173 protein-coding genes, 2 tRNA genes and 1 pseudogene (2 of these 176 only partly in view) are annotated in these 230,686 nt (G+C 41.2%); 72 read left to right on the top strand and 104 right to left on the bottom strand.

Translation table 11 applies throughout. The features are described from left to right. Together FD725_RS02390 and FD725_RS02385 are read right to left on the bottom strand one after the other, a co-directional pair. Positions 1 to 99 carry the start of a DoxX family membrane protein gene (locus FD725_RS02390; RefSeq protein ID WP_179046640.1) on the bottom strand. 417 nt of this gene lie to the left of the window's left edge, so 99 of the gene's 516 nt are visible here — the first part of the coding sequence; the start codon lies at positions 97 to 99; the stop codon falls past the left edge of the window. Positions 100 to 289: 190 nt separating this feature from the next. After that, positions 290 to 1,705, bottom strand: coding sequence for an NAD(P)/FAD-dependent oxidoreductase (locus FD725_RS02385; protein ID WP_179046639.1), 1,416 nt, complete (start codon positions 1,703 to 1,705; stop codon positions 290 to 292). Between the two features lie 658 nt (positions 1,706 to 2,363). Here FD725_RS02385 and FD725_RS02380 point away from each other — a divergent pair. The 3 genes from FD725_RS02380 to FD725_RS02370 all read left to right on the top strand — a co-directional run bounded on the left by FD725_RS02380 (position 2,364) and on the right by FD725_RS02370 (position 5,955). After that, a complete protein-coding gene (locus tag FD725_RS02380; RefSeq protein WP_179046638.1) occupies positions 2,364 to 4,547 on the top strand; it encodes a cation:proton antiporter in 2,184 nt (727 codons plus the stop codon). A gap of 4 nt (positions 4,548 to 4,551) precedes the next feature. After that, positions 4,552 to 5,046, top strand: coding sequence for a hypothetical protein (locus tag FD725_RS02375; protein WP_179046637.1), 495 nt, complete (start codon positions 4,552 to 4,554; stop codon positions 5,044 to 5,046). A 186-nt stretch (positions 5,047 to 5,232) separates the two neighbouring features. Further along, complete coding sequence (locus FD725_RS02370) at positions 5,233 to 5,955, top strand: AMIN domain-containing protein (RefSeq protein WP_179046636.1); 723 nt, start codon at positions 5,233 to 5,235, stop codon at positions 5,953 to 5,955. Between the two features lie 185 nt (positions 5,956 to 6,140). On the opposite strand, the gene FD725_RS02365 is transcribed toward FD725_RS02370, so the two are convergent. Both FD725_RS02365 and FD725_RS02360 read right to left on the bottom strand, forming a co-directional pair. Next, positions 6,141 to 6,680: a DUF3172 domain-containing protein gene (locus FD725_RS02365; RefSeq protein ID WP_179046635.1), complete on the bottom strand. Its 540-nt coding sequence runs from the start codon at positions 6,678 to 6,680 to the stop codon at positions 6,141 to 6,143. A gap of 128 nt (positions 6,681 to 6,808) precedes the next feature. Continuing rightward, a tRNA-Arg gene (locus FD725_RS02360) sits at positions 6,809 to 6,882 on the bottom strand. 417 nt (positions 6,883 to 7,299) lie between these two features. Here FD725_RS02360 and FD725_RS02355 point away from each other — a divergent pair. The 3 genes from FD725_RS02355 to FD725_RS02345 all read left to right on the top strand — a co-directional run bounded on the left by FD725_RS02355 (position 7,300) and on the right by FD725_RS02345 (position 10,186). Next, positions 7,300 to 7,959, top strand: coding sequence for an Npun_F0813 family protein (locus FD725_RS02355; protein ID WP_179046634.1), 660 nt, complete (start codon positions 7,300 to 7,302; stop codon positions 7,957 to 7,959). 109 nt (positions 7,960 to 8,068) lie between these two features. Continuing rightward, entirely contained in the window at positions 8,069 to 8,926 is an 858-nt protein-coding gene (locus FD725_RS02350) for a hypothetical protein (protein WP_179046633.1), read from the top strand. An 18-nt stretch (positions 8,927 to 8,944) separates the two neighbouring features. Further along, on the top strand, positions 8,945 to 10,186 hold the full coding sequence (locus FD725_RS02345; RefSeq protein WP_179046632.1) for a hypothetical protein: 1,242 nt from the start codon (positions 8,945 to 8,947) through the stop codon (positions 10,184 to 10,186). A 252-nt stretch (positions 10,187 to 10,438) separates the two neighbouring features. On the opposite strand, the gene FD725_RS02340 is transcribed toward FD725_RS02345, so the two are convergent. Further along, the gene (locus FD725_RS02340; RefSeq protein ID WP_179046631.1) at positions 10,439 to 11,380 is read right to left on the bottom strand and encodes an ADP-ribosylglycohydrolase family protein; all 942 of its coding nucleotides are present in this window, start codon (positions 11,378 to 11,380) and stop codon (positions 10,439 to 10,441) included. A gap of 632 nt (positions 11,381 to 12,012) precedes the next feature. Here FD725_RS02340 and FD725_RS02335 point away from each other — a divergent pair. From FD725_RS02335 to FD725_RS02315, 6 genes are all read left to right on the top strand, one after another. Next, positions 12,013 to 12,546 (top strand): hypothetical protein, encoded by a 534-nt coding sequence (locus tag FD725_RS02335; RefSeq protein ID WP_179046630.1) that lies wholly within the window; start codon positions 12,013 to 12,015, stop codon positions 12,544 to 12,546. Between the two features lie 324 nt (positions 12,547 to 12,870). After that, positions 12,871 to 14,823, top strand: a complete 1,953-nt coding sequence (gene sir, locus FD725_RS02330) for a sulfite reductase, ferredoxin dependent (protein WP_179046629.1) — start codon at positions 12,871 to 12,873, stop codon at positions 14,821 to 14,823. A 154-nt stretch (positions 14,824 to 14,977) separates the two neighbouring features. Next, positions 14,978 to 15,169 (top strand): hypothetical protein, encoded by a 192-nt coding sequence (locus FD725_RS33050; protein WP_372726702.1) that lies wholly within the window; start codon positions 14,978 to 14,980, stop codon positions 15,167 to 15,169. After that, positions 15,166 to 15,366 carry a hypothetical protein gene (locus FD725_RS02325; protein ID WP_179046628.1) on the top strand — a complete coding sequence of 67 codons (201 nt, stop codon included), beginning with the start codon at positions 15,166 to 15,168 and terminating at the stop codon, positions 15,364 to 15,366. The genes FD725_RS33050 and FD725_RS02325 overlap by 4 nt, the downstream gene beginning before the upstream one ends. A gap of 35 nt (positions 15,367 to 15,401) precedes the next feature. Then, on the top strand, positions 15,402 to 15,749 hold the full coding sequence (locus tag FD725_RS02320) for a hypothetical protein (protein WP_179046627.1): 348 nt from the start codon (positions 15,402 to 15,404) through the stop codon (positions 15,747 to 15,749). Next, the gene (locus FD725_RS02315; RefSeq protein ID WP_179046626.1) at positions 15,730 to 16,194 is read left to right on the top strand and encodes a type II toxin-antitoxin system YhaV family toxin; all 465 of its coding nucleotides are present in this window, start codon (positions 15,730 to 15,732) and stop codon (positions 16,192 to 16,194) included. Before FD725_RS02320 ends, FD725_RS02315 begins: the two co-directional genes overlap by 20 nt. Positions 16,195 to 16,282: 88 nt before the next feature. On the opposite strand, the gene FD725_RS02310 is transcribed toward FD725_RS02315, so the two are convergent. The 7 genes and pseudogenes from FD725_RS02310 to FD725_RS02280 all read right to left on the bottom strand — a co-directional run bounded on the left by FD725_RS02310 (position 16,283) and on the right by FD725_RS02280 (position 25,853). Further along, positions 16,283 to 19,006, bottom strand: a complete 2,724-nt coding sequence (locus FD725_RS02310; protein ID WP_179046625.1) for an ABC transporter substrate-binding protein — start codon at positions 19,004 to 19,006, stop codon at positions 16,283 to 16,285. Between the two features lie 26 nt (positions 19,007 to 19,032). Further along, the gene (locus FD725_RS02305; RefSeq protein WP_179046624.1) at positions 19,033 to 20,613 is read right to left on the bottom strand and encodes an AAA-like domain-containing protein; all 1,581 of its coding nucleotides are present in this window, start codon (positions 20,611 to 20,613) and stop codon (positions 19,033 to 19,035) included. A gap of 331 nt (positions 20,614 to 20,944) precedes the next feature. Further along, a pseudogene (locus FD725_RS02300) lies at positions 20,945 to 21,229 on the bottom strand (alpha/beta hydrolase); the annotation flags it as partial. 69 nt (positions 21,230 to 21,298) lie between these two features. Beyond that, positions 21,299 to 23,176 (bottom strand): ABC transporter ATP-binding protein, encoded by a 1,878-nt coding sequence (locus FD725_RS02295; RefSeq protein WP_179046623.1) that lies wholly within the window; start codon positions 23,174 to 23,176, stop codon positions 21,299 to 21,301. Between the two features lie 245 nt (positions 23,177 to 23,421). After that, entirely contained in the window at positions 23,422 to 23,997 is a 576-nt protein-coding gene (locus tag FD725_RS02290) for a TMEM175 family protein (protein WP_179046622.1), read from the bottom strand. A 165-nt stretch (positions 23,998 to 24,162) separates the two neighbouring features. Continuing rightward, positions 24,163 to 24,936 (bottom strand): hypothetical protein, encoded by a 774-nt coding sequence (locus FD725_RS02285; protein WP_179046621.1) that lies wholly within the window; start codon positions 24,934 to 24,936, stop codon positions 24,163 to 24,165. A gap of 509 nt (positions 24,937 to 25,445) precedes the next feature. Then, the gene (locus FD725_RS02280; RefSeq protein ID WP_179046620.1) at positions 25,446 to 25,853 is read right to left on the bottom strand and encodes a hypothetical protein; all 408 of its coding nucleotides are present in this window, start codon (positions 25,851 to 25,853) and stop codon (positions 25,446 to 25,448) included. A 63-nt stretch (positions 25,854 to 25,916) separates the two neighbouring features. Between FD725_RS02280 and FD725_RS02275 the strand changes: the two genes are divergently transcribed. Beyond that, positions 25,917 to 26,582, top strand: a complete 666-nt coding sequence (locus tag FD725_RS02275; protein ID WP_179046619.1) for a class I SAM-dependent methyltransferase — start codon at positions 25,917 to 25,919, stop codon at positions 26,580 to 26,582. 17 nt (positions 26,583 to 26,599) lie between these two features. Here FD725_RS02275 and FD725_RS02270 read toward each other — a convergent pair whose 3' ends face one another. Then, on the bottom strand, positions 26,600 to 28,282 hold the full coding sequence (locus tag FD725_RS02270; protein WP_179046618.1) for a M14 family metallopeptidase: 1,683 nt from the start codon (positions 28,280 to 28,282) through the stop codon (positions 26,600 to 26,602). Positions 28,283 to 28,492: 210 nt separating this feature from the next. On the opposite strand from FD725_RS02270, the gene FD725_RS02265 reads away from it, so the two are divergent. After that, positions 28,493 to 29,062: an HdeD family acid-resistance protein gene (locus FD725_RS02265; RefSeq protein WP_179051388.1), complete on the top strand. Its 570-nt coding sequence runs from the start codon at positions 28,493 to 28,495 to the stop codon at positions 29,060 to 29,062. A gap of 140 nt (positions 29,063 to 29,202) precedes the next feature. On the opposite strand, the gene FD725_RS02260 is transcribed toward FD725_RS02265, so the two are convergent. After that, positions 29,203 to 29,742 carry a phycobiliprotein lyase gene (locus FD725_RS02260; protein ID WP_179046617.1) on the bottom strand — a complete coding sequence of 180 codons (540 nt, stop codon included), beginning with the start codon at positions 29,740 to 29,742 and terminating at the stop codon, positions 29,203 to 29,205. 508 nt (positions 29,743 to 30,250) lie between these two features. On the opposite strand from FD725_RS02260, the gene FD725_RS02255 reads away from it, so the two are divergent. From FD725_RS02255 to FD725_RS02245, 3 genes are all read left to right on the top strand, one after another. Beyond that, positions 30,251 to 31,669, top strand: coding sequence for an efflux RND transporter periplasmic adaptor subunit (locus FD725_RS02255; protein WP_179046616.1), 1,419 nt, complete (start codon positions 30,251 to 30,253; stop codon positions 31,667 to 31,669). Between the two features lie 120 nt (positions 31,670 to 31,789). Continuing rightward, positions 31,790 to 35,026 (top strand): efflux RND transporter permease subunit, encoded by a 3,237-nt coding sequence (locus FD725_RS02250; RefSeq protein ID WP_179046615.1) that lies wholly within the window; start codon positions 31,790 to 31,792, stop codon positions 35,024 to 35,026. Between the two features lie 232 nt (positions 35,027 to 35,258). Further along, complete coding sequence (locus tag FD725_RS02245; protein WP_179046614.1) at positions 35,259 to 35,501, top strand: hypothetical protein; 243 nt, start codon at positions 35,259 to 35,261, stop codon at positions 35,499 to 35,501. A 3-nt stretch (positions 35,502 to 35,504) separates the two neighbouring features. Here the strand turns inward: FD725_RS02245 and FD725_RS02240 are convergent, their stop codons facing one another. Together FD725_RS02240 and FD725_RS02235 are read right to left on the bottom strand one after the other, a co-directional pair. Then, positions 35,505 to 36,299, bottom strand: a complete 795-nt coding sequence (locus tag FD725_RS02240) for an RNA methyltransferase (protein ID WP_179046613.1) — start codon at positions 36,297 to 36,299, stop codon at positions 35,505 to 35,507. A gap of 58 nt (positions 36,300 to 36,357) precedes the next feature. Continuing rightward, positions 36,358 to 36,439, bottom strand: a tRNA-Leu gene (locus FD725_RS02235). A 312-nt stretch (positions 36,440 to 36,751) separates the two neighbouring features. Between FD725_RS02235 and murA the strand changes: the two genes are divergently transcribed. The 6 genes from murA (at position 36,752) to FD725_RS02205 (ending at position 46,802) form a co-directional block, all read left to right on the top strand. Beyond that, the gene (gene murA / locus FD725_RS02230) at positions 36,752 to 38,125 is read left to right on the top strand and encodes a UDP-N-acetylglucosamine 1-carboxyvinyltransferase (protein ID WP_179051387.1); all 1,374 of its coding nucleotides are present in this window, start codon (positions 36,752 to 36,754) and stop codon (positions 38,123 to 38,125) included. Positions 38,126 to 38,498: 373 nt separating this feature from the next. Then, positions 38,499 to 39,374 carry a M48 family metallopeptidase gene (locus FD725_RS02225; RefSeq protein ID WP_179046612.1) on the top strand — a complete coding sequence of 292 codons (876 nt, stop codon included), beginning with the start codon at positions 38,499 to 38,501 and terminating at the stop codon, positions 39,372 to 39,374. A 20-nt stretch (positions 39,375 to 39,394) separates the two neighbouring features. Further along, complete coding sequence (locus tag FD725_RS02220; RefSeq protein WP_256871834.1) at positions 39,395 to 40,132, top strand: dienelactone hydrolase family protein; 738 nt, start codon at positions 39,395 to 39,397, stop codon at positions 40,130 to 40,132. Between the two features lie 286 nt (positions 40,133 to 40,418). Further along, complete coding sequence (locus FD725_RS02215; RefSeq protein WP_179046611.1) at positions 40,419 to 43,436, top strand: response regulator; 3,018 nt, start codon at positions 40,419 to 40,421, stop codon at positions 43,434 to 43,436. Positions 43,437 to 43,549: 113 nt separating this feature from the next. After that, complete coding sequence (locus FD725_RS32275; protein WP_256871833.1) at positions 43,550 to 44,533, top strand: response regulator; 984 nt, start codon at positions 43,550 to 43,552, stop codon at positions 44,531 to 44,533. Between the two features lie 340 nt (positions 44,534 to 44,873). After that, positions 44,874 to 46,802 (top strand): alpha-amylase family glycosyl hydrolase, encoded by a 1,929-nt coding sequence (locus tag FD725_RS02205; RefSeq protein WP_179046610.1) that lies wholly within the window; start codon positions 44,874 to 44,876, stop codon positions 46,800 to 46,802. A gap of 346 nt (positions 46,803 to 47,148) precedes the next feature. Here FD725_RS02205 and FD725_RS02200 read toward each other — a convergent pair whose 3' ends face one another. Beyond that, on the bottom strand, positions 47,149 to 47,358 hold the full coding sequence (locus FD725_RS02200; protein ID WP_179046609.1) for a hypothetical protein: 210 nt from the start codon (positions 47,356 to 47,358) through the stop codon (positions 47,149 to 47,151). Positions 47,359 to 47,573: 215 nt separating this feature from the next. On the opposite strand from FD725_RS02200, the gene leuC reads away from it, so the two are divergent. Together leuC and leuD are read left to right on the top strand one after the other, a co-directional pair. Beyond that, positions 47,574 to 48,977, top strand: a complete 1,404-nt coding sequence (leuC, locus tag FD725_RS02195) for a 3-isopropylmalate dehydratase large subunit (protein ID WP_179046608.1) — start codon at positions 47,574 to 47,576, stop codon at positions 48,975 to 48,977. A 159-nt stretch (positions 48,978 to 49,136) separates the two neighbouring features. Beyond that, positions 49,137 to 49,739, top strand: coding sequence for a 3-isopropylmalate dehydratase small subunit (gene leuD / locus FD725_RS02190; RefSeq protein ID WP_179046607.1), 603 nt, complete (start codon positions 49,137 to 49,139; stop codon positions 49,737 to 49,739). 283 nt (positions 49,740 to 50,022) lie between these two features. Here leuD and FD725_RS02185 read toward each other — a convergent pair whose 3' ends face one another. From FD725_RS02185 to FD725_RS02170, 4 genes are read right to left on the bottom strand one after another with little or no spacing between them, the layout of a single operon-like run. Next, positions 50,023 to 50,778 carry a peptidylprolyl isomerase gene (locus FD725_RS02185; protein ID WP_179046606.1) on the bottom strand — a complete coding sequence of 252 codons (756 nt, stop codon included), beginning with the start codon at positions 50,776 to 50,778 and terminating at the stop codon, positions 50,023 to 50,025. 60 nt (positions 50,779 to 50,838) lie between these two features. After that, on the bottom strand, positions 50,839 to 52,401 hold the full coding sequence (locus tag FD725_RS02180) for an HlyD family efflux transporter periplasmic adaptor subunit (RefSeq protein WP_179046605.1): 1,563 nt from the start codon (positions 52,399 to 52,401) through the stop codon (positions 50,839 to 50,841). Between the two features lie 36 nt (positions 52,402 to 52,437). Next, positions 52,438 to 55,155, bottom strand: coding sequence for an ABC transporter transmembrane domain-containing protein (locus tag FD725_RS02175; RefSeq protein ID WP_179046604.1), 2,718 nt, complete (start codon positions 55,153 to 55,155; stop codon positions 52,438 to 52,440). After that, positions 55,049 to 55,765: a helix-turn-helix domain-containing protein gene (locus tag FD725_RS02170; protein WP_179046603.1), complete on the bottom strand. Its 717-nt coding sequence runs from the start codon at positions 55,763 to 55,765 to the stop codon at positions 55,049 to 55,051. Before FD725_RS02170 ends, FD725_RS02175 begins: the two co-directional genes overlap by 107 nt. A gap of 732 nt (positions 55,766 to 56,497) precedes the next feature. On the opposite strand from FD725_RS02170, the gene FD725_RS02165 reads away from it, so the two are divergent. Further along, positions 56,498 to 57,847: an NB-ARC domain-containing protein gene (locus FD725_RS02165; protein WP_179051385.1), complete on the top strand. Its 1,350-nt coding sequence runs from the start codon at positions 56,498 to 56,500 to the stop codon at positions 57,845 to 57,847. Positions 57,848 to 58,078: 231 nt separating this feature from the next. Continuing rightward, positions 58,079 to 58,468 carry a hypothetical protein gene (locus FD725_RS02160; RefSeq protein ID WP_179046602.1) on the top strand — a complete coding sequence of 130 codons (390 nt, stop codon included), beginning with the start codon at positions 58,079 to 58,081 and terminating at the stop codon, positions 58,466 to 58,468. Positions 58,469 to 58,479: 11 nt separating this feature from the next. Here the strand turns inward: FD725_RS02160 and FD725_RS02155 are convergent, their stop codons facing one another. From FD725_RS02155 to FD725_RS02110, 10 genes are all read right to left on the bottom strand, one after another. Next, entirely contained in the window at positions 58,480 to 59,697 is a 1,218-nt protein-coding gene (locus FD725_RS02155; protein ID WP_179046601.1) for an ABC transporter permease, read from the bottom strand. Further along, a complete protein-coding gene (locus tag FD725_RS02150; protein WP_179046600.1) occupies positions 59,694 to 61,160 on the bottom strand; it encodes an efflux RND transporter periplasmic adaptor subunit in 1,467 nt (488 codons plus the stop codon). The genes FD725_RS02155 and FD725_RS02150 overlap by 4 nt, the downstream gene beginning before the upstream one ends. 245 nt (positions 61,161 to 61,405) lie before the next feature. Then, positions 61,406 to 62,179 (bottom strand): ABC transporter permease, encoded by a 774-nt coding sequence (locus tag FD725_RS02145; protein ID WP_179046599.1) that lies wholly within the window; start codon positions 62,177 to 62,179, stop codon positions 61,406 to 61,408. 130 nt (positions 62,180 to 62,309) lie between these two features. Beyond that, positions 62,310 to 63,230, bottom strand: a complete 921-nt coding sequence (locus FD725_RS02140; protein ID WP_179046598.1) for an ABC transporter ATP-binding protein — start codon at positions 63,228 to 63,230, stop codon at positions 62,310 to 62,312. Between the two features lie 44 nt (positions 63,231 to 63,274). Further along, the gene (locus FD725_RS02135; RefSeq protein ID WP_179046597.1) at positions 63,275 to 65,215 is read right to left on the bottom strand and encodes a hypothetical protein; all 1,941 of its coding nucleotides are present in this window, start codon (positions 65,213 to 65,215) and stop codon (positions 63,275 to 63,277) included. Positions 65,216 to 65,426: 211 nt separating this feature from the next. Next, on the bottom strand, positions 65,427 to 65,621 hold the full coding sequence (locus FD725_RS02130; RefSeq protein WP_179046596.1) for a hypothetical protein: 195 nt from the start codon (positions 65,619 to 65,621) through the stop codon (positions 65,427 to 65,429). A 55-nt stretch (positions 65,622 to 65,676) separates the two neighbouring features. Continuing rightward, the gene (locus FD725_RS02125; protein ID WP_179046595.1) at positions 65,677 to 65,871 is read right to left on the bottom strand and encodes a hypothetical protein; all 195 of its coding nucleotides are present in this window, start codon (positions 65,869 to 65,871) and stop codon (positions 65,677 to 65,679) included. A gap of 275 nt (positions 65,872 to 66,146) precedes the next feature. Further along, on the bottom strand, positions 66,147 to 66,824 hold the full coding sequence (locus tag FD725_RS02120; RefSeq protein ID WP_306296891.1) for an ABC transporter ATP-binding protein: 678 nt from the start codon (positions 66,822 to 66,824) through the stop codon (positions 66,147 to 66,149). 22 nt (positions 66,825 to 66,846) lie between these two features. After that, positions 66,847 to 68,118, bottom strand: coding sequence for an ABC transporter permease (locus FD725_RS02115; RefSeq protein WP_179046594.1), 1,272 nt, complete (start codon positions 68,116 to 68,118; stop codon positions 66,847 to 66,849). A 311-nt stretch (positions 68,119 to 68,429) separates the two neighbouring features. Continuing rightward, positions 68,430 to 69,992 carry an efflux RND transporter periplasmic adaptor subunit gene (locus FD725_RS02110; RefSeq protein WP_179046593.1) on the bottom strand — a complete coding sequence of 521 codons (1,563 nt, stop codon included), beginning with the start codon at positions 69,990 to 69,992 and terminating at the stop codon, positions 68,430 to 68,432. Positions 69,993 to 70,618: 626 nt separating this feature from the next. Between FD725_RS02110 and FD725_RS02105 the strand changes: the two genes are divergently transcribed. The 4 genes from FD725_RS02105 (at position 70,619) to FD725_RS02090 (ending at position 75,790) form a co-directional block, all read left to right on the top strand. Then, the gene (locus tag FD725_RS02105) at positions 70,619 to 71,788 is read left to right on the top strand and encodes a DUF262 domain-containing protein (RefSeq protein ID WP_179046592.1); all 1,170 of its coding nucleotides are present in this window, start codon (positions 70,619 to 70,621) and stop codon (positions 71,786 to 71,788) included. A 6-nt stretch (positions 71,789 to 71,794) separates the two neighbouring features. Next, a complete protein-coding gene (locus FD725_RS02100) occupies positions 71,795 to 72,850 on the top strand; it encodes an MAE_28990/MAE_18760 family HEPN-like nuclease (protein ID WP_179046591.1) in 1,056 nt (351 codons plus the stop codon). 241 nt (positions 72,851 to 73,091) lie between these two features. Then, complete coding sequence (gene phnD, locus FD725_RS02095) at positions 73,092 to 74,090, top strand: phosphate/phosphite/phosphonate ABC transporter substrate-binding protein (RefSeq protein ID WP_179046590.1); 999 nt, start codon at positions 73,092 to 73,094, stop codon at positions 74,088 to 74,090. Then, positions 74,087 to 75,790, top strand: coding sequence for a sensor histidine kinase (locus FD725_RS02090; protein WP_179046589.1), 1,704 nt, complete (start codon positions 74,087 to 74,089; stop codon positions 75,788 to 75,790). The genes phnD and FD725_RS02090 overlap by 4 nt, the downstream gene beginning before the upstream one ends. On the opposite strand, the gene FD725_RS32270 is transcribed toward FD725_RS02090, so the two are convergent. The 5 genes from FD725_RS32270 to FD725_RS02070 form a co-directional block, all read right to left on the bottom strand. Then, positions 75,787 to 75,912, bottom strand: a complete 126-nt coding sequence (locus FD725_RS32270; protein ID WP_256871832.1) for a hypothetical protein — start codon at positions 75,910 to 75,912, stop codon at positions 75,787 to 75,789. The two genes, FD725_RS02090 and FD725_RS32270, sit on opposite strands and share 4 nt — an antisense overlap. Positions 75,913 to 76,334: 422 nt before the next feature. Further along, the gene (locus tag FD725_RS02085; protein WP_179046588.1) at positions 76,335 to 76,487 is read right to left on the bottom strand and encodes a hypothetical protein; all 153 of its coding nucleotides are present in this window, start codon (positions 76,485 to 76,487) and stop codon (positions 76,335 to 76,337) included. A 182-nt stretch (positions 76,488 to 76,669) separates the two neighbouring features. Beyond that, positions 76,670 to 78,826, bottom strand: a complete 2,157-nt coding sequence (locus FD725_RS02080) for a glycosyltransferase family 2 protein (protein ID WP_179046587.1) — start codon at positions 78,824 to 78,826, stop codon at positions 76,670 to 76,672. 184 nt (positions 78,827 to 79,010) lie between these two features. Further along, a complete protein-coding gene (locus FD725_RS02075) occupies positions 79,011 to 80,327 on the bottom strand; it encodes an HlyD family efflux transporter periplasmic adaptor subunit (RefSeq protein ID WP_179046586.1) in 1,317 nt (438 codons plus the stop codon). Between the two features lie 299 nt (positions 80,328 to 80,626). Next, positions 80,627 to 90,061 carry a DUF4347 domain-containing protein gene (locus tag FD725_RS02070; protein WP_179046585.1) on the bottom strand — a complete coding sequence of 3,145 codons (9,435 nt, stop codon included), beginning with the start codon at positions 90,059 to 90,061 and terminating at the stop codon, positions 80,627 to 80,629. A 734-nt stretch (positions 90,062 to 90,795) separates the two neighbouring features. On the opposite strand from FD725_RS02070, the gene FD725_RS02065 reads away from it, so the two are divergent. Further along, on the top strand, positions 90,796 to 91,311 hold the full coding sequence (locus FD725_RS02065) for a GNAT family N-acetyltransferase (RefSeq protein WP_256871831.1): 516 nt from the start codon (positions 90,796 to 90,798) through the stop codon (positions 91,309 to 91,311). Further along, positions 91,308 to 91,814, top strand: coding sequence for a GNAT family N-acetyltransferase (locus tag FD725_RS02060; RefSeq protein WP_179046584.1), 507 nt, complete (start codon positions 91,308 to 91,310; stop codon positions 91,812 to 91,814). The genes FD725_RS02065 and FD725_RS02060 overlap by 4 nt, the downstream gene beginning before the upstream one ends. Positions 91,815 to 91,912: 98 nt before the next feature. Here the strand turns inward: FD725_RS02060 and FD725_RS02055 are convergent, their stop codons facing one another. From FD725_RS02055 to FD725_RS02040, 4 genes are all read right to left on the bottom strand, one after another. Continuing rightward, a complete protein-coding gene (locus FD725_RS02055) occupies positions 91,913 to 94,387 on the bottom strand; it encodes an HD family phosphohydrolase (RefSeq protein ID WP_179046583.1) in 2,475 nt (824 codons plus the stop codon). A gap of 84 nt (positions 94,388 to 94,471) precedes the next feature. Beyond that, on the bottom strand, positions 94,472 to 95,407 hold the full coding sequence (locus tag FD725_RS02050; protein ID WP_179046582.1) for an ADP-ribosylglycohydrolase family protein: 936 nt from the start codon (positions 95,405 to 95,407) through the stop codon (positions 94,472 to 94,474). 240 nt (positions 95,408 to 95,647) lie between these two features. Further along, on the bottom strand, positions 95,648 to 96,091 hold the full coding sequence (aroQ, locus tag FD725_RS02045) for a type II 3-dehydroquinate dehydratase (RefSeq protein WP_179051382.1): 444 nt from the start codon (positions 96,089 to 96,091) through the stop codon (positions 95,648 to 95,650). A gap of 25 nt (positions 96,092 to 96,116) precedes the next feature. Beyond that, a complete protein-coding gene (locus FD725_RS02040; RefSeq protein WP_179046219.1) occupies positions 96,117 to 96,215 on the bottom strand; it encodes a DNA topoisomerase I in 99 nt (32 codons plus the stop codon). 359 nt (positions 96,216 to 96,574) lie between these two features. Here FD725_RS02040 and FD725_RS02035 point away from each other — a divergent pair, with 359 nt between their 5' ends. Beyond that, on the top strand, positions 96,575 to 96,727 hold the full coding sequence (locus tag FD725_RS02035; RefSeq protein WP_179046581.1) for a hypothetical protein: 153 nt from the start codon (positions 96,575 to 96,577) through the stop codon (positions 96,725 to 96,727). Positions 96,728 to 96,831: 104 nt separating this feature from the next. Here FD725_RS02035 and topA read toward each other — a convergent pair whose 3' ends face one another. The 4 genes from topA to FD725_RS32080 form a co-directional block, all read right to left on the bottom strand. Next, entirely contained in the window at positions 96,832 to 99,477 is a 2,646-nt protein-coding gene (gene topA / locus FD725_RS02030) for a type I DNA topoisomerase (protein WP_179046580.1), read from the bottom strand. Positions 99,478 to 100,214: 737 nt separating this feature from the next. Next, positions 100,215 to 100,442, bottom strand: a complete 228-nt coding sequence (locus FD725_RS02020; protein ID WP_179046579.1) for a photosystem II protein, Psb35-related — start codon at positions 100,440 to 100,442, stop codon at positions 100,215 to 100,217. A 156-nt stretch (positions 100,443 to 100,598) separates the two neighbouring features. After that, positions 100,599 to 101,678, bottom strand: a complete 1,080-nt coding sequence (locus FD725_RS02015) for an ATP-dependent 6-phosphofructokinase (protein ID WP_179046578.1) — start codon at positions 101,676 to 101,678, stop codon at positions 100,599 to 100,601. Positions 101,679 to 102,143: 465 nt separating this feature from the next. Beyond that, on the bottom strand, positions 102,144 to 120,302 hold the full coding sequence (locus FD725_RS32080) for an ELWxxDGT repeat protein (protein ID WP_218653149.1): 18,159 nt from the start codon (positions 120,300 to 120,302) through the stop codon (positions 102,144 to 102,146). Positions 120,303 to 120,358: 56 nt separating this feature from the next. Between FD725_RS32080 and FD725_RS32265 the strand changes: the two genes are divergently transcribed. Then, positions 120,359 to 120,493 (top strand): hypothetical protein, encoded by a 135-nt coding sequence (locus tag FD725_RS32265; protein WP_256871830.1) that lies wholly within the window; start codon positions 120,359 to 120,361, stop codon positions 120,491 to 120,493. Between the two features lie 469 nt (positions 120,494 to 120,962). Here the strand turns inward: FD725_RS32265 and FD725_RS01905 are convergent, their stop codons facing one another. The 5 genes from FD725_RS01905 to FD725_RS01885 form a co-directional block, all read right to left on the bottom strand. After that, positions 120,963 to 121,295: a hypothetical protein gene (locus FD725_RS01905; RefSeq protein ID WP_256871829.1), complete on the bottom strand. Its 333-nt coding sequence runs from the start codon at positions 121,293 to 121,295 to the stop codon at positions 120,963 to 120,965. Between the two features lie 14 nt (positions 121,296 to 121,309). Next, a complete protein-coding gene (locus FD725_RS01900; protein ID WP_179046577.1) occupies positions 121,310 to 121,984 on the bottom strand; it encodes a cadmium resistance transporter in 675 nt (224 codons plus the stop codon). A gap of 257 nt (positions 121,985 to 122,241) precedes the next feature. Next, positions 122,242 to 122,409: an SDR family oxidoreductase gene (locus FD725_RS01895; RefSeq protein WP_306296890.1), complete on the bottom strand. Its 168-nt coding sequence runs from the start codon at positions 122,407 to 122,409 to the stop codon at positions 122,242 to 122,244. A gap of 185 nt (positions 122,410 to 122,594) precedes the next feature. Continuing rightward, positions 122,595 to 123,254: an SDR family NAD(P)-dependent oxidoreductase gene (locus FD725_RS01890; RefSeq protein WP_179046576.1), complete on the bottom strand. Its 660-nt coding sequence runs from the start codon at positions 123,252 to 123,254 to the stop codon at positions 122,595 to 122,597. A 75-nt stretch (positions 123,255 to 123,329) separates the two neighbouring features. Next, positions 123,330 to 124,214 (bottom strand): NAD(P)-dependent oxidoreductase, encoded by an 885-nt coding sequence (locus tag FD725_RS01885; RefSeq protein WP_179046575.1) that lies wholly within the window; start codon positions 124,212 to 124,214, stop codon positions 123,330 to 123,332. 272 nt (positions 124,215 to 124,486) lie between these two features. Here FD725_RS01885 and FD725_RS01880 point away from each other — a divergent pair, with 272 nt between their 5' ends. Both FD725_RS01880 and FD725_RS01875 read left to right on the top strand, forming a co-directional pair. Beyond that, positions 124,487 to 125,377, top strand: coding sequence for a hypothetical protein (locus FD725_RS01880; RefSeq protein WP_179046574.1), 891 nt, complete (start codon positions 124,487 to 124,489; stop codon positions 125,375 to 125,377). 187 nt (positions 125,378 to 125,564) lie between these two features. Further along, positions 125,565 to 126,236, top strand: a complete 672-nt coding sequence (locus FD725_RS01875) for an O-methyltransferase (protein ID WP_179046573.1) — start codon at positions 125,565 to 125,567, stop codon at positions 126,234 to 126,236. Between the two features lie 281 nt (positions 126,237 to 126,517). Here FD725_RS01875 and metX read toward each other — a convergent pair whose 3' ends face one another. From metX to FD725_RS01835, 8 genes are all read right to left on the bottom strand, one after another. Then, positions 126,518 to 127,558 (bottom strand): homoserine O-acetyltransferase, encoded by a 1,041-nt coding sequence (gene metX / locus FD725_RS01870; RefSeq protein WP_179046572.1) that lies wholly within the window; start codon positions 127,556 to 127,558, stop codon positions 126,518 to 126,520. Between the two features lie 96 nt (positions 127,559 to 127,654). Next, positions 127,655 to 128,959, bottom strand: a complete 1,305-nt coding sequence (locus tag FD725_RS01865) for an O-acetylhomoserine aminocarboxypropyltransferase/cysteine synthase family protein (RefSeq protein ID WP_179046571.1) — start codon at positions 128,957 to 128,959, stop codon at positions 127,655 to 127,657. A 300-nt stretch (positions 128,960 to 129,259) separates the two neighbouring features. Then, complete coding sequence (locus FD725_RS01860) at positions 129,260 to 129,436, bottom strand: hypothetical protein (protein WP_179046570.1); 177 nt, start codon at positions 129,434 to 129,436, stop codon at positions 129,260 to 129,262. Positions 129,437 to 129,475: 39 nt separating this feature from the next. Beyond that, a complete protein-coding gene (locus tag FD725_RS01855; protein ID WP_179046569.1) occupies positions 129,476 to 130,441 on the bottom strand; it encodes a sulfurtransferase in 966 nt (321 codons plus the stop codon). Between the two features lie 468 nt (positions 130,442 to 130,909). After that, entirely contained in the window at positions 130,910 to 132,046 is a 1,137-nt protein-coding gene (locus FD725_RS01850) for a cystathionine gamma-synthase (protein ID WP_179046568.1), read from the bottom strand. A gap of 18 nt (positions 132,047 to 132,064) precedes the next feature. Further along, positions 132,065 to 133,420: a cystathionine beta-synthase gene (locus FD725_RS01845; protein ID WP_179046567.1), complete on the bottom strand. Its 1,356-nt coding sequence runs from the start codon at positions 133,418 to 133,420 to the stop codon at positions 132,065 to 132,067. A gap of 420 nt (positions 133,421 to 133,840) precedes the next feature. After that, positions 133,841 to 134,662 carry an NADPH-dependent oxidoreductase gene (locus tag FD725_RS01840; RefSeq protein ID WP_179046566.1) on the bottom strand — a complete coding sequence of 274 codons (822 nt, stop codon included), beginning with the start codon at positions 134,660 to 134,662 and terminating at the stop codon, positions 133,841 to 133,843. 9 nt (positions 134,663 to 134,671) lie between these two features. Beyond that, complete coding sequence (locus FD725_RS01835; RefSeq protein ID WP_179046565.1) at positions 134,672 to 135,775, bottom strand: sulfonate ABC transporter substrate-binding protein; 1,104 nt, start codon at positions 135,773 to 135,775, stop codon at positions 134,672 to 134,674. A 771-nt stretch (positions 135,776 to 136,546) separates the two neighbouring features. Here FD725_RS01835 and FD725_RS01830 point away from each other — a divergent pair. Next, positions 136,547 to 137,494 (top strand): D-2-hydroxyacid dehydrogenase, encoded by a 948-nt coding sequence (locus FD725_RS01830; RefSeq protein ID WP_179046564.1) that lies wholly within the window; start codon positions 136,547 to 136,549, stop codon positions 137,492 to 137,494. A 191-nt stretch (positions 137,495 to 137,685) separates the two neighbouring features. Here FD725_RS01830 and ppsA read toward each other — a convergent pair whose 3' ends face one another. The 8 genes from ppsA to FD725_RS01790 form a co-directional block, all read right to left on the bottom strand. Further along, positions 137,686 to 141,396 (bottom strand): phosphoenolpyruvate synthase, encoded by a 3,711-nt coding sequence (gene ppsA / locus FD725_RS01825; protein WP_179046563.1) that lies wholly within the window; start codon positions 141,394 to 141,396, stop codon positions 137,686 to 137,688. A gap of 460 nt (positions 141,397 to 141,856) precedes the next feature. Beyond that, complete coding sequence (locus FD725_RS01820) at positions 141,857 to 142,171, bottom strand: threonine dehydratase (RefSeq protein WP_179046562.1); 315 nt, start codon at positions 142,169 to 142,171, stop codon at positions 141,857 to 141,859. Between the two features lie 638 nt (positions 142,172 to 142,809). Beyond that, positions 142,810 to 144,975, bottom strand: coding sequence for a pentapeptide repeat-containing protein (locus tag FD725_RS01815; protein WP_179046561.1), 2,166 nt, complete (start codon positions 144,973 to 144,975; stop codon positions 142,810 to 142,812). A 51-nt stretch (positions 144,976 to 145,026) separates the two neighbouring features. Continuing rightward, the gene (locus FD725_RS01810) at positions 145,027 to 146,025 is read right to left on the bottom strand and encodes a HEAT repeat domain-containing protein (RefSeq protein WP_179046560.1); all 999 of its coding nucleotides are present in this window, start codon (positions 146,023 to 146,025) and stop codon (positions 145,027 to 145,029) included. Next, positions 146,025 to 147,107 (bottom strand): HEAT repeat domain-containing protein, encoded by a 1,083-nt coding sequence (locus tag FD725_RS01805; protein ID WP_179046559.1) that lies wholly within the window; start codon positions 147,105 to 147,107, stop codon positions 146,025 to 146,027. The genes FD725_RS01810 and FD725_RS01805 overlap by 1 nt, the downstream gene beginning before the upstream one ends. 17 nt (positions 147,108 to 147,124) lie before the next feature. After that, positions 147,125 to 149,122: a HEAT repeat domain-containing protein gene (locus tag FD725_RS01800; protein WP_179046558.1), complete on the bottom strand. Its 1,998-nt coding sequence runs from the start codon at positions 149,120 to 149,122 to the stop codon at positions 147,125 to 147,127. A 306-nt stretch (positions 149,123 to 149,428) separates the two neighbouring features. After that, on the bottom strand, positions 149,429 to 151,072 hold the full coding sequence (locus FD725_RS01795; RefSeq protein ID WP_179046557.1) for an acetolactate synthase large subunit: 1,644 nt from the start codon (positions 151,070 to 151,072) through the stop codon (positions 149,429 to 149,431). Between the two features lie 86 nt (positions 151,073 to 151,158). Continuing rightward, entirely contained in the window at positions 151,159 to 152,526 is a 1,368-nt protein-coding gene (locus FD725_RS01790) for an NAD-dependent succinate-semialdehyde dehydrogenase (RefSeq protein ID WP_179046556.1), read from the bottom strand. A 167-nt stretch (positions 152,527 to 152,693) separates the two neighbouring features. On the opposite strand from FD725_RS01790, the gene FD725_RS01785 reads away from it, so the two are divergent. The 3 genes from FD725_RS01785 to ftsZ all read left to right on the top strand — a co-directional run bounded on the left by FD725_RS01785 (position 152,694) and on the right by ftsZ (position 155,736). Continuing rightward, positions 152,694 to 153,536, top strand: a complete 843-nt coding sequence (locus tag FD725_RS01785; protein ID WP_179046555.1) for a cell division protein FtsQ/DivIB — start codon at positions 152,694 to 152,696, stop codon at positions 153,534 to 153,536. A gap of 474 nt (positions 153,537 to 154,010) precedes the next feature. Continuing rightward, positions 154,011 to 154,397, top strand: coding sequence for a hypothetical protein (locus FD725_RS01780; protein WP_179046554.1), 387 nt, complete (start codon positions 154,011 to 154,013; stop codon positions 154,395 to 154,397). A gap of 52 nt (positions 154,398 to 154,449) precedes the next feature. Continuing rightward, on the top strand, positions 154,450 to 155,736 hold the full coding sequence (ftsZ, locus tag FD725_RS01775) for a cell division protein FtsZ (RefSeq protein WP_179046553.1): 1,287 nt from the start codon (positions 154,450 to 154,452) through the stop codon (positions 155,734 to 155,736). Positions 155,737 to 156,149: 413 nt separating this feature from the next. Here the strand turns inward: ftsZ and gshB are convergent, their stop codons facing one another. The 3 genes from gshB to FD725_RS01760 all read right to left on the bottom strand — a co-directional run bounded on the left by gshB (position 156,150) and on the right by FD725_RS01760 (position 158,580). Continuing rightward, positions 156,150 to 157,124 carry a glutathione synthase gene (gene gshB, locus FD725_RS01770; protein WP_179046552.1) on the bottom strand — a complete coding sequence of 325 codons (975 nt, stop codon included), beginning with the start codon at positions 157,122 to 157,124 and terminating at the stop codon, positions 156,150 to 156,152. A gap of 259 nt (positions 157,125 to 157,383) precedes the next feature. After that, the gene (gene grxC / locus FD725_RS01765; protein ID WP_179046551.1) at positions 157,384 to 157,656 is read right to left on the bottom strand and encodes a glutaredoxin 3; all 273 of its coding nucleotides are present in this window, start codon (positions 157,654 to 157,656) and stop codon (positions 157,384 to 157,386) included. A gap of 138 nt (positions 157,657 to 157,794) precedes the next feature. Further along, positions 157,795 to 158,580 (bottom strand): cistern family PEP-CTERM protein, encoded by a 786-nt coding sequence (locus FD725_RS01760; RefSeq protein WP_179046550.1) that lies wholly within the window; start codon positions 158,578 to 158,580, stop codon positions 157,795 to 157,797. Positions 158,581 to 159,084: 504 nt separating this feature from the next. Between FD725_RS01760 and pheT the strand changes: the two genes are divergently transcribed. Both pheT and FD725_RS01750 read left to right on the top strand, forming a co-directional pair. Beyond that, positions 159,085 to 161,568 carry a phenylalanine--tRNA ligase subunit beta gene (pheT, locus tag FD725_RS01755; RefSeq protein WP_179051380.1) on the top strand — a complete coding sequence of 828 codons (2,484 nt, stop codon included), beginning with the start codon at positions 159,085 to 159,087 and terminating at the stop codon, positions 161,566 to 161,568. 76 nt (positions 161,569 to 161,644) lie between these two features. Continuing rightward, on the top strand, positions 161,645 to 161,914 hold the full coding sequence (locus FD725_RS01750) for a YciI family protein (protein ID WP_179046549.1): 270 nt from the start codon (positions 161,645 to 161,647) through the stop codon (positions 161,912 to 161,914). A 53-nt stretch (positions 161,915 to 161,967) separates the two neighbouring features. Here the strand turns inward: FD725_RS01750 and FD725_RS01745 are convergent, their stop codons facing one another. Continuing rightward, positions 161,968 to 162,180, bottom strand: coding sequence for a helix-turn-helix domain-containing protein (locus tag FD725_RS01745; RefSeq protein ID WP_179046548.1), 213 nt, complete (start codon positions 162,178 to 162,180; stop codon positions 161,968 to 161,970). Positions 162,181 to 162,392: 212 nt separating this feature from the next. Between FD725_RS01745 and FD725_RS01740 the strand changes: the two genes are divergently transcribed. From FD725_RS01740 to FD725_RS01730, 3 genes are all read left to right on the top strand, one after another. Further along, positions 162,393 to 162,854: a hypothetical protein gene (locus FD725_RS01740; protein ID WP_179046547.1), complete on the top strand. Its 462-nt coding sequence runs from the start codon at positions 162,393 to 162,395 to the stop codon at positions 162,852 to 162,854. 223 nt (positions 162,855 to 163,077) lie between these two features. Then, complete coding sequence (locus FD725_RS01735; protein ID WP_179046546.1) at positions 163,078 to 164,388, top strand: adenylate/guanylate cyclase domain-containing protein; 1,311 nt, start codon at positions 163,078 to 163,080, stop codon at positions 164,386 to 164,388. Positions 164,389 to 164,742: 354 nt separating this feature from the next. Then, positions 164,743 to 166,083, top strand: a complete 1,341-nt coding sequence (locus FD725_RS01730; RefSeq protein ID WP_179046545.1) for a PrsW family glutamic-type intramembrane protease — start codon at positions 164,743 to 164,745, stop codon at positions 166,081 to 166,083. Positions 166,084 to 166,357: 274 nt separating this feature from the next. Here the strand turns inward: FD725_RS01730 and FD725_RS01725 are convergent, their stop codons facing one another. The 4 genes from FD725_RS01725 to FD725_RS01710 all read right to left on the bottom strand — a co-directional run bounded on the left by FD725_RS01725 (position 166,358) and on the right by FD725_RS01710 (position 172,226). Further along, positions 166,358 to 167,005 (bottom strand): hypothetical protein, encoded by a 648-nt coding sequence (locus tag FD725_RS01725; RefSeq protein ID WP_179046544.1) that lies wholly within the window; start codon positions 167,003 to 167,005, stop codon positions 166,358 to 166,360. A gap of 330 nt (positions 167,006 to 167,335) precedes the next feature. Continuing rightward, positions 167,336 to 168,910 carry a CHAT domain-containing protein gene (locus FD725_RS01720; RefSeq protein ID WP_179046543.1) on the bottom strand — a complete coding sequence of 525 codons (1,575 nt, stop codon included), beginning with the start codon at positions 168,908 to 168,910 and terminating at the stop codon, positions 167,336 to 167,338. A 121-nt stretch (positions 168,911 to 169,031) separates the two neighbouring features. Continuing rightward, positions 169,032 to 171,278 (bottom strand): PP2C family serine/threonine-protein phosphatase, encoded by a 2,247-nt coding sequence (locus FD725_RS01715; protein WP_179046542.1) that lies wholly within the window; start codon positions 171,276 to 171,278, stop codon positions 169,032 to 169,034. Between the two features lie 591 nt (positions 171,279 to 171,869). Continuing rightward, the gene (locus tag FD725_RS01710; protein ID WP_179046541.1) at positions 171,870 to 172,226 is read right to left on the bottom strand and encodes an NAD(P)H-quinone oxidoreductase subunit M; all 357 of its coding nucleotides are present in this window, start codon (positions 172,224 to 172,226) and stop codon (positions 171,870 to 171,872) included. A 1,028-nt stretch (positions 172,227 to 173,254) separates the two neighbouring features. Between FD725_RS01710 and FD725_RS01705 the strand changes: the two genes are divergently transcribed. Next, positions 173,255 to 173,536 carry an Npun_R1517 family heterocyst differentiation transcriptional regulator gene (locus FD725_RS01705; protein ID WP_179046540.1) on the top strand — a complete coding sequence of 94 codons (282 nt, stop codon included), beginning with the start codon at positions 173,255 to 173,257 and terminating at the stop codon, positions 173,534 to 173,536. A 335-nt stretch (positions 173,537 to 173,871) separates the two neighbouring features. Here the strand turns inward: FD725_RS01705 and FD725_RS01700 are convergent, their stop codons facing one another. The 6 genes from FD725_RS01700 to FD725_RS01675 form a co-directional block, all read right to left on the bottom strand. Beyond that, entirely contained in the window at positions 173,872 to 174,567 is a 696-nt protein-coding gene (locus tag FD725_RS01700; RefSeq protein WP_179046539.1) for a response regulator transcription factor, read from the bottom strand. Between the two features lie 289 nt (positions 174,568 to 174,856). Beyond that, the gene (locus tag FD725_RS01695) at positions 174,857 to 175,153 is read right to left on the bottom strand and encodes a 2Fe-2S iron-sulfur cluster-binding protein (RefSeq protein WP_179046538.1); all 297 of its coding nucleotides are present in this window, start codon (positions 175,151 to 175,153) and stop codon (positions 174,857 to 174,859) included. A gap of 222 nt (positions 175,154 to 175,375) precedes the next feature. Further along, positions 175,376 to 175,513: a photosystem II reaction center protein K gene (locus FD725_RS01690; protein WP_006195022.1), complete on the bottom strand. Its 138-nt coding sequence runs from the start codon at positions 175,511 to 175,513 to the stop codon at positions 175,376 to 175,378. Between the two features lie 188 nt (positions 175,514 to 175,701). Next, a complete protein-coding gene (gene tgt, locus FD725_RS01685; RefSeq protein ID WP_179046537.1) occupies positions 175,702 to 176,820 on the bottom strand; it encodes a tRNA guanosine(34) transglycosylase Tgt in 1,119 nt (372 codons plus the stop codon). Between the two features lie 138 nt (positions 176,821 to 176,958). Beyond that, the gene (locus tag FD725_RS01680) at positions 176,959 to 177,411 is read right to left on the bottom strand and encodes a hypothetical protein (protein WP_179046536.1); all 453 of its coding nucleotides are present in this window, start codon (positions 177,409 to 177,411) and stop codon (positions 176,959 to 176,961) included. A gap of 242 nt (positions 177,412 to 177,653) precedes the next feature. After that, positions 177,654 to 177,815 (bottom strand): hypothetical protein, encoded by a 162-nt coding sequence (locus tag FD725_RS01675; RefSeq protein ID WP_179046535.1) that lies wholly within the window; start codon positions 177,813 to 177,815, stop codon positions 177,654 to 177,656. Between the two features lie 81 nt (positions 177,816 to 177,896). Here FD725_RS01675 and FD725_RS01670 point away from each other — a divergent pair, with 81 nt between their 5' ends. After that, positions 177,897 to 178,553, top strand: coding sequence for a glutathione S-transferase family protein (locus FD725_RS01670; RefSeq protein WP_179046534.1), 657 nt, complete (start codon positions 177,897 to 177,899; stop codon positions 178,551 to 178,553). Positions 178,554 to 178,676: 123 nt separating this feature from the next. Here the strand turns inward: FD725_RS01670 and FD725_RS01665 are convergent, their stop codons facing one another. From FD725_RS01665 to FD725_RS01655, 3 genes are all read right to left on the bottom strand, one after another. Further along, positions 178,677 to 179,102, bottom strand: a complete 426-nt coding sequence (locus tag FD725_RS01665) for a type II toxin-antitoxin system VapC family toxin (protein WP_179046533.1) — start codon at positions 179,100 to 179,102, stop codon at positions 178,677 to 178,679. Continuing rightward, positions 179,092 to 179,328, bottom strand: a complete 237-nt coding sequence (locus tag FD725_RS01660; protein ID WP_179046532.1) for a hypothetical protein — start codon at positions 179,326 to 179,328, stop codon at positions 179,092 to 179,094. Before FD725_RS01660 ends, FD725_RS01665 begins: the two co-directional genes overlap by 11 nt. A gap of 188 nt (positions 179,329 to 179,516) precedes the next feature. Then, the gene (locus tag FD725_RS01655; protein WP_179046531.1) at positions 179,517 to 182,075 is read right to left on the bottom strand and encodes a CHAT domain-containing protein; all 2,559 of its coding nucleotides are present in this window, start codon (positions 182,073 to 182,075) and stop codon (positions 179,517 to 179,519) included. Positions 182,076 to 182,221: 146 nt separating this feature from the next. Between FD725_RS01655 and FD725_RS01650 the strand changes: the two genes are divergently transcribed. Next, positions 182,222 to 183,142: a HipA-like protein gene (locus FD725_RS01650; protein WP_179046530.1), complete on the top strand. Its 921-nt coding sequence runs from the start codon at positions 182,222 to 182,224 to the stop codon at positions 183,140 to 183,142. Beyond that, positions 183,139 to 183,966 carry an HIRAN domain-containing protein gene (locus FD725_RS01645; protein ID WP_179046529.1) on the top strand — a complete coding sequence of 276 codons (828 nt, stop codon included), beginning with the start codon at positions 183,139 to 183,141 and terminating at the stop codon, positions 183,964 to 183,966. The genes FD725_RS01650 and FD725_RS01645 overlap by 4 nt, the downstream gene beginning before the upstream one ends. Before the next feature lie 18 nt (positions 183,967 to 183,984). On the opposite strand, the gene FD725_RS01640 is transcribed toward FD725_RS01645, so the two are convergent. The 6 genes from FD725_RS01640 to FD725_RS01615 all read right to left on the bottom strand — a co-directional run bounded on the left by FD725_RS01640 (position 183,985) and on the right by FD725_RS01615 (position 195,135). Continuing rightward, positions 183,985 to 187,233 (bottom strand): S-layer family protein, encoded by a 3,249-nt coding sequence (locus FD725_RS01640; RefSeq protein WP_179046528.1) that lies wholly within the window; start codon positions 187,231 to 187,233, stop codon positions 183,985 to 183,987. 157 nt (positions 187,234 to 187,390) lie between these two features. Continuing rightward, positions 187,391 to 188,368, bottom strand: a complete 978-nt coding sequence (locus FD725_RS01635) for an aldo/keto reductase (protein WP_179046527.1) — start codon at positions 188,366 to 188,368, stop codon at positions 187,391 to 187,393. 194 nt (positions 188,369 to 188,562) lie between these two features. After that, entirely contained in the window at positions 188,563 to 191,091 is a 2,529-nt protein-coding gene (locus tag FD725_RS01630; protein ID WP_179046526.1) for a lipoxygenase family protein, read from the bottom strand. 422 nt (positions 191,092 to 191,513) lie between these two features. Next, complete coding sequence (locus tag FD725_RS01625) at positions 191,514 to 192,437, bottom strand: SRPBCC family protein (RefSeq protein ID WP_179046525.1); 924 nt, start codon at positions 192,435 to 192,437, stop codon at positions 191,514 to 191,516. Between the two features lie 359 nt (positions 192,438 to 192,796). Then, a complete protein-coding gene (locus tag FD725_RS01620; RefSeq protein ID WP_179046524.1) occupies positions 192,797 to 193,804 on the bottom strand; it encodes a hypothetical protein in 1,008 nt (335 codons plus the stop codon). Positions 193,805 to 194,664: 860 nt separating this feature from the next. Next, positions 194,665 to 195,135: a beta-lactamase hydrolase domain-containing protein gene (locus tag FD725_RS01615; protein WP_179046523.1), complete on the bottom strand. Its 471-nt coding sequence runs from the start codon at positions 195,133 to 195,135 to the stop codon at positions 194,665 to 194,667. Between the two features lie 467 nt (positions 195,136 to 195,602). Between FD725_RS01615 and FD725_RS01610 the strand changes: the two genes are divergently transcribed. Beyond that, positions 195,603 to 196,103, top strand: a complete 501-nt coding sequence (locus FD725_RS01610; protein WP_179046522.1) for a GNAT family N-acetyltransferase — start codon at positions 195,603 to 195,605, stop codon at positions 196,101 to 196,103. A gap of 325 nt (positions 196,104 to 196,428) precedes the next feature. After that, positions 196,429 to 197,031, top strand: coding sequence for a TetR/AcrR family transcriptional regulator (locus FD725_RS01605; protein ID WP_179046521.1), 603 nt, complete (start codon positions 196,429 to 196,431; stop codon positions 197,029 to 197,031). 26 nt (positions 197,032 to 197,057) lie between these two features. On the opposite strand, the gene FD725_RS01600 is transcribed toward FD725_RS01605, so the two are convergent. The 3 genes from FD725_RS01600 to FD725_RS01590 are packed head-to-tail and all read right to left on the bottom strand — an operon-like array spanning position 197,058 to position 199,332. Beyond that, positions 197,058 to 198,392 carry an NAD(P)/FAD-dependent oxidoreductase gene (locus FD725_RS01600; protein ID WP_179046520.1) on the bottom strand — a complete coding sequence of 445 codons (1,335 nt, stop codon included), beginning with the start codon at positions 198,390 to 198,392 and terminating at the stop codon, positions 197,058 to 197,060. Positions 198,393 to 198,394: 2 nt separating this feature from the next. Beyond that, on the bottom strand, positions 198,395 to 199,198 hold the full coding sequence (locus tag FD725_RS01595; protein ID WP_179046519.1) for an SDR family oxidoreductase: 804 nt from the start codon (positions 199,196 to 199,198) through the stop codon (positions 198,395 to 198,397). After that, positions 199,195 to 199,332: a hypothetical protein gene (locus FD725_RS01590; protein ID WP_179046518.1), complete on the bottom strand. Its 138-nt coding sequence runs from the start codon at positions 199,330 to 199,332 to the stop codon at positions 199,195 to 199,197. Before FD725_RS01590 ends, FD725_RS01595 begins: the two co-directional genes overlap by 4 nt. A gap of 143 nt (positions 199,333 to 199,475) precedes the next feature. Here FD725_RS01590 and FD725_RS32260 point away from each other — a divergent pair, with 143 nt between their 5' ends. The 4 genes from FD725_RS32260 (at position 199,476) to FD725_RS01570 (ending at position 205,200) form a co-directional block, all read left to right on the top strand. Continuing rightward, a complete protein-coding gene (locus FD725_RS32260; RefSeq protein ID WP_179046517.1) occupies positions 199,476 to 202,394 on the top strand; it encodes a calcium-binding protein in 2,919 nt (972 codons plus the stop codon). 493 nt (positions 202,395 to 202,887) lie between these two features. Next, positions 202,888 to 203,094, top strand: coding sequence for a DUF751 family protein (locus tag FD725_RS01580; protein ID WP_179046516.1), 207 nt, complete (start codon positions 202,888 to 202,890; stop codon positions 203,092 to 203,094). 168 nt (positions 203,095 to 203,262) lie between these two features. Next, entirely contained in the window at positions 203,263 to 203,661 is a 399-nt protein-coding gene (rbfA, locus tag FD725_RS01575) for a 30S ribosome-binding factor RbfA (RefSeq protein WP_179046515.1), read from the top strand. Between the two features lie 1,302 nt (positions 203,662 to 204,963). Then, positions 204,964 to 205,200: a DUF4327 family protein gene (locus tag FD725_RS01570; RefSeq protein WP_096537447.1), complete on the top strand. Its 237-nt coding sequence runs from the start codon at positions 204,964 to 204,966 to the stop codon at positions 205,198 to 205,200. 403 nt (positions 205,201 to 205,603) lie between these two features. On the opposite strand, the gene FD725_RS01565 is transcribed toward FD725_RS01570, so the two are convergent. From FD725_RS01565 to FD725_RS01545, 5 genes are all read right to left on the bottom strand, one after another. Next, positions 205,604 to 205,957, bottom strand: a complete 354-nt coding sequence (locus FD725_RS01565; protein WP_179046514.1) for a hypothetical protein — start codon at positions 205,955 to 205,957, stop codon at positions 205,604 to 205,606. 95 nt (positions 205,958 to 206,052) lie between these two features. After that, a complete protein-coding gene (locus FD725_RS01560) occupies positions 206,053 to 206,325 on the bottom strand; it encodes a DUF3143 domain-containing protein (protein ID WP_179046513.1) in 273 nt (90 codons plus the stop codon). Between the two features lie 85 nt (positions 206,326 to 206,410). Then, the gene (locus FD725_RS01555) at positions 206,411 to 206,938 is read right to left on the bottom strand and encodes a J domain-containing protein (protein WP_179046512.1); all 528 of its coding nucleotides are present in this window, start codon (positions 206,936 to 206,938) and stop codon (positions 206,411 to 206,413) included. A 122-nt stretch (positions 206,939 to 207,060) separates the two neighbouring features. Then, on the bottom strand, positions 207,061 to 207,846 hold the full coding sequence (locus FD725_RS01550; protein ID WP_179046511.1) for a type 1 glutamine amidotransferase: 786 nt from the start codon (positions 207,844 to 207,846) through the stop codon (positions 207,061 to 207,063). A gap of 133 nt (positions 207,847 to 207,979) precedes the next feature. Continuing rightward, positions 207,980 to 209,317 (bottom strand): Mur ligase family protein, encoded by a 1,338-nt coding sequence (locus tag FD725_RS01545; RefSeq protein ID WP_179051379.1) that lies wholly within the window; start codon positions 209,315 to 209,317, stop codon positions 207,980 to 207,982. Between the two features lie 244 nt (positions 209,318 to 209,561). Here FD725_RS01545 and FD725_RS01540 point away from each other — a divergent pair, with 244 nt between their 5' ends. The 3 genes from FD725_RS01540 (at position 209,562) to FD725_RS01530 (ending at position 211,279) form a co-directional block, all read left to right on the top strand. After that, on the top strand, positions 209,562 to 210,146 hold the full coding sequence (locus FD725_RS01540; RefSeq protein ID WP_179046510.1) for a thylakoid membrane photosystem I accumulation factor: 585 nt from the start codon (positions 209,562 to 209,564) through the stop codon (positions 210,144 to 210,146). A gap of 206 nt (positions 210,147 to 210,352) precedes the next feature. Continuing rightward, on the top strand, positions 210,353 to 210,961 hold the full coding sequence (locus FD725_RS01535) for a hypothetical protein (RefSeq protein ID WP_179046509.1): 609 nt from the start codon (positions 210,353 to 210,355) through the stop codon (positions 210,959 to 210,961). Positions 210,962 to 211,051: 90 nt separating this feature from the next. Continuing rightward, a complete protein-coding gene (locus FD725_RS01530) occupies positions 211,052 to 211,279 on the top strand; it encodes a type II toxin-antitoxin system HicB family antitoxin (protein WP_179046508.1) in 228 nt (75 codons plus the stop codon). 116 nt (positions 211,280 to 211,395) lie between these two features. On the opposite strand, the gene egtD is transcribed toward FD725_RS01530, so the two are convergent. From egtD to FD725_RS01510, 4 genes are all read right to left on the bottom strand, one after another. Continuing rightward, complete coding sequence (gene egtD / locus FD725_RS01525; protein WP_179046507.1) at positions 211,396 to 212,409, bottom strand: L-histidine N(alpha)-methyltransferase; 1,014 nt, start codon at positions 212,407 to 212,409, stop codon at positions 211,396 to 211,398. A 53-nt stretch (positions 212,410 to 212,462) separates the two neighbouring features. Then, positions 212,463 to 212,753, bottom strand: coding sequence for a hypothetical protein (locus FD725_RS01520; RefSeq protein WP_179046506.1), 291 nt, complete (start codon positions 212,751 to 212,753; stop codon positions 212,463 to 212,465). 60 nt (positions 212,754 to 212,813) lie between these two features. Continuing rightward, positions 212,814 to 214,721, bottom strand: coding sequence for a 1-deoxy-D-xylulose-5-phosphate synthase (gene dxs, locus FD725_RS01515; protein WP_179046505.1), 1,908 nt, complete (start codon positions 214,719 to 214,721; stop codon positions 212,814 to 212,816). Between the two features lie 284 nt (positions 214,722 to 215,005). Further along, positions 215,006 to 215,722, bottom strand: a complete 717-nt coding sequence (locus FD725_RS01510) for an S-layer homology domain-containing protein (RefSeq protein WP_179046504.1) — start codon at positions 215,720 to 215,722, stop codon at positions 215,006 to 215,008. Between the two features lie 308 nt (positions 215,723 to 216,030). On the opposite strand from FD725_RS01510, the gene FD725_RS01505 reads away from it, so the two are divergent. After that, a complete protein-coding gene (locus FD725_RS01505; RefSeq protein WP_179046503.1) occupies positions 216,031 to 216,288 on the top strand; it encodes an Asr1405/Asl0597 family protein in 258 nt (85 codons plus the stop codon). A gap of 192 nt (positions 216,289 to 216,480) precedes the next feature. Further along, positions 216,481 to 217,122 carry a (2Fe-2S) ferredoxin domain-containing protein gene (locus FD725_RS01500; protein WP_179046502.1) on the top strand — a complete coding sequence of 214 codons (642 nt, stop codon included), beginning with the start codon at positions 216,481 to 216,483 and terminating at the stop codon, positions 217,120 to 217,122. Between the two features lie 115 nt (positions 217,123 to 217,237). Here FD725_RS01500 and phnE read toward each other — a convergent pair whose 3' ends face one another. Next, entirely contained in the window at positions 217,238 to 218,032 is a 795-nt protein-coding gene (gene phnE, locus FD725_RS01495) for a phosphonate ABC transporter, permease protein PhnE (RefSeq protein ID WP_179046501.1), read from the bottom strand. A gap of 72 nt (positions 218,033 to 218,104) precedes the next feature. Further along, positions 218,105 to 218,839, bottom strand: coding sequence for a phosphonate ABC transporter ATP-binding protein (locus FD725_RS01490; RefSeq protein WP_179046500.1), 735 nt, complete (start codon positions 218,837 to 218,839; stop codon positions 218,105 to 218,107). On the opposite strand from FD725_RS01490, the gene FD725_RS01485 reads away from it, so the two are divergent. Then, positions 218,819 to 219,055, top strand: coding sequence for a hypothetical protein (locus FD725_RS01485; RefSeq protein WP_179046499.1), 237 nt, complete (start codon positions 218,819 to 218,821; stop codon positions 219,053 to 219,055). The two genes, FD725_RS01490 and FD725_RS01485, sit on opposite strands and share 21 nt — an antisense overlap. On the opposite strand, the gene FD725_RS01480 is transcribed toward FD725_RS01485, so the two are convergent. Next, a complete protein-coding gene (locus tag FD725_RS01480; protein WP_179046498.1) occupies positions 219,046 to 220,020 on the bottom strand; it encodes a phosphate/phosphite/phosphonate ABC transporter substrate-binding protein in 975 nt (324 codons plus the stop codon). The two genes, FD725_RS01485 and FD725_RS01480, sit on opposite strands and share 10 nt — an antisense overlap. A 215-nt stretch (positions 220,021 to 220,235) precedes the next feature. Between FD725_RS01480 and FD725_RS01475 the strand changes: the two genes are divergently transcribed. Next, the gene (locus FD725_RS01475) at positions 220,236 to 220,430 is read left to right on the top strand and encodes a hypothetical protein (RefSeq protein WP_179046497.1); all 195 of its coding nucleotides are present in this window, start codon (positions 220,236 to 220,238) and stop codon (positions 220,428 to 220,430) included. A 22-nt stretch (positions 220,431 to 220,452) separates the two neighbouring features. Here the strand turns inward: FD725_RS01475 and FD725_RS01470 are convergent, their stop codons facing one another. Further along, on the bottom strand, positions 220,453 to 221,307 hold the full coding sequence (locus FD725_RS01470) for a metallophosphoesterase (protein WP_179046496.1): 855 nt from the start codon (positions 221,305 to 221,307) through the stop codon (positions 220,453 to 220,455). Positions 221,308 to 221,696: 389 nt separating this feature from the next. On the opposite strand from FD725_RS01470, the gene der reads away from it, so the two are divergent. The 9 genes from der to FD725_RS01430 all read left to right on the top strand — a co-directional run. Continuing rightward, entirely contained in the window at positions 221,697 to 223,058 is a 1,362-nt protein-coding gene (gene der, locus FD725_RS01465; RefSeq protein ID WP_179046495.1) for a ribosome biogenesis GTPase Der, read from the top strand. 82 nt (positions 223,059 to 223,140) lie between these two features. Then, positions 223,141 to 224,061 (top strand): energy-coupling factor transporter transmembrane protein EcfT, encoded by a 921-nt coding sequence (locus FD725_RS01460; protein ID WP_179046494.1) that lies wholly within the window; start codon positions 223,141 to 223,143, stop codon positions 224,059 to 224,061. A 319-nt stretch (positions 224,062 to 224,380) separates the two neighbouring features. Beyond that, a complete protein-coding gene (locus tag FD725_RS32255) occupies positions 224,381 to 224,506 on the top strand; it encodes a hypothetical protein (protein ID WP_256871828.1) in 126 nt (41 codons plus the stop codon). A 161-nt stretch (positions 224,507 to 224,667) separates the two neighbouring features. Then, the gene (pipX, locus tag FD725_RS01455) at positions 224,668 to 224,946 is read left to right on the top strand and encodes a transcriptional coactivator PipX (protein ID WP_179046493.1); all 279 of its coding nucleotides are present in this window, start codon (positions 224,668 to 224,670) and stop codon (positions 224,944 to 224,946) included. Then, the gene (locus FD725_RS01450) at positions 224,943 to 225,611 is read left to right on the top strand and encodes a YggS family pyridoxal phosphate-dependent enzyme (protein ID WP_179046492.1); all 669 of its coding nucleotides are present in this window, start codon (positions 224,943 to 224,945) and stop codon (positions 225,609 to 225,611) included. The genes pipX and FD725_RS01450 overlap by 4 nt, the downstream gene beginning before the upstream one ends. A gap of 374 nt (positions 225,612 to 225,985) precedes the next feature. Beyond that, positions 225,986 to 226,585: a cell division protein SepF gene (locus FD725_RS01445; protein WP_179046491.1), complete on the top strand. Its 600-nt coding sequence runs from the start codon at positions 225,986 to 225,988 to the stop codon at positions 226,583 to 226,585. A gap of 91 nt (positions 226,586 to 226,676) precedes the next feature. After that, entirely contained in the window at positions 226,677 to 227,489 is an 813-nt protein-coding gene (proC, locus tag FD725_RS01440; RefSeq protein ID WP_179046490.1) for a pyrroline-5-carboxylate reductase, read from the top strand. 347 nt (positions 227,490 to 227,836) lie between these two features. Further along, on the top strand, positions 227,837 to 228,508 hold the full coding sequence (locus FD725_RS01435; protein WP_179046489.1) for a hypothetical protein: 672 nt from the start codon (positions 227,837 to 227,839) through the stop codon (positions 228,506 to 228,508). Positions 228,509 to 228,621: 113 nt separating this feature from the next. Further along, positions 228,622 to 230,686 carry the 5' portion of a filamentous hemagglutinin N-terminal domain-containing protein gene (locus tag FD725_RS01430; protein ID WP_179046488.1) on the top strand. It continues 518 nt past the right edge of the window, so the window shows 2,065 of its 2,583 coding nt (coding positions 1-2,065); the start codon lies at positions 228,622 to 228,624; its stop codon lies beyond the right edge, outside the window.

The following is a 230,686-nucleotide window of genomic DNA, read 5'->3' as shown; positions in this document are numbered from 1 at the left end:
GAAGTTGAGATAATTACCAATACCAGATAGGAAAAAGAAAAGCCCTACCATTACACGATTGACGATAAAAGCTGTCCGGAGGTTGAGTAAGTATTTCATAAGGAGTGAGGGAGTGGTGAGTGGTGAGTGAGGGAGTGAGGGAGTGAGGGAGTGAGGGAGTGGTGAGTGCTGAGTGCTGAGTGAGGGAGTGAGGGAGTGGTGAGTGCTGAGTGCTGAGTAGAAGTCGGAAGTCGAATGACCAATGACCAATGACTATTGACCATTGACTATTGACCATTGACTATTGGAATTATTTAGCAGAAGGTGCTAGTTGATTAAGTAAAGTTGGGATACCTGTCCAACTGAAGTTTTGTTGAAATTGTGTGGGTTGAGCAGCTCGCAAGACTAGGGGGGTGGCTATGATCAGTCCAGCAGCGATGGTTGCCATTCCATATAACCAAGGGGTTTGTCCCAATTGCATATGAGAAAAGGGACGATGGCGTTGGAATAACTCATCAGTTAGCCACTCAGTTGTCACTTTACGGTTATGTGCAGAGTTGGGCAGTAATTGTAAATAGGTCGCTTCTCTGATAAGATGACCGGGCTGACCTTGAATTTGAACTTTATTGAATAAATTGGCAACACCTTCGTTGAGTCCCAATTTCATCAAAGTGCCACGCATTTGAATTTGGACGGGAATTGTGGGTTTGTGTTCTTGGAGACACTGGAGATTGTGAGCGATCGCTTTTCCTTGTTGATAGGCTACTTGGGCTGTCGGTGGTTGGGGATTGTCCTGATTTGCCGCGCAGTCACCCGCCGCAAAAACTTCGGGAAAATCAGCTAGTTGCAATGTGGGTGTTACCAATAATCGCCCTCGATTGTGGGGAACTGGTAACTCCATCAATAAAGGATTAGGGGCAGTTCCAGCAGTCCACACAATTGTCCCAGCCTGTAACACTTTTGTTTGTTCGTTTTGCTGATACTCCACAGCTTGCGCTTGAATTTGTGTCACAGCCGCATTAAAGAGGAAATCCACAGGAATGACTCGACGTTTGAGCGCGCGCTGTGCAGTGCAGCGCAAATGGCTATTGACATCGCCCTTGAGAATTTCCTGGCTACGGTTGACTAACACAACCCGAATTTCATTAGCATCACCGCCCAACTCGTCGTACCAGATGGGTAATAAATCCGCTAAAGTACAAGCTAGTTCAATGCCAGCTGGGCCTGCACCAATAATGGCAACAGTGAGTAGTAGCCGACGCTGGGCTGAGTCTGAAGTTTGAATTGCTTGATGTAGTCTGTGACGTAAGTGCTTTCGCAAAGCGATCGCCTGTTCTCCAGAAGTAAATGGCACAGCATATTCTGCCGCACCTGGAGTATTAAAATAAGTGGTTTTACCACCCAGGGCTAACACTAAGTTGCTGTAATTAACCAGCTTGCCAGAAACTAGCCCTACTCTACGTTGATCTAAATCGACCGACTCTACCGTATCTTGCACAAAGGTGACACTACTACCAGCTAAAAGTTCTTTGTAGCGGGGGTAAACCTGTTCGCTGTGCAGTTCACCACTTAGTAGTTCGTACAATAAGGGCTTGAAGCTGAAGCGATCGCGCTGTTCAATTAAAATAATCGGACGAGAGTAATTTTGCTGGCTTAAGTGTAAAGCTGTAAACAGTCCAGCGAAGCCACCACCCAGGATGACTGTGGGATGAGACGCTTGCTGCATAGGTTCATAGAGTTGCTTGAGTGAACTGCTCTTAGTATCTCGGTAGGTAACAACTCTTAAGTGATGGCATCATAAAGCTTGGCTGAGAAATTCAAAGGAATTAGCTAGATAATTTTCATGACTTTCTCAGCAATAATTCAGGTAATGAGTGCTGAGTGCTGTTAGCGGAAGCGGGGCGTTTAGCCCGTGCTGAGTAATGAGTGAGGGAGTGAGCGAGTGATGAGTGAGTGCTGTTAGCGGAAGCGGGGCGATGCAGCCCGTGCTGAGTGCTGAGTGAGGGACAAGAAGAGAATCTAATAACTAATGACTAATGACTAATGACTAATGACCAATGACTAATGACTAATGACTAATACTGTAAATTACGTAAGTAACCAATAGAGAAGAAGGTTTTTTGATTTGTCATGGGTTTTTAAGTATAAGTAATAGTAACAACAATTAAATATTAAAACAGTGAACAGTGTTATCACAGCGTATGGTGGGGGATTTAAACCCACCACCAACGCCTACCACCAATTTGTGGGGGACTTAAACCCAAGGATAAATACATCACTCTTCACTGATAACTGATAACTGATAACTGATAACTGTTAAAGGTTGACATTTCCCACTAACTTAAAGAATCATCTTAGAGAAAGTGGTCACTCTTGGGAAAACCATGCACATAGTTATTCAGGTTCTAGTTGAGGTATTAATTGTTATTGGATTGTCTCGATTAGTAGGGTTGGCATTCAAATCAATTAAGCAACCTTTGGTAATTGGTGAAATTGTGGCGGGAATTATGCTTGGCCCGTCTTTATTTGGGTTAATTGCTCCTCATGTAGCAGTTACCTTGTTCCCACCAGAGACTATTCCTTTTCTCAATGTTTTATCTCAGGTAGGACTAATCTTTTTCATGTTTTTGATTGGGTTAGAACTCAATCCTAAATACTTGAGTGGTCAATTAGAAGTTGCAGTTTTAACTTCTCATGTCAGTATTTTAGTGCCTTTTTCTTTGGGAACACTGTTAGCATTACTGCTTTATCCTTTAGTTTCCAATGCGGGTGTATCTTTTACCGCCTTTGCCTTATTTTTAGGGGCAGCAATGTCAATTACGGCATTTCCCGTTTTGGCACGAATTATCACCGAAAATAATTTACAAGGTACTCGCCTGGGGACATTGGCTCTAACTTGTGCCGCAGTGGATGATGTGACAGCATGGTGTTTACTAGCAGTAGCGATCGCTGTTGCCAGAACTGGTAATATTGCCGGAGCATTTCCCACAATTATCGAGAGCATAGCTTATATCGGTTTCATGCTCACCGTGGGGCGTTGGTTTCTCAACCGCTTGGCTGCTTACTACCGCCGTACCGGGCGCTTAAGTCAATTTGTGCTAGCAGGGATTTATGTTGGAGTTGTTGCCTCCGCCTTAATTACTGAACTCATTGGCATTCACTTAATTTTCGGGGCATTTTTGTTAGGTGCAGCCATGCCCAAGAATGCAGAATTAGTCCGAGAATTAGCTGTAAAAACCGAAGATTTCGTCTTAATCTTTCTGCTGCCGATATTTTTTGCCTATAGTGGTTTGCGAACAGAAATTGGTTTGCTAAATCGTCCCGAACTTTGGCTATTGTGTGCAGCAGTTTTATTAGTAGCGATCGCCGGCAAGTATATTGGTACTTATGTGGCTGCACGAGTGAGTGGGATTAACAAGCGGGAAGCCTCAGCCCTGGGTTGGTTAATGAATACTCGCGGCTTAACTGAGTTAATTGTGCTAAATATCGGTTTGGAATTAGGAGTAATTACGCCGTTATTATTCACCATGTTGGTAATTATGGCATTGGTAACAACATTTATGACATCGCCTTTACTGGAATGGACATATCCCAAAAGACTCATCAAGTTGGATGTGGTAGAACCAGAAGCAGAAGAAACTACAGAGGTCACAATCACCAGCCCAGCTTACGTTCGCCCTTACCGCATTTTAGTGCCAGTCGCCAATCCCCGCAGTCAAAAGGGGTTACTCCAGCTAGCGGTAGCCATTGCCTTCAATTATCGCCAACCAGCTGTTGTCAATCCCCTCAGTTTGATTGAATTAGAAGAAGACTACAGTTTTGAAAGTACACCCACAGAAGCTGATCGATTAATTGCCCATCGTCGCCACCAGCTAGAAGAATTAATCAGTACTTTAGAACCAACTACCCATTCCTTTATCCATCCCATTGTGCGGATATCCAGCAATGTCGCTAGAGAAACAGCCCAGATTGCCAAACTCGAACTAGCTGACTTAATTCTTGTCGGATGGCATCGCCCAGCCTTTAGTAATAATCGCTTGGGTGGAAGAGTCGGGCAAATTCTCAGTACTGCACCAGTCGATGTGGGTGTTTTTGTTGATCGGGGAGGAGAAAGATTAGAAAATCTTTTAGTTCCCTACTCAGCGAATATTCATGATGACTTAGCCCTGACACTAGCACTGAGACTATTAATCCATCACGACACACGGATGTTGCAGATACTACAAGTTTCCTCTGAAAATCAGGCAGAAGATGAATTGAGCCACGAGCTACACGCCATGATGGAGAAATTACCCGATAGTGTCCGCGATCGCATTCACATCAACATTATCCCAGCCTCAGCAGCCCTCAAAGCCCTAGTAGCAGCCTCAGAAACAGTTGACTTGACAATTGCTGGTACAAGTCGCGCCTGGGGTATTGAGCGTCAAACCCTGGGCAAATACACGGACGCTTTAGCTATTCAATGCCGTTCCTCACTACTAATCACTCGCCGCTATAGCCAAATCACCTCTCATCTCACTTCTGTCTTACCGGAAGTCAACACTCAAGAACCCACAGTCAAGAATTAAAACCATGAATCATTTCAACTCAAAATCTTTGGTATTTTATGGAGTGACGATCGGTTCAGTTCTCCTGTTGTTTAAAATTGTCACCACCTATGGAGAAAAACATCTCCAAGCCTCTCCTGTCCTGAATCCTCGCTATCGGATTAATTGGACACAAAATTTACCCAATTGCCAGCAATCAGAACCCCTGACACTAGATATTCAGCAATCAGGCATTTACTTAAATGCTGCTCTCGTACCCACCAATGCCACCACAGATAAAGAAAAGCGGTTGCACCTCACAGGTATCCTCAAAAATCAACAGTTAAACCTGACGGGCAAAATCGATCAAGCGATTTTGTGTGATATTGCCCCTCCTCGCTCTATTCAAGCCCAAATGCAGTTAGTAGATCAAGGTCAACTCCAAGGTCAACTCATCATCAGTAGCATTTCGCAAATTTTAAAATTTAATGCTACACCTGAAGCAGCCCAAGCGCCATCTAAAAATTTAAATAGCCATTAGAATGGACAGCGATGGCTCAGAATCATCGGTAAATCAGCAAAATTTGGGATTGAGGATTGGAGTTAGAAGCCGCTACCACAAAGCGGTTTCAGTAATCTTACTAATAGTATTTATCCCAAATTTGTATTATTGATTAACCAAAACTGCAAGATGGCTGATGGCTCAACATACAAGGGATAAATACTGATGTCTAAGGCTATGACGAGTAACAACATCCAAGGGAGCAAGCTACTATTTAGTGCTGGCTGGTGTGTGGCGATCGCCTCCATCGCTCTAGTGACAAACAGTGGTGTAGCTACGGCTCAAGTACAATTAGCAAAGCTGAACAATTGGCGATTTTCCCCAGGGACGAAGAAGCTAGAAATTACCCTGTCATCTGGTAAAACACCGCAATACTTCTACCTTGCTGAACCTCCCCGACTAGTAGTAGACATTCCTGATACCAAATTAGGTTCGGTTTCCACGATGCAAAACTATACTGGAGCCATTCAGAGGGTACGTGTTTCCCAATTAAGTGCCAACGTTACTCGCATTGTCTTAGATTTAGCTCCAGGATTTGCTGCCGATCCCAACCAAGTCCAACTGCAACCAGTTTCTAAACAAAACCCTACGCGCTGGGTTTTACGTCCAGCGATCGCTAAATCCACACCAAAGCCAGAAAACTCTCAGCGATCGGCTACACTGGGCGGAACGCCATCGGCTAGCACTTCACCCCAAAATAACTCTAACTACTTACAATTACCCAGCACAATACCAGCGATCGGTGGTACTCAACAACCATTCGTCACCGTCCCACCCCTAACATCAAATCAAACACCCGCCAATATCAACGCCAGTTTCCCCCCCACCGCCACAACACCACCCAATAATCCCCTCGTCATTGAATTTGGGCAACCAATACCGAAGTGAAATGGGGAGTGCTGAGTGCTGAGTGCTGAGTTATGAGTGCTGAGTTATGAGTGCTGTTAGCGGTAGCGGGGCGTTCAGCCCGTGCTGAGTGCTGAGTAGTGAGTGAGTTAAGAAGTTTTTCTCCCCTGCTCCCCTGCTCCCCTGCTCCCCTGCTCCCCTGCCTTCCTTGCTCCCCTCCCCTGCCCCTAAAATCTCTCCGTCTCTATCGGTGGTGCAACTGCACCTGGTTGGGCGATGAAGAAGTTTTGGGCAGCTTCGTTTTGATAAATACACCTGATATCAGGTTTTTCACTATCTAAGTTGCCTGTAAAACCAAAGGTATTGAGACGATTTTTGCAGTCTCGGACTTGATCGGATGTGATTAATTTGCGTTGCTCTAAAATTGCCCAGTTATTTTGTCTAAGAACACATCCAGGACGCATACTAGGTTGGGCAACATAGACATTAAAAGGGTTGAGGGTCACAAATAACCTAGCGTCCATCACCATCGCGCTGGCTCCATTCTGGACGCAAATCTCAGGGTTTGGTGATTTGGTGTCTATAAATTCGCGGGAAGCCACATTCGATGGGGTTAATGTGGTTGTAGAGCTAAAAGCAATGCCAATGCCAATCCCCAGAACAAAAACTCCACCTAAAATGGCGATCGTGGTGAAGTTAAAAATTGAAGATGGAATCCCAGGAGATTTAGGAGTAGTAGCTGATCTACCAGTAGATTTACGTCTCATTTTTGGTTTATAACCTTCACGCCTGAAAAAGCTGGGAGTGGTTTAACTTGCTCTCCCTATTTCAGTATGCCGATTCTTGAGTCTAATTGCCCGTAACTTTTTAGATAATATTCTTAATTTTCTAAAAACAGGCGCGGCAGGATTCGAACCTGCGACAGTCCGCTTAGAAGGCGGATACTCTATCCAACTGAGTTACGCGCCCAAGTGAAAACCTAGGCTCTTAATAGGAGTCATCTGAACAATTATATCGTTCTCGCACCGAAGAAGCAATCAAAAAATTGCAGATTTGCACTTAGGAAGGCTATGATTTTAGTCGCTATTGAGTCTATATCGACAAAAAACGCAGCATATCGATTATATTGTGTGGCTAGAGGTTAGAGGCAGAGGGGCAGAGGGGCAGGGGAGGTAGGGGAGGTAGGGGAGGTAGGGGAGAAAAACTTCTTAACTCACTCCCTCACTCAGCACGGGCTGCATCGCCCCGCTACCGCTAACAGCACTCATAACTCAGCACTCACTACTCCCTACTCCACGTAAGTAATCGCACTCTTGGCGATGTTGTCAAATCGGATTATAAATCGCATATCTACAAAGCCCCTGTGAGGAGTTATTTGCTAGTGCCATGTTTATTTTGAAACGGCAGGATGTTGAAATATCAAGCATTCAGCACCCAAAAAAGGATCAGCAAGTGCCGATCCTCAATTATCAGGGGCAGACTTTTCGCTTGATTAGTGTGTTTAAGGCGGGACAAGAGGAAGAAGCTAGATCCTTTTGGAGAGAATTAACGGACAATCGGGGTAAGGCTTGTGTCTTGCTGGAAGAAACCGATCGCTTTAGTGTCTGGGGTAAGGTACGCTTAGACCAGCTAGGTAATGATACTGGGGGTCACAACAAAAATGGTGTTTTTATCCAAGCCAGTATTTTGCTGCTGCAATCTGTCCACATGGATATTGAAGATTTTTTAGGTACTAAGCAAGCTGGATTATTTGAAAAAGATATTGCCGAAGTGATGCGTCAACAGCAGTTGCCAGAAACTGCTTCGATTGAGGCGGTGAGGCACTGGATATCAACTAATCCTCTAGAGGCGGCTAAACTCCCGGCTTGGAAAGAAAATCATGTCATGAGCTTCCTACAAGAACTACATAAACTGGGTAAAACATATTTTGGTAACGCCAATTTTGCTCACCAGATAGCAGATAAGTTACAAGATATGCCAGAAGGTGAGCGATCGCTATTTATCTCTTGGCTAAATCAATCTCCACTGAGTAAACTGTGGCAATAGCATAGAACTTGTCGGTATAAAACCATCTTTAGATAGTTGCTATTTGCTGATAATTGTGTATTTACAAGTTCTTGCACATCCAAAAATTGCCAGAGTGCATTCAATCCCTATGAATAGTTCCTACAAGAATTCGTCTCAAATTGCCAAATCTTTGTTCACCAGCCAAAACATTGTTTTAGTTAACATTGGCTGGGCTGTACTAGCACTGCTATACTTTTTGTTGTTCAGCGCCAAAGTCCCAGGGCCGAATGGTGCAGAAAGTCGGGCTGAGTGGTATGTGCTTGGTACAAATATTTTTGAAGCCTTAGCCTACCTCAACGCCGGGATTTTATGCTTGCGAAATTGGCGCAGTCCACAAATTGTCAGCAGTCGAAACGTGTGGCTGGCGATCGCCATAGGTATGCTTTCTTATTTCCTGGGAGGGATATTTTTTGGTTATACAGAAATAGTTTTAAAAGAAGAACCGGATGTGTCGATTGGCGACGTGTTTTTTGTACTAGCATACATATCTCTGGGTATAGGCATGATTTTAGCTGTGGCTGCTAGACGAATCAATTTAGAAAAATGGCAATGGCTGATTGTTTTAGCCATTGGATTCTTTGGTAGTTTGTTGGCATGGTGGATTTCTATGCAGCAAGCAACAGGCCAAGAAGAATTATTAGTCACAATTTTGAACTGGTTTTACATAGTTAGCGATGTACTACTATTAATTATCGCTACCACCCTTTTATTAGCTTTTTGGGGAGGAAGAGTAGCCCAATCCTGGAGAATGATTGCAGCGGCCGCCTTTTCGCTTTACATTGCAGATATGTGGTTTAAATACGCCCAGGGTCCCAATTATCAAAGTGGAGAGATATTAGAAGTGTTTTGGGTGTTTAGTGGAGTGTTATTTGGTATGGGTGCTGCCCTAGAATATGACGCATCATTAAGCCGGACTCGGCGGGAGCGCGGACGAAAACGAGCATAGAAAAGATTGGTATCTACCGTGAGAAAACTAACAAATTCTGACAAACAAGAAATTCTCAAGCTATATCGAGAAACTGCTGAAACAACCTCAACTTTAGCAGAGCGCTATGACGTGAGTAACTCCACCATTAGCCGCCTGCTAAAGAGTACCTTGGCAGAAGATGAGTATGAATACCTCGTTTCCTTAAAACGGGCAGCCAGAACTCCCGAAGGCAGGGCGCAGGTAAGTTATGACCAAGTTCCTTTTTTGAGTCAACCAGAACCAGAGGTTGCTATTCCCAGTCGTGGGAAGGTTGAGCTACCGCAGCTCATAGCACAGCCAGAAGTTCTGCCAGAGGATAAAAAGCCAACTCCGGCGATTAAAAAGGCGCGGCAAGTAGCTAAACCAACGTCTTTGCCAGAGGAGGAAGAACAACCCACACCTTTAATCAAAAAGGCGCGGCGAGTCATCAAGCCGACATCTTTACCAGAGGAAGCAGAACAGCCCACACCTTTGATCAAAAAGGCGCGGCAAGTACCCAAGCCGACATCTTTGCCAGAGGAGGAAGAACAACCCACCCCTGTGATTAAAAAGGCGCGGCGAGTCATCAAGCCGACATCTTTGCCAGAGGAAGTAGAACAACCAACCTCAGAGATTAGAAAAGTGCGGCGGCGTTCTTTAACAGAAGACGAAGCTAATGAACCGATCGCTCGGCAATTAGAAATTCCTGTTGTCAAATCACCGAAAATCTCTAGTATTCCCGATCCCTTATTAGAGGATCAAAATTCTCAAGTGAATGCGATCGCCCAAATGTTGGGTGAAGATTTACTCGATGAATCTGACGATTTAGACGATTTAGATGATGACTTAGACGAAGATTTAGACGAAGAAGACTATGAGGACGACGATGAGGACTTAGAGGAAGCCAGACCTCTAGTTACCAGAAGGAGATTTGGCGACGTATCAGTTCAAGTTCTCCCCTTGTCTGTAGCCTCTTTGCCCAAAACCTGTTATTTGGTCATCGATCGCTCCTCAGAGCTAATTACCAGACCACTCAAAGACTTTGGTGATTTAGGGCAAATCCCCAGCATCGAAACTCAGCAAAGAACACTCCCAGTGTTTGACAATCACCGCGTTGCTAAACGCTTTTCTACCAAGCGCGATCGCGTGATTAAAGTCCCCGACAGCAAAATGCTCCACAAAGCCCGTACCCATCTCCAAGCCAAAGGCATCACCCGCCTATTAATTGATGGTCAAGTCTACTCTTTGTCTATGGTTTAGCACTAGAGACACGGCATTGCCGTGTCCTTAGAGTAGTGAGTCATGAGTGCTGAGTGCTGAGTCATGAGTGAGGGAGTGAGGGAGTGAGGGAGTGAGGGGTGTAAACAGTGAACAGTGAACAGTAAAAAGTGAACGTTTATTAACTGATAACTGATAACTGATAACTGGTAACTGATTTGGGGTGCAGGGGAGAAGAAGAAATGCTAATGACCATTGACTAATGACTAATGACCATTGACTAATGACCATTGACTAATCCAAAACAGCTGCCGCTAAACGGTTAGCTAGGTTAATAATGTCTTGTCTACGAGCAATTTGCTTGACCCATTGTTGGGGAATACATTCTACTCCATAGTAAATACCTGCCAACCCTCCAGTTACCCCCGCAGTTGTATCTGTATGCCCGCCTAAGTTAACCGCTTTGAGTACGGCTTCAGCATAAGAGGAAGTGTTTAACAAACACCAGAGGGACGCTTCTAGGGTGTCAATTACATAACCACCAGAATTAATTTCTGCCATTGGTAATTGGGCAATTTCACCACTGAAAATTCTGGCAAAATGCGGCTGTTCTGAACCATACTCATCAGCAGCATAAATTTTTTGGCTATTTCTTAGTCCTTGTAAATAGGCTGTCGGCAGATCAGCACCCTGAAGAATTGCCACTGCAATATTAATGTAAATGCCGCAAGCCATTTGAGCGCGTGGATGAGCGTGAGTGATACAAGAAACTTCATGCACTCGCCGCATCAACTCCCAAAAAGTTAAATTTTTATAACAAAAAGCCATTGGCAAAATTCTCATCAAAGAACCGTTGCCATTGCTCATTTCGCTGGTTCCTCCAGCCTGTAGAGGCGAAATGCCTTGTTTCAAACGCATAATTACAGCATGAGTACTTTCGCCAATGCCAAATATTTCACCACGGGGAGTCCAGTAAGCATCCTTGTACCAGCGCCAAAAAGAATTAGCGATCGCATCCAAAGAATAGCCTCTACATAAACTTTCTGCCAAGCAAAATGTTAAGGAACTGTCATCAGACCAAGTTCCTGGTGGTTGATTCCATGTGCCATAGCCCAGCATTTTTGTCACCGGAGATTTAACTAGTTCGGTGCGGCTAGTAAACTCTACAGGTACACCCAACGCATCACCGACACACAAACCCATCAACCCAGATAACGTTTTTGGGGCGGTTAGCATTCTCTAATCTCCATGTAGATGATTAAAAATCTACTTTATATATTTCTGAGAGAGCGTGTTGCCATAGTTGTTACAGGCAATAGGCAATAGGCAATAGGCAATAGGTAAGAAGTTCGTCGATTTATTCTGAATTTTTTCCATCATCAAATACTCGTCCTATAGTTGATACATATCGAATAAGCGAACAAAATAACACTTAGTTAGTATGTTATGTAAGGATATATCCCTCAGAATACAGGAGTCAGAATAGTTCAAATTCTCATATTTGATGAGTAAGCTAATATTCCTAAACCTGATTAATTCTGACTTCTGACTCCTGGGTGCTGAATTCTTACGTTAGTATTTTTATTTGCCGCATATATTAGAAATTTTTTTTGGTTTTGTGCCAGTTCAAAAAGTGTATATGTTTATATAAAAAGCTAGACGGCAAGGTATAAGTAGCGCAATAATCTCTGGGGTTAAGATCCCCGACCTCTCAAAGAAGTCGGGGATCTCATCAACTGATGAACCACGCAAATACTTAACACCAATCACAACAATTATTTAGATAAATTTCCCAAAAACTTTGGAACTTTTTGATACAGTTTTCGACTAGGAATGTAAAAGCAAAAACAACAAATTTTTTCGAGATTATGAAAAATATACTCAAGTCTTTGATGACAATCTCTGCATTGTCTTCCTTGTTAATTGCGCCTATTTTACTCAATCCTGGTCAAGCATCTGCGGAAACTAAAAAAGGTACTAACGCCAGTTATGTTGGTGCTGGTTTAGCCGCAGGTGTCACTAATGGTGGAGAGAACAATGATGCGGCTAACTTGGGTGGGAACCTCACAGGCCGTGTAAAACTGGGTAACACACCATTTTCCGCACGTGGTAACGTTCTATGGAATGATCAGACCACGGCAATCATTCCTGAAGTTTCTGTAGATGTGCCAATTGCTAAAGGAACTAACGCTTTCCTCACAGGTGGTTATTCCTTTGTCGAAAAAAATGGCTCACCCACTCCCATCGGTAATAGAGATGCTGTAGTAGTAGGTGCAGGAATTGAATCCGAAGTTGCCAATAATTTCTTGATTTACACCAACGCCAAAGTTGGACTCAGTGCTTACCAAAATAGCCCAGCCTCAGCAGTCAGCATTAATGGTGGTATTGGCTATCGGTTTTAATAGGTTGTGGGGGTGTGGGGGAGCAGAGGGGCAGAGGGGCAGAGGGGCGGAGGAGCAGAGGAGCAGAGGAGAAAAACTTCTTAACTCACTCCCTCACTCCCTCACTCTCTCACTCCCTCACTCCCTCACTCAGCACTAATAACAAAAAGCTGGTTTAATGGTAAGTGTAAGATCACTGACTAAGCCGGCTTTTCGGCGTGTTAAAATTGAGGTATTATTCATATTCCCGACCGGATTACCGGGAAAGTCTCGGCTGGAAAAATGCTGGGAATTTGCTGTTTCGGCGATGACCGATGCCTTATTGAGAATAATTATAGAACTCTGATGGTTAAATCTGCTCCTCCCCCGATCGCTAGCCGTAAGCCTTCCAAAGTTGAAGGAATTAAAGAAAACAGTAATTTTTTACGTGAACCTGTAGCAACGCAAATCCTTGAGGATACGACTCATTTTAGTGAAGATGCAATCCAAATCCTCAAGTTTCACGGTTCTTATCAGCAAGATAACCGCGATAATCGTGTCAAGGGACAGGAGAAAGATTACCAGTTTATGCTGCGGACAAAAAATCCGGGTGGTTTAGTGCCGCCGCAGCTATATTTAGCTCTAGACAAGCTAGCTGATGAATATGGCAACCATACCCTACGTGCGACTACTCGCCAAGGTTTTCAATTACATGGGATTTTAAAGAAAAATCTCAAAGCGGCGATCGCTTCTATCATTCAAAATCTGGGTTCCACTTTGGGCGCTTGCGGTGACATCAATCGTAATGTCATGGCTCCACCAGTCCCCTTGAAAAACCGGGCTGATTATCAGTACGCTTGGGAATATGCCCAAAATATCGCTGACTTACTCTCACCCCAAACTGGTGCTTATTACGAAATCTGGCTGGATGGGGAAAAAGCCATTAGTGCAGAAGAAAGTCCAGAGGTAAAAGCGGCTAGAGAACGTAACGGTAACGGAACAATCGTTCACGACACAGAAGAACCTCTCTACGGCACTCACTATATGCCTCGCAAGTTCAAGGTGAGTGTGACTGTACCGGGGGATAATTCCATTGATTTATATTCCCAAGACTTGACTTTAGTCGTCATCACCGATGAACAAGATAATTTGCAAGGATTTAACATCTTTGCTGGTGGTGGTTTAGGACGCACACACAACAAAGAAGAAACCTTCGCTAGAGTAGCAGACCCTATTGGTTATGTAGCCAAGGATGATGTGTATGATGCTGTCAAAGCGATTGTGGCAACTCAGCGAGATTATGGCGATCGCAGCGATCGTCGTCATGCCCGGTTAAAATATTTAATTAATGATTGGGGTGTGGATAAGTTCCGCGCCAAAGTGGAAGAGTATTTTGGTAAACCCCTTGCTCCTTTCCAACCCCTACCAGAATTTAAATATGAAGATTTTCTGGGTTGGCATGAACAAGGTGATGGTAATTTATTCTTGGGTATTTCCATTGACAACGGTCGGGTAAAAGATGAAGGCACTTTCCAACTGAAAACAGCCTTACGGGAAATTGTCGAGCAATTTAACCTACCCATCCGCCTCACACCCCACCAAAACCTGATTTTCTACGAAATTGCCCCAGCACAAAAATCAGCGATTCAAGAAATTCTTGACCGTTGTGGGATTGTTACTGACCCTGGTAAAATTGAGCCGCTAGAACGCTATGCGATGGCTTGCCCAGCTTTACCTACCTGCGGTTTAGCTATCACCGAATCAGAACGAGCCATACCCGGTATTTTAGCCAGGATTCGCACTCTGTTAGATAAAGTTGGTTTACAAAATGAACATTTTGTGGTAAGGATGACGGGATGCCCTAATGGTTGCGCTCGTCCTTACATGGCAGAATTAGGTTTTGTGGGTAGTGCGCCGGAAAGTTATCAAGTGTGGTTGGGTGGTTCGCCAGATCAGACACGCTTGGCACAGCCTTACGTGGAAAAATTGCCTGATAAAGACATAGAAAGCTTTTTAGAGCCGATTTTCGTCTTTTTCAAACAATCTCGCAAGCCACAAGAAAGCTTTGGAGATTTTTGCGATCGCCTTGGGTTTGATGCCATCCGTGAATTTGTCGCTCAATACCAGCCAGAACCAGTGACTCTAACGGTAGAGCCAGAAGAGCCTACATTAGCAACCAAGTCTCGCAAAGCCCGGTATCGCGTCAGTTTGCATGATGACTTGTACAACAAAGTCAAAACCACAGCCACAAGCCAAGGTAGATCAATGACTGAGTTAGTCAAGGAAGCGCTAGACGCTTATTTCCAACATCTCACCTAACCTAGTGACATTCGCTCCTGGTATAGTCGTCAGGCTATACCAGGAATGTCCTCAAGCTAAAATAAAATAGTTAATATCAGCAAGTTTTCATTAATTAGGACAAATTATGCAATTTCAATTATTCTCCAGAAAAGCATAACAGTTCACAATTCCAATGAAAATCCCGGTTTATCCTACTTCAGAGCAGAAAACAACGTGTTTTATCCTTTGTCAACGTATTACAAGTTTATTTTTGCCGATTTTTATAGTCCGAATCGATGAACGTACTGGCAACGTTTACATTCTTGCTGGGGAAGAAACGGGTATCTTAATTACATGCGATGGCAAATGGAGATACGAAGAATGACAAAACCCAACTTTGCGGCAATGAGTAAGTCCGATTTAAAAGCTTATCTTTTAAAAAATCGCAACGATACTGAAGCTTTTCACGCCTTGATGGATAAAATTACATCTGAACCAAATCAGACCTTTTATACAGTTGAGGAAGCAGGAAAGTTGCAGCAAATAATTGAGGATAGACGGCGCATACAAGAAAATAGCTAGTACAGTCCTTACATGGCAGAATTAGGTTTTGTCGAATGAGTAACTCATATAGCATTCGTAGTACAAAAATTGGTAACAGTGCGGGGTTTAGGCTACCGTCTGAGTTTTATCGAGAATATCCTCAGTTTGCCAATGCAGATGGTTGGATAGAAGTCTTAGCACCAGACACGGCAATTTTGCGAATTGTACCAAAACAGAGTGATGATAAAGACTCAGAAGATTCAGTATTAATGCGCCTATTTCTGGATTTTGCCATTACAGAAGCGTTAAAAAATAATACACTGCAACCTTATACAACTGAAATGTCTGAGGCTGCTCATAAACTGACAGCAGGCGTAGAATTAGACGATGAGTTGCTAGCAGATGGCGAAGTTTGTCAGTAATGGTTGGGAAATTTATTTTCATCCACAACTATTTGGAACTCAATATCAAGAATTATTTGAGCGCGTTTCTCATTTGCGAGAGCAATTATCAGCAGCTGAATACAAAACCCATGCGACAGTAAAGTTATTTGCAGCAATTACTATTGCAATTGAAACTAAGATTCCTACCGATCCATTTGCTAGTCATTTTGCCTTAACGGGTGCATTAAAACGCTATGGACGGGTAAAAAAGATGGGTTTACCAGAACGATATCGATTGTTTTTTAGAGCTTTTGATACAGAACAGTTAAAAGCGATCGCTATTTTATGGTTAGGTTTTCCGCGCAAAGAGAGGGCTAAAAATGACTGCTACCAAGTGTTTACGAAAATGGTAGAACGAGGAAATTTTCCAGAAAGTGTAGATGAATTGCTGGTAGATTTTCAGGTGAGCGAGGATGAAGTATAAAGGCGATGATTTTAGCTACTTATACTGATTGTAGGCGATCGCATTTTGAAATCCAAAAAATGACAAAACCTAACTTCGACTATAATTCCTACTGATTTTCTTCCACTTGCTCAAAATGAAATCCTCCCGCCTCCATACTTCCACACTCTTTGCTCTTACCTTCAACTACTTGGACTAAAACTGGTTTAGCATCTTTCCGTTCACCATTGCTGAATTGGAGTGGCTCACCTGAAGTTTTCTCAGCTGGTAGCTTAATGGATTCTAACTTTTCAATTACATCCTTTCGAGAGAGATTTTGAGACTGTGATATAGCTGCAATAAAAGCCTGAGTAGCATCATAACTAGAAGCTGTTCCCCAGTCAATTTTATCTTCCCATCTCTTGCAAGCTTGCTCTGCAAATTTTTTTGAATTTTTCTCTTCAGGAAACCAAGGAACTGTCAATATTAAACCTTCAACACCTTCTTTCGCTTGTTTTAGAGTATCTGAAGTATAGAGAGTTCCGCCTCCCAACAATTTTAAATTTAACTTGCTTTTGAATTTTAGATTGACCTTTCTTTTCTCACTAACAATGTCAATCACAGTAGAAACTAAGTTTGTCATTGGAAAAAAAACAACTGCATCCGGAGTATTTTCATTAACTAGACTGCGATAAAATTCTAAGGCAGCGTTGTGTTGTGAATCTTCCAAATCTATTATAGGTAATTGAACTTTTCCACCTTGTTTTTCAAAGGAGGCTTTAAAATTTTTTTTGATATCTCTACTATAAGCATCTTCATTATAGTAAATAACAACTTTCTTTATATTATCATTGATAGCATAATCGGCTAAGTATTTAGCAGCAACTTTAGTAGAGAGTATCGTCCTGAAAAAACCTTTACCTTGTAATTCCGTACTGGCGCTAGTAGGAGCTATCATTGCCAAATTATTATTTTGATATTGCTTAAGTGCAGAGTAACTAGCTTGGCTAGCATTGTGACCAATTACTGCTAATACATTTGAGTCTTTAATTAACTCTTTAGCAACCTTTTTAGCTTGTCCTGGATTATTACTATCATTGGCTATTCTGACATTCAAAAGTCTACTTTTAAACCCACTTTTCTGATTAAACTCATTCTGGGCTAGAGCGACTCCTCTCAATATTGAAATGGCAGATGCTCTTCTCGCATACATAGGTACAACTACAGCTACGGTTACTGGATTTCCCTGTTTGTAGGCTAAAGAATTATTGTAATAAATTGCTACTTCAGGATCACTGCGGTCTATATCTTTAGATTTTTTAAAAAACTCTATTGCTTTTGAATAATCATGTTTGTTAAAAGCTTCAATTCCTTTATTTTGATAATAAATTTCATCACCTAAAAAGAAAGACTTTTCTCCCTGACTAAAAAGTTCTGGGTCTAAAATATATGGTACACGCAACCACTCTGATTGAATTGTTTTTTGTAATTGAAATACACTCACTCCAGCAATAATCATCATACTGACAGTTACTCCTGCAAGTAGGCGTTGAAAACGTTCTTTTTTTTGTATCTTAGTTTTCAGATTGCTTACTTCTAATTCTTGACTAGCATTAATAAACTGATAATCTTCAATATTCAGAATTTTACCATCGCACCATGCAATTGCTTTTTGTAATTGCTCACCTTGCAATAGCGAGGATTTATCTTGACGATTAGATGATAACCATTTCAGTAACTGTTCTTCATAGGGTCGCGTATCTGCAAGCATTTGCTCAACCCAATTAGCATCAAATACTGATTCATAAATTCGATTGTAAACCTTTAACTTGCCATTTCTTTCTTCTAGCAACCCAGACAAAAGTAATTCACCTTGCTCTAAACTATCATCGACTAATACTTCTTTTTTTTGCAAAATTTTTAGATATAATTTAAGCAGCTTAACTAGATTTTCTTTACTATTAATAATTCTGTAGTGAATAGTTCTGAGATGTTGTGGTTCGTCTTGATATTCCCAATTTTCGATTATTCTTAATTTTACTAATCCTTCTATCCACTTAGATATTAAAGTTTCATCACTAGGAATCTTATTTTCATCATCTGCAATAATTTTGAATATTTTTTGTGTGAGGAATGGTTGACCATTAGTCCATTTCAGTACTTCTCTAAGAATATAGGCGGCAATTATCGGGTTATTGACTTTACTTTCTAACCCTTGAATTAATGGTCGAGCTTCTTGTAATGAAAAACCATTTAATTGAATTGCTTCACCAATATTAAAGGGTGTGCGTTGGGTATCTTGAATCAATTGCGAAGGTGTGGCTACTCCTAGCAATACAAAAGTAATTCGTTCATAAATTGGGTTAATAGGACGTTGATTATAGCAAGAACGAATAAATGCAAAAAAATCACCAGTGGGAAAGTCTAAACTGAGAACTGTATCTATTTCATCTATGAAAATTACAATATTTTGAGCAACTTCTGAGAGTAATTTATTTTCAATAAAATTACTCAATCTATGCAATGGAGTCAAAGCTGATAGTTGTTCTGCCTGTAAATCGAATGTATCTGCCAAATTTCTAATCAGAGTGTTATACCATTGCGCTTGAGTTACTCCTCTAGTGCCAAATCTATCTAGGCTGATGATTACACATCTAAAGCCTTCTTCTGCTAATTTTTGACTGATTCGGACTTGCAAACTAGACTTTCCCATTTGTCTAGAGTTAAACACATAGCAGTAATTTCCAGCTTTTAGTTTCTCATAAAGGTCTTTATCAGCTTGTCGCTCTATATAACTAGGATCATCAGGTTTTAACGTTCCGCCTACTTGATAATATCTTTCTGCTTGATTCATGATTTATTCTATTATGTAAATAATTACTAGAGAAATTCCCGGAAGAATAATCGATATAATTTACAACGCGGTTTAACAAAGTTACCGTCAAACTTGACCAATCCTAAACGTTGTAACAACATAGCAATTTTCGGACGTAATTTAACCGGATTGTTTTCATCTGCCGATATAACCTGAATAAATGCTGTTTTTAACTCCAAATTATTTTCGAGTGTTTTTAATAGTTCTTGTAGATGATGATTGAATGCTCCAGCTAGGGTGGGTGCTTCTTGTAAAAATTGCTCAATAGTCTTATTGTTTAACTTAATATTATTAATACCTGTTTGTAACAGATGAGGATGTCCTCCCAGCATAGCCATGAGTTGAGCAATTTGATTAGGGTTATACTGTAGCTCATATAAATTGACTAAACTTTGCACTTGTTCCGGCTCAAATTCTGGTAAATCAACTACCAATCCCACGCCAGCAAGAGGTGAGCTATGAATCTCTAGTGAAGCATAAAATTCTGTTGAATGAACAATTATCAACCGCAGTTTTTCCCAAATTCTACTATTTGGATTGCCACGCCTTGCCATATCATAAAAATTCCGCAGCAGGCTACAAAAATCTTGAGAAATTTCGTTTTGTTCAAAAATTAAATCGACGTTATTTAGAGCTAATACTAAATTATTAGAAGTATTTGGTAACAGGTATTTCTGAAAGTAATCTATGCTATTACTCATAGAAGTCAAGTTATCTTGCCAACGCTCATTTACCTGATTGTTTAACCCTAACTTTTGACTAACATTATTACAGAACGATCGCAGAAATATCTTCATATCAATTGCTGTTTGGCGATTGATTAAATCACTGCAATTCAAAGTTACGGTTTGATAATTCTTCTCATCTCTTGCATAGCTCAGAATCCTATTCATCAGAGAGGTTTTACCCATTTTATCAGGGGCTTTAATTCTAATGAGAGCGCCTGGTTTTTGAATTTCTCCATAACATCTGTGTTCAATGCTAGGACGTTCTACATAAAAATTATCAGGAGATGACTTGACTCTCTTTCGACGGAGAACTGGGGTTAGTTCTTCGGGAATACCTTCTAGTTGAATCTCTACACACCCAAATTTAAAAGCTTCTTCATATGAACGATTCGCGCCTAGTGCTTTGTAAAAACCCACAGAAAATGCGATCGCTGCTTGATCCCCAATGGCAGTATTCATCCCGATCACAAATGGGATATGCTGGACAATAGCTTCGGCTTGAATATCGGAATAACAAGCATTCAGAACCACACACTCGACTTGATCGGCTACTAATCTAAACAATGCAGCTAAGGCTTGCGGTGTGACAGGCTGAACATTACCCAACCCATCCTCAAAGCACAGCTTACCTGTACTTCCACCATGTCCCGAAAAATGGACAATATGAGGTGCAAATCTCAGTAATTCTTGACTGATATCTCCAGGACGCGCAGAAAATGCGTCCTCTAGCTGAAATTTTTCTCGGTGGTTAGCTAGTCGTAGCTTTTCTTTAATTTCGCGGAACTCTTGTCCTAACCGCAGTCTAGCAGTCTCAGTAGGTTCAGCAGTCAAAAACAAAATTCTTTTGGTGTCTGTCATCCAAAACCGTTCCTAAAGCTCCATTAATTAGCTGTATTCTCACTCTTATTTCTGATATAGCATACTTACGTGGAACTACGGTAGTGGATGAGTAGGTTGTGTTTCACTGCGATTAACCCAGCAAAATCAAGCTTTTTGACTAATTAATTTCCTCTACATCTTTACACCCCTAATTCTTGACAATACTGATATCTTGCACCAGGCGACTGGAAGTCGCGGCTACACAGGCAAAACCCGCCTGCGCGGGTTGAAAACCTTGATTTTGTATTAGTCCGCTTAGGCGGACTTTGTTTGTATAGCCGCGATTTCTAATCGCCAGGGCTAGGTGCAAGATATGACAATACCAATGTCGTAAAAGTGAGTTTACCTGTTCTGGAACTTCATCATGGGGACAATGACCAGCATTGAGAAAATGTTCTGTCAGTTCAGGATAATATAGTCGAAACTTTTGAGAACGTTCTCTAGCATTTATCCAAGGATCAGCTTCTCCCCATAACAACAATAAAGGACAAGTTAATTGTTGCAATAACACATCAACTTTCTCCCCTTGTGGTGTGCTAAAAACTGAAACAAATACATCCAAAGCGCCGGGGTCATAAGCAGGGCGAGCAATTTCTGATTTCCTCCTGCCTCCTGCCCTCTGCCTCCTGCCTTCCTCGATAAATTAGACTTTGCAAACACCCTCTTAAGTTCCTAACATTTGTAAGTTGTGTAATGTAGAATAAAGTCCTCCGGAACTTAATAATTCCTGATGGCTACCTTGTTCGATTAATTCACCACGTTTTAACACAAATATCCGATCTACATTACGAATTGTAGATAAGCGGTGAGCAATAATAATCGCTGTTCTGCCGATTAACAATTCGTTTAAAGCTTCTTGAACTAAAGCTTCCGTACCCACATCTAGACTAGCTGTAGCTTCATCTAAAACTAATATTTGGGGATTGCGAATAGCTGCACGAGCAAAGGCTAAAAGTTGCTTTTGTCCACTAGAAAGATTTGTCCCACGTTCCCGCAATTGAGTATCATAACCTAAAGGTAATTGTTCGATAAACTCGGCAATGTTAGTTCTTTCGGCAGCTGCTTGAATTTCTTCAAAAGGATAGTAATCACCCAAGGTAATATTACTTTTGACATTACCAGCAAATAAGAAACCTTCTTGTAAAATTACTGCTAGATAACGGCGTAGTTCGGCTTGGGGCAAATCTCGGATATCGACACCATCGACTAAAATCCGTCCTTGGGTGGGTTCGTAGAGACGACATAACAAGCGGATGATGGAACTTTTACCTGCGCCTGTCGGCCCGACTAAGGCGATTTTTTCACCGGGATGAATGACAAAATCTAAGTCTTTGATGACGTAATCATCGTCTTTGTAAGCAAACCAGACGTGTTCAAACCGGATTTCTCCTAATTGTGGTGTATCGGTATCTTGAGACTCCAAATCAGCGACAATTTCGTCAATGTAACCGAATTTAGCATCAAATATGGAGAACCGAGAATTAGCGCGATCGCTAATTTCTACTGGTTCATCTAAAATATCGCTAACACGTTCAATAGCTGTAAATCCGGCTTGAATGACGGTGAATTTTTCCGCAAAATCTCGTAAAGGGTCAAATAAACGTTGAGCATATAAAATAAATGCCGATAACGTGCCAAAAGTGAGATTTTTACCCAAAAGTAGCCAACTACCAAGACCAAGAACACCAGCGATCGCAATCAGTCCAATCCATTCTAAAGTTGCAGAAACAGCTGAATCATAAAAGATAGTTTGATCTACTTGGTGAGTGTAGCGTTGGTTGGTCGTGCGAAACAACTCTGCGTTAAACTTTTCCCGGCGAAATAACTGCACGACATTAATCCCCAGCACATTTTCTTGCAGTTGGGAATTGATCATTGATAGTTCTTCCCGCGCCTTATAATTGGCTTTGCGGTACTGTTGTTGGAAGTAAATAATTAACCCAGTAATCGGTAACAACATCAACAATAGCAAGCTAGCCAATTGCCACTGGATCGAAAACATTAACCCAACAATCACCACCATCGAAAACACATCAGCAATAATACCAATCGCCCCAGTAGAAAATACATCTCCCAATACTTCTACATCACTTGTGAGTCGAGTAATTAACTTACCGACAGGTGTGCGATCAAAAAACCTGACAGCTAGAGATGTAACATGATGAAATAAGTCTTGGCGAATGGCAGCTGTGATTTGCTGTCCTAACTTTTGCAGTAAGTAACCCTGAAAACCTGTAAGAACCAGCCGCAAAACAATCATGACGAGTAATAAACCCTCGATGATATGTAAACCTTGCGATAACGGGCGGTTGCGGAGGAACTCGTATGTACTCGATTCGTTGCGAATGAGAGAGACAGCCTGTCCAATCAACAGAGGGGGTACTGCATTAAATAGGGCAATAGGTAACAGCAGTATCATTGTCACGATTAACAGCTGACTGCTACGCCGGGCATAAGGAACTAGACGAAGGAATAATCGCCAGTCACTATTGCGCCAACGATCTTTTTTTGGGGATTTTTGGGAAGATTGGTAGATGCTCATAGTATGAGCATTATATTAATTTTTTGACAAGCTTGAGGATGAATACTAATCCCACATTTCTCATTGCCTATTGCCTATTGCCTATTGCCTATTGCCTATTGCCTATTGCCTATTGCCTATTGCCTATTGCCTATTGCCTATTGCCTATTGCCTATTGCCTATTGCCTATTGCCTATTGCCTATTGCCTATTGCCTATTGCCTATTGCCTATTGCCTATTGCCTATTGCCTATTGCCTATTGCCTATCATTGACTGAGAATTTTCTCAATCCTTAAGTCAGGGATAAGCCATATGAAAGCAACTATAATGTACAGCACACAGGCTAGCCAAGCGTTTGCAAAAGCTAGGGGAATGGCTACAGCATACAACACCAACGAAGCTTTGGCTTTTAAGTCTTTACCAAGAGCAGTGGCTAGAGTAGAATCTTTACCATGATGAGAAATCAGAGTCAGACTAAGAATAAAGTAAGCAACCGCAGCAAACAGCAGTACCACACCATACAGTGCAACTGGCAAGGCGGCAAAGTGGTTTTCCCCCATCCAACCTGTGACGAAAGGAATTAGCGATAACCAGAATAGCAGATGTAGATTAGCCCAAAGGATGCGACCATTAACATGACGGATTGCTTGTAGCAGGTGATGGTGGTTATTCCAATAAATGCCGAGAAACACAAAACTCAACACATAACTCAGAAATACAGGAATCAGGGGACGTAACACAGCCAAATTATCCCCATGCGGTACTTTCAACTCCAACACCATAATGGTGATAATGATAGCGAGTACACCATCGCTGAAAGCTTCTAACCTTCCTTTCCCCATTTGTGTTACCACTCCTTTTGTACCCTGAAAACCTGTATGTAGCTCTTGACCTGAAAGATATCTACCACACTCAAACAGGAAATGCCAGAGTTATGATGAGGCAAATACACCAACAGAAATCCAATATGATTCCTATATACTCGCTCCGAGTTCTTTAAACTACTATTAAGCTGTTTTGAAAAAGCGAATTATTTCTCGTACATGATCGAGAAATTGTCCGTCTGTGGAAAGTTGAGCGATCGCATTCCTGGCTTCTCTCGATAATCTTTCATGTTCTGCTTGATTTGTCGCTCTTAATTCTTCTAAATTAGCGGCAATTCTTGCTAACTCTTTGCGGGTTTCTTCAGCAAAGCGTTGTTGGGTTGCTGGTAGAGAATAAGCTTGCTCTGGGTTTAATTGATCTTCTAAAGATTGCATTTTTTGTTCTATTTCTAAGAAGCGATGGCGGAGTTCAACAATATCTTCACGGGGGTATTTCCATTCTTGACTAATCATGGTTAGCCGTGAATACAAATATTCATAAGCACTAATTGTTGGACGCAGAATTGTTAATAGTAAAGCCGCACCAGAACTGATATAACCAACAGCACTAATTCCAGTGGCTGCTAAGGTATAAAGACCAATGGCTGAGAACAAGTGTAAACCTAAAGCTACCCAAAGCGATCGCTTGGCTAAACCTTGGACGTAACGCACTTGTTTTGCATCTACAGGAATCTCTTTTTCTTGCGACTGTGCTGCTTCTGCTAAAACTTGTTTGGCTTGAAAATGAATATTCCACGGTACAGTCACAATTACTAACAACCACCAAAAACTTGCACCACCAATCACCCAATCGAGAAAGTTACCCGCAGGTACATGAAACCATTGCAGTACACTAAAAGCTAGTAGCACTGTCACAATAATTCCCACAATAGAACTAATAAAAAAGTTGATATACATATATTTCTCCAGTAATTAAGGGAATAGGGAATAGGGAATAGGTAACAGGTAACAGGTGATAGGTAACAGGTGATAGGTAACAGGTGATAGGTAACCCGAATTTCTCACGAAATTGGTAAAACCGAAGTCCAGAGGCTGTAGGGGCGGGTTCACAAATATGCTTCAATCATTCACGAATATCTCGTTAACCCGCCCCTACCGTTTTGTGAGAAATGCAGGGTAACAGGTAATAGGGAATGGGTAATGGGTAATAGGCAAGATTAACTACACCATGTTTATTTGACATATAGGACTCATATTTGATTTTTGTTGGCGTAGCCTGTGCTTACACAAAAAAGTCATTACACCTCTAATTTCCTTCTTTTCTGTCACCTGTTACCTGTCGCCTGTTACCTACCTAAACAAGTCTATTCAGCAATCAAATCAGATTCCGAATTACTTTCATCATGACTATATTTAGTGTTTATACGGAAAAAGCTGTGATGCTTTTACGAGTTGCACATATATAGTTATGGGATAAGATAGCTACGCCAAGATGGTTGAGTATCTTTGATTGCTTTATCAGGAAGCAGCAACCGCCAAGTTTTACCTTCTTGTTGAATTTGTAGGTAAACTTCAAAAGGTTGTTGCAGTTTTGTTAACTGTCTCTTGGGTAGCTGAAAAGTTAAATCGTACGTTCCTAAGACGCGGAAGGCTGGTAAATTTTGAATTGTTAAGGGTTGTTCTTGGCGAACTTTGAGATGTTTGATTTCAAAGCCGCGAAAATCTAAGTCTAACTGTTGATTTAGTTGCTGTTGAGTTTGTTCTAGCTGGAGTGCGATCGCTTTCTGCACTAACTTGTCCGTAGGTAATAGGCCAATATTGCCACAGCCTAATAATAGTATCAGCAAAACTGCTGTTAAGATAAACCGCACCATGTCATTTATATTATCTCTCCAGCGTTAGTATAGCCGTAGATACTTACAATCTTCCCATTAACTATGTCAGCACAGACTATTGGCCTTGATCAACCACTGTATGACTACCTGCTATCTAATTCTGTTCGTGAACCAGAAATCCTCTGGAAACTGCGTCAGGAAACTGCTAACCATCCACGGGCTTTAATGCAGATTTCCCCAGAACAAGGGCAGTTTATGAGGCTGTTGGTGCAATTACTAGGGGCAAAGAAAACCATAGAAATTGGTGTGTTTACTGGTTATAGTTCACTGTCTGTAGCCTTGGCTTTACCTGCTGATGGCAAAATTATCGCCTGCGATGTGAGTGAAGAATTTACAGCGATCGCTCGCAGGTATTGGCAAGAAGCTGGGGTTGCTGATAAAATTGACCTGCGTTTAGCTCCAGGCTTGGTAACGTTGGATGCACTCTTGGCAGACGGACAAGCGGGAACTTTTGATTTTGCCTTCATCGATGCAGATAAGGAAAATTACGAAGGCTATTATGAACAAGCATTGAAATTAATCCGTCCTGGTGGTTTGATTGCCATTGATAATGTTTTATGGTCGGGACGGGTGGCTGACTCTAGCATTCAGGATGAAAGTACTCAAGCTATCCGGACTTTAAATCAAAAGTTATACAACGACGAACGAGTAACGCTGTCTCTGGTTCCTATTGGTGATGGGTTGACTTTAGCACTCAAGCGGAGTTAGTTGTGAGTGATGAGTGATCATAATGTCAACTCAGTACGCACTACACCGGCACGTTCATGACGAGCTGATAACTTAACTTTACTACCAGCGATCGCTCTAACAATCCATTCTACTTTAAGGCGATCGCTGGTGGGATCACTTTGTCTTCTCGTGGGGGCTGAGGGTTTGTAATTCCGTCCTGCTAATTGACCTAATTCTTCTTGTTGCTTACCTTGTTCTAAGGTTGCGCCAGGTGGTAGTGCAATCTCACAAATACAACCCCGGACTAATTTTTTCTCTAAAGCTTTTTGGGTAATGTGGCTGGGTAGCCAACCTGTGTTCTGCACAACTAGCTGGACTCGATATAAACTGTCTCCTAACTGATGCACACTGGCTTGATAAATTTCCAACCGAGGAGATATTAATAAATGCCAGATTAACCATTCAGGAAAGCGGGATAGTTCCTTTTCTAAAAACTCTGACGGTGGATTTGACCAAGCATACATGGTATCCCAGCCACCGATTTCGATTTTACCAAGTTGGGGATGGTCAAAGGGATACCAATCTACATAACCTTTACCTGCTAATTGTTGATCATTCCAACGGAGTAATTTTAAATCATCTTCTAAAGGGTGTTCTCGTTGCCAGTCAGTATATTTATAATCAGTAATTCCGGCTTGACGTTGGGGACTCCAAACTTCTACAGTCCAAGCAAATAAACCTTGGTATTCATAAGCCCAATCGTCAAATGTCCCAGTGATAAAGTCTTTGGGATCATAGCGGAATTCGTGAAAGGCTGATATGGCTGGGTAGCCTGTAATTTCTGTACCTTTGTCACCAATTTTTTGATAGGTACGCAGATCATTAACCGGAAATTCATCATCACTTTTATCAGTATAAGGACGGATGAGAACGCCGCTAAAGGTGTGAAAAGTAATTGCACCAGTGATGTTAGGATGATTAGTCAGGAAATGGACTAGCGATCGCACTTCTGATTCAGATGTGGGATAATCCCCAGCCCCTGGTTGTTGAAATTCTTGTCGCCATAAAGCTGGAAAATTGCGGTTCAAATCTAACCCTTCTTTGGGGGGCTGAACTTTTATCTGCACACCGTCGTAATTTTCTAACCGCCCTTCTGCTAGTAACCTGTAATATTCACCACCAGTTTCTGTGGGTTCACGACGCACCATCAACCGAGGTTCTGTAGGGCAAATTTTCCATGCCCCATTTGCATCGGGGATACGCATCAGTAAAATTCGTCCATCACCATCTATATCTTCCATGACTAAGCCATCGTTGGGTTCTTCATCGTAGGGATAGGGACGGGTAGAGGAACGAATAAACTTAGGTCTATCTGACAACGCCAACTCTGCGCCATCAGGGTTAACGCGGGGGCAAATATAATAGACACGGGTATCTAAACAACGGGTAACATCTGAATTAGTTCCATAGGCTGTGACTAATGTTTGCAAAAAATATAAGCAAACACTCGATGGTGCTATTTCCAGAGCGTGTATATTACCATCAATCCACAGGGCTGGTTTTTCTTGGTCTGCACCTGTGGCAAAATTAGTGACAGTTAATAACCAGATATCTCGACCTTCGTAACTCTTGCCGATACTTTCTATTTTGATGAACTGGGGAAATTCCTGTGCGTAGCTGTGGAGAATTTCTGTCAGTTCTGCGTAACGGTAGTATTTATCAAAGCGCACATCCGGCATATGAAATTCCTGACTCTACCCGTTGCTGATTTACGCTCATCATAAGCTTAATCGTGGCAATTTTATATGTATATCACACTTCCACACGTTGCTGAGTTCAAGGTGTCATCGGTAAAACTGCGCTACATGGCGTATATCTTAGGGTTATACCGAGAATTACGAAAATTTCCTAGTCTAATCTTAGGTTCACTAAGAGATAGGGAAAATTTTATGACAAGCAATGTTTCTCAAGACATTAATCAGAATATTAATGGATCACTAGTAATTGGTGTCCTGTTAATTATTTTAGGGATTGTGGCGATCGCTATACCTGTTGTTTCCACAATTTTTGCCGAAACTTGGTTTGCTTTAATTCTCATCTCTTCCGGATTTGCTAAGTTAGTCTACGCAACTCAAACTCGTCAACAAGGCGGTTTTCTGTGGAAGTTGTTGTTGAGTGGACTGTACATTGCAACAGGTGTGATGTTGTTTATTTACCCTAAAACAGGGATTCTCACTCTGACTCTGTTGTTAGGTAGCTTCTTATTGACTGAAGGTGTCTTTGAGTTAATTTTGGCGTTTCGTTTGCGTCCTCAGCAAAACTGGACTTGGGTTTTGGGTGATGGCATCATTACTTTAGTGTTAGGTGCAATGATTTGGTTTCAATGGCCTTTTGATGCACCTTGGTTACTGGGAACCCTTGTTGGTGTTAGCGTTTTATTCACCGGCATTTCCCGCGTCATGCTTTCTTTAAATGCGCGTTCTTTCTTAAATCAATCTGACTCGTCTGCTAGTGCTTAGAGAGTAACGAGTGCTGAGTACATATTTTTAGTCAACAGAGGCTACCCGCATTTCTCACAAGCAGTAGGGGCGGGTTAAAAGATATGCTGACATGATTCACCAATATCTCACTTAACCCGCCCCTACAATCTCTGGACTACTCACTCAATTCTCTTTTCCAGATATTGACCAATCATCAACTGTTCACCAGCACGAGAAATGATCGTCTGTCTGGTACGATATCTGTTGCCAATGAGTTTTAATTCTTCTTCAAAGACTGAGCCATTGTATTCTGTACGCAAACATAGGGTTTTTGAGTTAGAAAAATGATACTTAGCGGTGACTGGTTTGGATGTGGCAAAACCGCGATCGCGGTACAATGTGTTTCCTAGAGCGCCAAATAGCGTAGAACCTTGGGACTCATGTCTGTTGTTAATCACATCTGTACTACACCAGTTAACCTCTGCACCACAGGTCAAAATCACTGACTGTGGCAATTCATGTATCTGGGCTAATTTTTGCAGCTCATCACATCCTGATTGTAAAAATCGGATAGTAATGATACTTTCCATTTCCTTAGTTTCACCATCAGGGAGAGTATAGTAACGCCTTTCCGAACGCCACTGACCAACAGATTCCTGGAAAAACTCCATGATTTGCAATTCGTCGGCGGTGTGTGCCAGTTTTAGCGATGATGTCACTTGTAATGGTCCTCTCCTAAATGGAATAAATATTGCATCTTTCTATATAATACATTGCGACAAAAGGCAATTTATGTTTAGAATTTTTAATATCTCTCAGGAATACAGCAAATTCCCTGTGAGCTAGTTAGTGTTTTTGTTACTTTATATGTACAATAGTTAGACAAACTAAATGTTTGTATTTAAATCTAATCAAAGTAAAAATTGTTAGATGCCGCCTATGAATTGACTCAGACAGTATCTAAGTTAAACTAAAAAATTATACTGACCATCGTCAAATCAATCTTTTCCATCTTGAGGACAAATTCTGCTTCTATTTACCAACAGTAGCTGTAGAAAATGCTTTGACTTGAGATAATAAAATTGGTACGTTTTGACACCAAAAGATCGATGAAAACTTAGCCAGTAATCTGTACGGAATTGCTGGGTAAAAACAAGGCTGTGATTGCAAAACTTCCCGATAGAAGCGAGATAGATGATTTTAAACTAAAACCCATAACAAAAAATCATGAAACAGCAACTCTACCCAGCCGCATACCAATTAATGAAGACAAAAACAGAGTTAATTGGCAAAATTCCTCCGCAAAAATCAGCAAAATCCATCATATTTATGACTTGTCTGTTAAGTATGGGAGTACTAACAACAAGCTGCGGTTCTTTACCCAAAGAAACAGCCGAAGCCCAATCTCAGCAACGAAGAGGTGGAGAACAGGGAGGCCCAACAGATGTGGATGTAGCGATCGCCCGTACAGGTAAACTAGAGAAACAACGAGAGTACACAGGTACGACAACATCATTTCGGACTGTATCACTGCGATCGCAAGTAGAAGCGAGATTATTATCTTTAAATTTAGATGTCGGGGATAGTGTGACACAAGGGCAAAACGTCGGACAGTTAGACGATACCCTGTTGTCAACAGAGTTACAACAAGCTGAAGCTGAACTAGCAGCCTTACAATCAGAAGTAGCCAGGGCGACAAATCAAGTCAGTAATGCCCGCACCCAAGTCGAACGAGCAAGATTAGAGGTGATACAAGCCCAAGCTGATTCTAAACGCCAACAGCAATTATTGAAAGAAGGGGCGATCGCTGAACAAACTGCTCAACAAGCCAATACTGAAGCCAAAACCGCAGTCCAAGCACTACAAGCAGCAATTCAACAAGTCAAGACAGAACAACAAGCAGTTTCAGCTGCCCAAGGTAGAGTAATTGCCCAAAAAGCCGTGATTGCTCAAGTCAAAGAACGCAGATCATATACTCGTCTTGTATCTCCTATCACTGGTGTGATTAGTGAAAAAGTCACAGAACCAGGTAATCTTTTACAAGTAGGCGGCGAAGTTCTGAAAATTGCTGACTTGAGCCGAATTAAAGTTGTTGTGCAAGTATCCGAATTAGAAGTAGGACAAATTCGAGTCGGACAATCTGTGCAAGTACGCTTAGATGCTTTCCCCCAGCAAAAATTAATTGGTAGAGTTACCCGCATTTCTCCAGTTGCTGATACAGCGCGTTTAATACCTGTGGAAGTAGTGATTCCTAATGCCCAAGGCAACATTGGTAGTGGACTGACAGCAAGTGTCAATTTTGAAAATCAAATCCCACAGCGAGTAGTGGTGTCGCAAACAGCCATTCAACAAGAAGCAAGAAACCAGCAATCTTCCAACATCACCCAAGAACAACCAGAACGACAAAACGGTACGCTGTACGTACTCAAAGATGCACAAGACAAGCCAAAAGTCAGCGCCCGTGCAGTGACGTTAGGGAAAAAAGCTGATGGCAAAGTGGAGATTCTTTCTGGCTTGCAACCAGGAGAGCGTTATATTGTTCGCAGTGATAAACCCTTAAAAGACGGGGAAACTGTAGACATCTCCGTTCTTTCAGAAATAGCCCCTGTTGGGAATTCAAAATTCAAAATTCAAAATTCAAAATAATTTGCCGGAAAGCGCCTAGCGAGACGTAAGTCCGGTTTCGATCCTCGCCCAACACCTTCAACCCCTGCACCCTTACACCCCTACACCCCTAATGAATGTGAATTGGAGCAAAGCGACATCATGCAGCAAGTAAGTAAAGGCAGTGGATTTAGCCTCAGTGCTATATCTATCCGTCAACATATTGGCACACTCATGCTTACCTTAGCAGTTGTCGTGCTAGGGATATTTTTTATTGTCAAATTGCCTGTAGATTTACTGCCATCAATTACCTATCCGCGCATTGGTGTCAGGATACAAGCACCAGGAATTTCACCGGAAGTAGCAATTGATGAAGTCACCAAGCCTCTAGAAGAAGCTTTTTCAGCTACGGAGGGAGTAGTACAGGTTTTTTCTCAAACTCGTGAGGGACAAGTCAGTTTGGATTTGTTCTTTCAACCAGGAGGTAATATTGACCAAGCCCTTAATGATGCCACAGCAGCATTTAACAGAGCTAGAAATACCTTACCAGATACATTAGAAGAACCGCGTTTATTTAAAGTTGATCCTTCACAGTTGCCAGTATACGAATTTGCGTTAACTTCCCCTTCTCTAGCTGGGCTAGATTTGCGAGTATTTGCCGAAGAAGAACTAGCGCGGGAGTTGGGCGTTGTAGCTGGGGTGGCTGGGGTAGATGTATCGGGAGGGGTACAAGAAGAAGTTAGAGTTAATATTGACTTAGATCGGTTACAGGCTTTAGGTGTAGGTTTAACCGATGTTTTAGATGAATTGAGAGATCGTAACGTTGATATCTCTGGTGGGCGAATTTTAGGACAAAATTCCGAACCATTAACCCGGACGGTGGGGAGATTTAAAGATGCAGCAGAACTCAACAATTTTTCCTTTGAAGTCTCCTCACCAAGCACAAGTACCCAGTCCTCAGCCCCCCGTCGCCGTGTTTATTTGCGTGACTTTGCCGAAGTTATAGACGGTTCAGAACAACAACGAGTCTACGTCTCACTCAATGGCGCACCAGCCGTGAAAGTGAGTATTCAAAAGCAACCGGATGCTAACACCATTAATGTTGTTGATGGAGTGAAAAAACGTCTAGAAGAATTGCGTCAATCGGGTTTAGTTCCAGAAGGTACAGTCATTACACCCACCCTAGACGAATCCAGATTTATTCGTAACTCTATCTCCAATGTTACCAGTTCCGGGTTGATCGGTACGGCATTAGCAGCGATCGCTGTGCTGTTATTTCTCGGTTCCTTACGACAAACTTTGATTATCGTCCTAGCAATTCCCCTTGCCACCCTAGCAGCGATCATTTTTATGGGATTATTTGGCATATCTCTCAACGTGTTTAGTTTGGGAGGTTTAGCCTTGGGTGTGGGAATTGTGGTTGATAACTCCATCGTCATGTTGGAGAATATTGCTGAGGGTGTGGGGATGACACCAGGCAAGAATAACAAAAGCAACTTGAGTCAAAAGCAACTGATTGCTCAAGCCGAACGCAGTAGCCAAGAAGTAGAATCAGCCTTAGTAGCCTCCACCAGTACTAACTTAGTAGCAGTATTGCCGTTTTTGTTAATTGGTGGCTTTATTGCTTTATTGTTCAATGAATTAATCTTAACTATCAGCTTTTCTGTTGCAGCATCAATTTTAATTGCCGTCACCGTTGTACCGATGCTGGCTTCGCGGTTGTTGGGTTGGCGAGTTTCCAGTAACTTAAACAATTTTTGGTTACTGCGGGAATTTAACAACCGCTTTGATGCTTCAACTAGGGGCTATGGTAGTTTCCTCGTGGGAATATTACGTTGGCGAATTGTGACGATAGCGATCGCTATTATCCTCTTTGGTGGTGGCAGTTTATGGATGGCTCCGCAAATTCCCCAACAAATTCTTCCCCGCATCAACACCGGACAAGCCAATTTATTTGCTCAGTTTCCTCCCGGAACACCCTTGGAAACTAACCTAAAAGTCATGAATGCGGTAGATGAGATTCTCCGCAAACAGCCAGAAACTGAGTATACTTTCTCCACCGCCGGTGGTGCATTATTTGGTAATACCACCAACGCCAACCCCTTACGCGGTACTAGCACCATTACCCTCAAACCCGGTACGAATGTCGATGCTTACGTTGAACGAGTGACGCAACAACTCAACAAGTTAAACTTAGCAGGAATTCGTCTGCGGTTAGCTCCCGGACAAGTACGGGGTTTAATTGTCAACAATTCCCCTGTACGCAATGCTGACGTTGATGTGATTCTTCAAGGTAACAACCCGGATAAATTACAACAAGCTAGTCGTCAAGTGCTAGCAGCCTTAGAAGAACAAGTCACCCAAGCTAGATTCCGCCCTGATGCTGATGAACGCCAACCAGAAATTCAAATTCGTCCAGACTGGGAACGGGTAGCCGCTTTAGGTTTGACGACAACCAATATTGGCGAAACCATTCAAACTGCCTTGGAAGGGAGTATACCCACTCAACTACAACGAGGCAACCGTTTAGTAGATGTGCGAGTGCAGTTAAATGAAGCATCAGTACAAACAGGTACTCAACTGGAAAGATTACCTTTGTTTGTAGATAACAATCACCAAGTCCGTCTGAGTGATGTTGCCAAAATTGTCGAAGCTCAAGCACCAGGGGAAATTCAGCGCATCAATCAACGGCAAGTCATCTTATTAGCAGGTAACTTAACCCAAGGAGCAAGCTTGAGTCAAGCCCTAGCTCAGGTAAATAATGTCGTCAGTAACCTCCAACTACCAGAAGGCGTAAGTATCTTACCTAGTTCAGCCGCAGAATCAAACCAACAACTCCAAAGTTCATTACAACTGTTAGGTGGATTAGCGACTTTCTTGGTGTTTGTCGTCATGGCGGTGCAATATAATTCCCTCATTGACCCCTTGGTGATTATGTTTACAATACCTCTAGCATTGGCTGGGGGTATTTTTGGACTGTACATCACTCAGACAGCTATAGGTGCAACTGTAATTGTCGGTGCAGTTTTATTAGTGGGTATTGTCGTTAACAACGCCATCATCATGGTGGAGTTGGCTAACCAAATCCGCGAACGAGATCAAGTTGACCGGAAAACGGCAATTTTGTTAGCTGCACCACAACGCTTACGCCCAGTGTTAATGACTACCATCACCACTGTCTTAGGGATGTTTCCTCTAGCATTAGGTATCGGTGAAGGTGCAGAATTTTTACAACCATTAGGTGTTGTGGTATTTTCCGGTTTGTCTTTAGCAACAGTCCTGACGCTGTTCATCATTCCCTGTTTTTACACCCTACTCCACGACTTATTTGGTGGAACTTGGAGTAAACCAGTGTTTATGTGGTGGCGGATGTGGAAGAAAAAGCTAGATAAAGTATAAAACCTACATTTTGTACTTCATTTTGTCATCCAAAGTTAATTAATCAGCCCACATTTATCGGCATCCGATTTGATTGTAGAGACGTGGCAATGCAACGTCTCTACTCATCGTATTGTTTCTTTGATCAAAACGTGGCATGGCAATGTCTCTACTACCCGTTTTCTAGATCAATGTGTAAACTTTATACAGAAAAATATATACCCAATTCAATTAAGATTTTTGATGCAAAATTATGGAGCAAAACCAGCAACACCCGCGCCAAGAAGCCGAACAAGAGTTTCAAGCATCCCTGGAACAGCTAGAGGATATCTTACAGGAAAATTTGACTGAGGATAAAGATCAACCAAATATTCCGATAGATGATAGCAGTGGAGTCAAAGCTGTTGACGATGAAACTGATATTGATTTAGCAGCCTTGGAAGACGCAGTTGCTGATATAGAGCATTATTTAGAAGAAAGAACAAAAACCAAATAAAATCTATGCTCCTAGCCCCTTCTCACCCAATTGTCTCTGAGCCTCATATAACATTAAAGCAGCAGCGATCGCTACATTCAAAGACTCTACTCCTGGACTCAGGGGTATTTTCACTTGCTGATCTGCCATTGCGGCTAAGTTGGCTGACAAACCAGCGCCTTCGTTACCCAATAAAATTAAACTAGGTTTTTTCCAGTCTACTTCCCAATAAGTTGATGTGGCAGTAGGTAAGGTGGCAACTATCTGCATCCCTTGTGCTTGGCAAAGTTGCACTGTCGCGGGTAAATCTTCACTGACTGCGGTGGCTAAACGAAACCACTGTCCAGCCGAAGCCCGCAGAACTTTGGGGTTATCCAAATCTACACTATCTTGGCTCAACCATAGCCCAGATGCACCAGCCGCCGCCGCCGTGCGAATAATTGTCCCTAAATTACCGGGATCTTGTATGGTTTCTAATGCTAAGACTACACCGCTAAACGGTACTTGGGTGAGTATTTTACCACGTCTAGCTGTTGCGACTACACCATCAGGTTGTACTGTAGTAGCGATCGCACCCAGAACTTCTGGAGTGACAATTTCTGCGCGATCGCATCGACTACAAGCCACTTCCCACAACGATGTATGATGCGCTTGCCATTCTGGAGTACAGCACACCACCGCTAACGGATAATTTACTGCACAAGCCTCTTCTAATAAATGTGTCCCTTCCAATAAAAACTGCTGCTGTCTATGCCGTTCCTTGGTAGAGTGCAGCTTCCGAATTTCTTTCACCAAGGGATTTTGTAAACTTGTTAACATCTCTATGGCTGAGTTTTGAAGCTGGAAAAACTCAGCACTCAAGACTCAGTACTGAATATGCGGAACCCGGGACTTGAACCCGGAAGCCTTGCGGCACTAGAACCTGAATCTAGCGCGTCTGCCAATTCCGCCAGTTCCGCTTATTTTTAACTTATTCGACAATTTATAATTATTACCCATCTTTTTCTTTTTGTCAAGTTGAAAAAAACACATTCCCAAATCCCCATTACCTCTTATCCCCAGAGGGGGCCCCGAATTCCCCAATCCCCTCTTTTCCCAATCCCCAATCCCCAAAAACCCTGATATTAAAAGTTTTCAGCTATCAGCATCATCTAGAAAACCCTATGATAACTACAAGAAATAGAGAGAAAATGTAGACAAATCAAATCTTTACTGTAGAATCAAAACCAACTTCTCACCTAAAAAATTACGTATTATTTGGAGGTAGGCTTATCAATCCTTCTAGCAGCTTACCAGATGCCAAACTGGCTCCAGAGGCAGACTCCTCAGTCTTGCAAATTTGGGGCGGGCATCCTTTGCAGGGTCATGTAAAAATTAGCGGAGCAAAAAATTCAGCACTAGTCATCATGGCTGGTTCTTTGCTGTGTTCGGGAGATTGCCGGATTCGGAATGTTCCCTTGTTGGCGGATGTAGAGCGTATGGCCGAAGTCATATCGGCTTTGGGTGTACGCTTAACACGACAAGGCGACGTGATCGATATCAACGCCAGCGAAATTGCCACATCAAAAGCTCCTTACGAACTAGTTACCCAGTTACGAGCAAGTTTCTTTGCCATAGGAGCAATTTTAGCCAGACTGGGAGTAGCCCAGATGCCATTACCAGGTGGTTGTGCCATAGGTGCTAGACCGGTTGATTTGCACGTCAGAGGGCTGCAAGCAATGGGCGCAGAGGTGCAAATTGAACATGGGATTTGTAACGCTCATGTTCCTGGTAGCGGTGGCAGGTTAAAAGGAGCCAAGATTTACCTAGATACCCCCAGCGTGGGAGCAACCGAAACCTTGATGATGGCAGCCACTCTCGCAGACGGCGAAACCATCATCGAAAACGCTGCACGGGAACCAGAAGTGGTGGATTTAGCCAATTTTTGTAAGGCAATGGGAGCCAACATTCAAGGTGCTGGGACTAGTACTATTACCGTTGTTGGTGTTCCTAAATTACACTCTGTTGACTACAGTATTATTCCTGATCGCATTGAAGCCGGAACGTTTTTAGTCGCTGGAGCCATCACCCGTTCTGAAATCACCCTATCACCAGTAGTTCCAGATCATTTAATCCCGTTAATAGCTAAATTACGAGATATTGGGGTGACAATCATCGAAGATGCGCCAGATTGTTTACGGATTCTTCCTGCCAAAATCCTCAAAGCTACTGATATTGATACCTTGCCTCATCCGGGGTTTCCGACAGATATGCAAGCGCCGTTCATGGCTTTGCTCACCCTAGCTGAAGGTGACAGCATCATTAACGAATCTGTATTTGAAAACCGCTTACGTCATGCCTCAGAATTAAATCGCTTGGGGGCAGACATTCGCGTTAAAGGTAATACAGCCTTTGTCCGAGGAGTACCGATGTTGTCAGGTGCGCCAGTCATCGGCACAGACTTACGCGCATCAGCAGCCTTAGTTATCGCTGGGCTAGCAGCTGAAGGACAAACCACCATTAAAGGATTGCATCATCTTGATCGTGGCTACGATCAACTTGATGTCAAATTGCAACAACTAGGCGCAAGAATCCTACGTGTAGGCGAACCACCAGCAGATACTGAAGTATCTACTACTACGCCATCAGCATCGATTGTGACTTAGGGAAGCAGGAGGGGACAAGGGGACAAATCAATTCAAAATGACGCGACGCTCCTGCGTCGCTAACGCTGCGCTATCGCGGACTCGCTCTAAGCGTTCGCGTAGCGTCTCGTAGAGAAGCTATGCCGTTCGCGTTAGCGTCTCTGAAAGAGAAGGCTTTACGCTGCGCTAACAAAATTCAAAATGAAGGAAGGGGACAAGGAGACAAGGGGACAAGGGAAGAATACTTATATAGATTCTTTCCCCCCATCTCCCCCTCTCCCCATCCCCCCCATCTCCCCCTCTCCCCATCCCCCCATCTCCCCATCCCTCTTCCCCAAATCGCTATACTAACTGTGGGAGGCTGTTGATACTTTGTTTCTCCAACTGCTAGATCATGTCCTTGTGCAAATCCCCTCTCATTGGGTTAAAAGCTGACTCATTTCGTCATCCATTAGACTTGGAAGCTACCACATCTCTCAAGCAAATCCCTGGCTTGGATATGATAGTACGCAATTTACTAGGGCCGATGGCGGAACAGGTTTTTTATGTGGAAAATATTGCTTCTAGTATTTTGGTAGGTGAGAGACAACTACCTGATTTACACAAACTGTTGTTAGAAGCTAGCAAAATTTTAGATATAGAGCCTCCCCAGTTGTATGTGAGACAACATCCGGCTCCCAATGCTTATACTTTTGCTATGCGGGGTAAGCAACCTTTTGTGGTGTTGCACACTTCCTTAATTGATATTCTCACCCCAGCAGAAATTCAAGCAGTGATTGCCCATGAGTTAGGGCATCTCAAATGTGATCATAGTGTTTATTTAACACCAGTCAATTTACTAGTATTAGCAGCAGCTGTAGTTCCTAATGTGGGTACATTTGTTGCTCAAGCTATTCAGACACAACTTTTAGAGTGGGTACGCTGTGCTGAGTTTACTTGCGATCGCGCTGCTTTGCTAGCCACCCAAGACCCCAAAGTTGTCATGTCGGTGTTGATGAAGTTGGCAGGAGGTTCCCCCACCCTCGCACCCCAACTGAATTTAGATGCCTTTATTGCCCAAGCCCGTGCTTACGATGATATTAGTAACACAGAAATTGGGGAAACTCTCAAAGCCGCCCGCACAGCCCAATTAACCCATCCTGTTCCAGTTCTACGCGCACGAGAAATTGATCGTTGGGCAAGTAGTCAAGAATATCAATCCTTATTACAAAATCACGGACAAAAATATACTAGTGAAGTAGCACCAAAGGGCGGCTGGCGGAATTGGTAAAGCTAAGTGGGGAGTGGTGAGTGGGGAGTAATAACTTGCAAATTGAACAGACAGAGGTAAAAATTTCTACGCCGGATGGACAAATGGCTGCGTTTTTGTATAAACCTTGTGAACATGGACAAAAGCCAGCTGTAATTCTGTTAATGGAAGCATTTGGCTTAACTTCCCACATTCAGGATGTAGCAGCCCGAATTGCCAACGAAGGCTACATAGTTCTCACCCCAGATTTGTACTATCGTGAGTTGACAAACAACAAATTTGCATATGAACAAGTTGAGCAAGCGATGGCGATGATGTATCGCCTTGACTTTGGTAAACCAGTAGAAGAGGATATTAAAGCAGCGATCGCTTATGTAAAGTCACAGCCTGATGTATCTCCAGAACGAATTGGAGTGACTGGATTTTGCTTAGGTGGTGGTTTGTCTTTTCTCGCCGCTTGCAAATTTTCCGACGAAGTTGCGGCGGTAGCTCCCTTCTACGGAATGGTTCTGGATGATTGGGTAGCAGCAATCACAAACATCACAGTACCTGTATACTTATTTCACGGTGGTATCGATCCATTTATTCCGCTTGAACGTGTTGAGCAAATTGAGTCTCGGTTCAAGGAACTTGGCAAGGAATACACATTGAAGGTTTATCCTGATGCTGATCATGGTTTTTTCTGCCATGAGCGTTCTTCCTATAACCGTTTAGCAGCCGAAGACGCATGGTATGAGCTGATGCAATTTTTCCACAGACATTTGCAAAAGTCTCAATAAATTTATATTTCCACAATACATTAATACATTTTTTAGAACGAGCAACATCTGAAACACACTGTATTCAGCTTTTTAGTAGTGGTCAATTTTATTTAATAAACTTTACACAATTTCAGTATAATTACTGTAAAAATCTCTTTAGTAGCGATATCAAAAATAATATTTATTACGTCATTTGATATTAGGGGTTAGGTTTTTGAGATTTTGGTATTACGCATGATACTTTTCAAACATCCTCTAAGATATCTATTAGTAGTAGCCGTCAAAATCAAATTATCCGTGAATTATGGAAGATTTAAACTTTGTTGCATCAGAACAAATTGATCTTACTAATTGTGAACGAGAAGCAATACATATTCCTGGAGAGATACAGCCTCATGGAGTTCTCATAGTTTTACAACAATCACAATTAACTGTTTTACAAGTTAGTGAAAATATTAATCAATTTTTTGGAGTTTCTGCAAATTCCTTTATTGGTAAAAATTTAAATTATTTAATATCAATAGAACAAGTTAATATAATTCAAAACTTAGTCAAGGAAGGAAATACAGTTTTTCTTCAGGTTTTGACGATAAATTCAGAATTACTTATTAATCAGTCAACAGATGACTCTGAAGCTAAAAATTTAGTATTTCTAGGTCATTTTCATCGTTCCCAAAATGTTCTAATTTTAGAGATAGAAGCTCAGTCATCACAAAAAACAAATAATTCATTAGAGTATTATCAAACCTTAGAAACAGCTTTTACTAATATTAGTAATTCTGCAAATTTATCAGAGATGTCTCAAGCCATTGCGAAGAATATACGAGCAATCACGCAATTTGATCGGGTGATGATTTATAAATTTGAATTAGATTATAGTGGAGTAATTATTGCTGAAGATAAGCAAGATTATTTGGATAGCTACTTAGGATTACACTATCCTGCTTCTGATATTCCGGCTCAAGCTAGAAAGCTCTATCAACAAAAATTGTTGCGTGTTATTCCCGATGTTAATTATCAGCCAGTTAAATTGCTGCCTACCAATAATCCTCTGACAAATACACCTCTGGATTTAAGCAATTCAATATTGCGGAGTGTGTCACCTCTGCATATAGAGTATCTGCAAAACATGGGTGTTGTTGCTACTATTTGTATTTCACTAGTTAATGAAGATAAGCTTTGGGGGATGATAGCTTGTCATCACTATCAACCTAAAAAAGTTGATTATGAAATTCGACAAATTTGTGAGTTAATTGGTAAGTTTGCATCTGTTGAGTTACTTAATCATCAAGAACGAACCTTAAATTTCTATCGTCAACAAGTTACATTAATTCAAGAACAGTTAAGACAAGCATTATTGAGTGAATTAGATTGTATTGGCAATGTTTTTATATGCAATCAATCCAGCTTATTAAATTTTGTTCAAGCTCAAGGTGCAGCAATTTTATTAGAAAGACAGCTCACTTTAATTGGTCAAACTCCTAGTAAAATAGATACACAAGCACTAATACAATGGCTAATGAACCAAGATATTCATGAGGTGATCTATACAGATTCTTTACCCCAAATCTATCCACAAGCTAGAAATTTCCAAGATAAAGCCTGTGGTATCTTGGCAATTTCGATTATTCTCAATCAAAGGTCTTATCATATAATTTGGTTTAGACCAGAACAAATTCAAATTGTGAATTGGGCTGGTAACCCAAATAAACCAGTATCTGTTACAGCAGACAATAGTCTACGCCTCTCTCCCCGCAAGTCTTTTGAACTTTGGAAAGAAACTGTCAAAGATAAATCATTGCCTTGGCAACATTTTGAGATTGAAGTTGCCCAAGAAATGAAAAATAATTTGATGCTGGCTGCATTAGAGTTTTCCCATGCAGCACTCAAGCAAGCTGCGGAACAAGCAGAAATTGCTAATCGTGCTAAGAGTCAGTTTCTCGCCAAGATGAGCCATGAATTACGTACACCTCTGAATGCGATATTGGGGTTTACCCAGCTAATGACTCGGAATCGTTATTTATCAGATGAAGACAAAGAAAATTTAGATATTATCAGTCGCAGTGGTGAACATTTGCTGACTCTAATTAATGATGTTTTAGAGATGTCTAAAATTGAAGCTGGTCAATTAACACTGAATGAAAGTTATTTTGATTTACATCAGTTAATTTATTCGATTCGAGAAATGTTTGCCTTAAAATCTACAAGTAAAGGATTAAATTTAATCATTAGTTTAGATGCTGAGGTGAATCAATATGTTTATGGTGATGAAGGCAAACTCAAACAGATACTGATTAATCTGATTGGTAATGCGATTAAATTTACTGTTGTTGGTCATGTAGCGCTAAAGGTGTCTTATTTTCGTAATGCTTCAGCAATAACCCCAGGTAAGATAATTCTAGAATTTGCCATTGAAGATACTGGACCAGGTATTGCTACTGCGGATATGGAGTTAATTTTTGAAGCATTTATGCAGGCTAAAGGTGGCAGACAATTTATGCAAGGTACAGGTTTGGGACTAGCCATTAGCCGCCAGTTTGCCAGGTTGATGGGTGGTGATGTGACAGTGAGTAGTGTTCCCGATCAAGGTACAACATTTACTTGTCGCATTCAACTAACCCAAGCGAAAACAGTGGATGTTCTTTCTGCGACACAAGTGACAAGGCGAGTTATCGGGCTAGAACCGGGACAACATAGTTACCGTATTTTGATTGTTGAGGATATCCCAGAAAACCGACAGCTGATTATCAAGCTTTTAGAATCTGTTGGGTTTGAGGTATGTGCTGCCGAAAACGGTTGGCAAGCTATTCATCTTTGTCAAGAATGGGAACCGGATTTGATTTGGATGGATCTGCAAATGCCTGTATTAGATGGATATGAAGCAACTAAGCGAATTCGTGCCATTTATCCCGAAAAAAAGATAGTAATTATTGCCTTAACAGCCAATGCTTTTGAAGAAGATAGAAAAGCCGTTTTAGAAGTTGGGTTTGATGATTTTGTTGCCAAGCCTTTTGACGAAACTGCGCTGTTTGATAAGATGGGAAAATATTTGGGTTTACGATATATCTATGCAGAAACTGCTGCTCAAAAATTATCTAGTACAAAACAGCAACCTTTACAATTAACTAAAGCCGATTTGCAAGTTATGCCTCCTGCTTGGATTGATCAAGTTCATGCAGCAGCTCTTGTCATTGATGATGCTAAACTTTATGAATTGCTAGAGCAAATTCCTAAACATGAAGAAAAACTTGCCGATAGTTTAAAAGATTTGATTGATAATTTTCATTTAGAAACAATTGTTAATCTTACTGAGAAAATTTGATTTAATTGCTAAAATCACTGGCTGATTTAGGCAATAAACTCTTTGGAAATCTGCTTTGAGAGTTGTTATGAGTTTTTGAGCAAATATGAGTACTATATTCACATTCATAAATTATGTATATACCTGAATACTTTTATAAATCCAGGCATATTTTACTGGTTGATGATACACCAGATAATCTGCGACTGCTATCGAGAATCCTCGAATCAAAAGGATTTAAGGTGCGGAAAACTGTTAGTGGTAAAATGGCAATTCAATCAGCACAAATGGAGCCACCTGATTTGATTCTCCTGGATATTAATATGCCAGAAATTAATGGTTATGAAGTTTGCACGCAATTGAAATCCCAAGCGCAAACTGCTCAGATACCCATAATTTTTATTAGTGCTTTAGATCAAACTATAGATAAAGTTAAAGCATTTGATATTGGGGGTGTAGATTATATTACAAAACCATTTCAAGAAGCAGAAGTTTTGGCTAGGGTTAATCATCAGTTAGTTATCAACCGCCAGCAGCAGCAACTCAAAATCCAGAACCAAACACTACAACAAGAAATTCAAAAACGCCAACTGGCGGAAGTAAATCTGCAAGAAATTCAAAATACTTTTGAGAAAAGGATTGTAGAAATTACCAAGCAGTTAGAGCGATCGCAGCAATTAGCCGATAAAATGCAAACAATCACGTCCAAAGTATATCACAGACTGGCAAATCCGGATCTTTGGTCGATGGTAGTGGAAGAGTTAGCCATGAGTTTGCAACTTGCCGGTTGCTACTTAACTATCTGCGAACCAGCATGGACAAATGGCAATCTGACCTACAAATATACAAATCCTCAAGATGATTGGCTGCTGGATATTATGCCAGAGTTGGGAAACTTGCCTCAATCTTCTGAGCAATTACAATTCTGTTACTGGGAACCTAACTTAACACAGGCATGGACTCGCCACCATAGCATCCTAGCATTGCCGATTTTTGGCACTAACGGTATTGTCGGTAACTTATGGTTGTGGCGGCGGAAAGCTGAGATTTTTGCAGATGAGGAAATTCAATTGGTGCAACTATTGGTAGATCAAAGTGCGCTAGCATCTGGGGACTAATTTAACAGTGAACAGTTATCAGTGAAGATAATTGAGTTTAAGTCCCCCACCATACGCCGTTAGGAATGGTAACTGGTAACTGATAACTGGTTTAATGTGAGTTCGACGGTTGGGAGAAAGGTAAAAAAAGACTTGTTGAACTCTCAGGTTAATCTAAAGTTATGTCAATGGGAAGAGTCTGACTAACTTACCACAGATAGATGTGGAATAAAAATTTTTGCCTACATAATGCTTATGTTTAGACAAACAGCACTTACTCAAGTCCATGTGTTGTCCATATTTGCCTGTAAATAGTCAAATTCCAGCATAATTAACATCCAAATTAAAATTTACACTTCTTATGGTACAAACACCACCATCTCAATTTTCTCAAGAGCAATATAAAGTTGACAATGCAACAGCAGAGGTGCAAGTTTTAATCGAATCACCTCCATCAGAAACAGAAATTGACCTAGAGTTTCTCTACACTAGAGATATTGAATTTCGTCAAGAAACTATCTACTTTCTCGTGGTAGATCGCTTTTATGATGGTGATCCCGAAAATAGTGCAGGTTTCAACGCAGAACTTTATGACCCAACTGCCCAAGATTGGGGTAAATATTGGGGTGGTGACTTGCAAGGAGTCATCGATAAATTAGATTATTTAAAAAATCTGGGAGTCACAGCAATTTGGTTAACTCCTCTATTTGAACAAGTCGAAGAATTATTTGTTGGCAACGCCGCCATGCACGGCTATTGGACAAAAGACTTTAAGCGAATTAATCCTCGTTACATTGCCGATGGTGAAGATCCTTCTTTGAACAATACCCAAGAAAGCAAAAATACTACCTTTGACCGCTTAATTGAGGAACTGCATAAGCGGAAAATGAAGCTGATCTTGGATATTGTCTGCAACCATAGCAGTCCCGATACTAGTGGTAGCAAGGGTGAGTTATACGACGACGGTGTGAAAATAGCCGACTTCAATGATGATGTCAATCATTGGTATCACCACTACGGTGAAGTGCAAGATTGGGAGGATGATTGGCAAGTACAAAACTGTGAACTGGCTGGTTTAGCTACCTTTAATGAGAACAATAGCGAATATCGCCAGTATATCAAGTCGGCAATTAAGCAATGGCTAGACCGGGGTGTAGATGCACTCAGGGTAGATACAGTCAAGCATATGCCGATTTGGTTTTGGCAAGAATTCACTGGTGATATGTATAATCACAAACCAGATGTATTTATTTTTGGTGAGTGGATTTACAGTCATCCCAGTGACGATCGCTCTGTGGAATTTGCCAACAACTCTGGCATGACACTCCTGGATTTTGGCTTGTGTGTGGCAATTAGATCCGCACTGGCACAAGGGGCAGAAGGGGGCTTCCATATCATTCAAGAAATCTTTGACCAAGACTTTCGCTACAACGGGGCTACAGAGTTAATTACCTTCATCGATAACCATGATATGCCCCGCTTCCAATCCCTCAACCCCGATCCGGAAATGTTGAAGGTAGCGATCGCTCTAATTATGACATCACGAGGAATTCCTTGTATCTACTACGGCACAGAGCAATATCTGCACAACGATACCGATGGCGGCAATGACCCCTATAACCGTCCCATGATGGATAATTGGGATAGTGATACAGATGTTTATAGATACATTAGACTCCTGTCGGGTTTACGCAGATTAAACCCAGCCGTATCTATGGGTAGTCAATGGCAAAAACACACCACACCTGATGTTTATTGCTATGTCCGTCGTTATCGTGATTCTCTGTGCTTCGTTGCGCTAAATCGGGGTGGAGAAGTGATACTACCAGAAGTGCAAACAGACTTACCCGACGGTGAACATACCTGTGTCTTAACTCGCAATAAATATGAAGTCAAAGACGGGAAAATTTACGACTTGCAATTAGAAGAACGGGGAGTCATTGTTCTCAGCCATGTCGGCGAGAGAGTCAAAGGACAAACAATTATCCGAGTACAACTCAACGGCGTACACACCCAACCCGGCGAGACAATAGTCGTCGTCGGTGACTGTCCCGAATTGGGTAACTGGGATATTAGTAAAGCTTATCCCTTGGAGTACATTAACTCAAATACTTGGTTTGCAGAAATTCCCTTCGATGAAAGCGCAGGCAAACTCATCAGTTATAAATATGCCATGTGGCGCGAAGGGCGATCGCCTCTGCGAGAAAATACCCTCAGTCGTCGTTGGGTTGTCGCCAAAGAAGGCACAGTCAAATGGCGCGACACCTGGGCATCGGGGAGAGAGTCTTAAGGAGTTGTGAGTGCTGAGTTGTGAGTACTGAGTGCTGAGTTGTGAGAAAGAGTAGAGACGTTGCATTGCAACGTCTCTACATAATGATTTAACGTGAGTTCGACGGATCTAAAAAACCCCTCTCCAAACCTCTCCCCTGCAAGGAGAGAGGCTTTAAAACCCTCATTCTTTGTTGATATTTCTGCTCTTTACTCCCCTCTGTGCGTGGGAGAGGGGTTGGGGGAGAGGTCAAAAAAAGTTGTCGAACTCACGTTAATTTATGTGTATCACGATTAACGTGAAATGGTATCATTCTCTCACTCTTTACTCATCACTCCCTCACTCTTTACTCATCACTCAGCACTCATTAATCATCTAACAAACTCATCAACGCCTGAAACTCTGGATCTGGTGATTCTGATAACTGATCTCGTAACTCTAACAATTGAGCCTCTAAAGCTTCAGCCACGTATATCATGTTGGATTCATGGGCGATTTTTAGCTGATTTTCTTTAATTCTGATTTTTCGGAGTAATTCGTTGCTAAGATAAATGGAATCATAATCCTGGGAAATCATAGTTTTGCATCTATAAAAAATATGTTAATTTTGCGGACTATGTCTTATTTTGTTTTCTGGTAAATTTTAAGTGAGTATTATACAGGAAAATGTCATTAATAGTTTGTCAAGAAATATTTGCATAATAGATTTTGAGGAGAGATGCAGATTTATCGCGTCTCTCCGACTTTTTTTGATACTATAAAAACTCTGACTCGTTACATAGCGATGGAACCATGAGCAAAGGAACCCTGTTTGATAAAGTTTGGGATTTACATACCGTTGGGACACTTCCTTCAGGGCTAACGCAACTATTTATTGGGCTACACCTCATCCATGAAGTTACAAGTCCTCAAGCCTTTGCTATGTTACGGGAAAGAGGCTTAAAAGTCCTATTTCCAGAGCGCACTGTTGCCACAGTAGATCACATCGTACCCACAGAAAATCAAGCGCGTCCCTTTGTTGATAATTTGGCAGAGGAGATGATCCAAGCGCTAGAAAACAATTGTCAAGAAAATGGCATTAATTTTTATAACATCGGTTCTGGCAACCAGGGTATAGTTCATGTCATTGCTCCAGAACTCGGACTCACCCAACCAGGAATGACGATCGCTTGTGGAGATAGTCATACTTCCAGTCATGGGGCATTTGGTGCGATCGCTTTTGGTATTGGGACTAGCCAAGTTAGAGACGTTCTCGCCTCTCAAACCCTAGCCTTAGCTAAACTCAAAGTCCGTAAGGTTGAAGTTAACGGTACACTCAACCCCGGCGTTTATGCCAAAGATGTGATCTTACATATCATCCGCACTCTTGGTGTTAAAGGTGGTGTAGGTTACGCCTATGAATTCGCCGGCACGACCTTTGAGCAAATGAACATGGAAGAAAGAATGACCGTTTGCAATATGGCGATCGAAGGCGGTGCTAGATGCGGTTACGTCAATCCTGATCAAGTCACCTACGATTATCTCCAAGGCCGAGACTTTGCACCCCAAAATGCAGATTGGGATCAAGCAGTAGCTTGGTGGGAATCGATTAAGAGCGATGCCAACGCCGAATATGATGATGTTGTAGTATTTGACGCTGCTGACATTCCCCCTACCGTTACTTGGGGAATTACCCCCGGTCAAGGCATCGGCGTGAACCAGTTCATCCCTCAACCAGAAGAACTCCCAGAAGAAGACCGCTTCGTAGCCGAAGAAGCTTACCGCTACATGGACTTATACCCCGGTCAACCAATTAAGGGAACCAAAATCGATGTCTGCTTCATTGGTAGCTGTACCAACGGTAGACTCAGTGACCTGCAAGAAGCAGCCAAAATTGCCCAAGGCCGCCACGTCGCTGCAGGTATCAAAGCCTTTGTTGTCCCTGGTTCCGAACGAGTTAAAAAAGCTGCCGAAGCCGAAGGATTAGATAAAATCTTCGAGGCAGCAGGCTTTGAGTGGCGCGAACCCGGTTGCTCAATGTGTTTAGCCATGAACCCCGACAAACTAGAAGGCAGACAAATCAGTGCTTCCTCCTCCAACCGCAACTTCAAAGGCAGACAAGGTTCCGCCTCCGGGCGCACATTACTAATGAGTCCCGCTATGGTAGCCACGGCCGCAATAAAAGGCGAAGTTGCCGACGTGCGCGAGTTGTTGTGAGAAGTAGAGAGTGGTATGTGAGGGAGTGCTGAGTGCTGAGTGCTGAGTGCTGAGTGGAAGTCGGAGAGTACTGACTATTGACCATTGACCATTGACCATTGACCATTGACTATTGACCATTGACTATTGACCATTGACCATTGACTCTTAACAAAATCTATGGTAAGCGAAGTTAAAACAGTTACAGGACGTGCTGTACCGTTAATCGGTAATGATATAGATACCGATCGCATTATTCCTGCTCGTTATCTCAAAGCCGTCACCTTTGATGGATTAGGTGCAGGTGCATTTATTGATGATCGCACAGCCCTCAAGGGTGAGCATCCTTTTGATCAACCGCAATACCAAGGCGCGAATATCTTAATCGTTAACCGTAACTTTGGCTGTGGTTCATCACGGGAACACGCACCCCAAGCCTTAGCAAAATGGGGCATTCAAGCCCTGATTGGGGAAAGCTTTGCGGAAATCTTTTTTGGTAATTGTGTCGCCATGGGTGTACCTTGCGTCACGGCCGATGCAGTAATTGTCAAAAAACTACAAGAATTAGTAGCAGCTAATCCGCAAGCAACTGTCACTATCAATTTAGAAAGCTTACAAGTGCAAATCGATGACTTCACTGCCCCAGTGGCAATTGGTGAAGGTACAAGAAGCGCCTTTGTTTCTGGTGCTTGGGATGCTTGTGGTCAGTTGGTAGCTAATACGGAGGAAATTCGAGCGACAGCTACTAAGTTACCTTATGTCAGTTGGGCGAAATCAACATAGGTATTAGACATCACCGAAAATGAATCTAGAGACGTTGCAGTGCAACGTCTCTACAAGGATTTTGGGCAATGCAGAATTAATTTTTACCAGATGTCTATTAGACATCTTCGCAAACGTCTACGGTGTACATACAAGTGATTAATTACCTCAAATCTGGTTGTGTAAGATTAGCATGGCAAGATGTGTGTTGGGTATACTCCTGTGGAGTTCTCGTAGGATAGCAGACGTAACCCAACAGATATCAGAATGTTGCGTTACCCAAAGCCTCAAACCAACCTTAAGACTAGGCTACTTGTTGATCTAAACCAAGATTCATGACCATTTTATATTCCTGAACTTGTTGTTTTAGCCATTCAGCAAATAAATCTGACAAAATGATAGCGCGGAGTTTTTCATCTAAATTAGGCTGAACAAGTTCTTCTACAAAAATCAAGTGTACTCCCTTAGAAGTCAAAACTGGCTTGATAATTTGGGGAGGTTTAGCCGCAAAAACAGCAGTAGAAACTTCCGGCTTTAAATCTTTGCGATGTAATATTCCCCGATACCCCCCTTGGCGACGTAATTCTGTATCTTCAATATATTTGTGAGCAACATCATAAAAACTCATCTCACCTTCTTGAATCGCATAAAAAAGTTCCAGTGCTAAATCCTCGTCATCTAAGATAACTTCATACATAATCACACCAACATAATCTAGCTGATGTTCAAAAAACCAAGGTTCAACTTGATCAGCAAACAAATGACTTGCTAATTTACCAGAAATAAAAGTGGTATAAGCAATATGCTCAAAATCATCTAAAGAAAGACTATGTTTCTCTAGCCATCCCCAAGTATCTTCAGCACTGTGAAGTTGGTAGACGAATCTAAATTGATCTGCTGCTTTCTGGAGTTCTTCAGATTCGACTTTGATGCCAACTTCTATGGCAGTATTTTCAATAATCTTGCGACTAATGATTGCTTCGGTGAGTTCAGGAAGTTTACAAGTTAGCCTCACTTGGTCAAGAATGTCTTCGCTAGTGATAGTAATGCTTTTTGACATGATATTCTTCCTCAATTAGCTAAGTGAAGTTAAATCCCAATAACTTGTTTGGCAATTTTCTTACAGTTCCACGCCACCCTGCTGTAACTTCTTAAATGGATCGAGTAAAAAATCGATGATGCGACGCTGGCGGACAATTACCTCTGCTGTTGCTGTGTCTCCTGGTCGCAATGCAATACACTTATTATTGGTGGATATACAATGCTTATTTAGAGAAATTTCTAAATCGTAAGCAGCTAATTTCCCATTAGCTGTATCTATCTCTAGACTAGTAGGAGAAATTTCTGTTAATTTACCTTCTATGACTCCATAATCCTGAAAAGGATAAGCATCAAATTTTAACTTAACTGGTAATCCTGTACGTAAAGAACCACTTTCATTAGTTGCCATCTGCGCCCGAATTATTAAAGGTGAACTGAGAGGGGCAATTTCTGCCACCATTGTTCCCTGCTGCACTACAGAACCAGCTTTTTGGATAGGTAACTGAAATACAGTGCCATCTTCTGGAGCCTTGATAACTCGTTGTTCTATCTGAAACTCTAAGGCTTGAATTTGACTTTTGCTTTGAGCAATTTCTGCTTTTAGTGACGTAATTTCTGTCTCTAAGTTCTTTAACTGTTCCTCAGTTTTTAGGATGGCAAGCTTACCAGAATGAGTCAATGTTTGGTAACTTCTTTGTTGTTCTTTTAATTGCAACTTAGCTAGTTCAATATCTGTGTTTGCTTGTTGGAGAGTGCGTTGATAACTACTTCGCTGTTCTGCTAAACGTAACTTAGCTTGCTCAATATCTGACTTTGTTTGTTCATAGATTTTTTTTTGTTCTTGCACTAAATCTTGTTTTTCGACAAACTTAATTTCTGGCACAACCTGTTGCTGTAAAAGTTTACGATAGCGGTCAACTTCACGCCGAGAACTTACCAAACTGTTCTCTACCAATCTATTAGCAGTGTGACTATGTTCCAGAACTTGTCGTGCTTGATTAACTTGAGCTAGTTTTTCTTCTTTTTTTAAGTCTGAAGAATTTGTAGTAGCACTAAGATTCTGACGCGCTTGATCGATTTGAGCCTGCTTCTCTAACTCTTGAGCTTGATTTTGTTGCTGTTGGGTTGCCAAAGCTACTACTAGCTGATTTTTCAATAAATTAAACTGCGAAAGTCGATTTAATTGCCCATCTAACTTATCTTGTGTCTGTCGCAATTCTGCTTTGACTAATTCAGCTTCCAACACTAACAGAGTTTGTCCTTTTTTGACTAACGCGCCTTCTTTAACCCGAATTTCTGCCACAGTTCCCGGTACAGCAGCATCTAGCTTGACGGTTTTTCCTTCAGGCTCAAGTCTGCCTCTGGCTACACCTGTTTCATCTACTTTCGACAGCATAGACCAAGGTAAAACTATTGAGACAAACACGACTAAAAAATACAGTAATCCTCTTGTCCAAACCTTGGGTAAGCTATCAAGTGAACCTTTGGTGATGTCAGACCAATCATCAGTTGATATAACTGGTATTTTGGAGGTTAAATCTTGAGAATCAAGTTCATTTGTAGGGACTTGAGAATTGACTTTTTCAGTCAATACATAGTCATGGGTTTGAGTAGGAACCTTTCCATTGAGTGTGTTTGGCATGATTGACAAAAAAATGAATTTCAGACTGGGAAATAGCTAATTGCTATTAGATACAGAGGCATCTAATTGCTGTTGATTGAGATAAAAGTAATGCCCTCGCTTCGCCATCAACTCTGAGTGAGTTCCTTTCTCAATCAACACACCTTTATCTAGCACTAAAATTAAATCCGCGTTGCGTACAGTCGAGAGACGATGGGCAATAACTAAAGTAGTTCGCCCTTGCAGAATTGTGTGCAAATTATTCTGAATAATTCTTTCTGACTCTGCATCTAAGTGAGAGGTTGCCTCATCCAAGATTAATAACTTCGGATTGCCTAATAATGCTCTGGCAATAGCTATACGCTGTCGTTGTCCACCAGATAACAATCCTCCACCTTCACCGATTTGAGTTTCATAACCCATCGGGAGTTTTTTAATAAATTCGTCTGCACCTGCTAATTTTGCGGCTGCGATAATCTGTTCTAAATTTGACCCAGGATGCCCTAAACTAATATTTTCTCGAATGGTTCCACCAAACAAAAATGTATCTTGGTCAACTACTCCGACTTGATGACGTAGAGAACGTAAGGAAATACTGGTAATATCCTGCTTATCAATTAATATTTTCCCATTTGTGGGAGGATATAAACCCAATACCAGTTTAGAAATTGTGGTCTTTCCCGAACCACTGCGCCCGACTAACGCCACCATTTGTCCCTGCTTGACCTCAAAGTTGAGATTTTCTAGAACATTAATATCGCTTTCTGGGTGATAGCGAAATGTCACATTTTCAAAACGAATTTCCCCCTTAATTGGTGGTAAAGATTGCCTGGATTGATATTGTAAATCTTCTTCTGGTTCCGTATCTAGGACATCGTTAATCCGTTCAGTGGCAATCACCACTTCCTGTAGTTGATTCCATAACACTGTTAAGCGTTGAAAGGGAGTAATAATATTACCCAACAGCATATTAAATGCTACTAGTTGCCCAACACTTAACTGATTATGAATGACTAAATGCGCTCCAAACCATAACAAAACAGTCGTGACTACTGCTTGAATTGTGTTGCTGAATATTTGCAAGCGATTGCCAATAAGCTGTCCAGAAAAGTTGGTTTTGATTTCTTTATCTAATAATTCTTCCCAATGCCATCGCACTGTTTGTTCTACTGCTGTAGATTTAACTGTCCTGATACCAGTTAAGAATTCAATCAGATAACTACTTTCATTGGCATAAGCATTGAAAATCTCTCTAGAAATCTTCTGTAAAAAGGGTGTAGCAATTAACGCCAGAAGGAAAAAAGGCGGTACTATGACCAATGAGAGCAGTGCCATTTTCCAACTGTACCAAAACATTAATCCTACATAGATAAATACAGTTAACAAATCTAGGAGGATAGACAACGCCTCACCGGAAAGGAAGCGTTGGATTTTGCGATTTTCTTGGACGCGAGAAAGAATATCCCCAACATAACGGGACTCAAAAAAGCTCAAAGGTAGTCGTAGGGTATGGCGAATAAACGCAACTATCAGTGCTAAATCAATTTTGTTCGCGGTATGGTCTAGCAGATATTGCCGCAATCCTGTCATGGCGACGCGGAAGAGGCTAAAAATCAGTAATCCTAATCCTACGGCTGTCAAGGTTAGTTCTGATTGCTGTACGACTACCCTGTCTAAAATTAGCTGCGTGAACAGAGGGGTGATGAGTCCAAATATCTGGATAAACACGGAAGCTACAAATACTTCCAGCATGACTAATCCATGAGGTTTCATCAACTCAAAGAATTGCCAGAAGGGAGTTGTAGCTTCTTTGACATCTTTAAAAAAAGCTGTAGGTTGCAGTAGTAGTGTATAACCAGTCCAGTTAGCTTTAAATTGTGCGTGAGTGAGAGTGCGCTGACCGATCGCTGGATCGGCAACTATCACGTGTTTGGATGTGACTTCATAGACAACGATGTAGTGCTTTCCTTCCCAATGAGCGATCGCTGGTAATTGTTGTTTAGCTAACTTATCCAGACTGGCTTTTACAGGTCTGGTTGTAAAGCCAATACTTTCGGCGGCTACTGATAATCCTCTTAGTGATGCGCCATTTCGATCAACATTGGCAATATCTCGCAGGCGATTCAGGCTAAAACTCTTTCCCCAGTAACGAGACACCATGACTAAACAAGCTGCTCCGCAGTCTGATGCACTTTGTTGAGCAAAAAACGGATAGCGTTTAATCACCCGTTGTAGTAAGTGTCCGACTCGTTGCGTGGGATTGGGAAAATAAGCTTTGCTAATCTTTTTTTGGGGTTTTGGCTCTGGTGTTGGGGTTGTCTCAGAATCAGTAGTTGGTTGTGGGATGAGATGAGAGTTAATCGACAAATTACGCTTGTGTGCTTTCTCCCACAAATGTTTTCTGATGACAGGATACTTATCCATTAAGGACGATAAGACCTCACCCGGAACAAAGCATAGTTGCAAATTCACACTTGCTCTGGCTGCATAAGGCTGGAAACTAGCTTCTGGGAACAAGGTAAATTCACCAAAAGCATCTCCGGCTTCCAGCGTGGCAATTAATTCACCAGTTACGTCTAATAACCTCGTTTTACCACTGATGACGATGTAAATACCAGGTTGAACTTCAGTTCCTTGCCAAAATTTTCCGACTTTTGGCGTTAAAGATTTAAATTCTTGGCAGTATTCTTTCCATTCTTGTTCCGATAGAGAGTAGCCCAAAGAGTGGTTCAACTGTTGCAACGAAACTAACTGCTCGGATAGATTTCCCACCATGAATATTTAACTCCCTACCCAATGTTGCTAAGTTAATCGGCACAAATCCGTGATCATCTGCGATGTTTTCGGACTTGAGGTCGTGAATCAAGATTTGGGAATTTTTAGTTTTCTCGGTCGATATCTGATTTTGTTTTGGTATAGTCGATAATCCCATTTGTTTGAGCAGTCGCTTGATTTGGCGATCGCTTACTTCAATCCCCAATTCTTTGGCTAAATGTTTGCTCAACCAGTTCACAGTCCAACGCCGAAAGCAATAACCGTAGTCACGGGGGCTGTGGCTAATCAATTCTTTTAAGCGTTCTGAATAGACATCGTTCGCTGTTTTTGGACGACCAATAGGACAATCTTGCCATTGGTGTGCCATCCCAGTACGGGCTATGTGCGTCCAATGTCTGACTGTTGCTGCACAACATTTTAAGGTTTGACAAATTTCAACTTGAGATTTTCCTTGATCTGCTAGCAGCATAATTTGAATGCGCTGGCGATATTGGTTAGGCAAATCTTCTTGTAAACTCTTTTGCAGCAATTTACGCTGAAAGGTCGTTAATATCTGCTCTTGCACCAGCTCGTTGCTTTTGCAAGTAATTTGATTATTCTGCTGTGACATATTTAGTAATCGGTTGATAATCGATTTAGCTAAATAACTAGGACTTACGCAGTGTCAATAAGTTTTCTGACTTTTTTGTCAATAGTCAATAGTCAACAGTCCAAAAAAACTTGATTTTGACCATTGACTATGGACTATTGACCACCCTCAGAAGGGTTTATTGGTTGAGTGCGTAAGTCCTGATAACTTTTAAAACTGTTTAATTAACACATGAAATCAAGTTCAATTTCGTTTTATCACATGAATGATGCAATAATGCTCATTATTCTCATTCAACTCTACTTTGTCAAGTTAAAAATAGGTAAAGATGTCTATAAAATTGACTTAAACAGCTAAATCAAACATGAGTTGATTTATAAAAAAAATATTAACCCACAGCCTTTATATCTAGAAATCACCCACAAACTCGCATAGATAATTCCCAGTACCTAGCTCGGTTTTGGCAAAAAAATGTGATGTTATTTTGTGGTGCATTTAGCATAAACCCTATGCTGGCTGGAGAAACGACAAGTTCAATATTTGTTAAAAAATCATAAAAAAACAAATTTCCTGGAGGAAAAATTTTTTATATTTACTTTATAATTCAAGTTTAAATTAAGGTTAATTTTATCCACGTAGCCACATGAAAATGAAAATTCCCTCTTGCGTTCACTCATGTGATGTTTTAAATTAGTATGTGCATTCTTTAATGAATTAACAAGTAGAACTCAGGGGGCTGTCCCTTTGACTACGATGATTAACCAAGATTTTCTGCAAACTTTAGCAACTGCAAACGGCGTATCTAATCTGGAACTAGATGTTTTAGTTTTAGCAATGAATGGTGACTCAACCACGGCAATTGCACAGAAGTTGAGAGTGAGTGAAGATGCTGTTCGTAAGAGACTAAGCGAGGTTTACCGTAAGTTTAGAATTCTGGGGAATGGTCCTGTCAAATTAACCAAATTACAGCAGCTTCTAGTATCTCAATATCAACAATATCTAGCCGAGAACGATGCTGAATTGCCTGCTAATTCACCGAGTTCTCGACCACAAGATGTCAACCCTTACCAAATTTGGAGTGGAGCGCCTGATGTCTCAGCTTTTTACGGTCGGACTGAAGAACTAGCAACTTTAGAACAATGGATTGTGAGCGATCGCTGTCGCATAGTTGCCTTGCTAGGTATGGGAGGAATTGGCAAAACCTATCTCTCTGTAAAGCTAGCAAGACAAATTCAATCACAGTTTGAATATATTATCTGGCAATCGCTACATCACTCTCCATCAATTCAAGATGTTTTAGCCAACTTTATTACGGCTTTATCTTACCCAGAGAAAATTGATTTACCAGCAGCTCTCGATCAAAGGGTTTCATTATTAATTAAGTATTTGCGGGAAAATCATTGTTTGCTAGTACTAGATGCGGTGGAGATAGTTCTCGATAGTAGTGCTGCTTTTTGGCGTTATAACAATGAATCCGAGGGATATGGCATACTCTTAAGACGCTTGGGAGAAGAACAACATCAAAGCTGTTTGTTAATGACGAGTATAGAGAAACCTAGAGAAATTGCCCTATTGGAAAGTTCAACAGGTTTTGTGCGCTCCTTAGCAGTGCAAGGTTTAAAACCGGAAGCAGCAAAGAAAATTTTGCAGAGTAAAGGTCTTACTGGCGAACAACAATGGTCAGAGTTGATCCAAACTTACCGAGGCAATCCATTAGCCTTAAAAATAGTTGCGACAACTATTCAAGATGTATTTAGCAGCAATGTTAATGAATTTCTTAAGTATGAATTCTTAGCAGTTAGTGATATGTTTCGAGAAATTCTGGATTGGCAGTTTAAGCGCCTATCAAATCCAGAAAAGGAAATTATGTATTATTTAGCTAGAGAAAATAATCTCGTCTCAGTTCAGAATTTACAACAAGCTATGCAACAGTTAATCACCACCTCAGAGTTAGTGATGGCTTTAGAATCTCTGGGATGGCGATCGCTCCTGGAAAAAGTTCAAAGTGAAGATGGAGATACAAGCGAAACTCTGTTCTCGCTACAGCCTGTTGTTAAAAATTATGTCAGTAAATTAATGGCTTTACCAAAAAATGATGGGTGATGGGTACTGGGGAATGGGGAATGGGGAAACTCAACACCAATATCCATAGTGGGTTTTTTAAGATCCTTCCAGTCGCCTGGTGCAAGATATGAGCAAAGAATTCAAATCAGATTCCTCTAGATAGTTGCCAAGTAGTCAGAATCTTGTTAACTTTTATGCTTAAAATTGCTGAAGATGTTGATTGACGTAGCTAAATAGTCAATCTGACCATTTGCGGGATGCCCTTAAGCTATGCTGACTGAAATATTTCCTTTCCGGTTTGAATTAAACACAATTGCGATCGCTGGTGCAAGTTTGTGGTCTTTAGCGCTGTATCTAGGTTTTTTCCCGGTGAGTGAATGGGTAATCCATCAACTCAACCGTTGGTTTAACTTTGCCGAGCGATCGCTGTATACTAGCCAAACAGAATTTGAAAAAACCCGTAAAGCCAGAGAATCGCAAAATGCTTTCTACGCTTCAATTTTTAGTATTGTGCCATTTCTGATAGTCGGTGCTTTATGCAATTGGGGGGTGGAAATCAGTTTGGGTAGTAGTTGGGCTATTAGTACTGGTATACTAGCTTGTATTGGCTCAGGTATTTATGAATTAGGCAGAAGAGATGGGCAATCTTCTGATGAATAGTTGTTTCCTGACTAAGCGCTTCTCAATGCCACAATTGGATCGAGTTTAGCAGCACGTCGGGCGGGAACGACACCAAAAAATAAACCTATACCACCGGAGACACCGACAGCTGTGGCAATTGCCATAGGAGAAATTGCTGCTTCTAAAGGTGTTAGGGATGCCACTAAAATAATGCCCCCGACACCAACCGCAGTACCGACTAAACCACCAATGGCAGAGACGATGACCGATTCAATGATGAATTGCAGCAAAATATCTTGTTCTGTCGCGCCAATCGCTTTACGCAGTCCGATTTCTTGAGTGCGTTCGGTGACAGAGACGAGCATAATATTCATGATACCGATACCGCCGACAAATAGGGAGATGCCGGCGATCGCTGCTAGCATGATTGTCAATGCTCCTGTAATTTGTCCGACTGTTTTTAGCGCATCTTTTTGGGTGCGGATGGTAAAGTCATCTTCATCGATGAGTTGATGGCGTTGGCGGAGTAAGTTAGTGATTTGAAAGACGGCTGCATCTACACTCTCGGCATTCTTGGCTGAGGCGACAATGTAAGTTACTTCTAATCCATAGGGAGAGGTGCGTCCAACAATCCGGTTAGCCATTGTAATTACGGGTATCATGGCTGCATCATCATAATCCACACCGAGGTTAGAACCTTTGGCTTCTAACACGCCAATTACTTGAAAGCTAGCACTTTTAACTCGCAACTGTTGTCCAACGGGGTTACTAGTCCCAAACAGTCTTTCTGCTAACTTTGCACCGAGAACGAGGACTTGATTGCTGCGTTTCATATCTATGTCGGTGAAAAAGCGCCCTTTGGCCACTTCAAAATCCCGCACTATTAAGAAGCTGGGATCTGTACCGACTATGTTGACATTGGTATTTCTGTTGCTGTAAGTAACGACTTGGCGATTATTTAATTCTACCGTGACTGTGGCGACTGTGGGTACTTGTGTGGCGATCGCTTCTGCATCTTTCAAGACGAGAGTTTTGGGCAAATCGTTAGAAATGCGTTGCGTTTCCTGATTTCCAGGAATAATAAATAAGATGTTTGGCCCCAGTGATTGTAGCTGTTTGGAGACATATTTCTGCCCCCCTTCACCGATACCAATCATGGCAATAACTGAGGCGTTGCCAATGACAATCCCCAGCATAGTTAAGGCACTACGTAACTTATTCGACAGCAGAGTTTTCCCTGCCATTTGCACACTTTCTAAGAGGTTCATGGCAGAGTTTGTTCCTTAGCCTTTTCGATTTTATAGTCTTCAGGCAAATCAATAAACACGCGATCGCCTGCTTTCAATCCTGATAATACTTGAGTTTGGTCTTGGATTTGCGAACCAATTGTAACTTCTCGAAACTGGGGTTTATTTTTGGCATCTGGGATTAATACGCCTGTTTTGCCTTTTTCGGTTAATATTGCCACCGTGGGTAATACTAAAGCATTATTGATGCGATCGCCCAGGAAAGTTAAATCCACATTTAAGCCAGAACGGAGTTTATCTGTACCCGTTTGTAGCGCCACCCTGACTTGGAAAGATGTCACACCTTGTTCTACCACTGCTTCCGGAGCAATTAATCTCACACTACCGCGAAAAATCTGATCAGGATAAGCATCAGCAACAATTTCCACAGGCTGTCCCTGTCTAATCCTACCAATATCAGCTTCGGGAACTTGGGCTAGTATTTCTAAACCCTTGGCTACAGCCACAATTGAACTAGAAGTTGCAGATGCACTGGTAGAAGCAGAAGTTGTGGGGGTGACGAATGCCCCAATCTCTGAGTATTTCTGAGTGACAACACCAGAGAAAGGCGCACGAATAATTGTCTCTTCTAGCTTGATTTTTGCAGCTGCTACCTGGGCTTGAGCTGCTTTGACGACGGCTCGACGTTGGGCTATTTCTTCGGGACGACTACCTTCTTGCAACAGTACTAAAGCTGCTTGGGCTTCGGTGACGGCTGCTTCTTTTGCTGCGATGACTTCGCTACGAGTGCCACTCTCAATTAGAGATAATTGTTTTTGGGCTTCAGCTAAATTTGCTTTGTTGCTTTTATCTTCACTGATAGCTTGATCGAGTAATTGTTTTTTCTCTGCCCCTTGTTGGTAAAGGTATTGATAACGCTTGACCTGTTCTGTGGAATAATTTACCTTAGCTTGAGCTGCTGCCACTTGGGCTTGGGCTTTAGAAATTTCTTGGGGACGATTCCCTGCACGCAACTCAGCTAACTGAGCTTGGTTTTGTGCTAGACGGGCTTTAGATTGAGCAATTTCTTGGGGACGATTGCCAGCGATCGCTTCAGCTAGCTGGGCTTGGTTTTGTGATAAATTTGCTTGATATTGGGCAATTTGTGCTTGAATATCGCTGATATCCATTCTGGCAATAATTTGACCTTGCTGTACGCGATCGCCCTGTTCTACATACAACTGTGCCAGAAATCCTGGATTTTTGGGACTAATATTCACACTCTGAACTGGGACAACCTTACCACTAGCTGTAATTCGCAGCGTAACATTTTTGGCTTCTATGGGGACAGTCAGTTGTGAGACATCTTGTTCACTGGTTCCCGGTTGCATCCTCGAAATTGTAGTTGTACCCACAACCAAAGCACCCGCAGCCAGTAAACCCCATAACCACCGAGTTGGGTGTTTAATTTTACCAATCATCGGAACTTCTATGTATGCAATCATGAATCCAGGTTTATAAATATTACTTTAGAGAGTTGTCTTGAAACTGATGATATTTTGCTCATCAAAGAGCATTGCCAGCATTTATTGAAGATAGTCAGCAAATAGACGAATAGTTAAATTAATAGGTTGCTTAGTGCTTAATATTTATATTACTTTAACCTTAAGCAATTTTTAATGCCTTCACCTGAATGGGTGACTTTATGGCGATGCTAGTAAATTCACCTATCCAACTGGAGATTCACAACTCAATACTTGCCTAGTAAACCGCGTTTTTTGGCTATATATTCAGCATAATTAAAACAGATGATTCCCAAACTAAAATATAAAATAGCATTCAAAACAACGCCGCCGAATTGGGCAAAATTAAATTGTTGATTTCGCACAATCAAATCTCTGAGCATTCCAGCGCTGGGCGAGAGTGGTAATAAAAAGCTCAACAATTTTCCTCCACCAGTCCATGTTTCCGTTGGAGCCATCAGCAAAAATAGTAAGAGAAATTGAAACAGGCTCAACAACTGACTAATACGTTGAAATAATAAAGATAAAGCTCCCATTGCAAAAGCTAATCCACAAGCACCTAAAAATACAGTTCCTAAAGGAAAGATGAGTGTAAAAGGAAAATATAATTTTCTGCCTGTGATGATCAGGATCAGAATTAACACACTCAAATTCAGAACCATATTAATAGTGAGACTAGCCAAAGCTCGCACTAAAAAAATCTTTGGTGCTTTGTATGGAGAAAGAAAAATTTGTTCAATAGTTCCTATCTCAGCTTCATGTTGTAAATCTGAGGAAATATTGCCAATAACAAAAACTACCAGACTCCACAGCACATAACCAACAATAATGGCATCGAGTCGTTCTCCAAATTGTAACCCAGGGCCAGCCATATAACGCGCACCAGCAAATAGTCCATAAAAGATGCCCGTAATAGCAATAATCGCACCGATTGCCTCGATAGGATAGCGAATAAACAAAATCCAACTACGTTTTAATTCAACCAAAAATAGATTTAACATAACTTTTTTAATTCGTAATTCGTCATTCGTAATTTAGAACTAGTATTTAATTTTTGAAAACCCTCAATACAAGTCGAGTAACTTCTTACGTATTGCCTATTGCCTATTGCCTCCTATCACCTATCACCTATCACCTATCACCTAGTTGTACAAGCTTTTTAAAAACCCTGATCAGATCAGCTTGATCTCTTTGGACTTTCACTAAGGGTAGGGGAGAGAGAACTTGCAGTAATTGATAGATATTTTCTGGTTTTTGCAGATAAATAAATCGTTCTTCTTCTACAGTTGCTGCTATTTTTTCTAAGGCTTGAATTTGCACTTGGTCTAATTTGCCATCAAATTCTACACTATAATTTAAGCCAGAAAACTGCTTGATTAATTCTTGTGTAGGTTGCTCAGTGATAATCTCACCTTGATTAATAATTGCTACCCTGTGAGAGAGTTCTTCTGCTACTTCAATTTGATGAGTTGTCAGTAAGATAGCATGACCTTCAGAGGCAATTTCTTTAACTAAAGCTTTGACAACTTCCGCCGCTTCCAAATCTAAACCCAGAGTTGGTTCATCTAGCAGTAACAACAGTGGTTCGTGTATCATAGCTACAGCGATCGCTAATTTCTGTTGCATTCCCCGTGACAGCGCTTGCACAGGAGTATTGCGTTTATGAGTTAGGCCAAATCTTGCTAAAAGTTCTTTTTGGCGTTTGTTAACTCTTGAGCGACTTAAACCCTTGAGGATACCAAAATACTCTAAATTTTCCTCTGGTGTTAACCGCCAGTAAAGGTTCCTGTTACCTTCTAAAACCGTACCTACACCTTTTAAAGCGCGAGCATTTTTGTGAGGATTTATCCCACCAATTTCTACCCAACCTTCATCTGGACAAATTAGTCCTGCCATGATTTTAATTGCTGTGGTTTTGCCTGCGCCGTTGGGGCCGAGGAAAGCCAATACTTCTCCAGTATTAATCGTCAGGGAAACATCACGAACTGCTGTGATGACCTTTTGGTGATGATGATAATGCTTACAGATATTTTGGACTTCCAGCGCTTTCATATCCTTTCCTATGTCAAAGTTTTACAGCGTAGGCTGATCTACACTTACACCATTGTTAGCCTATGCAGAGAAATTGCTGGTAACATTTTATAGAAACTCCATCCCTTGACGCTCTCAGCCAGTGTCCACAGACAACTAATCGTTGTTGGTAAATATAAATCTCTATCAGCGACAAATTCTTGAGAAATAGTCTGATTCAATCTAGTTTCTTCTACACCAAAAAATCCAAATATACCTTCGGGATGTTGATGTAAAATTAGGAACTTAATACAGTCTTGAAAACCAGTAACACAATTCATTCCCAAGTAACTCATAGAACGTAATACTTTACAACCCATGACCAAATCATACTGACGCAAGTATGACATAGCAAATCCAGACAACAATTCCTCTAACCAAGTATCGCCGGGATTAAGGGTGATTTGCTGTGTTCCGTAAGTTGTCAGAGAATTAATTCGCAGTAATAACCCTTCAATGTCTGCGGTTGCAGCTGTTAAAGGGAGAGATTTAGCAAAGTTTATGACAGTAGTATAGTCCACTTGTTGTGGTGCAGAATGAAATCCTAAAGCGTGCAACAATAACCGTTTTTCACACAAAGGTAAATCTACCACAGCATTGGCGGCGGGAAAGGAGTTGAGAGTTTCTACAGTCTTTTGCCAGAAGTTTTGTAATGAGGGAACAACTAAATTCTCAGATGCTAACAAAGCAGCAGTATTTAATTTCAATGCAGATGATGTACTTGCAGAACTATCACTTAGTTGCTCTTCTCTCATGAGCAAAACTTTTTGTACTTGTTGAGCAATGTTATTAAACCTAGCATCAGTATTTTCTAAAACCGAGTTAGAAATCCAAGAGCCTAACAGAATTCTATGGAAAACTGATGTGGGAGTATGATCATTTTTTTGGACTACCTCTAAAAAGTCTTCTAACCATAAATTACTTTGGTTAATAGCAGCTAAAATATTGTTAGCAGATTCATCAGTTGCAGGCAAATCTCTATTGACTGTGGACGGATAATTATCTGATTTTAATGAGGGTAAAGCATTGGCTATTCTATGCTGGCGCACACTTCCAGCCATAATACCCACGAGAGTAGTATGATAATGATGACCAAAATATGCTTCTTGATATTCCTGTTCGTCAAGATTATTCTCTTCTTGATTCTGCAATAATTTAGCTGCAACTGATGATTTATCAGGCCCAGGAATTGCACCATCTTCTCTTTGCACTTGCAGGAAAGCTTGCCAAGATTGCTGATATATAAAATTATCTGCTAAACCAATACACTCCCAACACCATAACAACTCACCTAGCAAATCCCAATGGTGATCTTGGCAGGCAATTATCATTAGCATGGAGAGAGTAAATTGCAAATCCTTGATATCTTTAGCAGGAATTTTTGTTCCTTGCTCTATCCCAAATTTATATAAAAATAAAATAACATGAGTCAAAGCATAAATGGATTCTTCCGTCAAATATAAAGCACTGGGTACAGAAGATAAAATCGAAGATTGATAAAATGTTTCCATACTAGGGAGTGAGTGTTTAAATCCTCCCAATTCCACACTAGCCAGGATATCCATCATCCGATGTGGCAGACGCTCTACGTGTTGAATAAACCCAAAATCTATAACTTTTTGAATTAAATCCCTTTGCTGTAAATTATCATGCCCAAGCAGACGCAAAGCACCGTATAGTGTACAGAATAAAGTAATTTCTTCCGGTGAGCGAAATAAACGAGCTTTAACTTCACTATTTGTTTGGACTGTTTTTAAAATATTGATAATTTGCGGGACATACTCATTATGTTCATTACCTGTTAATTGGATATAACCAGAGATCATGATAGCTAGTTCACATACTTTTTGCCCATAATTAATATCAAAGCTAGCGCCCTTTTTAAAAGGGTCAAATTTATCAAGATTATTAACTACCCAATTAAAAGATTTTTCTATCATTTGTGTCTGGCTATTTTGATTGATCATGGTGATACCTCCGTTTTGGTGATTTTCCAATAAAAAAGACTTACCTGAAACTTATAAAAAACGTCAGATAAGCCTTTTCTATGTTTTAGATAATCTCTAGAAAATTTTCATCGATACATCTGTAGAATAGGCAGATTAGTTAAAGAAGTAGTTTAATAAATTTGCTATTAGCTATTTCACAAAAATCAACTATGCTTCTTTAATATTTATTTTAGCCTTTGTAGATAAATTGTTTGTAGATGAATGTAGGTCTTAAAGCCAGAAATTGAGCATCAAGACTGTCATCAGCACGCAAGTTATTCATGGCTTGAGTTACTGTGTAATCGAGGCTGTCAATAGCGCTAGTAGCTAGTTCAGCTAGAAAATCTAAATCAGATGCGGGGTTAATTACTGCTTGAGAATTCATTGTTCAGTCTCCTGGATTGTTTGCTTTGAATGGAAAATATGGAAGTAGCTAAAGATTAGCCTTGGTAGATAAATTGTTTGTAGATAAATGTAGGTCTTAAAGCCAGAAATTGAGCATCAAGACTGTCATCAGCACGCAAGTTATTCATCGCTTGAGTCACTGTGTAATCGAGGCTGTCAATAGCGCTAGTAGCTAGTTCAGCTAGAAAATCTAAATCAGAAACGGGGTTGATTACTGCTTGAGAATTCATTGTTTAGTCTCCTTAATTTGGGAAATTACTAATTTTGAAAAACCGGACTTAGTTGCTAGAAAACATCTTAGTTTCGGCTCATGTTTATATATCCGAACGACTCCCAACTTTTATGCAATCGACTTTGATATTTTTGACAAATTTCTAAAATAAAGTTCAATCTCACTCAGTAAATATGGCTGAAAACAAGTCAAGTCAAGCAATCTCCGACTTGGCGATCGCTTGAATTTCCTCTTTACAGAACTTAATATCACATTCGTCTGTTCACAAAAACATCATGACGAAGCCACTATCAACCCATCTTGCACGCGGATCACTCTTTTAGTTTGAGCTGCAATATCAGGCTCATGGGTGACAATCACAATGGTGATGCCCTGCTGATTTAATTCTGTGAGTAAGCCCATCACCTCATGAGACGTTTCTGTATCTAGCGCACCTGTCGGCTCATCTGCTAAAACTAATGCAGGTCGATTGACTAAAGCCCGCGCAATGGCTACCCGTTGTTGTTGTCCCCCAGAAAGTTGACTAGGACGATTAAAAATACGTTCTTCCAACCCCACTCTGTTCAGTGCTTCCAAAGCTCGTTGACGACGTTTCCGTTTAGGTAAATTAGCATAAACCATCGGCAACATGACATTTTCTAATGCTGTTGCTCGTGGTAGTAAGTTAAATTGTTGAAACACAAAACCAATTCTTTGATTGCGAATATAAGCCAACTCATCATCATCATAAGTAGTTAAATTTCTGCCTTCAAAAATATAGTGTCCACCACTAGGACGATCTAAACATCCCATAATATTCATCAGCGTCGATTTCCCCGAACCTGACGCACCCATAATTGACACATATTCGCCTTCCTCAATTGCTAGTTGAATTCCCTTGAGAATAGGAACTTTCATTTCGCCTAATTGGTAGGTTTTAATAATAGATTCCATCCAAATCATTGTTGTCATAGCAGTTAATTACTCAGCACTATTAATCACTACGCAAAGCTGTAATTGGGTCTAATTTGGCAGCATTACGGGCAGGAATTACACCAGCAATTAAACCGACAGTTAAAGATAATCCAAAGCCAACAATTATTGATAAAATAGAAATTACAAAAGGAAATTTAAAAATATTAGCGGCTGTAAAAGCGATCAATATACCACTGCCCATACCTACACAACCGCCAACAATAGAAATGACGATCGCCTCAGTTAAAAATTGATTAAGTATCGCTGAATTCGTCGCTCCTACAGCTTTACGAATGCCGATTTCTTTGGTTCTTTCGACGACAGAAACTAACATAATATTGGCAATACCAATACCCCCCACTACTAAGGAAATGCCAGCGATCGCTACTATCATCACTGTAAACAAACCCACCACATTAGTGAAAGTACTCACAATATCTGCCTGATTAGTGAGACGAAAATCATCAACTTCTGGGGGATATATATTGTGCCGCAAGCGTAAGATATTCGTGACTTGAAATTGTGCTGCTTCTAGTTGCTCTTGATTACTCGATTTAACTAAAATTCCACTAACAGAAACACCAGTTAAAGCATTATTTCCCACCAAGCGTTTCGACATACTGGTGAGAGGAATAAAAATTTGGTCATCTCGATCCATCGGCCCTTGAGAACCCTTTGGTTCCATAATGCCAATGACCTCATAAGCTTCTCCCTGAATTCTGATTTTTTCCCCTATGGGTTTTCCCCCTTCCCCAAACAATGTTTTCAGGACAGTCGGCCCCAGTATTGCTACTTGAGCAGAAGAATCTAGTTCCTCTTGAGTAAAAAACCTCCCTTCTTGGGGATGAGTATTTCTCGCATCTGGGTAGTTCAAGTCTGTACCGTAAATGGTGGTTGAGGTATTTTCTCCGCTATAGACAACTTGGGCGTTGCGTTGCAGATAAGCAGAAACCATCGTCGCTGAAGGTGCTTGTTGGGCGATCGCTTTAGCATCTTCCCAAGTTAAAGTGCTAGTAGAACCCACCCCTTGACGAATATTCCCACTCCTCGCCGCACCCGCCAAAACTTGTAATACGTCGGTTCCCAACGCTTGAATCTGTTGTTCTACACTCTTTTGCACCCCTTGTCCCACCGAAGTAATCGCAATCACTGAAGCAATGCCAATAATCACACCCAGCATCGTTAACCCAGTGCGTAATTTATTACTCCACAGAGTCTCAGCCGCCATCGCCAAGATTTCTAGAAATGGGACTTTACGAGTCTTATCTGCTTTATCTAAAACCTGAATCATATAGTAAGTAGGTAACAGGTAACAGGTGATAGGTGATAGGTGATAGGTGATAGGTGATAGGTGATAGGTGATAGGTGATAGGTAATATTAAGAGGACGTTGGAAAAGTCTGTTTCTTTGTCATGTTGAATGCAGCGTAGCGGAATGAAACATCTCGGTATGTGCCACAAAACCTAGATTCTTCCTGACGCGGAGCGTAAGGAAGAATGACATTTTTATACCTACTGAAACTTTTCAAACACCCTCTAAGACTCATATTTGATTTTTGTTCAAAAATCAGTACACCTTTATTCTTTCTTCCCAGTCCCCAGTTTAAGGAGCAGCATTGCCTGAAGAACGTCCACCACCAGTACCGCGTCCACCACCACCACCACCTACACCTGGAAAAATTCCCCCTCGTGGACGAGATTGAGGGCGTAATCCTGGTGGGAAACTGAGCAACACTTTCTCGTTGCCTTGCAAACCAGATTTAACTTCCGTAAAATTATTTACAGTCACACCAGTTTCAATAGGAGTAAATACAGGTCTTTTACCTTCCCTGGCTACATATACACCCGTAGCATTTTCCAGACGTGTCACGGCAGCTGTGGGTACTACTAAAGCATTTGCTAATTGACCAACTTGAAATTCTGCTGCTACATTCATCCCCGATCGCAGTAATCTTTGAGCATCACTTAAAGAAACTTTCACTTGAAAACTAGTAACATTTTGCTCTACTGTGGCTTGGGCAGCAATTTGACTCACTCTACCTGTAAAAGTTCTCCCTGGATAAGCATCTGCTGTAATGATGACTTTTTGATCCAAGCGAATTTTCGATATATTTGATTCTGATAAATTAGCAACAACTTGATTAGTTGCCGCTAGAGCCAAAATAGAAGAAGAAGTTGCCGAAGAAACAGAACTACCTGAAGTTGTCGGTGTCACAAAAGCACCAGGATCAGCATATTTTTGTGTTACTACACCGTCAAAAGAGGCACGGAGGATGGTGTCATTGATTTGAGATTGGATATTTTGCAATGAACCACGTGCAGATAATACTTGAGCGCGTGCGGCTGCAATATCTTCCTCACGAGTTCCCGCTTTGAGCAATGCTAAAGCTTGTTGTCTTTGCTTAACTACAGCTCTTGCTTGCTGGATATCTTCAATGCGTGAGCCGGCTTTTTGCAGAGCTAATGCTTGCTGTGCTTCATTCACCTGGGCTTGGGCGCTGTCTCTGTCTGCACGTTTTTGGTTGACAGTTTGTAGAGAAATGGCTCCAGAGTTATAAAGTTCCTGATTTCGTTGCAAATCATCTTCTGCTTTACGCAAGCTAGCTTGAGCGCTATTTAACCTGGCCTGGGCTTGGGCAATATCCTGGGGACGATTGCCAGTTTGGGCTTTTTGTAGATTGGCTTGGGCTTCATCTAATTGTGCCTGGGCTTGAGCGATATCCTGTGGACGATTGCCAGTTTGGGCTTTTTGCAGATTTGCTTGTGCTTCATTTAATTGTGCCTGAGCTTGGATGAGTTGCCCTCGTAAGTTGGAATCATCCATGTAGGCTAAGATTTGTCCTTTTTTGACAACATCACCTTCCTTGACTAACAGTGTTTTGAGAATGCCGGAATTTTTAGGACTCAGGTTGATTGACTGTTCAGGCTTGACAGTTCCGTTGGCAGAAACTGTAATTGGTAGAGTCTGTCTTTCCACAGACTGCGTAATCATTCTCCGCCTTGCTTCCTGACGAGGAACAACAGCGAGTTGATAATAAGTGGCATAGCTAATACCACTAAAAATTCCCAAGATAATTAGCCAAGAGAGCCAATTATTTTTCCTTTTTTTCTTCGTCTCTGGAACCAATGCTGGTGAATCTACAGTCTGTGTTGTCTCAAATGTCATTTGCACTCCAGTATAGAAAAAACAGCGACAAACCTAGAACAGTTAAGGGATTTCCAACTAAAAAAATATACCACCGCTTTGGTGAGCAGGGGAGGAAAAATCCCATGATCATATTTGCTCTCACCCATTGAATATTTTATTTTCTGGAAGTCCCTAACTAAATTTATGAATATTCTGGTAATGGGTAATTAGTGATTAGTCAAGAATCATTACCCAGTACCCAGTACCCAGTACCCAGTACCCAGTACCCAATCTATCCAGCCATGCCAGTAATTATCAGCCAAATACTCTATATTTTATGAGTGACAAAAGTCACTAATATATACCAAGTAATCTATGACTAAAGTCATCATAATCGCTAGTTAAGCCAAGATAGGGGACTCAGATTTGATTTTTTAAAAAATCAGTACGTCATAATTTTTTAGAATCATATTGGCTGCCTATCGTGGTTGCCCTGCCCTTCGCGGACATATATATAATATAAAAAGCAGTATATAACTATTACTGAAGCAACATTGGTTGTGCTATGTAATTTTTAAAATAAGCTTTTACCAAATCACTTAAATGATAAATCATAAGATACACTTATAATTAAAAACAACCACTTTTGATAAAGGATGTAGATAATGAATCTTGCACCAACAGAAAGAAGAATGTGGGGAAAATCACCTTCTAAAAATCATATCAATATGTCTGATCCAGCAATAAACCAAAAGTATGAGTCTGGAGAACAAAGAATACTGACTGAAATGAATCGTGAAAAGCTACCAAGCTTTGTTGAAGCCTTAAAGAAACCTGGATATATGGATGTACGTCCTTTTTACCAAAGAAGAACTCGGTGGGATTACAAGATGCAATCAAGACTAATCGAGTCATTCTTAATTAATATTCCTGTTCCTCCTATTGTTCTTTATGAGAAAGAGTTTAACTGTTATGAAGTCATGGATGGTCAACAAAGAATTACGGCTCTTCGTGATTTTTATGATAATCGTTTAAAATTGACAGGACTCGAACTTTGGCCAGAACTCAACGGCAGAACATATGCTAATCTTCCTACCAAAATTAGAGCAGGTATTGACCGCCGCTCCATATCATCTATAGTTTTGATTACGGAGTCAGCATCTGATCCTGAAGAAGCGTTGTTATTAAAGCAACTTGCCTTTGAAAGACTCAATACAGGTGGTGTCGCTTTAAGTCGTCAGGAAATACGTAATTGTCTGTATTATGGTAAATTTAATCAACTCTTACTTGAACTAGCAGATAATCCTATATTTGCAGATGCCTGGGGAATCCCACTTGATAATGAGAAAAATCTGCATGAAAACAATCTATATAAAAAAATGGAAGATGCCGAATTAGTTCTTCGTTTTTTTGCTTTACGTCATGTAGAAGATTTCCGTAGAGGAATGGAAGGATTTCTTGATCTATATATGATGAAAAGTTTAAATTTTTCTGACGAAGATATCGAAATTCTCAAAAATATTTTTATCGAGACTATCAATTTAGTACATCAAATCTATTCAAACAATTTATTTAAGCCATTTGATCCCAATACTGACACATGGAAAGAAAATGCTTATAAAGCTTATTATGATGCAGTTATGGTTGGATTTAGTAGACATTTAGCAAATGCAAATATTTTAGTCGATAGGAAGTTAATAGTAATTGAAGAAACACAAAAATTGTTTAGAAAAGATACATCAAAAATATTTACAGGGGGAGGTAGAACCCAATCTGATATTAAAGAAAGAATCAGATTATTTGACGAAATGCTATATCGAGTCATCGCAGGTTAAAGAGCGATGTTTCAGAATATTTTAATGAGGGTAAAAGTTAATATTAATACTGTCCGTTCTATTATTAAAACCAATGATAGGTTGATGGGAATTTCATTCGCTTCGAGTGCTTTAATTAAAGCAGAAATATGCGAAGAAACAGACGTAATCCTCAGTCAAATTTTGCAAGATATACCGACAGCGAAAGAATGGAGAGTTTATGATCACTGTAGTGCAATAACACGCTTATACGCAATCTATGAGAGTTTTGTAGAAGAATTAATTAGTGATTGGTTAATACTTTTAACAGAGTTATATCCTTGCTATTCAAATTTAGAAGAAAAAATCAGAAATACTCACCGGGTGGGAGTAGGAAAATTACTAACTGAACTTAATAAACACCGATATAAACACCTCTCGTCTGAGAAAGTTGTCCAAGGTCTATTTTATGGCACTAGTGGTGAGAAAAAGTACGAATTATTGCCAGATGCGTTTCTCATTCACGAACAGAACTTACGCAAGGACGCTTTAGTTAGATTATTTGCAAATGCTGGCATATCAGACGCTTGGGTATGGGTTGAGAACCATAGATCCATTAAATATTTTTTAAAAGAAATTAGAGGTAGCCAAAATACTGTAGAAGGGGAACTTAATGAATTTATTGGCTATCGTAATGATGCAGCACATGGTTTTCCTGATGAGGTACTAGGTGCTAGTGCATTATTAGAATTATGCGACTTTGTAGATGCTTTGTCTCAAGCACTTGCTGAATTAATAACTTATCAGGTTATTAAACGCAAGGAATTAATCGGGCAGATTAGAGAAGTTGGCAAGATCACTGAGTGGTTCAAGAAGCCTAATGCGGGAGTTGCAATAGTTGAAGAAATTAAATTATCGATTGGAAACAAAATTTTCTTAGTTAATGAAGAGACATCTTGTTGCTATTTGGTTGCTATCAACAGTATTCAACTTAATGGTAACCCAGTGAATGATTTACAAACAACTGCTGGGATGGAAGTTGGGTTAAAGTTTGACTTGAGTGCTAAACAAGGTCTGCGTTTGTATCAATTAGAAGTTGAATAATTAAGCATTTGAATTCTTGCAATAACAATATATGGATTTACCAACAAAAAAATCCTAATATTGTTGAACCATTAAAACTTTTTCTCTAATCCTCAGTCCCAACCTCACCTGTTACTTTTGGGTTGACGAAGTACTAGTGTTAACGTGACATTCCTCTGGGGAACCATATATTTAGCCAAGTCTGGGGAAACAATGAAAATCCTAGAATTTGTTTGAGCTATCTATATGTGAGTGGAAGCCTATGCAAAAAGCCTTACAGTGGCTTGTTAGCAGATACTTAATCTTAGCAGCGATCGCCCCCCTCATCGGTATGGGCTGCACTGATAACCTATCTAGTAATCAACCTGTGGAAAATCCTGATGTTCCAGCTTTGAGGAGGACTAGAGAGAGACAAGGTACAGCCTACTATAATACATCTGCACTATCTAGCAGCAAAAATAATTTACCCAAATTAACTATTGGTGTATTGTCTACCCAAACTCTCACAGAGCAAGAACAGATGATTCAACCTTTAGATGAATATTTAGAACAATCTCTGGGGAGAAAAGTTGATTTCTTAATAGCTAAAAATTATCAGGAAATTGAAAACTTACTGCTACAAAACAAGCTTGACTTGGCCTATTTAGGAACTGTAACTTATCTTGAGGCAGTAGAAAAAGGTGCAAAAATTCAGCCATTAGCTACTGCCATCGATAAACACACGGGTCAACCTTGGTATCGAGCCTGTATTATTGTCAAAGCAAATAGTTCTATTAAAACTTTAAAAGACCTCAAAGGCAAGCGAGTTGCTTTTGTTGATAAATTATCTGCTTCTGGATATCTTATGCCATTAGTATCTCTAAAAAAACTGGGTATTAATCCTGAGCAAGATTTTGCTGAAGTTATCTATGCTGGAACCCACAGCAAAAGCATGACAGCTTTGGAGGATGGCATTGTTGATGCTGCGGCAACTAATGTTTCTTATTACTTCAAGCAACAAAAAAATGGTCAGATTACACCAGAAAAATATAGATTAATTTGGGAATCTGCGCCCATACCCAATTTTCCCATAGTGGTTTCTGAGAAATTATCACCTGAATTAATCCAGCAGCTAAAACAAGTTTTTGTAGCTAGCCCAGATGGTATTGAAGATATATTAGGAGCCGAGTCGGCTGGATATACTCTTGTTAGTCCTGACGACTATACTCCTATTCAGCAACTCCGGCAAGAACTCAATTTAATCTCTATTCCTAAAAAATGAAAATCTCTACCAAGTTCTTTACAGGTTCTGCTATATCTGTCGGGCTAGTAGTGGCTATTCTTATCGGCAATACTGTAGTTGTACAGCAAATTAAAGAAACTGTCCGAGAGAAAAGTTACGAAAGCACCGAAACTATTAAGACTATTTTAGAAGCAGACAATTCGCTCAAGTCAGAAATTATCGCCCTCAAAGATATTGTCTTATTTAAAAAAAACACCCAAGAGCTAGAACTGTTTCACACACAGTTTATCGCCTCTCTGAATAAATTAGACAAGTTGTTGCCAAATAATGCCAAAATATCGGTGATTCGTCGCCGCCATGAATTACTTAATCAAATGTCAACCCAATTAACTCAGCAAAGTTCTAGTCCGACTTATTTAGCTGATTCACAGCAGTATTTTCGCGCGATTAATTCCTTTAACAGAGATATTGAACTGTTCCTTGATGTACTAATTAAACGTGCTTATAAACAGCGTTTATTGGTAGAACAAGACTTAGAAAATCTTCATCAAGTGCAGAAAATTATCTCTTTTGTAGTTGTGTCTGTAATTCTGATTCTATTGATTGGTAAATTTATCTTGATTTGGCAACCAACTATTAAATCTTTAGAGCATTTACAGCTTGGTACAGCAGAAATTGCTATGGGTAATTTTGATTATCGGTTAGATATTAATACAGGTGATGAAATTGAGGATTTAGCTCAATCATTTAACCATATGGCAGTCAAGTTAGCTCAAGCCCGCGAAACACTGCTGAAAAATACTGAATTAACTGATATGAATCAACTTTTAGCATTAGAAGTTTCAGAACGGAAGCAAGCCGAGTTGGAACTGCAACAGACTCTACAAGAACTGCAACACACTCAAGCACAACTGATTCAAACGGAAAAAATGTCTAGCTTAGGTCAGTTGGTAGCCGGAGTTGCTCATGAAATTAACAACCCGATAAATTTTATTTATGGCAATATTACTCACGCTAGTGAATATACTCACGAGTTATTAGAACTAGTACGTCTCTATCAGGAAGAATTTCCTTATGTGGGAGAAAAAATTAGAGAACAGATTGAAAACATGGATTTAGAATTTCTCCAAGAAGACTTACCAAAAATTCTTGATTCGATGAAAATGGGTTCTCAGCGCATTCAGCAAATTGTCTTATCTTTACGCAATTTCTCCCGACTTGATGAAGCAGAAATGAAAGAAGTTGATATTCATGATGGCATTGAAAGTACATTATTAATTTTGCAGAATCGTTTGAAAGCAACACCACAGCATTCTCAAATTGAAATTGTTAAAGAATATGGCAACCTACCTCTAGTAGAGTGTCATGCAGGACAACTAAATCAGGTATTTATGAATATTATTAATAATGCTATTGATGCTTTCATCGATTCTCCAACAATCAATAATCCTCAAATAACTATTCAGACTGAATTGATGAAGCATGACCGAGTTGTAGTCAGGATTGCTGATAATGGCTCAGGTATGTCTCCACAGGTACAGCAAAAGTTATTTGACCCATTTTTTACGACAAAGCCTGTTGGTCAAGGTACAGGGTTGGGTTTATCAATTAGTTACCAAATTGTTGTAGAAAAACACTCTGGTATACTACGATGTCAGTCTGAATTGGGTAAAGGATCTGAGTTTTGGATTGAAATACCCTTATTTGCCAAAGTAGAAAGTAAGATGTTGCACTGTTAGCTAGTTGGTACTTTGTCAGGATTACCATCTTGTAATCCATCACTCCCACGTAAAACAATAGGTTGACCAGTACGTAAAGTGCAACGATACGGAGGACAAATTATCGCCAATATAGGAATCATATTTGATTTCTGGAAAGAACTCAGTACATCTGTGTTCCCTGTTCCCTGTTTCCTTTCAAATAAGTAAGAATTAGAGGGTCTAGGGGTGTAAGGGTGTAGGGGTTGAAGAAATGACGATAATAAATTAATGAAAAAATAACAATCTTTGAACATAGAGTAAAGTTACAATCAATACAGCAACAAAGCATAGTTTGAGCATAGCAATGTTGCTTACCCAATCTAATTGAAATGGGGTTCATTTATATGACGGAAAATACACAAAAATTAACAACCCCTGACCACAGTATAGGCAATATCTTGATTATTACTTTACTTGCCTTCTGTGGCTTGACTTTCATCATCCTTCTAGGCTTGTTTTAAGAATTTGGCTGTAAGTTTAAAAAGATTTTATGGAAGCAGATTTAAAATGTCTGCTTCCATTATTAATATTTAGGCAAATTTATGTTTCGATAAATATTTTGACTTTTATAGCGGTTCTCGTTCACGTGAGGTACACCCGTAGGGGCAATACCCTGCCTTAAGCCTTCGGCTACATGAATTGCCCCTACACCTTGCAATATAATTTTGTACCCCATTAGAGTGGGAACCGCTATATAGGAATCCGATTTGATTACTGAAATAGTTTGCGTAGGTAGGGAATAGGCAATAGGCAATAGGCAATAGGCAATAGGTAAGAAGTTCCTCCACTGGTACTGATTTTTTTCAATAATCAAATACTAGTCCTATAGAAGGTTCAAGACATCTTCTGCTGTTTCAGCTAAAAGTTTAACTTGCCTCTGGCTTCTGCTAGGGGATAAAAGCGTAAGACTGTTTTTAAAAATGCGCTAGCAGCTTGGATTTCTGTAGTTCTTTTTGGTTGCCAAAGGTGAGGACGACAAAACAGAAATTTGACTAAATTTCTAGTTTGTAATAATGAAAGTTGGCTAAATTCTAGCCCTAGATAAATATGTTTTTTGTCGGTAAATTTTCTGACAATTTTAACTGAAAAATCTGTATCTGTAATTGTCGGGATAGACAAATGTGCTGTTTCTGGTACTTGAGATAGTGATATAGTTGCCGGAATCTTGATTAAAGCTCCTCCTTCTGACAAGTCAACAGTTTGAGCATCCCAAATTGCTGTTAATGACTTGAATTTACAAGTTAAATTATGTTTAAATCTGATAAATATTCGTTCTTGGGGAACTTCAATGGTTGACTGAATACAAACACTTAATAAGGCTAAATTGTAAAAACTCCAAATTAAAGTCACCCCTAAACTAGCAACTTCATCAGTGGGTTCAGCAATTCCTGATAAGTGGCGGAACAACCCAATACAGTAAGCGACTGCAACTAATATTAGAGGTATTCCTAATTGCCAGTTCATATTGATTTTTGATAACACCACACCTTTAGGCGTAACTTTAAATCTACTACCAAATGGGGCAATTAAAGTTTTACATACAGCAATAGTTACTGGAAAACACATTAAAATATCAAAGACATCTGACCAAATAATTGACCTCAATCCACCATTAATCCAATTAAAAATACATAGATTAAAAATATAATAGGGTAAGAAGAAAATTAAAATTCCTGGCAGTGTTGGCTTGATAGCAAAGATGCCAAAGAGTAGTGAAAAAGCTGGTAGGAGTAAGTAAAATAAGCGGGTGATGGCAGTACACCAAAAAATAATGGCTGAGAAATGTACTAGACGCTGAATTAAATTCAGTCCTGAATAAAATAGTGGTGGATGTTGCGGACAGAAAAGTAATTGTAAATTGCCTTGCGCCCAGCGTAATTTTTGATTGATATAAGCACTGATATTTTCTGGTGCAGCCCCGGCAGATATTAACTCATTTAAATAAATAACTTTATAGCCTTGGTTGAGGAGTTGCATTGAGGTGTAAAAATCTTCAGTGATACTTTGAGTGGGAATACCACCAATTTTTGCTAAGGCGCTGCGACGAATGATAAAGGATGTTCCCGAACATAGGGGTGAATCTAAAGCATCTCTGCCAGCTTCCATGTACTGAAAAGATAAATCAACATCGTTACTCACGAGATGATCAACTTTTAAATTGACTAAAAAAGAAGATGTATTATAAAAGTTTTGTGGGGTTTGGATTAGGGCAATTTGGGGATTTTGAAAGAAGCCAACTGTACGTTCTAAAAAATTTTCCGTAGGTACAAAATCAGCATCGAAGCTAGTAATCAATTCTCCTGATGTGAATTTTAAAGCATGATTAATATTACCTGCTTTGGCATGGGAACGATCAATGCGAGCAATATAAAAGCAGCCTAAATCTTGAGCTAATTTTTCTACTTCTGGACGACAACCATCATCTAAAAGATAAATCTTTTTCTGGGAATAATTAATTAACTGACAACCGATAACTGTACGAGTCAGAATATCGAGAGACTCATTATAAGTGGGAATTAAAATATCAACAGTTGGTTGATAATCACCATGAATAATTGCGGGAGATAAATAGTCTGCTTCTTGAGTGCGATCGCGTACCATCACAGTTTGCCCATAGAAGCTGATCATACTGATATAATTCAATAGCTCGGCTAGGAAAAATAACACGCTCAAGCTACCAATCCAAAAATTAGGTAAATAGAGAGTACCCAACAATCGCCAAAGCATATACTCTGTAACTAGAGCGATCGCAATTATCGCTGCAATTAATCGACTCCAATACCCAGGTTGAGGGGAAAAATATTTTAGTAACAGCGCAGCCACTAGACTACAGCCAGTGGGTAAGCATATCTGCAACAACCCCGCTTCTGTGGGTGCAAAAAAGTGATGACAGGCTTCTAGCCAAGCCATGAAGGCAATTTCCCACTCTGATAAGTCTATATCTAAATCAACAATACTCCATCCCAAAACAATTACTAAAGCAGAATAAAACCACCATAAATTTTTCACTTGCATTTAGACCGTTTTTTCAAAATAATGCTGTAAACCAGATTAGACTTTCTGATAACAATTACTCAGTCAGTGAGGTACGGGAGGAATAATTTTAAACGCAGAGGGACGCGGAGGAAAGCGCGGAGGTGCGCGGAGGTTTTTTTGGTTTTATTAGCATCAGATTAAGAAACGCTATAATTACGAATTATCAATTTTTCTTCCCAAAGCGGGGAATCACTACTTCTGCACTGCGTCCGACAAAACAAAACTCTTGGGAATTTGTCGGTTCTGTCCACTCTACGCCGATGCGTAAAGCCACTTGGCGTTGAGGTAAATCTTTGAGTAAACCAACCACATCTTCCCCCGCACTCATTCGTCCGACTCCGGCGCGAATTGCTAAAATTTCGCCACGCCAGCGTTGCTGAGTTTCACCTAAGAGTTTGATTTGTACAGCCATTCCTGGCGAGAGTTGGGCTGCACTTTGTTCGGAAACTAAAGCTTCAACCCAACGGTTACGACAATTCACCATTGCCAAAATTACTTCATTAGCTTCTAAATATTCATGGCTACGGGATTTAATTGACCAAATAGGCCCAGGAAAGGCAGGTTTAATAGCTGCTAAGGAATCTATTTTTAATTGTTTTTCAATTTTATTTAATTCAGTCTTAATGGCTTGAATTTCTCCATCGGTACTAATTTTTTTTTGCTGAATCCCTATCAATTCTTTAGCTAAATCTTGTTGATGAATCAGTAATTGTTGTTGACGATTTTCTGTGTCACCGACTCTTAGCATAAAGTTAATTTGTACAGATGATAAATTAGCTTCGTTGATTTGTAGTTGCTGTACAGATTGTTGATAAGATTCCGTTGCTTTATTCACATTTTCTTGCAATTGTTTAGCCACGGATTTGAGTTTTTCCGCTTGACTAGCTGATACTACCTGTTCCTGCGCTAATTTTTGATAACGCTGTGCTTCTTTTTCGGCGATCGCTGCTGCTTCTTTTTGTTGTGATAACTCGGCATAAGATTGATTAATATCTCTTTGGGTTTGAGCTAGTTCTAATTTTTGTTGTTGATTTTGTAAGAGCTTTTGTTGAGTAAGTTGCTGGTCGTATCTATGAATTTTACCATCGAGTTTGTTGAGGATTTTTTCATAGGTGCTAGCTTGATTATTCAGACTCAGCAATGATTTTTGAGCAACACTCAATTGAGTTTTTAATTCTTCTCGGCGTAAAATTAAGGTATTCGCTCTGGGGTTGGATACTTGCCCTAAAACTGTATTAGATTCTATCCATTCTCCAGGCACATATTGATTATTTAATTGTAAATTGCCGGCGATGGGCGCACGGATATAGACGATATCACCGTTGATATAAGCCCGACTACTGCGAATACTTAAAAGATGCTGGACAAGAAATGTTAAGCCAACTCCCAGGACTCCACAGGCTAATACTAATCGGGTTGATTGAAAGATGCTAGTGCGTTTTGGTTTTGGTAGTTTAAGAAATAGGACTTTAATAAACACGGGTTTGAAAAGGGGTGTGGGGGTTTAGTAGTACCAACCAAAGGTTTTTTTGGTGTGTTAGAGGTTGTTTGAAAAGTCCTCTTGTCTGTAACAAAACGTTTTAGATCCCCCTAAATCCACGCCAGTTTGCTCAAGTTGGGAAACCCGCCCACGCAACTGGCTCCTCTTAAAAAGGGGGACTTTAATTCATTTCCTTTTTAAGGGGGGTTAGGGGGGATCAGCCAGTGCTTAAAATCACAGTCAATCACTTTTAAAACATCCTCTTAGCCTACGGCATAACACACCCTACATCTAATTTGTTAAACGATGGCAATTGGTTGTAAATCTAATTTAAAAACAACGTCATTGTAATCGTTATCTCCTCCTCCGGGTAGGTCTTCAAAACCGAAGTGATTATTACCTAATAACCGCAGATGATCAAAGCCATCTTTGTTAGCTCCCAGGTAGGGGAAATAAATATTGGGATTGTTATTGGCGTTGTTATCTGTGAGTTGATTGATTGTGCCGTCAACAATTAAGAAAGGTGCTAAAATCTGCCCTCCTTGGAGTTGAATATCGATGTTTGTTTGCGAGCGATCGCTCACTTTTAACTCTAGATCAATTAGTCGTTTTTGTAATGCGACTTCTATATAACGTGCATCACCGGGATTGACTAAGACACCAAATTGATCGCGCACAGAACCTTGAGAATTTTCTACTACATAGAGTCCAGCGACATTATTAAACCTAGCTTCCCGCCAGATAGTAAAAGTAGCATTTAAAGTTTGACCGCTAAACTCTCGTAAATCAATGACTTCACTTTGATATTCTCCTTGCAAATCTGTCCCAAGGGGGGAATTGGTGTTAGTAATTTGCAATTCAATTTCGATATCATCAAACTTTTGGGAATTACCATTACCTTGGTTTTGCCAACGCAGTTTAAAATTACCATTGCTCAATTCTTCTGTACTGAGGGTGATAAATTGTCCACTACTATTAACTGCATTCCCGAACAGTACACGATTACTTTTACCAGCGATAACTAAGTCTGTGGTACTATTTTGGACTAGATAAAACTGTAAGCGATCGCCTGCCTTAAATTTCAAGTTTTTAACTGAGGTGAATTGCGGGAATAAGTTATTGCTTAATGTCGAGAAAATTACTTGTGCTGGTTGAGAACGATTGGGATTGAATGCAGCTGCTAAATATCCCGCTTCTCCTGGTAGTAAGCCGTTAACTCTGCCTTGTTCATCATCAACAACAAATACCCCAATTTCGTCTACTTCATCGCTATTTTCTTGAGTCAGAGTTATTTGCAATTGCAAGGTATCTCCCACCACTGTGAATAGATTTTTATTATTTATCAGTTGTGGTGTTTGTGGTGGTTGTGGTGGTTGTGGTGGTTGTGGTGGTTGTGGTGGTGATGGTGGTGCGATTACTTGTAGATTAACGTTAGCAGCTACACTCTTAAAGCCAAATTCATCAACGAATTGATAAGCAAATTCATCATCACCCTCAAAATCTGATTGGGGTGTATAAGTGATGAAGTCATCTGCTAAATCGTCGGGTGTATTGTTATCATCTAATGCAACCGTACCGTGGCTAGGTGAACTGTTGAGAGTGAAAGTTAAGCCAAATAGATTTAAGTTTTGGTCATTTTCTAGTAAATCTTGGACTTGAATCTGTACAGATTGATTAGTGGCTGTTGTTACCTCATCATCTTCGGGAATGGGTAAGTTAGATTCACCTGTGACTTCTATGGTGACAGTCGCCTCGTCTGTGTTAGTACCATCACTCAAAGTATAAGTAAAGGTATCTGCAACTACATCGCCAGGGATGATGGATTTGGGTGCTGTGTAGGTGAAGGAATTGTCATTATTTTTAGTAACTGTTCCTCCCAAGGCGGTATTAGCTGAGAAACTATCTATGCTGAGAGTACCGTTGGCGCTGATATCATTAGCCAAAACTTGAATCACTACAGGCGTATTTTCCTGGGTGCTGGCTGTGTCATCAATTGCATCTAACACCAAGGCTTCATAGCTACCGATATCCACCGTTGCACTAATGATGCGGTCAGCATCGCGTTGGTCTTTTGTCAAGCTAGTAACTGCGGTATTTGCACCAGCATTCAACGCGGGACTATCTTTTACTAAAGCGTGGGTGAGAGTTTTACCACCGTTATTGGTGAGGACTGGGTTTAAGACTTGATTGATGTTGGTGATACCAGTGCTAGCGAAGGTTTTATCGCCTGTAGTGGTGAATGCACCGGGGGAGTCCACACCAATCAAATTATTTCCCAGACTAGTGTAAATAATACCTGTGCTATCAAAATCGGCATTGATATCTGGTGCTAGTCCACTCAAATCTTGATTACCAGCGACAATGCTATTTTGCAATTGAATTTCTGATGAACTACCCGACTTATAGATAGCGATACCGCCACCGACACCATCGGGTTGATTGTTAGCATTGGCAGTATTCAGAGTAATGGTGGTATTTAATAGCTTCGTTAAACCTGCACTTTGGAAAATCCCACCGCCGTTATCATTGGCTGTATTACCACTAACTGTACTATTGGTGAGGTTAACAGTGCCGCCATTGTTGGAGATACCACCGCCATCATCGCCGGCGGTGTTGGTGCTAATGGTACTGCTGGTAATATTCAGAGTACTATTAGTACTAAAGATACCGCCACCTTCATCTTGAGCAGTATTATCACTGACAGTTGTTCCCTGCATATTCAGAGTAGCATTAGCCAGAGCGATCGCCCCCCCAATCCCCGCACTATTATCACTGCGATCGGCTAGGGCAATGTTTTCTGTCAGTTGACTATCTATTATCGTCAAATTGGCATTGCTAGCTGCATAGATAGCACCCCCAGCAGCATCAGCCCGGTTGCCTCTAAAAGTGCCACCTGTGACAGTCGTATTCCCTGTAACAAATAATGCTCCACCTTCCCGTTCTGCTAAGTTGCGGGTAAATTGAGAATCGGTAATTGTGGCAACGGCTGAGGAATTGCTGCTGCCATTGTTATAAATAGCCCCCGCTTGTCCACCACCATCATTATCTGTAAAGCTGCTATTGCTGACATTTAAAGCCCCAGCATTGTTAAAAATTGCCCCACCAATCGCTCCAACAACGTTACGGATAAAATGGCTATTGGTAATAGTCACCACGCCTGAATGATCATTGTTGAAGCCGTTGTAAATTGCCCCACCTTGGTCTTTAGCGAAGTTGTCAACAAAGGTGGTATTGTTGATAGTTAGATTAGCTTGATAGCTGCCAGAGTAACCTTCAGATGGATTAGCTACACTAAATCCAGGGTTAGCAGCATTGAGAATTGCCCCACCGATGGTTTTACTGTTGTTATTACGGAAGACAGCATCATTGATAATTAGATTGCCTTCGTTGCGAATGGCTGCACCCTGATTTGCACCAATCGAACCAGGAATGCTTTGTTCAATGCCATCTACCCCATCGCCGATGGTGACACCACTGAGTTTGAGAGTAGAACCGCGTCCGATATAGAAAATGCGTGAAGCGTTGTTACCACTAATGGTGAGATTTTCTGCACCTAATCCCACAATCTCGACATTATTCGGTAGCCATTGACCGATTAATAGTTGTCCTTGAGTCAGAGTGATGGTTTGAGGCGTGGTAGTATCTAGCTGGAAGCCAATAATCCAATTCCCCGCCTGAGAGGTGGCAAGTTGTACCGCTTCCCGCAAAGACATTTTGCCATCATTAGCATCCAGGTTGTCGGCTGTAGTGGTGACTAATAAGACATTACCACCCTGCAAAATTGGCATGGGTTGTACTGGAAGTTGTGGATTTTCCCCAACTATATTGACTAATACTTGTGCCGTTTGCAGTCCATTGGCATCCGTATAAGTAAAACTATCGATCACAGATTGGTTGCTAGTTAAATCGTCAAAGTTATCTCCAGGCTTGTAGGTGAAGAAGCCTGTACCATGATTGATGACTGTACCACCCAGTTGGGTTGTGATCACAGAGGAAGGTACTACCGTCGTCGAACCAGAATTGAAGGTGACGTTTTGACTATTCGTAGTTGTGGCTAGAGGATTAATCAAACCATCCAGAAATTCTACTGCACCAATATCCACCACTGAATTGATAATCCTGGCTTGTCCAGTAGCATCAGTTGCAGGTGCAAAAACATTATTCCCAGCATTAACTAAAACACTATTGCTTAACAGGCTATGGGTGAAGGTAAAAGCAGTCGCCGCATTATTGAACGCCAGAGTCGGATCGAGGATTTGGTTAAGATTGGTGAGTCCGGTACTAGCAAAAGTCTGATCTGTGGCTTCTTTGAACTCGCCAACACTATCCACACCAATAAAGTTATTACCCCGACTGATGTAGATACTACCGCCAGAAAAATTCACGAATGGAGTCTCACCGACATCTGGTGCAGAGTTACCTTGATTGCCGGCGATGATGGTATTGGCAATTTTGGCTGTAGAACTATCATTAAACAGTCCCCCACCGCTTCCTGTACTATTTTGATCAGCATCAGCCTTGTTCAAGACTAAAGTGCTGTTGGTTAGGGTGAGTTTAGTATTTTTTTGGTAAATCCCCCCACCAGAGTCTTTAGCTTGGTTGCCACTCAAGGTTGTATTGATAATCCGAGATAAGCTATTTTCTGTATAAACACCACCGCCTTGATCGCCAGAAGAGTTATTGCTAATGGTGCTATTGTGGACGGTGAAAGTGCCAGATCCTTGTTGATAAATCCCTCCACCAGCACTATCAGATATATTTCCATCAACTGTTGTATTAGCGAAAGATAAGATACCTCGATCACTGGTTATCCCTCCCCCTTTTCCACTAGCAGTATTTTTGATAAACTGACTGTTTTCGTCAATGAGTGTAGCATTGCTAGTGTCTAAATAAACAGCACCGCCGTCTCCCTGGGTAACAGTATTATTGCTGAAGGTGCTATTAATAGTGTTGACACGACTATTGTTAGTAATATACAAAGCACCACCACCATTGAGTCCGGTATTCTCCGTCAGGATGCTATTTGTCAGAGTCAACGAGTAGGGGTAGGCATTGTAGCGTTGGAAATTGTTGATAGCGATCGCACCACCTTTATCGTTAGCAGTATTCTGAGTAAAGCTGGTATTGTCAAGAAAAGCGATCGCATCTAACAGTACTGCCCCACCTTGATTTTCGGCTTTATTGTTACTAAAGTCGCTATTTGTGATAGTTAAAAACGGATTGCTGCTCCCATAATTGCTACCCTTGTGGTGGTAAATTGCCCCACCACCACCGCTATTAGCTTGGTTGTTGCGGAATATGACACGATTAATTGTTAAGTTGCCTGAGTTATCAATTGCCCCACCTTCACCAGCCAACCCATTAGCCAGAGTTAAATCTTGCAGGGTGAATTTGGGTGGCAGCTTATTGCTAAAACTGGAAACTGCCGGTTCATTAAAATCACTCTCAACTTTAAATATGCGAGTAGTAGCATTACCATCAATCGTTAAGCTATCAACGCCTGTTCCCGATATCTCGATATTGCTACTAATGACTAGTTCACTACCCAAAGTAATAGTCTGTGAACCAGTACCTAAATTAAAATCAATAACTGCATCTCCAACAGTGCGATTGGCATAACTAATCGCTTCCCGCAGCGTTGTTACACCATTGTTGATATTATTGTCATCGGTGTCGGCGGTACTGTTAATGGTGATTCTGGTAATGATCGTGTTGGCTGGTGTCGTGACTGGTGGTAGAACAGGACTCAGTTGTGTGCCGGCTGGTGGTAAAGTTTCACCTGATTGCACTTCATAAGCACCAATATCTGCCGTACCGGTGCGAGTTACACCTGTTTGATCTGTTGTCAAAGTAGTGCTACCACTATCAATAGCCAGACTACCCTCAACCAGTAGATGAGTCCCTGCTATCAAATTAGGATAGATGACTTGGGAAATATCTGTAATGCCAGCGCTGGCAAAAGTGCGATCGCTAGGACTTAAGAAAAAGCCATTGGTAGTTGTGCGACGGTCTATACCAATTAAATTGTTACCCAGACTGGTAAAATTAGAAGTACTGCTGGTAAAGGATGATTGCCCGACATCGGGAGCGATACCACTGTAATCAATATTCCCGGCAATGATGCTGTTGCGGACTTTAGCATTACCATCAGCATATATACCACCACCAAAGCCTCGGAAATCGCCATCAGCATTACCGACGTTAAAGGCAACTGTCACACTATCTAAATTGATTGACCCATAACTCAGGAAAATTCCCCCGCCGTTATTCGCTGCTTGGTTGTAGCTAATCGTCGTATTAGAAATGTTATGGTTGCTACTACCACCACTTATGGCAATACCACCACCTTGATCATCAGCAATATTGCCATAGATGGTGCTGTCGCTTACATCAACAGTGCCGCTAGTGTAGCTAAAGATCGCGCCACCTTCTTTCTGGGCATAGTTATTGTTAAGCAGGCTACCAGTCAGATTTAAGGAACCATTAGAGTTAGCGATCGCCCCCCCAATTCCGGCAATTCCCAGGCGATCGGCTACAGCCGAGTTGTAGCTAAACAGACTATTGGCGACAGTAATATCACCTGTATTGAACACTGCACCGCCAGCATTATCAGCCCGGTTGTAGAGAAACTGGCTACTGATCAAGCTAGTAGTTCCTGTGTTGAAAATTGCCCCACCTTCTCTATCAGCTAGGTTATAGCTAAAAGTACCTCCCAGAACTGATAAAACAGCATTGGGATTTGTCCCACCATTGTTATAGATCGCACCAGCTTGATCACCACCAAAATTATGACTAAAGTCGGTGTTGGTAATGCTCAAACCACCATTATTATTAAAAATTGCCCCACCAATCGCCAAAGCCCGGTTCTGCTCAAAACTGCTATTGCTAATAGTGACTGAGCCACCACTGCCAGTAAAGCCGTTATAAATTGCCCCACCTTGATCTTTAGCAATATTATTAATGAATTGAGTGTTATTGATCGTCAGACTGGCATTGTAAAGAGGCGCATCATTGGCATCACCACCACTGCTACCATTAGCGATCGCCCCACCGATAGTTTCTGAACGGTTATCTCGCAATACACTATCATTAATAACTAATATGCCTTGGTTGCGAATTGCCCCACCTTGGGAAATCCCTGGAAATACAGAATTATTAGCCCGATCTATGCCATCAGCTAAAGTTAAGCCATTCAGGGTTAATTTGCCGCCAATATCGACGAAAAACAACCGGGATTGCTGATTACCACTAATAGTTAGCGCATTTGCCCCTGTACCTTGGATCGTGATATCGCTATTGGGGAGAACCTCTAACTGTCCTTTAGTTAAGGTAATGGTTTGTTCCCCAGATAAATTGAAACCAATTGTCCCATTACCTAAATTGTTGAGAGTGGCGATCGCTTCTCGTAAAGATGTGACACCATCGTTAGCATCGACAACATCTAGATTAGTGGTGACAATGACCAAATTAGCAACATTCCCGACATTGACCGTTACCTCAGCCGTACTTGTGCCACCATTACCATCACTGAGAGTATAGGTAAAAGCATCTGTACCAGTAAATCCGCCCGTCGGTATATAAGTAATGGTACTATTGGGATTAACAATTACCTGACCATTACTAGGCTGACTAGCAATGTTAGTGATTTGTAGGCGATCGCCATCATCTACATCTAGATCATTTGCCAAAGGATTAAACGTCAGAGATCCAATGATCACATCGTCTACGCCCGCAGGTGCTTGATTAAGACCAACCACCTGTACATTTACCGTCTTAATTCCCTCACTATCAGCAAAGGTAATCGTATCAATTACCGTTTCTCCTGCGGCCAAAGTCTGAAAAGCTGCGCCAGGAGTATAAACAACCTGTCCATTACCTTGATATGTGACATCAGCACCTAATTGACTGTAGGGATTCAGTGCTGTCAAAACAGTAGAACCTGTATTAATAGTTACAGATAAATCATTCTCATTGATAGAGTTTGTCGGAATTGTCCCTGTACCTGTAAACTCAACTGCACCAATATCAATGCGGAAATTTTCTATTCGGGATTTTCCTGTTGCATCCGTTGCCAAACTTACCCAAGATGGTAATCCCCCATCAATCGCCCGACTCCCCGCCACTAAAGCATGAGTTAACGGTGAACCCAAAGCCGCACCATTTAACGCCAAAGTCGGATCTAAAACTTGATTAATATCATTAATCCCCGCATTGACAAAAGTAATATCAGTCTCTTCTGTAAACTGTTTGACTGTATCCTCACCAATTAAATTACCGCCCAAGCTAATATATAGTCCCGAACTTCCCTTAGCTAAGTCTGCATTCTCTGCCGCCCGATTACCTGCAACAATACTATTGCTAACTCTAATCGTGCCACCATCATTAAAAAATCCCCCCCCACGCCCAGAACCACTATTATCGCTATCAGCTACGTTCAGAGTTACAGTGCCGTTATAAACACTGAGTTTGCCTTTATTAAACACCGCCCCACCATCACCAGTGGAACGGTTATTGCTAAACGTGCTTTGAATTAATTCAACATTGCCCCCATCATCAAAAATTGCCCCCCCAGCCACAAAACTAGGCGAATTTGCCGCACCACCAGCTTGGTTATCAACAAACAAACTCCCACTAGCGGTGAGAGGTTTAGCCGCATTGAATATTGCCCCCCCTAATGCGGCGGCTGTATTACTTTGGAAGGTGCTATCTGTGAGGCGTAAAATTCCCTGACTGAAAATTGCCCCCCCAACGCCACTACCACCGCTACCATCCATCACGGCGGTGTTATTTTTAAAGGTGACATGATCCACATTCAAGCGTGCATTTTGATCACTGAAAATACTACCCCCCGCCTGATCTTTACCATTGATCAAAGTCAGGTTTTCCAGTGTCAATTCTTGTAATGCACCGATATAAAAATGGCGATTATTATTACCACCATCTAGGGTAATCTTGGCTGCACTTCCCCCATCAATAGTAATATTGCCAAAAATGCCCAAACTACTACTCAAGAGGATAGTTTGGGGCTGGCTACCTAACTCAAATCGAATCAGATGGGCTTCATTTTTATTCCCATTAGCGGCATTAATTGCTTCTCGTAAAGTAGTAATGCCATTACCCAAATTGCCATCATCATTATCGCCAAGGCTATTAACTATATAAGTAGCAAGAATACTTGGATAGCTAGCTAAAACATCAGATGGAAAGATAGCTAGAGGATGAATCTTACTTGTCCTAGCTTCTAGATACCAGTTACCACCCAAAGCAGAATTACCAGTTAAAGTCCGAGAAGCAGCAATTTCTATTTGTAATATCTCATGCAATTGTGAGAGAAATTCCTCTCCCGCATCTCCAGCAGCCACCTGACAACCATAGATGAATAACTCACCGCCAGATTGAAAACCTTGAAACCATTTTTGTAAGTAAAATTTATACTTTTCAATCGTTGTCAAACTTAATTCCGTATTACCAAGGTACAAGCAGCCTGGAGAACCATGACTAATCAGATGCACTTGTTTCCAACCAGAACCTTGTTGCAGAATTTGTGTAATTTGCTCTACACCATCTTGGTAAGCATCAATCACCGCTACTTCCACACCAGACTGCACACCAGACAATAGATGTAAGTAATCTGGTACTTGAGAATCGAGAATTAATAATACTGGAGAATGAATATTATTCTTAACAAACTTTGCTTCCGTGTAAACACCTTGACCAACTTTACAGTAATACATAAATAAGCGTGTAAATTATATAACTGTCAACAAGAATTGGCAATCAAAATAACTCACGTTTTATGTAATTGTCAGTAAGTGAAAACACGTATTTTTATCAAAAAAGTGAAGGTTTAAAACCGTACTACATCCCGCTACGCTCTAAGCGTTCGCGTAGCGTCTCGTAGAGAAGCCATGCCGCAGGCTTTACGCCCCTTGTGGGCGAAACAGTCCTTATATCCGAAGGTAGGCAGTGCTGCCTAATCACTAAAAATCGCTTTTTTGCGATAAAATTAGTAGTATGCGTAACCATTAGCCAAACAATGCCAGAAACACGGATTATTTTCTTTCAGGATGATCAAAGAGAAGTCCGAGTCTTAAAGGACGTTGGAAAAGTCTGTTTCTTTGTCATGTTGAATGCAGCGTAGCGGAATGAAACATCTCGGTACGTGCCACAAAACCTAGATTCTTCCTGACGCTCCGCTCCAGTCAGAATGACATTTTTATACCTACTGAAACTTTTCCAACACCCTCTTAGAGGTTGTTTGAAAAGTCAAAAAGTACTGAACCAGAGGAACAAACAGATGAAGAAAACTAATGATGCACTAAAAATTATTAAAAGAATGATGAAAGAAGATCCAGAATTACAAGAGATGGTTAGAGAATCATCAATAAATTTGGTATTAGCCTTGCCATAGCACAACATATTGCTACAATTCATTCGGCAGTTTTCATCAATATAATATGTATATAATATGTTGTTAAAAATCATCCCAGCAGAGACAGAAGTACATCAGGCTTCTGCTCAAAAGATTTTCTTAGAATATGCTCAGGAGTCTAATTTGATATTGAGCCGTGAATTTAATCTTAGTTTTGATATCAATGAAATTTTAGCCCAGTACATGATGCAAATTTCACAATTTACATCGCCAACAGGATGCTTACTCTTAGCAGAATATGAAACAAAAACAGTTGGTTGTGCTGGCTTGCGAAAGATTGATGAGGGTATAGGAGAAGTCAAAAGGATCTATGTACAACCAGAGTTTCGGCAAAAAGGTATAGGTACTTGTTTATTGAAAGCTATAATCCATGAGGCTCAAAGAATTGGTTACTCAAGACTACGCTTAGATACTGCACCTTTTAGCAGTGCCGCATTAGCACTTTATTATTCACTCGGCTTTCAAAATATTGAGCCTTATATAGAAAAAATCGAAATTCCTCTCGAATATCGCCAAAATTGGATTTTTATGGAATTAATTTTACCATCATGAATATTCGTTGTGAAAATTCATCAGATTATCTGGCGATCGCCACAATTAATCAGCTAGCATTTGGACGTGACAATGAGGCTCAACTGATAGCAGCTATTCGGATGTCTGAATTTTCTATTCCCGAACTGGCTTTAGTGGCAGAAGTTGATCATGTTGTAGTTGGACATATTCTTTTTAGTTACATTAATTTGGTAGATGAAGTTACATTTAAAGTTATCAGTTTAGCACCGATCGCTGTTCATCCTGATTTTCAAAAACAAGGTATTGGCACTCAATTAGTGCAAGCTGGGTTAGCCAAATTAGCGACGAGAAAAGAAGTCATGGTAATTGTCTTGGGTGATCCGCAATTTTATACTCGTTTTGGGTTTGAACCATCAGTGAAGTATGACATTGCTAGTCCTTTTCCAGTTCCCGAAGATGTATTTATGGTCAAGCCTCTCCCAGGTTATCAAGCAAAATATCGAGGCAATGTAATTTATCCACCAGCTTTTAATCAAGTTTAAATTGGGTCAGCTAAAATCTTTATTCCTATTGCCTAATGACCAATGACTATTGACCAATGACTATTGACTATTGACCAATGACTATTGACCAATGACTTTCACACCTTTACTTTAGGATAAGCAATGCGCTTGTGATGGAACTGTTGCCAAACTTCGACGAAAATTTCGGCAATTTGTGACATTTCCTCTCTAGTTAAGCCTGAATCTATGAGTTGATTGTCTTGCCATCTGGCACGGAGAATATTATTAAGTACAGTTACAGCTTGTTCATGATTCACATCTTTAAGCGATCGCAGTGCCGCTTCACAAGCATCAGCTAGCATCACAATACCTGTTTCCCGCGATTGGGGAATTGGGCCATCATAACGAAAATCGTCATCATCCAGGATAATACTCGGATCATTCTCAGCCATTTGTTCTGCCTGATGATAAAAATAGGCAATCAACATTGTGCCTTGATGTTCGGGAATAAAAGCTTGAATTGCAGTGGGTAAAAGGTGTTTACGTGCCATCACTAACCCTTCAGTGACGTGCTTTTTAATAATTGCTGCACTCTTCCAAGGATCTTGAATTTCGGTTTCGTGTTTATTCGGCCCGCCCATTTGATTTTCAATAAATCCCAAAGGGTCGTGCATTTTGCCAATATCGTGATATAATGTCCCAGCCCTAACCAACTCTACATTACAACCAAGTTTTTTCGCAGCCGCTTCTGCCAAAGTTGCCACAAACAAAGTATGCTGAAAAGTCCCTGGTGTTTCTGTGGCTAATCTTTTTAATAAAGGTCGATTGGGGTTAGCTAATTCTGCCAACCGAATTGGCGTAACTAAATCAAATACTTTTTCTAAATAAGGGCTTAAACCCAAAGCCACAATACTCCAAGCCAAGCCAGATAACGCAAATAACCCAGCTTCTTGGAGAATGACATACCAACCCGCCCCAAAAGCCGCACCAATTAAGACTTTGATCAGCAGATAAACACCACCTTGCATCCCAGCGATCGCCATACCCAACAGGGCTAATTCCTCACGCGATCGCAATCTCTGCGCCAAATAACTCCCTAAAATTCCACCCGCCGCCCCAGCTAATAACCCAATGATGCTCACTTCCATGCTGATCACTAGCATGACCAAGAGTAATCCCACTACGGTGACACCCAAGGTACGCCCGTAGAAACTACCCAATAACAAACCCACAGCAGCCCAAGTAGTGTATGGTATACCAACTGCTAGCACCCCTGGTGTACTCAGAGTCAGCAGTAAAACTAACAGGCGATCGCGTTGACGTAAAGGACACTGATTGCGCTTTTCCAGCAAGACGAATACACAAATAGCCCCAGTCGTAATACTTGCCAGCTTGAGCAAACCCAACCAGTTATTTTCCCGGCGAATCAGTTGATAATGTTCTAATATCTCAAAATCCCAGGCGGTAATTTTTTCTCCCTTATGGACAATCACCGTCCCTTGCTTCACCTCAACTAGTACGGGGGCGACAATCGCGGCTGCTTGTTTTGCTTGTTGTTGCGTTTGTTCCTGATCTTCCTTGAGATTGGGTTGCAGCACAGCTAGTAGTACTTTAGTTGCTAAAGTTTCCGCATTTTTCGGGACAAATGTTTGTACTTGTAAACTGACTGCATTTTGTAGAATATTCTGGGGTAAGCCGGGGGGAATACCTTGAGCGAGAATCCGTTCTGCACTTTGGCGAATTCCCTGTTGTGTGTGTGTCCACTCGTTATCAGACAACTCTAACAAAATGGTGTCGTGATAGACTGTCTGTGTGGCGATCGTGTCTAGGTTTAAAAGTTGGACACTAGCTTGAGCATAAGCCAGCCTTGCTTGAGCAATTTGAGTTACAAGTGTAGATAGGTTCTGCTCGCCGGTAGTGACACGATAAGTGGCTAATTCTGCTAAGGCTTGGATAAACTCTGTCTTGACGTTAACTTCAACATTTTTAGCTACTGGAGAAGATAAATTTGCTGTGGGATGAGTCGAGTCAATAGAGATACCTTGGACTTGGCTTTCCTGAATTTGCTCAACACTAGAATGCTTTTGTGAAGATTGGCGTTTTTTGGAGCGATCGCCTGATTTTTGAGTAAAAAATCCTACTTCTCCTTGACCTGTATTTTCTATGGCTGCTAAAACTCCCTGCCATTCTGAATCAGAACAAGAACGTAGATAGTGCTGGATCGGTAAAGACAATACTGAGGTATCAAAAAACGGAAATGAACCAGCAGAAATGCGGATTTCGTTACCTTCATTCAGGATTTTTTGTAAATATTGGTCAATTTGTGCTGTAGTTTTGGCATCAACCATTAACACTGGTGTGGAGCTTTTACTGGCTGCTTTGCGTTTTAAGTCAGTTTGTTGCTGATCTTCGATGTTAGCAGTACGTGGCGCTCTAATTGTCTGTGGCGCGGCTGTGCCGATTTTTAATTGGGGTTGATTGTATAACTTATGACCCACAACACCCGTAAGGGATACAACTGCGATCGCCAAAACAATAGAGGAACGCTTTTCATGCACCCAGCTCCAATTTATTGCATCTATCCCAGTGTGATTTTTGACCGATTTTACCATTCCCGGTTTCTAAGCTTCAAAAGCTGATAGAAAGAGCCTTTTGATTTTCTTGATTTGTGAACTCCCAGACCGATTTTTTAGAAATTAATGCCCCCGAATGATTCGAGGTGCAGCATAAACAGACAAGGGAACTTGTTGCTCAAACATGATACATCCGTGTTCGGAAAACTCCCTTGGATATGCAGTCAGATGATAAACTCCTGACCACACTGCGGCAAGGGCATCGCCCAATTCTAACATTTGCCAGAGCTTGCTTTCTCCTGTGGCTGCTGAGTTCTTACCTAAAAGTGCCACCTGCCAATTAACGGGAATACCGACAGTACTGTTATAACTTCCAGATAAAGCACCAGTTATGGCAATGATTGTCTGTGCATAAACAGAGTTGAGTTTTACTGTCTGCAACATTGTTAAACGCAAGTCTTCTAAGGTGCTAAGAAAACAGTAAAATCCTACAGCCAAAGCACTACTGAGCTTTTCTGTACCATTCAACTCACTTAGCAATCTTGTTAACCCAGATCCTTGAGTCACAGCTTGATTGACTTTTAGTAAATTTTGTGGTATTGAGGTGTGAGTGTCGCCAATAAAAGAAATTATTTGCGGAATGAGAGTTTGGGGTTGGAGTTTTTCTGTAAGTGATTGAGCGATCGCATATCCTATTGCTAGAGTACCATCACGGATAATTGCGTCATCGCTCCAGATTTTCACCACTTCCAGCAAATTTTGCTGCAACTTAACTGGATTTTCGTGGAAAAATAATGCTACGGGTATCGTCGCTAAAATAATTTTGAGTGTAATACTTTCAGCTGTACCTGAACTAAAAAATTCTTGTTGGTAAATTTCTCGCCAATCATCTAAATCTAGTCTTCCCAGCCTCACCAAACTTCCACAGCCAGTAATCACAGCTGGAATAATTTGAGAGTCAACTGTCTGCTGTACTGCTTCCCCACCAGGAACTAAACCCGCACCTATAACTGTTCCCAATAAAGTCCCTCTAAACCTACTCACCAGTGAATAACGCATAATCTTAAAGAATTAAAAAGGAAGTGCTGAGTGCTGTTAGCGGAAGCGGGGCGTTCAGCCCGTGCTGAGTGTGGGAGTGAGGGAGTGAGGGAGTGCTGAGTGCTGAGTAAAGAGTGAGGGAGTATGGGAGGGAGTAATAATTCTAATGACTAATGACTATTGACTAATGACTATTGACTAATGACTATTGACTAATGACCATTGACTAATGACTATTGACTAATGACCATTGACCACTGACTATTCCCTCAAATTCTGTACCAACGCCTGTAAGCCCAACAGATAGCTTTGTACACCGAAACCGCTAATTTGTCCAATAGCTACCGGGGCGATGTAAGAATGATGGCGAAACTCTTCTCGACGATGAATATTACTCAGATGAACTTCCACAGTAGGTAGATTTACACCAGCGATCGCATCTCGTAAAGCTACACTTGTATGGGTATAAGCTCCTGGATTAATCAAAATTCCTTGGTGTTTCCCCAAAGCCTCATGAATAGCATCTACTAAAACTCCTTCATGATTTGACTGGAGGGGAAAAATTTCTGCCTGTAATTTTAGGGCTACTTCTGCTAACAAACTATTAATCTCAGCCAAGGTGGCAGAGCCATAAACCCCTGGTTCCCTTTGTCCCAGCAAATTCAGGTTTGGCCCATGCAGCACCAAAATACTTAGAGGTTGCACTGTCAAGTCTCGTACCTTCAGGCTATTAGCGACGACGAGAGCGATTATCTACAGGAATCGGAATTAGTTCCGGTTCCGGCTCCGCTTCTGGCCCCATCAGGGCTTCAATCAGCTTACGGGCCAATTCTTTCAGTTTTTCCAGTACTTTTTCTATATAGTCCATTAAACTGACTGCTCCTGAGATACTACCTCAAATTTGATTAACAGCTACGCAGAAACTGGCGTAATCTTGCACCTCTGACCTGCATTTGGGCTGATACACACTTTTATGTTACGGACATAGGCCACTTTATGAAATCTTAGTGTTGTTATCTCCCTTACTTTTTAGAGTATCACATTAGCAGCCGATCAGACCTCATGCTGCCAAACAAGGGCATTTGGTAGCTATAGTCAAAACTCAATGGTTTTGAGTGAATGGTCAAGTGTGAATTGGCGCATCAGGCATTAATGAAAATTTAATATTTACTCAAAGGTCAATGGTCAATGGTCAATGGTCAATGGTCAATGGTCAATGGTCAATGGTCAATGGTCAATGGTCAATGGTCAATGGTCAATGGTCAATGGTCAATGGTCAGCACCAGCACTCCCCCACTCCCCAAATCAGTTACCAGTTATCAGTTATCAGTTACCAGTTAATAAACGTTCACTGTTTACTGTTCACTGTTCACTGTTTACACCCCTCACTCCCTCACTCAGCACGGGCTGAACGCCCCGCTTCCGCTAACAGCACTCACCACTCTTCACCCACTCTTTTTCTTAGTAGCTGTGGTTGACGACTTAGTGGTTGACTTAGATTTGCTGGTTGTGGTTTTAGTGGTTTTGCGTGTAGATTTAGCCGTTGATGCTTTAGCTGAAAGTAATTCTAAAGCGCTAGCGAGAGTAACATCTTCGACTGAAGTACCTTCGGGAATACCCACGTTTGTCTTACCGTGTTTGATGTAAGGGCCGTAAGGGCCATCGTAGATATTAATTGGTGCATCGTCTTCTGGATGTGTACCCAATTCCCGTAAGGCGGCTTTTGATTTACTACTATTCGCACCACGGGTCTTTTTCGGCTCAGATATCAACTCCAGCGCTCTTGCTAAAGAAATTGTTAAGACATCATCACTGGCTTTGAGGGAACGATAGTCTTTACCTTCCTTACCTTGGTCATGGACGACATAGGGGCCAAAACGTCCTAAACTGGCTTGAATTTTTCCGCCCGTTTCGGGATGCACTCCCAACAACCGGGGAAGCGACAATAAACCAACGGCTATCTCTAGGGTGATGTTTTCTGGTGTCACACCCTTGGGTAGAGAAGCTTGTTTAGGCTTAGGATTCTCATCGGACTTGTCACCTAACTGAACATAGGGGCCATAAGCACCTATTTTCACGTAAATCGGTTCTCCCGTTTCCGGATGGCGACCTACTTGGTCTGGACCCACAGTTTTTTGGCGGAGGATAACTTCAACTTGTTTGGGATCGAGGTCTGCTGGTGTCAGGTCTTTGGGAATCGAAGCTGTGACTACACCATCACCATTATCGACTTCGATGTAGGGGCCATATTTACCAATCCGAACTTTAGCTGCTAAATTTTCCAGTTCTACGGTTCTGGCTTCACTCGCATCGATTTGACTTTCTCGTTCTTTTACCAGGGTTTCTAAACCTTTATCCCCCAGATAAAATTCCCGTAAGTAGGGTAGCCATTCCGCTTCACCATCGGCAATATCATCCAAGGTTTGCTCCATTTTGGAGGTAAAACTGGGGTCAACGATGTCAGGAAAGTGTTTTTCTAACAGGTCGGTGACGGCGAAAGCGGTAAAAGTGGGGATAAGAGCATTATTCACCAACTGGGTGTAACCCTTGTCGATGATTGTGCCGATAATGCTGGCGTAGGTACTAGGACGACCAATACCTTCACTTTCTAGGGTTTTGACGAGAGTGGCTTCGGTGTATCTAGCTGGGGGTTGGGTTTCGTGACCAACTGCTGCGATATTTCGGCAATCTGGATGATCTCCTACTTTGAGACTAGGTAAAATTACTTCTTGGTCTTCTAAAGCTGCTTCTGGGTCATCAGAACCTTCAACATAAGCCCGGAGATATCCAGGGAAGTCAATCCGCTTACCAGAGGCGCGGAAACCAGCATCCTCAACTTGTAACTGGACGGTGATTTGAGTTTGGCGAGAGTCAGCCATTTGGCAAGCAACAGTCCGCTTCCAAATCAAATCATACAGAGCCAGTTCTCGACCGCTTAAACCAGTTTCCTGGGGGGTGCGGAAGCTGCTACCCGCCGGTCGGATGGCTTCGTGGGCTTCCTGTGCGCCTTTGGATTTGGTGGTGTATTGCCTGGGTTGGGGGCTGAGGTACTGTTTGCCGTACAATTGTTCTACACAACTGCGAGCTGCGGCGATCGCCTGTTCTGACAAATGTACGGAATCTGTACGCATATAGGTTATATAACCCTGCTCATACAAATTCTGGGCAATGCGCATGGTGTCGCGGGCTGAGAGACGCAGTTTCCGGTTAGATTCTTGCTGTAATGTCGAGGTGGTGAACGGTGGCGCAGGTTTGCGCGTCACGGGACGTTCTTCGACTTCAGACACATTCCAGGGTTTACCAGTTACCCGTTCCTTCAGAGCTATGGCATCTGCCTCTGTCAGCAGCACTACATTGCGCCCAGTGGTAATTCTTCCCGTGTTTGGGTCAAAATCACTCCCGGTTGCTACTTTCGTGCCTGCTAGGGTAGTTAGCTGGGCTGTAAATGGGGTTTTTGCCTGTTCTAGGTCAGCTTTTAAATCCCAGTATGTACCTTCGCGGAAAGCTCGACGCTGGCGTTCTCTATTTACCAAGAGGCGCACGGCTACAGACTGCACCCGTCCAGCAGATAATCCCCAGGCAATTTTTTTCCACAACAGAGGGGAAAGTGTGTAACCTACCAACCTATCCAAAATCCGCCGCGTTTCTTGGGCGCGAACTAACTGCTCATCGATCTCACGGCAGTCTTTTAAAGCTTTTTTGATGGCTTCTTGAGTAATTTCATGAAACACCATCCGCTTCGTCGGGACTTTTGGCTTGAGCAACTGGTATAAATGCCAACTAATGCTTTCGCCTTCTCGGTCTTCGTCAGTTGCCAGTATCAGTTCACTTGCATCTTTGAGCGCATCTTTGAGCTGGGTGACAACTTTCTTTTTGTCTTTGGGGACAACATACACTGGTTCAAAGTCCGCATCCACATTTACCCCAAGTTGGGCCCATGTTTCGCCTTTGACAGTGGCAGGAATGTCACTAGCTGATTGGGGTAAGTCACGGACATGACCCATCGACGCTTCTACCCGATAGTCTTTTGGCAGATAGTTGCGGATAGTACGAGCTTTTGTTGGAGATTCGACAATGACGAGAGTTGACATGGAATTTCAAAAAAAGAGTAGCTGTTAAGCTAAAGAGTCAAGTTGAGGTAATTTCGACGAAATGTCAAGAGGAAACGTCACGCTTGCTGTAGTTTGAGCCTCATAAAAAATGTTTACTAGGGTAAAAATCCGGCAAACTTCAGGTGTAGTTCTTTTTAGAGCATAAGGGATGAATCATGCTAGCTGGAATTTTCAGCTATTTCCATCTTTAACTTATCAATGGCAAAATTGGCGACTACAGTTTCCAAAATACCCCACGAGTTTAGTACAACGATAGATGGGAATTGGGTATCGGTGATTGGGAATTGGGAAAAATTTAGCCCAGTCCCCAGTCTCTAGTTTCCCGTCCCTCATATCCTGTGCCAAAATTAAATCAAAATTGCGAGCAAAAGCGAAGTGGGATTTGTACCTATCCCTAAGGCAAAACTATGCAAGGAATACGTCAAGGCGATGTTATTTTACTATCTATACAGCAAGTTGCCGGAGAAATGATACCTCACTTAACTTTGGCAGAAGGGGAAGTAGAGATTTTACCGTAGAGACGTTGCAGTGCAACGTCTCTACAAGGATTTCGGGCAACGATGTCTATATTGATGCTGAAAATTCCGCAAAAACACGAGCCTGACTCTTGGCGTTATGTCGTTGATGGAAAATGATAATTTATATAAGCAAAATAGGGTGGGCAAATCATACCCACCCCAATACTTGATCAACATTTTCGTGAGCAACCTTTCTCGCTATCGAGGCAATGTCCGGCTGGTGTAAGCATCCATTGCATAGGCGGGAGTGCGATCGCTGTAGTCTGTATCTATGCCTGTAATAGACTTGGCTAATTTTTCAAAAGCGTCAGAACGCCAGTTTCTCTCGTGGATGGGTTTTTTCTGTTCTCCTAAAAAGTAAGCTAAAGAACCTAAAACAGACGCTGCTACCCAACCCAAAGCTAATACCGCAAATAAAATCGTCATCACAACCTCTTTCTTATATTTTTGTAACTTTATGTAAAGAAATATAACTTTATTGCAATAGTATTCGCAATACTTCTTAAGGTGTGCATACCGATAAAGATGGTAGGGTATTCACTACAGCGTTGAGTCAGTTATTGTGAATTGTTTTGTCAAGGATCAATCTCCTAGATAAATTCCCAAACCACGAGCAGTATTGACTAAAGTATCTTCTGGATTGACGGCTCGATACTGAGCGATCGCTTCTGCAATGGGTACAGCTAAAACTTGGCGATTTTGCCAGGAAACCATGTAATCATATTTACCTGCTTCGATGAGGTTAACGGCGGCGACACCAAAGGCAGATGCGACTAACCGATCTAGGGGTGAAGCTGTACCACCACGTTGGATGTGTCCTAAGACTGTAACTCGTGTTTCTGCACCGATGCGATCACTAATTTGATCAGCTAGGTATTCACCAATACCACCGTATCGAGATTGACCTAAACGATTGGTCATCGTGAGCGTGTCACCATCTTGTGTCCGCACTGCTTCGGAAACAATAATTAAACAATAGTTTTTGCCTTTGTCTTGGCGTTGTTTAATTTTGTGACAAATGTGTTCTAGATTGTAGAGAATTTCGGGAATGAGGATGACATCTGCACCGCCAGCAATTCCCGCAGCGATGGCAATGTGTCCAGCATCACGCCCCATCACTTCTAAAATCATGACTCGACTGTGAGAAGCGGCAGTAAAATGTAAGCGATCTAGTGCTTCCGTGGCAATATTCACTGCCGTATCAAAACCGATGGCGTGTTCAGTAATGCCAATATCATTATCGATAGTTTTGGGAATCCCCACCAAATTAATGCCGCCTTGTTGGGCTATGCGCCGAAGAATGGCTAAACTACCATCACCACCAATGCCAATCAAAGCATCTAGACCGAGTTGATGATAACCGGCAATAATTTCGGCAGAGCGATCGCATACACTACCATCAGGCATAGGAAAAGCAAAAGGATCACCCTTATTGGTAGTTCCTAACATTGTCCCACCAGAAGTTAACAGAGGGTCTACTAAGTCAATTTCCAGTTTTGTAAATTGTGGTGGATTTGCCATTAATCCCAGTGTCGCTTGACGAATCCCTAATACTTCCCAACCTTTACCAGCAGCACAATGCACAACAGCCCTGATAACTGCATTCAAACCAGAGCAATCTCCCCCACTAGTAAGAATGCCAATCCGTTTAGATTTACCCATATCTTTCTTAATATTTCCCAAGTGCAATAGTTTTCTCTAATTTCTAGAGATAAATCCAATTTTTCTCATGCCATTTTCTTCAGCTAAATTGGATTTTTTCCAATGCTTCTGATAACTTTTCAATCCCTAGAAAGCACTGTTGTGTAACTTGCTAGATAGATGCTGCATTTTTTAACTGTATTTGTTTCTGATATACAGCTATAGTTTGGATTTTCAACCTATTTGAGACTATGGGAATTTGGAAACATTTCATTTAGTCCGAAACAAAATTTCACTTTATGCAATAACCCACAATCTTGGCGTAACAGAATCTTTAAATACTGATGTTAATTTATAGCGATTTTCATGCCGATGAAGTAGGGGCGGGTTAACAGATATGCTGACATTATTCACCAATATCTCACTTAACCCGCCCCTACTGCTTATGAGAAATGCGGGTAGTTTACTTTATAAATCACCTCTTAGTTAGATGACCAAAATATTCGTAGAATCAATCACAGGTTTAGTGGATAGAATAGCGATTTGTACCTGAGAGTTAGAACCTGTGCCGTCAACATCAAAGAACAGTGCGCCAGTAGATTGATTATAAATCAAGCGATCGCTCTCATCTTTGGCTACTGTTCCTAAAACGAACTGAGTCGCAAGCAGAGTACCACTCACAAGTCCACCACCAAAACCAGCAGCATCAACCCGAATTTGATCATCAGTAAAATTAAAGTCTGTAATGGTGTCAATGCCATCACTAATAGGTGAAGAGAAGCTAAAAATATCTTTTCCAGTACCACCAGTTAAGCGATCGCTTCCAGTTCCACCTACAAGTATATCGTTACCATTACCACCGAGCAGCGTATCATTGCCATTACCGCCATCAAGGCTATCATCTCCATCACCACCGCTAAGAGTGTCATTTTCGTCACCACCGAATAAGCTATTATTTTTAGCATTACCAGTAATGTTATTTCTGAAGGCATTACCAGTACCGTTAATCTCACTACTACCACTCAAGATGAGATTTTCTAAGTTGTTACCTAGTGTCCAGGTGATGCTGGCATGGACTGTATCAGTTCCCTGATTAGCTAGTTCTGTAATTTGATCATTGCTGCTATTGACGTAGTAAGTATCATTGCCAACACCACCAATCATCACATCGTCACCAATTCCACCAGCTAGGTTGTCGTTTCCAGCACCACCATCCAGAGTGTCGTTGCCGGCATTGCCTTTGAGGGTATCATCGTTATCACCACCAGACAGGCTGTTATCAGCACTGTTACCGGTGATTGTATTTTTTAACCCATTCCCACTACCGTTAATTGCATTGCTACCTGTGAGAATCAGGTTTTCTACATTATTGCTGAGTGTCCAACTCACACTAGCATTAACAGTATCAGTTCCTTCATTGACTAGTTCTGTAATTTGGTCGTTGCTGCTATCAACATAATAAGTATCATTGCCAGCACCACCAATCATCACATCTTCACCAATCCCGCCATCTAAGGTATCATTGCCAGCACCACCATCCAGAGTGTCGTTGCCAGCATTGCCTTTGAGGGTATCATCATTATCACCACCGAACAGGTTGTTATCAGCAATGTTGCCTGTGATGATATTTTTGATGCTGTTACCAGTACCATCAATGGCGTTAGTACCAATCAAAACCAGATTGTTAAAATTATTCCCCAATGTCCAACTCACACTGGCATTGACGGTATCAGTTCCTTCATTGACTAGTTCTGTAATTTGGTCGTTGCTGCTATCAACATAGTATGTATCATCCCCTGTACCGCCATTCATTACGTCGTCACCCAGTCCACCGTCTAAGATATCATTGCCAGCACCACCATTGAGAATATCGTTTCCGTCTTCTCCTCGGAGAGTATCGTTACCAGCCTCACCGTTGAGGGTATCATCACCAGCTTTGCCATTGAGGGTGTTACTACCACTATTACCAGTAATTACGTTATTGAGTGCGTTACCTGCACCTGAGATGTTGCCTGTACCAGTTAAAATTAGATTTTCAACATTTTCGCTCAAAGTATAGCTAATTGATGCGCGAACGGTATCAGTTCCCTCATCTGGATTTTCTAGGACTTTATCGCCACTGTGATCAACAATATAGAGATCATTGCCTAATCCGCCATTCATGGTATCGATGCCAGTACCACCGTTTAGGGTATCGTTTCCGGCTAAACCAAATAGGGTGTCATTACCGCCTAAGCCTTGAATGTTGTCATTATTGGGTGTGCCAGTGAGGGTGTTATTGCCAGATGTGCCGACAATATTATTGATGAGTTTAGTAATATTCAGTACGAATATATCACTGACGCTAGCATTGCTGGTGTCGGTAGCTGTAACTTTAATATTGAGTGTACTAGCATCGGCATTTCCTGGAGTGCCGCTAAATGTGCGAGTTGTGGGATTGAAGGATAACCAACTGGGTAAATCAGCACCGTTTTCTAATTTTGCCGAGTAGGTGAGTGTATCGCCTGCATCGATGTCGCTGAAGGTGTTAGTGGGAATTTGGAAAGTGAAGGGAGTGTTTTCGGTGGCGGTTTGATTGGCGATCGCACTCTCCAAAGTTGGGGCATCATTAGTATTAGCCACTGTCACGGTGAAGATATCATCAACACTTGCCCCTGCGCTATCAGTGGCGGTGACTGTGATGTTAAAAGTACCGACATTACTATTTCCAGGTGTACCGCTAAATGTGCGAGTTGTGGTATTGAAAGTTAGCCAACTGGGTGTAGTTGCCGAGTAGGTGAGTGTGTCGCCTGCATCGATGTCGCTAAAGGTGTTGGCAGGAATTTGCAAGGTGAAGGGGGTATCTTCTGTCGTGGTTTGATTGGCGATCGCACTCCCCAAAGTTGGTGCATCATTAGTATTAGTCACTGTCAGGGTGAAGGTATCATCAATGCTTGCCCCTGCATTATCAGTAGCGGTGACTTTAATATTAATAGTACCCACATCACTGTTAGTAGGTGTACCGCTAATAGTCCGAGTTGCGGCAGCAAAGGTTAGCCAACTTGGTAAAGTTGTAGTGTAAGTCAAAACATTACCAGCATCGGCATCAACAAAAGTGTTTGCTGGGATGACAAAGGTAAAGTTTGTATCTTCATTAACACTTTGATCGGCGATGGGGTTAGCAACCGTGGGTGCTTGATTACCTGTGATTTGTTGGTTGCCGAAATCAATACCTGTGCGTACTTCACCTGCTGTTAGGTTGATAGTGTGGACTTGATTGATGGTATTATCCGATGTGGTCGTGCCGTTATTGTTATTGTTGTTACCTGGGTTAACGGGATCAGGATTAGGACTTGTACCACTGAGGCTGAGAATACCTGCCGCCAGTTTCAACAAATCTACGCGGGGGTAATTTTCTCCTGTGTTGGTAACGTTATCATTTTCGTTATCACCATCGTTGATAATGACACTGTTGGTATCCAGGAGATTACGGAACTCTGAGACGGTCAATTTACGACCGAGTTTTTCTTGGGCTATCTGTTGTGCTAGGGTTGCCACACCTGTAATGTAAGCGGTGGCTTGGCTAGTTCCACCCAAGGTAGTTGTCCCACCGTTGGCGTTTGCACCTGTAATTAAGATACCGGGAGCAAAGATATCTAAAAGATTAGGATCGCGTTGGGAGAAACTAGCGATTTGATCAGCCGTAGTTGTATAATCTATTGCCCCACCGACAAAGTTTTTCGGCCCGCCAAAGTTACCCGCCCACACTGCACCGACGGCGATCACATTGGGATCGATGGCTGGGTAAGCTAGTCCGGAATTGCTGCTGTATTGGTAGAAACTGTTACCGGCGGCGGCGTTGATGATGATATTTTGGGAGGCGATCGCTGCTAATTCATCCCCAATACCATAACGAGAGGTAGCTGTAGTCCAGTTTTGACTATCTCCGATAGAAAGGTTGACAGATGCAATATTATATGTATTGCTATTAGTTGCTACCCATTGCAAAGCCTTTTCCAAGTCGGCAAAACTACCAGCACCGTTATCTTTAAAGACTTTTAAGGCGATGATATTAGAATTAGGGGCAACACTACTAAAGATGCTGGCAATGTGAGAACCGTGATTATTTTGATCGCTTGCGTCTGCGTCGTTGTCAGCAAAGTCGTATTGATAGACGATTTTATCAGCAATGCCGTTATTATCAGCATCAGCCCCAAAGAAGGGATGATTTAAGTCAATCCCAGTGTCAATAATGACGCTTGTGAAACCATTACCTTTGATGTTAGCAAAGCGACTATCTGCCCAGAAGTTATTCAGGTTAATCAAGGAAATTGCTTGAGAGTCGCCTGCACTAGTAATCGTGGTACTAGGAGTTTCGAGGGGAGGCGTAACGGTAACATTTGACGGTGCTTCATCATCAATAATTGTGACAGTAGCAATACTTTGATTTCCAAGAACCGCGCCACCTGTGGGGTTAGTCAGCTTAATGGTGAAATATTCATTGCCTTCGACTTTGCTATCATTACGAATCTTGATAGCTTGAGAATTACCTAACAGGGCATTTTGCACAGAAATGAGTTTGCTGGTTTCATTTTCTGCGAATGTAATTGTAAACGGCACATTATTGAAATCATTATTGACGGAACTAGCTGCACAACTACAACCAGCAGCCGTACCATCAGTAAAGCTCAGTGTGGCACTAACTGCACTACTGCTGTTACCTGTGCGAGTTACCCAAACTTCTGTGATAGCTGTGCCGTCTTCCTTGACTATGTAATTAGCTGCACTAAAGTTGAGTTGTATCTGAGTGCGATCGCCAGGGGAAATAATATCTAAACTGGGAATAGCCAGGGGAATGTCAGCGTTAGTAGTAGTAATGCTAGTACCGGGGAAAGTTTGCTTCCATCCTGGTTGCTGTACTTCCGCAACAGTGTAAATTCCTGGACGCAGATTGGTAAATTGATAATTACCGTTAGCGTCGGTGGTGGTTGAGATTTCGCCGTTATCTAATTGTCCGTTGCTGTTGCTGTCAAGATAAATTGTCCAACCTTGTAATCCTGGTTCACCTGTATCTTTCACACCGTCGCCATCGATGTCATTCCACTTCATCCCCCGAATTTCGGCATCGTTATCGGTGATGTTGACGGCGATATCAGGTAAGGTGACATTACTGTAATTGGCATCTATACTGCTGACACTGTGACTGATGCTGCTAGTGTGATTACCTTCAGGAATAGTGTCGTTAACTGCTGTGACGGTAACTGTTTGGGGAATATTCCAGTTAGCAGAGGTGAAGGTGAGAGTAGTTTTATCGGTGGTAATTTGACTACCAGGATTTAAGGTGATAGTGACATCTGCTGTAGGTTGAGTTCTCAAGACGAGAGTGTAACTATCAGTGTTACCACCTTCAGTGACGACTGTGCTACCAGCACTTTGAGTTACAGTAATGCCAGGAGTAGGAGGTGCAGCAATGGTGAAATTGGTAGTTTTTGCTGCATCTCCAAGATTACCAGCGTTATCTTGAACTGTGGTTGCATCAACCTGTAACTCATAAATTCCAGGGGTGTTGAAGTTGCTTAACCCATTGATGCGGTAGGTTGTACCGGAGAGATATGTAACGGTTACAGTGTCAGGGAGGGTGAGATTTTCCCCGTTGCGTGAGAGGGTGATGTCGTTTTTATCGAAGGTATTTAGGTTGATTTGTTCTGAGAAGCGAACATCAATAAAGTCAACAGGGGTAATAACAGAGTTTTGCGGAACGTTGAGGAATTCAGTAATTGTTGGTTGAGTGACATCAGCAAACAGACTTAAAGTAGTTGTCGTGATATTTCCAGCAACATCTTGCACTCGCACATCCACATCTCTGCTACCGGGAGAGGGGAGTTGAATGTCACCGCTAAAGCTAGTGCCGGTGACAGTTGCTTGTCCTAAAATTTGGGCGGTGGTTTTATCAATCAGGGAGACACGTAAACCCGCTTCACCCAAATCACCAGTGACAGTCACCGAAGTACTATTAACCCGAATTTGCCCGAATTGGTTGAGGACTCCCAAACTAGCCGAGGCTGTCTGCAAGCTATTTGGGGATGGGGTAGCTGTGACAGCAACATTAGTAGGAACAGTCGGTGCAACAGTATCCATCACCCAAGTTTCGGACTGTGTACCTGTACCCGCGTTACCAGATAAATCTTGAATACCGCTACCGTTGACGGTGAGGATGTAATTTCCATCTGTTGTAGTTAACCCACTTAGTCCATTGATGCGGTAGGTGGTATCGTTAACGGCGGTGACGGTGACAGCGTTAGTAATTAAATTCGTGCCACTGTTGCGAGTCAGGGTGATATCTTGCCAAGTGAAGGTGCTAAGGTCGATTTTTTCTGAGAAGATGACGTTGAGAGAAGAGACAGGTTGATTGCGGGGGTCAGCCAACAAATCTACAATGTCGGTAACTATCGGTGCAGTGGTATCAGCGTTACCTGTAGCTGTTTTAATCCAGGTTTCGCTAACTGCGCCTGTACCGAATTTACCGCCAATGTCTGCAATTCCGGCTGCATTGACTGTGAGTTGATACGTGCCATCTACATTAGTTAAGTTACTCAGTCCGGTAATTTGGAAACGGGTAGGCGACTGAGCAACAATGGTGACAGCACTAGTAATCAGATTTGCCCCACCGTTAACAGTTAAAGTAATATCGCTGCTATCGAATGTGTCAGCTTTAACTGCTTCTGAGAAGTCAACGGTAATGGCATTTACAGCAGTGGAACGGGGGTCTGGGGTGACATCTATAATATCGGTGATGCTGGGGCCGCCTGGAGTGTAGATGACGGTGTAGGTGCTATTTCCGGCGGTGGTGTTGTAGTCGAGGAAATGCAGAATATTTTCGTAGACGGGACGACCTGTACCAGGGAAAGTTCGGTCTGTTGTCCAAACATTATCTAGTTTAACTTCTGTACCGTCTGCACGCAGTACCTTTTGGATATCAAATTGGGCGTTGCTGGGGTCAGCGAGGCGGCAATAATTCCAGCCAGCGTTAACAGTAGTGGAAACCTGTACGCTGAGGTCACTCAGAGTTGCGGGTGCATCGGCGGTGATATTAATTGCAGCATTGACGGGTGCTGTTCCTCCCTGACTGAAGTAGAGAGTATCAGGAGTGAATTTCGCGTCAAAGATATCGTTAACTAAGAAATCGGGAAGTCCATCATCAGTTGGTTGGTTAATTTGGACTTTGTGAATTAATTCGTGAATTTTGACATCTTTAATTAAGGAAAGTTCGGCTTTACCGAGATTATTGATATGTTCAAAGGTAGCTTTGTACTCAATGAATTTACCTTGTAGGGAAGATTTTAGTAACCAGTCAGCAACGGCGGTTTGTCCGGCAGCAATATTACCAAAATCGACAGTTAAAGAAGGACTGACACCAGTACCATTCACTTCCGAACCGATAATTTGAAAGTCTACCAGCAGACCTTTTTCATTATCAATAATCTTCGGTTGACCGGAGGTAATTTTTAAGTTCTTCGCGTCACCTTTACCTTGGTTTCTGACTAATACAGCTAGGGAGTAAGGAACGGAGGTTTCGATAACATCATTGGTGAAGGGGTCATCAGCGAAGACATCCCGTTGATGGAAGTAGTCGAGATACAGTTCCGCTTGGGGATAGACGGTGATGGGAGCAGAGAGGAGAGAAACTGTTACTTGGCTACCGTTTTCTTTGTAAGAAAGAGTACCGCCAATGCTGTATTGAGTTGCAATTTCTGGTGCAGCTAAATTAGTAGGAATGAATGTCCATTTAGCACTACCGATGCCTTCATCTTGGGAAGTATTGGGGTTATCTCCGGTTAATATTCCTGTGCCATCAACAGCAGTGATATTGCTGAGGATAGGTGAAGTAATGCCAAATAAGTCGTTAACAATGTTTCCTTGAGAATCAGTTATTAACAGGGTAACTGAAATATTTTCTAAGTTGGTAGCGTTACCGTTTTCGATTTCTAGACTACCCAAGAAAGCAGCACGAGTCATAACTGCTTCTTGATCGATTTTGATTCTGACGGTGGCGCAAACTCCACCGCTACCATCTAAAGCTTGTTTTAACTCATCCACTGATGATTTCAAAGCTTCAGTAATATCGTTAAAGCCTTCAACCTTAGTTAGCTCAATTGCCTGATTAGCTGCAGAATATTTATTGTTTAAAATGTCAAACGCTAGGAAGTCAGAATTTTGTCCTAGCGGAACATCATTAGAATTATAAATTCCTGCACTCCAGTAATCGACGGTACGATTCCAGCGATCAATAAACTGATTAACATTAGTACTTGTTACCCCTTCAGGAAGTGGAAAGTTTAGTAACTCGTTTCTCTCTGTCTCAGAAACTTTTGCTCCATTTATTGTCTCATCGTTAATTCTGCTTAAAAAATTACCTAGCCAATCACTCAATAAATTTTCATCCTCACCTTGAAGCCAAATTGCATCACCAAAAAGAAATGCTTGAGCATCAATGGCTGTTTGCAAGCGACTTTGATACTTCCCAATTAAATCTAAAGCAGATTTAGGAACTGAACTAGACGCTAATGATTCTGCACTAAAAGTTCCAGAAGCACCGCCACCCCCAAAGTTGCCACCACCACCAGATGAAAAACCTCCACCACTGCCGTTACCTGAACCACCATTACCATTGCCTGAACCGCCATTACCATTGCCTGAACCGCCACCAAAAGGCGACCCACAAGCAGTAGCAATATCATAAGTACACGTTAATATTTTCAAAACCTTGCCAAAAGGACTTTGCTTGGCAGCTTCTTTAGTGCAGTCATAGGCAGCTTTAAGGCAAGCTAATCCTCCCAGTAAACTAGGCCCTTTAGTAATAGTTCCAGTTATACAACCGTAGATGCCAGTAGGACATTGCTCCCAACCACCAACTAATGGAACAAGACTAATGGCACACTTCAGAATTGCTTGCTTTGTCTTTTCTACGCAAGGATCGCAATTAGAAGGCTGAATATTGACTGTGATGGGTGTAACATAGCCACCACCACCATAGCCACTATAGCCACCACCACCAAAACCACCGCCACCATAACCACCACCGAAGCCGCCGGATGTGAAACAATTACCTTCAACATTTAAGAATGGGAGAGGAATTGCTCTTTTAATTTGTTCGCCAGCACATTCATAGTAGTAATCAAGACCACCAGAAATACTACAAGGTACGGAGGGACTCGATTGGATAGACAGTTCATTACCAGAACTACTCAGGGTGTCAAAGTCAGCAATGCGAGTGATACGCACCGGAACTGTAATCGAACTCTTCGCAGCTAGTGAATCAATGTTATCAATTAGCGGTTCGATTTTATAAAAAGGATGTTCTCCAAAAAAGAGGTTTACATCTTTAGCTGCAATTAATCCATAATTAGTGGCTGTGATGTCAATTTGCATGACTTGACCAATGACTTGCAAATTGTCTAAGTCAATAAATGTAGGTTCAATTACAACGGTAGGAATGGGTACGTTGGTTTCAAAGACACTTTCGATACTAATTGTATATCTGTCTTCAATTTCTGTCGGTGTTACCGTCCATGTGTATTTAACTGTTTGTCTTGACAAGAATGCTTGGACATCTTCTGTTTCACCTGCACCAATATAGATATTTTGCTCATAGGAATCATGACTATCGGCACTAATGCGAAGTTTATAATATCCCTCAGCTAAATCCGTTTTCGATAAAAATCCATCAGCATCTTGTTCAGAAAATATCACCCTACCACTAAACGGATCGATCAGCGAAATTGTGGCATTTGCTAACCTTGGTGAACCTTCAGTAAAGAAGAATAATTCATCTACTACATTAATACTTAGGTTGCCTTTCGCCTCTGAAACCGCACGAAAATTGAAAGGTAATCTTAACGATGTCTCCGCACCTGCAATTACTAAATCGCCGTTATAAACTGTTAATTCTTGAGTTGCAGATGGTTGTAATAACACGGAAACCTTAGCAGACTCCCCTGGATTTAGCGAAGGTATTTCTACAGGAGAAGCTAACTTTAACCAAGGTGCTTCGGGAAGCAATACATCTAACTCCCCAGAAGCAATTCCCCCTTGGTTAGTAACGGTAAATTCAACTAAAGTTTGTCCTCCCCGCAGCATACTAGCTTGTAAGCTGCTGGTATCAGCTACTAAGCGCGGTAAAATTTGCTCGACATTCACTGTTACAGGTAAAGTGGCAGTGACTCCTTCAGTTGTATTGAGACGAATTTGTAATTGGTCGTAGAGTAAACTGTCATCAGGAACGGTGATGTTGTAGTTGACTGTAATTTCTTCATTCCCGGCGAGGCTGGTTTTTTGTGGTGTAACTTCTACAGTCCAATTACTCGGTGCATCGATAATATTTGCAGTTAATCCTGACAAGCTAACATTACTCAGGTTTTGCAGTTTGACTTGTCCGTTAAAGGTTGTCCCTTCAACTATTTTTTGTGCTACCTGTTGCAAAAATTGGTCATTCTGCTCAAACCGCATTCCTAATAGAGTAAATTGGTCTTCTGCGGTGCTATCTTCATTAGCAAAACCAGGAAAATAAGCGTTAATGTTGTAAGTTCCTGCTTCACCTGGGAGGGGATTAAACTGTCTGACAAAGTTACCGTTACCATCCGTAAATGAATCAAATTCTCGGATATTTCCGTTATTTTCTACCCTGACTTTGACAAATTCATAAGTAACGGGAGAATTATCGATGTTACTAATAGCTTGTCCACGCAAGATGACAGAATTTCCGGCTAAACCCGTCTCTGTATCAGTGTAAACTATTGCTCGATAGGATGGTGTGACTGTAAATGGTGTAATGGTTGTATTATTATTCTCACCAATTCCTACACCTTCATTGACTGTATTACCTGTGTCGGTGCTGGCAATTAAATAATACTGTCCAGGAGTACGAGGGGCAAAATAACTAACAGTACGTTGATAAGATGTCTGGGGTGCAAAGTTAGCCGGATTTTCTGCACTGCCTAAACCAAATTCACCTAATAATGTATCGTTAGCATCGAGTTTGTTATCTGTAGATAAATAAACTTTATCTTTCCAACTTCCTGACGCATTGATAGTGCCATTATTAGTAACAGTGTAGGTAAATTGAGATTGTCTACTTGTATAGGTTGGTTGAATTCCTTGTAAATTAGTGACAGTTAAATCTGGGACATTGATATCAGTAACTTCTAAGCTATCTGTACCACTATTTAACCCGTTAGCTGAAGCAGTAATATTGACTGTCTGACTACCATCATTAATCCCATCACTAACTCCAGTAATTGTAAATGTTGCGGAAGTTTGTCCAGCCGCAATTGTCACTGTGTTGGGGACTGTGGCTTCTGTTGTATCGCTAGAATTGAGGGTGACAACTAACTCACTAGTTGTATTTGTATTCCGAGTAATAGTTGCTGTGGCTGTTCCTGTTTCTGAAATAAAGTCCCGATCAATGGTTAATTTTAAACTGGGACTTTCATTATCAATGATATTTAAATTAGCAGTGGCATTTCCTGTTTGTACAGCTACATCTGTGTTTGTATAGGTAGGTTTCGCCGTAATACTTACAGCTTGTGTACCATCAACAATGGTGTCATCAATGCCTTGAATTTCAAAGGTAGCTGATGCTTGATTAGCTGCAATGGTGACAGTAGCAGGGACAGTAGCTTCTGTGGTATCACTACTAGACAGTTGAACTACTAAGGGGATATCTGTGATGATGTTGCGGGTGAGGGTGGCGATCGCCTTCCCGCCATTCTCATTTATATTAGTGGTATCAATCGTTAAGCTGAGAGTTACTGCATCATTATCAATGACACCAACGCTATCTGAACCACTGATAAATCCCGGTGCTGAGGCGATAATACTGTAATTTTTCGGCAGTTCAATTAAATTATCATCGACAGCCGTAATACTAAAGTTAACAGAATTTGCCCCTACCGGAATAGTGACTGTTGTCGGTACAGTAATTTGAGTATTGTCGCTATTAACTAAGGTGACAGTCAGAGGCGTTGTGGTGTCGGTGTTGCGGGTGACTGTTCCCTGAATCGTATTGCCTTCGGTAACTTGTTCGCCAACAATATTAACGGTTAATGTCGGTTTAAAATCATTGTCGATAATATTGACAACTGCGCTATTTTGTGAACCAACTGTTGCACCATTGGTGGGATTAGTAAGACTTAAATTGATAGTTTCGCTGCTTTCTAAATTACTGTCATCAATGATGGGGATGGTGACAGTTCTGCTGGTTTCGCCATCGACAAAGTTAACTGTAATTGGACTATTATAATAGTCGTTGCCTGCTGTGGCTGTGCCGTTACTCAAGTTCACTGTAACGCTAACTGCGCCATCACTTCCGCCTGTGCGAGTTAAAGTTACCGCAGTTACAGGCGTACCATTTTCATTAATAGAATAGCTAGTGTTACTAAATTGAACAACTCCAGGTACAGCATCATTATCAACAATATTCAGGATGGCTGTTTTTTGAGTTCCTAATGTTGCACCAGCAATAGGATTAGTTAAAGTTAAATTGACGGTTTCTGTCGCCTCTAATACCGAGTCATTAATGATGGGAATTGGAACAGTTCTACTAGTTTCTCCCGCCGCGAAGTTAACAGTAATGGGGGTATTAGTATAATCAGCAGGTGCTGTTGCTGTACCATTACTCAGTTGGATGGTTGCAGAGACGGCGGTACTAGTTAAACCACTGCGGACTACTGTAACTTGGTTAATGGGAGTACCATCCTCATTAACGCTGAAAGTGCTATTAGCAAAGGCTAACTGCACATCGTTATCGATAATTACCAAAGTTGCATTCTTTTGACTACCCAGAATTGCACCACCGGTAGGATTAGCCAAAGAGAGGTTAATTGTCTCGTTACCCTCAACTAAAGTATCGTTAGCGATGGGGATAGTAAAGGTTTGACTAGTTTCTCCCGCCGCGAAATTCACAGTAATGGGAGTATTAGTATAGTCATTAGGCGCTGTTGCTGTGCCATTACTCAAGTTAACTGTGACGCTAACTGCACCATCACTTCCCCCAGTGCGAGTTAAAGTAACGGCGGTAACTGCTGTCCCATCTTCATTAACTGCAAAGCTGGACTGACTAAAAGCTAAAGTTCCAGGTTTTGGTTGGTCGTTGTCAATAATTGTCAATACCGCCGTCGTTTGTGTCCCCAGAGTTGCACCGCCTTGGGGGTTGGTGAGGGTGAGGTTGATGGTTTCATTGGTTTCGGCGATCGCATCATTCACAATGGGGATGGTAACTGTCTGACTAGTTTCCCCATTGGCGAAATTCACAGCCACAGATGTGGTATTATAATCGGCTGGATAGGTTGCTGTGCCATTGCTGAGACTCACATTAGCACGGACAAATCCTTCGCTACCGCCGGTGCGTTGCACAGTAACTACAGCAACAGGTGTACCATCTTCGTTGACACTGTAAGTTGCTGAGGTGAAAGATAAAGTCCCAGCAAAGGCATCATTGACATTGGAGATGGCGATCGCAATATCTCTTTCATAAGATAAACCACTGCTATCGGTAGTTTTTACGCGAATGGTATGCTGAGTGGCTGTTTCATAGTCTAGCAATCCACCATTCGCTACAATTAGTTGATTACCATTGAGTGCAAATCTTCCTCCCGCATTATTAACTAGAGTATAGGTGTGAGTATCGTTAGTATTCGCATCGCTGGAACTGAGAGTTCCAATTACACTATTGTCAGCACTATTTTCGGGAATGGAGTTATTGCTCAGGGAGATAAAAGTGGGTGCGCTGTTGATAATATTGAGAATAAAGTTATCTGTAGCTGAAGCGTTATTTGTATCTCTAGCTGTTACCTTAATTTCTAACTGTCCAGCACTAGAAATTGGAGCATTACCACTAAAATTTCTGCCATTGAAAGTTAACCAACTCGGTAAAGGACTTCCATCAGCTAAAGTTGCAGAGTAAGTCAGAGAGTCTCCCAAATCCACATCACGGAAAGCAGTCTCAGAAAAAGTGAAATTTGAGGGACTATTGCTATAGAAATTAACATTGGGAATTGGATTGATAACTTCCGGGACATCATTCACCGCATTGATAGTGAAGATGACATTTGATGGATTAGCTGCATAAGCAGTACCATCAGAACCATTCCAAGTAAACCCAGCAGTTCCGTTAAAATTTGCATTGGGGACAAAGGTTAAATTCCCCAAATTTGCTACAGCAATTTCTTGATTGACTGTAACGTTATTCGTTCCCAGTTTCAGGACACCATTACTCGGTAACTGGACGACTTGAATCTTCGCTAGCGATGTACCACCGCTACTGCTAAAAACACTGGAAAAATCAGTAGCTAGAAAAGTAATAACTTGGTCTTCGTTCCCTGTTTTAGCTACACTACCAACAGTGTTGACACTATTAACATCAACAGCCCAAAGTTCTACTCCTTGCGTTAAGTTATCAGCAGTAAAATAGAGTTTGCCATTGCTATAGGTCAGATTTCCTGGGTTAGAACTACCGCTACCTACTTGAATATCTCCAACAAAAACTGGACTACCTGTAGTCGGGTCTAGTCTCCATAACTCTCGACCAAGATAATTTACGCCATTATAGCTTTCTGCTAAGAAATAGAGAATGCCATTGACATTAGTTAAATTGCTGGGAGAAGAACTACCGCTACCAGAAATAATATCAATGACACTGGGAGTTCCTGTAGTGGGGTCAATCTTCCACAATTCATAGCCATTAGTTTGAGTATATGCTTGGAAGTAAAGAGTACCATTAACGTTAGTTAAATAATTGGGATTAGAACCACCATTACCCAGATTTACTAATGTCGCCGTTCCATTCGCGCCAATTTTCCACAATTCATAACCATTAGTAGGGTCATAAGCTTGGAAGTAGAGAGTACCATTGACATTGGTTAAATAATTGGGATTTGAACTACCACTACCAGTATTAATATCAACAACTTCAGCATTACCTGTAGTAGAATTAATCCGCCAGAGTTCTTGACCATTGCTAGCATTAATCGCTGTAAAGTAGAGAACTCCAGCAACATTTATCAAGTTACTAATATTAGAACTATTAGCACCAGAATAAATTTCTAACTGTACTGTCCCAGCCGTAGTACCATTACTTTTCCACAGTTCTATACCGTTAGTTCCATCATTGGCTGTGAAGTAAAGAGTGCCATTGACATTGAACAGATTACTCGGTGATGAACTATTACCACCAGAATAAATATCCTTAACTAAAACAGCATTTCCTGTAGCGTCTAATTTCCACAGTTCAGTCCCACTAGTGGCATTATTAGCAGTAAAGAAAATCGTCCCATTAACACTGGTGAAATTGTCAGGAGAAGAAGAACCCGCACCCGAATTAATATCAATGACAGATGGAGTACCTGTGCTGGGGTCTAGTTTCCACAATTCAGTGCCAGAAGTATTATCATAAGCACTGAAATAGAGAATACCATTAATATTCGTCAGATTATCTACATATGATACCCCTGCAACTGTCACCGGATTTCCCGTAGTTGCGTCGATGGTATACAGTGGGCGATAAATCGTGAAATCGTTGTTGTAATAAGAATTGCGGAAATATAGTTTACCGCCAACAATTGTGAAGCTATCAAGATAATCAGCGTTGTTAGTGTACAAATTTGGAACCACCAACCGCACTGGATTTCCCGTAGTCGGGTCTATCTTCCAGAATTGAGAACCATTTACGCCATCGTTAGCAATAAAATAGAGTGTGTTATTGAAATCGATTAGTTTATTGGGATTAGAACTGAAAGTTCGGCCATTGACATCTTTAGCTAAAACCGTCCCCGCATCAGTACCATCACTCTTCCACAGTTCTATCCCATTAATCCCATTATCAGCAGTGAAGTAAAGAGTCCCGTTGACATTAAACAGATTACTTGGTGATGAACTATTACTTCCGGTGCGAATATCTTTAACTAAGACAGCATTTCCTCTAGCGTCTAATTTCCACAGTTCAGTCCCACTAGTGGCATTATTAGCAGTAAAGAAAATCGTCCCATTAACACTGGTGAAATTGTCAGGAGAAGAAGAACCCGCACCCGAATTAATATCAATGACAGATGGAGTACCTGTGCTGGGGTCTAGTTTCCACAATTCAGTGCCAGAAGTATTATCATAAGCACTGAAATAGAGAATACCATTAATATTCGTCAGATTATCTACATATGATACCCCTGCAACTGTCACCGGATTTCCCGTAGTTGCGTCGATGGTATACAGTGGGCGATAAATTGTGAAATCATTGTTGTAATAAGAATTGCGGAAATATAGTTTACTGCCAACAATTGTGAAGCTATCAAGATAATCAGCATTGTTAGTGTACAAATTTGGAACCACCAACCGCACAGGATTCCCCGTAGTTGGATCTATCTTCCAGAATTGAGAACCATTTACGCCATCGTTAGCAATAAAATAGAGTGTGTTATTGACATCAATTAGTTTATTGGGATTAGAACTGAAAGTTCTTTCATTAATATCTTTCGCTAAAACTGTACCCGCAGGAGTACCATCACTTTTCCACAGTTCTACCCCATTAATCCCATTATCAGCAGTGAAGTATAGAGTTCCATTAACATTAAAAAGGTTACTCGGTGATGAACTACTTGTTCCCGTGCGAATATCTTTAACTAAAACGGGATTACCACTATTATCTAACTTCCATAACTCTTGACCATTAGCAGAGTTAGCAGCCGTAAAGAAAAGAGTGCCATTAACATTTGTGAAAGATTGAGGAGAAGAACTACCACTACCAGTGACAATATCTACAACAACAGGATTTCCCGTTGTCGGGTCAAGTTTCCACAATTCTTGACCAGCCGCACTACTACTGCCACTGAAATAGAGGACTCCATTAATGTTAGTAATATAATCTACAGAAGATACTCCAGCGACAATCACAGGATTACCTGTTGAGGAGTCGATAGTGTACAACGGTCGATAAATTGTGAATTCATTATTATAGTAAGAGTTGCGGAAATAGAGTTTACCGCCGACATTGGTGAAGCTATCGAGGTAATCAGCGTTGTTAGCATATAGGTTCGGCACTACTAACCGCACAGGATTTCCTGTAGTCGGGTCTATCTTCCATAATTGACTGCCATTAACTCCATCATTGGCTTTAAAATACAATGTGCCGTTGACATCTATTAAATTATTGGGATTAGAACCATTTGCACCAGCATAAATATCTAATAAAACTGGATTACCGGTAGTGGGATTAATCCGAAATAGTTCAGTTCCACTAGTTCCGTTATTAGCAATGAAGTAAACTGTTCCACCAGAATTAATAAAGTTGCTAGGATTGGAACTATTTACACCTGAGTAAATATCGCTGACTAAAACAGGTAAATCATCAGCAGGATTTAACTTCCATAGTTCATAACCTGTAGTTGCTGTATAGGCAACGAAGTAAAGAATACCATTAATATTAGTTAAGTTATATGGACTGGAACTACCATTACCAGAAACGATATCAATAACACTGGGAGTTCCGGTAGTGGGATCAATCTTCCACAATTCATAGCTATTGGTGGGATTATATGCTTGAAAATAGAGCCTACCATTAACATTAGTTAAATTCGTTGGATTTGAACCACCATTACCAAGATTAACTAATGTGGGTGTTCCATTTGTGCCAATTCTCCACAGTTCAGTACCATTAGTCGGGTCATAAGCTGTGAAGTAGAGTGTGCCATTGACATTGGTTAAATAATTGGGATTAGAACCACCGCTACCTACATTGATTTCAACAATACTAACAACACCCGTTGTAGGGTTAGATTTCCATAATTCAGTACCATTAACATCATTATCGGCAATGAAGTAAAGAATGCCCCCAACGTTAATAAAATTACGCGGATTGGAACTATAAGTGGTTTGATTAATATCTTGGGTAAGACGTGTCCCAGCCGCAGTCCCATCTGTTTGCCAAAGCTCTACCTCATTAGTAAAATCATCAGCAGTAAAATAGATTTTGCCATTACTGTAAGTCAGGTTTCCTGGGTTAGAACTCCCACTACCAACTTGAATGTCTTTGAGAAAAACTGGACTACCTGTAGTCGGATCTAGTTTCCATAATTCTCGTCCAAGATAGTTTATACCGTTATAGCTTTCTGCTAGGAAATACAGAACGCCATTAACATTAGTGAGATTGCTGGGATAAGAACTACCACTACTAGAAATGATATCGATAACACTGGGAGTTCCTGTAGTGGGGTCAATCTTCCATAATTCATAACCATTGGGAGTATATGCTTGAAAGTAGAGCGTACCATTGACATTGGTTAAGTAATTTGGCGAAGAACCACCATTACCAAGATTAACTAATGTTGCTATTCCATTCGCGCCAATTTTCCACAATTCATAACCATTTGTTGGGTCATAAGCTGTGAAGTAGAGTGTACCATTGACATTGGTTAAATAATTGGGATTTGAACTACCACTACCAGAATTAATCTCAACAACACTAACGACACCAGTGGTTTGGTTAACTTGCCATAATTCCGTGCCATTGATATCATTATCGGCGATGAAATAGAGAAAGTTGCCAGCAGTAATAAAACTACGAGGATTAGAACCAAAAGATGTTTGGTTGATGTCGGAAACTAGGTAGGGTGTAAATGTCATAGGATTGTTGCTTTTTTAGGTTACAAGGGGAGTTAATTAGGTAATAATGAAGGGTGATGGACGATCGCTCATACACCAAAAACACAGGAAACACACCTAAAGCAGACTATGAGGGAATAGCGATTGGTCAAAATCCAAAATTTGATATGGCAATTACTTTGGGACTCAGTCAAGAAACTGAAGCGGTTTAGTGAATATTGCATTCATGGGAGGTTTTTGGAAGTCAGTAGCCAAAATACTGGGGTTTGGCTACTGAAGGCGATCGCTATCACAAGTCCTTGAACTGCAAAATTCTGGCTCATCTCTTTCAGATTTAATTAAGTGTTAAGAATAATAGCAAGTGTCATATATATTTTGATTCATACAAGAATACACTTAATTAATCAAATACAAGCATAAATTTTTAATTAAATTTTTCCCAAAAACTGTAAATATACTTAAAAAAGTCGGAAGTACGGTGTTGTCACAGGGAATTAAAGCTGCTGAAGTAGAGCGAAAAAAACATACGTTTTCTTAAGAGTTCGACCCCATTGGTCACAAAAAACAGTAGAGACGTTGCATAGCAACGTCTCTACATGATTTATGTGTATCATAATTAACGTGAAATGGTATCAGCATGACTCTTGTAGCAAGATCCCGTAGGGTATTCTGAATTCTTCTTCAAGATTTCTGCAAAAAATTCTCACTTTTGTCAACTTCCAATCTGTCTCTACTTACCCAACGATTAATAAATTCATTTTTCTTATTCTGTACTTTAATCTGTATTTGCTTAGAGCCTAATTTGACAACTTGAGCAGGAATCCTTTGGATCTTCTCAGAGTCAGCACGAGCTTTATACAGCCAAGTAACTTTTTGCCCGATGAAATAATCAGAACTGAAATTTAACTGTGTTTGATCAGCCCAAGACGGAGCAGAAACTACTAAATTAATTAAAAGAATTAAAGTCATTAAAGCAATAGGGAAATTTTTCATTTGTTTAATTTTAGCTTGCATCTACTAAGAATGATTTACTTAAACAGCATTGCTACACTAGGAAAAAGTTCATAAGTTCCACTTTTGATAATGATAGATAATCCTAAGTAAATTAGGATAAAAGGAAATATTTTTCGACCGTAGCGCGTCATGACAGTAGCCATGACAGGATTTCGAGTCAAGTTGTAGGAAACAAAACACCACAGTCCAATTGCTGCATAACAAACACATAATATTACTGCTAAACTAGGAACATTGCTACTAGCAAATAATGGCACATAAATGCCAATATTATTTCCCCCATTGGCAATAGTTACGGCAGAAACACGATATGTCTGTGGGTCTTTGAGTGTGGCTATTAAAGATTTTTTCCGACGCTGGGGATTCGCTCTATGGCTCAGTTTAACTGATATATCTTGTACAGTATCTTCTTCTTGTTTTCGACTGATTAAATGACTGACCCCAATGATAATGGGAAGTAGTCCTAGCAATCCAATCCATGCTTCTGGAAGAACTAAACCACCGAAGAAACCAGGAAGGCTAGCCATTACTAATATTGTAAATCCCACAAATTCGCCAATGATAATATGTCTAGGACGAAAAGCATGGTTGACTTTACCGAAAAAAGCTGTCAGATATAAATTGTCATCAAATGTTGTCGCAAAAGCCGCAGATATGCCAAGAATTATTGTACCAATTAACCAAGTCATGAGTATTCCTCCGCAAAAATTTAGCTCAATTATGTGTTAAAATAATTGAAGCGATCGCTATTAATTAAGATGTAATTTTTTCTCCAGCAAGTAAGCTGATGAGATTCATGAGCTAATATTATGCTTGAACTCAGATAAGAGCAAACACTCTTTGTTTTTAAATTGATAAAATGATTTTATGGAATAAGCAACTAAAAAGCACCAGGCGTGAAAATTGCCTAGTGCAAGATGTAAAGAAACTTTGTTGGGGATACAGTCTAAACTCCAGGAGTACTACCACCATCAACCAGAATTTCTGCTCCAGTAATTGAAGAGGCCAGATCAGAAACTAAAAATAAAGCCAGTGACGCAATCTCTTCTGGCTTGACGATTTTTCCCAAAGGTATGGCTTTTACCGATTCTGCTTTGATTTCCTCTACACTCACACCACGGATGTGAGCATTTTGCTCTGCTAGCCGTTTAGCACGTTCTGTAGCTGTTATACCATTTCACTTTAATAATGATACAAATACGTGAGTCCGTCAGTCCGTCAGGGATTGTAAATCCCTGTCTCATAGCTAAAGTCCTCTCAAGAGGACTGAATATCAGAGTCCATTTTAATGGACTTAAGCTATGAGACCACCGTTTTAACGGTGGGCGGACAATACCCAACGAGTAAGCTATATGTATCAGGATTTTTGTGAATTGGTATTAGACCTGGTGAAATAGCGTTAATACGAATATTATGCTGGGCTAACTCTTGGGAAATTCCTCGCGTAAAGTTCAGTAAAGCAGCATTGGTTGTACCACCAGGGAGGAAGGACGGACGGGGTGTGCGTCCTGCGCCACCAATAATGTTGACAATTCGTCCATCGCGCCGATTTTTTTGATGAGGTACAACTGCTCTCACTAAGCGAATGTAGCCTAACAACTTGAGATTCCACGCATCCAAAAAGGCATCATCATCCAATTCCAAAAAAGCACCTGCACGGGCTGAACCGGCATTGTTAATTAAGATATCAATTTGACCAAATTGTGCCAAGGTTGTAGAGACAATTTGATTGATACTTTCTGCTTGAGTCAAATTAGCACTGACGGCAATCACTTTAGCACCAGGAGTCGGTGAAGATTGGATATCAGCTACTGCTTGATCTAGCCTTTCTTGATTACGAGCAGCAATAACTACATTCACACCTTCACTATATAAAGCTTTGGCAGTGGATAATCCAATACCTGCACTTCCACCTGTAACAATTGCTGTTTTACCTGATAGTTTTAGGTCTAAGCTCATAATGATTTACCTATGTTGAAAATATTAATTTTTTCAATTTCATATTCAAATTAAATAACAGCAAAAGCATCAAGTTCACTCGTCTGCAATTTCGTCAGCCAGAGTAGTAATAACTTCACTCAACAGGCGATCGCGGTTAGACTCTTCTGGTGTTTCCTGACCTAAAGATGTATCATTCACTAGGCGATAAACATCGGCTGCTCCGTAAAAAATGCGCTCAGTCAGACCTAACTCTTGAAAAGTTTCGGCAATTTCTTCCATTTCTCCAATCCAACGATGTGCTTTTGGTGTCATAGATGGAATAGAACGAGTGAGTATAGCAGCTAGTTCTGGTTGGCTATGAGATACTTCCTGCCATAGTTCCTCATCTAAACCTAAACGATGAGCAGCAATGAGTAATTCTGTGCCAATGGCTGTTAATCCTTTAGTTAAGGCGGCGTAGGACATTTTCAATCCCGAAGCTTGACCGATTTCATCACCAATTACTCTAATATCTAATCCATAATTTCCTAGTTGTTGAAATTCACTGGCTTGCTTTCCAGAAGCATAGATGCGAGTACGTCCGGGAACTCTCGGAGGTGGGCCGATAATTGCAGCATCTACAAATGTTCCTCCCACTGATTCGATGAGGTGGGCAATACGCTTGACCTTTTGGGGTGCGATCGCATTCGCATCAACATAAAGAATCGGTTTCCCCACATTATCTATTACTTCAGCTACTTGCTTTGCTACTTCTGCGGCGGCGGCTGGGACTAAAACCGACAACACCACATCAGATTCAATTACCAGTTGTGTGAGGGAACCCACATCTTCGATATTGGCTGCGGCTGCTAATTGTCGAGTTCTGAGACTGCGATTTTCTAGGGCGGCGATAGTTTTCAATTCATGTTGATTGAGAACAGAGGCGATCGCTTGTCCCATATCACCCGGACTTAAAATACCAACTGTTTGTATTGGCATAAAACATTTTCACTAATGTGCTGATATTGATGAGTTCTTTAACAAAAACTACTGTAACTCGATAGGATTATCGTATTTTATACAGAAAACTATCACAAATCATTGCCACAAATCAAGCTATTCCATGATCCAAAAAACAGAATTCCTCGATTTGTCCTAGCTTTCCTGGCTGGATTTATTGCTGTATGCCTCTTAAGCTGCAATTATTAACAATTATGTCAGGCAAACATATAGCGATAATAGTATAATCCAACACTGTTAGCACTTAAAATATGACGACAAAACCGCACGATCAATTTGCAAAACAGTTTTTGGAGGAGTTACTTGCTCCGTTAGGAGAGGTAAGAACTAATCAGGAAGTTAGGGATGAAACAAGATTTGTCGATATACTATTTACACCAGCATCGCTAGTTCAAAACCCAAACTTAGGATTGTTGGGCAGAATTGCCCTGATGAATACTGCTTTGTTAGAGCCATTTCGTAACCAACCTAGTTCATCAGAAATACGCAATTGTTTTCTCAAGTTATTTGCTGTCATAGCAAACGCACAACGCAAAGCTAAACGAAAAAAAACAAGATTAAGCGAAGATAGTTTAGCGAGGCTTTGGATCATATCGCCTAGCGTCTCAGAAACGCTATTGGCGAATTTCGAGTTTAAACTAGATTTAGATAATTGGCCAAGTGGAGTTTATTTTTTCCAAAAAGGTTTCAGAGGAGCGATAGTAGCTGTTAATGAGCTACCAGTGACAGCAGAAACATTATGGTTGAGGATTTTGGGTAGAGGAGAAACGCAACGTCAGGCTATATCAGAATTACTTGCACTACCAAAAAGTAATTCATTGCGACAAAACACTTTAAAGTTAATTGCCAACTGGCGTATTGTTTTAATTCAGCAGGAAGATAATTTAACTGAGGATGAACGGGAGTTAATTATGAATTTATCACAAGCTTATCAACAATGGGAAGAAACCACTAAACAACAAGCAAGATTAGAAGGACAACGCCAAGTTGTAGAAAATTTGCTCAGGTTCAGATTTGGTGCTGTGGATGAAGAACTAGCGAGAGTTGTTGATAGTTTGCTACAGTTATCACCGGAAGAATTTACGCCTTTGTGCTTACAATTATCGCGTGAAGAAATACTAGCAAGATTTGCCAACAACTAGAAGTATTCCTGTAAGAATTCAGAGACTAAAAAATACCAACAGTTCTGATTTGCATAGAAAGCCTGATTTTACCTATATTCAGCTTTTAACTAATTCGCTGATTTTAGTGAGTTCTCTGATAAACTACTGTAAGCTGATAAAGTTACCGTATTTTAATGTAGAAATGACTGTTACTAAATGAAGAATTATGACTCAAGAACTATGGATAGAAGTTGATCGTTACATCACTGATTTGCTTATACATTCTGACGATGTATTAGATGCTGCGCTTCAGGCTAGTGATGCGGCTGGTTTACCACCACATAATGTTTCGCCGAACCAAGGTAAACTGCTCATGCTATTAGCCTTAATCCATAAAGCACGCACTATTTTGGAGATTGGTACTTTAGGCGGCTACAGTACAATTTGGTTAGCCAGAGCATTGCCTGTTGACGGTCATTTGATCACCCTAGAGTCAAATCCCAAGCACGCCGAAGTTGCCAGCGAGAATATAAAACGCGCTGATCTGGCTCATCTTGTCGAGGTGCGCGTTGGCCGGGCAGTAGATACACTGCCGCAACTAGCTAACGAGGGATACAAATTTGATCTGATTTTCATTGATGCAGACAAGCCAAGCAACCCAGAATATTTTGCATGGGCGTTAAAGCTTTCCCGGCGGGGCAGCCTGATTATTGCTGATAACGTTGTACGCAATGGATCTGTCATTGAGGCGAATAGCGATGATACCAGTGTTCAAGGAGTACGTCGTTTTTATGAGTTACTCGCCTCTGAACCACGTGTTAGTGCAACAGCCATGCAGACTGTAGGCAATAAAGGATATGACGGCTTTGCGATCGCTGTTATTACGTCTGACAATTAGCAACCTACTCCAAACTGCTTAACTAAGTCGTAGTTTCACTAAATCTATTCAAACCGAAATATGTCAGACATTGCTGATTTTTCTGCTTCTAAATTGTTATCGCTATACCGCGCCAATTATCACCAGTTGCAGTCACCAAAGCTGCCCTAGAAAGAATCAAGACCTACAATAGCGCAGTTAACGCCTTTGCGATCGTAGATTAGTTGAAGAAGTTGATCCAGGTTTTGCCAGCAAGTATTAGAATTGATAACCGAGCGCAAGTTAAATAATGAGAAAGAGTATCAACTAAAGTTAATTAATAGTTCATTCAGGGCTTCTATATCAATTAAAAAAGCATCGTGACCGTAAATTGATTTGAGCAAACCTAGTTGACCATGAGGAATGGCATCTGCTAGTTCTTGTTGTTCTATTGGTGGATAAAGAATGTCAGAATCAATAGCAACAACTAAAGCAGGTTGTTTAATGCTGTAGAGAACAGATTGATAGTCTCGACCTTGAGCTATATCATGACTATCCATCGCCTTGGTGAGAGTGATGTATGTATTGGCATCAAATCTCTGGACTAGCTTTTGACCTTGATATTGCAAGTAGCTGGCGATCGCAAACCTATCACTACCAGCATCATACTGTCGCCCAAACTGTTCTGTAAAGCTCTGCCAAGAACGATAAGCACTCATCGCCATCATCCGCGCTACAGCTAATCCTTGATTTGGTGGCTTGTCTGGTGTATAGTTACCATCACACCAATGAGGATCGGCATAGATAGCCTGTCTTTGAGCCTCACTCAACCCAATACACCAAGCTGAATGTCTACCGGAAGTGGCGATGGGTGCGATCGCTTGCACGATTTCTGGATATAATAATGCCCACTCTAGTACTTGCATTCCCCCGAGAGATCCACCAATTACTAGCTGTAAAGATTTAATTCCCAAGTACTTAACCAATGCAGCTTGTAGGTGAACCATGTCTCGAATAGTAATCGCTGGAAATGATGCACCATAAGGCATTTTGGAAAGGGGATTGATGCTAGTTGCTCCTGTCGTGCCATAACAACTGCCCAAAATATTGCTGCATACAATAAAATTGCGATCGCTATCCAAGGCTTTGTTTGCACCTAATAAATCTGCCCACCAATCATCTGCATCGGCTGAACCCGTTAAAGCATGACAAATTAGTACTGCATTGTCACCTTCTAAGTTTAATTTTCCCCAAGTCCGATAAGCGACCTGAACCCCAGTTAAAACTTCGCCTCCTTCTAACCCAAATGGCATCGGCAAATGATAATACTGAGTTTGTGGTGAAATCAAGTGCTGATAATTCATCTAGAGCAGAGAACAGGGAACAGGGAACAGGGAATAGGGAACAGGAAACAATGATTATTGACTACTGACTATTGACTATTGACCATTGACTATTGACTATTGACTAATATATTGAAATGCTTGCTCAAAATCTTCTTTGATATCCTCGATGTGTTCAATACCTACTGATACACGCACCAAATCAGGTGTCACACCGGCAGCAAGTTGTTCTGTTTCACTTAGCTGTTGATGGGTGGTGGATGCAGGATGTATGACAAGGGTTTTTGCATCACCAACGTTTGCTAGGTGACTAGCTAATTTAACATGATTAATGAAAGCTTTACCTGCTTCTAGTCCACCTTTGACACCAAAATTTAAGACTCCGCCAAATCCGTGTCTGAGATATTTTTTGGCTCGCTCATGATAAGGGTGATGGGGTAGTCCTGGATAATTTACCCATGCTACTTGTGTTTGCTGTTCTAGCCATTGGGCTAATTCTAAAGCATTGCTCACATGGCGGTCTACACGCAGAGAAAGAGTCTCTAATCCTTGCAATAACAAAAAGGCGTTAAAGGGACTCAATGAAGGGCCGAAATCCCTCAATCCTTCTACTCTGGCGCGGATAATGAAGGCAATATTTCCAAAAGGACTACCTACACCAAATACTTCTTGAAAATTCAGCCCATGATAACCGGGGGATGGTTCAGTAAAGACGGGAAATTTGCCACTACCCCAGTCAAATTTACCAGAATCGACAATTACGCCCCCAATAGAAGTGCCGTGACCACCAATCCATTTAGTTGCAGACTCAACTACAATATCTGCACCATGTTCAATTGGTCGAGCCAAATACCCACCAGCCCCAAAGGTATTATCAACAATTAGGGGAATGCCATGTTCGTGAGCAACGTGCGCTAAAGCTGCAAAGTCGGGAATGTTGAATTGGGGATTGCCAATGGTTTCTACATATAATGCTTTTGTGCGATCGTCGATCGCCTGACGGAAATTTTCTACTTCGTCTCCTGCAATAAATTTGACATTTATCCCTAATCGTGGTAGGGAAACCTTGAATTGGTTATAAGTGCCACCATATAAAAAACTGGTAGAAACAATATTATCTCCCGCTTGGGCGATCGTACTTAGAGCTAAGAACTGTGCAGCCTGACCACTAGAAGTGGCTAATGCTGCCACACCCCCTTCCAGCGCAGCAATTCGCTTTTCAAACACATCCGTTGTCGGATTCATGATCCGTGTGTAAATGTTGCCAAACTCTTGCAGAGCAAACAATCGCGCTCCATGTTCTGCATCATCAAACACGTATGATGTTGTTTGATAAATCGGTACAGCACGAGCATTAGTTCCTGTTGCTGGCTCTTGTCCCGCATGGACTTGCAAGGTTTCAAAGCGATATTTTTCAGACATAAATAATATATTGGTAACAAAATATACTATAAAAACAATTGTAAGTCTATCGACTTTTAGTATATTAGCATTCCCCGCCTCAAGTTTTGACCTCAATTAATTTGGCACATAGAACAGAAGACACAGTCTAATGGTAATAAACAAAGTTAAGTTAAGTAGCAAAACCCAACACCTCTTGTTTAAGTGTTGGGTAGAAAATAGGTACGGATTTAAACTGCTCATCAATTATTAGTAAATATCTTGGTGAACACGACCTATTAATTATTTTCACAGTCTAAATTTCTGTCTTGCTCTCATCAATTAAGCTCTAGAACTGTCTTGTTCTGTGTCTGTTGTTTGACCGTCTTTACTCCGTCTACAAGCAACCAAACTATCTTGCTCTGAATTTTTAGTAGCTTGACTGGTTTGTAGTGTATCTACTACGCCACAAGTAGTTAGTATTACAGCAAAAAATACCATTGCTAACTTCATCATCATGATCCTCTATATTCAAAAGACAATTTTCGGTGCTAATTATTAGCTCACCTTTTCTGGGCCAGTAGCAACAGGTAGGTCTAATTGAGTGCTGTACTCAGTCCAAGCACCTTCGTAAATACGAACTTTGGGATAGCCCAACAAATGCTTTAACACTACGTATTGTAGAGTAGCTTCTCGTCCTGTACTGCAACTAACAATGATGTCATCAGCTGGAGTAATTTTCTTGTCAGCTAGGATTTTCTTGATGTCATCCAAAGATTTGAGCTTGTGAGGATTTTGAGCATCTGTAAAAGTAGGCCAAGGGATATTTCGCGCACCAGGAATATGTCCATTCCGTACCCAAAGATTTTCCTTACCTTGGAATAAATCTGCTGGTCTAGGGTCGATGAATGTTACACCTTTTTGACCAATCAGTTTTCTTACTTCACTTAATGAGACACGCACAGTCGGATTATCCCTAACTGTAAACCTACTTATCTTATACTTGGGAAATTCCTTAGTTACTGTTTGGGATGCTCCTTCGTACCCTTTGTAGCCACCATCCAGTACAGCTATGTCTTGCACTCCAGAACGTTCTAGCAAATAAGCTACCATCGTTGCCCCTAAGACATCTCTGCCATCGGAGTAGACAAGGACACGGCTATTATTTGCAACTCCTGAATTGGCAAATATTTGCCCTAATTTTTGATTGTCCCAATATTGTACTGGTAGACCTTCTCTAGGGCCACGAAAGGCGATATCAGCAATATTCACCGCTCCAGGTAGGTGTCCATCTATGTAGTCTAACGGTAAATTTCGGACATCCAAAATCCTGAGATTTTGATCTTTGGCATTTTCTGCTACCCAATTAGGTGAAACAAATTGAATCTTCGTTTTAGATGTCGTTCCCCAAGCTGGCAAATGCAGCATAGGAATGATTAATAGACAAGCACAAATTGCTAATCCTAAAGCAAACAGTTTGTGTTTTTTAAACTTTGCCCAGGAAAATTTCCGTGTCTTCATCATTGTGTTTAGCTGTCCTCATATTCTCAATCAAACCTGCCAGATTTCAATCTCATCTAGCAGCACATACTACCGCAAGTTGAGCGATAAACAGTATTTTATTCATATGTATAAGCATTCCATATACACAAACTGAATACAAGTGCTGTGCAGTATCGAAACCAAAGGAAAATATAAGCATTTTACATACTTAGTATAGACAATTCCAATAAATACTTATATTAAAAATTACGTGCAAACTAGAAATAGAGGTCGTAGAAGCTGGTTGAGCGAGATTTTCGTTAATAATTGGATGAGAGGGCGTTGCTGAATCGAGGAATGATTTAGCAAGTTATAAAATTTTCCCCCCTGCTTCCCCTGCTTGCCTAAATTCATCCCCCTGTTCTGCAACGCTGATGGGAGCATATTTATTAACTCAGCCCTACTGCTTGCAAGAAATGCGGGTTTTCCATACACCCGTAATTTCTATTTTCAACCTAGAGCATTTTCTAAATCAGCTTGCAGGTCTAATACATTTTCGATTCCAACAGAAAGACGGATTAAATTATCATTAATTCCCCGCTTATATCTTTCTGTTTCTGGTAAAGAACCATGAGTCATTTGAGCAGGATAACAAAGTAATGACTCTACACCTCCTAAACTTTCTGCTAATAGAAATAGCTTGAGGTGAGAAGCAAATTTTTCCACCTCGGCAAAACCACCTTTTAATTCCAAACTAATCATTCCGCCAAAACCGGACATTTGTGATTTTGCTAATTCATGTTGTTCGTGGCTAGGTAATCCTGGATAATAAATGCGATCAACTTTGGGATGTTGTTCTAAAAATTTAGCTAACAACAAAGCATTTTTTTCATGTTCTTTCATTCTGACAGCTAAAGTTTTAATCCCGCGCAGCACTAACCAACTATCAAAGGGACTAGGAACTGCTCCAATCGCATTTTGATAAAATTTCAACTCGGTGTATATTTGCTGGTGAGATGTGACAGCTGCGCCACCAATGATATCGCTGTGTCCTCCCAGATATTTGGTGGTACTATGAACTACAATATCAGCGCCTAACTCTAGTGGTTTTTGAAAATAAGGGCTGGCAAAAGTGTTATCAACTACTAAAATAATATTCTGTTGGTGAGCAATATTTGCTAACGCCGCAATATCAATTATTTTTAATAATGGATTGGTAGGAGTTTCCACCCAAATTAATTTAGTATTGGGTTGAATAGCCGTTTCAAAATTAGCAATATCATCAATATCTACATAGGTAGTTGTCACACCCCAATTTTTCACGACCCGTTCTAGCAAGCGATAAGTACCACCATATAAATCATCACCAGCAACAATATGATCACCACTTTTTAGCAAGCTCAAAACTGTGGTAGTAGCAGCTAACCCAGAAGCAAATGCCAAACCAAATTTAGCATTTTCAATAGCAGCTAGAGCTACTTCTAAAGCATGACGAGTGGGATTTCCAGTCCGAGAATATTCATATCCTTTGTGCTGACCTATTGCTGCTTGCTCGTATGTAGAAGTTAAATAAATCGGAACAATTACAGCACCAGTCTGTGGGTCTGATTGTTGTCCTTCGTGAATTGCTTTGGTTTCAAATTCCATTGTTTTTCTGAAGATTTTTTAGTTTTGACTAATCCAATATCTAATCAAATCTGCTCTGGTAATTAAGCCAATTGGCATATTTTGCTGCGTAATAATAATCCCTGTTGTTCCTGATAGAAGCACTCGATAAGCTTCTGCTACATCCACTTCTTCATCGAGAATTGGTAACGGTTTACCCATCACAGCTAAAACTGTTTGGTTAGAAAAATTAATACCGTCATGGAGAAATTTCATTAGAGATGCTTCGTTCAAGCTACCTACTACTTGATTGTTATCAATGACAGGTAGCTGAGATATATTCAGCTTTTGCAGCAAGTTTGTGGCATCAGTCAAGGTGTCGCTAGGACTAACAGCAACTAAAGAAGGAAAATCTGTTTTCTGTACTAGAATTTCCCCAATTTTTACAGTTTTTACGGTTTTACCTTCCCAAAAACCATTTTCCTGCATCCACACATCAGAATAAATTTTATTAATGTAGTTTCTTCCGGTATCAGGTAATAAGACTACAATGTACTTTGGCTGTGATAATCGAGCTGCATACTTGAGGGCTGCGGCCACTACTGTACCACAAGAGCCTCCTACAAGTAAGCCTTCCTCCCTGGCTAGACGACGCGCCATGTTAAAAGATTCTTTATCACTAACTCGAATCATTTCATCGACTAATTGACGATTAAAAGTTTTCGGAATAAAGTCTTCACCAATTCCTTCCACTTTATAAGATTTGGGACTATCTCCTGATAGTATAGAACCTTCTGGATCTGCACCGACAATGATAATATTAGGATTCTGTTCTTTGAGATATTTAGCAACTCCTGAAATTGTGCCACCAGTACCCATACCTGCAACAAAAACTTCAACTTCACCTTGACTATCTGACCAAATTTCTGGGCCAGTAGTTAAGTAATGAGCTAAAGGATTATGCGGATTTTCAAATTGATTTGGTCTATATGCACTGGGAATTTCTTTAGCTAGCCTTTCGGCTACACCGTTATAACTTTCTGGAGAATCAGGCGCTACAGATGTGGGAGTTACAACTACTTCTGCACCATAAGCTTTGAGCAGGTTAATTTTATCCTGGCTCATCTTATCAGGCATGACAAAAATACACCGATATTTTTTGACTGCGGCAATTAGTGCTAATCCTACACCAGTATTGCCTGCGGTAGCTTCAATAATAGTTCCTCCTGGTTGCAGTTGACCTGTTTTTTCAGCTTGTTCTATCATTGCCAGGGCAATTCTATCTTTGGTACTGCCACCAGGATTAAGATATTCTACTTTGGCGTAAATAGGAGATTGAATATTTTCAGTTACTTGGTTAAGCCTGACTAACGGAGTTCTCCCAATTGCTGGCAATATATTTTCGTAACTAGCCATATTTATTCCTTGTCAGTAATTAAAAATGACGCTGAATCTCTGTCACCTAGTTACTCCAGTTATATCTAAAATCGCGTGGCAATTAGCATAATCCATAAAGCTGATATATTGACCGTTGTCTACTCCATTCCCGAAACCAAAATCAATGGAGATGTAAGAGGACGTTTGAAAAGTCTGTTTCTTTGTCATGTTGAATGCAGCGTAGCGGAATGAAACATCTCGGTATGTGCCACAAAACCTAGATTCTGACTGACGCTGCGCTTCAGTCAGAATGACATTTTTATACCTACTGAAACTTTTCAAACACCCTCTAAGAAGGCAGAGAATATACTCATCTTAATTAGCACCAACATATCCTTTGTGCTTGTGTGGACAATTTTTTAACACAAAGCACAAAGGATGATACTTACATAGGCGTTGCTAACGCAACTCAAAACCCAAATTGTTCAAAGCTTGCCGCAACTTATCGCGTCCCGATAAAGAATCAGCAAACGCTATGCGTTTAGTGGAATGCTCTGACCAATCACCAGGAACATTCATCTGTTGAGCAGTGTAGAATGCTTTCATGATTTGGTTGTAAACAGCAATTTCCTGGTCTTGTTTGTCTAATTGGTAAGTTTCTCTATGCAATACTGCTGCTTGGGGTAAACGCGGTTTAACTTCTACATTTACAGATGAATCAGCATAACCAACACACAAACCAAACACAGCAACAACATGAGGTGGTAAATTCAAAACCTCTGCTACTGCTTCTGGATGGTTACGCAATGCACCAATATAAACTGTTCCCAAACCCAGAGATTCCGCCGCGACAACAGCATTTTGTGCTGCCAAGGCTGCATCTATAGTTGCCGTCAGAAACATTTCTAGATAATTCAGACCTTCATAGGGTAATCCTTGATTTTCAGCGATGTATGTTAATCTCGCTAAATCTGCCAACCAGACCAAAAATAAAGGACACTGGCGAATATGTGCTTGGTTATTCGCCAACTGTGATAACTTCTCTTTGCGTGTGGTATCTTCAACAGCAACGACACTCCACGTCTGAAGATTTGAAGAAGTCGATGCTGATTGTGCGGCTGCTATCAAAGTTTCTAGAGTGTTTGCTGGTAAAGTATCACTCAGGTAAGCACGAATCGAACGATGAGAGAGCAAATTAGATATTGTCTCATTCCCCAGAATATCTGCATTGAATGTGTCTACACCATAACGACGATTAAGTAACTCAGTAGGATTAGTCATAATTAAGAATTATTGATTTTTTGGTGAAAAAGCAGCATACTGCTCAGGTGTAAGCATCGCTTCTTTGACGTTAATTTGTTTGGGAATTAATTTGAGTTCATAGAATTTATCAGCAACTTGCTGCTGAAGAGTAATTAATTCTGGAGTAATTGGTGTAATACCAAAGTTTCTTCTGTTAGTACTTTTTTGCATTGTTTCCAAATCAATACCCAAGAGAGGAGAAAGAGTTGTTGCTACTTCAGCACGATTTTGAGCAGACCATTGTTCCAAGTTTTGAATTTCTTCTAGTATTGCTTTAATAATTTCTGGTTGTTGGTTAGCGAAATTTTTACTTGCAAGATAATATCCTCCTTGCTTATTAATTCCTGTGCCATCAATTAACACACGCGCATCAGTAGATTTTTCGGCTGCTGCATAAAATGGGTCCCAAATTGACCAAGCATCAACACTACCTTTGACAAAAGCAGCACGGGCATCGGCTGGAGGCAAATATTTCGGTTGAATATCACTATATTTCAAACCATATTTTTCTAAAATTTGCACCAACAGATAATGGGCGCTAGAGCCTTTTTGAAAAGCAATTTTTTTTCCTTTGAGATCGTTGACTGTTTTGATGGCAGAATTTTTAGAAACAAGAATCGCTGAATTAGCAGGACTGGGGGTAATTCCTGCAATATATGTGATTGCAGCACCGGCGGCTTGAGCAAAAATTGGTGGTGATTCTCCTGTATGTCCTAAGTCAATGCTGCCAACATTCATCGCTTCTAATAGCTGTGGCCCAGCCGGAAATTCAATCCATTCTACAGATACACCTTCTGGTTGTAATCGCTTTTCTATAAGCCCTTTACTTTTTAGAAGAATAGCTGATTTTTGATAGCCTATTCTGACTAATGATGCTTTAGGTTGAGTGGGATTATTGGCAGATACATTAGTAGTATTACTGGCATTATTAGCTGTACAAGCAGCAAATAAAAAACTGAGACATAAACCAGTAATAAATGCTCCACTCAATTTTATAGGGGCAATAGATAATAACCATCTTTGACTGGTAATATTAAAAGTAACCCATTTTTGCCAATAGATGATCAGGCGCTGAAATAAAAATTTCAACATAAAGTTTTACCTCATTGTCTATGTGAAATACTCAGATGATTAATTGGCAGTATCTTGGGAAGGAGTGATACTGTTAAGTCAGCTAAGTTTATTTTTTACTATAATCTACGTTAAGTCAATCGAATTACAGTACTTTATTTGTCTAAAATGGTAGCATCCTTTAAAAACTTTCGTAAATGGGTGTTCAGTGTTAAATTTTCAGCATAAAAAATTAATTGCTTATATGAGCATAATCTGGTATATTGGCTGTCTTTAAATTCTCGGTTTCAGTAGCGTGGTAAAGTTAAAGTATCTTGGCAAAATTGGCATAAGTTCAAGGTTTTTTGCTCATGATTACTCAAGAAAGATTTTATTCGCTCTGTGAGTTTTTATCTTATTTGACCATTGTGTTTCATAAGTTTTAACTTTTATTAAGATAACCCTTGATTTTCCGAAAAAAGTGTGTAAAGCTTTTTGAGGATATAAACTACGGTAACTCGACCAGTAAACAGTACTAAATATTAACGGCGATTATCTACGGTGGAGCGTAGTTGATTGCATATAGTCTTCATTGCTACTGGAAGCTTTGCTTGTCTAGGCTAAGTGCAAGGTGGCAATGTTTCATAGGGGGATGGATACCTCTGATGGCTGAGGTGGGTGCGAAAATGTCAAAGATGAAATTTTTAAGTCTAGGTGATGTCTACGCACCTGCTTTTTTACTTAATTAATCAAGCTCAAGTGTTGATAAAAGCAAGAGAATTAGACAAAGCGACGTGAAGGGAGTTGTCAGCTTTGAAAATTATTATCCCGAAAGATATAGCTACAGAGCTTGAGGCTCATTTAGGCGATGAGATAAAGTTTGTGCGTGTGGACAGCGAAGGTAACTTAGATGGCGATCCCACAGATGCAGAAGTTTACTTTAGCTGGTTTAACCTCAAACCAACAACATTGCATCGAGTTTTAGAAGCCGCACCAAAATTGCGTTGGCATCATGCACCAAATGCAGGTGTAAATCACATTATTACACCCAAATATCGAGAGCGTAACCTGATTTTGACTAACGGGTCGGGAGTTCATGCCATTCCCATTGCCGAATTTGTCATTGCTTATATGCTGTCTCATGCCAAACAATTACCCAAACTATATCAACAACAGCAAGCACACGATTGGCAAAGAGGTCTGGCAATTCAAGAATTATTAGATAAAACTTTGTTAATTATTGGTGCAGGTGGTATTGGACAAGAAATTGCCTCCCGTGCAAAAGCCTTTGGTATGAGGATTTTTGGCAGTCGTCGTCATCCACAACCGCTACCTAACTTTGACAAAGTAGTAGGTGCAGATGAGTGGAAAGCACTTTTGAGTGAAGTTGAATATGTGGCGATCGCCACACCTCTGACTTGGGATACTAAAGGTATGATTGATGCTGAGGTACTGTGCCTGATGCGTCCTGATGCTTACTTAATTAATATTGCGCGTGGTGGAATCGTCGATGAATTGGCACTAGTTAAAGCATTACAAAATGGTACAATTGCTGGGGCTGCTTTAGACACAGTGTTTACAGAACCACTACCACCAGAGAGCTTATTGTGGTCTTTACCCAACGTTTTGATTACACCACATTGTTCAGGTAATTCTCCTAGAACCAAAGAGCGATCGCTTGCCTTATTCCTCGACAATTTTACCCGCTATCGTCACGGTCAACCTCTACGTAATGTCGTAGATCAAACAGCCGGTTATTAATTACCAATGGTAGGTTGTTGTGATTGCCTCAGCATAACTCATCTTGAGATGTAGAAGTAGGTTGGGTTGACGTAAGGAAACCCAACACCGAGATATCGGTTAAGCTTTCAGTATCTATGTTGGGTTGCGCTGCGCTTAACCCAACCTACATCTGCTATATCTGTGGCTTGTGAGAAATGCAGGTACAAGTCTCAGCTTTGCGTTTGCTGTTCCACTTTGGCTATTTCTAGCATTGTCTTTAACACAGAATCTGGATTGAGACTAATCGAATCAATTCCCTGTTCTACCAAAAACTGAGCAAACTCTGGGTAATCGCTTGGAGCTTGTCCACAAATCCCGATTTTGCGATTTTGTTTTTTCGCAGATGCGATCGCCATCTTCACCATTTGCTTCACCGCCGGACTACGTTCATCAAAGAGTCTGGCGACTAAAGCCGAATCTCTATCTAATCCCAGTGTCAACTGAGTTAGGTCGTTGGAACCTATGGAGAAACCGTCAAATACCTCAGCAAACTGTTCCGCCAAGATCACATTACTTGGTAACTCGCACATAACGTAAACTTGCAAATCGTTAACACCTTGTTTTAGACCATGTATTGCCATTTCATCCAAAACTAAGCGTCCTTCCTCCGGCGTACGACAGAAAGGAATCATGGGGATAACATTAGTTAAACCCATCTCATCTCGTACCCGCTTAATGGCATGGCACTCTAAAGCAAAACCTTCTCTGTAGCCTGCATCATAATAACGTGCAGCCCCCCGCCAACCGAGCATGGGGTTTTCTTCCTCTGGTTCAAATTGTTGACCACCTGCCAAGTTACGATATTCATTACTCTTAAAATCAGACATCCGCACAATCACAGGTTTGGGATAAAACGCTGCGGCAATTCTCCCCACACCCTGAGCTAATTTATCGATAAAATACTGGGGCTTATCGTCATACATTGCTGTGATAGCTGCAATTTTAGCTTTTTGCGCTGCATCTTCTAATTTGTCGTAGTAAATTAACGCCAAAGGATGAACTTGGATTTGGTTAGCAATAATAAACTCTGTCCTGGCTAAACCGACTCCATCATTGGGAATTGCCGATAAACTAAAAGCTTCTTGGGGATTACCCACATTCATTAAAATTTGGGTGTGGGTGCGGGGTAAGTTTTCTAAAGGTACTTCCTGGACTGCAAAAGGCAGTAACCCAGGATAAACTTTACCTTCTTCTCCCTCTGCACAAGATACTGTCACATCTTGACCAGTTGTCAATACTACTGTAGCGTTACCACAGCCGACGATCGCCGGCACGCCCAATTCTCTGGCAATAATCGCGGCGTGGCAGTTACATACTATAACTGGTGTGTATTTGCTGGTGAACACAACATAGTTGTGATGTTCGGCAACTGTGATATTATAAACGTCTCCATAAGTTGCTTCATCAATTGAAACTACTCGCTGCATACGTATATCTCCTGCAAGGAGTTTCGCAAATTTGTCAGTTTCTTGCAGCTGTTTATCAGAGATGAGCAAATTATTATCTCTTCTCAGTTTCAGTTGACCTTTGACATCATCGCCAAAGAGTTGTTTAGTAGCAAAAAAGCGTGTTTGTATTGTTCTATCAGCAACCTCCCCTTTGACTCTGTTGGTAAATTTCAAGATTTCTTTGAGATTTTCGACTAATTGCACATTGTAGATATTTCTGTTCTTTGTTACTTGAGGAACAGTACCTATTTTTAAACAAGCTACAATCACAGCTTGTAGAAGAAGTTCTTCTGATATATATATACTGATGCGATTGTTGAAGTAACATCCATCTCCATCTATGACTCCCCCCAAGAAATTGTATGAAAACTCTACAGAGTTGTTCAACAAGCTACTGACGATATTTTGCTCTTTTTCATAAAGTTCGTAGGCTATTTGTTTCGAGTACAATCTATAAGCTGTTGCTTCACCTACTACTAATTGACCTCTGATATAACCAGAAGATTTAGCTTTTTGATAAGGAACAAATGCTTTACCATAAACAGTGCTAACACAATCATTCATCGCACTGATAAATTGCTGCTTTTGGGGGATATTCTTCTGAATAAACTGTACCTCACCATGTCTATTGCTTCTATAAATTGAACCGTCAGTCAGAATACCACCTAATAAATAAGCCGTTTTGTTTTTTTCTTTGCTATCATCACTTAAAAAAGGAATATGTTGTGCTGTTACTAACATTTCCTGATGAGCCAGCATTTCTTGAATTTCAGTTTTCACATATTGACCACCCCGAATATTAATCATTTTATGATCGGGAGTCAGGTTGAGAATATTGTCAGTAACTCTACCTGTTTGAGATACACTAACACCAATCATCTTTGACTGTCTTTTCATTGAGTCAAGAATCGGCTTCCACTCTATTTTGTCTGTTTGTGTATTCAATGATAAAGTGAATAATCCTTGATGACCTTGCTCATAAATCTGTCGCAATGTCATAAAACCTTTATTAGTTAAAATCTTTGTATTTCCAGCAAAGCAGGTGCGTCCACCAGAATTGGTAATAATGGCACTGGCACGCTTCATAATTGGTTCCCAGTCAGGATCTGTTCTCTCTGTCACCAACACTTCCCCAGCTTGGAACTCCTGGATTTGTTTGGTATCTAAAATTACCCGTGCTTTTCCCTGACTAATTGCTTCCCCAATTGCCCTACCAGTGACTAAGGGGAGTGGGGGATGGGGAGAAAGAAGTTTCTCCTTGTCTCCTTGTCCCCGTGTCCCCGTGTCCCCGTGTCCCCCTATCGCCTCTCCCCACTCTCCAGTTCCTAAGACCAAACGGTAACTCCGCAACACGTTACCGTTTTTCTGTGACTGCACAGTTTCAGGACGGGCTTGGACAACAAACAGTTGATTAGTGATGCCATCTTTTGCCCATTCAATATCCATTGGGGTGTAAGTATTATGGGCTTGAGAATAGTGGTCTTCAATTAAACAAGCCCAATTAGCTAGTTGTAAAATATCCTCATCACTAAGAGCAAATTTGTTTTGTTCTGTTGTGGATACAGGTTCATTTTTAGTAGATTGTGAGCCTTGGTCATAGACCATTCTTAATTCTTTGCTACCCAATTTTTTATCAATAATTGGTTTAAAACCTGCTTTTAATGTGGGTTTAAATACATAATATTCGTCTGGATTAACTGTCCCTTGGACAACATTTTCACCCAAACCATAGGCGGCAGTAATTAATGCTGCATCTTTAAAACCTGTTTCTGTATCAATGGAAAACATCACCCCAGAGGTGGCTAAATCTGCACGTACCATTTTCTGCACACCGACGGCTAAAGCAATGCTAAAGTGATCGAAGCCTTTAGTCTGGCGATAGGAAATTGCCCTATCGGTAAATAGGGAAGCAAAACATTTATGACAGGCCATTAAGACTTCTTCCACACCCACCACGTTCAGGTAGGTTTCTTGCTGTCCAGCAAAACTAGCATCGGGGAGGTCTTCAGCAGTAGCGCTAGAACGGACAGCTACGTCTGTGTCGGGATGATACTGTTCACACAGACTGGTGTATGCTTTGGCGATCGCCTGTTGCAATTCTAGCGGAAAGGGGGTGTGCATTAACAGCGATCTGGCTTTTAGTCCCCGTTCTTGTAAGTTTTTCACATCCTCTACATCCAAGTCAGCAAACAGTTCTCGTAACTGAACTTCTAACCCTGCCGATTGGATAAAATAGCGATAAGCATAAGCAGTGGTGGCAAATCCTCCAGGTACATTCACGCCTTTGGGTGTTAACTGCTGAATCATTTCTCCCAATGAAGCATTCTTTCCACCGACTAAAGCGATATCACCAATTCCCACTTCATCAAACCAGAGAACAAGTGATTTCTCTTGAGAAAATTGTGCCAAAGTCTGCTGAGATACTATCACCATCAGTGTTACCTCCCCTGTTGATGCTCTGGTTATTGAGCTTTAGTTCTTTTTGCGACTTATGTTATTTGAAAATTCACAACTAAATAAACACGATGTATCGTGCTTTTGCTGGCAATGTGTGTTTAATAATTCCTTTGGGATCACCATAACAAAAAAAAATTGATTTTGGGTTTTCAAGCAACCTATTCATTATTCGTAACCTAAAGTCTTAATCAATACTCTATGCCTCAAGATTGACCTATAAGCACAGACAGCATTGAACACAGCAATTTCCACCTAATGATAGAGGTAGAATCTATCAATTTGTTAAAAGATATATATTTATATTACCTATAAGCATCAAATTAATTTGTCAGAATTAAAAGGTTATTTCTATATGAATAAAATTTAAGTTTTTCAATAATTTTATTATTGAGTAGGGTGTGAGTTATGCACCCTACTTTAACCTTTAAAAATTGAGTTACTTTTTATTTATCTCATTAGCCATTTTGCGGTAGTAATCCATTGTGGTATTGGGACGACGACGCTGAGAACTTGAGCTTTCAACAGTGGGATTTTGTGTAGGTTTAGTTGACGGTTTTTCTAATGACTGTTGAGTATTTTGTGTTGGTTCAGATTCTAAATAATAACTAGACTGATTTAGATTTAAACCAGCGACTCTAGCAAAAGTGCCAAATATGTTGCCGAAAAAGCTAAAAATGCTGCCGAAAATTACCGAAAATAAACCTTCAACACGGATAAATGTGTTTTGCAGAATTTGAGTGAGACGATTCATAGTGGAGTTTTTAAGATGGTTTACTATTGTTATGTTACTAATTATAACGAATAATCCTCATCAAGTAAGTTGCTACTTCTTGATTTAAGCCAATGATGAATTCCTCTAACTTGGTAGCTGGTTTAGTTGCCTGTACCTATTTGTTTGCTCCGTGACTATAGGATGACTACTTGATTTTTGAACAGATACGTAGTGGCGTGGCAAGCTTTAAATGTGGCGATAGATTTTTATTTTTGTAGGGTGCGTTAACGAAGTAATACCAATTCACAAAAATCCTGATACATATAGCTTACTCGTTGGGTATTGTCCGCCCACCGTTAAAACGGTTAAAACGGTGGTCTCATAGCTTAAGTCCATTAAAATGGACTCTGATATTCAGTCCTCTTGAGAGGACTTTAGCTATGAGACAGGGATTTACAATCCCTGACGGACTGACGGACTCACGTATTTGTATCATTATTAAAGTGAAATGGTATAACACACCCTACACATACTTATATTTTTTGTGTAAGCACAGGCTACGCCAACAGAAATCAAATCGGATTCCTATATCAGAAATTGAATTTTAAAACCTATTCGGTAGCCATTGTCACTGCCTTGCAGAAACTTAGAAATGATGCCCAGACTGCTACGAAACTTTACGGTACTCCTAGAAGTTTGGTAATAATTGGTAATAATTTGCTACAAGTTTCAACCAGCGTTGTCGCTTGTGGCAAACTTGCAACTGTTCCCTTGATAACCTTAACTGCCGTATTTGCCATTTTCTTTAGTGGCCCATCTTGAGGCTTTTGACCAGCTTCTGCTAAGACCTTAACTTGCTCTAATGCTTCCGCTTTATCTTCTTGACTTAACTCGGTTTCAGCTTCAATTGCCCCTTGCAATTGAGTCAGCAATTCCTTGAGTCCTAGTTTATCTGGTTCATCAGCACTGGGTAGTTGTCCGATCGCATTCGTGACATCGCCACTAATTGCCCCTAAATTCAACACACCACTGACATCGCTAATATTACCTTGTACTAAACCGCTAACGGTGCTGCCTTCGATGTTGATTGAGCTTTTTTCAGACACGGTATCCCCCAGATGATAATAAGTTTCTACGTAAAATTTGTTACTATCAATTGCTGTCTTCACCATTTGCTCTAAACTGCGAATTCGCTCATCTTTTTGGGCGATTTCTGTCAATAGAGTTTGCATATCACGATATGATAACTCTTTAATCTCATCGTAAGTTGCAAAGTAACGGGCGCTAAGTTGGGAGCGATCGACTGCATCCGTGACAACTGCCTGGAGGCGAATCTTCTCTCGTCCCCTTCCCTCCAAAGCAACTACTTCTAGCCCTGCTTCTGGATACTGCTCTGAAAGTTGCTTCAGGGCGATCGCCGCCGCCGCCGGATCGATGCCCTGATGGTGATACAGGTCGAGAGTTTTAAATGTGTGAGCGATCGCCCGGGGATCGACATTTTGCTGGCGGTATAATCCTAGTGTTTTCAAAATGGGAGCCATGAAATCTGAAAAGTCACCGTCTTTAAAGGTTTCTTGACGATTGTCCGGTTTGCGACAAGGATCGGGATCGTCTTTAGTCGGTAGTCGCATATAAATGTATTCACACTTCACCTCATCTAAACAAGTATCAGTGGAAATACCCCAATCTTGAATGTAGGCTCCCGTCAAGCAGGCACAGGTTAAATTAGCTCGGTAAAGCTGAGTTTGTACCAATTTACCTCTAGAGATGTCAGCATTTTGTAGAGTCGCTTCGCTCAAATCAGCCCCAATCAAGCTGATATCTGTCAAATTTGCATCTTGCAGATTTACTCCCCGCAGATTGCAGTCATCAAAATTTTGTTCTCGGCCATCTTTACTGATTACCAGTTGCCGAATTGCAGCATCATTGAGATAAGTGCCTTCTAACCGCCCTTGTTCTAGTTGCTTGGCTTGAAGCCAACAGGTGCGAGTTAGTGTTGTCCCGCGAAAATCTGTATTTTTGAGAATCGCTGCTGTAAAATCGGCATCGGTGAGGTTAGCCTTGCGAAAAGTTGTTCCCTGAGTCGAGATCGCTACCGCCAGACTGCGAATTAGCATATAACGCCTGCTGCCTTTCCCAGCACGCCACCCAGTATAACCACTGAGGCAGAGCATCACCAGCGCGATCGCTCCTGCAATTACACAGGCAATTACAAAGATTTGGTCAGACTCAATTCCAGCAATCCCAAATTGAGTGCCTACAGAGGTACTGAGAACAGCTAAAATAGCCATAACTGCTAAGGCTCTGGTTCCCATCATCACTAGCATCAGAGCCACTGCTAAGGCTCCCACCATCACCCCGGCGACAGCACTGACAATCCCAATAGTTTGCACGAGGGCAACAACAGCAACTTCCTGAGAAGCGATCGCCGCAAATAGCGCCGCAATGATCGCAATAGAAACGGCTGTACCTCCAGCTGAGGCTAACCCCTTACGAAAAGTGATGCCAGTAAATATTCCCAGGAGAGTCACAGCTACGACTCCAGAGAGAAACGAGTGGGGGTTGATCTGGTTTCCTAAAGCAATCAGGCTGGCGATCACTCCTGCGCCATAACCCGTCATGAAACCTGAGAGGATTGCTAAAAAAAATGCGAGAGTAACAAGAGCGATCGCCTCTCGTCGTCGTAAACCTGCTTTCGTTTGGCTGAAATTAGCCCCAATTAATGTAGCATTAGTAAAGTTTGCACCTCGAATATCAGCACCGCTAAAGTCTTGCCCAAACAAATCCTGTCCTTTGAAGGAACGCCCCCGGAGATTCCGATCCTTGAACGTAGTTGGCTGCATCTTTTAGTACAAACTATTGCCTAAATACAGTCTACATTTTAGGTGGACTGATTATGCTTTATTTTTACATCTCGGTATCACTCGGTTCAGCAAACGAACTTTACAAATAGCAGGACGTTTACTATCTATATCGGTTTGTACTGTCGCAAGCAGTTCTACTCCACCTTGATTAGTATATGGTGTTCCTCCATGATGAGGATTAATATCGGCATACAAATTATTAATCATACGAATTGCGTCTATTGCATCAACAATACTAAGAAAGGCAGTCTCAGCATTAACATCCTGATTCCAAGCTTCACGATTACCGATACGGGCAGTGTAAAGTTCATTGAAGGCATTAAATAAAGTGATGTATAGTTTGATCGCAAGTGCTTTTTGTTGTTCGCTACCTTCTTTTGATAAGCTGACACGGCGACGACCATTCTCTTGAGTAACTACTCCGTAAATCTGGAAATACCTTTCATTCAGAAGTGATGAGCCAATTTGACCAATCGCATAAGCAGCACTGGTAATTACTGCTCGATTTTCATCCTTTAATTGTTGACTTAAGCTAGGAATAGCAGGTTCAGCAGCCCATCCCATTTGTCCAAGTGCATAGGCAGCATTTATTTGGATAGCGTTACTTTCATCGTCTAACGCCTCTATTAAAGCTGGAATTGCAGCGATCGCTTTTGTGCCAATTTCGCCAATTGCTAAAGCCGCATTTGCTCGGATATTTTCCTGTTGACTCTTTAATGCCTGAATCAATGCTGGCACGGCTGATGCTTTACATTGAGATACTAAGGCATAATAAGACGCTTTAGAAATAGCAATTTCTGAAGGCAAATCTAGCTGTTTAATGTAGGTTTGAATCTCAGAATTAGAACAGATTCGTGATGCAGGAATTAGGACATCTTTGAGTAGAAATTCTGAATTATGTTCATTGGTTGATTGAGCAATTTGTGGAAAGACTGGTGAAGAATATAAAAAATAAGCAGCCAGACCCGATGAAAATCCCAGAAAAATTTGCAAAGTTAGCTTCAAGAGTTGTTGGTAATAAAAAAACATCAACGACATCTCCATAAAATTCGACGCATGAAGCTAAATCGGCATATAGCAGGTTCTCTGGCGATTCCTCGTGAAGTCGCTGCTTCTAGGGCAAGTTCTGCACCACCTGGTTGCAATCTTTGCAAAATAGGACGAGATTCTTCACTGTTAATTAATGCAGAAAATACTTCATCTGCTGCCTTTGTTTGACCAGTAGCATTTAGAAGCTGAACTAAAATCCATCTATCTTGACCAGCTATTTTATTATTATGAAAGGCATCAAGTAAATATGGAGTAGCTCTCTTTACCACATCCCTAACGTTTGAATTATCTTCTAATTGAACGAGAGCTATAGCTCCAGAACTAAAACTTATTTTTTTGTTTTTAATGGCTTCTATTAAAGCATTAATTCCTGCCTTTCCTGTTTGTGCTAATGCGTTAATAGCTTCAGCCCGAACAGTTCTGCTTTTATCTTCAACAAGTCCAATTAAGTTTGGAATCGCAATTTGGGCATCTAGACCAATTTTGCCTAAAGCTTCAGCAGCAGCAGATCGAATATTTTCATCCTCATGACTTAACGCTTGAACAAGCAGTGGAATAGCTTTTTGTCTGTCAATAGGCATTTGCTGTAAAGGGTCAGCAGTAACTAAGAATATGAGTCCTAAAGCAGAATCATCTAAAGCTCTAATAGCGCTGTCATAAACAGGTGATTTTTTATTTATAGCGACTTTAACTAATACAGAGATAGCTTCTTGGGAGCCAATTTTTCCTAATGCTCTAGCTACAATCCGACGAACCATTACTTTTTCTTGTTCATTTTCAAAGACTTTAATCAAAGCAGGAACAGCCTGTGAATCACAACTAACCAACTCGTTAAGGATAAAAGTGATCTCAACTGATGAGCCTTTTAAAGTTTGTAATTGACTAATTAAATCCTCAATTCTTGTGTTTGTACATATCTTTGTACTTACTTCCTGTGCTTTTTTATAATTAGTTAAGTTGATTAGTGAGTTATTAAAATTACTTTTCAACAAACCGCTAAAAGTGAAATAGGGAAGTAAAATAATTAAACTTACACTCAATTGAATTACAATATTAATCATAAATAACTAATTTTAAATTATTGACGACATCTCCAAAGAAATTTTTGCATAAAAATTATACGACAAATAGCAGGACGGTTGTTCTTGAGTGGAAGTGCCGCTACTAATTCTCCTCCTCCTGCTGCACTTATACCAAAAACCTCTTCTCGCACGAAGTTAGTAGCGATCGCATTTTCACGTTTGAGGTCATCCAGAAACGATTCATCTAACCAAATCAGCAATGCTAAAGTAGATAATCCAAGGCGATCGCCAAACACGATTTCTGCAACCCATGAGTAAGCTTCCTGATCACCCTGAGTTGCTGCCATAACTAGAGCTTGATTTTTACTTTTCCACAATGTATGTAATCGGCTGTTGCGAAACGTTTGAGTCAATGTTGGAATAGCGGGTTCAATGGATTGGCGATTGAAATATTTTTCTGAATAACCGATCAATAGAGCTAAGGTTGCTCCCACTCGGATATCTTCATTTGGGCTATTTAAAGATGAAATGAGAGTTGGAACAATGTTAGAGCCGAGTTGCCGAAGGGCATAATTCGCAAACACGATTCTGTGAGAGTTAGACGGAAAACTCAACCGAACATGGGAAATGCCTTGTAGTATTTTAGGAAGATTCTCAGTGGTCAAATACGAGTCAACCGTTGAGCCTAAATTTAGCAAGAGTTGGGCAGCTGCCTCTGCCTCATTCTCGTTTTGACTGGCAAAAATTTCCAGTAGGGTTGAAGCTGCCTCTGGGGTAATTTGTCCTAAAGATTCGGTAGCACTGTCTCGAACTGTTGGATCGACATCTGAAACTGCTTGCCTGACGAGAAGGCGAATTATTCTAGGATCGTCTGGAGCAATCTGTGCTAATGAATAAGCAGCACTTATGCGTACATTAGCACTGCGATCGCTTAACCTTCCCAGTAATGCAGGAATTGCTCGACGTGCGTGTTTCTGCATCTGCCCCAACGCATAGGCAGCCATGCTACGAACCTGTTCATTGTTGTCTCGGAGGGCTGCAATTAAGACGGGAAGTGCTTCTCTTGCTTCAGCCGTCAGAGAACTGAGTCCGATCGCTGCACTGGCTTGAGTTGCTTCATTTCCTGTTTTTAACTGCGTAATTAAAACAGTAATAGCTTCCCTGGAACCGATTCGCCCTAATGCACAAGCAACCGTGTCTCGAACAGAGCTACTTGTATCAAGCATAGCTTTCGTCAGAACTGGAATTGCAACTTGGGCTTTGCGTCCTAGCTGAAGCAGAACATAGGCGGCGATCGCTCTTGTTGGCTCTTGTTGGCTCTCAAGTGCCTGAGTTAACAATGAAATATTGGCTTGCGAATGGGAACTAAGTTGATTCAGTAGGGAACGAACTGTGTTGCGTCTTTCAGTATTGTTGCTTCTTAAGGCTTCTTGAAGAAAACTGATCACTTGATTTGGCACAGCTGGATCGATGCGGCGTAATGCTGCCATTCCCACTCTGCTGACTTCTAGATCCTGATCGGCGACAGCCACAATCAGAATAGGAACGGTATCTCTGGCTTGGGGATTAATATCGGCGATCGCCCTGAATGCGCTATCACGAATACCTGAGCGATGCTGTTGAGCGATCCTAATTAGTGCAGCGATCGCCTTCGGAGAACCAATCTGACTCAAAACCCTAGCCGCAGCACGACGGCTAAGGGTATCTTTGCTTTCATCTTCCAGCAGTCGAATCAGAGGTGCAGTTGCTTCAGTGCCACACTCTACTAAAATTTGAGTGGATTCAACAATTTGAGATTGCCACCGTTCAATAGCCTGAGAAATTTTGAGAGAGCTACACGCTTGTTTATTAATCAGTGCAGAAGCCTTTATTACAGTGACCTCTGCGTGATCAACCGCTAGTGAACGAGTATGAGCAACTTCAGGAGTAGAGGCCAGCAACACAATTGGTAAAGTTGTCATAATTGCCACCCCGGAAATTGCTAACAACAGACTCGGCTGCTTCTCATTAGCAAATTTTATGATCCTCGCAATTTCTGCTCCTTTCAAGGACATTGACAGATTTTCCTATTATTATCCCCCCTGCCGCAAGACTAGTATAGTTCAGTAAGTAGATTCTCCTCATGCTATAACTTGTGCGATCGCCAGATTGGGCGGAAAATCGTATTATTACGTAGCGGTAATTCATGTAGCCGAAGGCTTCCCGCAGGGTATTACCGCTACCTTCGTTCTGTTTTGCGTAACCTCCATTTCTCACAAGCGGTAGGGGCGGGTTTACAGAAATGATTAATGATTAACAATGATCTTAATGAACCCGCCCCTACAATCTTTGGACAAAGAGAAAACCTCAGCTTAGAGGATCTAGGAAGTACAATTTAACTCACCGGCTTTTTGAGTGAAGCGGCGATTTTCTCTGTAGTCTACACGGCAATCGATGACGGCGGGTACATCTTGTGCTAAGGCTTCTTTGAGAACAGGAATTAAATCTAGTGCAGATTCAACTCTGTAACCTTTTAAACCCATACTTTCGGCTAATTTGACAAAATCTGGATTACCAAAATGGACAAAAGCTGACTGTCCTTTGCCAAAATGATTTTCTTGTTTCCATTCAATTAAACCGTAGCCACCATCATTAAAAATTAGAGTGACAAAAGGTGTCCCGACTCGTAAAGCTGTTTCTAATTCTTGGCAATTCATCATAAAGCCACCATCACCCGTGGCGGCGACAACTTTGCGGTTAGGATAAACGAGTTTTGCGGCCAAAGCGCCAGGAATGGCAATCCCCATAGCGGCAAAGCCATTGGAAATAATACAAGTATTAGGACTATGACAATGATAATGTCGAGCAATCCACATTTTATGAGCGCCGACATCAGAAATCACGATATCTTCTGGCCCCATTACCTGACGCAAATCATAAATTAATTTCTGTGGCTTAATGGGGAAACAATCATCATTGGCATATTGTTCGTAATCAGCGCGAATATTGCCCCGCAAGCTGATAGCATAAGGATTTGCTTTACCTTGTCTATCTGCTACTTTTAAAATTTCCATCAGAGAGTCAGAAATATCTCCTATGACTTCTACATTGGGAATATAACTACTATCAATTTCCGCAGCATCAGCCGCAATATGTACGATGGGAATTTTCCCATCTGGGTTCCATTTTTTGGGGGAGAATTCTATCAAATCATAACCAATAGCAATGACTAAATCTGTATTATCAAAACCACAAGTAATAAAATCTCTTTGTTGTAATCCGACTGACCATAATGCTAAAGGATGAGTGTAAGGAATCACACCTTTACCCATGAAAGTATTAGCAACTGGGATGTTCATTTGGGTGGCAAATTGTGTGACAGCATCGCTAGCTTTGGCACGAATTGCCCCATTGCCGACTAATATTAACGGGTTAACTGCTTGAGAAATAGCGGCGGCGGCGGCGCGCAAACTAGCGAACGAAGCGTAGGTTTTTTCAATATTATCTTTATGTAAAGGTTTACCCTCGACGGGCATAGCGGCAATATTTTCTGGTAAGTCGATGTGGACTGCACCGGGTTTTTCGGTTTGCGATCGCTTGAAGGCTTTGCGGACAACTTCTGGTGTAATACTCGGTCTAACTATCTGTTTATTCCACTTAGTTACAGGCGCAAACATTGCCACCAAATCTAAATATTGATGGGATTCGATGTGCATTCTATCGGTTCCCACTTGCCCGGTAATCGCTACCAAAGGCGCACCATCAAGATTGGCATCTGCCACACCAGTCATTAAATTCGTCGCCCCAGGGCCAAGGGTGGAAAGACACACACCAGCTTTTCCTGTCAGCCGCCCATAGACATCCGCCATGAAAGCTGCACCCTGTTCGTGACGAGTCGTAATAAATTGTATGGAAGAATGTTTTAGCGCTTCTAAAACGTGTAAGTTTTCTTCACCAGGGAGTCCAAAAACATATTGTACTCCTTCGTTTTCTAAACACTGTACCAAAAGTTCAGCTGTATTCATTTTGAATTCCTTAATAACAATATTTTGGGTAATGGGTAATGGGTAATACAAGAACGGTTGATAAATTACCAATTACCAATCCCCAATCACTTCACCCAAACGGTTTTAACATTGACAAATTCGTGTATGCCTTGAATGCTCAATTCTCGGCCGTAGCCAGAACGCTTGATACCACCAAACGGCAATCGGGGATCTGATTTCACTAAACCATTAATAAATACTGCGCCTGCTTCAATTTCCGAAGTGAGGCGATCGCATTCTTGATTGTTCGTTGTCCAAGCACTTGCCCCTAAACCGAAGGGTGTAGCATTCGCCAGTTGAATTGCCGCATCAATATTAGGCACACGGAATAATAACGCCACTGGGCCAAAAAATTCTTCTTGGGCAATTGGCGCATCGACTGGGATATCTATGATAATTGTTGGCGGATAAAAATTGCCAGGACGATCTGCTAAAGGATGGCCACCGGTGAGTACTCTACCACCGCTTTTGACGGCTGTTTGTACTTGTTGGTGTAAATCTTGCAAAATATCCGGGGTTGCTAATGGCCCAATATCCGTATCTGGATCAAAAGGATCACCAATTTTTAGTGCCGTGAATTTTTCTAGCAGTAGTTTTTCAAATTGATCAGCGATCGCTTCTGCGACAATAAAGCGCTTGGCTGCAATACAGGATTGTCCGTTATTTAACATCCGGGCTGTTGTGGCTGTAGTCGCCGCCGCTTCTACATCCGCACTTTCCAGGACGATGAATGGATCACTTCCCCCCAATTCCAAGACAGTTTTTTTAATGTGCTTACCCGCCGCCGCCGCTAAAGATGATCCAGCTAGTTCGCTACCAGTTAACGTTGCAGCTTTAATCCGATCATCAGCCATTAAATCGGCAACTCTCGCCCCCCCAATTAATAGGGTTTGAAAGACACCTTCCGGAAAACCCGCCCGTTGGATAATCTCTGCGATTGCTAAAGCGCACTGTGGTACGTTAGAAGCGTGTTTAAGTAAACCCACATTTCCTGCCATCAGCGCCGGTGCAGCAAAGCGAAAAACTTGCCAAAAGGGAAAATTCCACGGCATAACAGCGAGAATTATGCCCAAGGGTTGATAGCGAACAAAGCTATGACTAGCATCAGTTTTAACTGCCACATCCGCCAAAAAATCGGCGGCGTGTTCAGCATAGTAGCGACAAACAAAGGCGCATTTTTCCACCTCAGCAATGGCTGCTTTGTAAGGCTTGCCCATTTCCAAGGTCATTAATTTCGCCAAATCGGCTTTATCTTGTTCTAAAATATCTGCTGCCGTTTGCAAAGCGTGCGATCGCTCGGCAAAACTCGTATTCCTATATTCTAAAAAAGCCTGAGATGCCAAATCTAATTTAGCAGCAATTTCTACATCGTTAAGTGGCTCAAAGGTTTTGAGCGTTTCCCCAGTGGCAGGATTGATGGTGGCGATCGCCATTGCCTAACCTCCCGTTTAAAAATATCTTGAGGTAGCTTCTTAGTTTTACACACATTCTGAAAATGAAGCCACCAACTAAAACGAGATGAATTTAAAAAAATCTGGTATCTTGGGTTCCACTGCGTTGTACCATTCAGGAATTTAACTGCAATCACAAAGAGGTATTAATGCCTGAGATCGTCTCTGTCACCCAAAAGGATTTAGCTCAACGTCGTAAAAAATTACGTCGTCAGCGTCAGATGAAGATTGTACAAGCTATTTGGCGGACTTTAGCTATTACTGGTTTAGCTTCTGGTTTGCTGTGGGTAGCACTCCAGCCGATGTGGGTACTGAAAACTCCTAAGCAAATATCCATGAAATCTGGAAATCAATTGCTCTCACAAGAGGCAATTCAGTCTTTGTTAGTGCTATCTTATCCCCAATCTCTGTGGCGAATTCAACCAGGAGCGATCGCTGATTCCTTGAAGAAACAACCCACAATCGCCCAAGCAACTGTTAATCGTCGTCTTTTCCCACCAGGTTTAATTATCGAAATTCAAGAAAGAGTACCTGTAGCACTGGCTCAGAGGTCTAAAACACAACCAACTAACTCTCAAAAAAAGATGTCTATGGGTTTGTTGGATGCCAATGGGGTATGGATGCCTTTGGACAAATATACTTTGGTGAATCCTCAAGTTAAGTTGCCTACCTTAAAAGTCATCGGATTGCCAGAACAATACAGCCCTTACTGGAGTCAACTTTATCCATACATCAACCAAAGTTCCGTGAAAATTACAGAAATTGACTACCAAGACCCAACTAATTTAATTTTGAAAACAGAATTAGGAAAAGTTTATCTTGGTGCTGCCTTATCGCAGTTACCTGAGCAAATCAATCTCCTAGCTCAACTAAAACACATCGATAAAAAACTCAATCCCTCAGAAATAGATTACATTGACTTAAAAAATCCTGATGCTCCATTAGTACACATGATCCAAAAGCAAAACCTTGATGAATCCAAGACTCCGTAACAATGTGTCAAAAAACCATCATATATTAACTAATTTTATTCTTCCAAATAAATATTATTGTTTACTTTATGATTTATGAGAATAATTGATTATTATCTCACCTCTAAGCTAAACGTTAGTGTTCATCTTGGTGGGGATATTGCTCTTAAGTCACAAAAAGTAACAAATTAGATAAAGGTTTTGATGACTGATTAGCACAGTCATCCTCAAGTCTGAGTATCAAGATCAGTGACAACTATCAGACTAATTTTGTGACTGAAGTTATAATTACCACCAATTTTGAAACCTATCAACTATATTATTAAGGCAGACAAGACTGGCTGTAGCGTATCTTTACAGATTAAGTGAGGTGCTGGGGAATTTCTAGTATGTTATTAGTTGTATTTTGATTAAGTGTATGTTTAATTGCCTAGAGTTAGTCGTTAGAACTAACTATCCAGCAGTCAATAAACCACAACATCAGTATTATATTTTATGCTTTATATCAAAATATACAAAATCTTATCAGTGTTAAATTTCTCCGATGGGAAAAAAAATACTCTGATTTACCAGATGAGAACCCAATCAAAATCATTAACAGAACTATTAGGCAAATATTTGGTATGCCAGATGTATACTAGGCAAAAACCGCTATATGGAGAAAATATTAATATTTTGGGAAAGTTATACAGATCAATTTTAAGTAAATGTAGGTATACTTCTCTAGAATTAGCTGTGCAAGCAGCTGCGGTGGGGAATATTCCATCATGGGTATTTATGGCTCATACCATAGCCAAATATTGCTATAACAATCCTGTTAAGGTGGGGAATAGTGATAAAAATAAAGTGCCAAAAATTGTGGCAGCGTCAAATTATAGTTGACTACTAGGCGAATAACACCTAAAAAAGTCGTTTATCTACCTTTCTGAATCCAATGACACTTGATAATAACCAAGAGCTTACCTATAAGAATTCTCAATCGTTGGGACAGCCGGGTCTCTCACTGGCTGTAAACTCAAATAATCCCTTTAATAACTCAGGGCTAAACTTTGGTCAAAATCACGATATTAAGAAGATTGCTGTGGAAAATAGCCGGATTGGCGAGATTGTGCCTGGTCGAGTCGCTAATATCAAAGTAATTGGTGTTGGTGGTGGCGGTGGTAATGCTGTTAACCGCATGATTGAGTCTGATGTTTCGGGAGTAGAGTTTTGGTCGATTAATACTGATGCGCAAGCGTTGACTTTAGCAGGCGCACCGAGTCGTCTGCAAATTGGGCAGAAATTGACCAGAGGTTTAGGTGCAGGTGGTAATCCGGCGATTGGACAAAAAGCAGCAGAAGAATCACGGGATGAAATTTCTACAGCCCTAGAAGGTGCTGATTTGGTATTTATCACTGCTGGGATGGGAGGTGGTACTGGTACAGGTGCAGCCCCCATAGTTGCAGAAATAGCCAAAGAAATGGGAGCGTTGACAGTTGGTGTGGTAACACGCCCTTTTGTGTTTGAAGGTCGTCGCCGTACCAGTCAAGCAGAACAAGGCATTGAAGGACTCAAAAGTAGAGTTGATACTTTGATCATTATTCCTAACAATAAGTTGCTGGAAGTGATCCCAGAACAAACACCAGTGCAAGAAGCGTTTCGCTATGCCGATGATGTGTTACGTCAAGGGGTGCAAGGAATTTCTGATATTATTACAATCCCTGGCTTGGTAAACGTGGATTTTGCTGATGTGCGGGCTGTGATGGCAGATGCAGGATCAGCTTTGATGGGCATTGGTGTCAGTTCCGGAAAATCGAGAGCTAGAGAGGCGGCGATCGCTGCTATTTCCTCACCGCTATTAGAATGTTCTATTGAAGGCGCTAGAGGCGTTGTTTTTAATATTACTGGTGGCAGTGATTTGACTTTACACGAAGTAAATGCGGCTGCCGAAACAATATATGAAGTAGTTGATCCCAACGCCAATATTATTTTTGGTGCAGTCATCGATGACAGGTTACAAGGTGAAGTTAGAATCACAGTGATTGCAACAGGTTTTACAGGCGAAATGCAAGTAGCACCCCAACAAAACGCCGCTAATGCACGAGTGGTAACTCCTCCCCCCAAACGTTCAACACCACAAACACCACCGACGAATGCCCCTGCACCTGTTGCAGAACCCAAGGAAAAAACTGGATTGGATATTCCTGACTTTCTCCAAAGACGCAGACCACCAAAGAATTAAGCAGTTTCAGATTTGAGATTATCTAAATTTATAGTCTTAGGTCAAGCTAATTGCTGTATAAAAACTGCTAATTTTCAAGTTTCACCAGAGATACAAATGTCATCTCCGGTAAAATTTGTATGCCTTATGAGTTGATACTATGGAAAAGCTCAAGAATGGTCAATAGTCAATGGTCAATAGTATTTGTAGGTTGGGTGGAGGCTTTGCGTAACCTAACATCCTGAGCTATATTGAATTGCGCTACTTACCAACCAACCTAAAATTTTTGACTAATAGACATCTGGTAGAAATTAATTCTGCGTTGCCCGAAATCCTTCTAAAGACGTTGCACTGCAACGTCTCTACATTCATTTTCACCAGATGTTTAATGACCAATGACTATTGACCAATGACCAATGACCAATGACCAGTGACTAATGACCAATGACTAACTTCTCCTCTACCCATTTAATAACATCATGACCGAGACGAGTACCATTGAGTCGGTCAATTTCCCGGATTCCCGTCGGGCTAGTAACATTGACTTCCGTGAGGTAGCCACCAATCACATCAATACCGACAAAAATTAGCCCGTCTTCGCGTAACTTTTGGGCGAGTTGATTACAGATTTCCATCTCCCGTGGTGTAATTTCCGTTGTTGCCACTGTACCACCAGTTGCCATATTGTTACGAAAATCATCATTGCTAGCTAAACGATTGAGTGCGCCAATAGGTTCACCATTGAGTAAGATAATGCGCTTGTCTCCGGCCTTCGCTGCTGGTAAATATGTTTGTACCATCACTGGTAAGCGACCTTGCTGGGTGCTAAGTTCGACTATGGAGTTAAAATTGCGATCGCCTGATTGGAGAAATAAAATGCCTTCCCCAGCTTTGTTACCTAGTGGTTTTAACACTGTCGCCCCTTTAGCTTCGACAAACTGGCGAATAAACTGTTTATCAGCACTGACAATAGTTTCGGGAATTGCCTTGGTAAACTGAAGGGCGTACATTTTTTCATTTGCCCCGCGAATACCATGAGGATTATTAATCACCAAGGTTTTATTTTGGTCAATGTAATCCAAAACATAGGTAGCATAAAGGTAAGCATCATTCACTGGTGGATCTGTCCGCATGAATACAGCATCCATTGTTTCCAAAGAATTTAAAGACCGGGGACTTAATTCATACCAAGGATTTGCGGCTTGCCAACGTTTCTCCACCAACTCCACAGGTATGAGTTTTACCTGCTGTAAAATAGCCCAAGCCTTGCTCTCCACCACACTCAACCAATTAGCTTGAGTCACCCAAACTTCATGCCCCAGAATTTGTGCTGCTTCCATCAGTGCCACACTAGTATCATGACCTGGGTCTAACTGATGGATAGGATCAATAATAAAAGCCAGTTTCACGCTTTTTGCCTCAATCGCCAGAAAATCCTCAGATAAATTATCGCTTGATATCCTGACAGATTTACCAGGGAATAGGGGATAGGGGATAAGGGACAGGGGACAGGGGACAGGGGACAGGGAAGAGGGAAATTCCAAACTCAAATAGAAGTTTTATCTAGGAATCTAAAGTAAGTCGGGACAATAAAAGCAAACTATGTAAAGAAAAATAACTAGGCTACAATCCTTATTCCTATTGCCTATTTGTCTATTTGCCTATTGCCTATTCCCTTATGCTAGCTGCTAATAGCTCATCCAGTTTACCTTGACTTTCTAGAGCGTGAATATCATCACAACCACCAATATGGCGATCGTTGATAAAAATTTGTGGTAAGGAGCGTCTACCATTAGCTCTATCGGCCATTTTAGCTCGTGCAGCCTCATCACCATCAATACTGTACTCCACAAATTCCACGCCCTTTTTATTCAGCAAACCTTTAGCTCGAATGCAAAATGGGCAAGTCATCCAAGTGTAAATTTCTACTTTAGCTGCCATAAGATTTTTAATTTAGTTTATACCTATTAATTTTAAGACTTTACTTGAGAAATTTAGTAAAAAAGACGGCTGAACTCTCGTATTAGCAAAAGAATTCCTACCGCCCTCATATGATTTGTGAATTAATAATAGTTCTATTTAAACCGATAACAAACGCTGCTTCTTTTTCAGCTGCAATCCACCCAAGACAAATAAACTGATGGCAGCAACTGTAGCTGGCTCAGATACTCTTCTGGGTGGTGGTGGTGGTGGTGTGTAAAATCCTCTACCTGTACCGCTAGTACCAAGACCTGTGCCTGTAATACTTTGATAGCGCACGCCAAAGTTACTTAGTGTGAAGGTGTTGATATTACCATTGAAGGCGAGGATGGGAGAGAATGTACCAGTAGGATCACCAGTACTGACACCACCATTTCCACCACCTGAACAGTTGCCACCATTACCATTACGATTCAGGAAGCAGACATCAAGATTGCCAAATTGATTAGGGAGTTGACCAGTTCTATCTTGATTAAACAGTCCAGAAGTTCTGGTGTTTCCAGAAGTGTTGGTACTGCCAACTCCCCGCAATGGCAGGCTAGTATTAAAACCTAAAACAGATGTTCTAGAGGTAATACCGTTACTGGATGTATTCGTTAAGTCAATATTAAACGCTGCTTCGGTTCTGGTGTTAGCACCACTACCAACTGTATTGAATCCGAGAAATTTAAAAATTGCTGTGGATGAGAGTCCTTGAACATTTTGTGTACTAACGTTACCGTTAAAGTCAATGTTAAAAGACTTGTTGATATCCGCAGCAGTGATTGTTACACTGTCTCCGCTTGGGGAAAAAGTAAAAGCTGAAGCCGAGGGAACCACAGCAAATAAACCAATCCCAAATGCGTAAAAGGCTGATAACCTAAAGATGATTTTTTGGACAAACATTTGCAAGTTAAGCCAATTTCGCCAATAAGTAGACCAAGCGTAATCTAATACAAAAGGTACTGTATGTCTACGTGTTTACAAGATTTTCATCACATCTTCAATAAAAACTTTAAATTTCCTATAAGCAGGATTAGGTAAATTTGCCCCCTCTACAGACTTTTTCTGGTGTGAAATGAGAGAGAAAGCCTTATGCCTAGTGACTCTTGACGAATAAGCTATTTATTGATTCACTTGGAAAAATTTGTAAAGGAGAGGTTGAGTAAATTCACATTAAATTTACAAATTAACAGTATGAATACTGAATTGAGCGATCGCTCATCAACTAGCGAATTCTCTAACTCCTACACCCTAACACCCCGTATACGTAAGTCCTGTTCTCAAACCGTAGTAGGATTGTTCAGGTGAATAGGTATGTCAATCTTGGTGATGAGCGAGAATTTAGGCGATCGCCTAGAGTTAGACAACCTAAAATTAAAGCAAAAGACGATTCCTCAAACAAGCACAATGCGTATTTCTCTTAATTGGCTGCGGGAACTAGTAGAGATAAAACTTAAACCAGAAGAATTAGCCCAAACCCTGACAATGGCTGGGTTTGAAGTCGAAGATATAGAAGATCGTCGCACTTGGGCAAATGGCGTTGTGGTGGGCAGAGTGCTGGAGCGTCAACCCCACCCCAATGCTGATAAGTTGAGTGTATGTCAAGTGGATATTGGTGCAGATGAGACATTAAATATTGTCTGTGGTGCGCCTAATGTCCGGGCAGATATTTACGTCCCAGTAGCGACGGTGGGAGCTTATTTACCAAATATTGACTTAAAGATTAAACCAGCAAAATTGCGGGGTGTCCCCTCTCAAGGGATGATTTGTTCTTTAAAGGAACTGGGTTTACCTAGTGACATAGACGGAATTTATATTTTCCCCCAAGAAAACCTCTCCTTAGGTAGCGATGTCCGGCCTTTGTTGGGGTTGGATGATGTAATTTTAGATGTTACTGCCACTGCTAACCGGGCTGATGCTTTGAGTATGGTGGGGATTGCGCGGGAAGTAGCAGCTTTGACTGGTGCAAAATTAAGTATCCCTGAACCGAGAGAGGTAGAAATATCTCAAAGTCCAGGAAAGTTATCTTTAAAAATTGGCGATACACAAGTTTGCCCTGCTTATATTGGTACTGTTATCGAACAGATTAAGATTGCGCCTTCTCCTGATTGGTTACGCCAGCGTTTACTCTCAGCTGGGGTGCGACCGATTAATAATGTGGTGGATATTACTAATTATGTGTTGTTGGAATGGGGACAACCGTTACACGCCTTTGATGGCGATCGCCTCGTAGAGACGTTGCATGCAACGTCTCTACAACAACAAAATGCAACGTCTCTACAACAACAAAATGCAACGTCTCTACAAATTGGGGTGCGTTTTGCCAACGCGGGGGAAACCTTAAAAACCTTAGATGGACAAACTCGCAACCTAACAACACAAAATTTATTAATTACTGCCAACGAAAAACCCGTAGCTTTGGCGGGAGTCATGGGGGGTGAAGAAACCGAAGTTCATGACGGGACGCAAAGTTTGGTTTTAGAGGCGGCGTTATTTGATTCAGTCGCCATTCGTCGTTCTGCTCGCAGTGTCGGGTTACGCAGTGAAGCCTCTGGCAGGTTTGAACGTGGTGTGAATCGAGCAGAATTAGAAATAGCTAATCGCCGTGCTTTATCCTTAATTAGTGAATTGGCTGGTGGGATAATTGTCCATCAAGAAATGGCAGATACTCGTCCACATCCTAGTACTTGGAGTCGCTCAATTGTCTTACGTTTAGATCGGGTGAATGAGATATTGGGGCCAGTTAATGTCAGTGAAGACACGGGTGAGTTAGTAGCCAAAGATGTAGAAAGAATCCTGACTGCATTGGGATGTCAGCTAACTCTAACTGAGGAAGGGACTTGGAATGTTGCTGTACCACCCTATCGTTACCGCGATTTAGAACGAGAAATTGACTTAATTGAAGAAGTCGCTCGTCTCTACGGTTATGATAATTTCTGCGACACCCTGCCAGATAAAGCGGAAGCTGGTTATTTACCTGTAGATCAAGAACTAACCCGCAAGTTGCGTGCTTCTCTCCGGGCAGAAGGTTTGACAGAGTTGATGCACTACTCTTTAGTCAAACCAGGAGACGATAGACAAATAGTCTTAAGTAACCCATTATTTGCTGAGTATTCAGCATTGCGAACCGATTTAATCGCCGGGTTGATTGATGCTTTTCAATACAACTTAGAACAAGGTAACGGTTCACTCAATGGTTTTGAAATCGGGCGAATTTTCTGGAAAGAAGAAGATGGTTTGCAAGAAGCGGATGCGATCGCTGGTATCATCGGTGGTGATAGAACCATCGGCAAGTGGGCTAAAGGTGGACGGGAACAATCCCTAACTTTCTTTGAAGCTAAAGGGATTTTAGAAAGTGTTTTCCAGCAACTAGGCATCTTGGTAGAATATCAACCAGATCGTCGTGATGAGCGCTTGCATCCAGGACGCACTGCTTCTTTGTGGATTGGCGGTAATAGATTAGGGCTTTTTGGACAACTCCACCCCCAATTGCGACGAGACAAGGGTTTACCAGAGTCTGTCTATTTGTTCCAGTTGAATTTAGATGTGCTACTGAATGCCTTGGATCAAGATGATATTCTTGTTCCTCCCTTCAAAGCTTACTCCACTTACCCAGCCAGCGATCGCGACATTGCTTTCTTTGCACCCGTGAAAGTTTCCGTTGCCGAAATTGAAAAATCCATTACTCACGCGGGTAAAGGTTTACTGGAGTCTGTGGAATTATTTGATGAGTATCGCGGTGAAAATGTCCCCCAAGGACAGAGAAGTTTAGCTTTTCGTCTAGTTTATCGTGCAAGCGATCGCACTCTCACCGACACCGAAGTCGAACCAGTACACAACAAAGTCCGTGAAGCTTTAGTAGAAAAGTTTGGTGTTAATCTCAGAAGTTAACAATCATCAGTGATGAGTTGATATGTGACTCATCACTGACTATTATGATTAGGTTTGAATTTTGCATTAAATATCTATGCCTAAATACATCCTCTGGGGAACTTACTGCGAAGACGTACTAGAAAAACGTGTCCCTTATCGCCAAGCTCATTTAGATGGATTAGCTAATCAAAAAGCATCTGGCGTTTTAATTACCATCGGCCCTACTAAAGATGTCACCAAAGTCTTTGGAATTTACGAAGCTGAAGACGAAGCCATTGTCAGACAATTGATTGAAAATGACCCCTACTGGCAACATGGTATCTGGACTGAGTATTCTGTGAAAGAGTGGATTCAAGCTATTTAACGAAGCTTGGTGTCTCAGCGCTCTAAAAACGATCGCTACCACCAAACTATCATTCATTCCTGGACAACCTCAACTAACTCTTCAATCATCACATCAAAGGTTTTTGCTAGCTTCTGAATCGCCGTAAAATCCACAGTTGCCAATCCAGGCGATCGCGCATAGGTTCTCAGAGTGCTGTAAACTACACCAGAACGGTCAGATACTTCTTTCAACGTCCAACCCTTTTGGGCAGCGTACTCTCGAATCTTGAGGCGAATCATTCCCATAATCTTTACTATCGATGACTTGTATGAGTCGTCGATTTATTGTATCATATAAAACGATCACTCCCCGGCCTAGGAAACTGAAGAGCGATCGCTAAATTTACAATAGGCATCTCGGAGAAACCTCGAATCCTCTCTATTCAAAAATCATCTTTTTTTAGAAGAATCATCTTTCTTTACGAGAATCATCTTTTTTTTCACGAGAATTATCTTTTATGGTATCATCACTCCAGGGTAAAGCGCTTGCCATCCGCGCATCAAAAATTATTCACAAATCGTTTACTCCTCACCCACTAGCACGATTTGTCACAGAAGAAGCAATTTGTTTGATGTTCCGCATTGCTTTTGATGATATCTACACCGTGGAATGTTGGCGATATGTAGTTTATGTCCACGCCAAGGGTGTAAGTAGCTTTGTTAGCTATGCCGATTTTCCGCCCATTGTGGGAGTACAAGCACCAACAACAAGAGACTTTATCAAGTGGCGCAAGCGATGGCGTAAAAATCACGATGGTGTTTACCGCCAGCAAGCTCCATCATGGTGGGCAGAATTTTTTGTCAATGAGTTTTGGCAAGCGTCCTCAGAAGAAGAGTTACACAATTGGAGTCAATTAGTCAGCTTAATTAAATTTGCCTTTCCTGAAGACACTTTGCCGCTTAAAAGTCTAGTTAACTGAGTAAACTTATCTCTCTCTAGTAATTACACTGCTGCCAAACTGGGTAAAAGTGCTAAACATGGAAAATGTTCTGGCAGGTTTCGTTCTTCCCCAACAGAATAATTCGTTAATATGGTCAGGTTTTTCAGTGACTCAACTATGTAGCAAGTTACTGCTTATTTTTGATAGGGGAATCTATTTATCTTGCTGCAAAAAAATAATAGCAAAAGCTCAATTCTGAATCATGATTCATCTCAATCAGCCTAACAAAACTCAACTAGATGCACTGATCAATCATCGACAGCCTGACTGGCAACAGCAACACAACCAGGAAAAGTCTTATAAAGAACAGCGCCACCGCTTTATGCTTAAACGTCTGCGATTACAGACTTTGATTATGTTATTAGCTGGTGTCACTATCATTGCATATTTTCTCTGGACTAATCCATACCCAGAAGGAAAAATGCAAGCTTTGAAAATTGGTTTTATTGTAGAAATATTTATTTTAATTTGTGGGATTTTATGTAAAACTTCTATAGGTTATCGTTTTCCTGACCTAATTTTTCTGAGTTTATGTTGGTCTGTAACTTGTGCTGTACAAATTGATATAGCCTTGATATTTAACAACTTAGAACCCAGGATCGGTCTGTGGAGTCTCATGTTTTTGACTCAAGCAACAATTATGCCTGTGCTGTGGCGAATGCACTTAATATCCCAGGTGGGAACCATTATTTGTTATTTATTATTATTTACGATTTATCGACCTATTTTAGAATATCCTATTAATTTTTATATAGAACAAGGATTATATTTATTTTGGACTTGTGCTATTTGTGTAATCTCCGTTTTTTTATATGAACAACTAAAAAAACAGGAATTCAAAGCGAGTAAAGAACTAGAAATTGCCCAACAACAATCAGAGAAATTATTATTAAATATCTTCCCTGAGGTAATTGCTGAACAATTAAAACAGCAACATACTACTATTGCTAACAGTTTTCATGAAGTCACAGTTTTATTTGCCGATATTGTTGGTTTTACAGAACTATCATCTCGGATATCACCAGCGATACTAGTAGAATTACTAAATAAAATATTCTGTTTATTTGACGAATTAGCAGAACGTCATGGTGTGGAGAAAATTAAAACAATTGGGGATGCTTATATGGCAGTTGCCGGCTTACCTAACTACCATGATGATCATGCGATCGCTATTGCCAATATGGCTCTAGATATGCAAAATGCCCTCACTCAGTTCAATCAGTCCAATAATCAGTACTTTCGTATCCGCATTGGCATTAGTACAGGGCCAGTGGTAGCAGGAGTGATAGGACTGAAAAAGTTTGCTTATGATCTTTGGGGGGATACAGTCAATACTGCCAGTAGAATGGAATCACACGGGATAGCAGGTAGTATCCAGGTTTGTCAAACAACCTATGCTTTGCTCCAAGATAAGTATCTGTTAGAAGAACGAGGGATGATTCAGGTCAAGGGTAAAGGGGAAATGATGACTTATTTACTCAAGGGGAATAGGGGAGAAGGGAATAGGCAATAGGCAATAGGCAATAGGCAATAGGCAATAGGGAAGAAGGTTATTTGAGTTGTACTGGGTTTTTCAGAAATTCAATAGGGATTTTATACTAAAAATTTGTTCAATTGTTGTACATATTATTGATGATCATTAGCTGAGAATTGCAATATCTTATAAATAACGTACAAAGAATACTTTTTGTAGTGAGAATAGTTGTCACAATTAGAGAAAACAAATTTAAATTTTCTGTGAGTAAAATTTAAAATTATTCGCAGGAAGTGAAGCTATAGTGTATTTAATGCTGCTGTTGGTGTGGCTGAGGTTAGTTCCAACTGGCAAGGTATTTTGTGAATTAGTTTGGAGAGATACTCTAACTCGATGACAGGCAAAAACGCAAGACATAATGCTTTTCTGCGGCTGGTGTCTGGTAATGGAGCAGCATTTGGGTCGGAATCTCGCTACTCGCTTACCAGTAAAGAAGTAGTAATTGGTCGTGATCCTAGCTGTCAAGTTGTCTTAGATGCCATGATGTATCGGATGGTATCCCGTCGTCATGCTGTGGTTCGTCCCGTCGCTTCATCTGTAGATAACACTTTTAGTTGGGTGCTTTGTGATTTGAATAGTGCTAATGGCACTTATTTAAATGAGCAGCGTTTATATGGATGTCAGGAATTACACCCAGGCGATCGCATTTCTTTGGGTGCTGATGGGCCACAGTTCCTGTTTGAGTATGCAGTTGCAGCTCAACCAACGGTGATTACTAACCAAGGTACACCCTTAACTTCGGCAAAACAGCAAACCCCATCCAAGCCAGACTCTATCAGCTTCACTCAACTTTTCCCGATTATTTCTACCGGTAAGGATTTAACTAGCAAAGCTTACCTTGTCCCAGGAATGCTCACTGTAGTATTTGTGGTGCTAATGTTTGCCACCGTCGGTCAGCCCCAGGTTAATCAAGTGATCGTGGCAACTTACATAGCCTTAGCTGCATATTACTTTATTTACCAACTTTGTGGTAAACCTAAGCCTTGGTGGGTATTAGTGAGTGCAGCTTTGTGTACAACTCTAATTTTGCTCAGTCCCCTATTAAATTTATTTATCTATATTTTTCGAGAAGTCCTTCCTGGTAGCGTACCACCTATCGATCAGCCTATCAACAGCCTCACAGAATTATTTGTGGGATACTTTTTTGGTGCTGGGTTGATGGAGGAATTACTCAAAGCTTTACCAATATTGGGAGCGTATCTGATTGCTTTGGGATTACCTTCTCCTTGGCGAGAACGAATCGGTGTTTGGGAACCTTTGGACGGTATTCTGTTGGGGACGGCTTCGGCTGTTGGCTTTACTTTGCTGGAAACTTTAGGACAATATGTACCAGCTGCATCTCTCCAAGCAGGTACAGAAGTAGGTTTGCAAGTTTTGATTGCCAGGATTTTGGGTTTGCCTGCCGGACATATGGCTTATAGCGGTTATCTGGGATATTTTATCGGGTTAGCTGCTCTCAAACCTCGTTATGCCAAGCAGATTTTGGCCGTTGGCTATCTCAGCGCTGCCGCACTTCACGCTTTATGGAATACAGCCGGACACAGTAATAATTTATTGTTGGTGGTTGTTGGGGTGTTATCTTATGCTTTTTTGATGGCTGCTATTCTCAAGGCTAGGGCTTTGTCACCAACGCGATCGCAAAATTTTGCTACTCGCTTTTTGGGGCCGAAGTGAAGAGGATGGGGAAGAGGCTAGACGCTAAAGGCTAGTCTTTATGGACTTGTGATTTCAGCACAGGCTAATGAACTGTTACCCCAATATCACTTTCTTCAGTAATTTTTATGTCTTAGGATAGATGGTGTTAATTTTGCTATCCACTTATGGTTAGATGATGGTGATATGGGTAGGTTTGAAGGTTAGAGATAAAAATTCTGTCAAATCCCCATAAAAATATTCACCGTGAGCAAAACTCACTGTTTATCTGAACTAGATGGAAATTGATCAGAACTTAGGCTTCGGGTTGGGAGTCATCAAGTTGTCTGAGGACGTAATAGGCGATCGCTACACTAATTTTGGCTTGTTCTATTTCTGATAGGTTAGCCCATTCTTGATGCTCAACATTATTAATTACAGATGTTAGGGTTTGTGGTTCGCTGCTACGCATAGCGTAGGCATAGGGTCGAGTCAAAACTGACAAATCATCTGTTGCCCATGTGGGTAATACAGTTTGGACACACTCGGCTAGTTGTTCTGCTAGGGATTGTGATGATGTGAAAATCTCCGTCGCTTTGTTGGCGATGGCATTGAGCCAACCTTCGGGCAATCTCGATACAAATGCTTTTGGTAAACTTTCTTGAAGCTGATCGATAACTGCACTACTTGTAGTATGATTGTAGTGTGATGAAGTTTCAACTTCTGACCATAAAGTATCTAGCTGCCCATAAAAAGTGGCAGATCTAGTGGTGAGTTCTTCGTCCAATACATCGTGGATGGCAAACTGCCTTTCTAGTTCGTCAAAATACACTGCTGATTCATCATCGGCTGGATTCCAAGGATAGGTAGCATCCTCTGGTTCTAATAAAACTGCTAATAATTCTAATTCCATTTGCGATCCTACAGAATGGCAAGCATCTGAACCGTTAATTTGATGAATCATTAGATTGCCTCCTGTTAAACTAATTTAGTTGACATTGACAGCTACACTGCTCAGATTTAGATTTCCGCAAAAAAACAGTTTTTTTAAAATGCCCAAAGCGAGTATTTAAGTTTGCTCCTGGTGATGGCTAAATAATCAATAAAATGATTTTTGCTGTTTTATTTGTTTTCTTGCACATTTTTTAGTAACTTGAGATTTCATGGTACTGTAAGTGTCAATTTTTGGTTGTGTGATCTCTGGGTTAATACTGATTAATCTTATAGAGCTAGTCTAAGCATATCGTGCCATTGATTGCTGACAACCGACTATTGACAAAATCAAATTTTTACATCAAGAGTTTTCAATCATAAATTCCCAAATTTCTCCTTTAGAGCTACCAAACTTTAATTGCATTCCCGACTTTAAGGGAACTTCCTCACGGAGGATTTGTTGCCAACCATTAGGGCTTAAAAACCAAGTTGTGCCATAGGTAGAAAAATCCCGGAGATAATAAGCACGGGCGGGAATTTTCCCAGTAAAAGTATTACGGCAGATGATTTCGGCGTGTCGTTTAGAAACCGAGGGTTCAGGAATGACGATATCATTATCCTTGGTGCGACCGATGCGGGTGACACCAGAACGTAAAAACCAACTGCGTCCCCCAGGGGCAAGCGATCGCAAACAGGCCATCGGCACTGCCGCATTGCTGGGGATTGCCGTTTCTGGCATTTCGGTGATCCCTTCATCAAAACTTTTGATCAGTTCGCCATCAAAGTCCGGATGGAGATAGAGAACTGGTAAAGTCCAGGCTGGTTGATTGTACTTATATAGTGTTAACAATTCTTGTCTAGCTTCTGCTACTGCTTCATCGATGGGTTTGCGCGATCGCAATGCTTCGGCAAAGGCTTGAATAAAACTGTGACTTTCATGATCAGCAATTTCATCCCGCATGGCCAACACTGCTGGCACACCATGACGGATTAACACTTCTGTCAAACTACTAGCTGGGATGGCTTGATGATTCACTGCTGCTGGTTGTGCGCCCCAACAGGCGTTAAAAACTGCTAATTTGATGGCATTACGAGTTAAAACTTGGGCTAATTCTATGCCATTAAGGCTCATGTTTGGGCGTAAAAATAGTAATCCGCCATCTGGGTTTGGCAAACCATGACCGGCGTAGAAAAAGACGTTGTATGCCTTGGTTTCTAACTCTTGGATTAACTCTTGGGGAGTGGGTTGCAGGAGTGTTTTGACTGTACATGGTGCGTATGCTGAGGAGTGAATACTTGCTGGCATACCATTTAAGAGGGTTTGTTCTAGGATAGCGGCTTCTTTTTGCAGTTGTAGGTTTTGATCATGTCCCAGAACTAAGAGAATTTTTAGAGCCTGATCGGTACGTAAAGATGGTAGAGGCTCGACTTCGCTGGTAGTGCGGCTAAAGAGCAAATCTGGTGAGAGGGATATGGCCGACTGCCCAGGTTCGCGCTGCATAATTTCCCAAGGTAGAGCCATGAGATCCGGGTCACGCACTTCTAAACGAAAGCGTAGCCGTGTATGCTGACCCATAGCTAGACCACGACTGCGTTCTAAACTACCAAGGATTGACCCTTCAAATACCCAACGCCACAGATTTAAGCCTAAGTACTGCATCAGACGACTGCCATAACCAGTGTTTTGTCCAGATGGAGGTGAGACTAGATTCCACGGAACTGGTTTAGCTAAATCAGGGTTGCTAGAGGAAATATAAATACCACTGTGGCCAGCAAACATCTGCTGCCACTCTTGCCAAATTTTAGTTAGTTCGGGAGGCCAGGCAGAGTCACGCAGAACGTAACCACTAGGATAGGGAGCTTTTACCACCCAAATGGCGAAACTATCTTTGCCAGTGTTGATGAGACGGGCGATCGCCAAGTTCAAGGATGGCATGGATTCACAAAACTAAAAGTTAAAAACAGATAATCTTTCACAAAGTCTTCATGAAGAAGAACTTCTTCTTCATGAATGTTAGTTTTATTTATTATCTGTATTATTTCAGATTTTTACTAGTCTATCGATTATTTGCTGGAGTTGCACTGGTATTGTTTGGTGTATTGGGTGCAGGGGGTAAGGTTTCTGGTGAGGGAGAGACGAAATCACAGGGACTATCTTGATTTGGTTGTAAAACGGTGACATCAGACGGTTTTAGTTTTGCTAGTTCGATTTCGATGGGTCTATCGACTGTGATATTCGCCGGAATTGGATTAGCGCACAATTTCAGATACACCTTGTCACCCCCAGAGTTAGGTAGGTTATTAATTTTTTTGTCAATGACTTTTAAAAAACTCTCAGGTGGTAATTTTTCCTTTTGATTCAAGGTAATTTCCCGCTTGGTTTTGATTACCCATTCAGCGGCGAGATTATTTAATGAGCGTGGGATTTGGGGAGATGGGGTAGTGATGGGCTGAGTTCTGGTTGGTCTGGGATTGTAAGTGGAGGGCGATCGCAATAACATAATCCAGTAGCCAATTAAGCCAGCAGCTGTAGCCAAGAGTAACAACACTAACAACTGTAAGGGGAATTTGCTGAGTGGGCTAGGTAGGTTATCGGGAATTACTTTGGGTTTCTGTTCCGGTTTACCTGCTAATGATGCTGGTGGTGTAGCTTGTGCAGCTAAATTGACAGTTTTGACCTTACTACTATCAGGAATGACTGCTTGGAGATTGATTTCTGGTTCAGTGTATTGCACTTGGCAATTGACTAAGGCAATGGTGACGTTATCGTGACCATTTTTAGTGTTGGCGATGTCTACTAGGCGATCAGCCACATTGACGATATTATCTTCACCAGTGAGAATTGGTAAGATTTCTGTTTCCCAGTAATCTTCCACTCTGTCAAAATCACTCAAGCCATCGGATGTAAGCAGAAATATGCTGTCTTCATCAATGATAAATCGCTGGGCTGTGGGGTGTAAGGAATTGCTAGGACTCATCCCCAGTGCTTGTACCAAAGAACCAGAACCACTTTGTTGTACAGCTTCTCGATAAACAGCGTAACCCAACCTCACCTCTCTAGAAGCTACATCGTCATCGAGAGTGACTTGATAACAGCCGTGACGGTTAATCCAGTAGGCACGACTATCTCCGACATGAGTAATATACATTTCATGGGCTACAGGTAATGCCATTACCAGGGTTGTACCCATGCGTTTACGTCCTTGACGATTTTCACTGTCATTGCGCTGGCTAATTTTGTCATTGACAATAGCGACAGCCCTTTCCAAATCAGCTATCAACAGCGAAGGCTCTAGATGATCTATAGGTAATTTTGTCAGTTGTTGTATCTGCTGCTGGATAGTTTCAATGGCTAAATTTGAGGCGACATTACCCCCTTCATGTCCACCAATTCCATCACAGACAATAGCTAGGGCGCTTGGTTGGGGTGGTTTACTCAGGAGTGTACCACTGGGAGGATAACAGGCATCTTCGTTACGCTGGCGACTGGGGCCAGTGTCGGTTTTGGTGACAATTTGAATCGTCGGTGTTTGCGTCTGGCCTAATTCTGCCAATCCTCGATCTAAAACGGCGATGAGTACTTCTGGTGATGTGATTTCACCTTGGAGGAGCCAACTACTAATTTGATGAACAAATGCCGATACTGCTGGTTTGGCTTCATTGTGTAAATGCTGCCAAAATTCCCCTAGTTGCCTTAACTCTGGTGCTGTGGCCGAGTCAGGATGCAATTCTAACAACCGGATTAATGCCCCTTCTACCCTTAATAATTGGGGGTTGAGGAGGCTAGAAACTACTCCTTCACTTTTTAAAGGTTGCCAGAGATGAGCAATTTGCCACAACCAATGTAATTGACGCATGGATGAGGCGTAGCGCCAAGCATCGGTAAATTCGCTACACAAATGCACTTGCTGCGCCACACTATCGGTAAATAGAGGCGGTTTTTCTAGTAAGAGAATATCACTATGGCTGCGTCCATCAGTTAAAGTGACAACCCCATAAATTTGTGGGATATGTAAGCGGTAGGGAATGAGTCTTAAATAAGGTCTGAGGGAATGTACATTGTCTAACTCTGGTGCTTGGGGTGGCAAACCAGGTCGAGTATCGAACACAACAGATTTAGTGATAATTAAATAGCGATCGCCTAATATTTCTCCGGGGCTACCTACACTCAAACTCTCTCCCACCGCCCATAAGTAACGCTTGGGTAAGGGTGTGCGGCATTGCTGGCAAAACTTATGTGTCAGAGGGTTAGCCGCCTGACAAAGTTCATTGGGACAGTAGAGTGTTGCCGCGTCATTTTCCATAGTGTTCGCACCGATCAGCGATTGGCAATTGTTTCAACAGCACGGGTAGCGGCAATGATTGAGACCGCTTAATATTTATTGAATTAAAGGTATCCAACTGAGGATCATGATTTTAGCTGGCAGATACCAGCAAATATTAATAATCAATTATTAGACTAAGGCAAACAAAGTACTCCTTTGTCAATCCTACAGCCTCATGATAACTTCTATCTTTCCATGACTTCCCTGGTGAGAGCTAACAACCTCGATCCTTGCACGCAAATATCACCATATGATATCTGTGCTTTTGGCTTTTAGTAGATTACCCTTGAAAAGCCACAAAAAACATGGTGTTTTTTAAGTTTATAAGTTGCTGAACAGTCATGAACTTTAATTAAGAATTAAGATGCTGATAGTTAGACAAATCTAGTACAAAATTCCAAAGCAAATAGTAACGTAAGTTGCTATGTGAGTCGGCTTTGATTTGGGAAATTATTTACTTAGGTGGGGATTGGGGATTGGGGATTGGGGATTGGGACTGGGAGAGAGTATTTATATAGGTTCTTTCCCCCATCTCCCCATCTCCCCATCTCCCTTGTTTCGTAACTCTACTTATTTGTCGTCAACCGCAACTTGTGGGAGTCCTAAGCTGTAGTTAGTGACACGAGCAGAGAGATTGTAGCTGATTTCGCCTTTTTGCAGGAGCGATCGCAAATAATGCTCCAAATCTGAACCAATCCGGCGTAAGTTATAGTCCGTGAGGTCTGCACCACTTGATGCTTCCACTAGTTCATCAAATTTTTGATAAATCTTTTGTAAGGCATCTTCATTCCAGTTAAATTCGTTGTCTGGATCTACATCCAACGTTAAGACTTGATTACTGGGAACTAGTTCGCCATCCCGGTCAATTTCTGCCGCAAAAATACGGATGTGGCGGGTTGTAGACTTGAGCAGGGTTGCATTGTCCATAGTCAGGATGTAGGAATTCAAGTTATTTACACTGAAATTATTGTAAACGCTATGCCTGGGCTTAAATCCTCTCGGAGTTAATTAGGTATGGAATCACAGGGGGACAAGGAAGGGGACAAGGAGAAAATTACTTAATTACTCTTTCCCCCCATCTCCCACTCCCCCCATCCCCTCATCCCCTCATCCCTCCATCCCCCCTGTCATGAAAAGATGATAATCCTCCTTGAGTCTTGCTCACTTTGAACAGAAATGCCGCAGTATAACTATTTGTGAAGTTTCAGCAATAATTGCACGAGTCTGTGGTGAGAAGATCATGTCTAGAAAAGTTCTCTTCTCTCTTGCCTGGATTGGTTTTCAACAATCATTGACTTATAGGTAATCTCTAACTGAAATTTTTACTGGTCTATGTATTAAGACTAAGGTCTGATTTTTTTATTACTCTTATTGTCTCTGTAGGTAATAAGAACTAAAAGAAAAAAGTCATTAAATTTTCTTTAGCGGCTCTTCGAGTCTATGTTATTGTTTAAAACCAAGATTTTACTCTTGCTTAATTTGTTCATCTACTTCGCACAAATTTAATGATGAAAAAAACGTACATTGAGTAAATTTACGGAAGAACGATAAAACCTTCTCTAGCTTTCATAAAATCTCAAAAAACAGGGTAATTACTTACGTGAAACCACGAAAAGTTCAGTAAAAACTCAAACTGTTATTGACGCTAAGATAAAGTTGATGTAAAAACCTTTAAAAAGCTAGAACAACTTCTTACAGAAACTTTATTGTATATAATCTCAAAAACTGAATAATAGTTATGGCTTGCCTGAACAACATCTGGCACAAGGAGACTAAAAAACTCTAGTAGTGAAGTCTATCTAGAAAACCCAGGAGAGTCCAATGCAATCTCAGTACTGTGGATGGAAAAAACGTTTGTAATACAGGTACAGCGAAGTCAAAAAACTATAAAGAAATTTTGCTGGTTACATATCTCTTTGCCCTTGTGACTACCAATTAAAGGAATTAACAAAACCATGAACTCGAAAGCATTACCACGGCAGATAAATAATATTGAAGTAGGTGTTTATGAGTGTGAAATACATCTCAAGTTCCGGTTGATTGAGGAGAAGAGTTTACTAGGCGATCGCGAGCAACTGTTACAGGTGCTTCTAGATGCTTTAACAGAAGGCTCTGACGACTTTTTAGAAATGTTCCAAGCATCTGTAAAAGCACAAGAGGTGTCTGAGTTTAAAGCATCACCGCAAATGCGCCGTCAGTTGATGCGTTTACGTAATGTTGTTGACAACACTCAATAGTGATAAATTAAAGTTGTGATTTGAGTAGTGGCAAATTAAATACTGAGCAGAAAACGTGAATTTTTTGTAGGTTATCTCATTTGCCTATTTACCTTTAATTGTGAGTTAGCTTGTATAACATAATGCTTTTGATACGAGCTACTATTCACCTTAATCTTAGAAAAGCTCAATCAAGCAACTTTAATTCAAGGGTAATAGGAAATAGAAAATAGGAAATAGAGTTATTGAAAATTAAGGCGTGTTGAGCTTTTTGTGAGCAAGCGCAGGCTACGCCAAAAAAATCAAACCGGAGTTGTATCTGAGGAATCTGGTTTGATTTATGAAGTAGACGTAAGTTACTTTGCTAGTCCGTGTTCCAAGGCAAAACGAACTAACTCCGTGCGGCTATTGGTGCCGGTTTTGCTAAATAAACGGCTAACATATTTTTCCACGTTCCGCACGCTGGTTTCTAGACGGCGGGCGATTTCTTTGTTCATTAATCCTTCGGCTACCAGATTTAATACACTCTGTTCTCTGGGAGTGAGATCAATTTTAAAAGGAGCCGGAGACAAAGAAATAGCGTTTCTTTGTGTTAAAAGTGCTTTAATTTGAGCAATTTGATTCGCTAATTCAGCAATATCTGGTGTTTCGCCATCTTCGCTTGTAGCTTGAGGCTTGGTATTACGACGAGTCAGCAGGTTTTCAACTATCGCTACTAGCTCATCTGGATCAAATGGCTTAGGCAGATAGGCATCAACACCAGCTTGATAACCTTGGATGCGATCGCTTGTCATCCCCTTAGCCGTTAAAAATACCACAGGTAAGGACTGGAAGCGAGGATCTGCTCGCAATTGCTTTAAAAACTGATAGCCATCGACTTGAGGCATCATAATGTCAGAAATCACCAAGTCGGGTGTATTTTGCTGCATCAAATCCCAACCCTCATTGGCGTTACTGGCCACTTGAACGCCGAAACCGCTTTCTTGTAAATAGTCTCTCACGGCTTCTCTTAATCCTGGTTCATCATCTACCAGTAACAATTGTGCTGACATTGAAAAGATTCCTTGCGTTTACCTATTTCCAATTTAGCGAAAGTTGACCAGCATTGAACAAAACAAGGATAAGGAAAACTGGAGTGAGGAAGTGAGGGAGTGAGGGAGTGCTGAGTGCTGAGTGCTGTTAGCGGTAGCGGGGCGTTTAGCCCGTGCTGAGTGATAACCAATGATCAAGTGTGATTGGAAACAGTCACGCACGGTTCTTAGGGGAGGAGCGAGATGCAACCCTCAAACCTTACCCGATCTTTCTTAGTCGCAAATACAAATGAAATTCAGACTCAAAAACTTAGGGTTTGGTGACTACACTTACTGGGCCATTAACTAAGGTTTGACAAGCCAAGCGGTAATTTGCGGGTTTTTTCTTTAACATTCGATTTTCTACATCTGTAGGAGTAGAAAGATTCTCTATACCCTCAACTATCTCGACAATACAAGTACCACACTGACCGTAGCCGCCACAGTTTGTCAGCTTACCAAACAACTTATAGATATCAACGCCATTTTCCATAGCTTTCAGCCGCAGGTTAGCGCCATCTGCTGCTATTACTTCCTTGTTTTCTTTGACAAATTTGATGTTGCCCATAACTGACTGATTCCTCGTTGACTGTAAGCTGACTAGTACTGTGTCAACCCAAAAATGACGGGTGAAACTGGGGAGTAGGAAGTAGAGAAAGAATTTTTCCTGACACTATCTTACTGAATTGCTCGTAATGTATTACAAAAAATTAAGAATTATCAATATAGAATAATTACAAAAAAATGGGACAGATAAACCATCTGTCCCAATTATTAGTTACGGTTTAACTTACCTAAATCCCACAGCAGCTTGCCAAACAAAAGCAAGCAATAAAAAGAAAACGGGAATAACTGGGAGAACATCTACGAGGGGGTCGAAGATTTGGTAAGCTTCAGGCAATTTTGCTAATAATAGTGCTGCTTCCATGTTTGTTTAAATCCACCTAATCCAACACAGCTTTCATAATTGAGATGTATCTTAACATGGTTTGGTCATTGGTCATTGGTCAATAGTCAATGGTCAATGGTCAATAGTCAGTACTAATCACTCAGGACTCTCTCACTCAGCACTCATTACTCAGCACGGGCTAAACGCCCCGCTACCGCTAACAGCACTCAATACTCAGCACTTGAATTGAGCCAGTGACCAAATTCTGCCATAAAGCGATCGCTTAATATTGCTTCCCTAATTTTTTGGGTAAAACGGACGAGTTCGGTGATGTTATGGATGCTCAACAAGGTGTAAGCTAGGATTTCTTGCGATCGCACTAAATGAGATATGTAGGCTCGACTAAAATTTTGGCAGGCATAACAAGGACAAGTTTCATCCATTGGCGTGAAATCGTCACGAAATTTAGCATTTTTTAGGTTCCAGCGTTCACCTTTGACCATTGCTGTACCGTGTCTTGCCCAACGAGTCGGAATTACACAGTCAAATAAATCTACACCAGAAGCGATCGCAATTACCATTTCTCGATAAGTTCCCACACCCATTAAGTAACGCGGTTTGTCAGGTGGTAATAATGGTGCTGTCGTTTGCACAATTTGAGCGATAAGTTCTGGCGGTTCTCCCACACTGACACCACCAATAGCATATCCGGGTAAATCTAATTGGGTTAAAGCATGGGCAGCTTGAGCGCGTAAATCTAAATATACCCCCCCTTGAACAATGCCAAATAAAGCCTGTTCTGGGCGTTGATGGGCTGTGATGCAGCGTTCCAACCAACGGTATGTTCTCTGTGTCGATGCTTCTACATCTTGATGAGTAGCTGGATAGGGGGGACATTCATCAAACGCCATGATTACATCAGCCCCTAAAGTATTTTGAATCTCAATTGAGCGTTCTGGGGTTAATTTAATAATCTGCCCATCGTGGGGTGAACGGAAAGTGACACCTTCTTCAGTAATTTTTCGCATCTCACTCAAGCTGAACACCTGAAACCCACCGGAATCTGTGAGTATCGGCCCCTTCCAGCCCATAAATTTATGCAACCCACCACCCCCAGCCACAATTCCTTCTCCTGGCTGGAGATGGAGATGATAAGTATTAGATAAGATCATTTGCGCCCCAGTCTCTTTTAGCTGGGCTGGGGTTACAGTTTTGACAGTGGCTAGTGTCCCCACTGGCATAAATTTAGGAGTTTCGACAAATCCATGAGGAGTAGAAAATAACCCGGCTCTGGCTTTAGTTTGGCTACACTGAGCTAGGGATTGGAAAGAAAATATAGCACTCAAGGTAAAAAGGCAACTGTTTAACTATATGGACAAACATAACAATTGGTAATGGATCAACAGTAATTGATTAATCATTACCCCTTACTGCCCATCTATTACCAATTTCTAACGTTTTGAGTATATGGTATTTTTTAAAACTTAAAACCCATCACAACAATCATCATCAATTTCTGCATCCCATCTAGCCGCTAGAACTTCTTCCATCATGGCTTCAATGGCGCTGACATTCCATTTTCTTTCCCGACGTTCTTGTAAAGGCGTGGAGAGGGGTATCAGTCGTAGACAAGTGCTTTCTTGCATCAAATCAAAGTAGGTTTCTTTTTGGGGTGATTGTTTTAACTGTAAGTAATCAAAACTGGCAACATTGATGTACAGCGCACTGTTGGCAACTAAAGTAGACCTTTGAGGGTTAGCAAAGACTTCCATCACATCCCCTTCACCCTCGCTCTGTAGCTTACCTTCTTGGGTGTAGATGTAGCGGACTCGACCTAAATCAGCTAGTAACCGCTTCATATCGAGTTTGTTGACAATGATGCCCGTGTCAACAATACACGGAGCTGGTACTTTGGTGTCGGGTAGATGATGACTCATAGAAAAATTGAAAATGAGCTAATTGGTGATCCAACATAGCCAGACAATTGGTTGCACAGCTCGTTGACCCTCTACATTAAAAAAATATCAACTTTTGAGAGCGATCGTCTAATTACTCAACGTAAATTGTTGATTTTTGGTTACAAAACAAAACCTGCTCAGAACTTGGCCTTGCTCAGTTTGTCCGCGTTCCATTATGATGTACGCGAAAAAATGTATGACCGAAACCAGCATAACAAACTTTAGGAAATGATTTCTGTATTGCCAGCAATCTTAGCTAAAGATTCAAAATTTAAGTGAGGGAATGAGAGAGTGCTGAGTGAGAGAGTGCTGTTAGCGGTAGCGGGGCGTTTAGCCCATGCTGAGTGATGAGTGCTGACTAATGACCATTGACCATTGACCATTGACTATTGACTATTGACTAATGACCAATCACACACCAATAGCCTTATATTTAGAAGCGTGGTTATGAACTGAGGGTGGCGATGCTGAAGTTTTACTACAATCCTATTTCTGTCAATGCACGTCGAGTTTGGGTGGCTTTACTAGAAAAACAAATCGCTTTTGAACCATTGTTGTTAAATCTGGATGGAGATCAGTTTCAAGATAGCTTTAGAGAAATCAATCCTCTCCAGCGTGTACCTGTTGTGGTAGATGATGGTTTGCGTGTGGTGGAATCCTTAGCCATTTTGGATTATTTAGAAGCAAAGTATCCTAGTCCATCGCTGATGCCTGGTGAGGTGGATGCGATCGCTAAAGTTCGTATGATAGAAATGACCACAGTCACAGAACTTCAACCTGCGACTATGATCTTGACTAGACCATTGGTAGAACTAGATACTGATGCGAAAAAATTGCAGTCTGCTGAAGAAAGTGTCACAAAAGTTTTGCAGTTTTATGAAACTCTTTTAGGACAGCAGACTTACTTTGCAGGTGATAAATTTACCCTAGCAGAAGTTGTGGCCGGCACAGTCATTCCTTCTCTGCCTTTATTTGGTTTTTCTTTGGATGACTATCCACGTTTATTAGCATGGGCAGAAAGACTAGAAGCAAGAGACAGTTGGCAACAAACAACCCCAGACTTCGCATCTCTTGCGGCCGCTATCCCCAACATCAAAGCGATTTTAGAACGGCGTTGTTAAATAGTCATTAGTCAATAGTCATTAGTCATTGGTCAATAGTCATTAGTCATTAGCATTTCTTCTTCTCCCTCACTCCCTCACTCAGCACTCCCTCACTCCCTCACTCAGCACTCCCTCACTCCCTCACTCAGCACTCTCTCTTAACAACGCGCGAAATCCTGCTTGTTGAAAATGTTCGTTTGCTGTTAGGGCTTCTGTGATTCCACTGTATTGCATGACAATAAAAGATACGCAATCAATAAAACCCCATTCTTTTTCTGGGCTGTCGCAGTATAGCTGGAAAGCTCTTTCGTATAATTCTGGGGATAGGGGGATGATTTCTACTTTGGGGTCGGATGCTAGAGAATTTAAGAGGACGATCGCTTGATGACGATTTGGTTGTTGAGATAGAACATTGCCAATTTCTAGCATGACTGTTTGTGTCGTGACTAGGCGTGTGCCGACTTCTTCTAGCAAGTTAGCTAATTGTACAGCTCGCTGATGTAAGCGATCGCGGGGGGAGGATAAGGCAATAGCAAAAGATGTGTCAAGAAATACTTCAGATTTCATGCTTCATTTCCTGACTATACAGATGATTATCGATGGTAGCCGACCAATCTAATGGCCCTTGTAGTTGGAGCGATCGCGCTGTCGCTAAAAAGGATACTGTTGTTTGAGTATCCGGTGGCAATATTTCTATACTTAACCTGACACGAGTATTAACTGGTAAAGCGATCGCTTCTGTGGGATAAAAGACTCTACCATCAAACACCGCCGCAATCATTTTTTCTGCCATATTCTTTGCACAGCGCATCAAATATATATAGTATGCTCACAGATGGCGATTGGGGAGTGGGGAGCTATTCATTTAGTTAGCCTTTGTTGGACACTCACCTTTATAGGACTTTGACCATTGACCATTGACCATTGACTATTGACAAAAAAGCCAGAAAACATAGTTACACTGCGTAAGTTCTAGTTTACTTAGAGCCAATTTCCTAGTAAGACGTAAGATGCCCAATAGATAGGATGGCGATAATCGGGATCTTTTAACAGTGAGAGTTGAGCTTGTCGCAGTGCTTCGGCTTTGGTGATTTGCTTAGTTGCTAGCTCTTTGTAAAATTCACCGATGAAACGAGCGCCTGATTCATCGTCTAGGCTCCAGAGGGAGGCTAGGGTGCTGCGTGCGCCTGCTTGAATGGCTACTCCCGCTAACCCTAGTGCAGCGCGTTTGTCTCCTTCGGCAGTTTCGCAGGCACTGAGGACAAGTAATTCTATGGGTTCTGGTCTAGTTTGTTCTCTACTATAGAGTAAATCTTTTAGTTCGTTGACTTTGACTGGTTTATCCCAAGCTAAGATAAAAGTCTCCTCTGCATTGGAACTGAATTGACCGTGGGTTGCTAGGTGTACGACAGAGAAGGGTAAAGAATCTATCTGTTTTCGTAAGGCTGAACTGGTAAATGTCTGATTTAATAAAACTTGGCTGGGTACTTCTGACTCAATGGCTTTTAATTCATCATTGACGTTTGGTAAAGAACTAAAGCCATGTCGTGCTTCTGTTAAGCCTGCAACTAGAGTTTTGAGATTACTTTGGCGTAAAGGACGTGGCCCCAATAACTCTAACCCTGGTGTGAGTGCAATACTATATTTCTCGACTAAATACTGTTTGCCATCATAGAGAGCTGCCATTGGCACATTTCGCAGGGAACCATCTAAGACGAAGACTAATGTTTTGCTCTGACTTTGAGATAATTCTGCTGCGATGGGGCGAATTAACCAGTCATAAACTTTTGCAGATAGAGCTTTTCCTTCTGGTGTGGTGTAAGGCTTTTCTAAATTTTGTCGGAGTTGTGCTGTAGCTGCTTCGACTTCAGTTTGAGATACCTTGACAGAATAGTGTATTAATGCTTGTTGGGGTAAACTTAAAATTACTTCTAGTTGATCTGGGAGAATGATGGGATAAATGATGGCGGCGGTTGACTGTTGAATTTGTTCGATGGGGACTATTTGTCCTTGCAGACAAGCTGAACGGAAAAAGTTATCTAGTTCGGCTAGCTGTAATGATTCAATTACCTGCCTGGCTTGTTTGATTTGAGTTTGGCTAGGTTTTAAGTTTGCGCCAGGATTTAAGAGTAGTTCTACATATTCACGATAGACAGGTTCTACAGTTTCCCGGAAAGAAAATTGGATATCACTGTTAATAGCGACTAAATCACTGCGTAGAGATTTCAGGGTGGTGAAGGCTACTTCATAGGCGGCTGTTGCTGGTTTAATTTCTCCTTGAGCTTTAAAGATTCTGCCTAACTGCCATTGCCATTGATAGGCTATCTCTGGTGCATTCAGGGCTTGGGCTAATTGTAAGGCTTGTTGGGTTAATTGTTGTGCGATCGCCCATTGTTGATTTTGTGCATACAATCCACCTAGATATCCTAAAGCATAAGATTCGGCTGGTTGATCATTTAATTTCTGCGCTTGCTGGATGGCTATAGCGAATAATTTAGCTGACTCGGCTTGTCTGTCGTTTCCCACATTTACCAAATTTTTAGCTAGCTTCATCTGAGCATAAATGGCGGAACGGCTGGGAGGTAGGTTGGTAAGTTGGGGTTGGAGTTGTAACCAAGTATTTTCGGCTTGTTTACTTTGTCCAGTTCCTATCAATAACTGAATTTGATTGATTTGAGCTTGAATTTTGGTAATGCTACTGGCTGATGCGGTAGTTGCTGCTTGTTCATAGTATTTTAAGGCATTCTTTGTATCACCTTGGGCGTAGGTTGTATTACCCAAATCTAGTAAGGTGGAACTGATTTCGGATTTGGATACACTACTTATACTGTTGACAATTTCCCAACTGGTTTGTAAAACTCTACGAGAATCACTAAGAGCGCCTACTGCTCTGAGAACATTGCCCAGACTACGTAATCCTGTACTCTGCAATTCTTTGTCTGGTTGATTTAACAGGGCTTGTTCTACTTCAGTTAAGGTTTTACGAGCTTGGAGATATAGCCCCAAGGCTTGTTGGGCTTGGGCTTGATTAACTAAGCTACCAATTCTTCCTGATGTATTCCCTGCTGTGGTATAAATGGCTGTTGCTTGTTGCCATGTGTTGAGCGCTGGTTCGGCTTTACCTTGAGCTAATTGTAAGCTGCCTTGAGTGTTGAGGGCTTGGGCTAAGATCAGTTTTGCTGATGGGGTGGGGTTTTGTAAGTTTTGCGTTAGTTGCAGACTCGAAGTAATGGCTGCGGTGGCTTGTTGCCATTGACCAAGTTGTTGATAGGCTAAGGAGAGATAATTTAGCACCATCGCTTGAGACAATTCTTGTGGTTCGGCTTTGAGTGCTAATTGCCAAGTATTTATAGCTTCGGCAAAGCGTTCGGCTTGGTAGAGTTGTTTGCCTTGTTGAATTAATTGTGTTGTTGTAGAAGGTGTGGGAGGAGATGCTTGGATTTGAGTTGATTCTTGGATCAGGGTTAGACTCGCACCTATGAAGACACAAAGTATGAAGGCTAGAATTTGACGAAAAAATCTCGGCTGTTTGTTTGCCATGTGAGGCCAAATTAGGAAAGGATAGATTGTTAGAAACTAGGGCTGAATAATTTCAATATCTACTGTAAATACTACTTTTGACAAATTCTCTGTTACCAATGGGCTATGCTTAATCCAGTGAAAAATGACTAGTCTCAATGACCTAAATGAATTCTATGCCTGAATTTCCCATTATTTTTGTTACCAAAGCCGATTATGAGCTTTCCAGTAACGAAGCGATGGGCAGCAAGTATAAATTTTGGTTTCAGCATGAACAACTTGGTCGTTGTCTATATAAACAAGTACGACAAAATTTAGGAGAAGATTGGGCAGAGAAAGTAGCATCAGAATTGTCTGATCTGCTAGGATTACCCCACGCCGCTTATCATCTAGCAGAAACTTGGGAAGGTAATCAGGGTGTAGTTTCACCCAACTTTTTACCACGAGGAGGGACACTTGTTCATGGCAATGAAATTCTCACGCCAATTGTGCCAAATTACCCTACTTTCGCCACCTACGGCGTATCGCAACATACAATAGATATTGTTCTGCAAGTAATAGAAGCATTGGATGTGGGTTTACCAATAGCTTGGACACCACCGAGCGGTATCCAAAAAGCAGTAGAAGTGTTTGTTGGCTACATTCTGTTAGATGCTTGGATTGGCAACGGAGATCGTCACCACGAAAACTGGGGTTTTGTGCGCTCGAAGGTGGCATCCACAGAAACTATACACTTAGCACCCACCTATGATCATGCCTCCTGTCTGGGACGTGACCTCTTTGACGAACAGAGACAGAAACGCTCAGTCGAGGCTTATGCAAATAAATGTTATTCTGCTTTTTATAACAGTGTTGAAAACAAAAAGCCCCTAAAAACTTTTGATGTATTTCACCGAGTTGCTTTCCGTTATCCCCAAGCTGCCCATATCTGGCTGGCGAGTCTTGAACGCATCTCAAGAGCGAATACGCGCTTGATTTTTAATCGCATTGACAAATCGCGTATCTCAAATGTTGCCATTGAGTTTGCACAGAAGATTTTGTCAGTCAATCAAAACAGGCTACTTGATTTAAGGAAATCGCTCCAGTGAAGACACAAAAAACACTATTTTTAGCTTGGCAAGACACGGAGAGTCGCTCTTGGTTTCCCATTGGTCGGTTAACATTTGATGGTGCAAGATACAAGTTTGTCTACACCCAAGGTGTAAAAGAGGCACAACAGATGTGCAGTTTTTCACCTTTATCTTCATTTCCTCACTTAGAAAAAGTATATACATCAACCCATTTATTTCCAGTCTTCTCTAATCGGTTGATGTCCCGTTCTCGCCCTGATTACGCCAATTTCCTTCAATGGCTGAATATTTCAGACCATGAAGATGATCCACTGACAATTCTAGCCCGTAGTAGTGGGAAACGTGAAACAGACAGCCTCACCGTTTTCCCCTGCCCACAGCCAGATGCAGCAGGGCAGTATCAGTTACACTTTTTCGCCCACGGGCTGCGACACCTGCCTGAATCTGCAATTGAGCGGATTAATCGCTTGCGGCCAGAAGAGAAGTTATGGTTAGCTCACGCCAGTTGCTGCAAGTCGGGAGACTCGTCCAACGCACTGGCTCACGAATTTCAAAACCCTCACGATTCCCAGGCATTAACTCTCCATACTGAGGATCACTATATCGTAGGTTATTGCCCACGGTACTTACGGAGTGAAGTTTTTGAGCTTCTTTGTCAAGACCCTAGTTCAGTAGACCTGCGTGTAGAGCGTGTAAATTTACCACCCACACCGTTCCAGTTCCGTCTATTGTGTAGGATAACTGCTTTATCCAAGGATGACTTTCGTCCTTTTTCTGGTAAAGAGTATCAACCGCTCATCAAGGAAGATGTCGCTACAGCATCCCTGATTTCTCCCCCTTAAATCATTTCACACAAAAAATTAATTTTGAGCAACTGGACAACTAACAGGTGTAAGGGCAGATTTATGTGGTGTGGGATTAGGTGCTTGGGCTACCAGGGTGACTTTACCATTAGCACTAATTACCCAACCTTGGGCTTCGACTATGGGGATGGGGGGTTGGGAAAGTTGTGTGTGTGGTTGGGTGTGACTGATATTTTCATTGGGTAAAGTATAGGTTTGTAAGTCTTGCCAGATGGCATCACGACTTAAAGCATCGCTGGGTTTGGGAGGTAAACCACCCCGACCTGTGACGACAAATTCACTTTGTTTGCTGGCTGTTGCACCAGTATTTCTACAGGTTTGGGCGATGAGGTTGGCTGCATCGACTACATTGGCTGGTAAAGCGACAAGTCCGCTACTGGGATCTACGCCGGGTGTGTTGATGGTGATTTCACCGCTAAATGAGGGGTTGGCTTGGGAAATGGCAGTGATATCACTAGTGGAGAGCGATCGCGGATCTAATAATGTGGGATCTGTAGTTCCTAATAATCTCTCTAAATCTGTGCGGGTGCGTGGTGTCAGTCCAAATATACTCTGGGCGGTAATATCTACTCTCCCCCCGTTACCTGTAAAGGCGTTGGCTGTAATATCATTATTTTCTAAGGAGGATGCAACGATAAATTTGGTGTTAATCTGAATGTTGCCTCCGTCTCCACTTTGCTGAGTAGTGCCGGCTGTGGTGGATATTCTGCTGTTGCGTCGTAATAACAAAGTATCTGGGACGTTCAGTTTGATATCACCGCCTGTGTTACTTGCTGTCTCCGCAGAGATGACCGCTTGGTTATTTAAGATTAATCTGTCGGCTTGGATATCAATTGTCCCGCCTATACCGCTACCTTGGTTATCAACGGCTATTTTTGCTCCATCACGGATGGTTAAAATTTTCGGGTCGATAAAAATGCTGCCACTATTCCCCGTTGAGGTGGCAGTCGTATTGGCAAAAATACCGCTATCATTATCTGCTAAGGTGATGCGATCGCTAACTCTTAAATTAATATTGCCGGCTTTGTTGCTACTGCTAGTTGAGGTGAGGAGTTGTCCACCACGGGTAACTTCTAAGATATCTGCTATGACTTCGATATTCCCAGCATCCCCAAATCCGTCTGTCTTACCATCAATGAAAGAGCGATCGCTAACTGATAAGATTTTAGTTGTCAGTTTAATTGTCCCACCATCACCCACGGCTTCAGTATTGACAAAACTTTCAATACGACTCGCTCCAGTAATGGCGATGGAATTACTAGCATTAAGATAAATATCCCCAGCATCGCCTTCGCCAAAGGTAGAACTATTAAATATTGCACCGTTAGTTAATGCCAGATTAGGTGTATTGATGATTAAGTCTCCACCATTGCCAACTGCCCCAGCCACTACTGTGGTAAATGCGCCACTAGATACATTTATACTAATGTTATTGAATAAATCGACAAAAGTAATTACACCATCAAAAATAGCGCGATCGCTAGCATTAATTACAATATTGCCGGCGTTTCCTTGACCTATCGTCCCCGCACCAATTTGGGAACCATTATTTACCAATACTGTTTTTGCCGTAATTAAGACATTACCACCCTGCCCTTCGCCAAATGTTGAGGCATCAACTACGGCATTATTGAGTAAAGAGAAGGAATTTGTCGTGATATCGATGTTTCCGCCTGCACCAACAGCACCTGGTTCTACCCGACTGAATGCACCTGTGTCTATGTTTATCCCACCCTTGTCATCAAATACCAAAGAATCACTAGCAGTGATTGTCATATTCCCCGCATTACCCTTACCCGCCGTCGTAGTCAGTATCTGTGCGCCATCAGTCACCAACAAGGATTTGGTCGTGATGCTGAGTTTTCCCCCATTACCTCGTCCATTAGTTCCTACTAAACTAGCCAGCAAACTTTCTTCACTCAAAAATATGGTATCTTGAGCAATAATCGTCACATTACCTGCATTTCCCTCCCCTACCGTGAGGTTACCTATTTGAGCGCCATTAGTTAGGGAGAGTCTATTTGTCTTTAATGTGAAATCGCCACTGTCACCTGTTCCCTCGGTTTGAGTTGCTATCCCTGTAAAATCACTATTACTGTAACCCAGTCCTTCTAGAGCAACTGAATCACTAGCATTAATGATGAGATTACCTGCTTTTTGCTGTCCAACTGTGGTTGTATATATTTGACCGCCATTCACTAAAGCCAAAGAGCGAGTATTTAATATCAGGTTAGCTCCTCTACCGCCATCTTCAGATATTACTAAGCTACCAATAGCGCTATTGATGCCAGTCAAAAATACAGTATCAGCAGCATTAATTAGCAGACTACCATCAGCATCGGCAGACGTATTATTATATATGTTTATTTGGGAAGTATGCAAAAGCTCTAAATTTCTGGCGTTGATGATGATACTACCGCTATTCTCAGTCGTTACATTGATGCTGGCTTGATTCACCAACGACACATCAGCACGTTCTACAACTTCTGGAAACTGCAACTTAAATTGATTATTACTAAAATCTAACCCTACTGTCCCTGCGTTTGCTAAACCTCCAAGCTCAACTCGACCACCAAAAGACAGCAGATATGTCCCATCTAAGCCGATATTACCACCAACAAAACCTAAAGTTTGACCATCAGCTCCTGGCAGAAACGCTGCTTGTAACTGAATATCTTTAGGGCGATCGCCTAATTGTAAACCCAAAGGTACATTCACAGCCAGTAGGGGTGCTGGTTGGGGATTTTTACTGCTGAAAAGTAATCCATTGTCAAACACCAAGCTATCTGCTGTACTGGCGATAAAAGAACCAGCAACATCTAACCGAGCATTCTGTCCAAATACAATCCCATTGGGATTAATTAAAAATAAATTAGCATTGCCTAAAACACCCAACGTCCCCAATATATTGGAACCGTTTTGACCTGTAATGCGAGTGAGAATATTTTCCACCCCTGTGGGATTGGAGAAATAAACCCTTTGCCCATCATCAATGCTAAACTCTTGGAAGCTATGAAACAAATTGTTACCTCTGACTGCACCGCCATCAATGCGATCGCCTATTTCGCCTTTAACCTCTACACCCTGTATTAACACTGATGTTTCATTACCCAGGGTAGTGTCTTCTTTAATTTCAGCAATTACAGGCTTTTCACCGACAAAAGCAGTCCCAAAGGCTGATAAAACCAACCCAAAACCTAAAAATCTCTTAACAGTCTCAGCAAATTTTGGTAACACAAAAATCATTACTAGTACTAGTATTGTTTTTATTAAAAAAATACTAATACTAAAGTAAGTAAGTCAGTGTTAATATTTCCAACCATTTAAGAAAATTTAGTCGTGCAGCACACCGTCACCAATTACCCATTACCTGATAACTGATAACTGATAACTGATAACTGGTTTAACTTTCCACCCTCGCCATCATAGCAGGTGTATAGCGATCGCCTGATGTCACAGATGCGAGTTGATCTAATTTGGCTAAATCTTCTGGTGTCAAGGCAACTTCAGTCGCCCCGACATTTTCTTCCAGGTAAGGTAAACGCTTAGTTCCGGGGATGGGAACGATGTCGTCGCCTTGATATAATAACCAGGCGATCGCAATTTGACTTTTTGTTGCACCTTTAGCTTGAGCAATTTGTGCTACCTCTTCCACAATTTGCAAGTTCTTGTCAAAGTTATCGCCCTGAAATCTGGGATCATAGCGTCGATAGTCATCTTCTGCTAAGTCTGCAAAACTCTGAATTTGCCCAGTCAGAAAACCCCGCCCAATAGGACTGTAAGGGACAAAGCCAATTTTCAATTCTCGCAAAGCTGGTAAAATTCTCGCTTCGGGACTGCGTTCCCATAGAGAATATTCTGTCTGCAAAGCACTAATGGGATGGACTGCATGAGCGCGTTTAATAGTTTCTACCCCAGCCTCGGATAAACCCAAGTAACGAACTTTACCCTGTTGCACCAATTCAGCTAATGCCCCAACAGTGTCTTCAATTGGCACATTTTGGTCTACACGATGTTGGTAAAATAAGTCAATATAATCAACCCCCAGCCTCAACAGAGAAGCATCACAAACCCGGCGTACATTCTCCGGTGAACTATCAGTACCTGATACCATACCATTACTGATAGCCAATCCAAATTTAGTAGCAATAACTACTTCATCTCTTCGTCCTTTGATAGCTCGACCTACTAGTTCCTCATTAGTATAGGGGCCATAGAGTTCAGCTGTATCTAGTAATGTAACACCCAGGTCAATTGCTCTGTGAATCACCCGAATTGCTTCCGCCTCATCCGCATCACCATAAGCGGAAGTCATTCCCATACAGCCTAAACCAATCTCGGAAACAGTCAAACCCTGGTTTCCCAACTGACGTTTTTTCATAATATGGCTAAATTATTTTTTAACACATTGCCCGAAATCCTTGTAGAGACGTTGCACTGCAACGTCTCTACATTCATTTTCTCCAGATGTCTAATACAAAAATCAAATGTAGAGACGCAATAAATCACGTCTCTACAAAACATTATGACTTAATACTAATCACTCAGCACTCATGACTCATGACTCAGCACTCTCTACGTATCAATGCTGGAGGCTATCATTTTAGGTGACAAGTAAGGATAAGGAATCTTACCTTCTTGTTTGAGTTTTTCGTTCCGTTGATCAATTTCGGCGGCTATCTGGTCTAGTTTCGCCTTGAATTTAGCATGGGTTTCTGCGGATATTTTATCTGGTCTGGTTAAGACTGATAGGGGATGCAGAGATGGGGTAGAGAGGAAGTTGGAGAAAAATATCTGGAAGTGGGCAGTGGGGAAACTTTGCAAGGTGCTGAGTAGATACTCCATTGTAATGTCGCCTGCGGTTTCTGGGACTCCCTTAAACATGACGTTGGGACGGTTGGGGACGTATCCCAAAGCTTGATATTGGGAAAAGTTGATGGCTGAATGTTGAGCGCTGCCAAGGAAGATAATGTTAGTTAAAGTTTTAACCAGTAGTTCTTTTGTGGCGATCGCACTAGGAAATCCAGGTACAGCACCTTTTTCGGGGTCTGCTGTTTCTTTTGCCCAAGCTTGAATTACTGGGTCTGCTGCCACTGCGGCATCATCTTTATACACATCATTGACCACATTGCCAGTATATTCTAGGTAGGCATTCCAAATCTTAAAGCCATCTTCCCGGAAGTAGAAGTCTTGTACACCTTCAGAACCTTTTTCATCAAATCCCCGTGACTGCAAGTCTTCGGGGAAGCTAGAACCGAAAAAGTCCCATCTTTTCCAAGCTTTCCATATTAATCTTAATCCTCCAGATGTGCCGGTGGCAAAGGTGCGATCAGTAAAGGGAACGACTTTAGAAACCAAGGTCTGACGAGCCAGGTAGTTAATCCCAATGGTGTCTTCCAGGTGGGGTTTGAGCAATTGACCAATGGGATGATCTTTAGGGAAGGCGTTATGGTGACTAATTGCAAATGGCTCCATTGCCAAGTGACTTAAACCCAAATGGTAAGTAAACTGATGGTATTGACCATCAGCACAAGCTGCATGAATCTTCGCCAGCAAGTACTTGTAAGGAGTTTGGGAATTAGGAGTATAGATTTGATTTTTGCGGTCTTTGTGACGGGTTAACTGAATACCCACCAAATTCAACCGAGACTTACCATTTTCCAATAATTCCCGATAAACCAAAACGGTTGGTGCATAGAAAACTTTCCCTTGTAGTTGGGGGACATCTTCTAAGTCTGCGTAGTCTAGAATAAATAACCGTTTTTCTGCTATCAGTTCGGGAAGAGTTTTTCCTTGGGCTGTGAGTTGTGCTAAATCTGGTGGAACCGCTTTAATATCTGTGCAAAGTTTAATGATCATCGGGTTGACACCTTGGATCAGCTGGCGGCAAAATTCAGCATCATCTTTCCAAGTCTGGGGAATTTTATCTGGCGATGGTATCCAGTAAGCATAATAGGCTGTCCAAGGATCACCACCAGCTTGAATTGTCTTTTGCAGTCTATTTAAAAACCCTAGTTCTGAATAAACATACTCGGCTAACCGTTCTGACATTAAGCCAAATTTCTTTGGTGGTAAACCCTGTCCAGGCGGTAATCCCTTCACCATTGGGGGAAAATCTTCTAGTGGTAAATCTGGCGCATCGGTACGGCGAGGATACTTGACATATTCGTACTTTTGACCTTCACCCACAGCTTCTTGCTGCATAATCAGTAGTACTTGGGTTTTCAGGTCATCTAGGAGACCATGCAAAAAGGCGATCGCCATTTCTTGCTCCATCTCTTTCGTCGGGGGTAATTTCTCCCCAGAACTGAGGTCTAGCAACAAGGAAACGCTAATCTGTCCGTGTTTAGTACTATTGAGAACTAAATTTTTACGTGTTATCTGACCATCGACTAATTCGTGTAAGTCTAACTCAGCTGAACCGAGAAAATCATCTCGACCCAAATTAGCATCCCAAACACTAAATCTCAATTTGCCAGCAGTACTCAATACATCTAATGTCAGCTTTTGTCTCCATACTGGATTAGTAGTTTGGAAACAGACGTGTGATTCTTTTGGTTGTCCTTCATCTAAATGAACTACAACATAAGGATCGGGTAGAAAAAAGCCTGTTTGGACTAAATTACTACCACTAATTAGTTCAACTTCTAGTGTGCCAAAACTAGGATTAAAATATTTATCCAGAGATTGAATTGCATCTGTGTAAGCTTTTTGTTGAGCGCTCACAACTTGCCCAGAAACAATTGCTCCCACTTCCACTTCCGATGACCAATGAATTGTAGTTTCAGTGGCACTTTTAGCAGACATTTCCACAGTAGTAACAATACTCGTGAGTGTAGGAACGCTCGGTTTAGCCTCCACTAAAGAGTATTTCAGTACATATTGTTTGTCATCACGGGCTTCTAGACGTTCTTTATATTCTCTACCTGTGACTGTCTTAAAAGAGCGTACAGCCCCAACCTCGTCTTTTCCTGGTGGTTCTAATGTCAAAGATTCATAAATAGGCCACCATTTTCTGATCTCGGAACCAAAAGGACGAAATGCTTGCCATACTTTCTCAATAGGCGCACGAACAACACCTGTAACACTTGCACCGTAGCTCATGAAGTTACCTCTAAAACTGTTTGAATAGAGTTTGCTGGAAATTAAACAAGTTCGCAATTTTAGCTCTGAATAATTGGTAAGAATTCCATCTCCATTACCAATTAGTAATGACCAAATCCAGAGAATATATCTACATAACTAGTAACTTGGGTTACTAATCCTGCATTTCTCACAAGCCACAGATATCGCAGATGTAGGTTGGGTTAAGCGCAGCGCAACCCAACATAGATATTGAAAACTTAACCAATATCTCGGTGTTGGGTTTTCTTACGTCAACCCAACCTACTGATCTGAATCTGGTGAGAAATTCAGGTAATGTAGCTTGGTTTTTTGCATCAACCTAACAAGGATAGATACTGAAAGCTTAACCAATATCTTGGTGTTGGGTTGACGTAAGGAAACCCAACCCAGACATCAAATCGTTAGTGGCACTTAACTCTACTGTCAAATGCAGATTGGAACCACTTAAATCTATCGTTGAACAGTTTTTCGATATCGGCTTGTACTTTGTGAGGATCTTTTTTCTCTTTGGGTAAGAAGACGTTGTTGTACTTGACTTTAGTCAAATTATCATCTACGGGTACAAGCTGGACAGTACCTCTGTAGAGGCTTACAGGTAAGGAACTCTTTCTCACTTCATAAACTAAAGTTCTGTCTGCATCATCCGCATATACGAGTCTTTCTTCCACTACATTGTTGTGTGGGAAAAATATCTTTCTGCCATCAGCCGGAATCATTCTCACATCAGTCGCATACTGTACCCAAGAAACATCTTCCCAGTTACCAATGACTGACCACAATTTATCAGCAGAAGCGTGAACTTCAATCTCAAATGAGCTTCTGAGTCCATCACGTTCGAGAACGAAAGTATTCAGTTCTTCGATCCTTTGGGGTTGGGCTGAGTTAGCCATTGTATGCAGAATAGCGGTACGTTCTTCTGCATCTTTACCTTGAAGGGCAAAATCGATAGTTAGAGTAACTTCAGAACCATCACCCTCACTAGCTTTAAACACTCTCGCAGTGGCTTCATAGAAGGCGAAAATAGAATTGGGTTCTGGGAGGTTAATCTTCCAGATATGTTTTTCTTCATCGTAGACAACTAGAGTTTCACGAGTAACTGATTCTCTATATTCAAAGTAAATAGTAGCGCCTACTCCATTAGCAGGTTTGTCGCTTTCTAGTTTGACATCAGGGTGTCCGCTTAAAGCCTGTTGGACTGTTAAATAGTCGTCGAATGCAGCCCAGAATTGTTTGGGTGATAGAGGAGTGGGATTATTGCTGGTACGTGAGAGGCGTTTACCAGAAGCTAGATATTCAACTTCAACGGGGCTGAAGATTAAAGGCATATTGATTTCTCCTGAGTAAAATAATGAATCTTGTGAGAGGTAAGAAACTTAAGCGCACAAATTCCCAATATCAATTCTTTAGAAGCGAGTTACAGGTTTAAAGTTTGTACACTCTGCTCTATATAGACTGAATTGCAGGGTGGGCAATGCCCATCAAACTTATCATTTGGTAGGCATTGCCCACCCTACATATATTGCAAAAATCAAAGTTGGAATTTCACAGTTCGGGTTTTCATTGCTGAAATACCAGTTTCGTAATTTTGCTAACTTATCAGTCCCATCGACTGAAATTATGCGCTGCTGATATTTAAGTTTTGTGATATTTACCTCAGTTGCCAATGAGGGATGGAAAACGGACTTCAATTTATTGTCTTTAATTCTCCAATAGAGTCTTTGCGTAGGGAATTATTTTTTGTGATTTTTAACGTTTCTGCAATTTTTTTAGCTACTTCTGGATTACTCCAGTAACTATTGTGTGCATCACCACCTTGAATCAATGCTATTGGTGTACGTCTGAATAAGCTACCGATGAAGTAAAGCCAGCTATAGTTTTGAGTGACTATATCTTGAATATCTATGTACTTACGTCTGCCATCAACAAGTTGAGGAAGTAGTGTGCATAATGGATAAGCTATGGGATCACCTGGATGAATAAAGTTACTCCAAGGTAGTTTCTTTTCTCCTAATTCTCGATGCAAGTTATCCAAAAATATCTCTAAACGTGGGGTAATGTCATGAGTATTGATATTTTTACCTTGCAGAGTTTTCCTCTCCTTTGTAGTGTCGTCAACATCCATCAGATAAAACAAGGCTACTGGAGAACCCATTGTATGAATGCTGGTTAAACGTACCCCTTCTTTGGAAGTCGGTTCTATCCCAAAGATAGTATTTCGTGTTTCTTTTACAGCCTCATATCCAAGTATTCCCTCTTCATCCCAACGAGAAGCAAAGAGGACATCAAATAAGATAATTGTTCCTAAACTATGACTAACTAAATGTACTCTGTCTTCTTGGGGATTGTAGTCTTTTAGTCCTGCCATTGCTTGTTTTGTCAGGATTTCAACTACTTCAGCTGCTTTGTATCGACTGACGTATAAGGCGGCATCACCAATAAACTCAAGCATTTGTTGAGAACGAAAGCGCTGAAACCAAAGTTTGTTCCAGACTGGTGATTTTTGTACTTCTTTTAACAGCAATTTATCGCCTTTATCACCAATATTACCCCAGTAAAGAATTACGGGTTTGATTTTGTGGCTATTACCTAATTGCTGCTGAATTAATTCGATAAGTTTGTTGGCGTAGGTAGGTTTTACCCCTTCGTATCGGGTATTCACACCATGAATAAACACAATATAATCACAAGCCATTGCAGTTGCTCTCTTTTTCCAAGATGTTCTGAACTACAAATCAAAGTGCGGCATTTCGCATTTTTTGATAAGTTTGTTACAAACTGATGCAATCAATGTTTGTTAATGTTTTGCTGCTTGGTAATCAATAGCTATAGTTAATGCAAACTGGTACTCTAAACAGCACAAGTTAGAGCCATACCTGCGTTTGGCTGCACCTATGCTACTTGCAAAAACACATACCATTGCCAACTCATCACAAATTGTTAGCCACCACAAACATGAGCTAAATACATTATTTGCATAGCTGAAAATCTTATGTTGAGTTATTTTTACTAAGCTGAAAAACAGTCTGATTGGTAATTAAGGATTAGGGTAAAGGTTAATACGTTTTCGTTAAATCTATCTATACCTGAAAAGGTATGTGAAGGTTTTTACCGTAAAATTTTTAACAATGTATTAACAATCTTTACTGCGATGATTCAAAGTTGTGAATGTTAACAAATCTTCGTCAAAAAAGCATTGAAGTTGTTTCTCTGGACATCCTCAATAATTTAGCTTGATGACGATGATGTTAACATCATATTTGGCATATGTGTATAAATTAAATATTAAATATAGTTGGCACTTTAATTTTTGGATGAGATTGGGAATTGGGGATTGGGGATTAAGGATTGGGAAATATTCACCCGATATCCTGATCCTTGTAAAGACGTAGCAATGTAGTAGAGACGTAGCACTGCTACGTCTCTACTGTTTAGGGACTTCCAGAAAATAAAATATTCAATGGGTGAGAGCAAATATGATCATGGGATTTTTCCTCCCCTGCCTCCCCTGCCTTTTAGTGGGAAGTCCCTTACATCCTGTATTTGTAGTTAGGGTTAAAAAGATACCGCTACATTCGTGTGTTTATTCACATAGTCTACAAAGAGTTGCTTGAGTCGCGGATTAATGCCAGAGTGTTCTAGAAAGCTAAACCCTAGACTCCTGGCTTTGGCTAGGGTTTGCTCTGGTGTTAATCCTTCTTTGATGGCGACACTCAGTAAGGCTATTCCAGTCGATCGCATCCCTGCGGCACAGTGTATCACGGCTGGTTTAGGCAAATGCTCTAAGGTTGCCAAAATACTCGTAATCAGTTCTTCGTTTAAGGCTTCTAGTTTGAGTGGCACGTTCATATAATGTAACCCTAACGCTTGTGCCACTTTCTCCTCATCTAGGGAAAATCCTAACTCGTCAGGCGATCGCAAATTTAAAACCGATTTAAACCCTTCTTGAATAGCTTGCTCTAGCTGTCTGGGTATGACTTGTCCTGTGGTTGTCAAGTTTTCGTTAATCCGTATGGCGTTGATCACATTTACTCCTGGTTATTTTCTCATCGTTCCTGGTTCAGTAAAAACGCTATTGAACAAGCTTGGAGCAGCTATTCAACTCAGCACAGCGCAATGTGACAAATATCAGAACCTGTAACTGAATTAGCTCTGAATTTGCTTTGTGAATTTCTTTAATTGCTAGTTATTTAATAATATACGGTTTATCGATAGACTTATGTGTGATTAAAATATAATATACATATTACCGATAGGTTTACCGTTATTTATAGTCCCTTAATTTGTGAGGGATTATGCTGCACGCTGATATGTGATAGTTGTAACGATTTAGTTTATTCCTCTCAGCAGGGATTGATTTTGGACTAGCGATCGCGGCAGAATTATTGAGAGACTCTCAAGAAACACATTGCGTTGAGGTGCTAGTGTGTTCAAGCAGCGAGTCAAAATTTTCCAGAAATCAGAAGACAGATTGTGCAACCAGTGATTTGTGTATGAATGCTGAGGAAATATTTCTCCGTCGGGCAGAAGAAACAGATGCTTGGGTGATGAGTGCAATTCATATTGCAGCCATCAAAGCTTTACCGACAACTTTTTACAACCACCAAGAACTATTAGCTTGGCGAAATTATCGAGAAAAGCCAGATGGTTCTAATATTGTCAAGAGAATGAAATCAGAAACATTCTGGGTGGCTATCGAGTGCGATCGTGTTGTTGGTTTTGCTAGTTATATTATTGATGAATTAATCACTTTATATGTCCATCCTCATTATCAAAATAGAGGAATTGGCAGAGCTTTAGTAGAGCGTTTTTGTCAGGAAGCAAGTCAGCAAGGGATAGATCAAGTAATTACTACAGCTAGTCTTTATGCTGAGGGATTTTATTTGCGACTAGGATTTAATCTGATCAAGAAAGAAGCTCATCAGTTGCGAACTGGGGTAATAGTTCCAGTTTCTAAGATGAGTAAAAAACTGGAGAAATCTAGAGTGAGTTAGGCTGAGGTTATACCAATTCAAAATTCAAAATTCGTCTTGAAAAGTTTCCTACGGCGGGAAACCCGCCTACAGAACTTTCCGCAAAATTCAAAATTAAGAAACCCTTGTAAAACAAGGCTTTCCGTGTTTGGATCTGTATCATATTTTTAGTGAATTGGTATTAGCTGGGGTGTAGCATCACCCAACATGGAATTTTTCGTAGCAAGGGATACATTTTAAATTTGATGATTTTTTAAAAATCATTTACATATTGTCTTGTGATAATTTATCTTACTTTCAAACCTGTTTTTCTCAAAACCTATAATGCAAGTACGTGCCAGCGAGAATGATTAAAACTATCCGTTCATCTGCCCTTACCCGGACAAAATTAATAGAAGCGGCTTCACAAGTATTTGCCAATTTAGGTGTACAAGGAGCAACTACCCGTGAAATAGCACGTGTTGCTGGTGTAAATGAGGTAACTTTATTTCGCCATTTTGCTAATAAAGAGCAACTGTTAAAAACAGTTATTGAAAATGCTTTGGTACTTCAGATAGAAGTTTTAGCTAGTCCCGAAGCATGGACGCAGGATTTGAGAATTGACTTAACACGATATGCCCAGCTTTACAATACAATGTTGGAAGCCCATGAAGATTTGATTCGTACTTTTATTGGAGAAGCCAAACGTCATCCAGAAGCAGCCAAGCAAATTATTGAAGCAGCAGCTCAACCTTTAGGAGAAAAACTGGTAGATTATTTGCGATCGCATCAGCAACAAGGTACTGTGAGAAACGACTTTGATCCAGTACCAGCAGTGGATATGTTTACAGGAATGTTATTAGCGGGGATGCTTTGCCGCAACGCCAAGCTGAAGCAAAGTAGTTATAGTTGTCAGAAATATATTGAAACCTGCGTAGATATTTTTGTGCAGGGAATTATTAATTCGTAATTACTTAATTTCCCTATTGCCTATTTTTACAAAAGAGGATGATTCTGGAAATCAGGATATTTAGCATCAATTTGATGAGCTTTTTTAGCAAATTGGTCAAATAACAACTTCACCAACTTTAACTGTCTAAATGCTTGCTGAGGATCGCCAAGATGAGTTTCTGGTAAACGCTGCCCTATTTCTTTAAAAACTAGACCGAGAGGTACATTAATTTCATCTTGGAGTTGGAGATAACGAGCAAAAAGTGAACCATAAGCAGAAATCAGTGAGCCTACTCCACCTCTGGCTTGTCCCCAACCTATATAATAAATTCCCTTATAATCATCTAAAAACGCACCTGCATAACATTTGACTACCGCACCTTCAACACGCTGAAGTTCTGGGGCAAGAAATGGATAAGTGACATAGTAACCAGTGCCACAAACAATCAGATCAAAAGCTTCTCGGCTACCATCGATAAATTCTACTTCTTCACCATCCAAGTGACTAATAGCAGGTTTAGGGATAATTCGTCCATGTTTGATGTAGTAGGGAACTTCACTATTAAGAGTAGGGTGTTTGGCAAACACTTGATGCTGGGGCAAAGATAAACCATAATCTTCATGCTTGCCGAATGTCATGCGGATGATGGCGTAAGTCATGAGACGTTGATACCATTCTGGCATCCACCATTTAATTAAATCGGCAACTGGAACTCCGGCAAATGTTTTCGGGATGAACCAAACTGATTCCCGCATACTCAGCACACACTTAGCACCTACACGCGCCGCTTCTGCGGCTACATCACAAGCTGAGTTACCCCCACCAATGACTAAAACTCGTTTACCCCGCAGTTGATTAGGGTGTTTGTAATCTTTGGTATGGATAATCTCACCCTTAAATTCTCCCTGAAATTGGGGAAACCGTTTACACCAGTGATGACCATTACAAATCAGCACACCTTTATAGAGGCGCTGTTCACCATGAGTAAAGGTAACTTCCCACAGATTTTTTTCGACTGGTCGCAAATAACTAACGCTATGATTAAGTTGAATCTGCCGACGCAAATCAAAATGATCGGCAAAAGAGTTTAAATAATCCCGCATATTTTGAGCGCTGGGAAAGTCGGGATAATTTGCCGGCATGGGGAAATGGGTAAATTGGGTAATCTTGCGTGATGAGATGATATGTGCAGTTTCATACACACCATGATACCAATTTCCACCGATATCATCACTAGCATCGACTTGATCGTAAGGAATATTAGCAGCATGAAGTGCTTGTGCCATGCCTAATCCGACAAAACCAGCCCCGATAATTAGATGTTTATGAGTTGTATCAACTATGTTTTGAGTTGTACTGTAGCTACTCAGTGTTACCATCTTTAATTACCTCCGAACCTATTATTGATCCAGTCCACTAACGGTGGAAAATATCGTTTTAACAGATGCAGTCTTTGAGCTGTGGGATCAGGAAATACATGAAGTTGATTGCGAATAATTCCTTGAATTGTGGCACGCATGACATCTGCGGGATCTGTGACTAAATGTTCTGGTAAACCGCGAAAAGTTTTAGCCAAGGTTCCATAGCGTTCTGACTGAAGAATGGGAGTACGGCTGAAAAAGGGATAAACAGCTGTAACCTTCACATTGTAGTCTTTTAATTCATTGAATAGCCCTTCGCTGAAACCACGCAATCCGAACTTACTAGCTGAATAATGAGCCATACCTGCGATCGCACACCACCCCGCTAAGGAAGATATATTCACAATATGGCCTTTTTGTCTAGCAATCATATCGGCAGCAAATAAGGCACTTAATCGCATGGGTGTCAGTAAATTTATTTGCATGAGATATTCCCATTTTTCCGGGGGAATCTCATCCATGCGACCGAATAGACCGATACCAGCATTATTAATTAAAATATCAATGGGTAGATTCAGGGCTTTGACTTGATGATAGAGAGTTTCACATCCCTGATAATGAGAAATATCGATCGCTAAACAGGCTAATATCTCACCAGTCTTCACTTCACTTTGAATTTCTGCTACTCGCTGACGCAAAACAACTTCATTGATATCAGTCAAAATCAACCGACTACCAGCTGCTAATAATTGCTTGGTCAGTTCCTGTCCAAACCCACCAGATGCACCAGTGATGAGGATAACTGCTTTGTTAATGTGGGTCATGCTAATTCGTAATCAACGTGAATTCTCTGGGCGATGGAATCCATTGTATCTTGGTTAGCTGTAACCGAAGTTTTCAGATGATCCAGACTGAGGAAAAACGCTGTTACTCTAGGGGTGTTTAAGAAAGTTGCCATCAGATATCTAACCACAAAGACACAGAGACACAGAGAAACGCCAAAAATTTTTTCCCTTAGTTCCCAATTCGCTGCATAAACCGTAAAAGTCCCACGTGTAACTCAGCAAGAACACAAAACACAAGGTTTATAGGAACACTAATATGGGAACATTTAACGGCAAGATTGACGATGACTTCTTCGCAGGAACTAATGGTGAATCTTGGACACTTTCTGGGAATAGTGGTAATGACTACCTAGCTGGTGCAGACAAGAACGACGTAATTGATGGTGGTATTGGTAACGACAACTTACTGGGTGGCGCTGGTAATGACATCATCTATGGTGGCGCTGGCAACGACAACCTGTATGGTAACGACGGTGATGATACTTTAGTAGATATAGATGGTACTGTCGATGGTGGTAATGGTTTTGATACCCTAGTCGCCAACTACAGTTCCTTGAACAATGGTGCTGGTATTGATGTTGGAGCCAACGGACAAAACGCCATCTACAGCCGCCTTGCCAGTAATCCCAATCCCCTACTGACTTACAGCAATATTGAGCGATTTGACATTGCCGGCACACAATACGCTGATGTGCTGCGGGGTGGTGCTTATAATGACAATCTAATTGGTGGTGCTGGCAATGACAGCATATACGGTGGTGCGGGAAATGATTATCTCTATGGTGAAGCTGGTAATGACTACATTGAAGGTGGTGATGGCGACGACAGAATTTATGGTGATGCCTTCAATGCTGCTGTTTCTGGTTCTGCCAGAGATACTATCTATGGTGGTAACGGCAACGATGCAATTTTTGGCGGTGAAGATAATGACTATCTCGATGGTGGCAATGATAACGACTACATCGATGGTGGTGCTGGGAATGACTCTCTTTACGGTGGTGCTGGGAATGACTCTCTTTACGGTGGTGCTGGTGATGATTACCTCCTTGGTGGCGCAGGTAATGACTACTTATATGGTCTAGAGGGAAATGATACCTTAAGTGATACAGAGGGTGTGGTTGATGGTGGTGTAGGTACTGACACATTAGCAGTTGACTACAGTACCTTCAATAATGGTGCTGGTATAGATGTGGGATATTTAGGACAAAGTGCCATCTACAGTCGCCAAACTGGGAATCAAATCCTTCAGTACAGCAATATAGAAAAATTTTCGATTATCGGTACATCATACAATGATGTCTTACGTGGTGGTGCTGGTGACGACTCTTTAGCTGGTGGCATGGGTGATGACTACATCATTGGTGGTGCTGGCTATGACAATCTAGCTGGTGGAACTGGTAATGATACTTTAGAAGATATAAATGGTGTGGTTAGTGGTGATGCGGGCTATGACGTATTAGTAGCTAACTACAGCACCTTGAATAATGGTGCTGGCGTGAATCTCGGCTTAAATGGACAAAATGTTATCCGCAGCCAAGCAAATCAAAATGTTTTACTCACCTACTACGATATCGAGCAATTGAACATCACCGGTACACAATATGCTGATACCCTGCGCGGTGCTGGTGGTAATGACAATTTAGCTGGTGGTGCTGGGGATGATTATCTCAGTGGTGGCGCTGGTTCTGACAATTTAGCTGGTGGCGATGGCAATGATACCTTAGTTGATATAGATGGTACTGTTGATGGCGGTACAGGTACTGACACACTAGTAGCTAACTATAGCGCCTTCAATAACGGCGCGGGTGTAGATGTAGGAGCCTTTGGACAAAATGCTATCTACAGCCGTCTTACAGGTAATCCAATACTCTATTACAGCAATATTGAGCAATTCAATGTCACAGGTACACAATATAATGATGTGCTGCGGGGTGGCGCTGGCAATGACAACCTAGCTGGTGGTGCTGGCAATGACACTATATACGGTAGTCTTGGCAATGACAACTTATATGGTGATGCTGGCGATGACTATATTGACGGTGGTGATGGCAACGATACCATTCTCGGTGACTCTCTCACTGTTGTTGTCTCTGGTTCTGCCAAAGATACTCTCTACGGTGGTAACGGTAGCGATATCATTTATGGTGGTGAAGACAATGACTACCTGGATGGTGGTAACGAGGCTGACTACCTGAATGGTGGATCTGGTAATGATATCCTCTTGGGTGGTGCTGGTGATGATGTCATGGCCGGAGGTACTGGCGATGACTCCCTCGATGGTGGTGCTGGCTATGACAACTTAGCTGGTGGCGATGGCAATGATAGGTTGATTGATATAGCTGGTGTTGTCGATGGTGGTGCAGGTAGTGACACATTAGAAGCTAACTATACCAACTTCAATAATAATGCTGGTGTGGATGTGGGATATCTTGGACAAAGTGCCATCTTTGACAGGTTTAGTGGAAATATCCTACTTTCTTACAGTAATGTTGAGCAATTCAGTATTCTGGGTACACAATATGCTGATGCTCTACGTGGTGGCGCTGGCACAGACAACCTGTATGGTAATGGTGGTGATGACTATTTAGCAGGTGGCGCAGGCTATGACTATTTAGTAGGTGGCGATGGCAATGACAGATTGGTTGATACAGAGGGTTATATTGATGGTGGTACTGGTACTGATACATTAATAGCTGACTACAGTACTTGGAATAATGGTGCTGGTGTGGAGGTTGGAGCCTATGGACAAAATGCTGTCTTCAGCCGTGCGACGGCTCATTCCGTATTACACTACTACAATATTGAGCGCTTTGAGATCACAGGTTCACAATATGCTGATATCCTGCGGGGTGGCGCTAGTAATGACAACTTAACTGGTGGTACTGGTGATGATATACTTGTCGGTGGCGCTGGCAGTGATATTCTCACTGGTGGTACTGGTGCAGATAAGTTTGTGATTAACTCTAGGTTGGAAGGTTTGGATATCATCAAAGACTTTAATCGCTCGGAAAGTGATAAGATTCAAATCTCTAAACTCGGATTTGGTGTTAGTGACCTCAATAATTTCAGTTACAACGATGTAACTGGTGGCTTGTTCTTCCAAGGTACTCAATTCGCTACTCTGGAGAATAAACCTACTAATTTTGCAGTTAGTTTAGACATTCAGCTTGTTTAAAACTGCATAAATAATTCATGAGAAATTAGACCTCCGACTTTTCCCAGAAGTCGGGGGTCTTGTCTAGTGGCTATAACCCAATACGGTTCAGTTAAGGTTGTCACCTTATCGATCTCAGAAGAACCAAGACTTGGGGGATTCTCCCCCAAACCCCCGATTGGGAGAAGTTTGTGGGGAAGGTTTCCTTCCACAAAACTTCGGACGGTTGCGTCCCCCAAACCCCCTCCAAAAATAGATCTGTTTTATGTCTAGCAATTCATTTATTTTCTTAACTGAACCGTATTGGGCTATAACCATAAAAATTTTTAGCTGAGTTTCTAATTAAAAGCATTGCTAAATCTGGGTTGTGGCAAATAGCAAATTTTGCAACTAACCTACAGACTGGGTATTTCATATATTAATTGGGTATTTTTCCAGCGTCTCATATTACAATGAGGATGATAAAGCAAGTCAAAATAAGCAATAAGTATATAATAAGGTAGTCTTAATTAAAATGTTTGACGGATTTTGGGATAACGTTTTTCGCTACCCCCGCTACTTAATTACTATCGTCTTAGGGATTTTCCTGAATACCTTTGAGCCACTATTCCCATTTCTAAAGCGCCCAGTAACTTTAATTGCCCTTGTGGGTTTGTTTGTTGGTGCGCTGGCGTTTATCACTTTTACATTACGAGCAATGTTGGGATTGAGTACAGTCTAGACTAAAAACAGGTAAAGCCACCACAAAATTAGGCCACAGCATCTGACAAAATTAACAAAAAGCCGATTATAACGAGCTAGTTTAATTTTGACTACTGCATAGCAGTGCTGTCCTTTCTAACTCAAATTTATGTTGTTGTCGAACCTCTTGTGAGGAGGTAAAGATTTTATGGCTACAAATCGCCGCGTCTCCCGTGTTGCTGAACTAATCAAGCGGGAAGTTAGCCAAATGCTAATCAACGGTATTAAAGATGATCGTGTTGGTACAGGAATGGTTAGTGTCACTGATGTAGATGTTTCTGGTGATTTACAACACGCCAAAATCTATGTCAGCATATATGGTACAGACGAAGCTAAAGCAGAAACAATGGCTGGGTTAAAATCAGCAACTGGTTTTGTGCGTAGCGAATTAGGGGCGCGAGTTAGGTTACGCCGCACTCCAGAAGTGATTTTTATCGAAGATCGTTCAATAGAACGGGGAACTAAAGTATTATCGCTTTTGAACAAACTGGAGTATGAGCGATCGTCTATTGATGATGTTCCGCCAGCTGATGATGTTGAGGATTAGGTATTGGGGATTGGTCAACCCCTACGGGGAATTCAAAATTCAAAATTCAAAATTAGTAAGAACACTACTCCCTCACTTCCCCACTCAGCACTCCCACACTCATCGCTCATCACTCTCTCATCTTTACTTCTTCTTGTCTCTTTTGCTGCAATGTCAATAGAGAACAATTAGTCTCCGCATAATCCGCTAAACATTTGACAGACGTGAATATCTCGCGTCTGTTTAAATTTGTCTATACCAGGGAATTCGGAAGACAGAGACATAATTCTTAGAACTTACGCAGTATAACTAAGTTTTCTGGCTTTTTTGTCAATAGTCAATAGTCAATGGTCAAAGGGAACCAGCCGTCTATGGGGGTTTCCAGGGCAGTTCACTCAAGTCAAGCCACTGCGTTGCTTTGGTTTCCAAAGTTGTAGCAAGTGGCGCGGGAAACCTGCCCACCCGACTGCTTTCCCGTTGTGCGGACTGACGTTTTAAAATCAAGATTTTTGGACTATGGACTATGGACTATTGACCACCCTCAGAAGGGTTTTTTGGTTCAGTGCGTAAGTCCTAATTCTACCTTCATTGGGGGTGCGAACCCCTGGGTCTTTGTTTGTCAGTGATGTTACCATTCGGCCACGAAGTTAAATATTTGAGGTTGTGTAACTCCACTAACAAAAAATCGCTAGTTCAACAAAACTTTACAATTTTATAGTCATTTACTTACGTAACTAGATGTTAGGGAATGATCACTTAAGTAATACTTGCTACAAATGATGCTCTTTAGGTAAGTCTCCAGTAGGATATGGCTTTATCTGACTACTGTTAATGTATATAGATGTCTCTCACCTTTTGACAGATGTTTATCTCCAGCAATCAGTTAGCTCAGATAATGTCAATCAATCAAAAAATTATGGGTTGCTTTAAGAAATTATTAACTTATGGCACATTCCGAGTATTCCTAATGTACGGTAACGTTAGCTCTGCAATAGTTTATACCTTAATTTCTGCCGGGCATTATAGGTTTGTTTAAATTAGGCTTTTTAAGCATGATTCTACTGTGATGATTTCTTACCTCTGCTATCGATATTGTTTCAAGTAAACTTAGTTTAGGATTTGCACGATATGTATGGAACTAATGTCAAGATTCGTTGACATTTTTAACATATCTTTAAATTATTTGAGGATATGTAGCGTCAAAATGAAAATAGTTCCGTATAGTAAACTACAAAACCCTAAGCACAAGTCTAATTCCTGTCCTGTTTGTTCTTCATCTTTTGGTGGGAACACTATCTAAGTGTAAATTTGTGAGTAAAAACCATGAGTGTGAATACGGTGCCTTCTATCAACTACTATTCTCTGGATGTAATTCAGGACGAAGCACGCCGACTAGTACAAAAAGGAATGGTCAGCAGACAACAGCCTATATACACACTCTGCCAATACATTCCTGCTAGAGAGTGGGTTTGTGTAGAGTGTGAGTTGGAAAAGTGTGACTTCTTGTTGCGCGATCGCATTGGTGACCTGATTGGTCGGGAAGAATGGGATAACGACTAATCCACAATTCGTCATTACTCATGATTTTGGATTGAGATTTGATTTTTGGATGCCTGGATGTGACTATAAATTTTTCAACCCCCAAGTAGAGGGAGTATCTCTGGTTTGAATGACTCCTTCTCGATCCAGAATCTTCTATTTTCGTTTTGTACAAGTTTTCAAATTAACGAATGGTTAAAAGCAAGCTTTTGTGTGAGTCCGGTGTGATAACTTGATGATTTTATGTAAAAAATCTTTGACCGGAGCAGTTAGACTAATAAACTGCTCCGGTAATTTTTCTGATAGCATTTATATCAACCTCGTTACATAATTAAGTAGGGCTTGCTAAAAAAGTCTTCTCGTGAGTGTAGGAAACACGGAATAGGTAACAGGTAACAGAGAACAGTTGCTTCACACCCAAAGCTTATCCAACTTGCTCTAAATACTGGTTAATATCTTCAATTACTCGTGTAAGTTCAGCTTCTGTAGTCAAGCGGATACTAACATCACGAACAGTTAGTAGTACTTTTGCGGCAAAAGGGGTAGGCCAAATATTCGGATTGCAGAAAATTTCTAAAAATACCTCACCAGTGTAACGATACTCCAATGGTGGCTGTGGTGAGGCTTTACTGCCGCCGGCAGCAGGTTTGGCGCTGACTGCCTTGAGTCTTTCCATTAACTGATCTATCGCTGCTTTTAATTCCTGTGCTGCTTGGGGGGAGAAATTGAAAGACACAGAACCTTCAATCAGGTTCAGTCTTAAAGGAGTGGAAGACATAAGTAGTTTATTAAAACTGGATTAATAATTATCTATGTTACCGGAATGTTGACACTCCTCTGACTTCTCAATAGCGGCAACGACAACTAGACAATTCACGGCCCCGAAAATACTGCTTGTTCAATATCTTCTCGACTGAGGGAATATTTGAAAGCGCGTTGAATATCCTGTCCATTTTCTCCAGCTTGGATGTAGCGAACAACAATCTGTTCAACATCAAGCCATAATTCAGCTTGCCAATTAGGTCGAGTTACACGCCAGCAGTGCAATTGTATTTCATCTTGTGTGCAACCTTGGTTTTTGAGCCATTGCTCAATTTGTGGTAAGGAATGACTGTATAAGGGAGTATCAGCAGAAACAAGAGTCATAAGTGATGGATGATGGGTATTGGGTATTGGGTGAGGATTTTGTTGGAATTCTCAATTACCGAATCGAAGGACTATATCTAGATGATTAGCAACTTGGATTAACTATTTGTAACAAATATGAAATTGGTTGTTGTAGGTGTGTTGGGAAAAGTGTATCACCGCGAATGAGGCTGATAGTTACAGCTAGTACTAGACAACCAACAAAAGTTAACCCCAAAATAAATAAAACAAAAATTTCCCCTGATGAGAGGGGGCGATCGCTCGCATCGAGGTAAGCTGATTTTGAGTAATCGTAACTGTAAGATGTAGGACGATGCAAGTCAGGCGGTGGTTGAATTACGCCAAAGCGAGAATAACCAATTTTCCTATCGTAGATAGAACGTCTTTCTGGATTACTCAAGGTGGCGTAAGCTTCGTTGATTTGCTGAAATTTGCGAGTAGCAACAACAGCAGATAATTCCGTGGTATCAGGATGATAACGTTTGCTCAGTTCCCGATAAGCACGGCGGATGTCGATAACTGATGCTGAGGGATGCAAACCCAGCAAGGAATAGTATGTGGGTTCACTACTTTGTGGCTTTGCACCGTTTTGATTCACGGCTGTTTGACTCACCTTGCACTCAAGTTTTTTCTAATATTGTAAACTGGCTTGAGAATTTAAAAGGGAATAGGCAATAGGCAATAGGCAATAGGCAAGAGTTTTTCTCCCCTTGTCCCCTTGTCCCCCACTCCCAATTATTTCAGTCGATTAAACATTGCTTCTCTGGCTTGTGTGGCTAGGGTGTCGTCTAGTGGTTGCAAGATGATGGGTTGTTGATACTTTAGGCGCAAGGCTGTTTGAATTAACCAGTCAGCGACGAAGGGATTTTTGGGTAACAGGGGGCCGTGGGAATATGTTGCGATCGCATTTTGATAAAAAGCGCCTTCTGTACCATCTTCGCCATTATTACCTAAGCCATACACGACTTTTCCTAAAGCTTCTACCTTACCTAATTTGGTACGTCCACCGTGATTTTCAAACCCTACTAGATAAGGTTTGCTACCTGTCATTTCTGCTAAATCTTGTGCTAAACGAGTTGCTGTAACTTCTACTACTAAGTTACCAATACAACGTTTAGTATTTTCCCCAGGATGAATAGAAACTAAATCAAGTATGCCTAATCCTTCAATACGCTGTCCGAAGGCTGGTTCGTAATAATGTCCTAGTAACTGTGGTGAACCACAGGTAAAAACTCCTGGTGTGCCATTTTCGATTTTCTCACGGATAGCATCGGCTTTTGCACCTTGCAAATCACGCATGACAATTTCTTGCTGACGATCTTGTGCGCCACCACCAACGATTACATCTACAGATTTGATATCAGTTGCTGTAGAGTTTTGGTCTAGGGGCAATACTCTCACATTGTACCCCCGCCATTGAGTGCGACGTTCGATAGTAATCACATTACCGCGATCGCCATAGGTACTCATCAATGTGGGATATAGCCAACCGATAACTAATTCTAATGATTGAGAAGTCATAATATTTGGGAGTAGTGAGTGCTGAGTGAGGGAGTGAGGGAGTGAGGGAGTCAGGGGTGCAGGGGTGCAGGGGAGAAGAAAAAATGCTCATGACCACTGACTATTGACTATTGACTATTGACCAATGACTAATTTAAAGAATTTTCCGACCTGTGAGAACTTCGCGGACTTCTAGCATGGCTGAGTAGGTGGGGAGAATGTGGAGGGTTTCGGTTGCTGGGGTGTGTGCTAGGGCAGTGGCGATCGCTTGACGTAAATCTGGTTCGACGATTAAATTTAGGTTACTTTGGGGTGATTTTTCGCTGTAACGTAGACGTAAGGCCATATCATAGACGCGATCGCCACTGACGATTAAAGTCCCGCCGCGTTCGACTAGTTTTTCGGTATCTACATCCCAAATCCAGGATACATCTGTGCCGTCGGGTGTGCGATCGTTTAACACTAGTAATGTTGTTTTGTCTGTACTTTGATTGACGACGCGAATTGTCTCATTCGTCCCCACAGGATTTTTGGATAAGAGAATTCTGACACGTTTACCATCAATGACTAAATCTTCTGCACGACCAAAAGCTGCTTGGAAGTTGTGAATACTATCTTTAATTGTGCTTTCATCTACTCCCAATTCTTTGGCGGCGGTTGTGGCTGCTAAGGTGTTGTATTTGTTATATAAACCTACGAGAATTTGTGGCCATTGGCTGCTGGCTAATGTCGGTTGACTCTTACTAAAACCGCACTGGGGACAAGTAAAGTCTCCTAAATGGGACAAATACACACCTGCGTAATCTAAAGAATGTCCACACCGGGGACAATAGATAGAATCAACGGCGTGAGGAATGGCTTCTAAATAATGTTCTGGTTCACTCAAACCAAAGAATAAAACTTTTTGAGGTAATTGCTGACCGAGATAGGATAAAGTCGGGTCATCAGCATTAGGTATAACTACAGTTTCTGGTGAGAGAGTGGAAATCACTTTTGTCCAGCGTTTACTGATGGTGTCTACTTCCCCGTATCTATCAAGTTGGTCACGGAACAAGTTTAGACAGAGGATAATTTTTGGCTGGAGTGGTGTTAGTACTTTCGGTACAATATTCTCATCTACTTCCAAAATTGCATAATCTACATTCAGCGTTCCTACTAAGTCTGTGGTTTCTAGTAACGCTGTCATTAAGCCGTTTTCCAGATTTGCACCTGTAGAGTTATGAGCGACACGATAACCTTTATTTTCCAAAATCGTGCATAAAAGTAGTGAGGTGGTGGTTTTACCATTCGTCCCAGCAATGATAATCACCCCATTTTTCACCTGCTGACTCAATAACTGTAAAAGTCGAGGTTCAATGCGACGTGCGATCGCACCTGGTAATACACTAGCAGCACCTAGACGCAGCGATCGCACCAAAAACGTCACACTTTTCGCCACCGACACCGCGAAACCTAAACGCACTCTATCTATGAGTTTTATTTTATTGCCCATTCTGGTAGTTGTTAATTGATAGTCAATAGTCAATTGTCAATGGTCAATTGTCATTGAGAGGAAATCCTGACAAATCACCCAATACCCAATACCCAATACCCAATACCCAATACCCATTTCCTAATCCTCACCATACGGGTTATCTTAAAAAATAGTGTACGTGCGTAATTATATATCCAGTCCAGGTTGCCTAATTCAGCACAAACTGACGACAGACAAATAGTAGCTTACAGGGTTCTTTTTGATGAGTAGTATAAAGTTATCTTTTTTACATAAGCTTACTGGCTGGGGGCGATCGCTGTCTAAATGCTTGTTGCTGCTTATTTGCTTGTTGATTTTGGGGATGCAGCCGTCCTTTGCAGGTATTAACGATGATACTTATGATGGCAATATGTTCGTGGTTTATGCTGGTAACGGTTCTCTAGTCCCTGCCAAATTTACCTTAGCCCAATCCATAGCGGAACATAAACCTGTAGTTTTGGCATTTTACGTTGATGACAGCCGTGACTGCAAGCAATACGCCATTGTGATTTCCCGATTCCAAGAATTTTATGGGAAAGTTGCAGAAATTATGCCTGTGAGTGTAGATACCATACCAGCAAAAAAAGCCTATGCTCCCACAGAACCGGGATATTACTACACTGGTTCCGTTCCCCAAGTTGTAGTGTTTAATCAATCTGGTGAAGTAGTGTTCAATGAGAAAGGTCAAGTTCCTTTTGAAAAGGTAGATGACAAACTACGAGAAGTGTTTGACTTATTACCTCGCACTGAATCAGTGCAGTTAAAACGACGAGCCTTTAATGAATTCAGTAGTGAGTTATCCAAGTAAACTTAAGGGTAGATCAAATTGGTCTGCCCTAATTTTTAGTGATATCCGTTACGATATTTTTCACAATACCAAGAGATAATGTTTTAACATCAGCTTTCAGCTAACAACCTAGTCCAAAGTCAAAAGTCCATAGTTCAGAGCAAGAATAATTGACTAATGACTAATGACTAATGACCATTGACCATTGACTAACCGAGTGTGTTCTAATGTCAAAGGTTTACACTACTAAGGAGTTAATTCAAATCCTGGCAGCTGAACGCCAAGCTTGCCTGAAAGGAGAACGTCTCAAGTTAGAAGTGACAGTTTCCGGTAATCCTTTAATTGACCAATTTATTAGAACAGATGGATTGCAGAGGTTTACAGCATACCAAGATTTCAAAACTGCAATTCATGAATATCAAAGAGAAAATCAAATTTCCGGAATTATTTGGAAAGAAATTAAGATTAAGCAGCAAACTTTAAATTATCCTGAGATCAATACAGAACTAATTTCTTTAAATAGTGATTTAGAGATATTAAAAGCAGCAAAAAATTCTATTTTAGATTTTTGGTACACAGTTTCAGACGGCATGGATTTGTATTTAAGTTTTAATAATGGTAAACAGCATCAAACAATTACCATAGCTGATGTAGAAAGAATGGCTCAAAGAACAGAGTGGGCTAGTTTATTAAAGTGGGAAAACTTGAATTTTTTAGAGATAATTTTACAGCTAGGATGGGGAAAACCAGAAGAAGCTAGTTATAAACGTGGCAGACCACATTCAGGTAGCGAATTTATTCACGCTGTCAATCCTGGTAATCTACCTATTGGTTGAACATCACGAAAATGTAAAATCTGCCAGTGTTGATGTGCCAATTGGTACTCTAAAAAATATCTGGAGACAGGCTCAACTAGAGGTAGACTGATGCGTTACACAGTTGTAATTGAAAAGGGAGAAACTAGTTATGGCGCTTATGTACCTGATTTACCAGGTTGTGTAGCTGTGGGTGAAACCTTAGAAGAAGTTAAGCAGATGATTGCAGAAGCTATTGAATTTCATATAGAAGGGATGCTAGAAGATGGTTTACTAATTCCCCAGCCTACTAGTATTGCTCACGAAGTTGAAGTTTTAACTATAAGTAAATCAGCATAAAACAATCAACTTATGGAACTCTCTGTGTCTCGGTGTCTCTGTGGTGAAATTATTTTCTATCCTGCATAGCAAAGAAGAGACGCTGCACGCAACGCCTCTCAATTCTTGATACTTATTTATGCTTGCAGTTGACACAGCAATAAACCAAACCACTGATTAGCATCAGTCCAAGTTTGGATGGGGATTAAATCGAATGCTGAGAGTTGTTGCTGAATAGTGTTGAGGTTAAATTTACGGGAAATTTCGGTGAGGATAGTTTCACCTTGGTCAAAATGAATGGTGAGGTTGAGAGATTGTAACTGTACAGTTTGCGATCGCTTACTTTTTAAGTGCATCTCGATTTGCTGCTGAGTTTCGTTATAAAATGCCCAGTGTGCAAACTGTGTAGTATCAAAATCTCCCGCAAAACTGCGATTTAAATGCTCCAACATATTGAGGTTAAACGCGGCTGTTACTCCTTGGCTGTCATCATATGCTGGTTCCAAAACTTCTTTGGGCTTTTGTAAATCTATCCCCAGTAAGAAATATTCACCCATTTGCAAAGTGTTTCTAATTTGAGATAAGAAAGCATCACACTCTTGGGGATTCAAATTACCTAAAGTGCTGCCAATAAAACAAATCATCCGACTAGATAATTGTTTGGGTGTCAGTTGTGCCAAAGCCACTTCGTAAGTTCCAGCCAAAGCATGAACCCGCAACTCAGGATACTCTTGCAGTAACTGCTTGGCACTACTTTCTAAGATCCCCGCAGAAACATCTATCGGCAGATAGTAGAGAGGGTAACTTAATTGTTGGTAAGCATCTAGTAGAATGCGCGTTTTAGCAGAGTTACCACTACCCAGTTCCACCAATTCACAAGCACCAGTAATTTGAGCAATTGCCCCAGCACACTGTTGCAAAATGGACGTTTCTGTACGTGTCAGATAATATTCTGGCAATTCACAAATACGCTCAAATAATTCAGAACCTTGATCATCGTAAAAATAACAAGGGGGTAAGGATTTCGGTTTTTGAGTTAATCCTCTTACCACATCACTCCCAGCATTAGCGGCAACCATTTTAGTTGCTTCTGACAAACGCTCTATTTGCAAGCGTTGTTCAATGCTGTTAACAGTATTAAGTACTGACATTTAACCTCCGTATGTTGGGCGTAAGAGATTGCTTCTCAGTGCGAATCCTCACGCTAGCCAGTGAAACACATAGACATAGTTAATAACATCATGCTTAAGCCGTAATACTTAAGCTTTAAAGCTAGATTTAAGGTTTTTGCATCAGACAATAAGGGAGTGAATGAGTGCTGAGTGCTGTTAGCAGAAGCGGGGCGTTTAGCCCGTGCTGAGTGCTGAGTGAGGGAGTGAGGGAGTGCTGAGTGCTGTTCGCCCTTGGCGTTCCCGTTGGCGTAGCCTCTCGTAGAGAAGGGTGTGCTGAGTTTTGACCATTGACCATTGACCATTGACCATTGACCATTGACCATTGACTAAAAAATCAGGTGGACATTGCCCACCTGACTGTAAATTAGATATCTAACTTAGAGCTAAACCACCGCAGATACTTGCTTTTGGAAGTAAGCTTCTAAGACTCTTTCAGCAATTTGACGACTGGTTAGGCCTAATTCCGCTTTTGATTCCTCTGGGGTAGCGTGTTCTACCAAGACATCTGGGATACCAATGCGCTTGATAGGTACGACGACATCAGCGTCTAGTAAGGCTTCGGCTACGGCTGAACCAAAACCACCCATAACACAGCCTTCTTCCAGAGTGACAACCCTGCCAATTTTCTTAGCTAGGGGAAGAATTAACTCTGTATCCAATGGTTTAACAAAACGGGCATTAATTACCGTCGCTTCAATGCCATGTTCGCTGAGAATTTCTGCCGCTTGCATACCGGGGTAAACCATTGTGCCATAGCCGATGATTAAGACATCATCACCGTTGCGGAGAATTTCACCTTTACCGATTTCTAGAGGTTCCCAACCTTCTTCCATCAAGGGAACACCGTAACCATTGCCACGAGGAAAACGCATAGCGATCGCCCCAGTGGTATGATTAATCCCAGTCACTACCATGCGTTGCAATTCGGCTTCATCTTTGGGAGCCATGACAACGATGTTGGGAATACAGCGCAGATAAGCAATATCATACATCCCTTGGTGAGTGGGGCCATCAGAACCGACAATCCCTGCCCGATCCAAACAGAAAAATACTGGTAGTTTTTGGATACAGACATCGTGAATTATCTGGTCATATGCCCGTTGTAAGAAGGTAGAGTAGATAGCAGCTACAGGACGCATTCCTTCTGAGGCTAATCCTGCCGCTAGGGTAACAGCGTGTTGTTCGGCAATACCGACATCTATATATTGATTGGGTAGTTTTGCCTGTAACTTATCTAAGCCTGTTCCTGTGGCCATCGCCGCCGTAATGCCGATAATTTTGGGGTTTTGTTCGGCTAGTTTGACGAGGGTGTGGGAAAAGACTTTGGCATAAGCTGGAGGTTTGGGTTTGCTGGAGGGGATAGCTTTGCCAGTGGTTAAATTAAATGGGGTTTGGGCATGGTAGCCTACTTGATCTTGTTCAGCAATTTCGTAGCCTTTACCTTTAGTGGTTGCCACATGAACTAGAACTGGCCCGGCTATTTGGTGCGCTTGTTGGAAAGTCGCAATTAATTCTTCTAAATTATGTCCATCCACAGGCCCCATGTAGGTAAAGCCCAGTTCTTCAAAGACTGCACCGACTTTAGGCACAGCTAAACGTTTCATCCCTTCTTTGATTCGCCCTAGTTCGGGAGACAAGGATTCACCAACAAAGGGAATTTGTTTGAACTGTTCCTCAAAGTTATCTTTGATAAACTGCACTGGTGGACTGAGACGCATTTTGTTGAGGTAACGGGGAATTGCGCCTACGTTGGGAGATATGGACATTTCATTGTCGTTGAGAACAACTAATAGGTTAGTTTTTGGCAAATGTCCAGCGTGGTTAATGGCTTCCAAGGCCATACCACCAGTTAATGCCCCATCACCAATGACGGCAACAGCTTTAAATTTCTCCCCCTTGCTATCTCGTGCTAAAGCCATGCCCAATGCGGCGGAAATACTGGTGGAAGCATGGCCAGCACCAAAATGATCGAATTTATTTTCACCGCGCTTGAGATAACCAGCAATTCCGTCTTTTTGTCTAAGAGTGTGGAAGTTGCTGTAGCGTCCTGTAATTAGTTTGTGGGGATAAGCCTGGTGTCCTACATCCCAAATAACCTTATCCCGATCCAAGTCTAGAGTCTGGTAAAGCCCTAGCGTTAATTCTACAACACCCAAGCCTGGCCCTAGATGTCCACCAGTTGCAGCTACCGTTTGCAGGTGTTTGTCTCGAATCTGGCGAGCAATCTGTTGCAGTTGCCGGATGGATAAACCGTGCAACTGATTGGGATGGGTGATTTCACTCAGATGCATATTATAGGGTTTTCCTCTCTAATCTCTACTTTTGGTATTCTGATTTTCCCACGGTCGGGTTGTCCTCAGAATTAGACTGTTACTAAGTAGCAGTCTTAGTTGTATTCGTAAGTAATGGCTAATTAAGCACAAAGCTGTCAGGATTTTTTCTGGTACAGCATTGCTCAGATAAAATACCACGTCTCTCAGGTACAGATAGTCATAAAGTTCACAAAAAGCAGTCTGAGCAGGCTTTTTGAATTGGGCATTGACAATTATTAATTGAGAATTTGTCCTAACTTTGCTTAAGGCGATGGCGGACTGTTGGTAATACTAGGAACCTCTGGTGTTTCTGGTTGTGGTTGCTGTCTTTGCAAATATTTACTCAGCACGTAAGCCATATCGCCACGAGTCATTGGTTTTAAGGGTGATATATTATTTTGAGCATCAGTATTCACAAAGCCTTCTGTGACAACTGTGGCGATCGCTTTTCTGGCCCAACTGGGAATAGACGCAGCATCAGGATGGGAAGCAAGTATTTCGTTCACAGCATCATCAGAAAACTGAAATACACCATAGGCTTGAGCAAAAATCGCTAAAGCTTCTGCCCTATTCACTCTTTGGTTAGGAAAGAACAAATTCCCACGATAGCCTTTCATCACATCAGTTTTCAGCACAATCTGAATATCTTGATATGCCCAATTTGATGGGGGAACATCAGGAACAGATATTGGTTTTGGTTGTTTGGCAACTTCTTGTTTATCTAGGCGGAATGCTTTCACCAAAATTACAGCTAGTTCAGCACGACTAATTAACCTTTCTGGATAAAAGTTACCATCAGGTGAATTGGTCATCAATTTAGCCGCAGTTACCTGTTGAATCGCTGCTGATGATACTCCCTCAGTGTTTTGCGCTACTTGAGCTTGAGCAATTACTGAGAAGCTAGGGAATAGTAATACTAACGCCAGAGTACTTAAAAAAGGTCGCGTAGCCTTTAGCACTTTTGGTTTGCTTCTTTGCATAGACAAAATCTGCACTATCGCTTGAGCCGCACTTACTTTGACTATGTTTACACATTTTTACATGGGGTGTCAGTAGTCAATAGTCTGTTGTCGGTGGTAAGAGGCATTAGACTACACATAACCACAATTCACACGTAACATCACAAAAAGTTATTGAGAAATTTTGGATTTTTTTTGTCAAACTAACTGAGAATTGTTTGCACTTAGGGTATGCTAAGAGGAGAAGCTGCACTCGTAAAGATTCTTAGTAATCTAGGGTGCAAGCATTGTATTTCCTAAAAGTTGGTTGCACTTTGAGGTCTATTGTCTTGAAACCCTCTAGTCCACAAATAGAAGAAAAATACCTTGTAGAAATCAGTTGGGCAGATCGTTGGCTAGTCTATCAACGCCTGCGAGAACTTGACATTCCCTGTTCCTGTGAAACAGACAAGCCTTTGCAAGTAGAAATTAATACGCCTACGGCGGCTATTCAACTTTGGAGTGTGGTGCGACAGTTTACATCATCTCGCCAAGATTTAATTTGGTCTTTAAAACGTATCTGGCAAAGTCGCTACTCACAGTCCTAGTTGTGAGTGCTGACCAAATCAGTTAACAGTTAACAGTTATCAGTTATCAGTTAATCCACACTGTTTACTGTTCACTGTTTACAAAGCCCCTCAATTTATTGATGGGGATTAACTGGTCACTAATGACTAATGACTAATGACTAATGACTCAATAGCTCAAACTTACTTTAGTTAAAAATAGGTTAAAAAATTATGGGTGTGTGCCACAGTAAAGAAGTATCCGCGTTTTGCCTTGAAGGTAGATTTAGGGAATTTGTCATTAAAGATGGCTATAAGCTCAAGGGTTTTATTCTCAATACTGCTGATGGTGAATGCTATGTAAAACTAGCCAAAAACTTGAGATTTACTTTTGATTGGCGCTTACCACCTGGTACTTGGTTACAAGTGGTTGGTCAAAAAAAGTATGATGCCAAAACTGGTGAAGTTACACTCAAGGCTGAACGTGTGATGGCGGCTAGTGGCGAAACCCAACTCCAACCATCTCCAATAATTGAACACACACAAACTAAATCCAATAAAACGAAAGCGGCAATTTTGGTATGTCAAAAGTCAGATTGCATGAAGCGTGGTGGTAAAGCGCTTTGTCAAGCATTAGAAGCCGCTTTAAGCGATCGCGGTTTAGAAGACCAAGTTACCATTAAGGGTACTGGCTGCATGAAAAATTGCAAAGCCGGGCCGAATTTAGTCATGCCAGATAAAACTCGCTACACTCATATTCAAGCATCCCAAGTACCAGCAATTATGAATAAACATTTTGCTGATAATCAACAATCAAATGATCAAAATCAAATAAATTTTTCCGAACCTGTGGTGGGAATTTTTCAAAAGAAATGATAATATAAATTAAGAAGTCTTAAGTGTGTTCTCCATTGACTCGGATTTCAAATCTGCAATATATTCGCAATAAGTTAACCCCGGTTTATTGAGAAACCGGGGTTTTGATTTTGAGTCACAAAGAATCTAGATGACGACGCAACTGGCTACTAAAACCATCAATTACCGTCACGACTACTAACAGTACCAGCATCATTGTTGTCGCTTTATTGTACTCAAACCCATCTATATAACTTTTTAACTGAAAGCCAATACCACCTGCACCAACTACACCCAACACAGAAGCAGCACGAATATTGTATTCAAACATCCATAAGGTATAACCCAAACCCAAAGGCAGAACTTGTGGTAAGATTCCATACTGAGCAATTTGGAATCTGGATGCTCCCATAACCTGTAGAGATTCTAGAGAGCGTGAATCTACTGCTTCAATGGCTTGTTGGTAGAACTTAGCAAGATAACCAATAGTATAGATACCCAAGGCTAAAGTCCCGGCGGGTGCGCCTAGGCCTGTAGCTGCCACAAATATTAACCCCAAAATAATTGAAGGTACAGAACGGACAGCATTTTGTAGCAAATTAGCTAACCATTGCAACCAACGCGGTGCAACATTACTAGCACTGGCGACAGCTATGGGGAGAGAAATAATTGCCCCAATGGTAGTTCCCCACAAAGACATCTGTACTGTTTCAATCAGTGCTTTAATTGCTACATCTAAAACTGTGAAATCCGGGGGAAACAACCGCGAGATAAAATCTGTGATGTAAGGAGCGCTAGACTTCAATAGTTCAAAATCAACTTTAAGTCCTCTTAAAGCCCAGGTATAAACTATAGCTATAGTTAAAAATATAATGAGAGCAATTACCCAAGGGTAACGGCGTAAAAATTTGGATTTTAATAAATAACTCATGTAACTCACTGGTAACTGAGAATGGGTAATAGCTAATGGGTAAAGAAGTAATTACCTATCACCTATTACCAATTACCTATTAACTTTGGCAAATTGGGCTTGGAGGTTATCACAATGTCCATCGTATAAAATCCGCCCAGCATCTAAAACGATCGCTCGTTGGGCATATCTAGCTGCCATGCCCAAATCATGTAATACAGTGACAATTGTCATACCTTGCTGGGTATGTAATTCTACTAATGTTTCCATGACTTGTTGAGTAGCAATAACATCTAAACCTGTGGTTGGTTCATCTGCTAGTAGTATTTGTGGCGACTGAATTAAAGCACGGGCGATCGCTACTCTTTGTTGCTGTCCGCCACTGAGTTTGCTAGTCTTTTGGTAAGCTAGCTCTCGCAACCCTAACTGTTCTAGTAATTCTAATGCCAATAGGCGATCGCGTTGCGGAAAACCAAACACAGTTTCCCACGTCTTCCTAATACCAAGTCTCCCACAGAGGACATTTTCCACTGCTGATAACTGGCGAATTAGGCCACTGCCTTGAAACAACATCCCTATATCTCGACGGATTTGTGGTAGTGTGCGGGGAGTCATCACCACACCATTGATGTGAATTTCTCCCTTGACTAACGGCACTAACCCAACAAGCGATCGTAGTAAGCTAGACTTACCAGCACCATTGAGTCCCAGTAAGGCTACAAACTCACCCTGCTTGATCTGGCAGCTAATCCCATCGAGAATAGGACGATGCAAAGATGCAGCATAAGCTGTTTCTAAGTTGTGGCATTGAATTACATCATTAGTCATTGGTCAATAGTCAATGGTCAATGGTCAATAGTCAATAGTCATTGGTTTTGTACTCAGCACACCCTTCTCTACGAGAGGCTACGCCAACGGGAACGCCAAGGGCGAACAGCACTCTCTCACTCCCTCACTCCCTCACTCTCCTACTCAGCACGGGCTAAACGCCCCGCTTCCGCTAACAGCACTCAGCACTCCCTACTCAGCACTCTCTACGGTTGAATACCAATACGCTGAAGGGCTTCACGCACTGGTGCTAGGTGACGGTTGTGATCAACTCTGACTAATTCTGTAGAGTTATATAGGTTACGTAGCAGTTGGTTATTTTGTGACTGATTTAACTTGAGTAGAGCATTGATGATTCTTTCTCTATCTTGCACAGGAACATCGTCATCAATAGCTATACCGTGGGCTGGGACACCAGAAATTTTGTACAGTACGCGCAGCTGATTTTTTTCTTCTGCGGTAATGTACGGAGGGAACATAGCATACTCAGATACAACCGCTACATCTGCTTGACCACGGACTACTGCTTGCAAAGCCTTGCTGTAATTACCACCATAAGCTACTTGACCAAAGAAGCCATCTAGCTTTTCTTTATCAGGGACAAAGCCTTGTTTCACTAACTCATTGACGGGAAAAATAAACCCAGAACCAGAGGTGGGAGAAGTGAAGGCGATTTTTTTACCCTTCAGTTGTTCTAGAGTTGCTTTGGCATTGTTCCTGGTTTTGAGAGTACTTTTGTTAGAGACAACAAATATCGAGTTATAGGTGTATCTGCCAGAGTAATTATCGCGGACTTCCGCTAGATATAAACGGGCATTGGCTAACTGTTCAGCTTTCAAGGCGGGACGGCTACTCAAGAAAGCGACATCAGCCCGATTTGCTCTCAAAGATTCTACCGCCGCAGTATCATCACCTATTTGGGCTTTGACGGGAATTCCTAATTCTTTTGAGAGAAAAGCGCCGACAGCATTGGCTTTAGTTTGTAAATCTGTAGAATCAGACCGACTAGGAAAAATTATTGTTAAAGTTTTCAGCCCTTTGGCAAGTAAGCGCGGCGCTTGTTGACTAGCAGTAGAATTAGCGGTTGTTGCTTGCATTCCACTCAAAGTGCTGACTGTTAAACCTGTAAGCGCTACCAATGCCGCGCCAGCACCCAACAAGAATTTTTTGCTCACACTCATTTGCACCTCTTGATATAAGAACTATTCGCAGTATTTTTGCAAATTAATTTCAACTACTCCAAGGAAAAAATTTATAGCTTTTGGCAGTAAAAGTCAATACAAAAGTTGATGTATTACCTGATAGATTTCATCAGCAAAGGCATATCCAGCATTGATTTTTCATAGAATGGTTGAGGATGCCCATAGGTTAAATTCAGGCAACGGAGGAAAAGTTAGTGAGTCAATCTTTCTTAAATCGTTTATTAACTCAGGCTTTTGGGGTGTTTTTGGGGATAGGTATAGCTGTGTGGCTACTTAGGGGTTTCGGGATTCTCACTTTTATTCCTGGTGGGGTGATTTTATTGTTATTCTTGGGAGCGATCGCTGCTGGTCTGATTGCTTACGCTCAAAAAAATTGGTGGCGTTTGTGATTTGTAAATCTCAATGGTTAAGCTATCCTGGGTTTAAAGTAAACACCGTGATTTCCGGACGAGCAAAAAAACGCAAGTGCAACCCTGTCATTCCCAAGCCTCTGTTGGTATGTAACAGCATTTTCCCGACTTGATATTCTCCTGAGTAATATTTTTGCGCCCAAGGTGGTAGGATCACAGGCTTGATCAAAGGTAGGCGGATTTGTCCACCATGAGAATGACCTGACAACTGTAAATCAAATCTGCCTGTAGCCGCACTGGTATTAGCGAAGTCTGGTTCATGGGCTAATAAAATTGCTGCACCTGTTTGGGGTAAGTTCTGCAATACTAAATCCAAGCGGTCTTTACCCATACCCACATCATCAACCCCAGCAATGTGTAACATGGCATCACCACGTTTTAGGGTATACACAGCATTGCACAAGTGAGATATGTGACTTTGTTCTAGGATACGAGCGATCGCATTAGTATCATTTTCATGGTCATGATTCCCCAATACTGCTACAGTTTGGTCTTGAGGTTGGAGTTTCTCTAAAGCTAACTTCAGCGATGGGATCACCTGTGGCGAGTTACGAGTAACTAAGTCTCCTGTAATGGCGACTAAATCAGGTTTTTGTTGATTGACTATACGGACAATACGCTGCAAACGCCGTGTAGTCATCCATTTGTCACGGTGAATATCGCTAATCTGCACAATCCGATAACCATAAAATTCAGCAGCTAGATGAGGTAACTTCAGTTGTAAAGAATTGATCTCAATCCAATTGGGTTCAATTAACTTGGCGTATAGTAAGATGCAAAATCCTAACCAAAACAACCAGCGCAAATATTGCCAAGCCAACCTACTGGCCTTGATGAGCCACTTACGATTTCTCAAAATCAAATCTCCTGTGACGTAATAGCCAGTTATCTCGTTATGCTATTTCTTTAGATTTGGCGGTAAATCATCTTGGCGGTAGATGTGAAGATAGGGTAATGGGTAATGGGTACTGGGTACTGGGTAATGGGTACTGGGTAATGGGTACTGGGTACTGGGAAGATGAGGAGGAATAACTAATGCTTTCTGCTCAATCACCAATCACCAATCACCAATCACCAATCACCAATCACCAATCACCAATCACCAATCACCAATCACCAATCACCAATCACCAATGACTAATGACTAATGACTAATGACCATTGACTAATGACCAATGACTCCCAATCCCTTAGCTAAGATAATAGAGATGTGATATAGTATCTCTCTTACTTACCCCTTGGTTTATGGGACTGCCAATTGTTGCAATTATCGGTCGCCCGAATGTGGGCAAATCTACCCTGGTTAATCGCCTCGCCGGGGAACAAACGGCGATCGTCCACGATGAACCGGGAGTAACGCGCGATCGCACTTATCTACCGGCTTACTGGAGCGATCGAGAATTTTTAGTGGTAGATACAGGCGGTTTAGTCTTTAACGATGATACAGAATTCTTGCCCCTGATTCGGCAACAGGCTCTAGCGGCGTTGGCAGAAGCTAGTGCAGCTATTTTCGTTGTCAATGGGCAAACAGGCCCCAATTCAGCTGATGAAGAAATTGCTGAGTGGTTACGTCAACAACCAGTACCTGTGTTCTTAGCAGTCAATAAATGTGAATCTCCAGAACAAGGAGCCATTCAAGCTGCTGAATTTTGGGAACTGGGCTTAGGAGAACCATACCCCATATCTGCGATTCATGGCAACGGTACAGGGGAGTTATTGGATGATCTGATTAAACACCTGCCTGTAGTGACAGAAGTACCGGAAACTAACGAAATCAAAATTGCGATCATCGGCCGGCCTAATGTTGGTAAATCGAGTTTATTAAACGCTTTCGTCGGTGAAGAACGGGTAATTGTCAGCCCTATTTCTGGGACAACCCGCGATGCTATTGATACTTTCCTCGAACGCGATGGACAAACTTATCGCCTAATTGACACCGCCGGTATTCGCAAAAAGAAAAGCATCGATTACGGAACAGAATTTTTTAGTATTAACCGGGCTTTTAAAGCGATTCGTCGGGCTGATGTCGTTTTGATGGTAATTGATGCTCTTGATGGTGTCACAGAACAAGACCAAAAGCTAGCCGGACGGATTATCGAAGAAGGTAGAGCTTGCATAATTGTAGTCAATAAATGGGATGCCGTAGAAAAGGACTCCTATACTATCTACGATTACGAAAAAACGATGGAAGGAAGGCTACATTTTACGGAATGGGCTGAGACTATCTTTGTCAGTGCTTTAACAGGACAACGGGTAGAAAAGATTCTAGAATTGGTGAATCAAGCGGCGGTGGAACACAAACGCCGTGTGAGTACATCCGTGATTAACGAAGTCTTGGAAGATGCGGTAAGTTGGCATTCTCCCCCAACCTCTCGTGGTGGTCGTCAGGGTAAAATTTACTATGGTACACAAGTCAGCACCCAACCACCAACGATCGCTCTATTTGTCAATGATGCTAAACGTTTTAACGACAACTACCGTCGTTACATCGAAAGACAATTCCGCCAGCAACTAGGGTTTAAAGGTACGCCAATTCGCATACTCTGGCGCAGCAAGAAAGTCCGCGATGTGGAAAGCGGTAATCTCAATCGTGCAACTCGCGTTTAATATGGGTTAGTAGTTAGTAGTCAATAGTTAGTTGGTCTTGACTATTGACTAATGACTAATGACTAATGACTATTAACTCAAAATGGATCTATTACGATCGCTACCATTAGGACTTTACTTAGAACAACCACAAACTTGGTTACACAAACTCGATCCGCGAGTCAAGTTTATTTGGCTAATGAGTTTTCTGACTAGCTACAGTTTTGCTAATAACGAGTGGCGTGTATTACTGGTAGCACTGTTAATTATTTTTACTTTAATTGCTCGGATACCTCAGCGAGTTTGGCAACAACAGATGGGCTGGTTGTTAACTCTCACGTTTTTGGTATTTGCGATCGCTGCTGTCAGTCCTGATGGTTTGGGTGTAGACTATCAACCACGTCTCCCATCTAACCCTCAAGTCTTAACTCAACCAGCTAAAGCCAATAATTCTCCAGTTGCAATATCACAGTCCGGTAAAAAATATAGTTACGTTTTGTTTCACAAAGGGCCTGTCAAAGTCACTCGTCGTTCTCTCGACTTGGGTGTGCGGTTGAGTACAATTTTGTTCACTGTCATCTACAGCACTAACTTATATTTGCTTACAACAGCACCAGAAGAAATCACAGCCGGGATCGAAAGTTTAATGCAGCCCCTACGACGATTTAAAATCCCGGTAACTGAGTTGACCTTGACCCTAACTTTATCCTTGCGGTTCATTCCCCTAGTCTTGGAAGAAGTGCAAAATTTAGTCCGTTCTGTGATGACGAGGGCAATTAATTGGAAAAAGCTGGGATTGAAAGGCGCAGTCAAAGTCTGGATGATTGTCGCCGAGAGATTATTAGAAAATCTGTTACTGCGCGCCGAACAAATGGCTAGCGCCATGATGGTACGCGGTTTTACCAGCCCCCACGAACACCGCGTCCCCTGGCATGATCTGCGCTTAAAATCATGGGATTGGATAGCGATCGCTAGTCTAACCCTATTTTGGGCCATACGAATCGTTTTAGGCCATGAGTTTTAATGATCTTTCTTAACTCTGTGTCTTTGTCTTGAAAAGTTCAGATGCCTGCGGCAAGCCGCAAAGCGTCTACGGAGGAAACCTCCGCTCCGACTTTTCGCTGTGACTCTGTGGTTAAATAAATCGTTTTTTACCACAGAGTCACCAAGGCACAGAGAGAATAGCCCAAACTGTAGCAATACAGACTGTTATTCTGAAGAATTATTAGGAGAATGCGCCTGTTGGCTATTTTTCTCCGATCAGTGATAATTATGCCAACATGGAGAGAAGGGCGCATCCCGTCGTTACAGACAACTTCCAACGAACAAGTAAGGGATTTTCTATGCTGCCCATGATAACTGGAGATGAATCATGCCAAGCAGATGGCAATAATGGCTTTACGGGTGTTGTAGCTGAGATTCTTTATCAAACCTTTCGTTTTTTCTCACTGTTAGCTTCATCTAGCTGATGGAAACTAAATCAAGGTCTTGACGAGCGCCATTTAAGGGTAGAATTTGCTGATTCTCATCATCACTCTGCACAAATATTTTAGCAAAAGAGGGACATCATCAGCAGAGTGTTTGTATTTCACGGCGGCAACAATTATAGATTTTCATACTTGATTATTAGATGAATCCAGAAAACGCAGAAACTTACATAAATCACCCTACATGGGGTTTGTTGTACCGGATTTGCATGGTTGATGACAACCAGGATCTGTTTACGACACTTTATGCCCAGCGCTTATTCTTTTTAGTGGCGAATGACATTAAAGCTATTAAGTTTCAGCCGATAGGGCGTACTGAAGCCAGAATGTTATTGGAAAATCGCTTGCGTACTTTGCGTCGCAATGGTCAATTACAGGAGTACGATCAGCTTCAGAGTGTTTTCCAACGCACCTTCCAATGATTAGTTCGATTCACGAACGGATTACGCAAATTCGTAACTCACTTCCGCCTTCAGTCAAGTTGATTGCTGTGACTAAGCAAATGTCGGCTGAGGTTATTCGTTTAGCCTATGCTGCTGGTGTCCGTGATTTTGGTGAAAATCGCATTCAAGAAGCGGCTAGTAAACAAGCCGAGTTATCAGACTTATCGGATATTACTTGGCACTTTATCGGTCATTTGCAAGCGAATAAAGCCAAAAAAGCCCTGGAACAATTTGACTGGATTCACTCTGTCGATAATCTGAAGTTAGCACAGCGCTTAGATCAACTAGCATCACAGCTAGGAGTTAGTTGTCAGGTGTGTCTACAAGTAAAAATTCTTCCAGATCCTCAAAAGTCGGGATGGAGTGTATCAGAATTACAAGCAGATTTACCAGCCCTCGACCAGTGTAAAAATTTACAAATTCAGGGTTTAATGACAATTCCGCCTTTTGGTTTAGCTGATACGGAAATTTTAAATGTATTTCATACTACGTATCAATTAGCAAAAGAAATTCAAGCACAAAACTGGTCTCACCTGAAAATGGCACAGTTGTCAATGGGGATGTCAGGGGACTACCAACTAGCAGTGCAAGCTGGAGCAACGATGGTAAGATTAGGAACCATTTTGTTTGGCAAACGCACTTAAGCAGAAGCACTCGTGCTTTTTTGAGGGTATCAATCACTGCTGACTACGTATTACTTAAGTCAATACATTGCTTTGGTAATAAAAAATACTATTTTTTTGATGTAAACAAAAATAAACATTTAGAAAATCAAGCAAAAGTCAAGTTTATTTAACTTTCTTTGGAAGAAATGTTGGGATATAATCTTGACTCAATTATTGTATCTAGGTTAATGTACAGGCGTTATCAACAACGCCAGTTCGTTGCCCATAGCAGTAGTAGATGCTACAAATAACGATAAAATTGTGAGGCTTCCTGCCTGTTGTAGCGATCGCATTAGCTACGTCAACTTATGAACTGAATCAATAGAGGCAAATTGCAAAAGGAGTGCAACTAAATGAACAACATATTTTCCAAGCTACGAGACTTTGTTGGTCTCAACGAGCAAGTGGAATACGAATACTACGAGGAAGAAGCAGATACAGATAATTACCAAAATCTGTATCAACAAGAAAACCCCCAACCAGCACCAACCGAGGCTGCTCCAAACAATCGACGTTGGCGCGAACCCATGAATACAATGGGTGATGACGTAGCAACAGGAACAAAATCGACAATGGGGAATGTGATTGGTATGCCAGGAGCAATTAACGGAATTTCAGAAGTATTGGTACTTGAACCTCGTACATTTGAAGAAATGCCCCAGGCAATTCAAGCATTACGTGAGCGCAAGTCAGTAGTGTTGAACTTGACTATCATGGACCCAGATCAAGCTCAACGAGCAGTTGATTTTGTTGCAGGTGGTACTTACGCCCTAGACGGACATCAAGAGCGTATTGGCGAAAGTATCTTTTTGTTTACGCCCAGTTGCGTGCAAGTTAGCACCCAAGGTGGAGTTATTCATGAAGTACCCCAACCCCCAGCGCGCCCTTCACGTCCAGTTCCTCCCACCCCAACAACTTGGGGTAACGAAACTAACCGCATGGCAGCACAATAGAGTTAAATTAGTCAATAGTCCATAGTCAAGAGTCCAAAGCTCTCAGTTTTTGACTATTGACTATTGACTATTGACTGTTGAGTAGTAACTCATGACTATAAAATTTGGTTTAATTGGTGGTGGGGTAATGGGAGAAGCACTGTTATCCCGCCTGATTGCCAGGGGAATTTATCAACCCTCAGAGGTGATAGTCAGCGAACCCCAAGCAGCACGCCAAGCTTTTTTACAGCAGCAGTATGATGTGAGTGTCACCACAGATAACAGCTTGGTGTTCACCCAATCCCAAGAAGTTGTGTTTTTGGCAGTAAAGCCGCAGGTATTTAGTGCGATCGCTCAAGAATTAGCAGATATTCTCACAATAGAACACTCGCCTCTAGTGATTTCCATCTTGGCTGGAGTTTCGCTACATCAGCTAGAAGCGGCATTTCCGCAAATACCAGTCATTAGAGCCATGCCCAACACCCCAGCCACCGTGGGCGCAGGTATTACCGCCATCTGTCCTGGTGCGTATACCAACGCCAAGCACCATCAGTTAGCCGGACAAATTTTTGCCGCAGTCGGGGAAGTGGTAGAAGTAGCCGAATCTTTAATGGATGCAGTCACCGGACTATCTGGTAGTGGCCCCGCTTATGTGGCTTTGTTAGTAGAAGCCCTCGCCGATGGTGGAGTTGCTGCTGGCTTACCCAGAGGCATTGCCAATCAACTAGCTCTACAAACAGTCCTGGGGACAGCTACCCTATTGCAAGAGAGCAAAATCCACCCCGCAGAACTCAAAGACAGAGTTACCAGTCCCGGTGGCACAACAATTGCCGGCATTGCTCAATTAGAAAAAGCCGGATTTCGTTCAGCCTTAATCGAAGCCGTCAAAGCAGCTACCTGGCGATCGCAAGAATTGGGAAAATAGTTCAAACTTCACACTCCCGATTCCCCCATTTTTTCGGGAGTTAGAAAAAAGCTACACTCCATTGTCAAAAAAGACTCTCAACCTGCATTTCTCACAAAACGGTAGGGGCGGGTTCATGAGATATTCGTGAATGATTGAAGTATATTTGTGAACCCGCCCCTACAGCGTCTGGATTTCTGTTTGATAAATTTCGTAAGAAATTTAGGTCAAATCACTAATTATTGGCAGCATAATGAGCTATTAGCTAGTGTACCGTATTTTTATGCAAAATTCAAGGTATTTTTCAGTAAGATAATACCTATAAATTATGGTATATATAAGTGTAATTACTTATAGGTTGTAAAAAAATGAAAAAAATAGCAGCACTAGTTTGTCTTTCCGCAGGGTTATTTTGCTTATTTCCCGACGATGCTCAAGCTCAAAGAGCTAGATGGTCAGGTTTTGGAAGGAACAGTAGTTATGAATTTAAGATTGATTTAACAGTCCAAGATACAGATTTAGTAGACTTTGAAAGGGGAGTTTATCTTCAAGCAATCAAAGATTTTAGTTTAACTCGTAATCCTGATCCAGGTGTTGCTCAGACTAATATTTCTTCTTCAGGATTCGGTAAATTAACTATTTCTAAAGACAAAGATGAAATAAATAATCTAGAGATTATTAACATTGACATCAATTTCGAGATGGAATCACCTATAGAGCGTGCATTTTTATCAATTAATTATGATCCTCTGTTTTCAGATTTCGGTAATTTTGCCAATGTTAATGTTAACAATCTGTTAGGTTTTTTCAATGATTTAACACTCATTAATAACCCTGAAAAATCATTCTTCACAGTTAATAAAACAGCAAGCGAAGTCCAGTTTAGAGATCCAAATGGATTTCAAATCGTAACTTTAGAGTCCGCAGAAAGTTTTATTAAAGTGGAAGTACCTGAGCCAAATCTTATATCAGCTTTTATGATTCTATTTTCTACAAGTGTGACAGGAATGTTAAAGAAGATAAAATTTCAAAATCACTAAATAATTAATTGACATGAATTTGTGATGATGAATCACTCAGATTCCCAATTTCTTAAAGTAATTGGGAATTTTAACACCAAACAAAAGATTTTACAATATTTAAATCAAAATAAATGCTCAAAAAATTTTTTCTTAATATCAGCCTGACATTCTGTTTATTAAGTCAAGCTAGAATTGCCATAGCAGAAATAATCCCAGATAACACTTTACCTATTAATTCAACTGTTATATACGAAGATAACATCAAGGTTATTGAAGGTGGAACTATAGCAGAAAACAACCTATTTCATAGTTTTACTGATTTTTCAATTACGAGTGTAGATACAGCTTATTTTAATAATCTTGCCTCAGTCCATAATATCATTACTCGGATCACAGGTGGCAAAATTTCTAATATTGATGGATCGATTAAAGCTAATGGTAATGCTAATCTTTTTATGATTAATCCTGCTGGGATTATCTTCGGTTCTAATGCGTCATTGGATATCGGTGGTTCTTTTATTGCTACCACTGCAAATAGTATTAAATTTGCAGATGGTAGCGAATTTATAGCCAATGCCAACCCTGTTCCTTCATTGTTAATAGTAAGTGTTCCTATGGGGTTACAATTTGGCTCAAATACGCCTGGTAGAATTATAAATCAATCCCAAGCCAGCCCTAATGGAGAATTAACAGATGCTACACCGCCTAATCCAATTGGGTTAAAAGTCCCCATTGGGAAAACGTTAGCTTTAGTAGGTGGTGATGTGACTTTAGATGGTGGTAATTTAACCACAACTGGAGGAAGAATAGAAATTGCTAGTATTGCCAATACAGGTTTAGTAAAGCTGACAGAAATAGATAAAGGTTACACTTTCGATTATTCAGGTATACAAAATTTTGCTAATCTTCAACTTCTCCAAGGAGCAATTATATATGGAAGTGGTAACAGTGATGGAGATATAAAAATACAGGCAGGTAATCTTAACATCACCGAATCTTCCGCTATTTTTTCTAATACCTTGGATGCGGAAAAGGGAGGAAATATAGAAATTAACGTCAGCAATTTAACTGCTGACCAAGGTTCATTTATAGGTACTTTTGTTCAAGCCTCTGGGGATGCGGGAGAGATAATTATTAACGCATCAGATAGTATCAAAATTTTAGGGACGACAATAGAGGGTGAATTTCCTACAGCTATTGTTTCACAGGTGACAGAAACAGGAACAGGTAAAGGTGGAAATATCATAATTCATACAAATCAGTTATTGATTGGAGATGGAGCAATTGTTGATGCTTCTACTTTCGGTGCTGGTTCAGCAGGTAACGTAATTATCACAGCAAGCGATTCAATTGAACTTATCCGTTCGTCAGATATACGTGTTCCTAGTGGCATTTTTGCTCAAGTTGCAGATATTATGACAGATAAAGCTGGTAATGCTGGAAGTATAACCATTGAAACTAAACGTTTAGTAGTTTTAAATGGCGCACAAATACTTACCTCTGCACGTAGAGATGGAAATGGTGGTACTTTGCTAATTAATGCTACTGATGCAATTATATTGAGTGGTACATCTCCATTCGCTACTGGCACATTTGATGATGACCAACGTAGTGGGATTTTTGTTTCTGCTGAACCAGAAGCCACAGGTAATGTTGGAAGTTTTACCCTGAATACAGGAATACTTATTGTTGAAAATGGAGCGAGAATCTCGGCTGATAATTTTGGTTCTGGTCAAGCAACAACACAGAATATAAATGTTAGACAATTGCTAATTAGAAATGGTGGTGAAGTAAGAGTTGGTTCATTTAATGTAGGTGCTGCGGGTACTTTAAATATTCAAGCTACCGAATCTTTAGATATAATTGGTAGTACCACAATTAATTCTAATACTGTAGTTAGCACTTTATTTAGTCAAGCCGAAGCATCAGGTCAAGCAGGAAATTTGAATATTAGTACTCCTCAACTGAATGTGAGAGATAACGGCGTAATCACAGTCAGTGGTACAGGTAACGCGACTGCTGGTAATTTAACTATTAACAGTAATACTATTCGTTTAAATCGAGGTAATATCAAAGCTGAAACCAATACTGGAGCAGGTGCAAATATTATCTTGAAAGATATTAATTTGTTAATTTTAGAAAATCAAAGTTTAATCTCAGCCACAGCTTTTAATAATGCTAATGGAGGCAATATTG

It is taken from the genome of Nostoc sp. TCL26-01, from assembly GCF_013393945.1.
In the GTDB taxonomy this organism is placed as follows: Bacteria; Cyanobacteriota; Cyanobacteriia; order Cyanobacteriales; family Nostocaceae; genus Trichormus.
Note: the sequence above shows the minus strand (reverse complement) of the source record. Positions and strands in the feature narration are given on the sequence as shown.

What these genes read in the sequence shown, in the direction of transcription:
- FD725_RS32080 (WP_218653149.1), bottom strand. Translation starts at nt 120,302, where the DNA reads ATGACATTTACACCCTACCTAGTTTCCGACATCAACCAAACATCTTTT.
- FD725_RS02160 (WP_179046602.1), top strand. Translation starts at nt 58,079, where the DNA reads ATGCTGACTGAAATATTTCCTTTCCGGTTTGAATTAAACACAATTGCG.
- FD725_RS02320 (WP_179046627.1), top strand. Translation starts at nt 15,402, where the DNA reads ATGAGTAACTCATATAGCATTCGTAGTACAAAAATTGGTAACAGTGCG.
- FD725_RS02120 (WP_306296891.1), bottom strand. Translation starts at nt 66,824, where the DNA reads ATGACAACAATGATTTGGATGGAATCTATTATTAAAACCTACCAATTA.
- FD725_RS01695 (WP_179046538.1), bottom strand. Translation starts at nt 175,153, where the DNA reads ATGGGCAACATCAAATTTGTCAAAGAAAACAAGGAAGTAATAGCAGCA.
- FD725_RS02020 (WP_179046579.1), bottom strand. Translation starts at nt 100,442, where the DNA reads ATGACGATTTTATTTGCGGTATTAGCTTTGGGTTGGGTAGCAGCGTCT.
- FD725_RS01760 (WP_179046550.1), bottom strand. Translation starts at nt 158,580, where the DNA reads ATGTTTGTCCAAAAAATCATCTTTAGGTTATCAGCCTTTTACGCATTT.
- FD725_RS01545 (WP_179051379.1), bottom strand. Translation starts at nt 209,317, where the DNA reads ATGGGCAATAAAATAAAACTCATAGATAGAGTGCGTTTAGGTTTCGCG.
- FD725_RS01835 (WP_179046565.1), bottom strand. Translation starts at nt 135,775, where the DNA reads ATGTTGAAATTTTTATTTCAGCGCCTGATCATCTATTGGCAAAAATGG.
- phnD (WP_179046590.1), top strand. Translation starts at nt 73,092, where the DNA reads ATGCAAAAAGCCTTACAGTGGCTTGTTAGCAGATACTTAATCTTAGCA.
- FD725_RS01565 (WP_179046514.1), bottom strand. Translation starts at nt 205,957, where the DNA reads ATGTCTTCCACTCCTTTAAGACTGAACCTGATTGAAGGTTCTGTGTCT.
- FD725_RS01875 (WP_179046573.1), top strand. Translation starts at nt 125,565, where the DNA reads ATGACTCAAGAACTATGGATAGAAGTTGATCGTTACATCACTGATTTG.
- FD725_RS02150 (WP_179046600.1), bottom strand. Translation starts at nt 61,160, where the DNA reads ATGATTGCATACATAGAAGTTCCGATGATTGGTAAAATTAAACACCCA.
- FD725_RS01655 (WP_179046531.1), bottom strand. Translation starts at nt 182,075, where the DNA reads ATGGCAAACAAACAGCCGAGATTTTTTCGTCAAATTCTAGCCTTCATA.
- FD725_RS01530 (WP_179046508.1), top strand. Translation starts at nt 211,052, where the DNA reads ATGCGTTACACAGTTGTAATTGAAAAGGGAGAAACTAGTTATGGCGCT.
- FD725_RS01730 (WP_179046545.1), top strand. Translation starts at nt 164,743, where the DNA reads ATGACAGGCAAAAACGCAAGACATAATGCTTTTCTGCGGCTGGTGTCT.
- FD725_RS01550 (WP_179046511.1), bottom strand. Translation starts at nt 207,846, where the DNA reads ATGACTTCTCAATCATTAGAATTAGTTATCGGTTGGCTATATCCCACA.
- FD725_RS02335 (WP_179046630.1), top strand. Translation starts at nt 12,013, where the DNA reads ATGAAAAATATACTCAAGTCTTTGATGACAATCTCTGCATTGTCTTCC.
- FD725_RS01845 (WP_179046567.1), bottom strand. Translation starts at nt 133,420, where the DNA reads ATGGCTAGTTACGAAAATATATTGCCAGCAATTGGGAGAACTCCGTTA.
- FD725_RS02240 (WP_179046613.1), bottom strand. Translation starts at nt 36,299, where the DNA reads ATGTTAACAAGTTTACAAAATCCCTTGGTGAAAGAAATTCGGAAGCTG.
- ftsZ (WP_179046553.1), top strand. Translation starts at nt 154,450, where the DNA reads ATGACACTTGATAATAACCAAGAGCTTACCTATAAGAATTCTCAATCG.
- FD725_RS02255 (WP_179046616.1), top strand. Translation starts at nt 30,251, where the DNA reads ATGAAACAGCAACTCTACCCAGCCGCATACCAATTAATGAAGACAAAA.
- FD725_RS32265 (WP_256871830.1), top strand. Translation starts at nt 120,359, where the DNA reads ATGGACGATCGCTCATACACCAAAAACACAGGAAACACACCTAAAGCA.
- FD725_RS02350 (WP_179046633.1), top strand. Translation starts at nt 8,069, where the DNA reads ATGAATAGTTCCTACAAGAATTCGTCTCAAATTGCCAAATCTTTGTTC.
- FD725_RS01785 (WP_179046555.1), top strand. Translation starts at nt 152,694, where the DNA reads ATGCCTGAGATCGTCTCTGTCACCCAAAAGGATTTAGCTCAACGTCGT.
- FD725_RS01520 (WP_179046506.1), bottom strand. Translation starts at nt 212,753, where the DNA reads ATGGTCAATGGTCAATGGTCAATGGTCAATGGTCAATGGTCAAAACTC.
- FD725_RS01510 (WP_179046504.1), bottom strand. Translation starts at nt 215,722, where the DNA reads ATGCAAAGAAGCAAACCAAAAGTGCTAAAGGCTACGCGACCTTTTTTA.
- FD725_RS01620 (WP_179046524.1), bottom strand. Translation starts at nt 193,804, where the DNA reads ATGGCTTGTGATTATATTGTGTTTATTCATGGTGTGAATACCCGATAC.
- FD725_RS02145 (WP_179046599.1), bottom strand. Translation starts at nt 62,179, where the DNA reads ATGTTAAATCTATTTTTGGTTGAATTAAAACGTAGTTGGATTTTGTTT.
- FD725_RS01450 (WP_179046492.1), top strand. Translation starts at nt 224,943, where the DNA reads ATGATTAGTTCGATTCACGAACGGATTACGCAAATTCGTAACTCACTT.
- FD725_RS32260 (WP_179046517.1), top strand. Translation starts at nt 199,476, where the DNA reads ATGGGAACATTTAACGGCAAGATTGACGATGACTTCTTCGCAGGAACT.
- FD725_RS02380 (WP_179046638.1), top strand. Translation starts at nt 2,364, where the DNA reads ATGCACATAGTTATTCAGGTTCTAGTTGAGGTATTAATTGTTATTGGA.
- FD725_RS01720 (WP_179046543.1), bottom strand. Translation starts at nt 168,910, where the DNA reads ATGCCATCCTTGAACTTGGCGATCGCCCGTCTCATCAACACTGGCAAA.
- FD725_RS01640 (WP_179046528.1), bottom strand. Translation starts at nt 187,233, where the DNA reads ATGATTTTTGTGTTACCAAAATTTGCTGAGACTGTTAAGAGATTTTTA.
- FD725_RS01590 (WP_179046518.1), bottom strand. Translation starts at nt 199,332, where the DNA reads ATGGCAACTTTCTTAAACACCCCTAGAGTAACAGCGTTTTTCCTCAGT.
- pheT (WP_179051380.1), top strand. Translation starts at nt 159,085, where the DNA reads ATGCGTATTTCTCTTAATTGGCTGCGGGAACTAGTAGAGATAAAACTT.
- grxC (WP_179046551.1), bottom strand. Translation starts at nt 157,656, where the DNA reads ATGGCAGCTAAAGTAGAAATTTACACTTGGATGACTTGCCCATTTTGC.
- FD725_RS02375 (WP_179046637.1), top strand. Translation starts at nt 4,552, where the DNA reads ATGAATCATTTCAACTCAAAATCTTTGGTATTTTATGGAGTGACGATC.
- FD725_RS02385 (WP_179046639.1), bottom strand. Translation starts at nt 1,705, where the DNA reads ATGCAGCAAGCGTCTCATCCCACAGTCATCCTGGGTGGTGGCTTCGCT.
- phnE (WP_179046501.1), bottom strand. Translation starts at nt 218,032, where the DNA reads ATGAGTTATTTATTAAAATCCAAATTTTTACGCCGTTACCCTTGGGTA.
- FD725_RS01725 (WP_179046544.1), bottom strand. Translation starts at nt 167,005, where the DNA reads ATGATTCATCAAATTAACGGTTCAGATGCTTGCCATTCTGTAGGATCG.
- FD725_RS02135 (WP_179046597.1), bottom strand. Translation starts at nt 65,215, where the DNA reads ATGATCAATCAAAATAGCCAGACACAAATGATAGAAAAATCTTTTAAT.
- FD725_RS02170 (WP_179046603.1), bottom strand. Translation starts at nt 55,765, where the DNA reads ATGTCACAGCAGAATAATCAAATTACTTGCAAAAGCAACGAGCTGGTG.
- FD725_RS01580 (WP_179046516.1), top strand. Translation starts at nt 202,888, where the DNA reads ATGTTTGACGGATTTTGGGATAACGTTTTTCGCTACCCCCGCTACTTA.
- FD725_RS02365 (WP_179046635.1), bottom strand. Translation starts at nt 6,680, where the DNA reads ATGAGACGTAAATCTACTGGTAGATCAGCTACTACTCCTAAATCTCCT.
- FD725_RS01885 (WP_179046575.1), bottom strand. Translation starts at nt 124,214, where the DNA reads ATGCCAATACAAACAGTTGGTATTTTAAGTCCGGGTGATATGGGACAA.
- metX (WP_179046572.1), bottom strand. Translation starts at nt 127,558, where the DNA reads ATGAATTATCAGCACTTGATTTCACCACAAACTCAGTATTATCATTTG.
- FD725_RS02175 (WP_179046604.1), bottom strand. Translation starts at nt 55,155, where the DNA reads ATGGTGGGAAATCTATCCGAGCAGTTAGTTTCGTTGCAACAGTTGAAC.
- FD725_RS02285 (WP_179046621.1), bottom strand. Translation starts at nt 24,936, where the DNA reads ATGTATATCAACTTTTTTATTAGTTCTATTGTGGGAATTATTGTGACA.
- FD725_RS01795 (WP_179046557.1), bottom strand. Translation starts at nt 151,072, where the DNA reads ATGAATACAGCTGAACTTTTGGTACAGTGTTTAGAAAACGAAGGAGTA.
- FD725_RS01820 (WP_179046562.1), bottom strand. Translation starts at nt 142,171, where the DNA reads ATGAATCGTCTCACTCAAATTCTGCAAAACACATTTATCCGTGTTGAA.
- FD725_RS02130 (WP_179046596.1), bottom strand. Translation starts at nt 65,621, where the DNA reads ATGAATTCTCAAGCAGTAATTAACCCCGCATCTGATTTAGATTTTCTA.
- FD725_RS01445 (WP_179046491.1), top strand. Translation starts at nt 225,986, where the DNA reads ATGAACAACATATTTTCCAAGCTACGAGACTTTGTTGGTCTCAACGAG.
- FD725_RS01860 (WP_179046570.1), bottom strand. Translation starts at nt 129,436, where the DNA reads ATGATGATGAAGTTAGCAATGGTATTTTTTGCTGTAATACTAACTACT.
- FD725_RS02310 (WP_179046625.1), bottom strand. Translation starts at nt 19,006, where the DNA reads ATGAATCAAGCAGAAAGATATTATCAAGTAGGCGGAACGTTAAAACCT.
- FD725_RS01705 (WP_179046540.1), top strand. Translation starts at nt 173,255, where the DNA reads ATGAACTCGAAAGCATTACCACGGCAGATAAATAATATTGAAGTAGGT.
- FD725_RS01850 (WP_179046568.1), bottom strand. Translation starts at nt 132,046, where the DNA reads ATGGAATTTGAAACCAAAGCAATTCACGAAGGACAACAATCAGACCCA.
- FD725_RS32275 (WP_256871833.1), top strand. Translation starts at nt 43,550, where the DNA reads ATGTATATACCTGAATACTTTTATAAATCCAGGCATATTTTACTGGTT.
- FD725_RS02265 (WP_179051388.1), top strand. Translation starts at nt 28,493, where the DNA reads ATGACAAGCAATGTTTCTCAAGACATTAATCAGAATATTAATGGATCA.
- FD725_RS02050 (WP_179046582.1), bottom strand. Translation starts at nt 95,407, where the DNA reads ATGCGTTATTCACTGGTGAGTAGGTTTAGAGGGACTTTATTGGGAACA.
- FD725_RS02085 (WP_179046588.1), bottom strand. Translation starts at nt 76,487, where the DNA reads ATGGGGTACAAAATTATATTGCAAGGTGTAGGGGCAATTCATGTAGCC.
- FD725_RS01460 (WP_179046494.1), top strand. Translation starts at nt 223,141, where the DNA reads ATGGATCTATTACGATCGCTACCATTAGGACTTTACTTAGAACAACCA.
- FD725_RS02110 (WP_179046593.1), bottom strand. Translation starts at nt 69,992, where the DNA reads ATGACATTTGAGACAACACAGACTGTAGATTCACCAGCATTGGTTCCA.
- FD725_RS02325 (WP_179046628.1), top strand. Translation starts at nt 15,166, where the DNA reads ATGACAAAACCCAACTTTGCGGCAATGAGTAAGTCCGATTTAAAAGCT.
- FD725_RS02205 (WP_179046610.1), top strand. Translation starts at nt 44,874, where the DNA reads ATGGTACAAACACCACCATCTCAATTTTCTCAAGAGCAATATAAAGTT.
- FD725_RS02140 (WP_179046598.1), bottom strand. Translation starts at nt 63,230, where the DNA reads ATGAAAGCGCTGGAAGTCCAAAATATCTGTAAGCATTATCATCATCAC.
- FD725_RS02185 (WP_179046606.1), bottom strand. Translation starts at nt 50,778, where the DNA reads ATGTCAAAAAGCATTACTATCACTAGCGAAGACATTCTTGACCAAGTG.
- FD725_RS02105 (WP_179046592.1), top strand. Translation starts at nt 70,619, where the DNA reads ATGAATCTTGCACCAACAGAAAGAAGAATGTGGGGAAAATCACCTTCT.
- FD725_RS01715 (WP_179046542.1), bottom strand. Translation starts at nt 171,278, where the DNA reads ATGGAAAATGACGCGGCAACACTCTACTGTCCCAATGAACTTTGTCAG.
- FD725_RS01570 (WP_096537447.1), top strand. Translation starts at nt 204,964, where the DNA reads ATGAGTGTGAATACGGTGCCTTCTATCAACTACTATTCTCTGGATGTA.
- FD725_RS01880 (WP_179046574.1), top strand. Translation starts at nt 124,487, where the DNA reads ATGACGACAAAACCGCACGATCAATTTGCAAAACAGTTTTTGGAGGAG.
- FD725_RS02355 (WP_179046634.1), top strand. Translation starts at nt 7,300, where the DNA reads ATGTTTATTTTGAAACGGCAGGATGTTGAAATATCAAGCATTCAGCAC.
- FD725_RS02125 (WP_179046595.1), bottom strand. Translation starts at nt 65,871, where the DNA reads ATGAATTCTCAAGCAGTAATCAACCCCGTTTCTGATTTAGATTTTCTA.
- FD725_RS01735 (WP_179046546.1), top strand. Translation starts at nt 163,078, where the DNA reads ATGATTCATCTCAATCAGCCTAACAAAACTCAACTAGATGCACTGATC.
- FD725_RS33050 (WP_372726702.1), top strand. Translation starts at nt 14,978, where the DNA reads ATGAAAATCCCGGTTTATCCTACTTCAGAGCAGAAAACAACGTGTTTT.
- FD725_RS02080 (WP_179046587.1), bottom strand. Translation starts at nt 78,826, where the DNA reads ATGCAAGTGAAAAATTTATGGTGGTTTTATTCTGCTTTAGTAATTGTT.
- FD725_RS01595 (WP_179046519.1), bottom strand. Translation starts at nt 199,198, where the DNA reads ATGACCCACATTAACAAAGCAGTTATCCTCATCACTGGTGCATCTGGT.
- FD725_RS01855 (WP_179046569.1), bottom strand. Translation starts at nt 130,441, where the DNA reads ATGATGAAGACACGGAAATTTTCCTGGGCAAAGTTTAAAAAACACAAA.
- FD725_RS01700 (WP_179046539.1), bottom strand. Translation starts at nt 174,567, where the DNA reads ATGTCAGCACAATTGTTACTGGTAGATGATGAACCAGGATTAAGAGAA.
- FD725_RS01650 (WP_179046530.1), top strand. Translation starts at nt 182,222, where the DNA reads ATGAATTCTATGCCTGAATTTCCCATTATTTTTGTTACCAAAGCCGAT.
- FD725_RS32270 (WP_256871832.1), bottom strand. Translation starts at nt 75,912, where the DNA reads ATGATTCCTATATTGGCGATAATTTGTCCTCCGTATCGTTGCACTTTA.
- FD725_RS01690 (WP_006195022.1), bottom strand. Translation starts at nt 175,513, where the DNA reads ATGGAAGCAGCACTATTATTAGCAAAATTGCCTGAAGCTTACCAAATC.
- FD725_RS02180 (WP_179046605.1), bottom strand. Translation starts at nt 52,401, where the DNA reads ATGCCAAACACACTCAATGGAAAGGTTCCTACTCAAACCCATGACTAT.
- FD725_RS01630 (WP_179046526.1), bottom strand. Translation starts at nt 191,091, where the DNA reads ATGAGCTACGGTGCAAGTGTTACAGGTGTTGTTCGTGCGCCTATTGAG.
- FD725_RS01905 (WP_256871829.1), bottom strand. Translation starts at nt 121,295, where the DNA reads ATGCAAGCTAAAATTAAACAAATGAAAAATTTCCCTATTGCTTTAATG.
- leuD (WP_179046607.1), top strand. Translation starts at nt 49,137, where the DNA reads ATGGTAAGCGAAGTTAAAACAGTTACAGGACGTGCTGTACCGTTAATC.
- FD725_RS02115 (WP_179046594.1), bottom strand. Translation starts at nt 68,118, where the DNA reads ATGATTCAGGTTTTAGATAAAGCAGATAAGACTCGTAAAGTCCCATTT.
- FD725_RS32255 (WP_256871828.1), top strand. Translation starts at nt 224,381, where the DNA reads ATGCTGCCCATGATAACTGGAGATGAATCATGCCAAGCAGATGGCAAT.
- FD725_RS02060 (WP_179046584.1), top strand. Translation starts at nt 91,308, where the DNA reads ATGAATATTCGTTGTGAAAATTCATCAGATTATCTGGCGATCGCCACA.
- FD725_RS01660 (WP_179046532.1), bottom strand. Translation starts at nt 179,328, where the DNA reads ATGGCAGAAAAAATGATTGCGGCGGTGTTTGATGGTAGAGTCTTTTAT.
- dxs (WP_179046505.1), bottom strand. Translation starts at nt 214,721, where the DNA reads ATGCATCTGAGTGAAATCACCCATCCCAATCAGTTGCACGGTTTATCC.
- der (WP_179046495.1), top strand. Translation starts at nt 221,697, where the DNA reads ATGGGACTGCCAATTGTTGCAATTATCGGTCGCCCGAATGTGGGCAAA.
- FD725_RS01745 (WP_179046548.1), bottom strand. Translation starts at nt 162,180, where the DNA reads ATGGGAATGATTCGCCTCAAGATTCGAGAGTACGCTGCCCAAAAGGGT.
- FD725_RS01710 (WP_179046541.1), bottom strand. Translation starts at nt 172,226, where the DNA reads ATGGACAATGCAACCCTGCTCAAGTCTACAACCCGCCACATCCGTATT.
- FD725_RS02200 (WP_179046609.1), bottom strand. Translation starts at nt 47,358, where the DNA reads ATGATTTCCCAGGATTATGATTCCATTTATCTTAGCAACGAATTACTC.
- FD725_RS01790 (WP_179046556.1), bottom strand. Translation starts at nt 152,526, where the DNA reads ATGGCGATCGCCACCATCAATCCTGCCACTGGGGAAACGCTCAAAACC.
- FD725_RS01535 (WP_179046509.1), top strand. Translation starts at nt 210,353, where the DNA reads ATGTCAAAGGTTTACACTACTAAGGAGTTAATTCAAATCCTGGCAGCT.
- FD725_RS02015 (WP_179046578.1), bottom strand. Translation starts at nt 101,678, where the DNA reads ATGGGTAAATCTAAACGGATTGGCATTCTTACTAGTGGGGGAGATTGC.
- FD725_RS02035 (WP_179046581.1), top strand. Translation starts at nt 96,575, where the DNA reads ATGGTCAATGGTCAATGGTCAATGGTCAATGGTCAATGGTCAATGGTC.
- FD725_RS01865 (WP_179046571.1), bottom strand. Translation starts at nt 128,959, where the DNA reads ATGTCTGAAAAATATCGCTTTGAAACCTTGCAAGTCCATGCGGGACAA.
- leuC (WP_179046608.1), top strand. Translation starts at nt 47,574, where the DNA reads ATGAGCAAAGGAACCCTGTTTGATAAAGTTTGGGATTTACATACCGTT.
- rbfA (WP_179046515.1), top strand. Translation starts at nt 203,263, where the DNA reads ATGGCTACAAATCGCCGCGTCTCCCGTGTTGCTGAACTAATCAAGCGG.
- FD725_RS02215 (WP_179046611.1), top strand. Translation starts at nt 40,419, where the DNA reads ATGGAAGATTTAAACTTTGTTGCATCAGAACAAATTGATCTTACTAAT.
- FD725_RS02290 (WP_179046622.1), bottom strand. Translation starts at nt 23,997, where the DNA reads ATGGGGAAAGGAAGGTTAGAAGCTTTCAGCGATGGTGTACTCGCTATC.
- FD725_RS01670 (WP_179046534.1), top strand. Translation starts at nt 177,897, where the DNA reads ATGCTGAAGTTTTACTACAATCCTATTTCTGTCAATGCACGTCGAGTT.
- FD725_RS01605 (WP_179046521.1), top strand. Translation starts at nt 196,429, where the DNA reads ATGATTAAAACTATCCGTTCATCTGCCCTTACCCGGACAAAATTAATA.
- ppsA (WP_179046563.1), bottom strand. Translation starts at nt 141,396, where the DNA reads ATGGTGATAGTATCTCAGCAGACTTTGGCACAATTTTCTCAAGAGAAA.
- FD725_RS02155 (WP_179046601.1), bottom strand. Translation starts at nt 59,697, where the DNA reads ATGAACCTCTTAGAAAGTGTGCAAATGGCAGGGAAAACTCTGCTGTCG.
- FD725_RS01680 (WP_179046536.1), bottom strand. Translation starts at nt 177,411, where the DNA reads ATGAGTCATCATCTACCCGACACCAAAGTACCAGCTCCGTGTATTGTT.
- FD725_RS01600 (WP_179046520.1), bottom strand. Translation starts at nt 198,392, where the DNA reads ATGGTAACACTGAGTAGCTACAGTACAACTCAAAACATAGTTGATACA.
- FD725_RS02245 (WP_179046614.1), top strand. Translation starts at nt 35,259, where the DNA reads ATGGAGCAAAACCAGCAACACCCGCGCCAAGAAGCCGAACAAGAGTTT.
- FD725_RS02090 (WP_179046589.1), top strand. Translation starts at nt 74,087, where the DNA reads ATGAAAATCTCTACCAAGTTCTTTACAGGTTCTGCTATATCTGTCGGG.
- FD725_RS02225 (WP_179046612.1), top strand. Translation starts at nt 38,499, where the DNA reads ATGTCCTTGTGCAAATCCCCTCTCATTGGGTTAAAAGCTGACTCATTT.
- FD725_RS01740 (WP_179046547.1), top strand. Translation starts at nt 162,393, where the DNA reads ATGGTATCATCACTCCAGGGTAAAGCGCTTGCCATCCGCGCATCAAAA.
- FD725_RS01635 (WP_179046527.1), bottom strand. Translation starts at nt 188,368, where the DNA reads ATGAAAAAACGTCAGTTGGGAAACCAGGGTTTGACTGTTTCCGAGATT.
- FD725_RS02065 (WP_256871831.1), top strand. Translation starts at nt 90,796, where the DNA reads ATGTTGTTAAAAATCATCCCAGCAGAGACAGAAGTACATCAGGCTTCT.
- FD725_RS01560 (WP_179046513.1), bottom strand. Translation starts at nt 206,325, where the DNA reads ATGACTCTTGTTTCTGCTGATACTCCCTTATACAGTCATTCCTTACCA.
- FD725_RS01800 (WP_179046558.1), bottom strand. Translation starts at nt 149,122, where the DNA reads ATGTCCTTGAAAGGAGCAGAAATTGCGAGGATCATAAAATTTGCTAAT.
- FD725_RS01815 (WP_179046561.1), bottom strand. Translation starts at nt 144,975, where the DNA reads ATGCAGCCAACTACGTTCAAGGATCGGAATCTCCGGGGGCGTTCCTTC.
- FD725_RS02165 (WP_179051385.1), top strand. Translation starts at nt 56,498, where the DNA reads ATGATTAACCAAGATTTTCTGCAAACTTTAGCAACTGCAAACGGCGTA.
- FD725_RS02340 (WP_179046631.1), bottom strand. Translation starts at nt 11,380, where the DNA reads ATGCTAACCGCCCCAAAAACGTTATCTGGGTTGATGGGTTTGTGTGTC.
- sir (WP_179046629.1), top strand. Translation starts at nt 12,871, where the DNA reads ATGGTTAAATCTGCTCCTCCCCCGATCGCTAGCCGTAAGCCTTCCAAA.
- FD725_RS01780 (WP_179046554.1), top strand. Translation starts at nt 154,011, where the DNA reads ATGCTTTATATCAAAATATACAAAATCTTATCAGTGTTAAATTTCTCC.
- FD725_RS01540 (WP_179046510.1), top strand. Translation starts at nt 209,562, where the DNA reads ATGAGTAGTATAAAGTTATCTTTTTTACATAAGCTTACTGGCTGGGGG.
- FD725_RS02070 (WP_179046585.1), bottom strand. Translation starts at nt 90,061, where the DNA reads ATGTATTACTGTAAAGTTGGTCAAGGTGTTTACACGGAAGCAAAGTTT.
- FD725_RS02270 (WP_179046618.1), bottom strand. Translation starts at nt 28,282, where the DNA reads ATGCCGGATGTGCGCTTTGATAAATACTACCGTTACGCAGAACTGACA.
- FD725_RS02100 (WP_179046591.1), top strand. Translation starts at nt 71,795, where the DNA reads ATGTTTCAGAATATTTTAATGAGGGTAAAAGTTAATATTAATACTGTC.
- FD725_RS01435 (WP_179046489.1), top strand. Translation starts at nt 227,837, where the DNA reads ATGAAAAAAATAGCAGCACTAGTTTGTCTTTCCGCAGGGTTATTTTGC.
- FD725_RS02250 (WP_179046615.1), top strand. Translation starts at nt 31,790, where the DNA reads ATGCAGCAAGTAAGTAAAGGCAGTGGATTTAGCCTCAGTGCTATATCT.
- FD725_RS01625 (WP_179046525.1), bottom strand. Translation starts at nt 192,437, where the DNA reads ATGCCTTTAATCTTCAGCCCCGTTGAAGTTGAATATCTAGCTTCTGGT.
- FD725_RS02315 (WP_179046626.1), top strand. Translation starts at nt 15,730, where the DNA reads ATGGCGAAGTTTGTCAGTAATGGTTGGGAAATTTATTTTCATCCACAA.
- FD725_RS02280 (WP_179046620.1), bottom strand. Translation starts at nt 25,853, where the DNA reads ATGGTGCGGTTTATCTTAACAGCAGTTTTGCTGATACTATTATTAGGC.
- proC (WP_179046490.1), top strand. Translation starts at nt 226,677, where the DNA reads ATGACTATAAAATTTGGTTTAATTGGTGGTGGGGTAATGGGAGAAGCA.
- FD725_RS01750 (WP_179046549.1), top strand. Translation starts at nt 161,645, where the DNA reads ATGCCTAAATACATCCTCTGGGGAACTTACTGCGAAGACGTACTAGAA.
- FD725_RS02055 (WP_179046583.1), bottom strand. Translation starts at nt 94,387, where the DNA reads ATGGTAAAATCGGTCAAAAATCACACTGGGATAGATGCAATAAATTGG.
- FD725_RS01610 (WP_179046522.1), top strand. Translation starts at nt 195,603, where the DNA reads ATGAATGCTGAGGAAATATTTCTCCGTCGGGCAGAAGAAACAGATGCT.
- FD725_RS01675 (WP_179046535.1), bottom strand. Translation starts at nt 177,815, where the DNA reads ATGGTCAATGGTCAATGGTCATTAGTCAGCACTCATCACTCAGCATGG.
- FD725_RS01840 (WP_179046566.1), bottom strand. Translation starts at nt 134,662, where the DNA reads ATGACTAATCCTACTGAGTTACTTAATCGTCGTTATGGTGTAGACACA.
- pipX (WP_179046493.1), top strand. Translation starts at nt 224,668, where the DNA reads ATGAATCCAGAAAACGCAGAAACTTACATAAATCACCCTACATGGGGT.
- FD725_RS01665 (WP_179046533.1), bottom strand. Translation starts at nt 179,102, where the DNA reads ATGAAATCTGAAGTATTTCTTGACACATCTTTTGCTATTGCCTTATCC.
- FD725_RS02305 (WP_179046624.1), bottom strand. Translation starts at nt 20,613, where the DNA reads ATGACAGACACCAAAAGAATTTTGTTTTTGACTGCTGAACCTACTGAG.
- FD725_RS01500 (WP_179046502.1), top strand. Translation starts at nt 216,481, where the DNA reads ATGGGTGTGTGCCACAGTAAAGAAGTATCCGCGTTTTGCCTTGAAGGT.
- FD725_RS01480 (WP_179046498.1), bottom strand. Translation starts at nt 220,020, where the DNA reads ATGAGTGTGAGCAAAAAATTCTTGTTGGGTGCTGGCGCGGCATTGGTA.
- topA (WP_179046580.1), bottom strand. Translation starts at nt 99,477, where the DNA reads ATGTCAACTCTCGTCATTGTCGAATCTCCAACAAAAGCTCGTACTATC.
- FD725_RS02295 (WP_179046623.1), bottom strand. Translation starts at nt 23,176, where the DNA reads ATGAGCATCTACCAATCTTCCCAAAAATCCCCAAAAAAAGATCGTTGG.
- egtD (WP_179046507.1), bottom strand. Translation starts at nt 212,409, where the DNA reads ATGTCAGTACTTAATACTGTTAACAGCATTGAACAACGCTTGCAAATA.
- FD725_RS01490 (WP_179046500.1), bottom strand. Translation starts at nt 218,839, where the DNA reads ATGACTAATGATGTAATTCAATGCCACAACTTAGAAACAGCTTATGCT.
- FD725_RS02370 (WP_179046636.1), top strand. Translation starts at nt 5,233, where the DNA reads ATGTCTAAGGCTATGACGAGTAACAACATCCAAGGGAGCAAGCTACTA.
- FD725_RS01810 (WP_179046560.1), bottom strand. Translation starts at nt 146,025, where the DNA reads ATGTTTTTTTATTACCAACAACTCTTGAAGCTAACTTTGCAAATTTTT.
- FD725_RS02275 (WP_179046619.1), top strand. Translation starts at nt 25,917, where the DNA reads ATGTCAGCACAGACTATTGGCCTTGATCAACCACTGTATGACTACCTG.
- FD725_RS01890 (WP_179046576.1), bottom strand. Translation starts at nt 123,254, where the DNA reads ATGAGCTTAGACCTAAAACTATCAGGTAAAACAGCAATTGTTACAGGT.
- FD725_RS01900 (WP_179046577.1), bottom strand. Translation starts at nt 121,984, where the DNA reads ATGACTTGGTTAATTGGTACAATAATTCTTGGCATATCTGCGGCTTTT.
- FD725_RS01805 (WP_179046559.1), bottom strand. Translation starts at nt 147,107, where the DNA reads ATGATTAATATTGTAATTCAATTGAGTGTAAGTTTAATTATTTTACTT.